Origin of the sequence: Actinomycetospora sp. CA-084318, assembly GCF_050955885.1 — a bacterium.
In the GTDB taxonomy this organism is placed as follows: domain Bacteria; phylum Actinomycetota; class Actinomycetes; order Mycobacteriales; family Pseudonocardiaceae; genus Actinomycetospora.
This window is the reverse complement of sequence record NZ_CP192098.1, coordinates 168875-395883: the sequence shown is the minus strand read 5'-3', so window position 1 is coordinate 395883 and position 227009 is coordinate 168875. Positions and strand designations below refer to the sequence as shown.

Genomic DNA, 227009 nt, shown 5'->3' with positions numbered 1-227009 from the left:
GGCCTGGTCGCCCGCGCCCGTGTTGAGCTGCGCGTCGATGCCCCAGTAGCCGGCGGAGACGAACGCCATGCGCTCGCGCTCCCGCTCGACGATCACGCGGGTGGCCACCGACTGCACCCGGCCCGCCGAGAGCTTCGGCATGACCTTCTTCCACAGCACGGGGCTGACCTCGTAGCCGTAGAGGCGGTCGAGGATGCGGCGGGTCTCCTGGGCGTCGACCAGGTCGTGGTCGAGCTCGCGCGGGTTCGCGGCGGCGGCCCGGATCGCCGACTCGGTGATCTCGTGGAAGACCATCCGGCGGACCGGGACCTTCGGCTTCAGGGTCTCGAGCAGGTGCCAGGCGATGGCCTCGCCCTCGCGGTCGCCGTCCGTCGCGAGGTAGAGCTCGTCGACCTCCTTGAGGGCGTCCTTGAGCTCGGTGACGGTCGACTTCTTGTCGGGCGTGACGATGTAGAGCGGCTCGAAGGAGTTGTCCACGTCGACGCCGAGCCGCGCCCAGCTCTCGCCCTTGTACTTGGCGGGCACGTCGGCCGCGCCGCGCGGCAGGTCGCGGATGTGGCCGCGGCTGGACTCGACGATGTAGCTCGAGCCGAGGTAGTCCGCGATCTTGCGGGCCTTGGCCGGCGACTCGACGATCACGAGCCGGCGGCTGCCGTCACCCGCGGGCGTCGCCGTGCCGGTGCCGTTCTTGCGCCCGCCGCCCTTGGCCGTGCTCCTGCGCGTGCTCGACGCGCGGGCGCGCTGGGTCGGAGCGGACGTCTCGTCGGCCGTCGCGGTTGCGCTCCGTGCCGACGTCGTGCCCGACTTCCCAGCCGCCGCCTCTCGCGCTGCCACCAGTCATGCCTCGTCTCGTCGCCTCGTGGCGGCCCGCTCTCGGGTCCCCCACTCGTCGCCAGTGTGCCTCACGGCGACCTCCGTGCCATCGAGAACGTCGTCCGCCGTGCGGTCGTTCCCGATCCACCCACCGATTCCCGCTGGTCACGAGCCCGAATCGGATCCGTCAGTCCGGCCACACCCCGTCGTGGAGGTGCCGCGGCCGGCCCCCGACCAGTTCGGCGAGCCGACGCTGCCGCGCCCGCCCGACGATCCGGACGACGGGGTCGTCGGAGTCCCCGGCGAGGGTGGCGCCGAGGCCCGCCCGCTGACACGCCGTAAGCAAGGGCTCGTGCGTCGTCGGTGCGAGCGGGTCGAGACCGAGAGTGTAGGCACGGCCCGCCCAGCGCCCGGCGGCCAGGACCCACAGCCGCAGCCGGGGGCCGTCCAGCCGGAGCGGATCCGGGGCGTGCTTCGGGTCGGTGTGCCAGTGCTCGGCGAGGGGCAGCAGGTCCGCGCGGAAGGCACTGCGCACCACCGGACGTCCGTCCGGCAGGCGGTCCACCTCGGCCGGCACCCCGCGGCCGCGGAAGGCGCAGCACAGGGCGTGCGCCCGCCATTCGGTCTCCGGGTCCTGCGCCCCCACCCCCGCGTGAGGGGACCCCTCGAGCGGTCGGAGAGGTTCGATCCTCCCCTCACGATGGGTCGGCGCGGGCTCCGGGTCGGGCGGCGGGCCGTCGTCGCGGACCGGGAGGTCGTCGTCGTAGATCTCGTCGACGCCCTCCTCCCAGGTGCGGGGCTCCGGGGTGGGGTCGGGCACCGACGGTGCCCGCACGACCGGCACCGGCACGTCGTCGGGAGCCGGTGCCTCGTCCTCGTCGGCGGGCTCCTCCTCGCTCTCGGGCGGCGGTGGCGGGCTCCCGAGGACGATCGTGAGCCGGGCGGCCGTGCCGCGGCCGAACAGGGACATGCCCCCGCCGGCGCAGAGCACGCCCTCCAGATCGGTGACCGCGCGCGGCAGGGCGTCCGCCGAGTAGAACGACATCTGCCCCACGCGCGCGCACTCTAGAACATGCGTTCGAACCGTGGTCGGTCACGCGCCGGGTGTCGTCGCCCCACCCTGTCCGCGAGCGTCACACCAGACAGGTTCGGCGGCGCCCGGGATGCCTCACGTCGCCCTCGGGAACGCCGAGCCCGGTGCTCCGCCCGCGAGAGTCACACCAGGCATGTCCGACGTCCCCCGGACATGCCTCACGTGGCCCTCGCGACCCGGGCCGTGCGCGTGTCGGCCGTGGTCCACCGCTGACGTCCGGGCCTCGGACAGCACGAAGGGCGCCGTCCGGTGTGGACGACGCCCTCCGCGGGTGGGACTAGACCGAGGCCGGCGAGGGCGCGTCGGTGTTCGAGTCCGCGATCGCCGTCGAACGGCGCTTCGAGATGTACACGGCGACGGCGATGCCGATGACCGCGACCACCGCGATGACGATCCGGACGACCGGGTTGGCGTCCGGCCCGACCGAGAGCACGACCACGGCCGGCGCGATGAGCACCGACACCAGGTTCATGACCTTGATCAGCGGGTTGATCGACGGGCCCGCGGTGTCCTTGAACGGGTCGCCGACGGTGTCACCGATGATCGTCGCCTCGTGGGCGTCCGACCCCTTGCCACCGTGGTTGCCGTCCTCCACGAGCTTCTTCGCGTTGTCCCAGGCGCCGCCCGAGTTCGCGAGGAAGACCGCCATGAGCGTGCCCGCCGCGATCGCGCCACCGAGGTACCCGGCGAGCGGACCGACGCCGAGGCCGAAGCCGACGGCGATCGGGGCGAGGATGGCCAGCAGACCCGGCGTCGCGAGCTCGCGCAGCGCGTCGCGGGTGCAGAGGTCGACCACGCGGCCGTACTCGGGCCGCTCGTCGAACGTCATGATCCCGGGCTTGGTGCGGAACTGGCGCCGCACCTCGTAGACCACCGCACCCGCGGCGCGGGACACGGCGTTCACGGCGAGACCGGAGAACATGAACACGACGGCCGCGCCGAGCACGACGCCGACGAGCAGGTTCGGGGCGGTGACGTTGTAGATGTCGGTCACCTGCTGGCCGACCTGCTCGTAGGCCTGCCGGATCGCGTCGTTGTACGAGCCGAACAGCGCCGTGGCGGCGAGGACGGCGGTCGCGATCGCGATGCCCTTGGTGATGGCCTTCGTCGTGTTCCCCACCGCGTCGAGCTCGGTGAGGATGTCGGCGCCGGCGCCCTCGACGTCGCCGGACATCTCCGCGATGCCCTGCGCGTTGTCCGAGACCGGGCCGAAGGTGTCCATCGCGACGATGACGCCGACCGTGGTCAGCAGGCCGGTGCCCGCGAGGGCCACGGCGAACAGGGCCACGATGACCGACCCGGAGAGCAGGAACGCCCCGTAGACGGCCGCACCGATGACGATCGCGGTGTAGACGGCCGACTCGAAGCCGACCGAGATGCCCGCGAGGATGACGGTGGCCGCGCCGGTGAGCGACGAGGTCCCGACGTCCTTGACGGGCTGGTCCTCGGTCCCGGTGTAGTAGCCGGTCAGCGCGAGGATGATGATCGCGAGCACGATGCCGATGGCGACGGCGATCGCGGCGATGAGCGCCGGGTTGCCGGCTGCGGCGAGGTCGCCCACCGAGACCTGGTTGACCCCGGGCAGCTGGTCGAAGCTCGAGGGCAGGTAGACGAACGCCGCGATCACCGTGAGCACCAGCGAGATGCCCGCGGAGATGTAGAAGCTGCGGTTGATCGCCTTGAGGGCGTTCTCGCCCTCGCGGGTCCGCGTGATGAACACGCCGACGATGGCCGTGAGGACACCGATCGCCGGGACGATCAGCGGGTAGGTCAGGCCGAGCGTGCCGAACGCGACCGAGCCGAGGATCAGCGCGGCGACCAGGGTCACCGCGTAGGACTCGAACAGGTCGGCCGCCATGCCGGCGCAGTCACCGACGTTGTCGCCCACGTTGTCGGCGATCGTCGCGGCGTTGCGGGGGTCGTCCTCGGGGATGCCCTGCTCCACCTTGCCGACCAGGTCGGCGCCGACGTCCGCGGCCTTGGTGAAGATGCCGCCGCCGACACGCATGAACATGGCGAGCAGGGCGGCACCGAGACCGAAGCCCTCGAGGATGCGCGGGGCCTCCTCGACGAAGATGAGCACGACGACCGCGGCGCCGAGCAGGCCGAGGCCCACCGTCGCCATGCCGACCACGCCACCGGTGCGGAAGGCGATGCGGGCGCCCTCGTCGCGGCCACCGGGCTTGGTGGACGCCGCCGCGACGCGGATGTTGGCCTTCGTCGCGAGGTTCATGCCCAGGCCACCGATGGCCATGGAGAACAGCGCACCGACCACGAAGGCGATCGAGCGCGCGATCCGCTCGACCCAGCCGGTGGCCGGGAGCGCGAGCAGCACCAGGAACACGATGACGATGAACGGCGCGAGGGTGCGGAACTGGCGCCGCAGGAACGCCTGCGCCCCCTCCTGCACGGCGCGACCGATGTCGCGCATGTTCTGCGTGCCCTCGTCGGCGGCGAGGACCTGCTTGCGCAGGACGAACCCGATGGCGAGAGCGATGAGGGCGATCACCCCCACCACGCTCACCACGGTGTATTCGCTCGAGGAGAACTCGACTCCCTGAGCGAGGTAGGACGCTTGCATCCAGCCTCCCGGTTGGAAAGGATCCGGCGACGGGAGGCCGGCTGGCGGCGTCCTCGGCGCTGAGTGATCGCCACCTCGAACCTGAGAACGACGTGGCAGGTGTCGCAGTGTAGGAGGGGTGTCCGACACTCGTCGGGCCCGGTTCCCGATCAAGCTGTGACATGGCTTTCTTTCCCGGCGCGCGGCGGTGTCCGACCCGTGTGCTTTTCTCGGGGTCGTGAGCAGCGTCGGGGCCCTGGAGCGGGCGGAGGGCGTTCCCGACGACGACGGGCGCGGCACCGCGCTGCTGCGTCGCGTCCTCGCGGGCACGCCGCAGGGCGAGGCCCCGCTGACCCACGCCGAGGTGGTGCCCGCGCGGGAGGGCCGGCGGGTGCCGTGGCCCGGGTGGGTTCCCGACGACCTCCGGGCCCGGCTCGTCGCGCGCGGCGTCCCCGGCCCGTGGGCGCACCAGGCGGAGGCGGCGGACCACGCGTGGGCGGGGCGGCACGTGGTGGTGTCCACCGGCACCGCGTCCGGGAAGTCGCTGGCCTACCAGCTGCCGGTCGTCGCGGGGCTCGCGGCCGACGCGCGGGCGACGGCGCTCTACCTCTCGCCCACCAAGGCGCTCGGCGCCGACCAGCTCCGGGCGGCCCGCGCGCTCGACCCGGGCGGGCCCGAGGGACTGCGGGCCTCCTCCTACGACGGCGACACCCCGTACGCCGAGCGCGACGCCATCCGCCGCACCGCCCGCTGGCTCTTCACCAACCCGGACATGCTGCACCGGGGCGTCCTGCCGCGGCACGGCCGCTGGACGACGTTCCTGCGGCGCCTGCGGTTCGTGGTGATCGACGAGGCGCACGCCTACCGCGGGGTGTTCGGGTCGCACGTCGCGCTGCTGCTGCGGCGGCTCCGGCGCGTGTGCGCCCGCTACGGCGCCCACCCGACGTTCGTGCTGGCCTCGGCCACGATGTCCGACCCGGCGGCCTCGGCCTCGGCGCTGACCGGGCTCGACGTCGTGGGGGTCACCGACGACGCGTCACCGCGCGGGGCCCGGGCGGTCGGGCTGTGGGAGCCGCCCCTGCTCGAGGAGATCACCGGGGAGAACGGCGCTCCGGTGCGGCGTTCGGCGGGGGCGGAGACCAGCCGCATCCTGGCCGACCTCGTCGTCGAGGGCGCCCGGTCGCTGGCCTTCGTGCGCTCCCGTCGCGGGGCGGAGCTCACCGCTCTCTCCGCCCGGCGGGTGCTCGCGGAGATCGACCCCGACCTCGCCGGACGGGTCGCCGCCTACCGGGCGGGCTTCCTGCCCGAGGAGCGGCGCGCGCTCGAGGAGTCCCTGCTCTCCGGGGAGCTGCGCGGCGTGGCGACGACCAACGCGCTGGAGCTGGGCATCGACATCGCCGGGCTCGACGCGGTGGTGGTGGCCGGGTTCCCGGGCACCCGGGCGTCCTTCTGGCAGCAGGCGGGCCGGGCGGGGCGTTCCGGCGACGACGCGCTCGTCCTGCTCGTGGCCCGCGACGACCCGCTGGACACCTTCCTCGTGCACCATCCCGCGGCGCTGCTGGGCGCCCCGCTCGAGCGGTGCGTGCTCGATCCCACCAACCCCTACGTGCTCGCCCCGCACCTGGCGTGCGCCGCCGCCGAGATGCCGCTGACCGCCGCCGACGTGGCCGAGGTGTTCCCGGGCAGCGAGCCGGTGCTCGCCGACCTCGTCGACGAGGGCCTGCTGCGCCACCGCCGCGGGGGCTGGTTCTGGGCGCTGCCCACCGAGACCCCGCACCACGGCGTCGACATCCGCGGCTCCGGCGGGGAGCAGGTCGTCATCGTGGAGACCGACACCGGCCGCATGCTCGGCACGGTCGACCCGGGCGCGGCGCACTCCACGGTGCACGAGGGCGCGGTGCACCTGCACCAGGGCGTGAGCTACGTGGTCGACGAGCTCGACCTCGAGGAGAACATCGCGCACGTCCACGCCGAGGAGCCGGAGTGGAGCACCCAGTCACGGTCGGTCACCGACATCGCCGTGGTGCACACCGAGCAGTGCGAGTCCTACGGGGCCGCGTGCGCGGACGGACCGGAGCTGCAGGTCTGTCTCGGCTCCGTGGAGGTGACCGAGCAGGTCGTGGGCTACCTGCGCCGGATGCCGTCCGGGCAGATCGTCGAGCAGGTGCCGCTCGACCTCCCGGAACGCACGCTCGCGACCCGGGCGGTCTGGTACACGCTCTCCGAGTCGCTCCTCGCCGCGATCGGGATCGACCCGGCGCGGGTGCCGGGGTCGCTGCACGCCGCCGAGCACGCGGCGATCGGGCTGATGCCGCTGGTCGCCACGTGCGACCGCTGGGACATCGGCGGCGTCTCGACCGCCCTGCACCCCGACACCGGGCGACCCACCGTGTTCGTCCACGACGGGCACCCGGGCGGGGCCGGGTTCGCCGACCGCGGGCACGAGGCGCTGCGGGTGTGGCTCTCGGCGACCCGGGACGCGATCGCCGACTGCGAGTGCCGCTCGGGCTGCCCGTCCTGCGTGCAGTCGCCGAAGTGCGGCAACGGGAACGACCCGCTGGACAAGGCCGGCGCGATCGCGGTGCTCACGGCGGTGCTGGCGCGGCTGGGCTGACGCGCTGCCGGCGCGCCCCTGGCCCCTTCTGAGCGAACGGCACTCTCGCGCGCATAGAGGCTGCGAACGGCACGTTCGCGCACATCGGGTGGAGGTGGGTTCCACCGCGGGCCGGGGTTCGGGGCTCCCGGCCCGCGGGGAGGTCTGCCACGCCGCAGGGCGGGGAGTCGACTCGACCCGCCCTGCGGCGCTGCCTCGGGCGGCGGTGGGCACCAGGGGCGCGCTCCACGCGACGGCACGTCTCCGGTGGCCGTCGGGCGGGCGCCGCACTGCCGGTGCCCACCGCCGCGGGTCTGCCGGACCGGGACGTCCCCCTCGCGGGCAGCAGCGGGGCAGGCGCGCTCCGCGGGACGTCGTCGGCGGTCCTGGCCGACCCGAGTCTTCAGTTGTGGTGGTTCGTGCCGGTCACTACGAACGGATGCCCGTGGCGACCGTCGCCAGGCGGTAGGTCGAGCTGCCGCCGAGCCCGCGGTGCGGGCGCTCGCGGACGGCCTCGGCCATCGCGTCCTGGACGCTGTAGGGGTCGGGCAGCCGCCAGCCGGACACCGCCGGGCGGACCCGCCAGTGGATCGACCCCTGGGGGAACGTCGAGGGCGGGGCGGCGAGGTAGCTGCCGCGGCCGTGCAGGGTCATACCCGGACGCCCCGCGAGGTCGGGCCGCAGCGGCTCGCCCGGCAGCACGGGGAACAGCCACTCACCGGTCGGCGTCGCCGCGATCGGCACCGGGGCCCCGACCGCGCGCAGCGCCGCCGCCGCACGCCGGCCGATGCTCGCCGGCACCTCGATGACGTCGAAGGTCAGGCCCGTCGGCAGCAGGATCGAGTACGGCAGGCCCGACCACCACTCGGCGATCTGCGCGCAGTCCGTGGTGGCCTTGGCGGCCCAGTCGTCGAGCACCGGCACCGGACCCGCCTGCGGCGCGTCCGTGCGACCCGTCCAGACCTCACCCTGCGGGAAGGTGCCCGGGACGACCGCCCAGCCGTGGTCGGCGAGCACCATGGCCTCGGCGCGGAGCTCGGTGCCGTAGACGGCGCGGTAGCTGTCCCACCACTGCATTGCGGGTCCTCCCGGTACTGGACCACCCCGTGCGGTGTTCCTGCTCCAGTAACGGCAGGTTCCGGCTCGATTTCCACCCGTCGTCGCCCATCGGGCCCGCGGGAACGCCGAGCGCCCTCCTCGGCGCCGTCGAGCGGGCGAACGCGCGTTCGGTGCACGGTCGCCGCACCACTCGTCCCGACTGCACCATCCGTGTCGCCGCTCGGCGGGGGCGCCGGGCCGCTCGTCCGCGGAGGACACGGTCCGGTGACGATCGGTGACCGAGCTTCCGGCGATTCACCGCATGACCTTCACCACAGGACCCGCCCGCGCGCGCACCGTGGTGGAGTCGGCCACGGGGAGACATCCGCAGGTCGCGGCCACCTCGACCTCCAGCTCCCAGCCCCGCCAGGTGCACGTGCGGAGATCACCACCGTTTCGGGCCGCGAGCTCCCGGGCGCGGTCGCAGCCCGCCTGCCGGCCCCGCACACCCTCCGCAGCCCCCGCGAGCGCGGCGAGGTCGGCGGCGACCGCCGCCCGGTGCCGCGTGGCCACCACGGCGCCGAGCACGAGCACCGTGGCGAGCAGGAGCGTCAGTGCGCCGACCATCGCGGCGGCCACCACGGTGGCGGCGCCGCGGTCGTCGGTCGGCGACGCAGCGGGAGCGGTCACGGCGGCAGCTCCTCGGCGACCGGCGGAGTCGGGGCCGGGGCCGGGGCCGGGGCCGCGTCCGGGTCCGGCGCCGCGTCACCCGGCGCTGCGTCACCCGGTGCACCGTCCGGTGCTCCGGTCGGGGCGGCGACGGCCGGCTCCCGGGCGGCGACCGCCTCCGCCGTGACGCGGAGACCGCGCAACGCGCCGCCCAGCGGCGGCATCGCGACCCGGACCAGCACCGTGTCCCCCTCGACCGAGACCGTCACCTCGGTGCCAGCCGGGAGACCGGCGGCGAGGCCGCGGGCGCCGGCGACGTCGTCGCGGGAGGCCCGCCGGGCGGCCTCCCCCGCAGCGTCCACGCAGCGGATGCGGGCCACGACGGCACCGAGGCCCGCGAGCACGACCGCGAACACCAGGACGAGGGCGCCGAGGGCGATCGCGGCCTCCACCGTGGCCAGGCCGCGGTCGTCGGCGATCAGCCGGCGCTGGGGGCCAGGGCCCGTTCGACGAGCCCGGTCAGGGCGTCCATGACGCCGCCGCCGTTGACGATCGCGATGAGCAGGCCGGCGAAGGCCGCCGCGGCGACCAGCCCGACCGCGTACTCGACCGTGGACATGCCGTCGTCCGACCGCAGCAGGGCCGTCAGCCGGGCCATCAGCAGCGCGACCACGGTCGTGGGGTTCTCCATCGTGTTCTCCTTCCGTCCCGGGCCCCGGGTGGGCACCGGTGTTCACGTCCGCTCCAGGAGCGGACTCGCCAGCCCGATGACGACCGGGGCGATCCCGAGCGCCAGGAAGGCCGGCAGGAAGCACAGGCCGAGCGGCCCGGCCACGAGCACGCCCGCGCGTTCCGCCCGGGCGGCGACCGCCTCGGCCGCCTCGGCGCGGACGTCGGCCGCGACCGCCGTCGCCACCTCGGCGACCGCCGCGCCGCTGCGCGCCGACCGGCGGGCCGCGCGGGCCAGCCGGGCGGTGGTGGGCTCGTCCAGCGCCGGGGCCCAGGCCGCGGCGGGATCGGCGCCCAGCGCGACGAGGTCGGCGACCCGCGTCAGCGCCGCGGCGGTCGCGGGCGGCGCGGACTCGGCCACGGCCCGCACCGCGCGATCGAGGGAGAGCCCGGCGCGCAGGCAGGCCGCGAGCTCGTCCCAGCCGCCCGCCTCCCGCCACGGATCGGGACGCTCCGGGCGGCTCCGCGTCCGGGAGGCGGCACCCGGTCGGTCCAGGGCGGCGAGCCGGCGCGCGGCGTCGACCGGGCCGGGTGCGAGGAGCAGGGCCGCGGCGAGCAGCAGCGTCCCGAGGACGAGGGCGCTCATCGGACGACCCGCGCGGTGAGGTGGGCGCTCCACTCCAGCCCCGCGGCCACGAGGACCGCCCCGACGACGAGCAGCCCCTGCCCGAGGACGGTCCCGGTCAGCACCGCCCACGGTCGGGCTCCCAACGCCTGGCCGAGCAGCAGGCCGACGAGCGGGAGCCCGGCGAGCACGGCCGTCGTCGTGCGGGGCCCGGCGAGCACGGCACCGAGCCGTCCCTCGAACCGGGTGCGGGCGCGCAGGTCCTCGGCGAGCGCCTCCGCCAGGGCGGCGAGGCCGATGCCGTACCGGTCGGCGAGCGACCAGGCGTCGGCCAGACGACGGACGTGGACGGCGACGAGCGGCTCCGTCCCGGCGATCTCGCGCAGGGCCGGCGGCACGTCGCCGCCGAGCCGGGCGGTCGCCTCGACGGCGGTCAGGACGCGCGAGCACGTGCCATGCGCGTCGCGGGCCGACGCCCCGGCCGCGGCGGCGGGCGGGTGACCCGCGCGCAGCTCCGCAGCGAAGGCCGCGAGCCCCTCGCCGAACCCGGCGACCGCCTCGCGACGGTCGGCGTCCCGACGGCGGCTGCGGCGGGCGCGCCACAGCACCCCGCCGACCACGACCGCCGCCACCGCCCCGCCCGGCCCCAGGACGAGGACCACCGGGGCGAGGCCGACCACCGCTACGACGACGAGCGGCGGGCGACGTCCGGCCGGCGTCGACGGCGGGCCGGCCACGAGGGCGCGGACCCGGTCCGGCGCGGGCGAGCCCGGCCAGATCAACAGCGCGACGGCCCCCAGCAGGAGCGCGACCGGCGCACTCACGCCGACACCGCCCGCAGGCTGGCGACCCCGTCGCGCAGCGGGTGGGCGGCTGCGGCGGGGCGCGACCCCGCCGTGCTCCACGGCGCGTCGACGCCCCGTTCGGCGAGCATCGCGGCCAGGTCCGCCCGGCCCACGGCCCACCCGTCGTCGCGGTCCCACGCGGGCACCACCGCCACGGCGTCGCCGTCGGTGCGCCGGAGCACCCCGACCGCCTCGAGGACCCGCCGCCCGTCGGGGACGCGACGCACGTGCAGTACCGCCTGGACGGCGGCCGCCATCTGGCTGCGCAGGGCCGCCGGGGCCAGACCGCCGAGCGCGGCGAGCGCCTCCAGACGCGCCGGGACCTCCCGCGGGGAGTTCGCGTGGACCGTGCCGGCCCCGCCGTCGTGGCCCGTGTTGAGGGCGGCCAGCAACTCGCACACCTCCGCCCCGCGAACCTCGCCCACCACGAGCCGGTCCGGGCGCATCCGCAGGGCCTGGCGCACGAGGTCGCGCAGCAGCACCGTCCCGGCGCCCTCGACGTTCGCCGGCCGCGAGACGAGCCGCACCACGTGCGGGTGCGCGGGCCGCAGCTCCTCGGCGTCCTCGACCACGACGATCCGCTCGTGGGCCGGGACCCGCGCGAGCAGCGCGCTGAGAACGGTCGTCTTCCCCGACCCGGTGCCGCCGACCACGAGGAACGCCAACCGCGCCGCCACCACGGCCTCCAGGAGCGCCCGGCCCGTCGCGTCGACCGTGCCGCCCGCCTGCAACGCGTCGAGGTCGTGCCGCGCCGGCCGCAGCACCCGCAGCGACACGCACGTGCCGTCCGCCGCCACCGGCGGCAGCACCGCGTGCAGCCGCACCCCACTGCCCGGCAGCCGGGCGTCGACGTACGGACTCGCGTCGTCCAACCGCCGCCCCGCGGCCGCCGCCAGCCGCTGCGCGAGCCGCCGCACGGCGTCCTCGTCGGCGAAGCCCACCGCCACCCGCTCCAACCCCGCACCCCGGTCGACCCATACCGCGTCCGGGGCGGTCACCAGCACGTCGGAGACCGCCGGATCCCGCAGCAACGGCTCCAGCGGCCCCGCCCCGACGAACTCCCGCTGCAGCGTGCGTACGGCGGCGAGGACGTCGGCGTCCCCGACCACCCCGCGCGCCTCGGCGCGCACCGCCGCCGCCAGCTCCGCCACCCCCGCCTCGCCGCCCGCCGCCGCGAGCCGCGTCCGGACCCGTTCCACCAGGTCCGGCACCCCGCCCTCCGACATCCCCCGCACCTCCTGCGCCGCCACAGCCGATCCCGCCGATCCCGCCGATCCCGTGATCGACACCGATGACGCTGCCCCGGCAGCACCCCGGACCGCGAACACCGACCACGCGCCTGGGGACAACCGGGGCCCGGAGTGCCGCTGGGGACGACCCACTGCTCCGAACGCCACCGACCCCGCGCACGACGACGACCCGACTCCCCCGAGGAGAGCCGGGTCGACGTGCCCCGCGATCACGCGGCCAGCGACGGACCTCCCACCCCGTCCAGGGCGTCGAGCACCGCGGTCGCCGCGTCGGCCAGCGGACCGCGCCGGACGCCCGGCACCGTCCCGTGGTCCATCGCGGCCGCCAGGCCCGGTTCCGCGTCCACCGACGCCAGGACCTCGAGCCCCAGCGCCGCGGCGACGTCGTCGCCCGCCAGCCCGCCCGGCGACGGCCCCCGCACCACCACGCACACGGCCGCGCCGTGCTCGGCGACGTCGCGCGCCACCCGCGACGCCGCCGCGGTGGCCCGGACCTCGGCCGGCACCACGAGCACCGTCAGGTCGGCCACGGCCAGCACCGCGGCGGCCGCGGCGGTGAGATGGCGCGGGAGATCGCACACGACGGTGTCGCCCGCCCGCCGTCCCGCCTCGACCACGGCCACCGCGGCGTCGGGCGCGGGACCGGGTCCGTGCCGGTCGCAGGACAGCACGGTCAACGGCCCGCCGGCGGTCGGCAGCGCCTCGTGCAGCGACGACGCCGCCACCCGCCCGGTCCCGAGCGCCAGCCCGGGCCAGCGCAGTCCGTCGACCTGCTCCGCCCCGACGACGAGGTCCAGCCCGCCGCCGAGCGGGTCGCAGTCGACCAGCAGCACCCGCGCCCCGCCGTCCCGCGCGCGCACCGCGATCGCCGCCGCCAGGACCGACGCGCCCGCCCCGCCGCGGCCGCCGATGACGCACACGACCCGGCCCGGGCCGCCGTCGGGAACGCCTCCCCCGGCGTCGGAGAGCGACGTGACCAGCCAGTCCTCCCCCTCGGGCAGCGAGACGACGTGCTCGGCGCCGACCGCCACCGCCCGCTCCCAGACCGTGCCCGGCGGTTCGCCCCGGCAGAGCACCACCACCCCGTCGCGCCGCCCCGGCCGGGCCGCGGAGGCGCCCATCGCGGCCGCGCCGCGCTCGTCCAGCAACACCATCGCAGCGCCCGTCCACCGTCGGCGCAGGGCCGTCGCGTCGGGCACCCGCTCCAGGTCGGCGCCCGCGGCCGCCGCGACGCGCACCGCGTCGTCGGCCAGGTCCTCGTCGTCGCACAGCAGGATCACTCGCTTGTCCACACCCCGCAGGGTGCGGTGATCGTCCCGACGACGGGTGTGCCTGCCCCGTGGGCTGGGGACAGGTCGTGTCCGCCGTGCCGGTGGGGACGGAGCGCAGGGCCGGACGGCCTACCCGGCGGCGTCGGCGATGCCCGTGGCCTCCTTGGCGCCGGTGCGCCAGGCGGTCACCTCGTGGGCGAACCAGCGGGCCAGGCCGTCGGCGGTGCCGGTCGCGAACGCCTCGGCCGCGGCCGTGTACTCGGCCTGCGCACGCAGATGGCCGACCTCGGGGATCACGAGGCCCTTGGGGTCGAGGCCGGTCGTGATCGCCGTCAGCCGGGCCGCGGCGCGGGCCACGATCCCGTTGCCGACGGTGAACGGCGCGAGCGCGAGGAGCTCGCCGTGGACGACACCGACGAGCACCGGTCCGGGCACGGAGGTCCCGCCGACGACGAGGCCCGCGAGCCCGTCGAGCCGCGCCCCCACCTCGGGCCCGACCCGGGGCCGGCCGAGCTCCGACTCCGGCACGCGGTCGGTCGCGGCCAGCACGTGCAGCTTCGCCAGGGCCTGCAGCGGGGCACGGCGCCAGGTGGGGAGCAGCCCGCCGAGGGCCTCGGCGACGCGCAGCGACCCGGCGAGGACCGGGTCGGTCACCGGACCGTCCTCGGGGAGGTCGGCCGACCCGCCGTCGAGCGCGGCGGAGGCGCGGGCGGCACGGACGCTGGCCTCGGCGGCGGTGGTCGGCCAGCCGCGGCGGTTGGTGCGGTGCCCGTGCACGCCCTCGACGTGCCGGCGGATCGACTCGGCGCCCTCGGCCACGCCGGGCAGGTCGAGCAGCGGCGCGAGGGGGTCGGTGGTCGGGGCGGTCATGGGCTCCATCGTCCCAGGCGGCCGCGCACCGACGATGTGGCGTTGCTGCCACTGGATGACAGCAACGACGCTTCGCTGCCACGAAGGGGGCCGAAAGGTGCTTAACGGCTCGACACACCGAGCACACTGGAGGCATGGACAGCACCGGCCTGCTGCCCGAGCGTGCCCTGACCTGGCGGTTCTCCCGGTCCTCGGGGCCCGGCGGGCAGGGCGTGAACACCACCGACTCCCGCGTGGAGCTCCTCGTCGACCTCACGGCGCTGCCCGACCACGACCGGCTCGTCGAACGCCTCGGTCCCGTGCTGCACGTCACGGCGTCCGAGCACCGCTCCCAGCTGCGCAACCGCGAGGCCGCCCTGGACCGGGCCGCGGAGCGGATCGCGCAGGCCCGCCGGCCCGACCCGCCGTCGCGCCAGGCGCGCCGTCCCAGCCGGGGCGCGAAGCTGCGCCGCCTGGAGGACAAGCGCCGCCGCAGCGACCGGAAGGCGATGCGGCGGACACCGTCCGAGTAACAGCAGGACTGGACGGCGCCATGATCGGGAAGACACGGGCCGTGCTGCCGTGTCACCGATCGCCTCCGGCGTGGTCGTGGCACGATGTGCCCCCGCTCGACCCGACCCGCCAGGAGGGCCCGTGACCTCGCCGTCGTCCCCCGGAGGCCCGCCCGTGGTGCCCTCCATCCCGCTCCACGCCGAACCGGCCCGCCAGAACGGCGACGCGTCGGTCGGAGCGCTGGTGAAGGAGGTGACCACGCACGTCTCCACCCTGGTGCGTGCGGAGGTCGAACTCGCCAAGCAGGAGATCACCGGCGAGGTGAAGAAGGGCGTGCAGGGCAGCATCTTCTTCGTGCTGGCCGGTGTCGTGGCCCTGTTCAGCCTGTGGTTCTTCTTCTTCGCCGCCGCCGAGGCCTTCAACCTCATCTGGCCGTCGCAGCGGTGGGCGGGCTTCGCGGTCGTGTTCGTGCTGATGCTCGTGATCGCGGGCATCGCCGGCCTGCTCGGCTACCTCAAGGTCCGCAAGATCAAGGCCCCGCAGCGCACCATCGAGACCGCCAAGGAGTCCGTCGAGGCGCTGCGCCGCGGCCGCTCGGACGCCTCGTCGTCGGCCGTCGCCGAGCGACGCTGAGCCACCACCGGCCCGAGGACCCGGCGGCGCTCGCCGGGCCGTGGCGGCACCGCAGCGTGTCCGCCAACGGCGTCCGGCTGCACGTCGCCGAGTGCGGCCCCACCACGGGCGAGCCGGTGCTGCTGCTGCACGGGTTCCCGGAGTTCTGGTGGTCCTGGCGCCACCAGCTGACCGCGCTCGGCGCGGCCGGGCACCGGGCGGTGGCGGTCGACCTCCGCGGCTACTGCGGCTCCGACCGCCCCCCGCGCGGCTACGACCTGTGGACCCTCGCGGGTGACGTGGCCGGCCTGGTCCCCGCGCTGGGGGCCCGCCGCGCGACGGTCGTCGGGGCCGGGTGGGGCGGCGCGGTGGCCTGGACCCTCGCCGCCCTGCACCCCCGCGTCGTCGGCCGCCTCGCCGTCGTCTCGACCCCCCACCCGCTCGCCCTGCGCCGCGCGGTCCGCCGCCGTCCGTGGAGCTGGACCCGCACGCTCCGCGACGTCGCCTTCTTCCAGCTCCCGCGCCTACCGGAACGCTCGCTGCGCCGCGACCGCGCGGCGGCGGCCGGGGCCTTCCTGACGGCGGGTGCGGGCGCGGCCTGGCCCGCGAGCCCCGAGTTCGCCGGGGTCGCCGCCCGGCACGCGGCGGCCCTGCTCACGCCGCGCACCTCGCACTGCTCGCTGGAGTACTTCCGCTGGGCGGTGCGCTCCCAGGCCCGCCCCGACGGGTCGCGGTTCGCCACCGCGATCGCCCGGCCCGTCGAGGTGCCGGTGCTGCACCTGCGCGGCGCGGACGACCCGTGGGTGCCGGCCGACGTCGTGCACGACTCGGCGCGCTGGGCGCCCGACCACGAGGTCGTCACGGTGCCCGGCGTCGGGCACTTCCCGCACCAGGAGGCCCCTCGGCACGTGTGCGAGGTGCTCCTGCGTCGCCTGTGAGTACTTGTGACGGTGATAGCCGTCAGAAGTACTCACAGGCGCGCAGCGCACCTACGAAGCGCAGCTACCCGTCGACACCCGCGCGGTCGAGGACTGCGCCGCGTTCAGCGCGGCCCGCACCTGGTCGGCGGTGAGCACGAAGCCGGTGTCGCCCTGGTCGACGGCCGCACCGAACACGACGCCGATCACCTCGCCCTGCGGGTTCACCAGCGGCCCGCCCGAGTTCCCGGACTTCACCGTGCCCCGGATCGTGTAGACGTCGCGGGTGACGGTCTGGGAGTCGTAGATGTCCGGACCGCGCAGCTGGATCCGCTGCCGGATCTTCGCGGGGCTCGACGAGAACGGCCCGTCGAGCGGGTAGCCGAGCGCCACCGCGTTGTCGCCGGTGTCGGCGCCCGCGTACTGGATCGGCAGCGACCGCGCCTCCAGCCCGGGCACGGCCAGGACGGCGACGTCGACCTCGGGGTCGTAGTAGACGACGCGCGCGGCCTCGGTGTCGGCGCCGCCGCCGGAGCGCGGCACCTCCACCGACACCTCGTTGGTGCCCGCGACGACGTGCGCGTTGGTCATCACGCGCTCCGGGCCGATGACGAAGCCGGTGCCCTCCAGGGCCCGCGAGCAGGACGGGGCCCGGCCCCGGATCTTCAGCACGCTCGCGCGGGCCCGCTGCACCACGGGGTCGCGCACCAGGCCCTCGTCGGGCGGGGCCACCTCGGCGACCCCGGGGGTCGGGGAGAACGGCGAGAGCACGTCGGGGAAGCCGGACGCGTCGAACATCGCGCGCAGCTCGTTCGGCAGCGCCCGCAGCGGCGTCGGCATCACCGAGTCGACGGTCGAGAGCACCGCGGAGTTCTTCAGCGCCGAGGACAGCGCCACGTTCGACGACGAGGCGAGCGGCAACGCGATCAGCCAGGCGACGACGAGGGCGGTCAGGGCCTGCAGCACGGCACCGAACGTCGAGTCGACCGTCCGCACCGCGCCCAGCCGCATCCGGTCGCGGACCGCGCGCCCGAGGTACACCCCGAGGGTCTCGCCGAGCGCCACGAGCGCGATGACGATGAGCACGCTGACCACGACGCGGCTGGTGTCGCCGTCGAACGTCCCGACGACGAGCGGCGCGAGCTTCAGCCCGAGCAGCGCACCGCCGATGACGCCGAGGAAGGACAGGGCGGCCACCGCGAGGCCGTGCCGCCAGCCGGAGATGGCCGCGGCGACGGCGAGCAGCACGACGACGATGTCGACCCAGCTCATCGGATCGCTTCCCCTTCGTGCCGACGGGCCCACGCCTCGCCGAGATCGCGTACGTCGCTGCGCTCCCACGGGATCGTCCACCCCGCGAGGTCGAGCACCCAGGAGAGCACGCCCGCCGTGAAGCCCCACACGAGCAGTCCCCGCACCGTGAAGGCCGGACCCTGGTATCCGCCCGGCGAGGTCACCGTGAAGCGCCGCGCCGGGTCGGTCAACTCCCGCAGCGGGACCCGCACCACGGCGGCCGTCTCGCCGGGGTCGACGACCCCGATCGGCATCGGCGTCGCCCAGTGCGCGAGCACCGGGGTCACCGCGAAGCCGGACACCGGGATCGTCAGCGGGGGCAGGGTGGTCAGCGGGACGATCCCGGCCGGGTCGGCGCCGATCTCCTCCTCGGTCTCGCGCAGGCCCGCCGTGACGAGCCCGTCGAGGCCGGTCCCGTCGGCGTCGTCGACCCCGCCGCCCGGGAAGGCGGCCTGGCCGGCGTGCGAGCGCAGGTCGGCGGCCCGCTCGGTGAGCACGATGTCCGGGTCCGGCCCGTCGTCGCCGAAGAGCAGCACCACGGCGGCCTCGCGCCCGTTCCCGCTCGGCCGCCGCCGGAACGGCACGTCGTCCGGCGACACCCGCCCGCAGGCGTCGACGAGGCCGCGCAGCCACTCCGGGGCGGCCTCGGGGCGCAGCAGCGCGCTCATGCGGCCGCCCTCGCGACGGCGGCCCGCACCTGCTCGGGCGTGGCGAAGACCTGCGGCGGCAACGGCACCACCGTGCCGTCGGCCCGGACGACGAGGCTCGCGGGCAGCACCGGCGCCGCCCCGAGCCGGCGTCCGACGACCTGGTCGGGGTCGGACACCGAGGGGTAGCGCGCGCCGAGGGCGGCGAGCAGGGCGAGCGCGTCGGTCGGGTCGTCGGCGACGTCGACACCGAGCACGGACGCGGCGCCGGGCTGGGCGGCGTACGCGGTCAGCGCGGGAATCTCCTCGCGGCAGGGCCCGCACCACGACGCCCACAGGTTGACCAGCGTGACCCGGCCCGGCAGCGCCGCGGCCAGGTCGACCGAGCCGGGCGCGCCGAGGCACCCGAGCGTCAGCCCCGCCAGCGGCGGACCGGCCGGGGTCGTCCCGGCGGCCGGTGCGGGGCACGCCGCGAGCCCCGCACGGGTCCGCGCGTCGGCCAGCGCCTGCGGGTCGGCCCCGGCCGAACTGCTCGCCGGCGCCGACCCGGCGTCGGGAACGGACGAGGAGTCCCGCGGCCACAGGGCGATGACGCCGAGGACGACGAGGACGAGCACCACCAGGGTCGATCCGACCTCCGTGCGCGTCACCGCTCGAGACCGACGAGGGCGAGGAGGTGGTCGGCCTCCGGGCCCTTGACCAGCTTCGCCGCCTTCACCGGATCGGTCTCGCCGATCCCGGCCGACGGGCAGTCCTTGGCGATCGAGCAGGCGCCGCAGGCGGGCTTCTTGGCGTGGCAGACGCGGCGGCCGTGGAAGATCACGCGGTGGGAGAGCATCGTCCAGTCCTTGCGCTCGATGAGCTCGCCCACCTCCTTCTCCACCTGCACCGGGTCCTCCGAGGCGGTCCACGCCCACCGCCGGGTCAGCCGGCCGAAGTGGGTGTCGACGGTGATGCCGGGGACGCCGAAGGCGTTGCCGAGCACCACGTTCGCCGTCTTGCGGCCGACCCCGGGCAGCGTCACGAGGTCCTCGAGCCGCCCCGGGACCTCCCCGCCGAAGTTCTCGACGAGCGCCTGCCCGAGCGAGATCACCGAGTTCGTCTTCGCCCGGTAGAAGCCGGTGGGACGGAGGATCTCCTCCATCTCGGTGCGGTCGGCGCCCGCGTAGGCCGGCGCGTCGGGGTAGCGGGCGAACAGGGCCGGCGTGACACGGTTGACGGTCACGTCGGTGGTCTGCGCGGAGAGCACCGTGGCCACGAGCAGTTCCAGCGGCGAGGTGAAGTCGAGCTCGCAGTGCGCGTCGACGTGGGCGGCCGTGAGCGCGCGGTGCATGCGACGGGCCCGCCGCACGAGGCCGAGGTGGGTCTCTCCCGGCTTGAGGGCGCCCGAGGTCATTCGACCAGGGTAGAGAAGACCCCCGACACCGTGGCGGCCCGGGAGCACCCGCGACACGCCGGAGCACCCCCGGTGCCGGTCCTCGCGCGCGGGTGCGGGACGATGCGTCGCACCATGACCGCCTGGATCGCGATCCTCATCCCCCTGCTCATCATGGTCTTCGCCCTGGGCATGGAGCGCCTGGAGACGAGACTGCGCTCGGGCACCGTCCGTGAGGACGAGGTCGAGGACTTCCTCGAGCGCGCCCGGCCCGACGAGGTGAAGGCCCTCTTCCGCCAGGGCATCGGTGGCGCGCTGACGTTGTTCCGGCTGCGCAACCTCGGCAAGCGCGGTGGACCCACCCGCCGCGGAGGCCGGTCGTCGGAGCCGTCCGGGCGGAGCACCACGAACGCCTGACGCTCACCCAGCGGCGTCACGATCGGCGAGTAGGGTCGTCCATTCGGGGGGTACTGCTCGCGGACGACGACGGAACAGGGCTAGATCCGGGGATCGTCGGCCGCGTGCTGCGTGATCATGACCATGCACGCGATTAGACTTGCGGCAGACGTGACTGGTGACACAGCGGAGTTCCGGGGGCAGGATGCCCGGGCCCGTGGGGGTCTCAAGAGTCGGCGAGGAGCGGACGACGGTGGACGAGGTACTGGCGCGGGCAGGGATCTTCCAGGGTGTGGATCCCGCCGCCATCGAGGTGTTGACGGAGTCGCTCGATCGCGTCGAGTTCCCGCGGGGCACCGTCATCTTCAACGAGGGCGAGCCCGGTGACCGCCTGTTCATCGTGCAGAGCGGCAAGGTCAAGATCGGCCGCCGCTCGCCGGACGGGCGCGAGAACCTGCTCTCGATCTTCGGTCCGTCCGACATGTTCGGCGAGCTGTCCATCTTCGACCCGGGCCCCCGGACGTCGACCGCCACGTGCGTCACCGACGTCCGCGCCTACTCGATGGACCGCACCGCGCTGAAGGAGTGGATCGCGCAGCGCCCGGAGATCGCCGAGCAGCTGCTGCGCGTGGTCGCCCGCCGCCTGCGCCGGACGAACAACCTCCTCGCGGACCTCATCTTCACCGACGTGCCCGGCCGGGTCGCGAAGGCGCTGCTGCAGCTCGCGCAGCGCTTCGGGTCCCAGGAGGCGGGCCTGCTCCGCGTGACGCACGACCTCACGCAGGAGGAGATCGCCCAGCTCGTCGGCGCCTCCCGTGAGACCGTGAACAAGGCGCTCGCCGACTTCGCCGCCCGCGGCTGGCTGCGTCTCGAGGGCAAGAGCGTCCTCATCCTCGAGCCGGACCGCCTGGCGCGCCGCGCCCGCTAGACCCTCGGCAGCCCCGAGCGAACGGCACTCTCGCAGCATCTATGTGCGCGAGAGTGCCGTTCGCTCGTTCCGGGGGCTACTCCGAGCGCAGGTACTCCAGCTGCGCCGCCACCGAGATGTCCGCGGCCGGCCACAGCGACTCGTCGACGTCCGCGTAGACGATCTCGACGACCTGCCGCGGCTCCGGGTCGGGCGGCAGCCGGCGCAGCGCCTCCCGGACCTGGTTCAGCCGCTGCACGCGGTGCGCGAGGTAGTCGCGCGCGATCGGCGGGGCGTCGGGCAGGTCGGGCCCGTGGCCGGGCAGCAGGGTGGTGCCCGCGGCCAGGCCGGCGAGCCGCTCCAGCGAGCGCAGGTAGTCGCCGAGCGCGCCGTGGTGGTCCCCGAGGACGGTCGTCCCGCGGCCGAGCACGGTGTCGCCCGTCAGCACCGACCCGTCGCCGTCGACGACGAAGCACAGCGAGTCGGCGGTGTGGCCCGGCGTCGCGAGCACCCGGATGTCCAGGCCCGCCGCGCCGACGGCCTCCCCGGCCCCGAGTCCCTCGGCGCCGAGACACAGCGTCGGGTCCAGGGCGCGGACCGGTGCGCCGGTCAGGTCGGCGAACGTGCGCGCCGCCGCGGAGTGGTCGAGGTGGTGATGGGTCAGCAGCACGAGCTCGACCGGGCCGTGCTCCCGGAGCCGCTCCAGGTGCGTGGCGTCGTCGGGACCCGGGTCGACGACGACGCAGCCCCGGTGGCCCGGCGCCCGCAGGACCCAGCTGTTCGTGCCGTCCAGCGTCATGCCGGAGGGGTTGTCGGCGAGGACCACCCCCGCCGCCTCGGTCACGGGACGCAGGACCTCGTACGCCGGGTGCGTGTCGGACACGTCGAGGACCCTAGAGGGCGCGACGCGTCCCGGCTCACGACGCCGGGTCGGGTCCCCCGGGCAGGCCGTGGCCGTTGGTCCGCCCCGGGTGCGGCCCCTGACCGTTGCGCCGCTCCGGCGGCGGGCCGGCCGGACGCGGGGGCTGCGGGGGCTGGGGCTGCGGGGGGCGGGGCGCCTGCGGCCGGCCCGCCGGGCCCGCGAACGGGTCGGTCCCCTCGGCGCGCTCCCGCTGGGCGAGCTCCTCGTGCAGGCGCGCCAGCAGTTCGCGTTCGCGGTCGGAGAGCTGGGCGACCGAGTCGTCAGTGTCCGGCGACCACGCGCCGGTCACCTCGGACTTTGCCGGAGCCGGCGGGGTCTCCGGCCCGGGCCGGTACGCGGGCGACGTCGGCGGCGGAGTCGGCGGCGGCGTCCAGGCGGCCTGCTCCTGCGGCCAGGCGGGGGCGTCGGCGGCCCAGGGCGGGGCGACATCCCCGCCCGCACGCGGCGCCGGGCCCTCCCGGCGGGTCGGCGTCACGTCGGTCGTCCGCCCGGCGGCCCAGGCGACGGGGCCGGTCGCGGGCTCGTCGGGGTCCGGCGGCGTCGCGGGCACCGCGTCGTGCCGGTGTCCGTTCGTCCCGAGCGTCACGGGCTCCTCGCCGATCTCCACCGGCGAGGTGAAGAGCCGCTCCGGGCCGGGGCGGTCCCCCGTGACGGGCGCGCCCGGCCAGGCGGGACCGGATCCGGCGCCGTAGCGCGCGTCGTGCCCGAACGGCGTGGGCGGGCCGCCGTCCTCGGGGCGGGCCCCGCGGTGCCGGGCGCGCGGGAGCCGGTCGGCGTCGTCGCCGGCGTCGTCGCCGGCGTCGTCCGGGCCCGCAGCGGCGACGGAGGCGACGGCGGTGCCCTCGGGCGGGGTCGGCTCGCCCGCCGCCTCTGCGGCGTCGGGCGTCGGGTGGTCGCCGAGGTGGTGCCCGTTCACGGGCGGGGCGGGACGCGGCGGCCGGGCGAGGAAGGCGTCGGTCCCGGGGTCGACCTCGGGGGTCCGGCCGTGCCGTCCCACCGGCTCGTCCACGACCGCCGCGGCGTCGGACCCGTCCGCCGGCTCCTCCGCCGGCACCGGCTCGTCGTCGTCGGGACGGGTCGGCTCGAGGCGCGTGGACTCGAGGGTCTCGGGCGGCAGCGGCGCCGAGAAGTCCTCGGGCACCGGGCGCGCCCAGAGGGCCGCGATCCGGCGGGCGGTCAGTGAGAGGTCGTCGTCGATGGACGTCTCCGGCACGGCCTCCGGCTCCTCGACGGGGACCTCCGGCTCCTCGACGGGGACCTCGGGCGCCGCGGCCGCCGCGGCCGCCGGGGGCTCGTCGGCGGCCGGCTCGGGCTCGGGCTCGACGACGGGGCTCTCGGGTCGCGAGGCCTCCACCGGCGGCGCGCTGATCCGGGAGGTGCCCGCGTCGGCCACCGTCCGCCAGGTCTCCCCGTCCTCCCGGACGACCTCCGGGGTGCGGGTGGGCAGGGGGTCGGCGGTGCCGAGCGGGCGTGCAGCCGCGAGCGCGTCGCGGTGGTAGGCGGGCAGCGTGATCTCGGAGGCGAACACCTCGACGGAGGTGCCGCCCAGCCCCCGCGCGGCGTGCGCGAGGTGGTGGACGACGTGGTCGCAGTCGTCGGGCTCGGCGGTCTCGACGAGGACCACGCGGTGCGGGACCGGGCCGGGCGCCGCACCGGCGGGGGTCACCCGCCAGCTCTCCCGCACCGACACCACGCCGGACAGCCGACGGGCGGCCCGGGCGAGCGGCGCGGCCGGGGCCGCACCCGCCGTCGTCGGGACGAAGCGGTGGCCGGAGCGCCGCAGCGCGTCCGGGTCGACCGGGAGGCCGGCGAGCAGGTCCGGGTCGACCCGCGCGGCGGCGAACCAGGGCGCGAGGACGCCGCGTTCGTCGGGGCTCAGCCCGACCTCGTCGGCGAGCAGGCAGCCGCCGAGCAGCTCCGCGGCCTCGGCGTCGTCCTCGGCCGCGACCATCTCGCGGACCGCGGTGAGGGCGTCGTCGTCGATCCGCCCGGCGAGCCCGAGCAGCACCTCGTGCAGTCGGCCCGGGGAGGGCGGCCCGTCGTCGGGACGGCGGTCGTCGCCCGACGGGGACGGCGGCGAGGTGCGGGTCGCCGGGGCCTCGCGGGGGGTGTCGGGCGTCGGGTCGCGCAGCACCGCGCCCTCGGCGGGCTCGGAGCGGGTCGGCTCGGGCACGTCCACGTGCGGCGCGGCCTCGACGTGCGGGGCCTCGTCGAGCGGCTCCTCCCCGCCCGCGGACCGGCGGCGCTGCTCGGCGACGCGCCGCCACGCGGCGAGGGCGACCGGGTCGCGGCCACCGCGGGGCCGTCCGGGCCGCTCGGGCACCTCCGGCCGCTCCGGGTGCGGCCCGTCGGGATGCGGGACTCCGGCCTCAGCCATGGCGCACCAGCTCCGGGGGTGACGTCGGGACGCCCGAGCGGGGATCCGGCAGTCGGGCGTGGTCGGACGCGTCGGGTGCCGCGGCCCCACCCGCCCGCCAGAGGACGTCCGACGCGGCGAGCGCCGCGCGGTGGTAGCCGGTGGTCGGCGTGCCCGCCCCGATCACCTCGACGCACGGGGCCGCGTCGCCGTGGGCGCGCAGGGCCCGCTGCACGATCCCGGTGAGGGCGGCGAGGTCGCCGGCGGCGCTCACGAGCACGACCCGCGCGCCGTCCGCCCGCCACGCGCGGCGGACCTCCCCCACGTCCCCGGCGGCCGGCACGACGGCGCGCAGCACCAGGTCGGCGGCGTCCCACGGCGCGGCGCCGGGCTCGGCGAAGACCGGCGCGGGCTCCGGTGCGACCTCGGCGTGCAGCACCGCGTCGACGAGCCGCGACGAGCCGCGCCAGGCCGAGACGGCGTCCCGGAGCAGCTCGCGCTCGACGTCGGTGACCCCGGCCCGGTGACGCAGCAGCGTGCGGGGCACGGCCGTGCGCAGCGCGGTGTCGGCCCCCGCGGCGAGCCAGTCCCGCAGGCGCCAGAGCGCGTGGTCGGGGACGCGGCCGGCGAGCGCGACCAGCAGGTCGTGGCACGCCCGGGCGCCGGGCCGACCGCGGTCGGCGGTGCCCGTGGTGTCCGCTGCGTCCGAGCCCGTGCTCGACACGTCCCTACCCCCTACCGCCGCGGCGGGTCCGCGGCACTCGTCACCAGCTCACGCGAGGTCGACGACGACCTCAACCTCGACGGGGGCACCCAGCGGCAGCGCCGCCACCCCGATCGCCGAGCGGGCGTGTTCGCCCGCCGGGCCGAACACCTGGCCCATCAGCTCGGAGGCGCCGTTCACCACCTGGGGCTGGCCGCCGAACCCGGGCGCGGACGCCACGAAGCCGACGATCTTGGCCACCGAGGCGACCGCGTCCAGCCCGACCAGCGCGTCGATGGCGGCCAGCGCGTTGAGCGCGGCGATCCGGGCGTAGGCGGCGGCGTCGTCCACCGACACGTCCGCGCCGACCAGCCCGGTCGCGGGGAGCTCGCCGCCGACCAGCGGGAGCTGCCCCGAGGTCCAGACCTGCGCGCCGACCCGCTTGGCGGGGACGTAGATCCCCTTCGGCGGGGCGACCGGCGGCAGCTCGACGCCGAGCTGCGCGAGCCGCGCGGTCGGGCTCGTCACGACAGCGGTCGCTTGAGGTAGGCCACGTGCTGCTCGCCGGTCGGGCCGGGGAGCACGGTGACGAGCTCCCACCCGTCGGAACCCCACTGGTCGAGGATCTGCTTGGTGGCGTGGGTGAGCAGGGGGACGGTCGCGTACTCCCACGTCTGGGCACTCATGGACGCGAGGGTAGATGTCGGGACGACCGGTGTGACCCAGCCCCTCCGGCCGGGGCCCGCGTCCCGGCGGGCACGGTCCTACGCTGGTCGCCGTGAGCACTCAGCGGCAGTCCGGAGGTGTCGGCCTCTTCGACGAGGCCGGCGTCGAGCGGTGGCCGGACGCCCTCGCCGGGGCTCGTCTGCACGTGGTGACCGGGAAGGGCGGCACGGGGAAGTCCACGCTCGCCGCCGCCCTCGCGTTGGCCCTGGCCGCCGGTGGCGGCCGCACCCTGCTCGTCGAGGTCGAGGGGCGGCAGGGCATCGCCCAGCTCTTCGACACCCCGCCGCTGCCCTACGCCGAGCAGCGCATCGCGGTGGCCCCGGACGGCGGTGAGGTCCGCGGCCTCGCGGTCGACGCCGAGGAGGCCCTGCTCGAGTACCTCGAGATGTTCTACAACCTCGGGCTCGCCGGCCGGACCCTGCGCCGCATGGGCGCGGTGGAGTTCGCGACGACGCTCGCGCCCGGTCTGCGCGACGTGCTGCTCACCGGCAAGGTCAAGGAGTGCGTCGGCCGCACGGTCGGCGAGGACCGCCGCGGGCGCGGGTCGCGCCAGCCGCTGTACGACGCCGTCGTCCTGGACGCGCCGCCCACCGGGCGGGTGGTGAAGTTCCTCGACGTCACGAAGGCGATGGGGACGCTCGCGCGCACCGGACCGATCCGGTCGCAGAGCGAGGGCGTCGTCGCGCTGCTGCACTCGCCGCAGACGGTGGTGCACGTCGTCTCCCAGCTCGAGGACCTGCCGGTGCAGGAGACCCTGGACACCGTCGCCGAGCTCGCCGAGGCCAACCTGCCGCCGGGCGCGGTGATGGTGAACCGGGTGCGGCCGGCCCGCCTGCCGGTGGCCGACCGGGTCGACGAGGGCGGGCTGCGCGCCGGCCTCGAGGCCGCCGGGCTGTTCCTCAAGGACGACGAGGTGGGCGGGCTGCTCACCGAGGTCTCCGAGCACACCGACCGGCTCGCGGTCGAGTCCGGCGTCCGGTCGCGGCTCGACGCCGCGGGCATGCCGCAGATCGAGCTGCCCGAGCTCGCCGACGGCGTCGACCTGGGCGGGCTCTACGAGCTCGCGGAGCTGCTGCGCGAGCAGGGGGTGCGCCATGACCGCTGAGACCGTCCCGGACGCCGGACGCGGCCGCCGCCCGGAGCACCTCGACCTCGACGCCCTGATCGACGACCGCTCGACCCGCGTGGTCGTCTGCTGCGGCTCCGGCGGCGTCGGCAAGACGACGACGGCGGCCGCCCTCGCGCTGCGGGCCGCCGGCCGCGGACGCCGCGTCGTCGTGCTCACGATCGACCCGGCGAAGCGCCTGGCCCAGTCGATGGGCCTCGAGGAGCTCGACAACGAGCCGCGGGTGGTGCCCGGCGCCGACTCGGCGGAGGGCGGCGAGCTGCAGGCGATGATGCTCGACATGCGCCGGACCTTCGACGAGATGGTCTCCGGCCACACCACGCCCGACCGGGCGCAGGCGATCTTCGACAACCCCTTCTACCAGACCATCTCCTCGTCCTTCTCCGGGACGCAGGAGTACATGGCCATGGAGAAGCTCGGACAGCTGGCCGCCACCGGCCGGTGGGACCTCATCGTCGTGGACACCCCGCCGTCGCGGTCGGCGCTGGACTTCCTGGACGCCCCGCAGCGGCTGTCGTCGTTCCTCGACGGCCGCATGATCCGGCTGCTCTCCGCGCCCGCCCGGGCCGGTGGCAGCGCCCTGCGCAAGCTCGTCGGCTCGACGTTCAACCTGTTCGCCAAGGCCGTCTCGACGATCCTCGGCGGCCAGATGCTCGCCGACGCCTCGGCCTTCGTGCAGGCGTTCGACACGCTGTTCGGCGGCTTCCAGGAGCGCGCGAACGCGACCTACCAGCTGCTCCGCGCCCCGGGCACCGCGTTCCTCGTGGTGGCCGCGCCGGAGCCGGACGCCCTGCGCGAGGCCTCCTACTTCGTCGAGCGGCTCGGCACCGAGCGGATGCCGCTCGCGGGCATGGTGCTGAACCGGACCCACCCGGTGCACGCGACGCTGTCGGGTGCCCGGGCCCGGGAGGGCGCCGAGGCGCTCGAGGCCGCGCGGGGCGACGCCACGACCGCGGCCGTGCTGCGCCTGCACGCCGACCGGGTGGAGACCGCCGAGCGTGAGCGCCGCGTGCTCGCCCGCTTCACCCGCGCGCACCCGGCCGTGCCGATCGTGGACGTGCCCGCGATGGCCACGGACGTGCACGACCTCGCCGGTCTGCGCGCCATCGGGGACCTGCTGAGTTCCTGACGACGCGTCGGGCGCTGCCGGGCCCGCGCGGCTCAGCCCACCTGGCGGCGGGCCGGACGTCCGGGTGCCGGCGCCGGCTGCTGCGGGCGCAGCGCCGCCCGGCGGGCCGCCTCGAGCAGCGCCGACCACGACACGACGTCGGGGCGGCGCTTGAGCAGCGCCCGGCGCTCCCGCTCGGTCATCCCGCCCCAGACGCCGAACTTGATCCGGTTGTCCAGGGCGTGCGCCAGGCACTCGGTGCGCACCGGGCACGCCCGGCACACCTCGCGCACGTCGCGCTGCTGTGCACCCTGCACGAACAGGGTGTCGGGGTCCTCGTGGCGGCACCGTGCCTCGTGCCGCCAGTTCGTCGTGCCCGCCTCGTCGTCCACGTCATCCCGCCCTCGTACGGCCCCACGGCTCCCGGCGGCCCCGACCACCGGTGCGCCCGGCCCCGCCGGCCGTGCGCGCGCCCCTCCATGGGCTCCGACGCACTCTAGGTTCGAACGGTTCCACCGACCAAGGCCGAAAACGGATCTGTTGTGCGAACACCGCGGGGAGCACGAAGCACACCTCGGGGCCAGTAACCTGGACACCGATGACTGGGGGAACGGGAACCGACCCGGACGACGGCGGCCGGCGCGGGCTCGCGGCGCGCCCACTGGCGCGGCTGCTGGGGCTCTGCCTGGTCGCCGGGCTGATCCTCGCGGGGATCACCTTCCCGCTGGTGGGCGGCGTGGGGCTGATCTCGAACGACGCGAGCGACACCGTCAGCGCCACCTCGTCCGACCTCGCCGCGGGCCAGCTCCCGCTCGTGACCACGGTGACCGACCGGCAGGGCGCCCCGATCGCCTACCTGTACGACCAGAACCGGCAGAACACGCCGCTGGAGCAGATCTCCGCGACGATGCGGGCCGCGATCGTCGCGATCGAGGACCGCCGGTTCTACGAGCACGACGGCGTGGACTGGACCGGCACGCTGCGCGCCCTGGTGACCAACCAGTCCGCGGGCTCCACCCAGCAGGGCGCCTCGACGCTCACGCAGCAGTACATCAAGAACTACCAGCTCTACGTCACCGCGCGGAGCGCGTCGGAGCGGCTGAAGGCCACCGAGGCCACCTACGCCCGCAAGCTGCGCGAGGTCCGGGTCGCGCTGCAGCTCGAGCGTCAGCTGGCCGAGGGCACCTCGAAGCGCGAGGCGAAGGACGAGATCCTCCAGCGCTACCTCAACATCGTGTTCCTCGGGAACAACTCCTACGGGGTGGGCGCCGCCGCGCGCACCTACTTCAACACCACGCCGGACCGCCTGACGATCCCGCAGGCCGCGATGCTCGCCGGGATGGTCCAGTCGACCGCCCAGTTCGACCCGGTCGCGCACCCGCAGGCCGCCACCGGCCGACGCAACGAGGTCATCAACCAGATGCGGCTGCAGGGGATGATCACCCCGCAGCAGGCGCAGGAGGCCACCGCCAGCCCGTTGGGCGTCAGCAGCGCCGCCCCGCCCGCCAACGGCTGCATCGGCGCGGGCGACGCCGCGTTCTTCTGCAAGTACGTCGTGGACTACCTCGGCCAGGCGGGTCTCTCGACCGAGCAGCTCAACCGCGGCGGCTACACGATCCGCACCACGCTCGACCGCACCGCCCTGACCGCGATGACCACGGCGCTGCGCGACGAGGTGCCGGCCCAGCAGCGCAACGTCGCCGACGTCATGGCCGCGGTCGCGCCGGGGCAGGACCGCCACGAGGTCACCGCCATGGGGTCGAACCGCGTGTTCGGCGTGGACGGGGCCGCGCTGGAGACCAGCTACGGCCTGCCGTGGGAGCCGGTCAACCTCGGCGCCGGGTCGGTCTACAAGGTCTTCACGGCGGCCACGGCGCTCGACAAGGGTCTCGGCATCGACTACCAGATGCAGATCCCGCCGGACGGCTACGCGTCCCCGATCTACCGCGACGGGCAGGGCAACCCGTTCCCGGTCCGCAACGCGGGGAGCTACGCGCCGGTGCTCTCGATGACCGACGCCCTCGCCCAGTCCCCGAACACCGGCTTCGTCAAGCTGATGGAGTACACCGGCGTCGCGCCGGTGGTCGACATGGCCGTGAAGCTGGGCATGCGCTCGCTCGCCGAGCCCCAGGGCAACGGCGGCAAGTCGATCGCCGAGATCGCCAAGGAGCAGAACCAGGGCTCGTTCACCCTCGGTGTCACGCCCACCAGCGTGCTCGAGCTCTCCAACGTCGGCGCCACCCTGGCCTCGCGCGGGAAGTGGTGTCCGCCGACGCCGATCGTCGGGATCACCGGCCCCGACGGCGCCGCGGTGCCGGTCTCGGAGCAGCCCTGCGAGCAGGTCGTCCCGCCGACCCTCGCGGACACCCTGATGAACGGCATGAGCAAGGACGACCAGCCCGGCGGGACCTCCGCGGCGGCCGCCGCCGAGAACGGCTGGACCCGGCCGATGTCGGGCAAGACCGGCACCACGCAGCAGAACAAGTCGGCGGCGTTCCTGGGCTTCACGCCCGGCATCGCCGGCGCGGTGATCACCTTCGACGACTCGTCGTCGCCGCGACCGCTGTGCGACGGCGGCGGCGACTCCCCGCCCTTCGCCTGCTCCAGCGGCAACATCTTCGGTGGCAAGACGCCGGCGCGGACCTGGTACAAGGCGATGAACCCGATCGTCGGCCCCACGCCGGTCCAGCCGCTCCCGCCGACGGACCCGCGCTACGTGCAGGGCGGCACGAACGAGCAGATCCCCGAGGTCACCGGGCAGCAGGTCGACGCGGCCGAGCAGACGCTGCGCGAGGCCGGGTTCACGGTCGTGCGCAGTTCGGTCGCGAACCGGGCGCCCGCCGGTACCGTGGTGGGGCAGTCCCCGCGCGGGTCGGCGCTGCCCGACCAGGCCATCACGCTGCAGGTCGCCAGCGGCACCGTGCCCGCGCCGCCCCCGCCACCGGGTGCCGTGGCGGCCCCGGCGCTCGGCCCGGCACCGGGGAACTGACGACACGGAGGATCGGGTGGCGGACCTCGCCGGGCTCGTCCGGACGACGGGGCGCCTCGCCCTGGGAGCGACCGCCGCCGGCGCCCTCGGGCTCGGCTACGCCACGGTGGTCGAGCGGCACTGGTTCGCGCTGCGGCGCGTGACGATGCCGGTGCTCGCGCCCGGAGCGAGCGCGCTGCGCGTGCTCCACGTCTCCGACCTGCACCTGCGCCCCGGGCAGCGGCTCGAGGAGCGGTTCGTCGCCGGCCTCGCCGACCTCGAGCCGGACCTCGTCGTGGACACCGGGGACAACCTCTCCCACCCGCGGGGCGTCCCCGTGGTCCTGCGGGCCCTCGGGCGGCTGCTCGACCGGCCCGGGGTCTTCGTGTTCGGCAGCAACGACTACCACGGTCCGCGCCCGAAGAACCCGGCGAACTACCTGTTCAAGCCCGAGCACCGTGTCCTCGGCCCGGAGCTGCCCTGGCGGGACCTGCGGGCGGCGTTCGTGGAGCGCGGCTGGCAGGACGCGACGCACACCCGCCTCGACCTCACGGTCGCCGGGCAGCGGATCGCGGTCGCCGGGGTGGACGACCCGCACATCGGCCGCGACGACCACGACCGCATCGCCGGGCCCGCCGACCCGTCCACCGCCTCCGGCGACGAGCCGCCGGTCCTGCGGCTGGGCCTCACCCACGCCCCCGAGCCCCGCGTGCTCGACGGGTTCGCCGCGGACGGCTACGACCTCGTGCTCGCCGGCCACACCCACGGCGGCCAGCTCTGCCTGCCCGGGTACGGCGCACTGGTCACGAACTGCGGGATCGACCGCAGCCGGGTCAAGGGACCGTCGCGCTGGGGAGCGCACACCCGCCTGCACGTCTCCGCCGGCCTGGGGACCTCCCCCTGGGCACCCGCACGCTTCTGCTGCCGGCCGGAGGCGACGCTGCTCGAGCTGGTCCCGGCCCGCGGCGGGACGCGGACGGCCACCGGGGCGACGGTGGGCGGGGACACCCGGCCCCCGTCCCGGCCCGTCGGACCCACCAGGTAGGCTCTGAACCAGAGCGACACGCTCGGGGTGTGGCGCAGCTTGGTAGCGCGCCTCGTTCGGGACGAGGAGGTCGTGGGTTCGAATCCCGCCACCCCGACACACACGGTCCGGCCCCGGTTCTCCCAGGAGAGCCGGGGCCGTTCTCGTTCCCGGACCCGGCGGCTATCTCCTCGATCACATGGTCCCGGGAACGAATTGGTCACCGGGAGGTAACGGTGCCATCCTCTCCCCCGATACCTCGTACGGGTGACGCCCGAAGGGGCGTCGATCACCGATCGGGGACGGCAGGGAACGAATCATGGCGAATCACCGCGCGACGGACGGACCAGCGCGCCGCTACACGGTGCTCGATTCCGCCGATCGGAGGCTTCCCGGCGCCCTCCCGTCACCCCGAGGGACGATCGCCGTGCCCGCCCCGCGCACCGTCGCCGCGCCACGGCCGGTGCCGACCTCGCGCCCCTGGCCGGCGGCCGACTCCGAGGCGGTCACCGTGCACACGCCGTCCGCCGCCGCGCCGGCCCGACGGAGCGCCCCGGAGGACATCCGCGGCGCGACGGCGCAGCGCAGCTCCGCCGACGACATCTCCGCGCGCGCCACCACGACGCTCATCCCGAACTCGCCCGGCGACCGGGCGAAGGCCGGCCCGATCTTCGTCGACGGCAGCGGCCGCCGCGCCCGCCGCTTCAAGGGCCTCGCCGTCGCCGCGGCCACGCTCGCCGCGGGCTACGTCGGCGTCGTCGTCACCGGGGCACTCGCCGGCGCGACCGGACCGGTCGGCGGCGGCCCCGCCCCCGTCGCGAACGGCGCCTCGCTCGCGCCCGCGGCCCCGGCGGTCCCGGCCCCCGTGCCGAGCCCGATCGTCGCGACCCCGGCCGACGACGTCACGACGACGACGAAGGCACCGGCGAAGAAGAGGACCACGACCCCGAAGAAGGTCGCGCCGCGCACCACCGCGCCGAAGAAGGTCGCGCCGGCCCCGGTCGTGCCCGCACCCGCCCCGGCCCCCGTCGTGCCGGCCCCGGTGGTGCCGAAGGACGAGGTCGAGACCCCGGTCGTGCCCGAGCAGCCCCAGCAGAAGCCCGCCACCGCCGGGAACCCCACGCTGCAGAACACGTGATCGTCGCCCTGCGCGCCGCGCTCGCCGGCGCGCTGCTGACCGTGCTGCTCGTGGTCCTCGCGGTGCTGCCCTCGCCGGTGCGCACCGCCCAGAGTTCCCCCGCGGCCGCTCCCGACGACACGGCGACCGCCGCGCCGACCCGGCCCGGGCCGCGGGCACCCGACGGCCCCCTGCCGACCACCCGGGTGGCGCCCTACGTCGACCTGACGACGCCGCCGCTGCCCGACCCCGGTGCCGTCGCAGACGCCTCCGGTCAGCGCGACGTGGTCCTCGCGTTCGTGCTCGCCGGCTCCGGGTGCACCCCCACCTGGGGCGGCACCACCCCGTTGACCGACCCGGCCGTCCAGGCCTCGATCGCCGGGCTGAAGAGCCGCGGCGGCACGGTCACGGTGTCCTCCGGCGGCGCGGTGGGCGACTACCTCGAGACCCGGTGCCCGGACGCGGAGTCGCTGGCGGGCGCCTACGGGCAGGCGCTCGACGTCGTCGGGACCGACCACCTCGACGTCGACATCGAGACCGACAAGGGCCGCGCCGTGTCGACGGCGCGCGTCGCGGACGCGCTGCGCCTCCTGCAGGAGCGGCGGGGCGCCCGGATCACGCTGACCGTGCAGGTCGAGGGCGCGGACTCCGGGATGACCGACGACGCCCGCGAGCTCGTCGAGACCGTCTCCGCGCGGGGCGTCGCCGCCCGGGTCAACCTCATGGTCATGAACTTCGAGCAGCGCGGCGGCTGGGCCGAGTCGATGCTCGACGCCGCCGACCTCTCGCTCGCCGCCCTGCAGCGGCTGTGGCCGGGAAGCGACCCCGCCGACGTCGCCCGGCGGATCGGGCTGACGCCGATGATCGGCCGCAACGACACCGACGCCACCACCACGGTCGCCGACGCGGCCGCCGTGGTCGACGGCGCCCGCGACCGCGGCTACGGCTACGTCGGGGCCTGGTCGCTGCTGCGGGACAACGGGGGCTGTCCCGGCACCGCGACCGAGGCCGACGACTGCAGCGGGATCGCGCAGGAGCCCTGGGCGTTCACCCGGGCCCTGCAGCGGTTCGCCTAGTTCCCGGTGGTCAGCACCATCCGGAACCGGGCGTCGTTCGCCATCATCTTCGCGTAGGCCTCGCCCGCCCGCTCCAACGGCATCGTCTCGATCATCGGGCGCACGCCCGTGATCCGGGAGAAGTTCAGCGTGTCCTCGGAGTCCTTGGACGTGCCGGAGGGGTGGCCCGCGACCTGGGCGGCGGGCCCGATCAGCGACATCGCCTCGATGGTCAGGGGCGTCTCCGCGGCGCCCACGACGATCAGCTGACCGCGCGGCGCGAGACCCGGGACGAGCGCGGAGATCGCCCCGCCGTCGGTGGCGGTCGCGACGACCACCGTCGCCCCGCCCATGGTCGCGAGCGCCTCGCCGGGGTCGGTGGCCTCGGAGTCGACGTGCTGGTGGGCCCCGAGCTGCTTCGCCAGGTCGGCCTTGGCCGTGCCACGCGAGATCGCGACGACCTCGCAGCCCATCCGGGCCGCGAACTGGATCGCCAGGTGCCCGAGCCCGCCGATGCCCTGCACGGCGACGCGGTCGCCGGGACGGACGACGCTGGAGCGCAGCGCGTGGTAGGTCGTCACGCCGGCGCACAGCAGCGGCGCGGCCTCCTCGGCGGACAGCTCCTCGGGCACGCGGGCCAGCGCGTCGGCCGGCACGACGACGGCGTCGGCGTACCCGCCGTCGAAGGTCACGCCGGGGATGCGGCCGTTGGCGCAGGTGATGAAGTCGCCGCGCCGGCAGGACTCGCAGTGGTAGCAGGCGCCGCCGAACCAGCCCACGCCGACGCGGTCCCCGGGCTTCCAGTCCCCGCGCACGTGCTCGCCGACGGCGTCGACCAGCCCGACGATCTCGTGGCCGGGGACGATCGGGAACGGCGTCGCGTCCCCCATCACGCCCTCCTTGGCGAACATGTCCGAGTGGCAGACCCCGCAGGCCTGCACCGTCACCCGCACCTCGCCCTCGCCGGGCTCGGGCAGATCGCGCTCCACCAGCTCGAAGTCGCCGCCCGCCTGGGGCACCTGCACTGCACGCACGTCGTCACTCCATCGTCGTGGGACCTCGTCGCTCCGATGCGTACCCCTGCATCCGTGGCGCGACGCGTGACGATCAGCCCGGGCCCGTCCGCCGGGTAGGGTGGTCCCACCCACGTCCCGCCGTCTCGAGGCCGTGTGGTCCGGCGCGGGAGGTGCACACCGTGGGAGCAGATCCGGTCTCCGCCGCCTACCCCGTTCCCGACGACCGCTCGGGGCCGGTGGGGAGCGTCGCGCCCCGCGGCCCGGGCGCCCTCCCCGACTCCGGGGACCGCCAGCTCGTCGTCCTCGTCGACGCGCCCAGCGTGCTCGAGCGCCGCCTCATCGACCGGTGGCTCACCGCGAACCAGCCTGCCAACGGACGGACGGTGGAGACGGTCCCGGCCGAGGGCGGCGAGCTCGCCGCCCGCCTCACGCGCGGCGACAACCCGCTGCTCGTCCCGGTGCGCCTGGTGTGGGAGCCGGCCGGCGACGCCGTGCCCGCCAAGCCGCTGCTGCGCGTCCTCGACGCCGTCACCCGCCGCTCCAAGCTCCGCGACCGCGCCCGTGCCGCCCGCGCGCAGCAGGAGCGCACCGACCGGCAGCGCCACCGCGTGGTGGTGGGCCGCCCCGCCACGGTGCGCGAGCTGCTCGTGCGCCACCGCCGCGAGCGGATGTCCACCGAGACCGCGGACTTCGTCCGGTTCGTCACCCAGCAGGCCGCGCTCGCCCTCGACCGGGCGGAGCGCAGCGTGCTCGGCAACCGCTCGAAGGTGCCGCGGGAGGTGGCCGACCAGATCGTCGGCGGGGCCTACTTCGCCCGCGAGGTCCGGCGCCTCGCGCAGGAGACCGGCGAGCCCGAGGACCGGATCGCGGCCGAGGCGGAGAAGCAGCTGCAGGGGCTCGTCGCCGCCATGGACCCGACCGCGGTCGACATGTTCTCCGGTGTGCTGCGCCCCATGCACGAGCGGGCCTGGGAGGTCCACGCCGACACCAGTGGGCTCGAACCGCTGCGGGCGCTGAACGCCCAGCACGCGCTCGTGTTCCTGCCCTCGCACCGCTCCTACACCGACCCGTTCGTGCTCGCCGAGGTGCTGCGGGAGAACGACTTCCCGCGCAACCACGTCCTCGGCGGCAACAACCTGCGGATCTGGGGCCTGGAGTCGCTGGCCCGGCGCAGCGGGATCATCTTCATCCGCCGCAGCTTCGGCAAGGACTCCGTCTACAAGGCGATGGTCCGCGAGTACTTCTCGTGGCTGGCGGCCAAGCGCTTCAACCTCGAGTGGTACATGGAGGGCGGCCGCACCCGCACGGGCAAGCTGCGACCCCCGAAGTACGGGCTTCTCTCCGACGTCGCGCACGCGGTGGAGACCCGCCGCACCTCCGACGTGTTCCTGGTGCCGGTGTCGATCACGCACGACCAGCTCCAGGAAGTGCACCAGATGGCCGTCGAGCAGACGGGCGGCACGAAGACCCCCGAGGGTCTGCGGTGGCTCGCCGGGTACGCGCGGGCCCAGCGCCGCCGGGTCGGGTCGCTGCACGTCGCCTTCGGGGAGCCGCTGTCGCTGCGGCAGGCGCTCTCGACGGCGGGCGACCCGGCGTTGGAGCGCGACCCCGACCTCATCGACGGCGACGCCACCGACTCCGCCGCCCGCCGGCTCGCCCTGCAGAAGACGGCGTTCGAGGTCTTCGTGCGGATCAACCGGGTCACGCCGGTGACGCCGATCGCGATGGCCGCGCTCGCGCTGCTCGGCGTCCGCGACCGGGCGCTGACGCTCTCCCAGGTCCGCCGCGTCGTCGAGCCGGTGCTCGACTACGTCGAGGCCCGCAAGCTCCCGCACACCGGGATCGGGTCGCTGCGCACCAACGGCGGGATCGCCGAGGCGCTCCTGGCGCTGCGGCAGGAGAAGGTGGTCACCGCCTACACCGAGGGCACCGAGCCGGTGTTCTCGATCGAGCCCGGCCACCACATCGTCGCCGCGTTCTACCGCAACTCCGCGATCCACCACTTCGTCAACCGCGCGATCGTCGAGCTGTCGGTGCTCGAGGTCGACGACGCCGACGACGGGCGGGGCGCGCTCGCGGCGGGCTTCACCCACGCCCTCGCACTGCGCGACCTGCTCAAGTACGAGTTCTTCTTCCCCGACAAGGAGACCTTCCGCTCCGAACTCGCCGACGAGCTGACGCTGATCGACCCGGACTGGACCGAGGTCGGACGGCCCGTCGCGCGTACGAAGGAGATCCTGCTCGCGAGCAAGTTCCTGTGCGCCCACCGCGTCCTGCGCTCCTTCGTCGACGCCCAGTGGCTGCTCGCGCAGCGCCTCGCCGCGTGGGACGTGGCGACGCCGGTCGTCGACGACGAGCTCTTCGACGACTGCCTCGCGGTCGGCCGCCAGCTGCTGCTGCAGGGGCGGTTGCACGGCCCGGAGGCGTTGTCCCGCGAGTTGTTCGCATCAGCACTGCGCCTGGCGGGGAACAGGGGGCTCGTGCAGCTGCCCGACGACGCGACGCCCGAGGCCCTGGTGGGCCTCGCGACCCGTCGTCGGGACTTCGCCGAGGAGATCCGCGCCGTGGTCGGCCGGGTCGTGCGCATCGACGAGACCGATGCCCGTAACCGACAGGAGAGCACCGGTGTCAGGCCCTGACGTGTCGAGACCCAGCCCCGAGTCCCTGCTCGCCGACGTCCGCGACGCCCCCGAGGGACCGTCGGTCGGGGCGTTCTTCGACTTCGACGGCACCGTGATCGCCGGGTACTCGGTGGTCTCGTTCATGCGCCACCACATCACCCACCTCGACATCGACGTGCCCACCACGGTCCGCACGCTCGCGGCGGCGGGCAGCCAGTCGCTGGAGACCGAGGAGGACTTCACCAAGTTCCTCGGCATCACCCTGCGCAGCTGGGCCGGGCGCACGCCCGAGGAGCTGGAGAAGCTCGGGCGACAGCTGTTCCGCGACGAGATCGGGCCGTCGGTGTACCCGGAGGCCTGGCGCCTGGTGCGCGCCCACCTCGAGCGCGGGCACACCGTGGTGCTCGCGTCGTCGGCCACGCGCTTCCAGGTCGGGCCGGCCGCCGAGGCCCTCGGCGTCGACCACACCATCTACACGGCGCTGGAGGTCGGCGAGGACGGCCGGATCACCGGGCGCCCCGACGGCCGCAGCCCCTACGGCGAGGGCAAGGCCGCGGCGGTCAAGGACTTCGCCGCCGCCCACCAGATCGACCTCGAGGCGAGCTTCGCCTACTCCAACGGCAACGAGGACGTGCCCTTCCTCGCGACCGTCGGCCGCCCGACCGCGGTCAACCCGTCGTCGGGCCTGCGCCGCGCCGCGGCCGAGCGCGGCTGGCCGACCATCGACTTCCCGGGCCGGCCGTGGACCGGGCCGGTCGAGGTCGCCCGGACCGTCGGCACCTACGCCGGGATGATGGGCGGGTTCGTGACGGGGCTCGGGCTGGGGCTGCTCGGCGGCTCCCGGCGCGCGGGGCTCAACCTGGGCATCGGCCTCGGCGGCGACCTGTCGCTGCTCGCGTCCGGGGTGACCCTCGACGTCGTCGGCGGGCACCACATCTGGGAGAACCAGCCCGCGGTCTTCCTGTTCAACCACCAGAGCCAGCTCGACGTGCTGGTGCTCGGCGGGCTGCTGCGCGGCAACTTCGCGCCGGTGGCGAAGATGGAACTGGCCAACAACCCGCTCTTCGGCCCGCTCATGCGGCTGCTGGAGACGGCCTTCATCGACCGCGCCGACAACGCGCAGGCCCGCAAGGCCCTCGAACCCGCCGTCGAGCGGCTGCGCTCGGGCGTCTCGGTGGTCATCGCCCCCGAGGGCACGCGGTCGGCGACCCCGAGCCCGGGCCGGTTCAAGAAGGGCGCGTTCCACCTCGCGATGCAGGCGGGCGTCCCCGTGGTGCCGCTGGTGTTCCGCAACACCGGCGCCCTGATGAGCCGCAACGCCATGGTCATCCACCCCGGCACCGTGCAGGTGGCGGTGCTGCCGCCGATCGACGTGTCGTCGTGGGACCCGGCGGACCTGGACGCGAACGTGGAGGGCGTGCGGCAGCAGTACCTGGACACGCTGGCGAACTGGCCCGGCGAGGACTGACCCGTCAGCCGGTCCGGGCCCGGCGCCGGGTCGCGACCACCGACAGCACGACCACGAGGGCGGCGATCACGGCCGTCATCGCGAGGTCGAACCGGGACCCCTCGCGGGTGGCCATGTAGATCAGGATGACCGGGATGACGACGACCACGGCCCACGTCAGGTACGGGTAGCCCCACATCCGCACCGGCATCGTGACCCCGTCGCGCTCCAGGGCGCGGCGCAGCCGCAGCTGCGACACCGCGATCACGAGGTAGACCAGCAGCGCCACCGCGCCCGACGTCGCGAGCAGCGTCGAGAACACCTCCTCGGGGAAGGCGTAGTTCGCGACGACGGTGAGGAACCCGATCGCGGTCGACGCGAGCACGGCGACCCGCGGGACGCCACGGGTCGTGGTGCGGCAGACGGCGCGCGGCGCCCGGCCCCGCCGGCCGAGCGAGTAGATCATCCGCGAGGCGGTGTAGAGCGCGGAGTTCAGGCAGCTCGCGACGGCCACCAGCACGACGACGTCGACGATCGCCTTCGCGCCCGGGACGCCGAGCACCTCGAGTGCGGCCTGGTACGAGCCGTTCTCCGGCAGCCGCGGGTCGGTCCAGGGCACGATCATCACGACGAGCAGGATCGAGGCCAGGTAGAACAGCGAGATCCGCCAGATGACCGAGCGGGTGGCGCGGCCGATCTGGCGGGACGGGTCGTCGGACTCCGCGGCGGCGATCGTCACGATCTCGGTGCCCATGAAGCTGAACATGGTCACGAGCACCGCGGCGACGACCGCGCCGAGGCCGTTCGGCAGGAACCCGCCCTGGTCGACGAGCCGCGACACCCCGCCCACGTCGCCCGCCGGCACCGGGAGGATCCCGCTCACCACGAGCACGCCGAACACGATGAACGCGACGATCGCGATCACCTTGAGCAGGGCGAACCAGAACTCGAACTCGCCGTAGTTGGAGACGTCGAACAGGTTGGTCACGGTGAGCAGGACCGTGACGAGCAACGCCCACGTCCACTGCGGCACGGACGTGACCCACGAGTTGAGGATGGTGGCGGCCGCCGTGGCCTCGACGGGGATGACGAGCACCCAGAACCACCAGTAGAGCCAGCCGACGGTGAAGCCCGCCCACGGGCCGATCGCGCGCTCGGCGTAGGTGGAGAACGACCCCGAGTCGGGCTGCGCGGCGGCCATCTCCCCGAGCATCCGCATCACGAGCACCACGAGGGCGCCCGCGAACAGGTAGGAGAGCAGCACCCCCGGCCCCGCGGTGGCGATCGCCGAGCCGGAGCCGACGAACAGCCCGGCGCCGATCACCCCGGCGATGCTGATCATCGTGACGTGCCGGTTGCGCAGGCCCGCCCGCAGATCGGTGTCGGGTCGCGTCTCCGTCGTGTCGGCCATGGGCCCGCCTCCGCCCGCCTCGTGAGGTGGGTGTGAGGTTACTTCCGGACGAAGCGCGGCGCTCGTCGCTCCTCACGGGCGCGACGGCCCTCGACGAGATCCGCGCTGGCCCAGCACGCGCTGAACCCGGCGGCGACGGCGTCGAGCGTGACGGAGTCGATCGGGTCCTCCAGCAGCCGGTTCACCGCGAGCTTGTTGTAGGCGAGCGTGAGCGGGGCGAGCTCGGCGACCTCGGCGGCCCAGCTCAGCGCGGCCGCGCCGGGGTCGTCGGCGAGGCGGTCGACGAGGCCCACGGCCGCGGTGACGTCGAGCCGCTCGCAGGTCAGCAGCATCCGGCGGGCCGGACCCCCGCCGGCCAGCAGGGCGAGCCGGCGCACGGTCCACGGGTCGACGGCGAGGCCCAACGCGGCCGTCGGCAGCCCGAACACCGCCCGGTCGGAACACACGCGTAGGTCGGCCGCGAGCGCCAGCTGCGTGCCGGCGCCGATGGCCGGACCCTGCACCGCGGCGATCACCGGCACCTCGACCTCGACCAGCCGCTGCAGCACCGCGTAGAGCGCGTCGAGGAACCCGGCGTCCCCCACGGTGTCCAGGTCGGCGCCGGAGCAGAAGGCCGTGCCCTCACCGGTGAGCACCACCGCCCGGGCGCCCCCGGCGACGGCGGTGTCCAGGGCGGCGTGCAGGTCGCGGCAGTGCTCGGTGTCCAGGGCGTTGCGCCGCTCCGGGCGGACGATCCGCAGCTCGGTCACCGCGTCGTGGGCGTGCGTCTCGATCACGGCCCCAGGATGTCAGCCCCTGACCCATGGCAGGGAAGCGTCGTTGCTGTCACCGGATGACAGCAACGACGCTTTCCTGCCACCTCCGGGGGACACCCGGCGTCAGGAATCCACGGCCGCCGCGTACGCCGCCGCCAGCTGCTCGGTCGCCGACGGACCGTCCGGGGCCGGCGCGCCGAGGTGCACCGCGCGCAGCTCGGCCATGAAGTCCGCCCACAGCGGCGGGCCGCCCTCCTCGAGCAGCTCGGCCCGCACCCGCAGCGGCGTGGAGGTCTCCCGGTGCCGCAGCCCCCACGAGCCGAGGGCGGCGTAGACGGGGACGAGCTGGATCGCCGCCTCGGTCAGGCTGTACGTCGCCCGGCGGCCGCGGCCCGGGTCGTCCCGCGTGAGCAGCCCGCTCTCGACCAGGCGCTTCAGCCGGTCGGCCAGGATGTTCGAGGCGATCCCCTCCTGCGAGCCGGCCAACAGCTCCCGGAAGTGCCGACGGCCGCCGAAGGTGATGTCGCGGAGCACGAGCAGGCTCCAGCGGTCGCCGAACGCCTCCACCGCCTGGTTGATCGGACAGCCGGACCGCGTCTCCATGGTGCTTGCACTTTACCACTGCTTGCCGCTAGAACTGGTTGCATGTTGCCACCAGTTGAGTCCCTCGGCCCCGACGACGGGTTCCCGGTCCTGCTGATCGGAGGCGCCACCTGGTCCCGCGACTGGTGGGACGAGATCGCGACCGCCCCGCTCGTGGAGCGCGGCCTCCGCGTGCTCCGCTACGACCACCGCGACACCGGCGAGGCCGAGCACTGGCCGCCGGGCGCGCCCGGCTACACCGGCGCCGACCTGACGGCGGACGCGCTCGCCGTGCTCGACGGTCTGGGCATCGGGGCGGCGCACGTGGTGGGGCTGTCGATGGGCGGCGGGATCGCGCAGGAACTGGCCCTGCGCCACCGCGAGCGGGTCGCCGGGCTGACCCTGGTCGCGACCACCGCCGTCGACCCCCGCGTCACCGGTCTCCCGGGACCCGATCCCTCGCTCGCGCCCGGCCCGGAGCTCGACGACCCGGTGGAGACGATCGTCGAGGGCGAGCGCCCGTGCGCCGGTCCCGGACGGTTCGAGGAGGACCGCGTCCGGGCGATCGCCCGGAACGTCGTGGCCCGCACGAAGGACCTGGCGTCCGCGCCCAACCACGTCCTCGTCGCCGGCGACCCGAACCCCGGGCCGGACGACCTCTCCGCCCTCGCCGGACTGCCCGTCACCGTGGTGCACGGCAGCGCCGACCCGGTCTTCCCGCTCGAGCACGGCCGGGCCCTCGCCGCCGCGATCCCCGGCGCGGAGCTCGTCGTCGTCGAGGGCATGGGCCACCAGCTCCCGCCGGAGCGGGACTGGCGCGGCGTCGTCGGGAAGGTCAGCCCAGGGCGGCGATGATCCGCGGGCGCAGCTCGCTCGCCGAGATCACGGCGTCCACCGATCCGACCTCGACGGCCCGGTGGATGCTGTGCACGCGGTCGAACTCGGCCGCGACCTCGCCGAGCTTCTCCGACCGCACCGCGGTGCGGACCTCCCGCAGGCGCGCGGCGATCGGCGCCCGGTCCACCTCGTCGGCCCCCCGCACCGCCTCGCTGAGCTCGGTGACGCGCGGATCGGCCTCGGTGCGCTTGTCGACCTCCGCGGCGAACACCACCGCGGCGGCGGGCGCCCCGCCGATCACCGAGGCGAACGAGCCCTCGACCGCCAGCACCGTCATCTGCGGGTTCAGGGCCTTCGAGAAGACCACGAACGCGCCCCCGTGGTACCGCGAGATCACGCAGAACACGATCGGGCCGTCGAAGTTGACCACCGCCCGGCCGATCTCGGCGCCGTACTCGAGCTGGATGTTGCGCATCGAGTCCGGGGAGCCGTCGAAGCCGGAGAGGTTCGCGAGCACGACGACGGGTCGGTTCCCGCTGGCCGCGTTGATCGCCCGCGCCGCCTTCTTCGACGACTTCGGGAACAGCGTGCCCGCGGTGTAGGTGTCCGGGCCGTCGGTCGGCGGGAAGCCGCGGCGCGGCACGGAGCGCGACTCGATGCCGAGCAGGCAGACCGGGTGGCCGCCGAGGTGGGCGTCGAACACCACCGCCGTGTCCGCGTCCGCCATGCCCGCCCAGCGCTCCAGCGTCGGGTGGTCGGCGTCGGCGAGCGCCCGCATCACGGTGCGGATGTCGAACGCCTTCTTGCGGTCCGGGTTCGTGGTCGAGGAGAAGATCTCGCCGATCGTGGTGAAGGTCGAGTCCGGTACGTCGTGCGGCGCCGTGGTGATGTCGCGGTCGACGGGGTCGGTGGTCGGCAGCCGGCGGGGCCCGGGCTCCCCGGGCACGACGTAGGTGTGCTCGTGGTGGGCGAGCACGATGTCGCGGGCGCTGCCGAGGTCCGGCGCCCAGTACTGGGCCTGACCGTTCGGGCCCATGACGCGGTCGTAGCCGCCGATGCCGAAGTTGTCCTCGGCGGAGACGCCGCCGGAGAAGTCCAGCGACTGCTTGCCGGTGAGCACCATCGCCGACTCCGGCGTCATCACCAGGATGCCCTTGGTGTGCATGAGCATCGTGGCCTCGGCGTTCCAGTACGGCTGGGCGCCGACGTTGATCCCCGCGACCACGATGTCGATCTCGCCGCCGGCCTGGGTGAACTCGATGATGCGCTTGAGGCCGCGCGCCACCCAGTCCATGTTCTCGGTGCCGGACTGCATGGCGATCCGCGCGCCGGCCGAGAGCGCGTACCACTCCACGGGGACCCGCATCGCCTCGGCGAGGTCGAGCGCGGCGATGATCCGCGAGCACTCCGGCTCGGAGACCGCGCCGAGCGCCTTCGTCGGGTCACCGGCGAGCACGACGCGGGTGACGCCCTCCGGGTAGGCCTCGGTGGGGGTGGTGACGACCGCGACGACGATGCCCGCGACGTTCCCGCCCGGCGCCCGGTCGACGGGGACCAGCCGGCCGTCGGACAGGTCGTGCTCGACGACCCGGCCCTGGTCGCCGGCCACGACGTTCAGCACCTCGTAGGGGTGCACCGTCCCGCGGCGGCGGGCGCGCATCACCTTCTGGCCGTAGTCGTCCATCGGCGCCAGCCGCTCGGTGGGGGGCGGGCCCACCGAGTACTGCACCCCGGCGCCGGGCTGGGAGTAGAACCGGCCGGTGATCGGGTAGACGCCCTCGGGCGTGGCGATCCGACCGGAGGCGAGGACCTCGTCGATCCCGGCGCCGGAGGTGATCGGCGCGATGCTGGCCCGGACCGCCGTGACCTGCTCCAGCTCCGCCTCGATCGGCGGCCAGATGTGGATCCAGACGTGGTTCATGTCCAGCGGCACCGCCCGCGACGAGCGCGCCGCCCGGGCCCGGCGGATGCCCTCCACGCAGTCCGCGATGGCCCGCTCGACCTGCGGCAGCGAGGCCACCTGCCCGTCCGCGTCACGCACCACGGCGAGCTCGCGGACCTGGGTGAGGGCGACGAGACGCTGGTCGGCGGGGTTGTCCTTCGCGACGGCGTGGTAGAGCAGCACGTCGTCGGGGGCGTCGACGCGGGTGATGTCGAAGTCCCGCAGCCGCCACAGGTCCAGGCGGCGCCCGACCATCGGGTGCACGCCGCGGACCAGGTCGTCCTCGACGAGCCCGCCGTCCTCGCCGGGCCGCATCGTGAAGTAGCCGACCGGACGGCCCGGGGTGCAGACCGCCACCGCGACGCGGCGCACGGCGTGTGCGAACGCGGTTGCGCCGAGCCGCTCGCGCAGCGCCGCGCAGCACGCCTCGGCGTCGTCCGGCGCGTCCGGCCAGGCGAGGTAGAGGTCGACCACCGCGGCCTGGCCCGGGGCGTGGGCGGCGACGCGTTCCCCCAGCGCCGTGACGAGCGCGCTGTCGGGCGTCAGCTCGTCGACCGTGCCGACGGTGGACACCAGCCGGGTCGGGCGCCCGTCCAGGACGTAGTCGGCCTCGATGCCCGGGCGGTCGGCCACGGTGGGCGTGTTCAGGTCGGCCAGCTCGTAGCCCCGGTAGTGCCGCCGGGTCAGGACGTCGAGCAGCGGCTCCCGGACCGGGACGCCGGCCAGCAGCCGGTCGGCGAGCAGGCCGACGACCCGCTCCGGGGTGGCGGCGAGCGCCTCGATCCGCTCGGCGCGGTCCGGGGCGTCGGGGTGGTCGTCGAGGTAGGCGAGCTCGGCGGCGACGCCCTCCAGCGCGACGGCCCGCTCGCTCGCGACCACGGGCTCGTCGAACCAGCGGTAGCGGACGCTGCGGGCGAGGTCGCCGACCGCCGGGAAGCGCCGCTGCATGGCGCGCACCAGCCGGTCCAGCAGCTCCCGGACCCCGACGGCGCGCTCGTCGTCGATGGCCGGCTCCACCAGCCAGCGCTGCAGGATCGCGGTGACGATCGCGAGGTCCGGCGCGGAGCGGCCCTGCGCGAGGAAGACCCGGAAGACCACCCGCTCCAGCTCGGGGGTGCGGGTGAGGTCGTCGATCCCGTAGTGCGCGAGGACGCTGCGCAGCTTGGTGGTGAACATGTCCGGCAGGCCGGCGCGCTCGACGTCGAGGCTCTGCAGGTAGGTGTGGAAGTACTCGCGGGGGCTGTGCACCCGCAGCTCGGCGCGGGCCTCCTCGTCGGCGGGCCGGTTGCGGGAGAGCTCGGCGAAGTCGGCGAACACCGCGAGCAGGTCGATCTCGGCGTCGTGGACGTCCTCGCCGGCCGCGGCGCGCGCGTCGCGGTCGGGCAGGTAGCGGGCGAGGGCCGCCTCGGTGCCCCAGCCGCCCCGGGCGTCGTCGGACCCCGGCCCGACGTCGTAGCCGAGCAGGACCGCGACGAGCTCGTCGAGCGCGCTGCCGGCGTCGTCGTCGGCCTCGGGCAGGTCCAGCTCGGCCGCGGCCGGGTCCTCCGGCGCGGCCGCCTCGTCGGGGTCCTCCAGCGGCTCCAGGCGGGCCAGCGGGGTGCCGGTCTCCACCTGGCTGCCGGTCGAGACGTGCAGCTCGCGCAGGACGCCCGCGAACGGCGCGTGGAGCTGGGTCTCCATCTTCATCGACTCGAGCACGAGCACCGGGGCCCCGGCCGCGACCTCGTCGCCCACCGCCACCGGGGCGGCCACGACCAGCGCCGGGGCGGGGGCGCGGACGACGCCGCCCTCGTCGCGGCTCACCCGGTGGGCGATGCCGTCGACCTCGACGAAGTGGACCGGACCGTGGGTCGCGGACAGCACGCGGTACCCGCGCCCACCGACCACCACGCGGCGGTGGTGGCTGTCGAGCGGGTGCACCGTCGCGTGCACGACGCGGTCCCCGTCGCCGTCGGCGCCCACGACGGTGACGCGGAAGCGCTGGGCCCCGATGCGCGAGACCTCGAGCCGGTGGCTGCGACCGCGCAGGGTGAGGTCGAAGGGCCGGGCGGAGCGGTGGCCGATCTGCGGGCGGCCGCCCCGGGCGGTCTCCAGCAGCCGCGCGACCTCGACGCGCTCCTCGCTCTCGTAGGCCTCGATGGCCGCGCTGACCAGCGCGATGCCGGAGTGCCGGTCCTCGACGAGGCCGCCCTCGGCCCGCACCCGGTCGATCCACCCGGTGTCGGCGGACCCGTCGATCACCTCGGGGCGGTCGAGCAGGGCCAGCACGAAGCTCTTGTTGGTCACCCCGCCCTCGACCACGACGGCGGTCTCGGCGACCGCGCGCCGCAGGCGGGCCAGCGCCTCGTCGCGGGTGCGCCCGGAGGCGATGATCTTGGCGATCATCGAGTCGAAGTCCGGCGGGATGACGTCGCCGCGGCTCACGCCGGTGTCGACCCGGATGCCCGGCCCGCTCGGCAGCTCCAGCAGCTCGATCCGCCCCGGCGAGGGCGTGAAGTCGCGGTCCGGGTCCTCGGCGTTGAGCCGCGCCTCGACCGCGTGCCCGACCTCGGGCGGCTTCGACCCGGTGAGCCGGCCGCCGGACGCGACGTGGATCTGCAGCCGGACGAGGTCGGTGCCGGTGGTGACCTCGGTGATCGGGTGCTCGACCTGCAGCCGGGTGTTCACCTCGAGGAAGGAGAACGTCTTGTCGCCCGGGTGGTAGAGGAACTCGACGGTCCCGGCGCCGCAGTAGCCCACGCGCTGCGCGAGCCGCTCCGCCGAGGCCTTCAGGTCGTCGGTCTGCTCGGCGGTGAGCAGCGGGGACGCCGACTCCTCGATGATCTTCTGATTGCGCCGCTGCACCGAGCAGTCGCGCACGCCCAGCGCCCAGGCCGTGCCGTGGGCGTCGGCGATGACCTGAACCTCGACGTGCCGCGCGCCGGTGACCAGACGCTCGAGGAAGACGACGTCGCTGCCGAACGCACGGCGCGCCTCGTCGCGGGTGTTCCGGAACGCCGCCCGCAGGTCGTCGGCGCCGCGGATCGTCCGGATGCCGCGTCCGCCGCCACCCGCCGCGGCCTTGAGCATGAGCGGGTAGCCGATCGTCTCCGCGGCCTCCAGCGCGGCGTCGAGCGAGTCGACCGCGCCGCCGCTCCACGGGGCGACGGGGACGCCCGACTCCTCGGCCAGCAGTTTCGCGCCGATCTTGTCGCCGAGGCGACGCATCGCCTCGGCGCTCGGCCCGATGAAGGTGATGCCCGCGTCCGCGCACCGCTGCGCGAAGCCCGGGTCCTCCGCGACGAAGCCCCAGCCCACCCACACCGCGTCGGCCCGGACGGCGCGCAGGGCGTCGAGGAGCCGGTCGTGGTCGAGGTAGGGACGGTCGGCGGCCGCCCCGAGCGGGTACACCTCGTCCGCCTCGCGCACGAACATGGCCGCCGGCTCCGCGTCGGTGGCCAGCGCGATCGTCCGGATCGGCTCGTCGTCCCCGCCGCGGCGCTCGGCGTTGATGTCGCGCACGGCGTGGATGAGCCGCACCGCGGACTCACCGCGGTTGACGATCGCGATGCGCCGCAGAGCGGAGGGCATGGGGCCTACGTCGGACGCCATGGCGTGAAACTTGCCGTTTCCGGCGCGTACTCGCCAGTCCGTCGCGGTGCGGAACTGCGCACACGGCCCCGGCGGTACGCGCTACCCGGGGTCCGGCCTCGACGGGTGGTCGCACGGCAGGGGCATGATCTCGGGGGTGGAGACCCGACGCGATCCCGCCGTGGACGTCCCCGAGGCCCTGTTCGCCGACGCGGAGGCCGAGGCCCGCTGGCGCGGCCGTTTCACCGCCGCCCGCATCTCGGTGCCGGACTGGGCCCGCGACGCCCCGGAGCGCAGCGTCTACTCCTCCAACGCGAGCGGGACCTGGGAGGTCTACGCCTGGGACCGCGGCACGGGCACCCACCGGCAGGTGACCGACCGCCCGAACGGGACCCGCGGCGCGACGGTCTCGACCGACGGCGACTGGATCTGGTGGTTCGACGACACCGACGGCGACGAGTTCGGCACCTGGGTGCGCGAGCCGTTCGCAGCCGGCGTCGGGACGGCCGAGCCCGCCGTGGCCGGGGCCGAGCGGGGCTACCCGGCGGGCCTCGACCTCGGGGCGACCACCACGGCGATCGGGTGGTCGACCGACGACGGGTCGACGCTCGCGGTGCAGGTGGGCGACGCCGCGCTGCGCACCGTCTACGCGCACACCGAGGACGCCGGGATCGGCGCGCTCTCCCGCGACGAGACGCTGCTCGCGATCTCGCACTCCGAGCACGGCGACTCACGGCACCCGGCGATCCGGGTGCTGCGCCTGCCCGGCGCGGAGGCGGTGGCGGACCTGTACGACGGCGAGGGCCGGGGCCTCGAGCCGGTCGAGTTCGCGCCCGTGGCGGGCGACCCCCGGCTGCTCGTGCAGCACGAGCGCCGGGGCCGCGACGAACTGCTGATCTGGAACCCGCTGACCGGGACCGAGACCGAGCTCGCGATCGACCTGCCGGGTGACCTGTCGGCGGGCTTCTACCCCGACGCGACGGCGCTGATCGTCGCGCACACCCGGGCGGGTCGGACGACCCTGCACCGCTACGACCTCGCCTCCGGCGCGCTCACCGACCTGCCCACGGCCCGCGGCTCGGTCGGCGGCGCCGACGTCCGCCCGGACGGGTCGGTGGAGTACGGCTGGTCGTCGGCGGAGCAGCCCTCCAGCGTGCGGGTGCTGCGCCCGGACGGCACGGACGAGGTGCTGCTGACCCCGCCGGGCGAGCGGCCGGCGCCGTCGGTGGTGCTGGAGGACGCGTGGGTGCCCGGCCCCGGCGGCGAGGTGCACGCGCTGTACTCCCGGCCGGCCGGGTCGAGCGGCCCCGTGCCGACGCTGTTCATGATCCACGGTGGGCCGCAGGCCGCCGACGAGGACCGCTACTCCGCGGTGCGCGCGGTGTGGCTGGACGCGGGCTTCGCCGTGGTGCACGTGAACTACCGCGGCTCCTCGGGCTACGGCTCGGCGTGGCGCGACGCCATCGAGGGGCGACCCGGCACCACGGAGCTGGAGGACGTCGCCGCCGTGCACTCCTGGGCCGTCGGGTCCGGCCTCGCCGACCCGGCCGCGTGCGTGCTCGAGGGCTGGTCCTGGGGCGGGTACCTGACGCTGCTCGGGCTCGGCGTCCAGCCGGAGCGGTGGGCCGTGGGCGCCGCCGGGGTGCCGGTGGCGGACTACGTCGCGGCCTACGAGGACGAGATGGAGCCGCTGCGGGCGTTCGACCGGTCGCTGTTCGGCGGGTCGCCCACGGACGTCCCGGACCGCTACCGCACCGCCTCGCCGCTGACCTACGTCGACGACGTCGTCGCCCCGGTGCTCGTGCTGGCCGGGGAGAACGACCCGCGCTGCCCGATCCGGCAGATCGACAACTACCTCGACGCGCTGGCGGAGCGCGGCAGGCCCTACGCGATGGTCCGCTACGACGCCGGGCACGGGTCGCTCGTGGTGTCCGAGACGCTGAACCACACGGCCGCCGAGATCGCCTTCGTGCGGCGGGCGCTCGGCATGTCGGTGCCGGTCGCAGGGTAGGAGAGCCTCCGTGCTTGCGGACCAGCTGCGCAGCGGCGCGCGGACGATCGGCTACTGGGTCCTGTCGGACAACCCGCAGGCGGTGGAGCGGATCGCGGGCGTCGGCTACGACTACGTCTGCTTCGACGCCCAGCACGGCCTGCTCGACTACCGCGCCCTGCTGAACGGCCTCACGGCGCTCGACGCGCGTGGCTGCCCGGGGCTCGTGCGGGTGCAGGACAACCAGCAGTTCTGGATCGGGCAGGCCCTCGACGCCGGCGCCGCGGGCGTGATCATCCCGATGGTGAACTCGGCCGACGACGCCCGCGCCGCGGTCGCCGCGTGCCGCTACCCGCCGACCGGACGCCGCTCGATGGGCCCGGTCCGCGCGGAGCTGCGCTTCCCGACGAGGCCCGCCGAGGCCGACGCCCGGGTGCTCTGCCTGCCCATGATCGAGACGGCGGAGGGGCTCGCGGCGGTCGAGGAGATCGCCGCGGTCCCGGGCGTCGACGGGCTCTACATCGGCCCCTCCGACCTGCGCCTGGGCCTCGGCGGCGCCGCGCCGGACGACCCGGCGTACGACGAGGTCTTCGACCGGGCCCTCGAACGGGTCCGGGCCGCGTGCGCCGCCGCGGGCATCGTCGCCGGCATCCACACCCCGAGCGGCGCCGTCGCGGCCCGGCGCTTCGCCGAGGGCTTCACCTGGTGCAGCGTCGCGAGCGACCTCACGCACCTCGAGGAGGCGGCTCGGGGCCACCTGGGCGAGGCGCGGGGCTGACTCAGGCCACCACGGCGCGGAGCACCTCGACGGCGGCGCGGAGGTGCCAGGGCAGGTCGTGCTCGTCGTCGAGCACCCACCGCGCGAAGGCGAGCCGGTAGGCCGCGACGCCGACGTCGGCGGCCAGCACCGCCTCGCCGTCGGGAACGCCGCGGCCCCGCAGCACCTCCGCCATCGCGGTTCCGGCCCGCGCGAGCTTGATCAGCTCCCGTTCCTGCAGCTCGGGGTGGGCGTCGATGACCTCCTGCCGGGCCCGGGAGTGCGGTCGACGCTCGTCGTCGAGCCAGCGTCCGGTGGCCTCCAGGCCGAGGACGACGGCGGGCAACGCGCCCAGCTCGGGCGGCGCGGCGTCGAGGGCCTCGAGGATCACCGCGTGGAAGTCGTCCTGGCCGGCGAAGAGCACCTCGCGCTTGTCGGCGAAGTGGCGGAAGAACGTGCGCTCGGTCAGGCCCGCCCGGTCCGCGATCTCCGCCACGGTCACCCGGTCGTAGCCGCGCTCGCCGAAGAGCTCCATCGCCGCGTGCTGCAGACGTCCCTGCGCCCCCGGCTGCCATCGACCCATGGCTCCGATCCTAGGGATGTCAGACTCTGACATGAGGGTGTAGCGTCGATGTCAGTCACTGACATCGAAGGAGTTCCCATGCGCGTGTTCGTCACCGGTGCGTCCGGCTGGATCGGCTCGGCCGTCGTCCCGGAACTGCTCGCCGCCGGTCACACCGTCTCCGGGCTCGCCCGCTCCGACGCCTCCGCGGCGGCCGTCCAGGCGGCCGGCGCCACGGCCGTGCGGGGCGACGTCACCGACCTCGACGTCCTGCGGTCGGCCGCGGCGGGCGCCGACGCCGTGGTGCACCTGGCCTTCCGCCACGACATCGCCTTCACGGGCGGCTTCGCCGACGCCGTCGGCTCGGACGTCGCCGCGATCACCGCGCTCGGCGAGGGTCTGCCCGACGGTGGGGCGCTCACCATCGCGAGCGGCATCCTCGGCCTCGCGTCGGGCGAGCCGGCGACCGAGCGGGACCTCCCGGACCCGGGCTCGATGGCCGCCGGCCGCCAGGCGTCGAGCGACGCCGTCCTCGCGCTGGCGCCGCGCCTGCGGACGTCCGTCGTGCGCCTGTCGCCCACCGTGCACGGCGAGGGCGACGCGGGCTTCGTGCCGCGGCTCGTCGACATCGCCGGCGAACGGGGTGCCTCGGGCTACCCCGGCGACGGCGCGGCCCGGTGGACCGCGGTGGCCCGGGAGGACGCGGCCCGCCTGTTCCGGCTGGCGATCGAGGTCGCGCCGGCCGGGTCGGTGCTGCACGCCGTGGCCGACGAGGGCATCCCGATCCGTGAGATCGCGGAGACGATCGGCCGCCACCTCGCGGTGCCGGTGGAGTCGGTCCCGGCCGACCGGCTCGGCGACCACTTCGGCTTCCTCGCCGGCTTCCTGGGCCTCGACAGCCCCGCGAGCAGTGCGGTCACCCGCGAGCTGACCGGCTGGACGCCCACCGGGCCCGGGCTGCTGGAGGACCTGGACAAGGGCCACTACTTCGACGCGGCCGCGCGGTCGAAGTACTGACCCCACCGGCCCCGCGTGAGGGGAACCCTCATGCTGCTGGAACGACAGAATCCTCCCCTCGCATCCGGGCGGTCATCGGTACCGCCGGACGCGAGGGGAGGATCCGACGCTCTTGTGGTGCGAGGGTTCCCCTCACGCGGAGGGGGTGGCGGACGTCAGGCGGCCTGCTTCGCCTGCCACATCCAGTGGGCCTCCTCGAGCTTCGCCGTCTGCCCGATCAGCAGGTCCTCGGTGACCGGGTCCGGCTCCGAGGTCGCGGCGATGCGGGCGCGGTGCCGCTCGATGACGACGGCGAGGATCTCCACGATCTTCGCGGTCACGTCCTCGACGGAGTGCCAGCCCTCGTCGAAGGTGGGCAGCCCGCTCGTCTTGCCGACCGTCTCCGCGCGCCCGTCGGGCGAGACGCCCAGGGCGGCGGCGCGCTCCGCGACCTCATCGGTCTGCGTGCGGGCCAGGTCGACGAGCTCGTCGAGGTGGAGATGGGCGTCGCGGAAGGTGCGGCCCAGGACGTTCCAGTGGGCCTGCTTGCCGATCAGCGAGAGGTCGGTGAGGTCGGCGACGGCCTCCTGCAGCACCCGGCCGACGACGTCCTGTGCCTCGGCGGGCAGCGGGCTCGTGATGGGCGCGGTGGTCATGTGTCTCTCTCCTCCCGCGGCCGGTGCTCTCCGGCCGCTCACGGTGTGTCCAACACGAGGATCGCCCGATTCCTGCCCGGCCATGCCGAGAGCCGCCCCACGATAGGTGAGGCGTCCCTTGCCCCCCGGGGGCCCACCGGCGGCTCCGGTTCGGTCCCGCGGGCCGGGGTATGCGGGTGCCGAACGTCCTCCAGCAAAGGGGCCCGCACGTGACCGACTACGCCGAGTACTCCGACGTCCTCGAAGGTGCGTGTCCCTTCGGGGGCAACCGCATCGCGGGGGCGGAGACCAGCCCGCCGACCCTGTCCGACTGGTATCCCGACCGGCTCCGCGTCGAGCAGCTGCACCGCAACGGGGCCGCGGCCAACCCGCTCTCCGACGACGACTACTCCGCGGCCTTCGCCTCGATCGACCTCGCCGAGCTCAAGGCCGACATCCGCCACTTCATGACGACGTCGGTCCCCTGGTGGCCGTCGGACTACGGCAACTACGCGCCGCAGATGATCCGGATGGCGTGGCACGCCGCCGGCACCTACCGCATCGCCGACGGGCGCGGCGGCGCCGGCCAGGCCATGCAGCGCTTCGCGCCGATCTCGAGCTGGTGGGACAACGGCAACACCGACAAGTCGCGCCGCCTGCTCTGGCCGATCAAGAAGAAGTACGGCTCGGCGCTCTCCTGGGCCGACCTGATGATCCTCACCGGGAACGTCGCCCTGGAGGTCATGGGCTTCCCGACGACGGGCTTCGGCGGCGGCCGCCGCGACGCGTGGGAGGCCGACGACGCCACCTACTGGGGCCCCGAGTACATCGACATGACCGACGTGACGTCCTACGACGACATGGTCATCCGCGGCGAGCGCTGGACCGGCCGTCCCGGCGACGCGGACTACGAGCTCGCGCAGCCGCTCGCGGCCTCGCACCAGTCCCTGATCTACGTCAACCCCGAGGGCCCGGAGGCGAACGGCGACCCGGCCGCCTCCGCGAAGGACATCCGCATCACCTTCGGCCGGATGGCCATGAACGACGTCGAGACGGTGGCCCTGATCGCGGGTGGCCACGCCTTCGGCAAGAGCCACGGCGCGGTCGCGGCCGACCGGATCGGCGCGCCGCCGGAGATCGCGCCGATCGAGGCGATGGGCCTGGGCTGGCACAACCCCGAGGGCAGCGGGAACGCCGAGCACACGATGACCAACGGCATCGAGGGCTCGTGGACCCAGAACCCCACGCAGTGGGACAACTCCTACCTCGAGAACCTGTTCGGCCTCGAGTGGGAGCAGACGCAGAGCCCGGCCGGCGCCTCGCAGTGGAAGCCGGTCGACGCGGACGCCCCGAAGACCCCGGACGCCCACCTCGACGGGGTCGAGCACCCGCTGATGATGATGACCAGCGACATCGCGCTCAAGGTCGACCCGGTCTACCGCGAGATCTGCCAGAGCTTCCTCGCCGACTTCGACTACTTCACCCAGGAGTTCTCGAAGGCCTGGTACAAGCTGACCCACCGCGACATGGGCCCGAAGTCGCGCTACCTCGGCCCCGAGGTCGCCGCGGAGGACTTCATCTGGCAGGACCCGCTGCCCGCCGCCGAGGGCGCCCCACTCTCCGACGCGGACGTCACGCGGCTCAGGCAGGCCGTGCTCGACGCCGGGCTGTCGGTCTCCGACCTCGCCTACACCGCCTTCTCGTCGGCGGTGACCTACCGCGACACCGACAAGCGCGGCGGCGCGAACGGCGCCCGGATCGCCCTCGCCCCGCAGAAGGACTGGGCGATCAACGCCCGCACCGTCCCCGTCGTCGCGAAGCTCCGCGAGGTGGCCGAGGCCGGCGGCGCGAGCCTCGCCGACGTGATCGTGCTGGGCGGCTGCGTCGCGGTCGAGCAGGCCGCGAAGGCCGCCGGGGTGGAGGTCTCGGTGCCGTTCACGCCGGGCCGGGTCGACGCGACCCAGGAGCAGACCGACGTCGCGCAGTTCGAGTGGCTGGCCCCGGTGGTCGACGGGTTCCGCAACTACCGGCTCGAGTCCTTCCCGCAGATCACCTCGATCGCCCCCGAGGAGATGTTTCTCGACAAGGCGGCGCAGCTGGGCCTGTCCGCCCCGGAGTGGGTGGTGCTCACCGGTGGCCTGCGGGCGCTGGGCTGCAACCACGACGGGTCGGGCGTCGGCGTGTTCACCCACCGCGTCGGGGTGCTCACCACCGACTTCTTCGACGCCGTCACGAGCATGGACTACGCGTGGACGAAGGCCGACGACGCCGGCACCGCGTTCACCCTGGACGACCGGGAGAGCGGCCGCCCGGTGTTCCAGGCGAGCCGCAACGACCTCGTCTTCGGGTCGAACTCGCAGCTCCGAGCCGTCGCCGAGGTCTATGCCGGCAGCGATGGCCGGCAGCGCTTCGTGCGGGACTTCGTCGCCGTGTGGGACAAGGTGATGATGGCCGACCGGTACGACGTCAAGGTCGGCTGATCGGGCTGATTCCCACCTGCCCGCCCTGAGCGAACGGCACTCTCGCGCACCCTATGTGCGCGAGAGTGCCGTTCGTTCGGATCAGGGGTCGGGGTCGCTCAGCTCTGCGCGAGCTGCTTCGTCTCCTGGCCGAGGAGCTCCCGGGTGGCCTGCTCGACGCGGTCGCCCATGCCCCGGTCGATCGAGCGCCAGTACTCGAACGCCCGCTCGAGGACGTCCTCGCCGACGCCGCCGGCGAGGTGACCGGAGACGTTCGTGACGAAGCGGTCGCGGGCGTCGTCGTCCCAGACCTCCATCATCAGGGTCCGGGCCTGGCCCTCGTCCGAGTCCTCCGGGTGCGCCACGTACGCGGCCCGCTGGATCTCGCCGTCGGCGTACCAGCTCGGCGGCTGCTCCACGTGGCCCTGCGGCACCTGCGGGCTGCCCTTCGAGTTGGGCACGTAGACCGGGTCCACGCTGTTCACCACGCGCATCGCGCCCGCGTGGGTCTGGGCGTTCGTCGGGTTCTTCGGCGCGTTGACCGGGATCTGCTTGTAGTTGACCCCGAGCCGGGCCCGGTGTGCGTCCGCGTAGGCGAACCCGCGGGCCAGCAGCATGCGGTCGGGCGACAGACCGAGCCCGGGCGGCTGGTTGTTCGGCTCGAACGCGACCTGCTCGATCTCGGTGTGGAAGTCGACCGGGTTGCGGTTCAGCGTGAGCCGCCCGACCTCCTGCAGCGGGTAGTCGCCGTGCGGCCAGACCTTGGTGAGGTCGAACGGGTTGAACCGGTAGGTGCGGGCGTCCTCGAAGGGCATGATCTGCACCTTCAACGTCCACGACGGGAACTCGCCGCGCTCGATGGCCTCGAACAGGTCGCGGCGGTGGTGGTCGTTGTCGATCCCGCACATCTCGTCGGCGCGGTCCTGGGTCATGCACTGCACGCCCTGGTCCGAGATGAAGTGGTACTTGACCCAGAACTCCTCGCCCGCGGCGTTGATCCACATGTAGGTGTGGCTGGAGTAGCCGTTCATGTGCCGCCAGGTCTCCGGGACCCCGCGGTCGCCCATCAGCCAGGTGACCTGGTGCTTCGACTCCGGCGAGAGGGTCCAGAAGTCCCACTGCATGTCGTGGTCGCGCAGCCCGTTGTCGGCGCGGCGCTTCTGGCTGCGGATGAAGTTCTGGAACTTCATCGGGTCGCGGACGAAGAAGACCGGCGTGTTGTTGCCGACCATGTCCCAGTTGCCCTCGCGGGTGTACAGCTTCAGCGACCACCCACGCGGGTCACGCCAGGTGTCGGGGCTGCCGCGCTCCCCGGCGACGGTGGAGAACCGGATGATCCCCTCGGTGACCTCGCCGGGCTGGAACACCGCGGCCTTCGTGAAGCGCGAGACGTCCTGGGTCACCTCGAAGGTGCCGAACGCCCCGGAGCCCTTCGCGTGCGGCTGGCGCTCCGGGATGCGCTCCCGGTTGAAGTTCGCCATCTGCTCGATCAGGTAGTGGTCCTGGAGCAGGATCGGGCCGCCGGGCCCGACCGTCATGGAGAACTCCTGGCTCTGCACCGGGATGCCGGCGTCGTCGGTGGCGACGCCCGCGGTGAGGTCGTTGCTGTTGCCGGATCCGTTCGCGCTCACGGTCACCTCGGGTCGATGGCAGTGGTGGGAAGAACCCGAGCTACCCACTGCCACCGACGGGTGACACCTCGCGGATCAGGAACGCACGAGTTCCTCGGCGATCTCGTAGGTGTTGAGCGCCGCGCCCTTGCGCAGGTTGTCCCCGCACACGAAGAAGTCGAGCGTGTTCGGGAAGTCGAGCGCCTGCCGGATGCGGCCCACGTAGGTGGGGTCCTCGCCGACGACGTCGGCCGGGGTCGGGAAGCGACCCTCCCGCGGCTCGTCGACCACGACGATCGAGGGCTGCGCCGCGAACACCTGGCGGGCGGTCTCGACCTCCACCGGCGAGGCGAACGTCGCGTGCACGGCCAGGGCGTGGGTGGTGACGACGGGGACACGCACGCAGGTGGCCGACACCTTGAGGTCGTCGATCCCGAGGATCTTGCGCGACTCGTTGCGCACCTTGAGCTCCTCGGAGCTCCACCCGCCGTCGCGCCAGGACCCCGCCCACGGGACGACGTTGAGCGCGAGCGGCGCGGGGAACGGCGACTCCGCGGGCAGCCCCGCGGCCGAGAGCGCCTCGCGCACGTCGCCCGCCCGGTGGCCGACGTCCTTGCCCGCCACGGCGGACACCTCGGCCTGCAGCCGGTCGATGCCCTCCTGGCCTGCGCCGGACGCGGCCTGGTAGCTCGCGACGACGAGCTCGGTGAGGGTGAAGGCGCGGTGCAGGGCCCCGATCGCCGCCATCATCGACAGCGTCGTGCAGTTCGGGTTCGAGACGATGCCCTTGGGGCGGGTGTGCGCGGCCTCGGCGTTGACCTCGGGGACGACCAGCGGGACGTCGGGATCCATGCGGAAGGCCCCGGAGTTGTCGACCGCGATCGCGCCGCGGGCGGCGGCCACGGGCGCCCAGGTGGCGCTGACCTCGTCGGGCACGTCGAACATCGCGATGTCGACGCCGTCGAAGGCCTCCTCGGACAGCGCGATCACCTCGATCTCCTGCCCGCGGACGGTGAGGCGCTTCCCGGCCGAGCGGGGCGAGGCGATGAGCCGGATCTCCGACCACGGCACGGTCTCGCGGGCGTCGATGATGTCGATCATGACGGAGCCGACCGCGCCGGTGGCGCCGACGATGGCGAGGGTGGTCATGCGGATCTCCTAGCGACCGGTACCGGCGTGGACGACGGCCTCCGTGTCGCCGCCGAGGTCGAAGGCCTCGTGCAGGGCGCGCACGGCGTCGTCGAGCTGGGTGTCGCGGATGAGCGCGGAGATGCGGATCTCCGAGGTGTTCATCATCTCGATGTTCACGCCGGCCTCGGCGAGCGACTCGCAGAAGGTGGCGGTGACGCCGGGGTGGCTGCGCATCCCCGCGCCGACGAGGGTCACCTTGCCGACGTGCTCGTCGTAGATGACCTCCTCGTGGCCGACCTCGGCCTGCACCGCGGAGAGCGCCTCGACCGCACGGGGGCCGTCCTTGACCGGCAGCGTGAACGTCACGTCGGTCTTGCCCGTCTTCAGGTGCGAGATGTTCTGCAGCACCATGTCGATGTTGATGTCGACGTCGGCGACGGCCCGGAAGATGCGGGCGGCGAAGCCGGGCTGGTCGGGCACGCCGACGACGGTCACCTTGGCCTCGGACCGGTCGTGCGCGACCCCGGTGAGGACGGCCTGTTCCACGCTGAGCTCCTCGATGGACCCGACGATCGTCGTGCCGGGTTGGTCGGTGTACGAGGACCGCACCCGCAGCGGGACGCCCTCGCGGCGCGCGTACTCCACCGCGCGCAGGTGCAGCACCTTGGCCCCGCAGGCGGCCATCTCGAGCATCTCCTCGTAGGTGATGGTCTCGAGCAGCTTCGCGTTCGGGACGATGCGCGGGTCGGCGGAGTAGACGCCGTCCACGTCGGTGTAGATCTCGCAGACGTCGGCCTGCATGGCCGCGGCCATGGCGACGGCGGTGGTGTCCGAGCCGCCCCGGCCGAGCGTGGTGATCTCCTTGGAGTCCGCGCTCACGCCCTGGAAGCCCGCGACCAGCGCGACGCCGTCCTCGGCCAGCGCGGAGAAGATGCGCCCCGGCGTCACCTCGACGATCCGGGCGTCGCCGTGCTTGCCGGTGGTGATCATCCCGGCCTGCGAGCCGGTGAAGCTCCGCGCGCGCCCGCCCAGGGCGTTGATCGCCATGGCGAGCAGCGCGTTGGAGATGCGCTCGCCGGACGTCAGGAGCATGTCCAGCTCGCGGGGCGGCGGGGCCGGGTGGACGGCGAGCGCCAGATCGGTCAGCTCGTCGGTGGTGTCGCCCATCGCGGAGGCGACCACCACGACGTCGTTGCCGTCCTTGCGGGTGCGCATGATCCGTTCCGCCACGCGCTTGATGCGCTCCGCGGACTGGACGGACGACCCGCCGTACTTCTGGACGACGAGCGCCACGGCGACCGACCTCCGGGTTCGTGGGGTGGACGAATGTCGCCGTCCACCCTATCCGAGGTCAGAGCGCCCGCAGCGGGCCTGTGATCAGGGCGCCAGCGCGTTGAGGATGCGCGCGACCACCGCTCCGATGACCAGCCAGACGACGGCGGCGAGGCCGTAGTTCAGGATCACCTTCAGCGACTCGCTCGCGGGCAGGAACAGGTCCCCGATGCCGAGGGTGAGGCTGTTCGCGGCGTCCGCGAAGAACGTCGTGATCCCGTTCTGCGGGTTCGCCGAGGCCACCGTCAGCACGATGTGGATGACGAGGATCGCGGCGAAGATCGTGCACAAGATCTTGATGACCGACGCGGCGAGGGTGAGCGACTTGCTCGCGAGCGCACGCAGGTCGGCCGAGGTGTTCGCCTTGCGCTGGGAGCCGGTGTCGGCGTCCTGGGTCATGGTGCAGATGATGGCACGCATCACTACCCGCTGGTAAGTCGAACCGGTACCGCGCATCCGGTTGTTCGCCGAGCGGTGGTTCGCGTCACGGGGTGCGCCCGCTTGCCCGCACCGGGGTGGTTGGGTCTACCGTGGCAGGCGATGTTCAGCGTGCTGCTCCTTCCCAGCCGCGGCGGGGTCTGACCGAGACCGGCCCCCTGCCGCGGGTGATGCGCGCTCGCCGGTCGGCCCGGAACCCACACCTCCGGGATTCCTGCACCGCCGCACGGAGACCCTGATGAGCATCACCCCTGACATGCCGGCCGCCGGCATCCGCGAGACCGTCGTCCACCCCGACGGCGACATCCCGGCCGACCAGCCGTTCTGGAACACCCAGCGGCCCAGTCACATGCCGGTCCACCGCTACAAGCCCTTCGCCGACCTGGTCGAGCGCGTGTCGCTGCCGGACCGCACCTGGCCGGACACGGTCATCACCAAGGCGCCGCTCTGGGGCGCGGTGGACCTGCGCGACGGCAACCAGGCCCTGATCGACCCGATGTCCCCGGCCCGCAAGCGCCGCATGTTCGACCTGCTCGTACGCATGGGCTACAAGGAGATCGAGGTCGGCTTCCCGGCCGCCTCGCAGACCGACTTCGACTTCGTCCGCGAGATCATCACCCAGGACGCGGTCCCCTCCGACGTCCGCATCCAGGTGCTGACGCAGGCCCGTCCGGAGCTGATCACGCGCACCTTCGAGTCGCTGGAGGGCGCGCACTCGGCGGTCGTGCACCTGTACAACTCGACGTCGATCCTGCAGCGCCGGGTCGTGTTCCGCTCCGACCGCGACGGCATCACGAAGATCGCCACCGACGGCGCGAAGCTGGTCCGCGCCGAGGCCGAGAAGCGCCCGGGCACCGACTGGCGCTTCCAGTACTCCCCCGAGTCCTACACCGGCACCGAGCTCTCCTACGCCAAGGAGATCGTCGACGCGGTCGGCGACGTCTGGGAGCCCACCCCCGAGCGGCCGATGATCGTCAACCTGCCGGCCACGGTGGAGATGGCGACTCCGAACGTCTACGCCGACTCGATCGAGTGGATGCACCGCAACCTCGCGCGCCGCGACTCGATCATCCTGTCGCTGCACCCGCACAACGACCGCGGCACCGGGGTCGCCGCCGCCGAGCTCGGCGTCCAGGCGGGCGCCGACCGCGTCGAGGGCTGCCTGTTCGGCAACGGCGAGCGCACCGGCAACGTCTGCCTGGTGACCCTCGGGATGAACCTGTTCAGCCAGGGCGTCGACCCGCAGATCGACTTCTCCGACATCGACGAGGTCCGCCGCACCGTCGAGTTCTGCAACCAGCTGCCCGTCGGCGAGCGCCACCCCTGGGGCGGCGACCTGGTGTTCACCGCCTTCTCCGGCTCGCACCAGGACGCCATCAACAAGGGCCTCGAGGCGATGCGGGTCGAGGCGACGGCGGCCGGGCACGACGTGGCCGACCACCCGTGGGAGGTCCCCTACCTGCCCATCGACCCGAAGGACGTCGGCCGCACCTACGAGGCCGTCATCCGGGTCAACTCGCAGTCGGGCAAGGGCGGCGTCGCCTACCTGATGAAGACCGAGCACCAGATGGAGCTGCCGCGGCGGCTGCAGATCGAGTTCTCGCGGCGCGTCCAGGAGGTCACCGACACCGAGGGCGGCGAGGTCTCGGCCAAGGAGATGTACGACATCTTCGCCGAGGAGTACCTGATGCGGCGCAGCCCGCTGGAGCTCGTCAGCTCCCGGGTCGCGACGCACGACGACGGCAAGGCCGAGCTGACCGCGACGCTCAAGGTCGAGGGCGAGGTGCACGAGGTCACCGGCGTCGGCAACGGCCCGATCGCCGCCTTCGTCGACGCGCTCGCCTCGGTCGGCTACGACGTGCGCGTCCTCGACTACGCCGAGCACGCCATGGCCGCCGGCGACGACGCGCGGGCCGCGGCCTACGTGGAGGCCGCGGTCGGCGACGGCGCCGGGGCCGACGTCGAGGTGTGGGGCATCGGCATCGACGGCTCGATCCTCACCGCGTCGCTCAAGGCCGTGGTGTCGGCGGTGAACCGGGCCCTGAGGTGAACACCCGTGAGTACTAATCCGTGCCAGAGCACGGATTAGTACTCACAGGGCCGTAGGCCTCCTGCCCGCGAGCGCCCGGCCCAGCGTCAGCTCGTCGGCGAACTCCAGGTCCCCACCCATCGGCAGGCCGCTGGCCAGCTTCGTCACCGTGAGGCCCGGGAAGTCGCGGAGCAGGCGGACGAGGTAGGTCGCGGTGGCCTCGCCCTCGGTGTTCGGGTCCATCGCGAGGATGACCTCGCTGATCTCCGGCTCCTGCTCGCCGCTGTCGGTGGGCTGGCCACCGATGCGTCGCAGCAGCTCGCGGACGCGGAGCTGGTCGGGCCCGATGCCGCCCATCGGGTCGAGCGCGCCGCCCAGCACGTGGTAGCGCCCGCGGAACTCGCGGGTGCGCTCCACGGCCATGACGTCCTTGGGCTCCTCGACGACGCACACCAGCGTCGCGTCCCGTCGGGCGTCCGCGCAGATGCGGCAGCGCTGCTTCTCGCTGACGTTGCCGCACACCTCGCAGAACACGACGCCGGCCTTGACCTTGCCCAGCGCGTCCTGCAGGCGCGTGATGTCGGCCTCCTCGGCACCGAGGAGGTGGAACGCCAGGCGCTGGGCGCTCTTCGGCCCGATCCCGGGGAGCCGGCCGAGCTCGTCGATCAGGTCCTGGACCGGGCCTTCGAACACGCTGCCTACATCCCCAACTGCGGGCCGCCGCCCATGTCCAGCCCACCCGCGAGCGGGCCCATCTTCTCGGCCTGCAGCTGCTGCGCCGCGTCGGCCGCGTCGGCGAGGGCGCCGAGCACGAGGTCCTGCAGGGTGTCGACGTCGGTGGGGTCGACGACCTTCGGGTCGATCGTGATCCCGCGGATCTCACCCGCGGCGGTCTGGGTGACCGTGACGAGACCGTTCCCGGCCTGGCCGGTCACCTCGGTCTCCGCCAGTTCGGCCTGGGCGTTCATCAGCTGCTCCTGCATGGCCTGGGCCTGCTGGAGGAGGGCACCCATGTCGGGCATGTCCGGCTGTCCTGGCTGCACACCCCCAGGGTAGGGGCTCCGCCGTTCCCGACGACGCCTGCGGGTCGCGGCTGGCAGGGTGGGCCCGTGAGCGACACCGCCGAACTCGTGACCCGCCTCCTGTCCGCCCGCACGTGGCGGGCCTTCGACGTGGCGGCCGACGGCCGGGTCCTCGCCGGGGACGACACCTCCGGCACCGTGCAGCTCGTCGAGCTCGACCCCGACGGCACCCGCCGGCCGCTCACGGCGCTGCCGGGAGCGTGCTCCGGGCGCTACCTCAAGGGGGTCGAGCCCCGGACGATCGTCGTCTCGCACGACACCGACGGCGACGAGCGCGCCCAGCTCTCCCTGCTGCGCCCCGCGGACGTCGACGCCCCGCTCGGGACCGACGACCTCGAGCCGCTCGTCCGCGACCCCGCGTTCATCCACTCGCTCGCCGAGGTCCTCGACGACGGCCGGGTCGTCTACGCGACGAACCGGCGCAACGGCGTCGACTTCGACCTCGTGCTGCGGCAGGTCGCCACCGGCGAGGAGACGGTGCTCTACGACGGCGGCGGCATGGTCGGCGGTGCCGCGGTCGCGCCGGACGGGTCGGCAGCGCTGATGACCCGGCCGGGCACACCCGCGCTGAGCTCACAGGTGCTGCTGCTCTCGGGCAGCGGGACCACCGAGGTCACCTCCGCCGACGAGCCGGCGATCTTCGGCGGGCTGCAGTGGCTGCCCGACTCCTCGGCCGCGCTCGTCACGACGAACACCGGACGGGACCGGACCGGCATCGCCCGCCTGGAGCCCTCGTCGGGAACGGTCTCCTACCTCGTCACCGACGACGCGCACGACGTCTCGGGGCGGCTCTCCCCCGACGGGCGACTGCTGCTGGTCGTCACCGACGACGACGGGTCCTCGCGGTTCGCGATCCACGACGCCGGGACCGGCGCCCACCTGCGCGACGTGGTGACGCCCGGCGTCGGGGTGGGGGACTTCCTCACGCTGCCGCGCTGGTCGGCCGACTCGCAGGGCCTCGCGCTGACGTGGACCTCGCCGACCGTGGCGGCGGACGTCGTGCTGGTGGACGCCGCGACCGGGCGGACGGGCACGGTCGCGTCGTGGTCCGAGGACCTCGACGGGCTCGACCTGGTCACCCCGACCAGCGTCGGCATCCCCACGCCCGACGGCGAGACCGTCCCCTGCTTCGTCTACTCCCCCGCGGCGCCGACCGGGTCGAGCGTGCTGATCATCCACGGCGGGCCCGAGGGGCAGTCGGTCCGCTCGTTCTCGCCGATCACGCAGGCGCTGGTCGCGCAGGGGCACACCGTGCTGGTGCCGAACGTGCGCGGATCGGTGGGCTACGGGAAGCGCTGGTACTCCCTCGACGACGTCGAGCGCCGCCTCGACTCGGTCGCCGACCTCGCCGCGATCCACGACTTCCTGCCGCAGCTCGACCTGGACCCCACGCGGTCGGCGCTCTGGGGCGGGTCGTACGGCGGCTACATGGTGCTCGCGGGCGTCGCGTTCCAGCCCGAGCGGTGGGCCGCGGGCGTGGACATCGTCGGCATCTCGTCGCTGGTGACGTTCCTGGAGAACACCTCGCCGTACCGCCGCGCGCACCGGGAGCGGGAGTACGGCTCGCTCGAGCGCGACCGGGAGTTCCTGGAGTCGGCGTCGCCGCTCAACCGGATCACCGACGTCCGCGCCCCGCTCTTCGTCATCCACGGCGCCAACGACCCGCGGGTGCCGCTGTCCGAGGCCGAGCAGGTCGCGGCCGCGGTGCGCGGCAACGGGGTCGAGGTGGAGCTGGTGGTCTACGACGACGAGGGCCACGGGCTGGCCAAGCGCGCCAACCGGTTGGACGCCTACCCGCGCGCGATCGACTTCCTGGGGCGCGTCCTCGGCTGAGGCGGACCCACACCCGCCGGCGCCCCCGCGAGGGTCACAGCAGGCAGGTTCGCGAGCCCTCCGTCCTGCCCTGTGTGCACCTCACGGCGGCGTCGGTCGACCGGGCCGCGCCGAGGGTCACAGCAGGCAGGACATCGAGCTCCGGAACCTGCCCCACGTACATCTCGGGAACGGCCCGGCTCAGCGGCCGTCGACGCGGCGGGCGCCGAGGTGCTGGGTGAGCAGTTCCATCGCCGCGTCGTCGGGGTTGCGCGCCGCGACCCGCTCGCCGCCACCGGGGTCGGCGTGCGCCTCGGCGTACATGTCCTCCTCGGTCACCTCGTCGTCCTCCGGCGGTTCCGGGGGCGGCGGGATGTCCGGCGGGGCGCTCGCCGGGCGCGGGCGCTCGGCGGCGGGCGCGGGCGCTCCACCCGCGGCGGCACGGGCGGCACTCGGACGCTGGAACTGCGGCCGGCCGCCCGCCGCGCCGTTCTCCGCCCGCTGCGGCTCGGGGCGGGACGGGCGCTGCTGCTCGGGCGCGGGCTCCGGCCGGGACGGGCGCTGCGGCGTCTGGGGGGCGGCCGCGCGCGCGGGCGCGCCCCCGCGACCGCCGTCCTGGGGCGGGGCGCCCGCCTGCTGGCCCGCCGCGTCGGTGGCCCGCACCGCCCACTCCCCGGAGAGCACCCGGGAGAGCGCCGCGGTGACGTGGCCGGCCCGGTTGGGCTGGGAGAGCTGGCGGGCGAGCGGCGCGGTCGGCATCGCGAGCACGACCGTGGTGCCCTCGACGGCGGCGACCGTGGCGTTCTGCAGCAGTGCGTGGGTGGGCTTGTTGCCCTCCCGCACGGCGGCCATGACCTCCGACCACACCCGCCGCAGGTCGGCCGCGGTCATCGCGCCGGGGGCGGCCGACGCGGTCTGCGCTGCCGGCGCGGCGGGCTCCGGCTCCGGACCCGACGGCTCCGGGCGGGCCGGGGCCTCGCGCGCCGGCTCCGGACGAGGAGCCTGCGCAGCCGGCTCGCGCGGGGGCGCGGGGGCCTCGGTCCGATCGGGACGGGGGGCCTCGGTCCGCTCGGGACGGGGGGCCTCGACCGTGGCCGTCGGTCGGCCGGTGGGCGGCGCGACGGTGGCGTCCTGTTCGTCCGCGCGAGGCGGCGACGTGGGTGCGGGGCCGGCCGGCGCGGTGGGCTCGGGGGGACGCTGCGAGGGGCGCTGGAAGCGGGGCTCGCCCGCCGGCTCCGGTCCGTCGTCGGGAACGACCAACGGACCACCCGCGCTCGCCGTCGCCCCGGCCTGCAGCCGTCGCTCGACGCCCTCGAGTCGCTGCACCAGCGCCGCGTCCGACGCCGACGCCGCGGGCAGCAGCATCCGCGCGCAGACGAGCTCGAGGAGCAGCCGCGGCGCCGTCGCCCCGCGCATCTCGGTGAGCGCCGTGTGCACCAGCTCCGCGTGCCGGGCGAGCGCGGCGGGCCCGAGGCGCTGCGCCTGGTCGACCATGCGGGCCATCTCGTCGGCCGGGACGTCGACCAGGCCCTTGTCCGCGGCGTCGGGCACCGCGTGGACGAGGATCAGGTCGCGCAGGCGCTGCAGCAGGTCGGCGGCGAACCGGCGGGGGTCGTGCCCCGCCTCGACGAGCCGGTCGACCGCGCCGAAGACCGCGGCGCCGTCCTGCGCGCCGAGGGCGTCGACGACGTCGTCGAGGATCGCGACGTCGGTGACCCCGAGCAGCCCGACCGCCCGCGCGTAGGTGACGCCCTGCTCGTCGGCACCGGCGAGCAGCTGGTCGAGCACCGAGAGCGAGTCACGGGCCGAGCCCCCGCCCGCGCGGATGACCAGCGGGTACACGGCCGGCTCGACCCGGACGCCCTCCTCGTCGCAGATGCGCTCGAGCAGGGCCCGCAGCGTGCTCGGCGGCAGGAGCCGGAAGGGGTAGTGGTGCGTCCGCGACCGGATCGTGGGCAGGACCTTGTCCGGCTCCGTCGTCGCGAACACGAAGATCAGGTGTTCCGGCGGCTCCTCGACCACCTTGAGCAGCGCGTTGAACGCCGCCGTGGTGACCATGTGCGCCTCGTCGATGATGAAGACGCGGTACCGCGAGTTCACCGGGGCGTACGCGGCCTTGTCCCGCAGGTCGCGCGCCTCGTCGACGGTGCCGTGGCTGGCCGCGTCCATCTCGGTGACGTCGAGCGAGCCGGGCCCGTTCGGCGCGAGCGCGACACAGGACTCGCAGACGCCGCACGGATCGGGCGTGGGGCCCTGCTCGCAGTTGAGCGAGCGGGCCATGATCCGCGCCGACGACGTCTTCCCGCAGCCGCGCGGACCCGAGAACAGATAGGCGTGGTTGATCCGGCCGGCGGTGAGCGCGGTGCGCAGCGGCTCGGTGACGTGCTCCTGCCCGACGACCTCGGCGAAGGTGCCGGGTCGGTATCTGCGGTAGAGCGCGAGTGCCACGATCGCGAGGCTACGCGGGGGGTCCGACACCCCGGCCCCGGGGAAAGAAGGGGACCCCGCGCACCCGCCAGAGCCCGCTTACCCTTGCTGCCTTCCGGCCCTGGGGGAGTTCACAGGATGGACGCCGCGCGGGGTCCGGGGACGACTGTACCGGTCCGCGGACCTGCGGCCGACGGGGTGGGGTCGGGCGCCCGCGGCTCCGAGGAGCCCCTGTACTCTCGTCGACGGAGGATTGGCCGAGCGGCCTAAGGCGCACGATTGGAAATCGTGTTGGGCTAACCCCCTCACGGGTTCGAATCCCGTATCCTCCGCCAGCTCCACGAGACGCCGGGTCCCGCCGCGGGACCCGGCGTTCGTCGTTCCCGGGCGGCCTCGTCGTCAGGAACGCAGCCCCCGCACGAGCAACGTGGCGAGCTGCTCGTAGGCCTCGGCGTCGTCGAGCCCGGTCGTCGCGGCGATCCGCCGCTGCTGGATGGCCTCCATGGTCGACGCGACGACCTCGGCGGCGAAGGCCACGTGCACGTCGCGGAAGGCACCGGACTCCACGCCCTCGGTGATGATCTCGCGGACGCGGCGCGCGGCGACCCGGGTGTTGCGCTGGTAGATGTCCGCGGCCGGCGCGAAGGACGCCACGTCCTCGAAGAACGCGGCCGAGGCCGGCGCGAGCTCGGCGGAGACGGCGCGGAGGTAGGCGGCGAGCCGGTCGGCGGGTTCGGAGCGGGTGGCGACCGCCGCCTCGACCCGCTCGGTGGCCGCCCGGAAGAACCGGACCACGGCCGCCGTCACCAGCTGCTCCTTCGACCCCGCGAGCCCGTAGAGCGTGCGCTTGGAGCACCGCAGCCGGGCGGCGACGTCGTCGAGGGTGAAGCCCGCGAACCCCTCGGCGAGGACCAGCTCGACGAGGGCGTCGGCGAGTTCGTCGCGCCGTGCCGCGCCGCGGCGCACCGGTGAGGCCATCTGGAAATCCTAGCGCGCCGGCGCTACTCTCATCGGTACTGACGTTCCGCTATCAGTACCGATAGGACGTGACATGGCTGTCGACCGTCTCCTGCCCACCGACGAGGCCCGGGCGCTGATCGAGCTCACCCGCGAGGTCGCCGACAAGGAGCTGGCGACCCGCGTGGACGACCACGAGCGCGGCGACGGGATGTATCCCGAGGGCCTGTTCCACACCCTCGGCGAGACCGGCCTGCTCGGACTGCCCTACCCGGAGGAGTACGGCGGCGGCGCGCAGCCCTACGAGGTCTACCTGCAGGTCCTCGAGGAGCTCGCCGCACGGTGGGCCACGGTCGCGGTGACGACGAGCGTGCACGGCCTCGCGTGCTTCCCGGTGGCGACCTTCGGCACGGAGTCCCAGAAGCAGGAGTGGCTCCCGCGGATGCTCGCCGGCGAGCTGGTCGGCGGGTACAGCCTCTCCGAGCCGCACGCGGGTTCGGACGCCGCCGCGCTGCGCTGCCGGGCCGAGCAGGGCGAGGACGGGAACTACCGGATCACCGGTGAGAAGGCCTGGATCACCCACGGCGGCAAGGCCGACTTCTACGCGCTGTTCGCCCGCACGGGCGAGGGCAGCCGCGGCGTCACCTGCTTCCTCGCCCCCGGGCAGACCGAGGGCCTCACCTTCGGCCGGCCCGAGGAGAAGATGGGCCTGCACGCGGTCCCGACGACGAGCGCCACGTGGGACGGCGGGGTGATCGAGGCCGACCGCCGGATCGGCGACGAGGGCCAGGGGCTGCAGATCGCGTTCGCCGCGCTCGACTCCGGGCGCCTCGGGATCGCCGCGTGCGCCGTGGGGCTCGCGCAGGCCGCGCTCGACGCCGCCGTCGAGTACGCGAACGAGCGGCAGGCGTTCGGCAAGCGCATCGTCGACCACCAGGGCCTCGGCTTCGTGCTCGCCGACATGGCCGCCGCGGTCGACTCGGCCCGCGCCACCTACCTGGACGCGGCCCGCCGCAAGGACGCGGGCGTCCCGTACTCGCGCCAGGCCTCCGTCGCGAAGCTCGTCGCGACCGACGCGGCGATGAAGGTGACCACGGACGCCGTGCAGGTGTTCGGCGGCGCCGGCTACACCCGCGACTTCCCGGTCGAGCGGTACATGCGCGAGGCCAAGATCATGCAGATCTTCGAGGGCACCAACCAGATCCAGCGCCTGGTGATCTCGAGGCACTTCGCGCACTGAATCGCCCGTGGCGGACACTGACGGGTGATGCGCGGATTCCTCATCACCCTGGCCGTGCTCGCCGCGCTGCTGGTGGGCGTCGACGTCGGAGCCCGGTTCGTGGCCCAGGACCGGGTGGCCTCGCAGCTGCAGACGCAGCTGCGGCTGGACGCCGAGCCGAGCGTCGACATCCACGGCTTCCCGTTCCTCACGCAGGCCGCGGCCGGGGAGTACCCGTCGGTCACGCTGACCGCCGAGCACATCCCGTACCGCCAGCTGCGCGACATCACGCTGGTCGCCGACCTCGGGGACGTCTCGCTGCCGCCGCAGTCGCTGATCGACGGCACCGTCCGCTCCATCCCCGCGCGGACGGTGACCGCCAGCGCGCAGGTCGACCCCGCCGACCTCGCGCGGATCCTCAAGGTCTCCGACGTGACGGTGCAGCCGGTCACCGAGCAGACCCTCGCGGCGCGCGGGTCGAAGGTCGCGAGCATCGACCCCTCGCAGGCGGTGGAGCTGACCTCGACGACGACCGTGCTCGGCCAGCAGGTCCGCGCCTCGGTCATCGCGACCTTCCGGCTCGCCGGCGGGCAGATCGTGCTCTCGGCCCGGGACATCGCGGTGGACTCCGGTGACGCCCCGTCGTCGGTGTCGAGCGCCGTGTCGAGCGCGCTGCGCTCCCGGCTCGGGAACTACTCCGCCCGCCTCGACCCCGGCCAGTTGCCGTTCTCGATCACGGCCACCGACCTGCGCGCCGAGAACGGCAAGCTCGTCGTCTCCGGCACCGCCGAGGACGTCGACCTCCTCGGTGGCTCGCTGTAGCGGACCTCGTGACAGGCTGACGCCCGTGCAGACCATCCGCTGGGGCATCGCCGGACCGGGCCGGATCGCGGGAGGAGTCGCCCGCGACCTCGTGACCGTCGAGGGCACCGAGCTGGCCGCCGTCGGCTCCCGGTCCGCCGAGCGCGCCGAGGCGTTCGCGGCCGAGCACGGCGCGGCGCGGGCGCACGGCTCCTACCGCGCGCTGGTCGACGACCCGGACGTCGACGCGATCTACATCGCCACCCCGCACCCCCAGCACGCCGACCTCGCCGTCGCCTGTCTCGAGGCGGGCAAGGCGGTGCTGGTGGAGAAGACGTTCACCGCGACCCTCGCCGGCGCCTGGCGCGTGGTCGACACGGCCCGGCGCCACGGGGTCTTCGCGATGGAGGCGATGTGGACGCGCTTCCAACCCGCCGTCGTGCGGGCCCGGGAGATCTACGAGGCCGGGGAGATCGGCGAGGTGCGGTCGGTGCAGGCCGACCTCGGCACCGTGCGCGACGTCGACCCCGCCGACCGGCTGTTCAACGCCGAGCTCGGCGGCGGCGCCCTGCTCGACCTCGCCGTCTACCCCGTCTCCTTCGCGCAGATGGTGCTCGGCGGCAACCCCGCGCAGGTGCACGCGGTGGGCCGGATGGAGACGACGGGGGTGGACGCGGAGAACGCGCTGCTCCTCGCCTGGGAGGACGGGCGGTTCGCCACGGCCCAGACGTCGTTCCACTCCCCGTCGCCCGGGCAGGCCCGCATCTTCGGCTCCACGGGCTGGATCGACGTCCTCCCCCGCTTCCACCACCCGACGACGATCGTCGTGCACCGGTCCCCCGACGACCCCGGCGAGCGCCTCGAGCTCCCCGCGACCGGGGCCGGCTACTCGCACGAGATCGTCGAGGTGAACGCCTGCCTGCGGGCCGGGCGGACCGAGTCGGCCGTGATGCCGCTCGACGACACCCTCGCCGTGCAGGCGGTGCTCGCGGAGGCCGCGGACCAGCTGGGGCTGACGTTCAGCGAGGTGGCCGTCGCCCTCTAGGCGGCAGCCACAGCCGACCCTCGCGACGCGACGGGGCATCGGTGCGGGCGGGCAGCGCCGCCAGCTCGGCCGCGTGGTCGGCCATACCGAGCGCGGCGAACGCGGCGTCGAAGGCGTCCTCGGTCTCCGTCGCGGCGGCACGCAGGCCGGCCGGGATGCGGGGATCGGCGTCGACGAGGGCGCGCCGCGCGGCCGGCGAGGACTTGACCACCGGCCCGGTCATCGCCCGCGGGTAGATCTCGACGACGAGCACGCCCCGCGGACCGGGTGCGGCGTCGAGCGGCCACACCCCGATCCCCGCCCGACGCCAGGCGCCCAGCAACGCCATGCCCCGCACGGAGCCGGTGCCGACCGCGCCCGCGCCGCCGATCTGGAACGTCGACAGCGGGTTGAGCCCGCGGTCCCGGGCCTCGCGCTCGGTGTCGCGGTAGAGCTCGACGTCTCCCGGCTTCCGCGTGCCCGCGCGGCCCCAGAACGGCGGCTCGCACGCGCGCAGCCACGCCTCCCCCTCGTCGCGCGCGACGTCCCACAGCTCCGGCAGGGTCGTCGCGTCGTGGGCCTCGGCGAACCACCCGGCCAGGCCGAAGGAGAAGTCCATCCCGACGACGACGGGCTCGTCCCGGTCACGCAGGTCCAGCAGCAGTTCGCCCACTCCGGCGCGATCCAGCCCGCCCCGGACGTCCAGGAGCCGGCCCGGCTCCGCCTCGGCGATCCGGATGCGCTTCGCCGCCGCCCGCAGATCCCCGGACCAGTCGACGGCGAGGATGCGCACGGGGCGCCATCCTGCCGGGCCGCCGCCGGGTCCGGTGCCGGTGGCAGCGATTCCGACGCCTCACCCGTTCGCCGCAGCAGAACGACCGCTTGACCCTTCTACCGGACCGCTCGACCTCGCGCTCGACGAGCCACACCATCCGGGTCGATGTCGGCGCACCAATGGCCCCACCTGTCACAGAGGCGCAGAGTCCCCACTCGACCGCTCGTCGCGGGGCAGCTGCGCCGAACGGTCGACCGGACTACTCCAGGACTCAGGAGGACCACTGTGGCCAAGCACCGTGCCCCGCGTCGGCCCAGCCGGCGGGCCGCCACTCCCATCGCCGCCCTCGCGCTGTCGGCAGCCGCCCTCACCGCGGTGGCCCCGATGGCGTCGGCCCACACCCGGACCGACGGGCGCGACGGCCCCTCGGGCAACGGCAACGTCGGCGTGCTCAACGACCTCACGCTGCTGCCGGTGAACGCCTGCGGGCTGCAGGTCCCGATCCTCGGGAGCATCCTGTCCGGCCCGCAGGCCGACTGCGCCCAGACCGACGACTGACCGGCGACGGGGCGTCCCCCGGTGAGCCCGTCGGGGGACGGGGGACGCCCTCAGCCGACCAGCCGACCGGCCGGCGCCTCGGCCCGCGTGGCCGGGACCCGGAGGCGCACGGAGGTGCCGCTGCCGGCCCGGCTGTCGACGTGCAGGTCGCAGCGGCCGCCGTACGCGGCGCGCAGCCGCCGGGACACCTCCGCGATGCCGCCGTGGCGGGCGTCGACCTGGGAGGCGGCACGGGACGCCTCCGGCCCCATGCCGGCGCCGTCGTCGGAGATCGTCACCACGCAGTCGGCGCCGGCGCCGGCCGCGGTGATCCGGACCGTGCCGCCGCCGAGCACCGGCTCGATGCCGTGGCGCACGGCGTTCTCCACCAGCGGCGCGACCACGAACGGCGGGAGCACGACGTTCTCCACCTCGGGGCCGACCGTGATCTCCACCCCGAGCCGGGCGCCGAAGCGGGCCTGCTCCAACGTGAGGTAGCGCTTGGCGTTGCGCAGTTCCTCGGCCACGGTGGTGGTCGTGTCGGCGGTGCGGAACGAGTAGCGCGTGAAGTCGGCGAACTCGGTGAGCAGTTCGCGGGCGCGCGTCGGATCGACCCGGACGAACGCCGCGATCGCGGTCAGCGCGTTGTGCACGAAGTGCGCCGAGTAGCGGGAGCGCAGCGCCGCCTCGACCTCGGCGTCCGGCACCACCACGTCGGCGGCCGCCGGGACCAGGACGCCGGGCGCCTCGGTCTCGGGCGGTACGACGGCGTCCACGGCGCGCCTGTTCCCGGGGCGCAGCGTGGTCGGTCGGTCGATCGTCTCGAGATCGTCGAGCGCGAGATCCGTCGCGACGACCGGTGCGGCCAGCACCGGGGCGTGCACCGTGGCCGGGTGGGTGCCCGCCCGCAGCCCCTGCCAGACCGGTCGGCCGAGCAGCCCGGTGGGCGTCCAGCGGCGGTGCTCCACCCGCCCCACCAGCCGCGGCGCCACCCACTGCGCCGCGCCCTCGACGTCGGTCGGGAGGTCGCCGTGGAACGGGCTGACGAGGCGGTCCAGCCCCGCGGACGCGTCCAGGATCTCGCGGCGGGCCGCGGCGGTGACCCCGGTGGACACGCGCCCCACGTAGCGCAGCACCCCGTCGGACGGCACGCCCAGCAGCAGCGACCCGACCCCGTCGCGACGGCCCCGCGGCGGGAGCCAGCCGCCCACCACGACGTCCTGCGAGCGCGTGATCTCCGCGGTGATCCAGCTCCGGGACCGCCGGCCGCTCTGGTAGGTGGACTCCAGACGCTTGGCGACGACGCCCTCGAGGCCGTACTGCCGGGCCGCGGCCACGATCTCGTCCGCCCCGACGCCGGTGAACGACGGCGGCACCACGAGGTGGCCGCCCGCGAGGTCGATCCCGCCGAGCAGTTCCCGGCGCTGCCGGTAGGGCAGCCGGGCGGTGGAGCGGCCCTCGACCTCCAGCACGTCGAAGACGTAGTACGAGACCGGCGTGCCGCTGACGAGGGCCCGGGAGGGCCGTGCGACGCGCCGGCGGCGGCGCAGCAGCGACATGCTCGGGCGCCCGACCGGGTCCTCCGCCACCACCACGCCGTCGAGCACCAGACCCTCCGCGGCGGGGAGGGCGAGCTCGGGGAAGCCGGACGTGACGTCGTGCCCGTCGGAGTCGATCAGACGCAGCTGCCCGTCGCGGGCGCAGGCGAAGCAGCGCAGACCCGACCAGACGAACTCGAACGCCCACCCGGCGCCGCGCGGCAGGTCGCCGTCGGACGCGAGCATCGGCCGGGTGGCGCCGCGCGGCCCCGGCACGCGCGGCAGGACGTCGGCGGGAGCAGCCGCACCAGACGCCATGCGCACGCCTCCCCGTCCTCCGTGCCGCGCCGGACCGCTCCGACGCCGGGCCCGGCCACGCGCCGTCGCGTGTCCCCGACCGCCGTCCACGGTAGCCAGACCCCCCGACAGTGACGCCGAGTCGCGCGGCGCGCCACGGCGGTGCTGCGGCCGGACAGCGACACGACGCGACGAACGGCGGACCGGGTCGCGGCACGGGGTCCGGCGGGAGGCGCACGGCGCGCGTCGTCCCGCCGGACGACGCGGCTCGTCCGTCCGGCCCGCGCCGGGGCGCGGCGTCAGATCAGCGGCCCGCTCGCCACCACCGACGACGGCCGGTCCGGGACCAGGCCCGCGGGCTCGGCCGACACCGCGTAGGCGCCCTGGGCGAGCCCGGTGGTCGGGCGCTGTCCGGTCGCGGTGAAGGTGCCCGCCGCGTCGAAGGTCCCGACCGCGGTGGCCTGGCCCCCGGCGACGCGCCAGAGCACGAAGTTCCGGTTCGCCCCGATCGCCGGGACGTCGACCGGGACGACCCGCGGCACGGTCCCGTCGTCCAGCACCACCGCCAGCACCGAGCCGCCGGGCTGCAGCAGGGCCGCGTGGCGGACGTCCGGGTTCCGGGCCTCCGCCGAGGTGATCACCTGGTCGGCGCGGGCGGCCGAGGCGACGCGCGCATCGGTCGCCGGGCCGGTCGCGAGACCCCGGGCGGACAGGACGACGATCCCGGCCACGACCGCGACGAGCGCGAGCACGGCGACGCCGCGCCGCCGGGGGGCCGGGGTGGCGGGCGCCGCGGGCGCGGGGGTCGGGCGTGGCGTCGGCGCCGTCGGGGGCCCGGCCTCCGCCACCGTGGGTACCGACGCCGCCGGGGTCGGTGCGGGGTCGACGGGCTCGGCGGCCGCCGCGGCGAGGATGCGGTCCCGCAACCCGGCCGGCGGGTCCACGTCGGCGACGGCGTGGGCCAGTGCGGCCATCGTCGCGTGGGTCTCGGAGAGCAGCGACCGGCACGGCGCGCAGGAGCGCAGGTGCTCGGTGACGCGGTCCTCCTCCTCCGGCTCGAGGGCGTGCAGCGCCCGGCCGACCACGGCGCCCGCGAGCTCGCCGTCGTGCGGGATCCCGGGGCCGCTCACCAGGTGTCCCCGAGCAGCTCGAGCCCGGACGTGCCGAGCACCGGGGCGAGCAGGACGCGCAGCTTCGCCACGCCGGTGAACATGCGGGACTTCACGGTGCCGATCGGCACGCCGGTGATCGAGGCGACCTCCCGCTGGGTGTAGCCGCCGTAGTAGGCGAGGCCGAGGGCCTGGCGCTGCTCGGAGGGCAGGTGGCGCAGGGCGGCCCGCACGTGCTCGGCGATGACGGAGCCGAGGGCGGCGCGGTCGGCCGACGGCACGGCGGACGTGTCGAGCCCGGCCTCGGGCTCGTCGGTGGGGACGTGGTGGCGACGACGGGTGGCCTCGCGGCGCACCGCGTCGACCGCCTTGTGGTGCACGAGCGTGAGGAGCCAGCTGATGACGGTGCCCCGCGTGCGGTCGAACCGCTCCGGGTCCCGCCAGAGCACGAGGAACACCTCCTGCACGACGTCCTCGGCGAGGCCCTCGTCGACGCAGATGCGCCGGGCGAGCGAGTAGGCCGCGCGCCCGTGCCGGGCGTACAGGAGGTCGAGGGCGCCCGTGTCGCGCTGCGCGAGGCGGGCGACGAGGTCGGCGTCGGTGACGTCCGCGTCGACCGGAGCAGGAGTGTCGGGCGCCGGACGTGGCCGCGGGGACGCGGTCACGTCGGGCCCGGCCGCGCGGGACGGTCTCATGACGGGTGGGGCTCCTTCGCCGGGTGCGCCCCGGCCGCGGAGGCCGGAGACGTCGGGGCTTTCGTGACGACGGCGCGGGTCGGTTCGGCCGGACGGCGCAGGGATCGGGGCGGGAGGGTCCGTCGTCGGGACGGAGCGGGAGCGCGACCTGCCCTGACGGACGGGATCGATGCCGTCCCGGCGTGCGGCGCGGGTATGAGCCGGGCCACCTACCCTCGGGGGACCAAGCGACTGCGGAAGGTGCTCATGGCTGGTCAGTGGTTCGAGTCGGTGGCGGAGGCGCAGCGCCGCGCGAAGAAGCGGCTGCCGAAGTCGGTGTACGGCGCGCTCGTGGCGGGCAGCGAGGCGGGCTACACGCTCGACGACAACACCGGTGCCTTCCGCGAGCTGCAGTTCGCCCCGCACGTGGCGGACCTGCCCTTCGAGAAGTCCCTCGGCACGACGATCATGGGCCAGGAGATCTCCATGCCCGTCATGATCTCGCCGACCGGGGTGCAGGCGGTGAACCCCGAGGGCGAGGTCGCCGTCGCGCGGGCCGCGGCGTCGCGGGGCACCGCGATGGGTCTCTCGTCGTTCGCGAGCCGGTCCATCGAGGACGTCATGGCCGTCAACGACAAGACGTTCTTCCAGATGTACTGGGTCGGCGACCGCGACACCCTCGCCGCCCGGGCCGAGCGGGCCAAGCGGGCCGGCGCCAAGGGCCTGATCGTCACCCTGGACTGGTCGTTCTCGCACGGCCGCGACTGGGGCAGCCCGTCCATCCCGGAGAAGATGGACCTCAAGACGATGATCAAGTACATCCCCGAGGGCATCACCCGCCCGCGCTGGGGGCTGGACTTCCTCAAGGCGCGGTTCATCCCCGACCTGACCGTGCCGAACATCCCGGTCGACGGCTCGGAGCCCCCGACGTTCTTCGGCGCCTACGGGCAGTGGATGTTCACCCCGCCGCCCACCTGGGCCGACGTGGCCTGGCTGCGCGAGCAGTGGGGCACCGACCTGCCGTTCTGCGTCAAGGGCATCACCCGGGTCGACGACGCCAAGCGGGCGGTCGACGCCGGCGCCACCGCGATCCAGGTGTCCAACCACGGCGGCAACAACCTCGACTCCACCCCGGCGCCGATCCGCGTGCTGCCCGGGATCGTCGAGGCCGTCGGGCGCGACGTCGAGGTCATCATGGACGGCGGCGTGCGCCGCGGCTCCGACGTCGTCAAGGCGCTGTGCCTGGGCGCGAAGGCGGTCGCGATCGGGCGCGCCTACCTGTGGGGCCTCGCCGCGGCCGGGGAGACCGGGGTCGGCAACGTCCTGGACATCCTGCAGAGCGGCATCGGGTCGGGCCTGATGGGTCTGGGCAAGTCCTCGGTGCACGAGCTGGCGCCGGAGGACCTCATCATCCCGCCGAACTTCACGCGGCAGGCCGGGGTCGCGTAGCCCCCCGGCCCTCCCGGTTCCCCCGGTTCCCCCGGTTCCGAGCGAACGGCACTCTCGCGCACCTAGATTGCGCGAGAGTGCCGTTCGTTCGTCGGGGGGGCGGGACACACGAACGCCGGGCGCTCCCTCGGGGGAGACCCGGCGTCGATGGCGGTAGCGGTGGGATTCGAACCCACGGTGGGCAGAACCCACACACGCTTTCGAGGCGTGCTCCTTTGGCCGCTCGGACACGCTACCGGCGAGAACTCTACCGGTCCGGCCCGCCCGGTCCGGCAGCCCCCCGGAACCAGTCGCGCAGCAGGTCGGAGCAGGCCTGTTCCCGCACCCCGCCGATCACCTCGGGACGATGGGTGAGCCGGCGGTCGCGCAGCACGTCCCACAGCGAACCGGCCGCGCCGGTCTTCGGCTCCCAGGCACCGAACACCACCCGGTCGACCCGCGCGAGCACCGCGGCGCCGGCGCACATCGTGCACGGCTCGAGCGTGACCGCGAGGGTGCAGCCCTCCAGCCGCCAGCCCCTATCGGCGTGCTCCCCTTGCTGGATGCCCGCCGCGGCCCGCAGCGCGAGCACCTCGGCGTGCGCCGTCGGGTCGCCCAGGGCCTCGCGCGCGTTCGTCGCGCAGGCGAGCTCCCGCCCGCTCGCGTCGACGACGACCGCGCCGACCGGGACGTCGGCGGGGTGCGCCGTGCGCGCGACCTCGAGGGCGCGGTCGATCAGCGACTCAGCTCGCAGGCGCGGTCTCCACGATCCGGGCCAGCTCGTCGGCGAACCCGCAGCGCCGCGCGATCGCGGTCAGCTGCTCGTCCGGGTAGAGGTCGATCTCGTCCACCAGGACGGCGAGCTCGTCGGCCGGGACCCCGAGGTCGGACAGCATGCCGAGGTCTCCCTCGGGCCACGGGTCGTCGTCGACCTCGTCCTCCTCGGGGACGTCGAGACGCAGCAGGTCGAGCACGTCCGCGGCCACGTCGTAGTCGAGCGCCGCGACGGCGTCGGAGAGCAGGAGCGACACTCCCCCGGGCACCGGGCGCACGAGGACGAAGAACTCGTCGTCGACATCGAGCAGTCCGATGACCGCTCCGGTCGAACGCAACGCCCGGAGTGCGGTGATGGCGGTGTCGAGGTCGGCGAGCGCGGTACGGTCCATCGGGACCGCACGCCACCGACCCTCCTCCCGGGTCACCGCGACGGCCCAGCCGTCCAGGGGTACGACGGTGCCCTGACCACCGCCACGGGGGGCGGCCTGTGCGCCCTGTCCTGCCATGGTCACCACGGTAGGACCGCGGACCCGGACCGTGAAGGGCGTGGCCACCACGCGCACCGAATCGACACCTTCCGCGCGCCGGACGGTCGCCCGGTGGAGGCCGGGGGTGCAGGATCGGGGGTGTGAGGACGTCCGGGGAGACCCAGCGGGAGGTCCGTCGACGCGCTGCCCACCGGGCGCCGGAACGGGATCTGCTCGCCGAGGCCCGGTCCCTGCAGCCCGACACGGTGGCGCTGCGCCGCACGCTGCACCGCCAGCCCGAGCTCGGCCTGGACCTGCCGCAGACGCAGGCCGCGGTGCTCGCCGTGCTCCGCGACCTGCCCGTGACGATCACGTGCGGGCGCTCCTCCACGTCCGTGGTCGCCACGCTCACCGGCACCCGGCCCGGCCCCGTCGTCCTGCTCCGCGCCGACATGGACGCGCTCCCGCTGCACGAGGACACCGGGCTGGACCACGCCTCGCGGGTCGACGGCGCGATGCACGCCTGCGGGCACGACCTACACACCGCGATGCTCGCGTCCGCGGCGCGGCTGCTCGCCGGACGACGGGACCGGCTGGCCGGCACGGTCGTGTTCATGTTCCAGCCCGGCGAGGAGGCCCGGCACGGGGCGCTGGCGATGCTCTCCGAGGGGGTGCTCGAGGCCGGGGGCGCGCTGCCCTCGTCGGCGCTGGCGCTGCACGTGACCTCGCGCCTGGCCTCCGGGACGCTGCAGACCCGAGCCGAGTCGATCATGGCCTCGTCGGACGACTTCAGCGTCACCGTGCACGGCGCCGGCGGGCACGCCTCCGCCCCGCACGACGCGCTCGACCCGGTGCCCGCGGCCGCCGCGATGGTCGGCGCGCTGCACACGATGGTAGGTCGGCGGGTCAGCGCGTTCGATCCCGCCGTGCTCACCGTCGCCCACCTCACCGCCGGCACCACCACCAACGTCATCCCGGAGACCGCGACGCTCGAGGGCACCGTGCGCACGCTCGCGGAGGAGACGCGCGAGCAGCTGCTGACCGAGCTGCGCCGGGTGTGCGCCGGCACCGCGGAGGCCTACGGGTGCACCGCCGACGTCGAGATCGACCGCGGCTACCCGGTGACCGTGAACGACGGCGAGGTGGCCGAGCGGGTCGCCGACGTCGGGCGGTCGGTGCTGGGCTCGCGGTTCGTCGAGCCGATGCCCGACCCGATCATGGGCTCGGAGGACTTCTCCTACGTGCTCGGGCGCGTGCCCGGGGCGCTGGCGTTCCTCGGGGCCTGCCCGCCCGACGTCGACCCCGCCGAGTCGCCGCCGAACCACTCGAACCGCGTCGTGTTCGACGAGGAGGCCATGGTGGCCGGGGTGGCCCTCTACGCCGGGTACGCCCTGGAGGTCCTGCGACCCTGAGATGTCGCTGGGGTGGGTGAACGGCGGTCACCTCCCGCCCCCGCCCTACGCTCGCGCCGTGGGGACAGTGGAACCGGACACGAGCGCGGTGCTCGCCGCCGCGTTGACCCGGCCCGTGTGCGTGCTCGGGCTCGGGCTGATCGGCGGGTCGCTCCTGCGCGCCGCCACCGACGCGGGCCGCGAGGCCTGGGGGGCGTCGGCGTCGGAGACGACGATCGAGAAGGCGCGCGCGGACGGCTACGACGTGAGCGACACCGTCGCCGCCGCCGTGCGCCGGGCCGCGGACAGCGACGCCCTGGTGGTCGTGGCCGTCCCGCTCACGTCGATGGACGACGTGCTCGCGGTCGTCGGCAAGGAGGCGCCGGACTGCCGGCTCACCGACGTCACGAGCGTCAAGGAGCCGGTGCGGGACGCGGTGGAGCGCTGGGCCCCGGCCTCGCGCTTCGTCGGCGGCCACCCGATGACCGGCACCGAGTTCTCCGGCTGGGATGCGGGCTCGCTGCAGCTGTTCCACGACAAGGTGTGGGTGGTGGCCACCGACGACGACACCGACCTCGCCGTCTGGACCGACGTCGTCGCGCTCGCCCTCGCCTGCGGCGCCACCGTGGTCCCGGCCGCCTCCGACGAGCACGACGTCGCCGTCGCCCGCATCTCGCACCTCCCGCACCTGCTCGCGGCGGTCCTCGCCGCCGTGGGCGCCGACGGCGGCGAGCTCGCCCTCGCTCTCGCCGCCGGCTCGTTCGCCGACGGCACCCGCGTCGCGGCCACCCGTCCCGAGCTGACCGCCGCCATGTGCGAGGGCAACCGCGCCTCGCTGCTGGCCGCCCTCGACGACGCCCTCGGCCGCCTCGGCGCCGCCCGCGGTTCGCTCGCGTCCACCGGGGGGCTGCTCGCGACCCTGACCGCGGGCCACGACGGCCGTGCCGCACTCGACGCCGCCCGCCTGGACCGCCGCGAGGTCCGCGTCGACCTCACCGGCACGCCCGCCGAGCACCTCGAGTCGATGCGCGAGCTGGGGCGGACCGGCGGTCGGATCATCGGCTGGACCGCCGAGGCCCTGGAGGCCGCGGCGCCGGCGGACGACTGAGCCGCTCCCCCGGGCGTCAGCGCCGGCACGTCGCTGACCTCCGCCGTCGGGACTGCGCCACTCGCACGTTCCCGACGACGGGTCGGGCCGGTCAGGCCCGCACCGTCGCGTCGAGCGAGACCCCGGTGACCCGCTCGACGGCCGTCCAGTAGCGGGCGGCGAGGTCGGCGTCGGCAGCGGCTCGCGGCGCCCGCACCTGCGCGGTGCGCCCCCGCATCTGCAGCAGTCCGGGGAGCCCCCACCCCGTCGGGCCCCAGTAGGTGCCGTTGCCGGCCGCCGGGTCGGTGGCCGCGACGAGCATCGGCTCGGCGCCGGTGTCCACCTCCTGCAGCGGGAGGAGCCGCTGCAGCCGGGGCATCTCGCGCGGCGCGCCCCCGCCCGGCACCGTGCTGTTGGCGAACAGCTCGGTGCGGGTGATCCCCGGGTGGGCGGCGAGGCTGCGCAGCGTCCAGCCCCGCGCGTCGGCGACCCGCGCGAGGTGGTTGGCCACCAGCAGGTCGGCGAGCTTCGTCGCGCCGTAGACGAGGGTCGGGGAGTAGCGCCGCGGTACCTCCGGCCGCTCCGGGTCGACGCGGCCCGTCCACGCGGCCGTGCTGCTCATCCAGACGACGCGGGCAGCCGGCGCGGCGAGCAGCTGCGGCAGCAGGCGCACGGTGAGCGCGACCGGGCCGAGGACGTTCGACGCCGTCTGCAGCTCGAACCCGTCGACGGTGAGGTGCTGCTCGGGCACCGCCATCACGCCCGCGTTGTTGAGCAGCAGGTCGACCGGGCCGTCGAGCCCCTCCGCGAACTCCCGCACCGAGGCCTGGTCGGCGAGGTCGAGCCGCCGGACCGCGACGTCCGCGCCCGGGGCACGGCGCAGGACGTCGGCCCGGGCGGCCTCCCCCTTGGCGGGCGTGCGGACGGCGAGCACGACCCGCGCCCCGGCCGCCGCCAGTCGCGCGGCCGCCTCCTTCCCGGTCCCGCTGTTGGCCCCGGTGACGACGGCGGTCCGTCCGGTCTGGTCGGGCACGGCGTACATGGCATCGCCCCTCGTCGAGAAGAGACCGGCGGTCTCTTGCTGCGACGAACGTATCGGACCGCCGGTCTGATAAGCAAGAGCCCGCCGGTCTGTAATATCCGGGGGTGACCTTCCGGCGGGCGCGCACCGACGACCAGCGCGACGAGCGACGCCGCGCCGTCCTGGGGGTGCTCGCCGAGATGCTCACCGAGATGCCGGTCGCGCAGGTCAGCCTGAACGAACTGGCCCGACGGGTGGGGCTCGCGAAGTCGAACGTGCTGCGCTACGTGGAGTCCCGCGAGGCGGCGCTGCTCGCACTGCTGGACGAGCGCCTCGTGGAGTGGGTGTCGGCCCTCGAGGACGCCCCGCCCGCCGCCGGGACCGCGCGCGACCGCGTCGACGCGCTCGCCGGGCTGCTCGCGACGACCCTCACCGACCGGCCCGTGCTCTGCGACCTCCTCGCCGCGCAGTCGGCCGTGCTCGAGCGGAACGTCTCGACCGAGGTCGCCCTGCGCTACAAGCAGGGCCTGCGCGAGGTCGGTCTCCGGCTCGCGGTCGTCGTGCGACGGTCCCTCGCCGAGCTCGACGACGACGACGCCTTCCGGCTCGGCGCCGGCACCCTGCTCTGCGCGGGAACGGTGTTCACGGCCTGCCGGCCGACCCCGGCGATGGCCGCCGTCTACGACCTCGACCCGACGCTGGCCGAGATGCGCGTCGCGTTGCCGGACACGCTGCGCGACCTGGTCGCGGTGTTCGCGAGCGGGCTCGTCGCCCGCGCCTGACGCGTCACCAGAGACCCGGCGGGTCCTCCTGCCCGCGGCTGTGCTGCCCGCGGCTGTGCCGCCCGCGGGCGACCGTGCCCGCGTCGGTGGGCGGCAGGGCGGACAGCGCCGGCCCGGCCGGGGGCTGCTCGGCGGTGGGGAGGTCGACGGCCGTGGCGGCCGTCGGCGCGGTGGGCGCCTCGGCGGGGGCGACGACGCGCAGCCAGTCGGCCGCGGCCTCCGCGTCGTAGGGCGTGTCGCGGCGCCGGGCCATCACGCCCGGCAGCCCCTGCTCGCGCACCCCGGCGAGCAGCGCGGGCCCGTCGTCGTACACCGGCGAGACCTGGATGCGCCCGACCTCGTCGAGGCTCAGCCGCCCGAGCGTGGCGCGGCGCTCGTCGAGCGGGCGCTCGGTCAGCGGGACGCCGTAGAGCCGCAGCACGTCGTAGACCATGAGGATCGCGGGGCGGGCGCGGGCGAGCGTGCGCGCCTTGCGCGGGTCGGCCCGGCGCAGCCGGTCGAACAGCGCGAGCGACGACGGCTGGCCCGCGTCGAGCAGCACCGCCTCGCCGTCGAACAGCCCGTCGGGCACCACGTCGGCCAGCGGCGCGAACTCGGGGAACCGCGCCGTGACGTCGTCCCCCTCGAGCGTGCGGAGGCTGAGCGTGCCGTCCTCGACGTCGGCGAGCAGCCGGATCCCGCTCCAGTCCACCTCGTAGGACCATTCCGGGCCCACGGGCAGCCGCCCCGGCACCGGCTGCATGGGCCGGATGCCGGCTCCGCGCACGCCGACGTCCTGCATGCCCCACATCGTGCCCCGAGGGTCCGACAACCTCGCCGCCGACACCCCGGACGGCGACACTGTCCGGGTGCGGGACGAGCGCGAGGTCGGGGGCCGATGGCGGCGGCACCAGCACCACGAGCACCTCGCCCCCGGCGCCGCGCTCGCACCGTGGGTCGATCACCTGTGGACGGTGACGTGGGACTACGCCGAGCCGTACGAGCAGAAGGTCCCGCCGTCGGCGTCGGTCCACCTCACCGCCCGCGACGGGGCCCCGCCCCGGTGGCACGGGGTCACCACCCGGCACGTCGCCCGGACCCTGTCGGGGCGGGGCCGGGTGGTCGGGGCGGCGCTGCGCCCCGGGATGGCCCGCGCGCTCGTCGGACCGGTGGCAGAGCTGACCGACGGCGAGCGGGCGACCGGCGGGCCCTCCGGCCTCGTCGACGCGCCGGCGCTCGCGCTCTGGTTGGAGGACCGCCTGCCGGCGACCCCGGACCCGGCCGCGCTCGAGGCGGCCGCCGCCGTCGCCCTCGTCCGCGACGATCCGGACCTGCGCCGGGTCGAGGACCTCGCCGCCCGGTGCGGCTGCCACCCGCGTCGCCTGCAGCGCCTCTTCGCCGAGCACGTGGGCGTCGGCCCGAAGTGGGTGATCCGGCGGCACCGACTCGGCGAGGTGACCGACCGCATGGCGGCCGGGGCACCGCTCGACTGGGCCGCGCTGGCGCACGACCTCGGCTACGCGGACCAGGCGCACCTCATCCGCGACGTCACCGACCTGCTCGGCGAGACCCCGACCGCGTACGCCGCGCGGTACCCGCCCGCGGAAATCCTGTGAGTCGCGACGCGTGTGGGGCATCCTGGACCCGGAGCACCGGTGACGCCCGGTGACGAGCGGAGGGAGCCGCGCGATGCGCGCGATCTGGAGCGGCGCGGTGTCGTTCGGGCTGGTCAACGTCCCGGTCCGGCTCTACGCCGCGACCTCGAACCACGACATCCGGTTCCACCAGGTGCACGAGATCGACGGCGGGCGCATCCGCCAGAAGCGCACGTGCTCGGTCTGCGGCGAGGAGGTGGCCTACTCCGAGATCGCGAAGGGTTACGAGACCGACGACGGGCAGCTGATCATGCTCGACGACGACGACCTCGCCACGCTGCCCACTGCCACCGGCCACGAGATCGACGTCGTGCAGTTCGTCCCCGCCGACCAGGTCGACCCGCTGCTGCTCGACAAGAGCTACTACCTCGAGCCCGAGAACAAGGCGCTCAAGCCGTACTCGCTGCTGCGCGAGGCGCTGCGGGAGACCGACCGGATGGCACTGGTGAAGGTCGCGCTGCGCCAGCGGGAGACCCTGGCGCTGCTGCGCGTGCGCGACAACGCGATCGTGCTCCAGACGATGCTCTGGCCCGACGAGGTGCGCGAGGCCGAGTTCCCGGTCCTCGACAACGACGTCGAGGTGCGTCCGCAGGAGATGGCGATGGCGTCGTCGCTCATCGACTCGCTCTCCGGCGACTTCGAGGTCGGTGAGTTCGAGGACGAGTACCGCAAGGCCGTCGGCGAGCTGATCGAGTACAAGCGCGAGCACGGCGGCGGCCGCCCGACGCCGGAGGAGGCGCCGGCCGAGGACGCCGACGACATGACCGACCTGCTCACCGCCCTGCGCCGCTCCGTGGAGGCCGCGGGCGGGAAGGCGGCGGACACGTCGTCGGGCTCGGCGTCGGGGAAGGGCGAGGACGAGGCCCCGGCCGAGGAGCCCGCGCCGAAGAAGACGACGACCCGCAAGCGGTCGTCGAGCGCGAAGTCAGACGACGACGCCGCAACCACGAAGAAGTCGACCACCACCCGCTCGCGTCGGAAGAAGTCCGACGACGAGGAGGAGAAGGCCAGCTAGGGGTCCTACGAGGCGCGGACGTAGGCGTCCCGGTTCGGGACGTCGTACCCCTGGTCCTCGATCGCCTCGACGACCGCGCCGAGCTGCAGCTCGTCGTCGTGCTCCACGCGGACCACGCGGTTCTCGAGGTCGACGTCGATGCCCTCCACGCCGTCGATCGGCGAGAGCGCACCCTCGATCGCGGCGCGGCAGTGGTCGCAGTGGATCTCGGGGACCGAGAGCGTCGTCGTGGCCATGGGAGTCCTTCCGAACGTCTGGGGTGGTCGTCCGCGACGGTGCCACGCCCGTAATCGTGGTGTCGCGCCCACCCCGGTCCGCGTTTCGCGGCAGGGGTGTCGGGGATCCCGGGCCTGTCCGTCGGCCGTCGCGCCGATCGTACCCCCCGAGGGTATCCCACCTGCTGTTTCGAGGAGTGTCACATCGCCATGGCCACATCGGACCGCCCGCTCGAGGGCCGCACCATCGGGTTCCTCGCCGCCAAGGAGGGCACCGAGCAGGTCGAGCTCACCGAGCCCTGGAAGGCCGTGCAGGAGGCGGGCGGCACCCCGGTCCTGATCTCCGAGACGCCCGGATCCATCCAGGCCTTCAACCACCTCGATCAGGGCGACCGCTTCGACGTCGACGCGGTGGTCAGCCAGGTCAAGACCGACAACTACGACGGGTTCGTGCTGCCCGGCGGGGTCGCCAACCCCGACCTGCTGCGCACCATCCCGAACTTCGTGCGCCTCGTCGGCGAGGCCTTCGCCGTCGGCCTGCCGGTCGCCGCGATCTGCCACGCGCCGTGGCTGCTCATCGAGGCCGACGTGGTCCGCGGTCGCCGGCTGACCTCCTTCCCGAGCCTCGCCACCGACCTGCGCAACGCGGGCGCCGAGTGGGTCGACGAGGAGGTCGTGGTCGACGGGAAGCTCATCACCAGCCGCAACCCCGACGACCTCCCGGCCTTCTGCGCCACGCTGGTCGAGGAGTTCGCCAAGGCCGAGAAGCAGGCCGAGATCCACGCCGCCGAGGTCCGCTAGACCCTCCTCGACGTGAAGGTCGCGGGAGCGGGTACAGAACGGACATGCCCCGAGGCCGAGCCAGAGCCCTGCTCCTCCCCGCCGTCGCCGCGAGCCTTGTGCTCGCGGCGTGCGGCACCCAGGCCCCACCGGCCCCCGCCCCGACCTCGTCGCCGAGCGTCGCCCCGACCACCGGCGTCCTGATCCCGGGGGTTCCCACCGAGGGGACCCGGCCCGACACGACGAACCTCTCGCTCGCCGCGGAGCCGGAGTCGGCGCCCGTGCCGACCACCCCGCCGCCCGGGCGCCAGGTCGAGGTCGGGTCGGCGCCCGAGGGTGTCGTGGTCGACCCGGTGACCCGCACGGTCGCCGTCGCGACCCGCAACCCGAACTCGCTGGTGCTGCTGGACGCCGACACCGGCGCGATCCGCACCCGCACCCCGCTGCCCGGCTTCGTCCGCCACCTGCAGCTCGCCGCGCCCGGCGGCCCGGTCCTGGTGCCGGTCGAGAGCGCGAACGCCCTGGTCCGGGTGAACCTGCCCGGCGGGCAGGCCGACCCGCCGCTGTTCGTCGGCACCGTGCCGCACGACGCCACCCAGGCCCCGAACGGCACGGTGATGACCGCCGACGAGCTCGGCGGCACCGTCTCCGCGGTGCGCGGCGACCGGGTGGTGAAGATGTTCACCGACGCCGTGCAGCCCGCCGGACTCGCGCCGGTCGGTGACCTCGTCGGCCTCATCGACGTCCGCAAGGACGACCTGACGATCTACGACGTGGCCACGCTGAGCATCGTCGGGAGCGCCCCCGCCGGGCAGGGCCCGACCCACCTCGTCGCCGACCGGCACGGCCGCATGATCGCCACCGACACGCGCGGCAACCAGGTCCTGGTGTTCCAGCCGAACCCGAGCGGCCCGCCCACCCAGGTCGGCGCCGTCCCGCAGCCCGGCGGCCCCTACGGCATCACCTACGACCCGGTGCGCGACCGCGTCTACGTCGCCTCCTCGGGCACGAACGAGGTGATCGGCTACGACATGACGAACCCGCAGCCCCGCGAGGTCGCCCGGGTCGCCACCGCGCAGGGCCCGTACACGCTCGGCGTCGACCCGACGACCGGGCGGCTCTACATCGCGAGCGTGAACACGGGGGTCGTCCAGATCGTGGACGCTCCCTAGCCGACCTTCCGGAACACCCCCAGCCCGGGCACCTTGTTCCAGGCGTTGACCGTCAGCTGGGGGCCCGCGAACACCAGCCCGGAGTTCCCGAAGGCGCTCTCGCCGCGCGGCGTGAACCAGAACGTGTCACCCGTGTAGTGCGCCAACGGGTACTGCTGGCGCTCCGGCCCGACGACCATCGACAGGGTGCCGTCGGGTGCCGTGCTGACCACGAGGTCGCCCCAGAAGTCGCTGCGGTAGGTCCCGACGTACGCGGTCGGGGCCTGCGGCGGCGTCACCTGCGGGGCCGGCTTCGTGTAGTCGGTCGGGTCGACCGGTTCGGACAGCTGGGCGAAGGCCTGCCGGTAGAGCGCCAGCCAGTCCCGGCTCTGCTTCCCGTTCTCCACCTGGTCGAAGAAGCGCTGGTTGATCGCCTCGGCGAGGCCGTCCGGGGTGCCGTTGGTCAGCGTGACGATGCCGAGGCCCTCGGTGGGGAGGAGCTTGACGTTGGTGCCCGACCCGGTCTGGAACGCCCCGGAGTGGTTCACCGAGAGCCGGTCGGACGAGTCCCGTTCCACGTTCCACCCCTCGCCGTAGAACTGGAACGGCCCGCCGACGTCCTCGACCGGGGCCCGCTGCACCTGCGGCCCCCACATCTGGTTGAGGTTCGCGGTGTCGATCACCGTGGTCGCGCCGTTCTTCCCCTCCGCCAGCAGCATCGTCATCCACTTGGTCATGTCGTTGACCGAGGTGCTGGCCCCGCCCGCCGGTGCCTGCGGATCGACGTCGAAGGTGAGCGACGGCGTCCACGAGCCGTTCGCCTCCCGCTTGTGCAGGGCCGCCCGGTCCGGCCGGTTCGCGACGTCGGCGTAGCGGTAGCTCGACGAGGCCATCCCGAGCGGCCCGAAGATCGTCTGCTGGGCGAGGTCGGCCCACGTGGTCCCGGCGGCCGCCGCGGCGGCCTCGCCGCCCGAGGTCAGGCCGTAGTTCGTGTAGCCCCACGTCTCCCGGAACGGCTCGAGGGGCAGCAGCCGCTGCCGGGCCAGGATGTCGGCCTGGGAGTAGCCGAGGTCCTCGAGGATGTCGGTGGAGAACTGGCTCTCGGGCAGCCCGCTGCGGTGGGCGAGCATGTCGGCGACGGTGACGTTCGCGCCGACGTAGGGGTCGGAGAGCGTGAAGCCGGGCAGCCGCGAGGCGATGGTGTCGGTCCAGGACGCCCGCTTCTGGGTCGCCGCGGCCCCGATCACGCTGCCCGCGATCGCCTTCGAGACCGACGCGACCTGGAAGACGGTGTCCGCGTCCACCGGCTCCGGGCGCCCGACCTGGCGCACCCCGAAGCCCTTCGCGTAGACCACCTGGCCGCGGTACACCACCGCGACCGCCGCCCCCGGGATGCCGGTGGCCTGCAGGTCGGCGGTGACGATGCCGTCGAGCGCCCCGACCGCGGCCGTCACGGCCTCGGGGGTGACCGCACCGCCCGCGGCGGGCGCGCTCGCCGGCGCGTCCGAGGAGGAACAGCCGGTCAGCAGGATCGCCACGGCGGCCGTGGCTGCTGCGAACGTCGTCACGCGCCGTGTCGTCACGGGAGAAAATCTATGGATCGGACGGACGACGTGAAATGGACTCCGATCGCCTGTCCGGACGGGACCTGGGTCCCGTCCGCCGCGCTCAGGACGCCGCGGTCAGGACGCCGCCGCGACCGCCGTCCGCTGTCCCGCCGACTCGAGCACGATCTCCGCGACGTCGCCCTCGGGGTCGGTCGGCCACGGCGAGAGCGGGGACGTCCGGCTGACCCCGTCGAGCACGTCCGCGAGGGCCTCCGGGGTGGTCGGCCACGGGGCCAGCCCGGCGTCCGCGAGCACGGTCGCGTTGGCCCGTCCGTGCCCGGGGATGGGGAGGTAGGTCACGGCGGGGAGGTTGGCGACGAGGGCCTCGGTCACCGAGAGCCCGCCGGCGTTGTGCAGCAGGACGTCGCAGGCCCCCATGAGCGCGGGCACGTCGTCACGCCAGCCCAGGGCGGTCACCCGGGGCATCGCGTCCAGCTCGGTGCGCAGCGCGGCGTTGCGCCCGCAGAGCACCACCACGTGGGCCGCCGGGTTGGTCAGGGCCGCCGACACCAGCGACGGCACGTCCCCGAGGCCCAGCGAGCCCGCGCTGATGAGCACCGCGGTCTCGTCGTCGCCCAGCCCGAGCGAGTGCCGGGTCTCGACGCGGTCGGCGTCGGTGTGCGCGCGGGAGAACGCGGGGCCGACGAGCGGGCCCGCGGGACGCACCTCGACGCCGTACATCGCGTCGGCGGCCGCCGCGCAGGCACTGGTGACCGAGAGGTGCGTGTCGACGCCCGGGTGCAGCCACATGCGGTGCGGGGCGGGATCGGTCAGGTAGCTGATCACCGGGACCCGGATGCGGCCCGCGGCGCGCATGCGGCCCAGCGTCTGGCAGGACAGCGGGAAGGTGGAGACCACCACGTCGGCGTCCCGCGTCCACCGGCGCACGGTGCGCTCGGAGAAGGTGAGGAAGGTCAGGATGATCCCGCGGACGTCCCAGCGGTGCTCGAGGGCGTAGAAGAGCCAGTCGAAGAACCGCGGCAGCCGGTTGACGGTGAAGCCATACCCGTCGCCGATGATGACCTGCCCGTAGCGCGGGAGCGCGTCCAGGTAGTCGTGCACGTCCACGACCGCGCCCCGGGCCCGCAGGCGCGCCGCGAGCTCGTACGCCGCGCGGTCGTGGCCCGCCCCGACCCGCGCGGTGAGCACGACGACGCGGGGAGACCGGTCGGGCCGGTCCCGGCGGGCGTCCTCGGGCGGACGGGTCCCCCGTCGCAGGAGCCGCAGATGCCGGGGACGCGGAGGGCGACGCCGGGTGCGGGTCGGCCTCGGGACGCCGAGTGCGGTCATCGGTCGGGGGGCTCCTCTCGGGCGTGACGACGGCCGACGGGTCGGTCGTTTCCGACCCTCCGACGATCGTCCGGGTGCCGTGACCCTCCCGTGAACCTACTGTGACCCACGGTGGACCTCGACGCGGACCTCATGATCGCGTGTCGTCCGGGACGGACGATGAGGCGCGGGTGAAGCGTCGCGGAAGGACGCGTGTGGGGTTGAACGGGAACCGCCTCTCGTGTGAACAGCACACCCGGACGGGTGCGCCACCCCGGCGGTCGGGAGACTGGACCGCGTGACGAGCCCGCCGACCGACCGCGCGACGCGGCTGCTGATCGTCTCCGGCGAGATCGGTCAGGGGCACGCGGCGGTGGCCCGCGCGGTGGCGACGATCGTCGCGCGGGACCGCCCGGACTGCGACATCCGGCTCGCCGAGGCGTTCGCGCGGATGGGCCACGGCTCCGGTCCGGTGTTCCGCTGGCTGTTCGAGTTCGCGGTGCAGTGGACGCCCGCGCTGCAGGAGGCCTGGTACGCCGCGGTGACGCACCTGCGGCCGGTGCGGTGGTTCTACCGCGAGGTGATGGGCGCCTGGGTCGCCCGCGCGCTCGCGGCGGACCTCGAGGGCCCGCACGCGCGGCTGGCCGCCGACGGCGCGCCCGACGTCGTCGTCTCCACCCACCAGCTCGCGACGGCGGGCCTGGCGTGGCTGCGCCGCCGCGGCCGGCTCGAGGCCCGCGTCGTCGCCGCCATCTGCGACTTCGCGCCGCACGCCTACTGGACCTATCCCGGCGTCGACGAGTACCTCGTCCTCGACGACCTCGCGGCCGCGCCGACGCGCGTGATGGACCCCGGGGCCGGGGTCACGGTGCGCTCGGCGCTGGTCGGCGCGCCCTTCGCCCCCGTGCCCGACGACGAGGCCCGCGCGGCCCGGGAGCGCCTCGGGCTCCCGGCGGACGCACTGGTCGTCGTCGTGACGGCGGGCTCGCTGGGGCTGGGCGGCATCGCCGGCGCGGTGCGGGCGGCGCTCGCGGCCGACCCGCGCTGCCACGTCGTCGCCCTGTGCGGGCGCGACGAGCGGGCGCGCCGCCGGCTCCGCGCCCTCGGCGACCGGGTGGGTTCGGAGCGCCTGCGGGTACCCGGCTGGGTGGACGACGTGCCGACCCTGCTCGCGGCCGCCGACGTCGTCGTCAACAACTCCGGGGGCGCGACCGCGCAGGAGGCCCTCGCCTGCGGCCGCACCCTCGTGCTCTACCAGCCGCTGCCGGGGCACGGGCAGGACTCCGCCCGGCTGCTCGGCCGCGCCGGACTGGCCCGCACCTGCCGTCGCCCGCGGGAACTGACGCGCCTGCTGCAGGGCTGGCTCGCCGACCCGGCCGCGTTGCGCGCGGCCCACGACCGGGCGGCCGCCTGGTCGCGCCGGCAGGCGGGGGTCGACCTCGCCGCCGTGCTCAAGCTGCCCACCGTGGAGAACCTGACGTGACCGCAGCGATCGCCCTGCTCGCCGCCCTGGTCGGCGCCGCAGGCATCTCCACCGGCACCGTGCTGCAGCAGCGCGCCGGGCAGGAGATCGACGAGCCGGGCTCGACCCGGGAGCTCCTGGCGCGGGTGCTGCGCCGCCGCCGCTGGTGGGCCGGCCAGGGCGTGATCGCCGTCGGGTTCGGCTCCTACGCGTACGCCCTGCACGTCGGCCCGGTGGCGCTGGTGCAGCCGGTGCTGGTGACGGGGCTCGTGTTCGGCACGATCGCCTCGGCCGCGCTCGCCGGGCGGCGCCTGGACCGCCGCCTGCTCCGCGCGTCGGTGGTCTGCGTGCTCGGCCTCGCGGCGTTCCTCGCGATCGCCCACCCGCAGGCACCCGCCGTCATGCCGGTCCCGGCCGTGGGCCCGCTCGTGGTGGTGGGGGTGGTCGCCGGGTTCGTCGGGGTCCTCGGGCTGCGCGGCGTCGGTTGGTCGGAGCCGGTGCGGGCGGCCCTGCTGGCCCTCGCGACCGGCGGTTTCTACGGGCTGACGGCCACGTTGTTCGCCACCGCCCTCGCCGCGTCGAACCTGGTGGCCGCGGTGCTCTCCTGGCCCTTCGCGGCCGCGCTCGTCACCTCGCTGTGCGGCTGGACGTTCTCCCAGCGGGCCCTGCACCTCGGGCGGCTCAACGCGCCGGTCAACGCCGTCATCGGGACGACCGACCCCGCCGTGGCGGTCACCCTCGGCGTGCTGGTGCTCGGCGAGTCGGTGCGGACCACCCCGCTCGCCCTGCTCGGGCAGGTCGTCGCGGCGGCGGTGGTCGTCGCGGGCACGGTGGTCATCACCCGGCAGAGCGCGGCCGTGCTGCGCACCGACCGCGCGGGCTCCGGCGAGCGCGCGCCGGCCTGGGGCTGACGATGTCCTGGGACACGGTCAACGCCGTCCTGCCGATCGCGCTCATCGTGCTGGGGTGCACGGTGCTCGCGGTGCTGTTCGCGCGGGACCGCTGACCCCTCTCCCGGTGGCAGCAAAGCGTCGTTGCTGTCATCCAGTGGCAGGAACGCCACATCGTCAGGGACCCGGCGTGACCAGGTCCCGCGGGATGTCGTCGCCGGTGCGCAAGGCGTCCCACAGCCGTTCCGCGTCGTCCTCCCGCCAGTCGACCGCGCCCGCGACCTTCCGCGACGGCACGATCGGGACCGTCGTCGTGACCCCGCCCGAGCCGACCGAGTGCATCGCCCAGCCGAGGCTCGCGAGGTGCCACACGTGGGTCGACTCGTCGACGGTCAACGTGCGCACGGCGGCCGTCGCGAAGGGGACCGACGCGAACGGGTTCGCGAGCGTCAGCGGGCTCGCGGCCTTGGACATCAGCGCGGACAGGAACGCCCGCTGGTTCTGCACGCGCTGCAGGTCGGCGTTCGGGAACGCCCGGGTGCGGACGTAGCCGAGCGCGTTCGGGCCGTCGAGCTCCTGGCAGCCGGCGGGCAGGTCGATCCCGGCCTTCGGGTCGTCGATCGCCTCGTCGAGACACATCTCGACCCCGCCGACCGCGTCCACCATCCCCGCGAACCCCTCGAAGCCGATCTCGGCGTAGTGGTCGATCCGCAGGCCCGTCGACTGCTCGACGGTGCGCGTCAGCAGCTGCGGCCCGCCCGACGAGTACGCCGAGTTCAGCCGCGCCGTGGTGCCGTCCACATCGACGAGGGAGTCCCGCGGGAGGCTCACGATCGAGGTCTGCCCGCCGAACGACCCGACGTGCACGATCATCATCGTGTCGGTGCGGTTGCCGTCCGCCTCACCGGTCGAGAGCTGCCGCTCCTGGGCGCTCGACAGGCCCGCGCGGCTGTCCGACCCGACGAGCAGCCAGTTCGTCCCGGACCCCGACGCCGGACGGCCCGCGTACGAGGACAGCGCCTCGGTCCGCGTCATCTGCGTGTCCAGGTAGATCCCGAACCCGACGAGGAGCAGCAGGAGCACGCCGAGCAGCGCCCCGATCCGTCGGCCCCACCGGCCCTTCCGGACGGCGGGTCGCGGGGGTCGCGGGGGCTTCCCGACGGCGGGTGGCGGGCCGACGCGGGTCGGCTGCGGCTGGGGCGCGCGCTGCGGGGGCATCGGCTGCGGGGGCAGCGGGCGTGGCGGCGGCGCCTGGGGCGGCGGTCCCTGGGGCGGCGGTCCCTGGGGCGGCGGACCCTGGGGCGGGCGGGCTCCGCGTGGCGGCGGAGCCTGTGGGGGCATCGCGAACCCGCCGGGGCGGGGCGGCTGCGGGCCGGGCGGACCCGGGGCTGGAGCCATCGCCGTCTCCCTCGCTGCTCGGCTCCCCCGCCTCCGGTCACCGGCGCAGGAGGGACGCCGGGAGCTAACCGGACGCCGCGTTGGTTTCCGGGACCATAGCCACCGTCGGGGTGACGGCTCCATCCGGGGAACGACGTCCGGGGGGCACCGCCCGTTGCCTCCGATCACCCGACCGGCGGAGCACCCGGGTCACCGGTCGAGGACGGCCGTGCCCAGTTCCGTCACCGTGTCCCCGAGCGCCAGGATCGCCACCGCCATCTCCGGCGCCGCGACGTCGGCCGACTCCACGGCCTCGAGGACCAGCTCGTTGATCCCCCCGACGAGGGCCTGGGCGACGCCCGCGGACAGCTCCCGCCCGCCCGCGGCGGCCAGCGCCACGAGCCCGTCGGCGAAGCGCCGCATCACCTCGCGGCGCACGGCGAGCCCGGCCGGCCCGGCCGAGCCGACCTCGGTGAGCATCGCGCGGGTGAGCAGCGGGTGCTCGGCCATGGCGGCGAGGTAGGCACCGGTGACCCCGGCGATCTCCTCCCGGACCGGCAGGCCGGTGCCGACCGTGGTGGCCGCCGCCTGCGCGATGCGGTGCAGCGGGGCCTCGGCGACCACGCGGTAGGTGGCGAGCAGGCACTCCTCGCGGTCGGCGAAGTGCTGGTAGAAGGTCCGCTTCGACACGCGGGCGCGCGCGACGACGTCGGTGACGGTCACGCTCGCGTAGCCCTGCTCGGCGAGGAGCTCGCCCATCGCGGCGATCAACCGGTCGCGGTGGTCCGGGCCCGGAGCGGTCCCGGTGCGGATCGCGACCACGACCGGGTGGTCGCCGGAATCCGTCGTGTGCGCGCTCACAGTCACTGGCCTATGGTACCAGCTCGTACCATCCTCCCTGTCAGGTTTGGTACGCAGATGTACCGCCGGGAGGGGACCGTGACCACCGAAGCCGCACCATCCGTCGTCGGGAACGGGTCCGACGTCCCGCACCTGTCCGTCGCCATCGTGGGCAACGGGTTCTCCGGGCTCGGCACCGCGATCCGGTTGCGCCAGGCCGGCGTCGAGGACTTCCTCGTGTTCGAGCGCCACGGCGGCACCGGTGGCACGTGGCGGGACAACTCCTACCCGGGCTGCGCGTGCGACGTCCCGAGCCACCTCTACTCGTTCTCGTTCGCGCCGAACCCGGACTGGAGCCACGCCTTCTCGCCGCAGCCGGAGATCCACGCCTACCTGGAGCGGATCAGCGCGGAGTACGGGATCGACCGGTTCACGCGCCACCACCACGAGGTGACCGAGGCCCGCTGGGACGACGGGACGCAACGCTGGACCGTCACCACGACGCAGGGCACCTGGACCGCGGACGCCCTCGTGCTCGGCAGCGGCGCCCTGTCCGACCCGTCGTTCCCCGACGTGCCGGGCCTCGATGACTTCGCCGGCGAGATGTTCCACTCCGCCACCTGGCGGCACGACCTGGACCTGCGCGGCCGTCGCGTCGCCGTGATCGGCACCGGCGCGTCGGCGATCCAGTTCGTCCCCGAGATCGCCCCGGTCGTCGGGCACCTGACCGTCTTCCAGCGCACGCCCCCGTGGATCATGCCGCGGCGCGACCGGCGCATCACGGGCGTCGAGAAGTGGGCGTTCCGCCGCTTCCCGGCGCTGCAGCGCCTGGCCCGCGAGGCGATCTACTGGGGCCGCGAGACGTTCGTGCTCGGGTTCAAGGACCCGCAGCGGATGGCGAGGGCGGCGAAGCTCGCCGAGCGGCACATGCGCACCCAGGTCACCGACCCGGAACTGCGCGAGAAGATCACGCCGAGCTATTCGATGGGCTGCAAGCGCATCCTGCTGTCGAACACCTACCTGCCGGCGCTGGACCGCGAGAACGTCGAGGTCGTCACCGAGAAGATCACCGGCGTGACGGCGAACGCGGTCGTCACCGCCGACGGCACCGAGCACGAGGTCGACACGATCATCGCCGGCACCGGCTTCGCGATCAGCGACCTGCCGATCAGCCACCGCGTGTTCGGCCGGGACGGGCGCAGCCTCGCCGAGCACTGGGGCGACACGATGTTCGCCCACAACGGCACGATGATCGCCGGGTTCCCGAACCTGTTCACGCTGCTCGGGCCGAACACCGGCCTGGGCCACAACTCGGTCGTCTTCATGATCGAGTCGCAGATCAACCTCGTGCTGGACGTGCTGCGGCGCCTGCGGACCCGGTCGGTCGGGGCCGTCGAGCCGCGGCAGGACGTCCAGGACCGCTTCGTCGCCGAGATGCAGCGGCTGACCGAGGGCACGGTGTGGACCGACGGCGGCTGCCGGTCGTGGTACCTCGACGGGCACGGCAACAACTCGGCCCTCTGGCCGACCTTCACGATGCCCTTCCACCAGCGCCTCAAGCGCATGAAGACCGACGAGTACGTGCTGACCCCCCGACGAGTCCTGGAGCGTCCGTGACCTACGACATCACCGGCAAGGTCCTGTTCATCACCGGTGCCGCCCGCGGCATCGGGGAGGCCGTGGCCCGCGCCGCGGCGGCCCGGGGCGCCCGCGTGGCGCTCGTCGGGCTCGAGTCCGACCGCCTGGAGCGGATCGCCGGCGAGCTCGGCCCGCAGCACACCTGGGCGCCCTGCGACGTCACCGACCAGGGCTCGCTCGACGCCGCGGTGAAGCACACCGTGGCCGAGCTCGGCGGGATCGACGTGGTGATCGCCAACGCCGGGATCGCCAACCACGGCACGGTGGCCGAGTCGCCCGCGGACGTGGTCGCGCGGGTCATGGAGGTCAACCTCATCGGCGTGTCGCGGACGGTGTCGGCGACGGTGGCCGAGGTCGAGAAGCGCCGCGGCTACTACCTGCTGGTCTCCTCGCTCGCCGCCTTCACCGCCCTGCCCGGGATGGCCGCGTACTGCGGGTCGAAGGCAGGGGTGGAGAACTACGGCAACGCGCTGCGCTTCGAGCTCGCCCACCGCGGCATCGGCGTCGGCACCGCCCACATGGGCTGGATCGACACCGACCTCGTCCGCGACGTGAAGGCCGACTCCTCGACCTTCGAGGACACGCTGCGCAAGCTCCCGCCGCCCCTGGGCAGCATCGCCTCGGTCGACGAGTGCGTCGCGGGCTTCCTCGAGGGCATCGCGAAGCGCAAGCGGCGGGTGTTCGTCCCGAAGTCGGTCGGCCTGCTCGCGGGGCTGCGCCCGATCACCTTCTCCTGGCTCGGCGACCTGCCGATCATGGCGCAGGCGAAGAAGATGGTCCCGCAGCTCGAGGCGCAGTTCCGGAAGACCGGGCGTGCGTTCGGACGTACGTCGGTCGGGATGGGTGAGCCGAAGGGCTGAACGCCCTCGTTTCATTGAACGAACCCTCACCGAAATCACGGTGAACGCACGCGGTGACGGGCACACTCGCGTCCGTGACCGACCTCGCCACCGGACCCGTCTTCACCGACGACTACTGGGCCGACCCCTACGGCACGCTCTCGCGCCTGCGCGAGATCGCGCCGGTCCGGGAGGTCGACCTCCCCGACGGCGGGTCCACGTGGCTCGTCACGCGCTACGCGGACGTGCGGGCGGCGTTCGTCGACCCCCGCCTGGCCAAGGACTTCCGCTCCACGATGCCGCCCGAGCAGCGGCCGGCGGAGCCGCTGATCCCCGGCCCGGCGGGGCACATGCTGCTGCTCAACGACCCGCCGGTGCACACCCGGCTGCGCAAGCTCGTCGTCTCGACCTTCACCGTGCGCCGGGTCGCGGCCCTGCGCCCGGCGATCGAGCAGATCGCCGCGTCGCTGCTCGACCGGGCCGGGCAGGTCGGCGAGATCGACCTGGTGGCCGACTTCGCCGTGCCGCTGCCGATGCAGGTGATCTGCGAGCTGCTCGGGGTCCCGCTCGACGACCGGGACGCGTTCGCGGCGTGGTCCCGCACGATGATCGACGACTCCCCGCAGCCGGAGAAGCACCAGGCCCAGTCGAGCCTGACCGCCTACCTCTCCGACCTCGTCACCGCCAAGCGCGACGCTCCCGACGAGGCCCTGCTCTCGGCGCTGATCCGGGCGTCCGAGGACGGCGACGCGCTCACCCACGACGAGATCGTGGCGATGGGCATGATCCTGCTGATCGCGGGCCACGAGACGACGTCGAACCTCATCACCAACAGCGTCCACGCGATCCTGCGCGACGACGTGCTGCGCGAGCGGGTGCTCGGGGCGGAGTCGCTCACCCCGATCGTCGAGGAGTTCCTGCGCTGGACCTCGCCGGTTGCCAACGCGCCGCTGCGCTTCGCCACCGAGGACCTCGAGCTGGGCGGGGCGACCATTCCGCGCGGGGCGCTCGTCACGCTGTCGGTCGCGGCGGCGAACCGGGACCCGGAGCGGTTCGACGCACCGGAGCTGCACGACCCGGACCGGGACCTCACCGGACACCTCGCCTTCGGCCACGGCATCCACTTCTGCCTGGGCGCGTCGCTGGCCCGGCTGGAGGCCGAGGTCGCGCTCGGGGCGCTGTTCGAGCGCTTCCCGCACCTCACGTCGGCGGTGCCGCTCGACGAGATCGTCTACCGCCACAGCATGCTGATCCACGCGCTGTCCGCGCTGCCGCTGCGGCTCGCTCCATGAGTCCTGACACACTGCGCCCATGGGCGAGGCGCGGTGGGTGCTGGCGGTGGACCACGGCACCTCGACGACGACGGGGGCGGTCGCCGACGTCGATCCCGACGACGGGTGGACGCGGGTCGCGACGGTCCCCGTCGACGGCGCCCCCGAGCTGCCCTCGGTGGTGCTGTCGCGCAGCGACGGCGTGGTCCTCGCCGGACGGCCCGCGCTCGAGGCGGCGCACGCCGACCCCCCGGCCGCCGTGCTCCGGGCCCGTGACTACCTCGGTGCGGCCACCGGCGGACGCGACGACGCCCTGCTCGCGACCTGGCCCCGCCCGACGACCGCGGTGAACGTGGCGACGGCGCTCGTCGCGCGGATCCTGCAGGCCGAGGCGGGCCGTCGGGGCAGTGCCCCGGCGCTGCTCGCGCTCGTGCACCCGCCGTCGTGGACCGACCCCGCCACCGGCCGCGCCGCGCTCACCGCGGCGGGCCGCTCGGCCCTGCGCGCGGTCGACGGCGCCGCCGACGCCGAGGTGGCGCTCGTGGCGGCGCCGGTCGCCGCGGCGGTCCGGCTGGGCGGGAGCGGGCCGGTCGTCGTGGTGGACCTGGGCGGGGGCGGCACCGAGGTCGCGGTGGTCGACCGGACCGAGGGCGAGCACGGGACCACGGCCGCGACGCTGCGCCCCGGCACGCGGACCGTCGAGGTGGGCGCGGAGTCGCTCGACGACGCCCTCACGCAGCTTGTGCTCGACCGGGCCCGACCCGCTCTCGCCGACCGGATCCGGTTCTCCGCCGACCCCGAGGCGCACCGCGCGTACTTCTGGCTGCGCCGCGGCGTCCACGACGCGAAGCGCCGGCTGGGCACCGACGGCTTCGTCGACATCGCCGTCCCCGTGCTGCCGCCGGATAACCCGGGTCCGGGCACCGTGCGGATCACCCACGACGACCTCGGCCCGCTGTTCGCGCCCGCCCTCGAGCAGGTCGGCGCGGCGACGGTCGACCTGCTCGACTCCTCGGGGGGCGAGCGGCCGCCCCTGCTCGTGCGCGGCGGCATCGCGGCGTTGCCCGGTGTGCGCGACTGGCTCGCGGCGCGCACCGGGTGCGGGCTCGCCGGGGTGGAGGACCCGGGCGCCGCGTCGTCGACCGGCCTGGTGTGCGGGGCCGCCGCCTGGGCGGCCGACCGGGCCGGTCTGGGCCGCTGACGCCCACCCCTCTTGCAAGCAAAGCGTCACTGCTTGCACCCAGTGACAGGAACGGCCACATCGTCGGGCGGCCGCCCCTGATGGCAGCGAAGCGTCGTTGCTGTCATCAGGTGACAGCAACGACGCTTTGCTGCCACCGGGGGTAGGGGTACACCCGAGCCCATGGAGGGCGACGCCGTGCACCGCGCGGCCGCACGACTGAGCACGCTCGCCGGCGCCACGGTGACCCGCGCCGAGTTCCGCAACCACCTCGCCGGCGCCGACCTGCGCGGCGCCACGCTCGACGCGACGAAGGCCCACGGCAAGCACCTGCTCACCCGCTTCACCGACGGCCGCACCCTGCACTCGCACCTGCGCATGGACGGCTCCTGGACGATCGTGCGCAAGCACCGCCCCGACGGCCGCCCCGCCCTCCCGCGCCACCTCCTGCCGAACCTCCGCGTCGCGATCACCCTCGACGACGGCCGCAGCCTGGTCGGGCTCGGCGTCCCGGTCACCGACCTGCTCGCCACCCGCGACGAGCACCGCGTCGTCGGCCACCTCGGCCCCGACGTGCTCGCCGGGCAGCCGACCGCGACCCAGGACGCCTTCGATCTCGACGAGGCCCTCGCCCGGCTGGGCAAGGACCCGGCGCGGCCCGTCGTCGAGACCCTCCTCGACCAGCGCGGCGTGGCCGGCTTCGGCAACCTCTGGGCCGTCGAGCTGTGCTTCCTGCGCGGCCTGCACCCCTGGCGTCCGGTCGGCGACGTCGAGCTCGAACCGCTCCTCGCGCTGGGCCGGAAGATGATCCGACACTCCCTCGAGCACAACACCGGGATGACCACGACCGGCGTGAAGCGCAAGGGACAGAACCACTGGGTGACCGGACGCTCGAACCGCCCCTGCTACCGCTGCGGCACGCTCGTCCGGTTCCGGCCCGCGACCGGCGCCCCCTACGCCCGCGAGGTGTGGTGGTGCCCGTCGTGCCAACCGGGCCAGGATGAGCGTCGTGGAGAACGCGCCCGAACCGCGCATCGGTGACCGTGAACGGCGCGAGGTCGACGAACGTCTCCGGCGCGCCCAGGACGACGGCATGATCAGCCTCGCCGAGTACGACGAGCGGGCGCAGGCCTGCTACGCCGCCCGCTTCCGCAGCGAGCTCGAACCCCTGACGGCGGATCTTCCCGACGAGGGCCCGGCGTCGGCCCCGAAGCCCGAGCCGGAGACCGCGGTCGTCGAGCCCGCCTGGCACGACGACCAGCGCGCGCCCGAGCGGCGCGCGCACGGCCGGGGGTTCCGGGGCCTGCTGATCGCCGCGGTCATCGGCGTGGCCGCGGTCGTCGCGCCGGGCGTGCTGTCGGCGAACCAGGGCGCGGCGGTGTTCGGCAGCAAGGTGGTGCAGGTGGCGCCCGGGCAGACCGACGTGCAGGTCGGGGTGCTGTTCGGGTCGACGAAGGTCGTGGTCCCCGACGGCACGCAGGCCGCCACCGCCGGCACGACGATCTTCGGCTCGACGAAATGCGACACCGCGTGCGCGCCCGAGCCCCCGGGTGCGCCGCAGGTGCAGGTCAGCGGCCGCGGCGCCTTCGGCAGCGTCGAGGTGCTCACCGCGACCGAGTACGCACAGGACCAGGACCGGCGCGACCGGGACGACTGAGGCCGGCTCCGAACGAGCGGCACTGTCGCAGCATCTACGTGCGCGAGAGTGCCGTTCGCTCGTCCGGGGTCCTAGGGCGGCGGGAACGCCGAGGGGTCGGCCACCGGCCCGATCACGACGACGGCGGGCGGACGCAGCCCGGCGTCCGCGATCGCCGACGGCAGCTTCGCGAGCGGCGCGCGCACCGTCGCCTCGCCCGGCAGCCCGCCCTCCTGGATCGCGACGGCCGGCGTCTCGGGATCCCGGCCGCCGTCGACGAGCGCCTCCGCGATCCGCGGCAGGTTCTCCACCGCCATGAGCAGCACGACCGTGCCGGTGAGCCGCCCGAGGGCCGCCCAGTCGACGAGGGACTGCTCGTGGCCGGGCGGCAGGTGCCCGGAGACGACGACGAACTCGTGGGTGATCCCGCGGTGCGTCACCGGGATGCCGGCGAAGGCGGGCACGGAGATCGCACTGGTCACGCCCGGCACGACGTCGACGGTGACGCCCGCCGCCGCGCACGCCTGGATCTCCTCGTAGCCGCGCCCGAAGACGAACGGGTCGCCGCCCTTGAGCCGCACCACCCGGTTCCCGGCGAGCGCCTCGTCGACCAGCACCGCGTTGATCGTGTCCTGGCTCATGTAGCGCCCGCGGGGGAGCTTCGAGGCGTCGATGACGGTGACGTCGGGCGGCAGTTCGTCGAGCAGCGCCTGCGGGGCCAGCCGGTCGGTCACCACCACGTCGGCCTGCGCCAGCGCCTGCCGCCCCTTCACCGTGATCAGCCCGGGGTCGCCCGGTCCGCCGCCGACGAGGGTGACGCCGGGGTGACGGTCGCCGCGGTGGCGACGGTCGGCGAGCGTGCCGCTGCGCAGGGCCTCGACGACGCCGTCGCGCACCCCGGCCGCCCGGCGGGGGTCACCGCCGCCGATGACGCCGACGGTGACGTCGTCGTACCGCCCGACGGCCGGGGTCACGGCGGTGCCCTCCTCGGCGTGGTCGGCGCGCACGCAGAACACGCGGTGGGCCTCCGCCTCGGCGGCGACGGCCGCGTTGACCTCGGCGGAGTCGGTGGCGGCGACGCAGTACCAGGCGTCGTCGAGATCGCCCGCGGCGTACCCGCGCTGCTCCCAGACGACCTCCCGGGACGCCGCGAGGGCCTCCAGGGCGGTGGTGACGGCGGGGCTCACGACGTGGACGTCCGCGCCCACCTCGAGCAGCCCCGCGACACGGCGCTGGGCCACCGAGCCGCCGCCCACGACGACGACGCGTCGACCGGCCAGGTCGAGCCCGACGGGATAGAGCGTGCTCACTGACTGATCTCCTCGGTCTTCTCGGCGACCCCGGCGCTGTCGAAGGTCGCGACCTCGGCGAGCGCCCGCGCGGCGGCGGCGACCAACGGCGCCGCCAGGAGAGCGCCGGTCCCTTCGCCGACCCGCATCCCGAGGTCGAGCACCGGCTCGAGTCCCAGGTGTGCCAGCGCCAGGGTATGGGCAGGCTCCACCGAGCGGTGCCCCGCGATCCACGCCTGTGACGCAGTCGGGGCGAGCGCCGCCGCGACCAGCGCCGCCGCCCCGGCCACGACGCCGTCCACGACGACGGGGGTGCGCAGCGCCGCCCCGCCCAGCAGCAGTCCGGCGATCCCCGCGATCTCCAGCCCGCCGACGGCCGCCAACGCGCCGAGCGGGTCGTCCGCGGCAGCCGTGCCGCCACCGTGAGGGGAGGATCCGCCCGCCCCACCCGCGTGAGGGGACCCCTCGTGTGGGTGGGAGGGGTCGAAATTCCCCTGACGCGCGGAGGGGGTGCCCGGCAACAGGCCGTGCCGGGACAACGCCGTCCGCACCACGGCGGCCTTGCGGGCCAGCATCGCGTCGTCGATCCCGGTGCCGCGGCCGGTGACGACCTCCGGCGACGCGCCCGTGAACGCCGACACCAGCGCGGCGGAGGCGGTCGTGTTCGCGATGCCCATGTCGCCGGTGACGAGCAGCCGGTTGCCCGCCGCCACGAGGTCGCGCGCCACCTCCACGCCCGCGACGACCGCCGCCCGGGCCTCCTCGCGGGTCATGGCCGGCCCCACCGTCATGTCGGCGGTCCCGGGGCGGACCTTGCGCGGCAGCAGCCCGGGGGCGTCGTCCAGCACGGCCGCCACGCCCACGTCCACCACCACGACCTCGGCCCCCACCTGGTGCGCGAACGCGTTCACCGCGGCCCCGCCGGCGAGGAAGTTCGCCACCATCTGGTGGGTCACCTCCTGCGGCCAGGGCGTCACGCCCTGGGCGTGCACCCCGTGGTCGCCCGCGAACACCGCGACGACGGCGGGCTCGGGCACGGGGGGCGGGCACGACCCGGCGAGCCCCGCGAGCCGCACCCCGAGCTCGGCGACCCGTCCCAGCGCCCCGGGCGGCACGGTCATCCGGGTCAGCCGCTCGCGGGCCGCGGCCTCGCCCTCGTCCACCGACAGCGTCGCGCACGCGGCGAGCGCGTCGTCCAGCGCGTCCCCGCCGGGGTGCGCGCCCCAGGCGCCCTCGTGCACGGCCCACTCCAGCGGTCGGCGCCGGGCCCACCCGGCGGTCTCCAGCTCCGGCCCGTCGGCGAACGCCGAGACGTGCCCGAGGCACAGGTACGCGACGATCTCCAGGTGCTGCGGGAGGCCGACCCGCTCGCCGAGCAGCGCCGCCATCTCCCGCTCGCGGAAGAACGACACCCACCCGGCGCCGAGCCCCTCGGCCCGCGCCGCCAGCCACAGGTTCTGCACCGCACCGGCCACCGAGTGCGCCGCCATCCGCGGCTGCGTGGCCCGGCCCAGGACGTGCCGGCCGCCGCGGGTCGGGTCGCAGGTCACGACGACGCCGAGGGGGGCCTCGCGGATCGCCTCCACCTTCAGCCCCGCGAACGCCCGTGCCCGGGCCGCCGGCAGCGACGCCGCGAACGCCGCCCGCTGCGCCGCGGCGAGGTCGGCGAGCTCGTCGCGCAGCGCCTCGTCGCGCAGCACGAGGAAGTCCCACGGCTGCGAGAAGCCGACGCTCGGGGCGGTGTGCGCGGCCGCGAGCACCCGCCGCAGGGCGTCGTCGTCGACCGGCTCGGAGGTGAACCCGGTGCGCACGTCCCGGCGCGCCGACAGCACGCGGTACAGCGCCTCGGCATCACCGGGCTCGAGCTTCACAGCACCTCCTGAAGCACCTCGACGAAGGCGTCCATGGTCGTCCGGTCGCGCACGGCCACGCGCAGGTGCTCCCCGTCCAGCCCCGGGAAGGTGTCGCCGCGCCGCACCGCCCAGCCCCGCTCCCGCAGCGCGGCCCGCACGTCGGTGCGCCCCGGCACGCGCAGCAGCAGGAAGCTCGACGCCGGGTCGGCGCCGCGCACCTGGACCCCCGGCAGCTCCCGCAGCGCGGCGAGCAGGTGCTCCCGGTCGGCCCGCAGCGCGACCGCCGCGCGGTCGGCCTCCGCCCGCGCCGCCGTCGTCGTGCAGGCCTGCATCGCGACGAGGGCGGGCGTCGACACCGACCAGGGCGGCGCGGCCGCGGCGAGGAGCCCGACCAGGTCGGGCGCCGCGAGCACGTAGCCCACGCGCAGCCCGGCCAGGCCCCAGGTCTTGGTGAGGCTGCGCAGCACGACGAGCCCGGGCAGGTCGGTGCGCGCCGCCAGCGACTCCGGCTCGCCCGGCACGGTGTCGGCGAAGGCCTCGTCGACGACGAGGACCCGGCCCGGACGGGCGAGCGCCGCGAGCGTCGCCGCGGGGTGCAGCACCGAGGTGGGGTTCGTCGGGTTCCCGACGACGACGAGGTCGGCCTCCTCGGGCACGTCGCCCGGGTCCAGCGTCAGGTCACCGTCGAGGACCACCCGCTCCACCGCGTGGCCCGCGGCCCGCAGTGCGGCCTCCGGCTCGGTGAACTGCGGGTGCACGACGACGGCCCGGCGCGGGCGCAGAGCGCGCGCGAGCAGTACGAACGCCTCCGCGACGCCTGCCACGGGCCACACCTCGGCCGGGTCACGCCCGTGCGCGGCGGCCACCGCCACCCGCGCCGGCCCGGCGTCGGGGTAGGCGGCGAGCTCGGCCAGCGACGCGGCGAGCCGCTCGGTCAGCCAGGCCGGCGGGGTGTCGGCGCGGACGTTGACGGCGAGGTCGACCAGGCCGGGCCCCACCTCGGCGTCGCCGTGGTGGGCGAGGTCGTGCTGGTCGGGGAGGAGCGACGTCACCGCATCTCGCCCTGGCGCGCGCCCGCGGCGGCCCGCAGCAACGCCGCCTCGGCGGCCGGCACCGACGCGGCGAGCACCGAGGTGACCGCCCGCGGCGCGGCGCCGGGGTCCCACCCCTCGTCGTCCATCCGCTCGAGCAGGTCCTCGGTCAGGGCGTCGATGCGGGCCGCGAGGTCGGCGCGGGAGCGGACCGGTCCCGCGCCCAGGAGGTCGAGCGGCACCGCCTTGTCGTCGAGGCAGGCCAGCGCGAGGGCGGCGCGGACGTCGTCGGCGGCGCGGGTCCGCCACGTCGTCGGTCGGGGACAGGCGGTGTGGCGGCGCAGGTAGTGCAGGGGGGCGTGCGACATCGCAGGCAGGCCTTCCTCGGGTTCCTCGCCCGATCGGCCGGCGGTCCGGGGGTGGAGCCGTCGGCGTGCTGGTGGCACCTCACGACGGCCGGAGTCTCCTGGCTCCCGGATCGACACTCGCCCCGGCCTTCCCGCCGGTTGCCCGACCGTGGCCATGCATGGGGTCCGCTCCCCGGTGACAGTGGCGGGACCGCGCCGGATTCACACCGGCTTCCTCCGCGTCCGTCGACCGCTGAGCCGACCACACCACGCGCCGGGGGTCAACGACGTGGGCGTCACGTGCCCGCGGTCAGTGCAGGATGCCCTGCCGGAAGCCCCGGGCGACGGCGTCCGCGCGGTCACCCGCGCCGAGCTTGCGGAAGAGGCGCCGCGCATGGGTCTTGACGGTGTCCTCCGCGAGCGTCAGCGACGCCGCGATCTCGGAGTTCGACAGCCCCTCGCACATCCCCAGCAGCACGTCCAGCTCGCGGCGCGACAGCTCGGTGGTGGCGGGACGCCGGCCGCGGGCGCTGAACGGGCGCGGCCCGGTCTCCTCGCCGGCGCGCAGGAAACCCTTCGCGCCCCGGTCCAGCGCCTGGCCCGCGACCCGGTGCTCGTCGGACGGACCGCCGACCACGAGCACGGCGACGTCGGGTGCCGTGGTGCGCACGGTGTCGAGCGTGGCGATCCAGGCGGGCATCCCGGAGCCGTCGTCGGCGGCGGCCACCAGGACGAGGTCGGGGCGCTCCCGCTCGAGCGCGATCACGAGGTCCTCGCCGGGCCCCACGCCGCGGACCAGGTCGAACCCGGCCTCCACCCCGCGGGCGACCCGCTCCCGGGCGGCCGCGTCGGGCGCGACGATCAGGCAGACGGCCACGGCGGCTCCTCGGACTCGGGTGCGAGGCGCCAGACTCCCACACGGAACCGACATCGTGACCCTCGGGCTACCGACACGTTTGAGGACATCACCCGTCCGTGGCGCGCGTCAGGTGTGCACGCAATGCGCCCACCTGCTCCCCCTTCCCGACGACCGGTGGTGCGGCCACCGCACGCAGGGCGTCCGGCGCCCCGAGGCCGACCGCCTCGAGGACCGCGAGCAGGACCGGCCCCAGCGCGCGGCCCGCGCCGTCGAGGACCTTCGCCGCGACCGCCGTGCCGTCGGGCAGCGCGGCGACGAGCACGCCCTCGGCGCCGGACTTCGCGACGCTGCCGGGGAGCTCGGTCATCAGCACGGTGTCGAGCCGGTCGGTGCCCGCCACGAGGTCCGGCCGGGCCCGCATCGCCGCGGCGACCCGGGCGACCGCGGGATCGGTCGGCCGGGCGAGGGCGTGCGCGAGGCGGGCGAGCCCCGCGAGCGGCGTGACGAACGCGGGAGCACCGCAGCCGTCGACGCTCGCGCCGAGGACCGGGCCGGCGAGCTCGTCGACCGCCGCCCGGCAGGCGACCTGCAGCGGGTGCGCCGGGTCGAGGTAGTCGGGGTCCCCGCCGGCGGCCACGAGCATCGCCGCGTGCTTGCCCGAGCAGTTCATGGCGAGCGGGGTCGGGCCGTGCCCCGCGGCCAGGTACGCCCGCATCGCCGCGGTGCCCAGCGGGAGGTCGGGGACGCAGCCCAGGGCGCCTTGGTCCAGGCCGTGGCGCGCGAGCAGCGCGGTGACGGCGGCGAGGTGCACGGGCTCCCCGCTGTGCGAGGCGCTCGCCACGGCGACCTCGTCGTCGGTGAGCCCGGCCCCGGACCGCAGCACCGCGACCGTCTGGGCGGGCTTGAGCGAGGAGCGCCCGTAGAACGGTCGGTCGGGGTCACCCGTCGTCAGGAACTCCGAGCCGTCGGGGCGCAGGACGACGAGAGCGACCTCGTGCACGGACTCGACGATCCCGCCACGGGTGCTGCGCACGTGAGCACTAAGTGGGGTCATAGGCCCACTGAGTGCTCACCTGCGCGGAGCGCACCTAGAACGCCGCCCGCTCCGCCAGCCGCCGCGCCTCGCCGGCGCGCTCCTCGGCGTCCTCGACGCGCGGGTCGGCCCACGCCTCGGGACCGTCGGCGATGTTGATCCCGACCAGCGCCGACGCCGACTCGGCGGCGGCCGACGCCAGCAGCGACGCCGTCACCGCGTCACCGGACAGGGCGTCCGGGCCGTGCTCGGCCAGGGCCGCCGCGATCTCGGTGACCCGGACGGCGACGGCGAGGACGTCGAGCGGGACCTGGACGATCGCCTCCGTCGCCCCCGCGTCGCCGCCCGGGGCCTTCCGGGCGGCGAGGAACCCGGCGAAGGCGGCCACGTCGTCGTCCGCCAGTCCCAGGGCGCGGGCGCGCAGCCCGTCGAGCTCGTGGGAGAGGTCCAGCGCAGCCGGGTCGGTCCGGGCCGCCGCCTTCGCGACCTTGCCCGCGAGCCCCGCCGCCAGCGCCGCCGTGACGGCGGCCGTCGACCCGGCCGCGGGCCCCGGTCCTCTCGCCGCGAGCGCCTCGCCGAGCGTCGCGACCGGCACCTCGCCCAGCGGCCGGGGTTGACCCGACGGAGCCACCTAGAACAGCCCCACGATCGTCCCGTCGGGCTGGACGTCGATCGAGTGCGCGGCGGGCGCCTTGCCCAGTCCGGGCATCGTCCGCATGTCGCCGCAGATGGGGTAGACGAACCCGGCGCCGACCGAGGCACGGACCTCGCGCACCGGCATCCGCCACCCGGTCGGGGCGCCGAGCAGCTTCGGGTCCGACGAGATCGACAGGTGGGTCTTCGCGATGCAGACCGGCAGCCCGCCGAAGCCGTTGCGCTCGTAGAGGTCGATCGAGGAGTTCGCGGCCGGGGCGTAGTCCACGCCGTCCGCGCCGTAGACCTTCGTCGCCACCGCCTCGATCTTCTCGCGCAGCGGGGCGTCGTCGGGGTAGAGCAACCGGAAGTCCGAGGGCTCCTCCGCGGCCTCGGCGACCGCCTCGGCGAGCTCGGCCGCACCGCGTCCACCGTCCGCGAAGTGCGTCGACACCGCCACGCGGGCGCCGAGCGACTCGGCGATCTCGCGGATCGCGGCGTGCTCGCTGGGGTGGTCGGTGGGGAACGCGTTGATGCAGACCACCGGGGAGACGCCGTGCAGGCGCATGTTCTCGATCTGCTTGCGCAGGTTCGCCCCGCCGGCGTGGACCTCGTCGGGGTTCTCGGCGAGCAGCGCCTCCGGGAGCTCCTTGCCCGCGACGATCCGGTGGTTCCCGCTGTGCGCCTTGAGCGCGCGGACGGTCGCGACGACGACGGCGGCGTCGGGCGTCATCCCCGAGGCGCGGCACTTGATGTTGAAGAAGCGCTCGGCGCCCATGTCCGCACCGAACCCGGCCTCGGTGACGAGGAAGTCACCGGCGTGGATGCCGATGCGGTCGGCGACGATCGAGGAGTTGCCGTGGGCGATGTTGCCGAACGGGCCGGCGTGCACCAGGACCGGCGTGTTCTCCAGCGTCTGCATGAGGTTCGGCTTGAGCGCGTCACGCATCAGGGCGGCCATGGAGCCCGCGCCGTGGATGTCCTCGGCGGTCACGGCGTCGCCGTCGGGGGTGTAGCCCACGACGATCCGGCCGAGCCGGGCGCGCATCTCCTCGAGCGAGTTCGACAGCGCGAGGATCGCCATGACCTCGGAGGCCGACGTGATGTCGAAGCCGGACTCGCGCGGCACGCCGTCCATCCGGCCGCCGAGCCCGGTGACGACGTTGCGCAGGGCGCGGTCGTTCACGTCGAGCACCCGCCGCCAGGTGACGCGGTACGGGTCCAGGCCCGCCGCGTTGCCCTGGTAGAGGTGGTTGTCGAGCACCGCGGAGAGCATGTTGTGGGCGCTGGTGACGGCGTGGAAGTCGCCGGTGAGGTGGAGGTTGAACTTCTCCATCGGCACGACCTGGGAGTAGCCACCACCCGCGGCGCCGCCCTTGATGCCGAACGTCGGGCCCATCGACGGCTGCCGGATCGCGATCACGCCGCGCCTGCCGACGTGGGAGAACGCCTGGCCCAGGCCGACGGTCGTCGTCGTCTTGCCCTCGCCCAGCGGGGTCGGCGTGATCGCCGTCACCACCACGTACTTGGCCCTCGGCCGGTCGGCCATCACGTCGATCGCGTCGAGCTCGATCTTGGCGACGTCGCGGCCGTGCATCTCCAGCAGGTGGGAGGGCAGGTCCATGGCCGCGGCGACGTCGTCCAGCGGCTTCAGCGTCGCCTTCTGGGCGATCTCGAGGTCGGACGGGATGCTCATGACGGATCACACAAGCAGAGACCGTCCCGGCCGTCGACGTGAAGTGACGTCGCGCCTACTGCGCGCACGCGCACCGGATCGTCGGCGAGAGTGGCGCCCCGTGGACCCGGGAACGCTGCTGACGCAGATCGCGCCGATCTTCGCCGTGATCGCGGTCGGGGCGGTGGCCGCCCGCTGGGAGCGGTTCTCCGAGTCGGCCGCCGCGACCCTCAACGACCTCGTCTACTACGTCGCACTGCCGGCCCTGATCTTCGACTCGGTGGCCGAGGCCGACCTGTCGACCGGCGTCTCCGGGTCCGCGATCGTCGTCGCGATCGGTCTGCTCGTGGCCGGCTACGCCCTCGGCGTCGGGCTGGCGCGACTCCTGCGCATGCCGCTGCGGGAGGCCAACGCCGTCGGCACGGTCGGCGCCTGGGGCAACGTCGGCTACCTCGGCATCCCGCTCTCGGTCGCCGTCCTCGGCCCGGCGGCGGGTCTCGCCGCGTCGCTGGTCTCGACGATCCACACCGCCCTGGCCATCACGGTGTTCGTCGTCGCCGCGACGCTGGTCGACCGGGACCGCGGGGCCCGGGGGCTGCTCGTGCGCACCGTGGCCCGCCGGGTCCTGGTCAACCCGATCGTCGTGGCGATCGTGCTCGGCCTGCTCGTCGCCGCGAGCGGCTGGCGCCTACCCCGCCCGGCCGCGACCACCGTCGAACTGGTCGCCGCCATGGCCGCCCCGGGCGGGCTGTTCGCGCTCGGCATCCTGCTCCGCGGGGCCGTGCCCGCGCTGCGCGGCGGGCGGATCGGCGGGATCGCCGTCGCCGTGGCGCTCAAGCTCGTCGTCCTGCCCGCCCTCGCGGTCGGGGCGGTGCACCTCTTCGGCATCCCCGCGCCGTGGGCGGCGGTGCTCGTGCTGATGTGCGCGCTCCCGGACGCGGCGACGGTGTTCGTCCTGATGGCGCAGTACCGGACCTGGTACCGCGAGAGCACCGCCGCCGTCGTCCTGACCACCGTCGGCTCGGTCGTGACGCTGCCGGTGGTGCTGACGCTCGCGGTCTAGGCGCTCATCCAGAGGGTGCGGCGCTCCTCGTGGGTGCGGGCGTGGGCGATGCGGTCCACCGCCGCGCGCTGCTCCTCGCTCGCGGTGCCGAGGGCGACCGCGCGTTCGGCCTCGGCCATCTCGCGATCGGCGCGCGCCTCCTCGGCGTCGGACGGCGTCGCCGCGATCGTGCCGCGGTGGGCGTCCTCGGGCTCGCCTGCGTACCTGCCGGCCATCGCTTCCACTCCCCGTGTCGCTCGGTGGGCCCTCTGCTCGAGCCCCGCCGGTGCGTGGGTAGACGCAATGTGCGCGCAACAATCAGGGCTGTGTCCGAGACGACTGCCGCCGCCGTGGTCCTCGCCGGGGGCCGGTCGACCCGCATGGGCCGCGACAAGGCGGCGCTGAGCTGGGGCGACGGCACCCTGCTCGACCACGTGGTCGCGGTCCTGCGGTCCGCGGTGAGCGGGCCGGTCGTGGTGGTCGGTGCGGCCGGGTTCCCCCGGTCGGTGGACGCCTCCGACGTCCTCTCGGTCACCGACGACGAGCCGGGTCGGGGCCCGCTGCAGGGCATCGCCACCGGGCTCACCGCGGCGGGTGCCGCGGGTCGCGAGACCGCGTTCCTGTGCTCGGTGGACCTGCCCGCCCTGCACCCCGCCTACGTGCACGCGGTCCTCGCCGCGCTGTCCGACGCCGAGGTCGCCCTCCCCGTCCTGCACGGGCACCGCCAGCCGCTCGCCGCCGCCTACCGCACCGCGCTCGGCCCGCGCGCCACCCGGCTCCTCGCGGCCGGGGCCCGCCGGCCGGCCGAGCTGTTCGCGGCGAGCGTGGTCCGCGAGCTCTCCGCCGCCGACCTGCTCGCCGACCCGGCGCTGGCCGCGGCCGACCCGGGGCTCGTCGCCGTCGCCGACGTGGACACCCCCGACGAGTACGCGCGCGCCGTCGCCCGATCCCGGGACGAACCGGACGACACCGCGACGTAGGTCGGTCGTGCGTGGGAGGTTGATCGTCATGACGACGGCCCCGCGCTGGCAGCGCTTCCTCGGCGAGTCGGTGGTCGGGATGGCGGTGGCCGCCGTGGTCGTCGGACTCGGGGCCGGACTGGGCGCGGTGGTGTTCCGCGAGCTGATCTTCCTCGTGACCCGGATCGTCACCGGCACCACCGACTACGCCGCCACGCCCGGCGCCCCGCTGCCGTGGTGGCCCGAGATCGGCCGGTGGTTCCTCGTGGCCGCGCCCGTGGTCGGCGGGCTGATCTACGGCCCGCTGGTCTACCGCTACGCCCGCGAGGCCCGCGGCCACGGTGTCCCCGAGGTGATGCTGGCGGTCGCGGAGAACGACGGCCGGATCCGGCCCCGCGTCGCCGTGGTCAAGTCCGTGGCCTCCGCGCTGACCATCGGCACCGGCGGATCGGTCGGCCGGGAGGGACCGATCGTCCAGATCGGGTCGGCGATCGGGTCGAGCCTCGGGCAGTGGATGCGGATGCCGACGTCCCGGCTGCGGCTGCTCGTCGCCTGCGGGGCGGGCGGCGGGATCTCGGCGACGTTCGACGCGCCGATCTCCGGCGTGTTCTTCGCCCTCGAGATCATCCTGCTCGACTTCACGATGCTCTCGTTCGTCGTCGTGGTCACCGCGTCGGCGGTCGCGAACCTCGTGGCCCGGGCGTTCGAGGGCTCGGGGACCTTCCTGAAGCTCCCGCCGTTCTCCGTCGACTCGTTCGCCCAGTTCGCGCTCTTCGCCGTGGTCGGGCTCGTCGGGGCCCTCGTCGGGGTGGCGTTCACCCGCACCCTCTACGGCCTCGAGGACCTGGCCGACTCCGTGTGGAAGGGCCCGGAGTGGTTGCGCCCGGCGGTGGGCGGCGTGCTCGTCGGTCTCCTGCTCGTCGCGCTCCCCGAGATGTACGGCGTCGGCTACCCCGTGCTGCAGGCCGGCGTGGCGGGCGAGTACGCGGTCGGGTTCCTGCTGGTCCTGCTCGTCGGCAAGCTGGTCGCCACCAGCCTCACGCTGGCCATCGGCGGCTCGGGCGGCATCTTCGCGCCGTCGCTGTTCCTCGGCGCCATGACCGGCACCGCGCTCGGCGTCGCCTTCGCCGCGATCGCACCGGGCGTGGCGGGCCCGGCGGGCGCCTACGGCCTCGTCGGGATGGCCGCCGTGCTCGCGGGCGCCACCCGCGCCCCGATCACCGCGGTGGTCATCGTCGCCGAGATCACCGCCGAGTGGTCGCTGGTCGTCCCGCTGATGATCGCCGTCGCCCTCGCGACCGCCCTGTCCCGCCTCGTCTCCCGCGAGACGATCTACACGATGAAGCTGTCCCGCCGCGGGATCCGTCTCACGCCGCCCGGCGCGCGCGAGTGGCGGCCGTTCGGCCCCGGCGAGGTGCTCGACCTGCCCGAGGAGCGCTGCCTGGTCCGCCTGCCCGTTCCCGACGAGGGCTGGAGCCCGCCGTCCGCGTTCGCGCGGCTCGACGGCGGGGCGCACGATGCGCGGGTGCTCCTCACCGGCCCGGCCGACGCCCTCGACGACCTCGCGGCCTCGCTGCGCCCGGAGGCCGACCGGTGAGGCGGTTCGTCGTGCTCGCCGCCGTGGCCCTGGGCCTGCTCGCGGGCTGCGGGAACTCCGGCAGCCCCGCGGACATCCCCGCCGGGCAGTCCTCCGCGGCGGCCGCCCCCGGCGTCGAGAACGGCACGCCCGACGCGGCGCAGAACAAGCTCCGCCTGGCGCTCGCCGACCCCTGCTACACCTCCGCCGACCCCCGCGCGGTGTGGCCGCGCTGCGGACGTTGGGTGGAGGAGACGGCCTCGACGGCGCGCACCGCCGCGAACGCGCTGCCCTCCGACCCGGCCGTGACCGCCGCCGCCACCGCGGTCGGCCAGGCGCGGGACGCCTACGTCGCCCGGGGCTGCCCCGCCACCGCGCCCGGCGGCACGATCGACGTCGGCGCCTGCGTGGGCGGGCTCGTCGCCGCGCGGACCGCCGTCAGCGGCCTGGCCCGGGCTCTGGGGTCGGCACCCTGAGCCCCGTCCCCGGTGATCACCAGTCCCTCAGCGGTCCGGCGGGCGCCCCTGGAGCCCGCTGAGGGACCGTTGATCACAGGCGGGCCCCGCACGAGGGCTCGCCCGGCCCGAACCACCGACCTCCGCTGATCATCAGTCCCTCAGCGGCCCGACGGGCACCCTCGGAACCCGCTGAGGGACCGTTGATCACCGCCGGGGCCGGCGCCGGCCCTTAGGGTCGGCCCATGAGCAGCCTGACCGACCCCGCCGTCCGCGAGTTCCTGAGCCACGGCACCCGCACGGGCAAGCTCGGCTGGACCGCCCGCGACGGCCGCCCGCTCGTCGCGCCGATCTGGTTCCTGCTCGAGGGCGACACCCTGGTGTTCAACACCGGCCGGGACACCGCGAAGGGCAAGGCCCTCGCCCGCGACCCGCGCGTGGTGCTCTGCGTGGACCTGGAGGAGCCGCCGTTCGCGTTCGTGCAGGTCCAGGGCACGGTGACGCTGTCCGAGGACCCCGACGAGCTGCTCCGCACGGCCACCGAGCTGGGCGGGCGCTACATGGGCGCCGACCGCGCGGAGGAGTTCGGGAAGCGCAACGCGGTGCCCGGGGAGCTCGTCGTCCGGATCACGCCGACGAAGGTCCTCGCGTCGCTCGACATGACCGCGTGAGGCCCGCGCTCGCCGAGGAGTTCGACCTCGAGCCCCACCCCGAGGGCGGCTGGTTCCGGCAGCTCTGGGCCGCGCCCGTCGTCGTGCAGCCCCCCGGGTACGACGGCGGGCGGCCCACCGCGACCGCCATCCACTACGTCCTGGCGCCGGGCGAGCGCTCGGGCTGGCACCGGGTGCGCTCGGACGAGCTGTGGCTCTGGCAGCGCGGCGGACCGATCACGGTGTGGGTCGCCGACGCCCCCGAGGGCGGCGTGGCACACCGGCTCGGCCCGGACGACGGTCTCTCCGTCCTCGTGCCGGGTGGTGCCTGGCAGCGCGCCGAGCCCGCCGACGCCGAGGTGCTCGTGACCTGCGTGGTGTCCCCGGGCTTCGACTACGCCGACTGGGAGCTGGCCGACGGCTGAGCCCGGGTCGCCGTCCAGAGCAGGTACTCCCACTCCATGACGCCGTCGGCCAGCGCGTCGTCGCCGAGGGCGGCGAGGTCGCGGTCGAGGGCGGCCGCACGGTCCGGGTCGTCGGCCAGCGAGGCGTAGACGCCGATCGTCGGCCCGTAGTGGGCGCGGAAGTAGTCGCGGAACGCGGCCCCGTCGGCGAAGCGCTCCACCCGGAGCGTCCGGCGCTGCGCCGCGACGTCGGTGACGCCCGTGCCCAGGATCTCGTCGAGGTGCTCCTCCGAGCCCCAGAGGACCGGCGGCTGCGCACCGGGCGGCGGGGCGGGCGCGTAGGGCCGCATCGTGGCGAACATCCGCCCGATGAACCCCTCCGGTGTCCAGGAGAGCAGGCCGATCCGCCCGCCGGGGCGGCAGGTCCGCAGGAGTTCGGCCGCGCAGCGGCGGTGGTCGGGCGCGAACATGACGCCGATGCACGACATCACGACGTCGAAGTCGGCGTCCTCGAACGGCAGCGCCGCGGCGTCGGCCTCCTCCCACTGCAGCGACAGCCCCTCCGCCTCCGCCTCCGCCCGGCCGGCGGCGAGCAGCTCGGGGACGAGGTCGGAGGCGACCACGGTGGCGCCCGTCCGCGCGGCCGGGCGGGCGGCGTTGCCGGCGCCCGCGGCGACGTCGAGGACGCCGTGGTGCGGTCCGATCCGGCAGGCCTCGACCAGGATCGGGCCGAGCGGGGCGACGACGTCACGGGCGATGCGGGGGTAGTCACCGGACGCCCACAGGGCGCGGTGACGGGCGGTGACGGCATGGGCGTCGATGGCGGTCACGGTGGGTGTCCTTCCGGTCGGAGTGGGCTCCGACGGTAGGAATGCGACGGGGTTCCGCCTAGTGCGAGATGTGTACCGATCACCGTGCGTCACAGCTACGCTTCTCAGGATGGACGGCGCGGACCCTCGGTGCTGCGGGGTGGCCCGGGCCGTGGAGCTGCTCGACGAGCGGTGGACGATGCTCGTCGTCCGTGAGCTGGTCGCCGGGCGGCGGCACTTCAACGAGCTCCGCCGGGGGCTTCCCGGCTGCTCCCCCTCGTTGCTGTCGAAGCGCCTGCACCACCTGCGCCGGGCAGGGGTGGTGGAGCGCCGCACCGAGGGGGCCGAGGTGCGCTACGAGCTGACGCCCGCGGGCGAGGACCTGCGGGCCGTGGTCGACGCCCTCGGGGTCTGGGGTGCCCGCTGGGCGCACGGCACGGACTGTGCCGAGCCGTGCGGAGCGGTCACCCGGACCGCCGGGGGTCAGCCGCCGTCGGCGGGCTGCTGAGCGGGCTGCTGGGCCTGCTCCTCGGGCTGTCCGGCCGCGGGAGCCTGGGGGGCCGCCCCGTCGGCGGGGGCGCCCGGCTCCGCGGGGCCGGGCTCCGGGCCGGGTCCCGCGCTCGGGGTCGGCGGGACCGAGCTCGTGGTCTCGGGCGCCTTCGTCGCGCTCGTCGGCGCCGCGGTGGTCGAGGACGCCTGCTGCCCCTCGCCGGTGGCGGTGGTGCCCGGGTCGGTGCCCGCGACCGGCACGAACTCGCCGAAGGTCTGCTTCGGCGTCCCCTGCACCGCGCCGTTCATGAAGGTCTGCCAGATGTCGCTGGGGATGCCGTGGCCGTAGACCGGGCGACCGTCCGGGTACTGGATCGGCGTGTTGTCGTCGGTCCCGACCCACACCGAGGCGACGACCGACGGCGTGTAGCCGACCATCCAGGCGTCGTTGTTCTGGTTGTCCAGGTGCGACTGCACGGTGCCGGTCTTGCCCGCCGAGAGCCGGCCGCCGGCGAGCGAGGCGCCGTCGTAGGTCGGGACGTCGCGCATGGCCTCGGTGACGTTGCGGGCGACCTTCGGGTCGATCCGCTGCTCGCCCTGGTCGGCCGCGCCGTCGTAGAGGACCTCGCCGCTCGCCGTCGTGACCTTCTGGACCAGGTGCGGCTTGTGGTAGACGCCGTCGTTGGCGAACGTCGCGTACGCCGCCGCCATCTCGACCGGGGTGACCTCGGCGTTGCCGAGCGCGAGCCCGGAGTTCGGGTTCGCCAGCGGGGCCGTGATCCCGGCCTGGTGGGCGGCGTCGGCCACCGCCTGCGGGCCGACCTCGTTGCCCAGCGCGGTGAACACGACGTTGTTCGACAGCGTCATAGCGCGCTTGAGCGTGCAGTTGCTGCAGTCCGCGCCCTCGACGTTGCGCACCGTCCGCCCGGGCACCGACTGGCCGTCGAACTGCGTGCTGATGCCGATCGGCGGATCGTGCTGGAGGGCGGCGAGCAGGACGAACGGCTTGAACGTCGACCCGGCCTGCTTCTCGACCTGCGCGTAGTCCAGGCCCGACCCGTTGTCGCCGCCGTAGTAGGCGACGATCGCGCCGGTGCGGGGGTCGATCGACACCGCGGCGGTGCGCAGGTTGGCCGGCTTGCCCCGCATCTCCTCGCGGACCGACTCGACCGCGTCGGCCTGCTTCTCCGGGTCGATCGTCGTCTGGATCTGCAGGCCCTCGGTGACCAGCGCGTCCTCGTCGATCCCGAGGCTCTTCAGCTCGTCCTTCACCGCGTTGTAGATGTGGCCGCGGTCGTCGTCCGGGACGCCGTTGCCGACCTTGCGCGGCGGGATCGTCATCGGGAAGGTCGCGATCGCGCGGTCGCCGGCGGAGAGCCAGCCCTGGGAGACCATGCCGTCGAGCACGTAGTTCCAGCGGCGCTGCGAGCCCTGCAGGTTCACCGCCGGGTCCCACTGCGACGGCGCCTGGATCAGGCCGGCGATCATCGCGCCCTCGGCGGGCGTGAGCTGGTCGACCGACTTGGCGAAGTACGCCTGCGACGCCGCCTGGATGCCGTAGGCGCCGCGGCCGAAGTAGATGCTGTTGAGGTAGTCCTCGAGCACCTGGTCCTTCGAGTACTCCTGGGTGATCTTCGCCGAGATGATCAGCTCTTTGAACTTGCGGAAGTACGAGTGCTCGGAGCCGACCATCGCGTTCTTGACGTACTGCTGCGTGATCGTCGACCCGCCGCCCTGGCCGCCGGTGACCTGCTTCCAGGCGGCCTTGGCGATCCCGGAGACGTCGAACCCGGAGTTCGTGTAGAAGGTGCGGTCCTCCGCGGAGAGCACCGCGTGCTGCACCGGCAGCGGGATCTGCGCGATCGACACCTTCTGCCGGTTGCCCTGCTCGCCGGGTGCGACGCGGGCGAGCACCGTGCCGTCGGAGAACGACACCGTGTTGAGCTGGCTCTCCACCGCCGAGTCCGCGTTCGGCACCGGGATCAGCAGCCAGCCCAGGGTCAGCGAGAGCGCCGGGACGCCGATCGCCGTCGCCAGCGCCGCGTAGCCCATCCGCCGACGTCGCCGCCACAGCCGCGCCGCCACCGGGAGCGACTCGGCGTCCTTGCCGTCGAGGTAGCGCTGCACGTGCCCGTCGACCCAGTGCCCGGCGCGGACGAGGCGCTCGCCGCCCGGCCAGTGCACGACCTTCGCCGCGACCGCCGCGAGCAGCACCGCGAACGCGGCTGCGATCCGTCCGCGCGGCGGCGCCGGGCGGTCGTCCCGCGACGGGGCGGCGGACGGGCTGATCCGGGTCCGTCCGGGCGTCGCGCGGGTGGTCCGGGTCGTCCGGGTGCTGCGGGTCGCGGCGCGCCCCCCGGCGGCCCGCGCCAGCCCGTCCTTGCCCGCCGCCCGGCGCTCCGCGCGGGTCTGCATCGACTGCGGGGTCGAGCCGGTGCGGCGGGTGGCGGTCGTGGTCGAGGTGGTCGAGGTGGTCGTTCCCGACGAGGCCCGGGTCGGCTCGGCCGTCCCGGTCTTCTCGGCCTTCTCGGTCTTCTCGCGCTGCTCCCGGCCGTCCTTCCCGACGGCGGGTGCGATGGCGGTGCCGTCGGCCGTCCGCTTCGGCGCGGGCTCGTCGTGATCACCGAGCACCGTCGGTGCCGGCGAGGCCCCGGGCGCCGCCGAGGGTGCTCGGTGGTCGTCGACGGGGCCGCCGGGCCGCGTGGCCGTGGTGGGACGGGACCCGGTCGTGGCGGCACCGGGACGTTGCGGCCCCGCCGGGCGGGCCGGGGCGGCCGTCGCGCCGGGACCCGCAGGCGCCTGCGGAGCGTCGGGGCGGACCGGGCCGGGCGGACGGGTCGGCGCGGGAGCCGCGGGGGCCGTGGCCGCGCGGCCGGCCGGCCGGGCCGGGGCGGCGCCCGGCTTCCCGGGGTGCGCCGACGTCCCGGGCTGCGCGGGGGCACCGGGCTGGGCGGGGGCACCGGGCTGCGCTGGGACACCGGGCTGGGCGGGCGCACCGGGACGGACCGGAGCCGCGCCCGTGACCGGCGGCGCGGCGGGCACGGGCCGGGCGGGTCCGACCGGCGAACCCGGGCGTCCGGTGCTCCCGGGGCGCGTCGACGGCGGCACGACCGGCCGGGGCTGGGGTCCGGAGTCGGTGCGGGCGCCGGGCACGGCGCGCGAGCCGGTGAGCGAGGTCGGCGCGGGCTCGGAGCCCGGGAACGAGGGGTGGCTCGCGGGGCGCCGCGCGGGGGCGGCGGGACCACGCCCGGTCGGGCCCTCGGGCAGCGGCGGGGCCGGGGGCGGCGGCACGGCGGGCGGCGGCTGGAGCGCCGTCGACCGCGATCCGCCGGGACGGGACCCGGTCAGCACGCCGCCGCGCGACGGGGCCGGGCCGCGACCGGCCGCTCCCGGGGCCGCGGCGGGTGCGGCGGCCGGGGCCGAGCGGAAGGACGACGACGACAGCGCGCTGGGGAACCCGACGGGCGGGGAGGGCGGGGCGGGGTCGTCGGCCGGGCGGGGCCGGAAGATCTCCCCGTAGTCGCGGTCGCGGTCCGCGTCGTCGGCGCCGGTCGCCGCGGGCGGCGGGACGACGAGGGGGTCCGGGCGCTCGTGACGCGAGGACCGGGAGTGCGCTCCCGCCACCGCTCCACCTCCCGCGTCCACCAGGGCGGGTCGATCCCCGCCGGTCTCGATTGGATCACGATCCGGTCACTGCCCGATCACGGTCCCTCGGGGTGGAGCCGTCTCTCGGAGGGCCGCCGGGCAGGCGATCCCGTCGGGGTCAACGGCAGCCCTGCGACGCGGATACAGGGGGAACGTGGCGTGCTCCGTGACCGGATGGAAACATGCGGCGAGCGGTGTCCGGTCGCGCTCGGATGGGCGACACTGTCCTCCGCTCGCGGGAGATCGGCCGGTCGCCGATCGACGTCCCGCATCCCGACCGGGACGACGACGAGAGGTGGCCCATGACCGACGAGCCGGACGATCCCCGCGGGGAGGCTTCGGGTGCGTCGGAGGGTGCGTCGGAGGGCGCCCCGGACCGCACGGGCGCCGACCGGCCGGGGCTGGTCGCGGGCGAGGCGGCCGCCATGGCCCGGTTCGGCGACGGTCCGGCGCTGTTCTCGGCCGACATCCCCGCTCCGCGGCACCCGCACGTCGGCCCGCTGCTGCCCCACCGACGGCTCGCCTTCCGCGCCGGGCTCGGCCGGGAGGACGCGGTCGCGCCCGAGTCCCACGGCGAGCGGTCGTCGGGAGAGCTGGTGCTCGCCCCGCGGCACCTGCCGGCGCGTCCGGTCGAGGACCTCGCGAGCCGGTGGCACCGGCTCGGGGTCGCCACCCGACGAGGCGTGGTCGTGGCGGTCGACTGGACCGCGCGCGGCGTGGTCGCCGCCGTCACCGCGCTCGGGGCCGCAGCCAACGCGGTCGTCGGCCTGATCTTCGGCCCCGAGCGGCCCGCCCTCCCGGAGGGCCGTCGCTAGAGCTGGACGCCCCGCGTCAACGCCCCGTCGACGACGAGGTTGGTGCCCGTGACGAAGGACGCGACCGGACTGGCGAGGAAGGTGACCGCCGCCGCGATCTCCTCCGGGCGGGCCATCCGGCCGGTCGGGTTGAGCGCGAGGGCCCGGTCGTAGAGCTCCGGGTCGCCGGACTCGATCGACTCCCACACCCCGCCGGCGAAGTAGGTGTTGCCCGGCGACACCGTGTTCGCCCGCACGCGTCCGGCGAGCTGGTGGGCGAGGCCCTGGGTGTAGTGCACGATCGCGCCCTTGAACGTCCCGTACGGGCCGGCGGCGAAGTCGATCTCGCGGCCGGAGACGCTCGAGATCGTGACGATCGACCCGGCGTCGGAGGCCTCCAGCGACGGCAGTGCCGCCTCCACGAGCCGCACCGTGCCGAGCATGTCGGTGCGGAAGGACGCCTCCCAGTTCTCCTCGGTGGGCGGGATGGCCAGGGCGGACACGTTGGCCACCACCACGTCGATGCCCCCGAGCTCGTCGGCGCACCCGGTCACCCACGCGCGCAGGGCGTCCCCGTCGGCCACGTCGACCGCCGCGCCGCGCACGTCGTGCCCGGCCGCGGTGAGCTCGGCGACCGTCGACTCGACGCCCTCGGCGCCGCGGGCGCAGAACGCGACCGTGGCGCCCTCACCCGCGAGGCTCTCGACGACGGCCCGCCCGATGCCCTTGCTGCCGCCGGTCACCAGGGCCCGTCGGCCCCGGAGCTGCAGATCCATCGATCTCCCTAGAGTTCGGCCGCGCGGACGCGCAGCGACGCGTGCAGCCCGTCGTAGGGCTCGACGCGGGGCAGGAACGCCTTGGACACCTTCGTCACGGCGCTGTAGTTGGTGTCGACCACGTTGGCCAGCGGGGCCAGCGAGATCTGGGTGAGCAGCTCGTAGGCGTCGAGCCGGTCGAGACCGTGCAGCGTGCCGAGCCAGGAGATCATCTCCTTCTGCCCGATCCGCCACGCGTCCTCGAGCGGGCGCGAGGAGCCGACCGTGATCAGCTCGTCGTCGCTCTCGATCCGCGGCCACAGCGGCGCGGGGGCCACGTCGGCCTTGACCAGCTCCACGATCAGGGTCACGTGCATCGCGCCCTCGACCGCGGTGCCGCACGACTCGCCCTCGCCCTGGCGGTAGTGCCCGTCGCCGACCGAGAAGTTGGCGCCGGGTTCGTTCACCGGCAGGTAGCAGGTGACGCCCGCGCGCATCTCGGGCGTGTCCATGTTGCCGCCGAACGCGTCCGGGGTCAGCGACGAGCGCACCTCGCGGGCGGCCGGCGCCACCCCGACGGTGCCGAGCATCGGCGCCACCGGCAGGTCGACCGAGAACTCGCTGCGCCGGGCGACGAAGGTGACGGTGCCGCGCGCCCTATCCAGCTCGTAGATCCAGGTCAGCTCGGGCAGCGGGTCGTCGAGCAGTGCGGTCCGGTCGGTCCCGGTGAGGCCGCCGAAGAACGGCACCAGCGTCGAGGCGCCCCAGTCCCGGGCCGGGGTGAGGTCGACCAGGTGCAGGACGAGCGTGTCCCCGGGCTCGGCGCCGCGGACGGCGAAGGGCCCGGTCTGCGGGTTGAGGAAGCGCGGGTCGAGGACCGCGCTCGGCAGGTCGGTGACCGACCGGATGCGGCCGCCGAAGGCGTCGTCGCACCAGAGCCGCAGCACCGTGCCCGGCTCGACCTCCCGGACCGGGGCGACCCCGCCGAAGGTCCACGCGTACTGGTCGGGGGTGGGGGTGAACTCGAGCTCGGTCACCGCGGCTGGATCTCGCCCATCGGACCGAACCCGTCGTGCGGGGTGTCGATGTAGAGGATCTGCGGCTGCGCGGAGACGAGGTCGGGCATCTTCTCGAAGAACTCCTTCACGTACGGCTGCGAGGTGTGCGTGGAGCCGGCGTCGGCGTCCCGGAAGCCCTCGATGCAGACGTACTCGTTCTCGTCGGTGAGGCTGCGACTGAATGTGAAGTACAGGCAGCCCTCCTCGGCGTTCACGTTGCGCGCGTAGGAGTCCGCGAGCGCCAGCCAGTCGTCCGTCCTCTCCGGCCGGATCTGCATGACGATGTTGATGACGATCACGACGGACTCCCTCGGCACGACGGCGGTGGCCGGCCCAGCCTGGTGGGTCGGGGCCCCGCGGTCCAGCGCTAGAAGTGGTCGGCGCCGGTCAGCTGTGCCTCGAGCCGGTCCGCGGTCTCGGTGACGAGTCGGAAGGGGCCCTCGAACTCGGCGAAGGTCAGGTCCTCGAGCGGGGCGGCGTGGCGGAACACGGCCGTCCCGCGCACGGCGACGGCGCCCCCGACGACGGCCTCCTCGGCGAGTTCGAGCAGGCGGCGCGCGTCGATGTCGTCCAGCCGGGCGATCGGGGACTCGATCTGGATCCAGTCGTGGCCGTCGACCTCGCCGCGGTGGTGGACGTACACGAGCTGGTCGCGGTCGTCGGTGGTCGGCAGGCGGAAGGTGAGGTTGTCGGCGTCCTGCGCCATCACCTCGTAGCGGACCCGGACCCACAGCACGAGGTCGTCCCAGCTGGCCACGGACACTCCCCTTCAGGCTCGACTGGCCGAACCGTAGCAGCGGGTCTCAGCGCGCCCCGACGAGCTTGTCCCAGGCGAAGCTGCCGACGGTGGCGGTGGCCCCGGAGCGGTCGAGCAGGCGCAGGAGCGCGGCCCCGTCGCGCGGGCGGTCCGCGGCGTCCTGGGCCGTGGCCCGGCGCAGGACCGGCACGAGGCGCGGCGAGAGCCGGCCGACGCCGGTGAAGGCGTCGGCGGGCGGCCCGTCGAGGATGCGCCGGGCGATGTCGACGATGTTCTCGCCGTCGAAGAGGTGGTCGCCGCGCGCGGCGAAGACCACGCAGCACGCCCAGGCCCACACGTCGGTGGCCGGGCCGGCGCCGTTGCCGGTGACCTGCTCGGGGGCCATGTAGCCGGGCGTGCCGACCATGTTCCCGGCCGGGGTGTGGTGGGTCTGTCCGACCACCCGGGCGATCCCGAAGTCGACGACCTTGGGCCCGGCGGAGGTCAGCAGGATGTTGCCGGGCTTCAGGTCGCGGTGGGTGATCCCGTCGTTGTGCAGGGCGGCGAGCGCACGGGCGAGGGCGATCGCCATCCGCGTCAGGGTCTCCGCGTCGCGCACGGCCCCGCTCTCGCACACGTAGGCGTGCAGCGAGGGTCCGTCGAGGCGCTCCATCACGATGTAGGGCATCGAGCCGTCGAAGCCGACCCCGAGGACGCGGGCGGTGTAGTCGCCGGTGACCTTCTGCAGGGTCTGGCCCTCGCGCAGGAAGCGGGTGCGGGCGTCGACGTCGTCGAGCAGGTGCGGGGCGAGCACCTTGATCGCCACCTGGCCGGCGGTCCCCGCGCGGTGGCCCAGGTAGACCGTGCCCATGCCGCCCGACCCGAGCCGGCCGGTGAGCTGGTACTCGCCCACGGTCCGCGGGTCGTGCGGGGTGAGCGGCTGCTCGGGCGGCGCCATGTCGATCAGGCGCGTCGCGGTCGTGGGCGGTCGCGGGGCGGCGGTGGAGCGCGGGACCGGGGGCGGCGTCCGCCCGGGGCCGGATCGGGGCCCGGCCGGGACGGCGGCGGGACGGGCCGCGGTCGGCGGACGGGCACCGGCCGCTCCCAGCGACGGCGCCGGTCCCCGTCGGGACCGGATGAGGCGCCGTTCCTTGGGGTCGGGGAGGCGCGCGGCGCGCAGGGCCTCGGGCAGCACGGGGGCCTCGGCACAGAGCTTCGGGCGCATCGCGCGCACGGTCATCTGGTGGCCGAGCAGGAACAGCCCGGCGGCCAGCGCGCCGTTCTCCAGGCCGATGAGCAGCAGCAGGCCGAAGACGACCGCGGCGAACAGCCACGTCGTCCGCCGCTTCGACAGCGGCCAGGGGCGGGTCACCGGCATGGCGCGGCGCCGCTCGACGTCGAGCGCGGCCACGTGCAGGGTGGCGACGGCGAGCGCGAGGACCACCGACACCACCGACGCGACCACGAGCACGGCCGAGCCCGAGCTCGGCGTCGGGAGCCCGGCGTCGTCGAGGGCCCCGACGAAGCGGTCGATGAGCACCCGCCGGTCGGCGTTGCCGCCGGCGGCGAGGCGGGCCGTGAGCACCGCACCCACCACCGTGACGGTCGTCGCCAGCGCGGCGAGGCCGAGGACGACGGGCACCGGGTCGCCGGCCTGACGGTGCAGGTGCCGGACCGCGCGTCGGCGCTCGGGCCCGGTCAGACGCGCCACCCGGCCGGTGACCACCCGGTCGACCAGGAGGGCCTGGCGGCGGCGCGCGACGAGGGCGCGGTAGAGCGGGGAGGCGCACAGTGCGAGGAGGAGACCGGCGGCCAGCGGGGCGAGGAGCCGGAGGCCGGCACCGGGGTCGAGCGTCACGGGTGTCCCTCCTCGCTGTGCGTCGGTGGCCCTGGGCCGGCTCCTGGGGTGCTCGACGTTACCTGGCGCCGCCGTCGGATCGGCGTGCGTCGGGCCGGGCGGGTCGGTGGGCGCGCGTCACGCGGCGGGCCACGGACCGCGGCGCCTCGGCCGGGAGTGCGCGCAGCCGCTCCCACCGCCCGCGCACCGGGTGGCGCAGCACGACGTCACCGAAGGAGTGCCGCCCCCGCACGCTCACGTGCAGGTCACCGCGGTCGCGGCGGTGCACCGTCTCGTCGCGGACGGCGCCCGCGGAGATCCGGAGATCGTCGACGTCGGCGGTCGCCCCCTCGGGCAGCACGATCGTCGGCGAGCACATCCCCGTGACCAGCTCCACGGCGACGACGGCGGTGGCGCACTCCGCCTCGGAGAAGTCCAGCAGCACGCGGCCGACCCAGCTGCGCACGCGGACCGTCGGCGGGGCCTTCCAGAGGCCGCGGCGGGTGATCGACCCGCCGAGGCCCGCCTCGAGCTCGAGGACGTCGCTGCCGTGCGAGGAGTGCAGCACGAAGCCGGGGAGGTCGGAGAGCAGGCCGTCCAGCTGGTCGCGGTAGCGCGCGGCCTGGGCGATCGCGACGCGGTCGGAGTACTCCACCGGCGTCAGCCGACCGGCGACCATGGCCCGCGCGAGCATCCCGGCGACGTCCTCGCGCTCGGCGTCGGAGGCACGCTCCCGCGGCGGTTCGACCGGTTCGGGTTCCTGCGCTGCGCGGCGCGCCATGCCCTGATCATAGGTCGGCGCGCGCGGGCGCGAGGATGGTCGCCGTGGCGGACGGGCCGGACGAGGGTCGGCGGACGCAGGCGCTCGGGGTCGTCCTCGCCCTGGCGGTGGCGGCCGTGCTCGGCGTCGTCGTGCTCGGCGGGCACGACCCGGCGGGCGCTCCGGTGGCGGGCACCCGCACCGCCCCGACCGCCGGCACCTCACCGCTGACCGGCACGGGCGACCCGGGGCGGGCCGTGCTCGCCGTCAAGATCGACAACGCGCCGGAGGGGCGGCCGTGGATCGGGGTCGGTGACGCCGACGTCGTCTACGTCGAACCGGTCGAGGCCGGACTGACGCGGCTGCTCGCCGTGTTCGCCTCGCGGCTGCCGCCGGCCGTCGGCGCCGTCCGCAGCCTGCGCGAGTCCGATCTCGACGTGCTCGCCGCGTACGGCCGCCCGGCGCTGGCGTACTCCGGCAACGCCCCCGAGCTCGACGCCGACGTCGCGCGCGCCGCCATCGACGGGGTGTCGGCCGAACGCGTGCCCGCGGCCTACCGGCGGGCGGCCGACCGCCCGGCACCGCACGACCTCGTCGGCGACCCCGCGGCCCTGCTGCGGGCCGCCCCGGACGCGGCCGCGCCCCGCGACGTCGGGTTCCGCTTCGGCCCACCGGCCGCGGGCGGCAGCCCGGCCCCCGACGTCGTCGAGCGCGTCGGGCGCACCGAGGTGCTCGCGCGCGCCGACGGTGGTCGGTGGGCCCTCACGGTCGGCGGGACCCCCACCGACGTGCGCCCCGCGACGATCGTGGTGCAGCGCGTCCCGGTGCGGACCTCCGCCATCCGCGACGTCGCCGGCTCCCCGTCCCCGACGGCGGTGACCGTGGGGTCGGGGCCGGTCGAGGTGCTCCGCGACGGGCGCCGTTATCCCGGGACCTGGTCCCGTGCCGCGCCCACCGACCCGACGACGTTCACCGGCGCCGACGGCGCCCCGCTGACCTTCGCGCCCGGACCGGTCTGGGTGCTGTTGGTGGCGGCCTGAGATCGGGTACCTCCGTCGCCATGGCTACCGGTGACAAGATCGACAACAAGACGGACGAGCTCAAGGGCAAGGCGAAGGAGGCCGTCGGCAAGGTCCAGGACGACAAGGACCTGCAGGCCGAGGGCAAGGCCGACCAGACCAAGGGCAGCATCAAGCAGGCCGGCGAGAAGGTGAAGGACGCCTTCCGCAAGTGACGCTCCCAGACGGCGGGTCCGCGCGGCGGGCCCGCCCTCGGGCGGTCGTCAGTACCCGCGGGAGAAGCGGTTGCCGGCGAAGCCGTAGACGGGCGTCCCGTCCGGGTCGCGACGGGCGAGCCGGTGCACCGCGAACACGTTCACGCCCGGGATGGTGCCGCCGTTGACGCCGTCGGTCGGCGTGCGCGGCCCCTTCTCCACGAGCACGAGGTACTCCTCGGGGGGCGGCGCGGTGTCGATGACGCGCACGTCGTGCTCCCCCGCGCAGGGTCCGTCCTGCAGTCGGATCCGCATGGCGCCCCTCCCTCCGGCACGAACATGGTCGCACGATCCGGTTACCGGCGAGTCGCATGGCCCACACCCGCGGGCTACGCCTTGACGCGCGGGTGCACGCAGAGGAGTCTCGGAAGCGTCGATCATGCCCCCCGTGATCGACGCGAGCCCGGTCGGTGTCCCCCCGCCGACCGGGCTTCTCCATGTTCGGACACGCTGCGTGCCGCACGCGCTCACCCGCCGGCGCCGGGGCGACCACGAACGGGCCAGTCCGACGATCCCGTCATCGCACGTCCACCGATCCGATACCCCCGGGACGTCCGGGCACGTGTGAAGTGCGCGCGTCAGGGCACTCTCCCTGGGCCGCACCGTGAACGGCGTGTCGAGGAGGCCCGGCCCGTGGACGACGACGAGCGCCGCCACCTGCGGGACCTCGTGCACCGTGCCCACGAGGCGTTGGGCGAGGTCACCGCCCGGCAGGCGCGGTGCCCGGCGGGCGTCGACCGCTTCGACTGGTCGGCGGACCTGCTCGACGAGCTGGCCCGCGTCGCGCTGCAGGTCGGCGACGCCGCCGCGGCCCTCTCCGGGGGCGAGGACGACGAGCTCGAGGCCCGCTCGCGAGACCTGGCCACGACCATCGTCCGGCGCCGGAACGACGCCCTGACCCCGCTGCGCCCGTCCCGGCGCCGACCGCGACGACCCGCGGTGCCCGCGCCCCTCGACGGGCGCGCGTTGTCGCGGCACGCCTGACTACCCTGCTCGGCGTGTCCCGCCCCGCCGACACCGTCGGCCGCCTGCTCGTCCGTTGTCCGGACCGCTTCGGGATCGTCGCCGCCGTCTCGTCGTTCCTCTCGGCCTCGGGCGCGAACATCCTGTCGCTCGACCAGCACACCACCGCGACCTACGACGGCACGTACTTCCAGCGCACCGAGTTCGCCCTGCCCTCGCGCGATCTCGACCGGCTGCGGGCCGCCTTCGACTCCGACGTCGCGCGCCACTTCGCGATGGACTTCACGGTCACCGACACCGCCGCCCCCAAGCGCATCGGCATCCTGGTCTCGAAGATCGACCACTGCCTGCTCGACCTGCTGTGGCGCACGCAGCGCGGTGACCTCGACGTGACCGTCGAGGTCGTCATCTCGAACCACCCGGACCTGGCGGCCGCGGTGGCGTCGTTCGGGGTGCCGTTCGTGCACGTGCCCGTGACCCCGGAGACGAAGACCGACGCGGAGGCCCGGCAGGCCGAGCTGCTGGCCGGGCTCGACCTGGTGGTGCTCGCCCGCTACATGCAGATCGTCTCGGCCGACCTGCTCGCGGCCGTCGGAGCACCGATGATCAACATCCACCACTCGTTCCTGCCCGCGTTCGTCGGGGCGGTGCCCTACCGGCAGGCCAAGGAGCGCGGCGTGAAGCTCGTCGGGGCGACCGCGCACTACGTCACCGAGGAGCTCGACCAGGGCCCGATCATCGAGCAGGACGTGGTGCGGGTGAACCACCGCCACACCGCGGCCGACCTCACCCGCCTCGGCGCGGACGTGGAGCGCTCGGTGCTCTCCCGCGCCGTGCGCTGGCACTGCGAGGACCGCGTGATGCGCGACGGGGCCACCACGGTCGTGTTCTAGGACCGGGTGGTCACGCGGTCCACGCGACGTACATCGCCAGCACGACCACCAGCAGCACGAGCAGCAGGGCGAGGGCGGGGATGCCGGTCGGCGTCCTCGGGGTGGGCACGGCCATGGTCGATCTCCTCACCGGGGCTGGGCGTGTGCCCACTCATCGCCGCCCGCACGCCCGGTGTGAGCCGATGTCACCCGATCGTGATCGGTGGTCAGAGCTGCAGATGGAGCCGGAGGGCGTCGTCGAGTTCGGTCAACGTCTCGGGGGAGAGACGGCCGACGACCCCACCCAGGCGCTCGACCGCGATCGCGCGCACCTGCTCGGCCTGCGCCTTCGAGTCGCTGCTACCGCGTTCCTACCGTGGTCGGGCCCGGCCGCGGGGCTCGGTGGCATCCTCGGCGGGTGAGCCGGATCCAGCGCCACGACGACGGGCTCGAGGTCGACGTCCATCCCGGCCGCGAGGAGTTCGCCGCACGCGTGGTCGCCGAGCGCGAGGGCCTCGTCGGGAAGGCCCTGCACCTGATGTCGCTCTATCTGAACCTCGACCGACGCGGCTTCCACCTCGACACCATCACCGTGCCCACGGCCGGCGAGGCCGAGCTCAGCTTCTCCTGGAGCTCGGCCGAGGAACCGGAGGCCGAGGGTTACACGCGGTTCGACGTGTCCTTCTCCGCCGACCTCCACCCCACGGGCTTCGCCGTCCGCTTCGTCTGACGGCCCACCCTCCCGTCGAAGGTGACACCAGGCAGTTCGGGCGCCCTCGGGACCTGCCTCACGTCACCCTCGCGGCAGGTGGGCGTCGGGTCAGTTCCGCCGACGACCCGCCCTCCCGCCGAGAGTGACACCAGGCAGTTCGGGCGCCCTCGGGACCTGCCTCACGTCACCCTCGCGGCAGGTGGGCGTCGGGTCAGTTCCCCAGCCAGCGCTGCGGCGCCACCGCCGTGACCGCGCTCGCCGCCGCCTTCGCCGCGGACGCCGTCGGAGCGGGCAGGGTCACGGCGGTCGGGGTCGGCTGCGGGGTCGGGTCGCACTGCGCGTCCGACCCGCCGCCGCCCGTGCGGGCGGGCAGGGTGCCGTCGCTCAGGTAGCGCGCCACGATCTGGTCCTCGCACGGGGCCTGGCCCTGCAACGTCCCGGCGTGGGTCGTGCCACCGACGCCCTCGACCAGCACCGACCTCGGGAACGACTGCCGGACGGCGAGCGCGCCGGCGTACGGCGTCGCCGCGTCCTTCGTCTCCGAGACCAGCAGGATCGGCGGCGCCGCGGCCCCGTTGACGGCCGTCGGCCGACCGGCCGGAGCCGGCCAGGAGGTGCACGGCGCGTTGAACCAGGCGTTGGCCCAGGTCTCGAACGGCGCCTTCGGGTAGAGCGCCGCGTTCTTCGCCCGGAACTGCGGGTAGCGCGACCACGGGGAGTCGGTGCACTGCACGCCGAGGTAGACCGCGTACCCGTTGTCGTCGGTCGGCGCCGGGTAGAGCGCGAGCAGCCCGGCGGGGTTCTGCTGGTTGACCCAGGCCGAGAACGCGGACGCGATGTCCTCCCAGCCGTACACGTAGTAACCGGCCTGCAGGAAGATGTCGTTCCACTCCGAGGAGCCGATCAGCTTCCCGGCCGGCTGGGTGCGCAGCTTCTGGTACTGCTCGTCGTAGCGCGCGCGCACCGCCTGCTGCGTGGTGCCCAGGTGGTAGACGGAGTCGTACTTCGCCACCCACGCGAAGAACACGCCGATCGAGGTCTCGAAGGCGACGTCCTGGTCGTAGTTGCCCTGCTCCCAGACCTTCGCGGGGTCGACCACGCCGTCGAGCACCATCCGCCGGGTCTGCTGCGGGTGCAGCGTCGCGTAGGTGGTCCCGAGGTAGGTGCCGTAGGAGAAGCCGTAGAAGTTGATCTGCTGCTCGCCGAGCGCCTTCCGGATGCTCTCCATGTCCTCGACGGTGTCCGTCGTGCGCAGGTGGCGCAGCAGCTCGCGGTTCGCGACGGCGCACGCGGCGGCGTAGCGGGTGGACTTCGTCAGCCACGCGGCCTCGGCGCGCGGGTCCTCGGTGGCCACGTAGTACGGGCGGTTGTAGCCGGCGTAGGTCGTGTCGCAGGACAGCGACGGCTCGCTCGCCCCGACACCGCGCGGGTCGAAGCCGATCCAGTCGTAGGCGTTCCCCGCGCCGTCCGGCACCCGCGACTGCAGCCGCGACAGCCCGAGCCCGGACCCACCGGGGCCGCCCGGGTTCACGAGCATGATCCCTTGCGACTGCGGGGTCTTGTGGGCGATCCGCGAGATCGCGATCCGGATCTTCTGCCCGCCCGGGTTCGCGTAGTCGAGCGGGACGGTGACGAACCCGCACTGCGCGCCCGCCGTGACCAGCGCCGGCGCGGTGCACGGCCCGAAGGCCACCGGCGGCGGTTGGTAGCCCGGCGCCGGGGCCGCCTGGGCCGGCACGGCGGTGAGCGCTCCGATCACGGCGAGGAGCAGGACGGCGGCGAGACTGACGACTCGAGTGCGCAGCGGTCTCTCCTCACACGGATCCGATCGACCCGGCGGACTCTAGACACCCACACGGGCTAATGCCGTGCTCCTGTCCGGTTTCTCCGGATCGTGCGCGACGGTTCCACCGGACGGAGCCCGTGATGTCACCATCGGTGGCGTGGAGTTCGTGGACTGGTCCGACGAGGGTCCGGCCGTGGTGCTGCTCGACCAGCGGGCGCTCCCGCACGAGACGGTGTGGCTGACGCTGCACACGGTCGACGAGGTGGTCGACGCCATCCGCACCCTCGCGGTCCGCGGTGCGCCGAGCCTCGGGATCGCCGGCGCGTACGGCGCCGCCCTCGCCTGTGCGCTCGGCACCCCGGAGGCGGCGCAGCGGATCGCGACCGCCCGCCCGACGGCGGTCCCGTTGAGCCTTGGCGTGCGTCGGGTGATGACGCGCGTCGACGACGGGCCGGAGGCCGTCCTCGCGGAGGCCCGCGCGGTGGCGACCGAGGCCGCCGTCGTGAACGCCCGGGCCACCGAGCGCGCCGCCGACCTCGTGCAGGAGCTCCGCCCCGGGCCCGTCCGCGCGCTGACCGTCTGCAACACCGGCGACCTCGCCTGCGGCCCCGGCGGCTCCGCGCTCGGCGCGATCCTGCGCCTGCACGACCGGGGGGCGCTCACCGAGGTGCTCGCCTGCGAGACCCGGCCGCTGCTGCAGGGCGCGCGCCTCACCGTGTGGGAACTCGCCCGGGCCGGCGCCCCGCACCGGCTGTGCGTGGACTCGGCCGGTCCGGCGGCGATCGCCTCCGGGCTGGTCGACGCCGTGCTCGTCGGCGCCGACCGGATCGCCGCGAACGGCGACACCGCGAACAAGATCGGCACCTACATGCTCGCGTGCGCCGCCGCCCGCTCCGGCGTGCCGTTCCTCGTCGTCGCGCCCGAGGAGACGATCGACCCGGACACCCCGACGGGCGCGGACATCGTCGTCGAGGAACGTGGCGCCGACGAGGTGCGGGGCACCACCACACTCGCCGGCACCCCGGTCTACAACCCGGCCTTCGACGTCACCCCGTTCGACCTGATCACCGCGGTCGTCACGGAGAAGCAGGCCTGGCGCTAGGCCACCAGGCGCTCCGAGACCTCCCACAGCCGCTCCGCGTTCGCCGGGTCGAGCGCGAACGGCGCGACCCCGTGCCGGCCGTCAGCCTGTGTCCGGTCGGTCAGCACCGTCGCCTCGTGGCAGTCCTCGAAGTACCGCCCGCCCACGCCCTCGAGCAGCGGGGACACCGCGCACAGCACGGAGGTCGACGCGCCCTGCTCGACGGTCTTCATCTGCTCGGACGCCCCCGCCGCACGACGGACCGCCAGCAGCGCCTCCATGTCCACGTGCCGCTGCAGCCCCGTGGCGATCCCGCCCGGCATCAGCGCGTTCACGGTGATCCCGTCGTCGGCCCAGCGCCGCGTCGCCTCGACGGCGAAGAGGACGTTGGCGGTTTTCGACTGCGCGTAGGAGATCCACGGGTCGTACTGGACGAACGAGAAGGTCAGATCGTCGAACAGCACCGGCAGGCGCAGGTGCGCCGAGGAGGACACGGCGACGACGCGCGCCCCGCCGGCCGCCGCGAGCGCCCGGTGCAGGCCCGTGGCCAGCGCGAAGTGCCCGAGGTGGTTCGTCGCGAACTGCGCCTCCTGCCCGTCGATCAACGTCCGCTCGGGCAGTGCCATCACACCGGCGTTGTTGACGAGCAGGTGCAGCGGGCCCTGCCAGGCCTCGACGAACGCGGCGATCGAGGCGCGGTCGCCGAGCTCGAGCGGCCGGACGTCGACCTTCCCGCCCTGGCCCCGGATCTCCGCGGCGACCCGCTCACCGGCCTCGACGTTCCGGACGGCGAGGGTGACCTCGGCGCCGTGGGTGGCGAGCGTGCGGGCGGTCTCGACGCCGATCCCGGACGACGCCCCGGTGACGACGGCCCGCGTCCCGGTCAGGTCGATCCCGGCGGCGACCTCGTCCGCGGTGGAGAACTCGCCGAAGGGGGTCTGGATGGTCATGGTCGCGCTCCCTGAAACGTAGGGTCCCTACGGATACAGCTCGACCGTACCACCGAAACGTAGGGCGCCTACGCTTGTCGGTGTGTCCCCCCGTGCCGACGCCCGCGCCAACCGCGACGCCCTCCTGCGCGGTGCGTCCGCCCTGTTCGCCTCCGAGGGCGCGGACGTCCCGCTGGACAAGGTCGCCCGCGCGGCGGGCGTGAGCATCGCGACGCTCTACCGGCACTTCCCGAACCGCGAGGCCCTGGTCGCGGCCGCCTACGCCCAGGAGATCGAGGCGTTGGGTGAGGTTCCCGACGACGGGTCGGGCTCGGTCGCGCTCGCCCGCTGGCTCCTGCGCTTCGTCGAGTTCGCCCGGACGAAGCGGGCGCTGGGCGACCTCCTGCACGCCCCGGGCGCCGATCACCCACCAGCGCGCGGCGTCATCACGGACGCGCTGGATCGCATCCTCGCCCGCGGCGTCGCCGACGGGACCCTGCGCGACGACCGCGACGCCGACGACGTGATCGCGCTGCTCGCCGGCCTGTGGACCCTGCCGGACGACGACTCGTGGCCGGAGCGGGCCGACCGGCTCGCGGGCTTCGTCCTGGACGGTCTGACCGTCCCGAGCCGGCCCGTCAGCTCCTGAAGGCGCGCGCCGCCGCGACGCCCGCGTCGAGGTCCCAGTCCGGGACGTCGGCGACCGCGCGCAGCTGCTCGCGCGTCAGGTCGGCGCCCGCCGCGATGAGCGCGTCGATCGCCGCTCGGTCCACCGGGTGCGGGGCCTCGTTCTCGACGAACTCCTCGATCATCCCCCGACACCGGTCGTCGTCGACGAAGATCGGGTACAGCGAGGTGAACCCGTCGGAGAGGTCGTAGGGCGCACGCCACCAGCGCTCGCCGTCCCAGCCGTAGACGAAGCCCACCCACTGCATGCGGGCCATCCCGTCCACGGCGGGGGCCTCCCACCAGTCCGGGGCGCCGGCGAGGAGGTCGGTCTCCTCCTCCTGGAAGTACGTCGCCGCCTCGCGGAAGTAGGTGTCGGAGTACTCGTGGTCGTTGCCGACGAGCACCGCGCGGCCGTCCCCGACGAGGTGCAGGTCGGCCCAGTTGCCGCCGCCGTCGTCGTAGTGCCAACGGCCAAGTTCGGCGAACGCGCCGCTCCCCCAGCCGCGCGCGCCGAGGATCGCGGCGAAGGCGGCCCAGCGGCCGCGCATGGTCGTCGGGGTGGGCAGGTCGACCGGGACGAGAGCCATGCGCGGCATCCTGTCGTCCCCCGATCCGGGCAGGGGCGGGGGGAACTACTCGGTTCGGCACAATGGCCCCATGTCGGTCCTGCGGGATCCCCTCACGGTCGCGGTGCCGTTCTTCATCGTCTTCGTCGTGCTCGAGGCCGTGTCGTTCGCGGTGTTCGCCGACGACGACCTGCGGGGCTACGAGCGGCGCGACACGATCACCAGCGTCGTCAGCGGCATGGTGGCGCTGCTGTTCAACACCGTCGCCCGCGGCGTGGCCCTGCTCGGCTACGCCGTGCTGTACGAGCTGACGCCGCTGCGGCTCGACCCGTCGAGCCCGTGGACCTGGGTCGGCGTGCTGCTCGGCGTCGACCTGCTCTGGTACGGCTACCACCGCACGGCGCACCGGGTCCGGCTCGTCTGGGCCGCCCACCAGGCGCACCACAACAGCGAGTACTTCAACTTCTCCACCGCGGCCCGCCAGAAGTGGAACCCGTGGTTCGAGATGCTGTTCTGGGTGCCGTTGCCGCTGCTCGGGGTGCCGCCGTGGATGATCTTCACGGCGTTCTCGATCACCCTCGTCTACCAGTTCTTCGTGCACACCGAGCGGATCGGGCGGCTGCCGGCGCCGATCGAGTTCGTGTTCAACACGCCCTCGCACCACCGCGTGCACCACGCGAGCGACCCGGAGTACCTCGACCGCAACTACGGCGGCGTGCTCATCGTCTGGGACCGCCTGTTCGGCACGTACGCCGAGGAGGTGCAGCGGCCGCGCTACGGGCTGACCACGCCGCCGCCCACCCGGAACGTCGTCGGGCTGCAGTACCACGAGTTCGCCGCGATCTGGCGCGACGTCCGCGCGGCGACGACCTGGCGCGAGCGCCTCGCGCACGTGTTCGCCCCGCCGCAGGGCCCCGCCGTCGAGACGGTCAGCGCACCGACCCCAGTGCCGCGTCGATGATCGACACGCCCCGGTCGATCTCCTCCTCGGTGGCGGTCAACGGCGGCGCGATCCGGAACGTCCCGCCCATCCCGGGCAGCTGCACGATGTTGACGTGCAGCCCGAGCTCGGCGCACCGCGTGGTCACCGCCGCGCCCAGCCGGTCGGCGTCCTCACGAAGCCTGCCCCCGTCGCTCCGCTCGCCCGGTTCCAGCTCCAGCCCCACCAGCAGGCCCCGGCCCCGCACGTCGGCGACCACGTCGTGCGGCAACGCCCGCAGACCGGACTGCAGGCGCTCACCCAGCTCGGACGCGCGCCGGTCGAGGCCGTCGCGCTGCAGGACGTCGAGCACCGTCAGGCCCACGGCGGCGGGCAGCGGGTCGTTCACGTGCGTGGTGAAGAACAGGAAGCCACGCTCGTGGGCGCGCTCCTCGATCTCCGCGCTGGTGAGCACGGCGGCCAGCGGCAGCCCGGCCCCCAGCGTCTTGGACAGCGTGAGGATGTCCGGCACCACCCCGTCGCGCTCGACGGCGTACCAGTCGCCGGTGCGGCAGAGCCCGGTCTGGGCCTCGTCGACGATGAGCAGCATCCCCCGTTCGCGGCACTTCTCCTGCAGCGCCGCGAGGTAGCCGGGCGGGAGGTCGACCACCCCGCCGGAGGACAGGATCGGCTCCACCAGGCACGCGGCGAGCGCGCCGACGGACTGCGCGTCGATGAGCTCGAAGCCCAGGTCCAGCTGCCGGCGCCAGTCGAGCTCGCCGTCGGGACCGACGATCGAGGGCCGGAACCGGTCGGGCACCGGCAGCGCGAAGTTGCCGGGCGCCGTCGGGCCGTAGCCCTTGCGCCCGGCGCTGTAGGTGGCGTTCGCGGCGGCCTGGGTCATGCCGTGCCAGGAGCGCGCGAAGGACACGATCTCGTGACCCCCGGTCACCAGCTTCGCCATCCGGACGGCGGCCTCGTTGGCCTCCGCACCCGTCGTCAGGAAGACGGCCTTTTCCAGCGGCGCGGGCAGCGTGGCGGTGAGCCGCTCCGCGAGGTCGAGGACCGGGCGGCTGAGCATGCCGGAGTGCAGGTGGTCGAGGCGCGCGACCTGCTCCTGCACGGTCGCGACGATCTCGGGGTGGGAGTGGCCGAGGATCGCGCTCATCTGCCCGGAGGTGAAGTCGAGCAGCTCCCGGCCGTCCTCGGTGAACACCGAGCTGCCCGCCGCGCGGGCGATGACGTCCGGGGCGAACGCGCCGCGCCCCGAGTAGCGGATGAGGTGCTTCTCGTCGGTCACACCTCGCGAGCCTTCCCGACGCCGGGTCGCTCGGCCAGGGTCTCGGGGTCCCAGCGCGCACGGAACCGGCGGACCATCCGGTTCATGACGTCGAGCTGGGCGGGGTTGTAGAGGTCCTCCATGGCCCGACGGACGGTCCGCAGGTACTGCGGGAGGCCACCGGGCGCGTCGAGCCCGAACGTGGTGATGCGCGGGTCGGCGGTGGCGCGGGCCAGGACCTCGTCGGCGAAGCGCTCCGCGAGCCGGTCGCGGGTGGCCTCGTCCGCGTCGACGTCGAGGGCCTCGAACGCCTCGGTGAGGGCGGGATCGGTGTCCTCACCGCGCACGAGGTCGGCGTACACCTGGCGCCCCTCGGCGCCGAGGGTGCGGCCCATGACGGTGACCAGGTTGCGGTCGTTCTCCGACAGCGTCCCGGTGGTCACGGCCGCCAGGTCGCTCGGCAGGTCGGTGGGCAGCTCGTGCTCGAGGATCTCGGCGAGCTCCGCCCGCAGCCCCTGCAGCCGCTCGACCTGCGCGGCGAGGTCCTCGTCGAGCGCGCGCAGGGCCTGCGCCGGGTGCTCGTCGCCGTCGCCGAGGTCGGCGATCTGCGGCAGCGAGAACCCGAGATCGGCCAGGCGCTTGATCCGCAACAGCCGGACGAGGTGGGCGACGCCGTACTGCTTGTAGCCGTTGCTGCGGCGTTCGGGCTCGGGCAGCAGCCCGACCTCGTGGTAGTGCCGCACCGACCGCAGGCTGGTGCCGGCGAGCTCGGCGAGTTCCCGGGTGCTCCAGCCCACGCCGTCCAGTCTGCCCTTGACCGTGCCGCGACGGCACGGTGTCAGCTGGTCGTATGACGCCGCTGATCCCCGTCGAGGACCTCGTCTCCGCCCCCGAGCGCACCCGCGCGACGCTCGCCCCCGCCGGTGAGCGGATCGCCTTCCTCGCACCGTGGAAGGACCGGCTCAACGTGTGGGTCGCGCCGGCCGACGACCTGGACGCCGCCCGCTGCGTCACCGCCGACGAGACGCGCAGCATCCTCCAGTACCGGTGGATCGACGACCGGTGGATCGTCTACGCCCAGGACTCCGGCGGCGACGAGCACTTCCACCTCTACCGCGTCGACCTCGCCGACCCCGAGGCGCCGGTCGTCGACCTGACCCCCTTCCCCGGGGCGCGGGTGTTCGGTCACGACGACGCCGTGGGTCGCCCGGGCCGCCTGGTGGTCGCGCTGAACCACCTGCGCCCGGACCGGGTCGACACGTGCGAGATCGACGTCGTGTCCGGGGCGCTGACGGTGATCGCGACCGGTGACGGCGAGGTCGGGGGCACGATGGTCGGCCCCGACGGCGACCTCTACGGGATCGGGCAGGACGACGAGGGCCACTGGACGGTGAACCACCGGAGCCCGGACGGTGCGGAGCGGGTCGTGTCCGCGTTCGACGGCGCCGACCACCCCACGGGCCCGTTCCCGGTGCAGCTCACCCCGGACGGCGCCGGGCTCTGGATCGGCCGGCACGGACACACCGACCGGCTGCGGCTCGTGCACCTCGACCTCGCGACCGGCGTGGAGACCGAGGTCGCGGGCCACGCCTCGTACGACCTCGACACGCGGGCCCAGGTCTTCCCGACGATCCCCTCGCCGCTGATCCGCGACCGCGCCGGTGCACTGCTGGCCGTGCGGTACTCCCGGGAGCGTCAGGAGATCGTCCCCGTGGATCCGGCCTTCGCGCCGGTGCTGGAGCGGCTCGAGGCGTTGTCCGACGGCGATCTCGGGGCCGTCTCCACCGACGCCGCGGGACGACGGTGGCTGGTGACGTTCACCCACGACCGCGCGTGGGGCGCCACGTGGCTCTACGACCACGCGACCGGCGACGCCCGGCTGCTCTTCCGCGTGCAGCCGCACCTCGACCCGGCGACGCTGGCCCCGACCACGCCGGTGACGATCCGCGCGCGCGACGGGCGCGACCTGCCGTCGTACCTGACGCTGCCCCTGGAGAAGGACGGACCGGGGCCGATGGTGCTCGTCCCGCACGGCGGGCCGTGGACCCGCGACAGCTGGGGGAACGACCCGATCGCCCAGCTCTTCGCCAACCGCGGCTACGCGGTGCTGCAGGTGAACTTCCGCGGTTCGACCGGGTTCGGCCGCGACCACATGCAGGCCGGGATCGGGGAGCTCGCCGGCGCCATGCAGGACGACCTGCTCGACGCCGTGGACTGGGCCGTCGCCCAGGGCCACGCCGACCCGGCGCGCGTGGGGATCTTCGGTGGCTCCTACGGCGGCTACGCGACGCTGACCGCGGTGACCCGCGACCCGTCGGTGTTCGCCGCCGCCGTGGACTACGTCGGCATCTCGAACCTCGCGACGTTCATGCAGGCCCTGCCCGAGGCGATCCGGCCCGGGCTGCGGAACAACTGGTACGCCTACGTCGGCGACCCCGACGACCCGGCCGCGTACGCGGACATGATCGAGCGCTCGCCGATCACCCACGCCGACCGGATCGTCACGCCGCTCATGGTCTTCCAGGGCGCCAACGACGTGCGGGTGCCGCAGGCGGAGTCGGACACCATCGTCGCGTCGCTGCGCTCGCGCGGGGTGGAGGTCGACTACCGCGTCTACGCCGACGAGGGACACATGTTCGCCCAGACCGAGAACCTGATCGACATGTTCCGGGCCACCGAGCGGTTCCTCGCCGAGCACCTCGGGGGCCGGTCGCTCACACGGTGACCGGGGCGGGCGTCCGCCCGGGCGCGAGGCGCCGCAGGAGGAAGCCCGCCGCGAGGGCGAGCGGGAACATGAGCACGCCGTAGACCGCGGCGGGGACGGCGAGGCGCTCGACGCCGAGGACGCCGACCGCCACGGCGATCGCGAGCGTGCTGTTGTGGATGCCGACCTCGAACGACGAGGCCACGGCCTGCGGATGGCCGACGCGCAGCAGCCGGGGCAGCAGGTAGCCGAGCGCGAGGCTGACGGCGCCGAGGAGCACGACTGCGGGCCCGACCTCGGCGACGACGCCGGGCAGGGCCTCGCGCTCGGAGAGCAGGGCACCGATGATCACGCCCGCGAGGACGAGTGCCGACAGGATGCGCACCGGCCGGTCCGCCCGGTCGGCGAAGCCCGGGGCGACGCGCCGGATCAGCATCCCCAGGACGACGGGCACCAGGACCACGGCGAACACCTGCAGTGCCTTCCCGCCCTGCAGCCCGACCGACCCGTCGAGCCCGAACCACCCGAGCGACAGGCCGAGGACGACCGGCAGCGTGACGACCGCGAGCACCGAGTTGACCGCGGTGAGCGTGATGTTGAGGGCCACGTCGCCGCGGAAGAGGTGGCTGAACAGGTTCGCGGTGGTGCCGCCCGGCGACGCGGCGAGCAGCATCATGCCCGCCGCGAGGACCGGGTCGAGCCCGAGCGCGAGCACCATCCCGAAGCAGAGTGCCGGCAGGACGACGAGCTGCGTGCCCAGGGCGGCCGCGACCGGCAGCGGGCGCTGCGCGACGCGCCGGAAGTCGGCCACGGTGAGCGACAGTCCGAGGCCGAGCATGACGACGGCGAGGGCGGCCGGGAGCCCGACGGCGACGAACACGGAATCCATGGGCTGCCCCCTCGACGTACGGGGACCCATGGTGGCGCGCGCGGGGAACCGGCCACAACGGTCATTCCGGACCGGACGTGGTCTGCGTCACGTGAAGCTTGAGTGTGCCGCAGCGGCACGGACTTCCCTCGAGGACATGAGCGAGCAGCAGACCGACACCCCGACGCGACCCGCCGCTCCCACCGTCCTCGAGCAGATGGGCGGGCCGGCGGGCTTCGTGTACTCGACGATCCCGGTGATCGTGTTCGTCACCGCGAACGCCTTCCTCTCCCTGCCGGTCACCCTCGCGGTGTCGCTGGCGGCCGGCCTCGGCCTGACGGTGTTCCGGCTCGTCCGCGGCGAGAAGGTCGCCTCGGCGATCGGGAGCCTGCTCGGGGTGGCGGTGGCGGCCGCCCTCGTCGCTGCGACCGGGTCGGCGAAGGACTTCTTCGTCATCGGCATCTGGGCGTCCCTCGCGGGCTTCGTCGTCACCGCCGCGTCCCTGCTGGCGCGGCGGCCGATCACCGGCGTCGTCTGGAACCTCGTGCACGGCGGCCGGCACCCCTGGCGGGCGCACCGCCCGGTGCTGCGGGCCCACGACGTCGCCACCCTCGCCGCCGCCGTCGTGTTCGGCGCCCGCTTCGTCATCCAGCAGTGGCTCTACCTCGCCGACGCGACCGGCGGGCTCGGCCTCGCGCGGGTCGTCATGGGGACGCCGCTGACGGTGCTCGCCGCGCTCGTCGTCGTGTGGGCCCTCCGGCGGAGCTCGAAGGCGCTGCTGCCCGCGTCGTAACGCGCCGGGCGGATCTCCCGACACCAGCCTCGACACACGGGAACGGTCGGGGGGACGACGGAAGTGCGCACGGCATACAAGGTCTGGTCGGGGATCGCGGCCGGGGTGTTCTGCCTCGTCGCGATCGGCGACCTGTCGAACGTATCGAGCACGACGACGACGGCTCCGGCTGCCGTCAGCGCCCCCGCGGCCCCCACGTACGTGGCGCCCGCCGCGGCCGCGCCGGTCGCGGCGCCCGAGCCGACCGGGGACACCGTGACGGTCACCGACGTCGTCGACGGCGAGACCGTCGTGGCGGGCGGGCAGCGCATCCGGATCCTCGGCATCGACGCCTGCGACCCGTCGACCTACGGCGGGCGGCAGGCGACGTCCACGGCCGAGACCTATCTCGAGGGGCAGCAGGTCACGCTCCGGACCGAGCCCGGCGTCGAGCAGGACCGCAACGGTCGGCTGCTGCGCTACGTCGAGACCGGCGCCGGCGACTACGGCACGCTCGCCGTCACCTACGACCACACCCGGGTCGACGACGCGAGCCGGGCCGACGCCTCCTACCTCGACGAGCTGCGCTCCGCCGACCCGAACGGCCGGACCTGCTCGGCGCCGGAGACCTCCTCGCCGTCCACCTCGGACGACGACGACCACGTCTCCGTCCCGCTGCCCCGCCGGGGCGATAACGGCCTGCCCGACGGTGCGCTCACCGGCGGCTACTGCGCGAAGAAGTGGTGGTGCTGACGATGACCTCGCGTCGCTCGAACTCCTCCGGCCTCGGCGCCGTCGTCGGGGTCGTCCTGCTGATCGGCCTGGCGATCCTCATCATCAAGTGGGCCCTGATCACCGCCGCGATCCTGGCCGTGCCGTTCGGCCTGTGGTGGGTGTACGACCAGGTCCGGCAGCGCACGGTCGTCAACCGGCGCGCCGAGGTCGAGGGCCGTGCGGTGGTCGACGCCGGCGGGGGCTGCGGGTGGTGCGGCTCGCGGATCGCGCACCGGGACCTGGACACCGGCGGCCTCGTCATGCCGGCCGACTTCCACCGGGACGAGATCGAGGCGACGCTCGCCGCCTGACACGACGAAGGGCCCGCCACCGGTCGGTGACGGGCCCTCGTGATGCGCGCCCGAAGGGATTCGAACCCCTAACCTTCTGATCCGTAGTCAGATGCTCTATCCGTTGAGCTACGGGCGCAGGTTCTTGAATTGTTCCACGGCAGACTGGTGCCCTGCCGCTGCGGAGGCTCCGGGATTTGAACCCGGGATGGGGGGTTACCCCAAACCGCATTAGCAGTGCGGCGCCATAGACCAGACTAGGCGAAGCCTCCCGGAGCCCTGGGGCCCACCGGGAGAAGACATTACACGTCGCCCGTCGGGCCCTTGACGGCCACCCCCACCCGCCCGGGGCGGCTCTCGGCGACGATGGCGACCTGCTCCCACCGGACGCGAGCACCCCGCCACCGACGGCGGCCTCGTCGTCGATGCTGTGAGACATCAGGCGCGCCGCATGCGTGGGAGGCGCACGAGGTAGTCCCGGGGCATGAAGGCGACGCTCATCTATGGCGCAGGCGACATCCGGGTCGAGGACGTCCCCGACCCGAAGCTGGAGAACCCGACCGACGCGATCGTGCGGATCACGCACTCCTGCATCTGCGGGTCCGACCTGTGGCCCTACAAGAGCCGCGAGGCGACCCAGGAGGGTGGCCGGATCGGCCACGAGTTCATCGGGGTCGTGGAGGAGGTCGGCTCGGACATCAGCCGGCTGAAGCAGGGCGACGTCGTCGTCGCCCCGTTCTTCTACGCCGACGGCACGTGCGAGTACTGCCGGGCCGGCCTGACGACCGCGTGCCCGAACGGCAGTGCCTGGGGTGCCGAGACCGACGGCGGTCAGGGCGAGGCGGCCCGCGTGCCGTTCGCCGACCACTCGCTGATGAAGCTCGACGTCCCGGTCGAGTCCGACCTCATGCCGAGCCTGCTGACGCTCTCCGACGTGTTCGGCACCGGCCACCACGCCGCCGTGTCGGCGCGGGTGGAGCCGGGCAAGGACGTCGTCGTCGTGGGCGACGGCGCCGTCGGCCTGCTGGCCGTGCTGGCCGCGAAGCGCCTCGGCGCCGAGCGGATCGTCCTCATGGGCCACCACCAGGACCGCACCGACCTCGGCCGTGAGTTCGGCGCCACCGACGTCGTCGCCGAGCGCGGCGAGGAGGGCGAGCAGAAGGTCCGGGACATCCTCGGGACCGACGGCGCGCACTCGACGGTCGAGGCCGTCGGCTACGACCAGTCGCTCTCGACCGCGATCAACGTGACGCGCCCGGGCGGCTTCGTCGGGATCGTGGGCGTGCCCCAGAGCGGCACGATCCCGAACGCGGCGCGCAAGTTCAGCGCCAACATCACCATCGCCGGCGGCATCGCGCCGACCCAGGCGAACATGCACGAGCTCCTGCCCGACGTGATGGACGGCAAGGTCGAGCCGGGCAAGGTGTTCAACAGGACGATCTCGCTCGACGAGACCCCGGAGGGCTACCGCGCGATGAACGACCGCGAGGCGCTGAAGGTGCTCGTTCGCCCGTAGAGGTGCCGAGGCTCGTGAGTACTCATCCGTGCCAGAACACGGATGAGTGCTCACAGGACGAAGTCACCTCCGCAGCACCCGCAGCAACGCGGGCGGCCTGCCGCCGTAACCCTCCGCCTCGAAGGCGGCCACGGCGATGCGCGGCAGGTCGCGCACCGCGTCGAACACGAGGAACCGCGGGACCCAGGTCGGGCCGAAGCGGGCGTTGAAGCGGTAGAGCGTCTCGATCTGCCACCAGCGCGAGGCGATCCGCAGCAGGCGCGCCCACAGCCGGGCCACCGGGCCCGCCCCGATCCGCTCCCCGCGTTCGAGGGCCGAGCGGAACACCGCGAAGTTCAACGAGACCCGGTCCACCCCGAGCCCCCGGCACGCCGCCAACAGGTCGGTGATCAGCAGCTCGTTGAGCCCGTTCTCGGTGACGGTGGGGTCGCGGATCATGAGGTCCAGCGAGAGCCCCTCGGTCCCCCAGGGCACGAACTGCAGCAGGCCCCGCGGCGCACCCTCGGCGGTCGCGACGACGACGACCGCCTCCGGGTCGGCCTCGGCGTCGCCCACCCGGGAGAGCGCCATCGAGAAGCCGCGCTCGTCCGGCCCTCCGCGCCAGCGCTCCACGCACGCGGCCAGCTCGCCGAGCTCCGCGGCCGACACGTCGTGCAGGCGCCGCACGGTGGTCTCGTACCCGGCGCGCTTGATCCGCGAGACGGCCTGCCGCACGGTGCGCATCGCGCGGCCCTGCAGGGAGAAGGTCGCGACGTCGACCACGGCCTCGTCGCCGAGCTCGAGCGCGTCGAGTCCGGCCTCGCGGGACCACACGCGGGCGCCGGTCTCGGAACAGCCGAGCACCGCGGGCACCCAGCCGTGCCGTCGGCACACGGCGACGAACTCCTCGATCGCCCCCGGCCACGCCTCGACGTCTCCCAGCGGGTCCCCGGAGGCCAGTGCGACCCCTGCGACCACGCGGTACGCCACCGCCGCCTTGCCGGTCTCGGAGAACACCACCGCCTTGTCCCGGCGCAGGGCGAAGTAACCGAGCGAGTCCGCCTTGCCGTGCTTGTCGAGCAGCCCGCGGATGCCGGCGACCTCGTCGGGCGTCAGCTCCGGACGCGGCTCGGAGGACCGCAGCAGGAAGTAGCCGCCGAGGACGAGGGCGCCCACGCCGAAGGTCAGGCCGACGGCGGAGGTCAGGTCGTCGTACCAGACGAAGCGGAAGGCGACCGGGCCCTCGACGCCGATCAGCGAGAGCAGCGCGTGCAGCAGCTTGTCGCCCACCGACGGACGACCCACCAGGAACGAGGGCCGCACGAACAGCAGCATCGCGCTGACGATGACGAAGCCCGCGACGAGGAGCTGCAGCACGACGCGGACGGCGACGAAGCGGCCGACCGGATCGGGCAGGGCGTCGAACTCGCGCCGGGTCCACAGCAGCCCGAGCAGCAGGATCACGGCCACGACCAGCGGCGGGATCGGGTGTCGTCCCAACGCGTGCGACGCGATGATCACCAGACACAGCACGACGGCGAGCTGCCAGGCGCGACGCTTGCGTCGCCGCAGCCCGGTGGCCAGCAGCATCAGGCCCACGCCCGCCGTCGCGAGGACGACGGTGCCCACGAGCGTGGCCTCGACGGGGAGCCCGAACCACGCGGCCGGCTCCAGGCGTCGTCGGGCCGCCGGGGCGAAGATCGAGATGATGGACAGGAGACCGACGATCCGGGCGGACCACACCACGACCCGGGCGATCCGGGCCCGGCGCCGCCGTTCCCGGCGGACCTCGTCGTCGGCACCCTCCTCGGTGTCCGCGACCCGAGTGCCTGTCACCTGTGACCTCCGGTCAAGTCAGCGCAGATGCGCGTCGAACCAGTTCAGCACGCGGTGCCGCGCCTCGCTCCGGGTCCCCTCCTCGCCCTCACCGGCCGCGAGGGCGTCCGGCACCACCGGGGAGTCAGCGTCGTCGAAGCGGTGCTCGGTGTCCGGGTACACGATCACGTCGACCACGGCGCCGGAGGTGTGCGCGGCCTCGCGCAGTCGGTCCACGTCCTCGGGGTCGACCGGGTCGCCGGTCTCGCCGTAGAGCCCCAGCCAGGGGCAGGTCAGCTCCCCGACGACGTCGAGGAGCGGGGGGAGGCCGTCGGCGAGGGGCCGCGCGACACCGGCGGCGGCGACGGTCACGGCCGCGCCGAGCGAGCGCTGCGAGGCGACGACGAGGGCCGCGGTGGCGCCGAGGTCGAAGCCCAGGACACCCATGCGGTCGGCGGAGACGCCGTGCTCGGCCAACCACCCGAACGAGGCGTCGGAGTCGGCGAGCACCGAGGCACCCGAGACCTCGTCGGCGGAGCCGGTGCGGTGGAACAGGTGCGGGGCGACGGTCAGCCAGCCCTCGTCCGCGAGCCCGGCGACGATGCGCTCGGTGCGCTCGGTGACACCCCGCGAGGAGTGCAGCACGACGATCCCGCCACGGATCGGGGTGCCGTCCGGCTCACCGACGGTCACCGCGAGCTCGGTGTCGTCGACGAGCGGGATCGTCTCGGTGCGGGTCGTCATGGGAGCAGCCTTCCATGAGCCGACCCCCGGGTGCCGCGTGGTCTGACCCGATGAGCGCAACCGGTTCCACCGGCGCGTCGCCGCACTACGGTGGCGGTGTGACACCGCTGCGCCCCGACCTCTCGTCGCTGCCCGCCTACGTCGCCGGCCGGACCGTGCCCGGCGCGGTCAAGCTGGCCAGCAACGAGATCGCGCTGCCCCCGCACCACCGCGTGCAGGAGGCCGTCGCGCAGGCGGTCGCCGCCGGGAACCGCTACCCGGACATCACCGTCACCACGCTGTCGCAGCGCCTGGCCGAGCACCTCGGCGTCGGCCCGGAGCGGATCGCGGTCGGCTGCGGGTCGGTCGCCCTGTGCGGGCAGCTGGTGGCGGCGATCTGCTCGCCCGGCGACGAGGTCGTCTTCCCGTGGCGCTCCTTCGAGGCCTATCCGATCGTCTCGGTGATCGGCCACGCGACGCCGGTGCCGGTCCCGAACACCGCGGGCCACGAGCACGACCTCGAGGCCATGCTCGCGGCGATCACCGACCGCACGCGCATCGTGTTCGTCTGCAACCCGAACAACCCGACGGGCACCGCGGTCCGTCGTCGGGACCTCACCGACTTCATGGCCCGGGTCCCGGAGCACGTGCTGGTGGTGCTCGACGAGGCCTACCGCGAGTTCGTCGCGGACGAGGACGTCCCCGACGGGCTGACGCTGCTCGACGCGCACCCGCACGTCGCGGTGCTGCGCACGTTCTCCAAGGCGCACCGCCTCGCCGGGCTGCGGGTGGGCTACGCGGTCGCGCCGCCCGACCTCGCGGCCGCGCTGAAGAGCGTGTCCGTGCCCTTCTCGGTGTCGGCGCCCGCGCAGGCGGCGGCGATCGCGGCGCTCGACGTCCTCGACGACCTGCTCGCCGACGCCCGCGCGGCCGCCGCCGAGGCCCGCCGGATGGCCGACGAGCTGCGCGGCGCGGGCTACGAGGTGCCCGAGACCCACGCCAACTTCTGCTGGCTGCCGCTCGGGGAGCGCACGCAGGCCTTCGCCGAGCACGCCCTCGACCACAAGGTCGTCGTGCGTGCCTTTCACCCCGACGGCGTGCGCGTCACCGCGGGGGCGCCCGAGGAGAACGAGCTGCTGCTCGACGCCGCGCGCTCCTTCGGCTGACGCCGGGTGGTGAGGGCCCGGAAGGCGGGGCGCTCCACGCAGCGCGTGAGCAGCCAGCCGAGCGTGAAGGCCAGGACCAGCACGCCGATCAGCCGGCCCCACCCGGTCACCCCCGCGTAGTCCTGCGCGAGCCAGGCGAAGAAGTAGCCGATCTGCTGGTTCATCAGGTAGACGCCGTAGGAGACGCCGGCCGCCCAGCCGATGACGCGCGGCAGCGGCCCGATCCGCAGGAAGTCCCAGTCCGGGCCGAGGGTCGCCGCCGCGATGAGCAGGCACGCCACGGCGAGGACGATCGCCGAGTCGGTGTCCGGCGTGATCACCGCCTCGGCGAGCACGCCGGCGGCGGTGAGGGCCGCGAGGTGGGTCAGCGAGATGCGCCGCGTGCTGGCCAGCCACATCGCGAGTCCGATGGCGAACAGCTGCCAGCGCCACATGACGAGGCCGTCGGAGAGGAACTTCAGCCAGCCGGTCGCGTAGGTGGCGAGCAGGACCGGGGCGACGACGCCGAACCATGCGAGCAGCGGCAGCACGCCCGGCCGGCGCCAGAGGTCCCGGCCGAGCAGCCCGACGGTGAGCGCCACCAGCGTGAACACCCCGAGCTGGAGCGGCAGCGTCCAGTAGGAGTGGTCCATGTACGTCACGGCCGGGTCGAAGCCCTGCACGAGCAGCAGGTTCCCGACGAGGTCGCGCACGCCGGGCCGCCAGTACCCGTAGTCGGCGGCGAGCAGCGTCGCGCCGTAGGTGACGAGCACGGCGACGAGGTAGGCGGGCAGCAGCCGGGCCAGCCGGTGGGTCCACCAGCGTCCGGGCCGGCGCTTCGCGATCGTGACGCAGATGAAGAACGCCGAGACGACCATCAGCGTGTTCGCCCCGGCCTCGACGCTCCAGGTGAACGGCGGCGGCGCGAGCCACGGCATCACGCCCTGCGCGGTGTAGGTGGCGTGCTGGACGACCACCGAGAGCACGGCGAGGACCCTGATCACGTCCCAGGACAGGCGGCGCTCGCCCGACGCGGCGGGCTGCAGCAGCCGGCCGGTGGGCTCGGCGCTGCGGACCCGGACGGGGCGTTCCTCGAGGAGCGTCATCGGCGCCGGAAGTTACGGACGGCTCCTGAGCGGTCGCTGAGAGACGCGTGTGTGCTCGCCGTCGGGCCGCCGAGCGGGCTGTGACGCTCGGCAACCGGGCCGGGCCGACCCGACGAGCGGGAAAACGGGTATGAGGAGCGCGATGCGGACGATGCGGCTGAGCCCGGTGTCCGATCCGGCGGCCGACCTCGCCGAGATCGCGGGCCTCGAACTCAACTACGACCCCTCGACGACGAGCGGGCGGGGCTGGCACCACGACCGGCTCCGGCACACGCTCGCGGTGGAGGACCCCGGCGACCCCGAGCCCGGCGGGCCGTGGGAGATCGCCTGCGCGCTCACCCACGACTACGAGTTCGCCGACCGGCACATCATGTCGGCGCTCTTCCACGCCGACGTCCCGCTGAAGGGACGCGACATGCTCCTCGAGGGGCGGTTCGTCGTGCTGCGCTTCCCGATGGGGGTGCGGGTGGACACCGTGGTCGACGAGACCCGGCGGCGGGCCGACGGCGCCGAGGAGCGGGTGTGGGGCTGGAGCTACCAGACCCTCGGGCGGCACCTGGAGCGCGGCCGGCTGGTCTACGAGGTCGTCAAGAACACGACGACGGGCCGGGTCGAGTTCGTGATCACGGGCGTCTCGTCGCGGGCGTCGATCCCGAACCCGGTCATCGCACTCGGCTTCCTCGTGTTCGGCCGCTTCACGCAGCGGCGCTTCTACCGGGCGGTCGCGGCGAAGCTCGAGGAGCGGGTGCGTCACGTGCTGGAGGGGCAGCCGCGGCCGACCCCGGCCCCCGTCGGGCCCGGCGACATCGTTCGGGCGCCGTCGGCTTGACGCGGATCTGACAATCGCGGGCGTGACGAGCCCGCGCACGGAATGGCGGCGGCCGATGGTCGCCCGGGACCCCCAGGAGTCGCACCGGGCGGCATCGCCCCTGGAACTGCTGTTCGACCTGGCGTTCGTCGTCGCGATCGCCCGTGCGGCCGCGGAACTGCACCACGCGATCGCCGAGAACCACGTCGGCGCAGGCCTGTCGAGCTACCTGCTCGTGTTCTTCGCGATCTGGTGGTCGTGGATCAACTTCACGTGGTTCGCCTCGGCCTACGACTGCGACGACGCGCCCTACCGCGCCCTGGCCCTGCTCAAGATGGCGGGCGTCCTGGTGCTCGCGGTCGGGGTCCCGGACGTGTTCCGCGGCGACCTCGGCACGGTCATCCTCGGCTACACGATCATGCGGGTGGCGATGGTGGCGCTCTGGCTGCGCGCCGCCGCCGGGGACCCGTCCCGACGACGGGTCTGCCGGACCTACGCGGTCGGGCTCGTCGTCCTGCAGGTGCTCTGGGTGCTGCTCCTGCTGGTCCCGGCGCCGTGGATCTACGTCGGCGCGGTGGTGCTGATCGTCGCCGAGGTGTCGCTGCCCCCGCTGGCCGAGTCGCGCGGGCCGGCCACGCCGTGGCATCCCGAGCACATCGCCGAGCGGTACGGCCTGCTGACGCTGATCGTGCTCGGCGAGGTGATCCTCGGGATCACCAACGCGTTCGCGGGCGCCCTGACCGAGGCCGGCTTCTCGATCGGCCTGCTGGTGCTCGGCCTGGGCGGCCTGTTCGTGGTCGTCGGGCTGTGGTGGATCTACTTCCTGGCCGGCGACGACGAGGGCCTCACGTCGCTGCGCGTCGCCCTCACCTGGGGCTATGGGCACTACCTGGTGTTCGGGGCGGTCGCCGCGGTCGGGGGCGGGATCGAGGCGGCCGTCGACGTGGAGGAGCACATCGCGCACGTCTCCCCCGTGACGGCGGCGTTCTCGGTGGCCGTGCCGATCGCGGTCGTGCTCGTGACGTTGACGCTGCTGCGGCGCCTCACCTGGGCGGCGGGCTCGCTCGTGCCGGGGCTGGCGGTGGGCGGGGCCGTCGGGGTGCTGGTGTGCGCTGCGCTCGCGGGCCTGGTCGGCGACGGCGTGTCGATCCTGCTCATGGGCGTGGTGCTGCTGGTGGTGCTCGTGGCGTTCCTGCTCACCGCGCGACGCCGGGCGCGGGTGCACGCCTGACGTCAGCACCGGCTCAGCGCTGACATCGGACGTCAGGACGGCGCCACTGGCACGTCCGGCATCGTCAGGAAGCCATCTGCTCGAACCAGCGGATCAGGCCGTACGGGGCGTCCGCGCCGTACATGAGTCGGTGCAGCTCCGCCCCGTCGGGCGTCGCGTTCCGGGCGAACATGGCCTGCTCGTGGGCGGTGAGGGCGGCCTCGACGTCGCCGGGGTGGGCGGCGATCGCCAGGGCGAGCTCGGCGCCGTCCTGCATGGCCAGGTTGGCGCCGTCGCCGTTCGGGAGCGCGAGGTGCGCAGCGTCCCCGACGAGGGTGACGCCGGGGACCCGCTCCCAGCGGTGGCCGACGGGCAGGGTGTGGAGGCGCCGGACGACCGGCGGCACGTCGCTCTCGGTGAGCAGGGCCGTGAGCTCCGGGGCCCAGCCCTCGAACTCGGCTGCCACCCGGTCGGTGATCGTGCCCGGCTCCAGGGCGTCGAACCAGGCGAGCGGGCGGTCGAGCGCCACGTAGGCGTGCAGGGTGCCGCCGCTCTCCCGGTGAGCCGAGATGCCCTGCCCGGGGGCCAGCGCCATCATCGCGCCCCCGCCGACCGTCGCGGCCGCCTCCGGGTGGCGGACGTCGCCGTCGTACAGCCAGGTCTCGACGTACGAGTGGCCGGCGTAGGTCGGCGTCGCCGAGGAGAGCAGCGGCCGGACCCTCGACCACGCGCCGTCCGCGCCGACCAGGAGCTCGGTGGTCACGCTCGTCCCGTCGGCGAAGGACAGCTCGTGGCGGCCGTCGCCGCGCGGCCGGACCGCGGTCACCTTGTGCCCCCACCGGACCGTGCCGTCCGGCAACGCGTCGAGCAGGAGCCGCCGCAGGTCGGCCCGCTGGACCTCGGGGCGCCCGCCCGAGCCGTCGTCGGGCTCGTCGACGAGCACCGTGCCGTGGGCGTCGAGGATGCGCGTCGCCTCGCGGCCCTCGAGGACCAGGGCGCGGAAGCCCTCGGTGAGCCCGGCGGCCGCGAGGGCGGGCTGTCCGTCCTCGGCGTGGATGTCGAGCATGCCGCCCTGCGCCCGGGCGTCGGCCGAGGCCTCCGCCTCGTAGACCACGGACGGGATGCCGTGCACGTGCAGGACCCGGGCGAGCACCAGACCGCCGAGCCCCGCACCGATGATCGTGACCATGTCGTCTCCTCTGGAACGTCGTTCCATCGCAGTTTGGAACGACGTTCCAGGCGTGTCAAGATGACCGGGTGCCCCGGCGTACCGAATCGCTCTCCCGCGACCAGATCGTGTCGACGGCCGTCGAGGTCCTCGACGCGGCCGGCGAGAGCGGGCTGACCTTCCGCGTGCTGGCCGAGCGCCTGGCCACCGGACCCGGGGCGATCTACTGGCACGTGGCGAACAAGGACGAGCTGCTGGTCGCGGCCGCCGACGCGGTCGTCGGGCGGGCCTTGGCGGAGGAACCCGCGTCCGGGTCGCCGGAGGACCGGCTCCGGGCCGTCGCGCTCGGGCTCTTCGACGCCGTCGACGAGCACCCGTGGGTGGCGGCACGGCTCTCGTCCGGCCTCGGGCAGGCGTCGAGCCCGCGCATCCTCGAGGCGGTCGGTCGTCAGGTCCGGGCCCTCGGCGTGCCGCGCGCCGACTGGTTCGTCACGACGACGGTGCTGGTGCAGTACATCCTGGGCGCCGCCGCGCAGAACGCGGCGAACGCGCAGGCCGCGCCGTCGGTCGGGAACCGCGAGGAGTTCCTCGACGCCGTGGCGACGGCGTGGGAGGAGCTGGATCCCGAGGAGTTCTCGTTCACCCGCGAGATCGGCGACCAGATGCGCCACCACGACGACCGCGAGCAGTTTCTCGCCGGGATCGACCTGGCACTGCGGGGGATCGCGGCGTCGTGAGGTCAGGTCCGGGTCGACGGACCGTAGACGCGTCGGGTGCGGTCGTCGAGCGCCGCGCGGACGTCGGCGGCGGCGTGCCGGGCCGGCTGCAGCATCGTGTTGCGGTGGGCCACGATCGCGTCGACCAGCTCCTGGGTCTCGCGGCCGACCGCCGGGCACACGTCGCCGGAGGCGTGGTCCACGGCGCGGCCGAGCAGAGCGGCGACGCGCGCCAGCTCGTCGAGCACGTCTGCGGTCCACCCGAAGCGGTCGCTGCCCGGCGGACGCAGGTGCGGGCCGTGCTGGTCGAGCGCCTCGAGTGCTTCCGCGGCCCGGCGAGCCAGAGCGACGCCCGTGTTCTCGATCGTCACGGCCGTTCAGCGTAGGAGAGTGCGGAAGCGGGGGGATTCGAACCCCCGGTCCATCGCTGGACGTCCGCTTTCAAGGCGGATGCAATCGGCCGCTCTGCCACGCTTCCGCGGGTCAGGGTAGGGGCCACCGGCGCGCGAGGCGCGGCAGGACGGGCGCCGAGGCGTCACCCATCGGTCCGCCGGCCCACCTGCGGGACGCATGGGTGACGTCTCGCCGCCCGATCCGGCCCGACCCGTCGTCGGGAAGAGGCTCCTACGGACGCAGCTTCGCGACGATGCGCTCCATCACGTCGCCCATGACGCGGCGCTCGTCCTCGTCGAGCAGGTCGACGAAGTGCTCCCGGACGCCACGGAGATGGTCCGGCGCCGCCTTCTCCAGGCGAGCGAACCCCTCGGGGGTGAGGACGGCGAAGACGCCGCGGCCGTCGGAGTCGCACACCTCGCGGCGGACCAGGCCCTGCCCCTCGAGCCGCGCGACCTGGTGCGACAGGCGCGATTTCGACGCGACGACCTCCTCGGCGAGCGAGGTCATCCGCTGGCGGTGGTCGGCCTTCTCGGAGAGCCGGACGAGGATCTCGTAGTCGGCGAACGCGAGATCGTGCTGGTCGGAGAGCTCACGACCCAGCCGGCCGAGCAGGAGCGCCTGCCCGGCGATGAAGTTCCGCCAGGCACGCCACTCCTCGGCGTCGAGCCAGCGCGGCTCCTCCGAGGTGGACATACCGCCATCCTAGACGCAGGTCGCGTCGAGGATCGTCCTTCTGCGTCGCCGCGCCCGGGCCACTAGCGTCCGCCGTCGTGTACGGCATCGCCATCCGTGAGCCCGGCGGACCCGAGGTCCTCGAGTGGACCGAGCAGCCCGACCCCGAACCCGGGACGGGCGAGGTGGTCCTCGACGTGGTCTCCGCGGGGATCAACCGCGCCGACGTCATGCAGCGGCAGGGCAACTACCCGCCGCCGCCCGGGGCGTCGCAGCTGCCCGGCCTGGAGTGCTCCGGCCGCGTGAGCGCGGTCGGGCCGGGCGTGAGCGGCTGGAACGTCGGCGACGAGGCGTGCGCCCTGCTCGCCGGCGGCGGCTACGCGCAGAAGGTCGCGGTGCCCACGGCGCAGCTGCTGCCGATTCCCGCCGGGGTCTCGCTCGAGGACGCGGGCGGGCTGCCCGAGGTGGCGTGCACGGTCTGGTCGAACCTGGTCCTGACGGCGGGTCTGCGCTCCGGCCAGACGCTGCTCGTCCACGGCGGGAGCGGCGGGATCGGCACGCACGCCATCCAGGTCGGGAAGGCCCTCGGCGCGACGGTCCTCGCGACGGCGGGGCACGACGACCGCCTGCAGCTCTGCCGCGACCTCGGCGCCGACGCGGCGCTGGACTACCACGGTGACCTGGTCGAGCTGGTCAAGGAGGCCACCGACGGACGCGGCGCCGACGTCGTCCTCGACCACATCGGCGCGCGGAACCTCGACGCCAACCTCGACGCGATGGCGCCCGGCGGCCGCATGGTGATCATCGGCCTCATGGGCGGCGCCAAGGGCGAGATCAACCTGGCCAAGATGCTGACCCGCCGGCTCTCGGTGGCCGCCACGTCGCTGCGCGGCCGGCCGGTGGACGGGCCCGACGGCAAGGGCGCCATCGTCGCGGCGGTGCGGACGGACCTGTGGCCGCTGGTGGAGTCGGGCCGGGTGCGCCCGATCGTGCACGAGCGCATCCCGGTCCAGGAGGCGGCCCGCGCCCATCAGCTCATGGACGACGGCGGCGTCGTCGGGAAGATCCTGCTCGAGGTGCCGCCGGCGTCGTGACGATGTGGCCCTCCTGCCACTGGACGACAGCAACGACGCTTTGCTGTCACGAGGGGGGAGGGCTCACATCCGCGACAACGCCTCCAGCAACGCGTTCACGTCCGCGCGCGAGGTGTAGTGCGCCAGGCCGATCTTGACGACGCCGCCGATCTCGGCGCCGCCGATGACCTCGAGCGCGCCCTGGTCGCCGGGGTCGATCAGGACGCAGACGCCCCGGTCGGCGACGCGCTCGGCGACCTCCTGCGCGGTGCGCCCGGCGACGACGAAGGCGACGGTGGGGATCCGCCGCGCCGGGTCGCCGATCACGGTGACGCCGGGCAGGTAGCGGAGTTCCTGGACGAGGTAGGTCGTCAGCTCGTCGTGGTGGGCCCGCAGCGACGACATCGAGGTGAGCACCCGGTCGCGCCGGGAGCCGCGGGCGCGGTCGTCGAGCTCGGCGAGGTGGTCGACCGACGCGGCGAGCCCGGCCAGCAGCGCGACCGGGGCGTCGCCCACCTCGAGCCGTTCGGGCCCGCGCGCGGCGGCGTCGAAGGACACGGCGGGCAGCCGGTCGAGCAGCTCGGGCTGCCGGAACACCAGGGCGCCGACCGACGGGCCGCCCCAGGCCGCCGCGGAGAGCACCATGACGTCGGCGCCCATCGTCTCCAGGTCCAGCGGCAGGTAGGGCGCGGCCGCCGAGGCGTCCACGACCATCAGCGGCTCGATGCCCGACGCGGGGGCCGGCAGGGCGTGCACCTTGCGCGCGATCGCGGCGATCTCGGTGCGGGTGCCGAGGTGGCCGCAGGCGGCGGTGACGGTGACGACGCGCGTGCGCTCGCCGAGCAGGTCGTCGTACTGCCAGCTCGGGAGCTCGCAGGTCTCGATGTCCACCTCGGCCCAGCGCACCGCCGTGCCGGCCCGCGAGCACGCCCGCGTCCAGGGCAGCACGTTCGCGCGGTCGTCGAGCCGGGAGACCACGACCTCGTCGCCCAGCGACCACTGCGAGGACAGGGTGTCGGCCAGCCGCTCGAGCAACGACGCCGCCGACGCGCCGAGCACGACGCCCTTGGGGTCGGCGCCGACGAGGTCGGCCACCGCGCGGCGGGCGGCGTCGACGATCGCGCCGCCGCGCTGCGAGGCCGGGAAGACCGAGCCCGGCGGGGAGACCGGCGCGCGCAGCGCCGAGGACACCGCGGTCGCCACCTGCTCGGGCACCTGCATCCCGGCCGGCGCGTCGAGGTGGACCCAGCCGTCACCGAGTGCGGGGACCTGGCCCCGGACCCGAGCGACGTCCACCGTCATGCTCCGGCACGGTACGGCGGCTCCGTCCGGTAGCCGAGCCCGGTCCGTCCGGCGCTCGACCGGCGGAGGGTCCTGGTCGGCAGGGGGCTCGACCGGTGCAATCCGGACCGTTCGCCTGACGGAGTGGCGTCACTGCCACTGGATGACGGCAACGACGCTTCGCTGCCACGACGGGGTCGCCGCGGATCCGCCAGGATGGCGGCCATGAGCGACCAGCCCAGCGACTCGTCCGGCGCCTCCGAGGGTGACCAGGTGATGATCGTCGGCGCCGACGGCCGGCCCGTCGGCACCGTGCGCATGCCCTCCGGCGAGCGCGGCGACGCCGTCGAGGAGAGCGACGGCGAGCGCGAGGACCTGTCGTCGGCGGTCGAGGAGCCGGCGAAGGTCATGCGGATCGGCACGATGATCAAGCAGCTCCTCGAGGAGGTGCGGGCCACCGAGCTCGACGACGCCAGCCGTCGTCGGCTGAAGGAGATCCACGCGTCGAGCCTCGCGGAGCTCGAGTCGGCCCTCTCGCCCGAGCTGCGCGAGGAGCTGGCCCGCATCATCGCCCCGTTCGAGGGGGACGACACCCCCACCGACGGTGAGCTCCGGATCGCGCAGGCTCAGCTGGTCGGCTGGCTCGAGGGACTCTTCCACGGCATCCAGACGGCCCTGGTCGCCCAGCAGATGGCGGCCCGCATGCAGCTCGAGCAGATGCGCCGCGGCCTGCCCGCGGGCGCCGGCGGGGCGGGCGGCACCGGGGGGACGACCGGCCAGTACCTCTGAGGGCTGCCATCCGGGGCCTCACGTGACGGTAGGTACGCTCACCGCCCGTGGCCGTCCCTGCACTCGCGCGTCCCGGCGCCGACGATCCGTCGGACGACGACGCCGCGGGGGCCGACCTCCACGGGGCGTCGCCCCGATCGTGGCGACGCGCCTTCGGCGACATCCGCCAGGCGATCGCGCAGCGTGAGCTGTGGGGGCACCTCGGCTGGCAGGACATCAAGCAGCGCTACCGGCGCTCCACGATCGGCCCGCTGTGGATCACCATCAGCATGGCCGTGACGGCCGCGGCGCTGGGCGGGCTCTACTCCCAGCTCTTCGGCCAGCCGATCGGCACGTTCATGCCGTACGTGACCGTCGGCTTCATGATCTGGTACTTCATCAGCGCCTGCGTGCTGGAGGGGACCGAGACCTTCATCGCCAACGAGGGCCTCATCCGGTTCCTGCCGGCCCCGCTGATGATCTACGTGTTCCGCACGGTGTGGCGCCAGGTGCTGTTCTTCGCGCACAACGTGGTCGTCTACCTCATCGTGCTGGCCATCTTCTTCGGCCAGCTCGACGAGCCGTACCGGATGATCAACAAGCTGAGCGACGGGACGCCGGGCATCCTGCACCCCGGCCTGTCCTGGACGGCGCTGCTCGCCATCCCGGCCTTCGTCGTCATCGTCGCGAACGGCCTCTGGGTGACGCTGCTCTTCGGCATCATCGCCACGCGGTTCCGCGACATCCCGCCGGTGGTCTCGAGCTTCATGCAGCTCTTCTTCACCATGACGCCGATCATCTGGACCCCGGACCTGCTCGCCGGCGGAGCCCCGGGGAGCACGAAGGCCCTGGTGGAACAGCTGGCGCGGCTCAACCCCTTCTACCACTTCATCGAGATCTTCCGGGCCCCGCTGGTCGGTCAGGTGCAGAGCTGGACGCACTGGGCGGTCGTCGGTGTGATCACCGTGGTCGGCTGGGCGCTGGCCCTGATCGCGCTCCGCAACTACCGCTCGCGCGTCGCGTACTGGGTGTGACACACATGGTCTCGATCGATGTCCAGGGCGCGAGCGTCGACTTCCCGATCTTCGACGCGAAGAACCGCAGCCTGAAGAAGTCCGTCCTCGGGCGCGCGGGCGGACGGATCACCGACGCGAAGGTGCCCGTGGTCGAGGCGCTGCGCGACATCGACCTGCACCTGCGCCAGGGCGACCGGGTCGGCCTCGTCGGGCACAACGGCGCCGGCAAGTCCACGCTGCTGCGCCTGCTCGCCGGCATCTACGAACCGACCCGGGGCCGCGCCCGGATCCGGGGCCGGGTCGCCCCGGTCTTCGACCTCGCCGTCGGGATGGACCCGGAGATCTCCGGCCTGGAGAACATCCTCATCCGCGGCCTCTTCCTCGGCATGACGCGCAAGGAGATGGAGCGCCGCGTCGACGAGATCGCCGAGTTCACCGAGCTCGGCGACTACCTGCGGATGCCGCTGCGCACCTACTCGACGGGCATGCGGGTGCGGCTCGCGCTCGGCGTCGTCACCTCCATCGACCCCGAGATCCTCATCCTCGACGAGGGCATCGGCGCGGTCGACGCCGCGTTCCTGGAGAAGGCCCGCGACCGTCTGCGCGACCTCGTCAGCCGCTCCGGGATGCTCGTCTTCGCCTCGCACTCCGACGAGTTCCTCGTCGAGCTCTGCGACACCGCGATCTGGATGGACACCGGGGAGATCAAGGAGCAGGGCTCCCTGCGCGAGGTGGTGAGCCACTACAAGGGCCGCGACCTCTTCGAGACCCTGAGCCCGGAGACCCTCAAGCGGATCGGGGCGGACGCGACCGGCGAGGTCCGCCCGTGACCGGCAGCGTGCACGCGGTCGTCGTCACCCGCCACCGCCCGGAGCTGCTCGCGGACGGCCTCGCCGTCATCGCCGCCCAGACCCGCCGTCCGGACCACCTCGTCGTCGTGGACAACGGGCCGGACGAGAAGACCCGCGAGGTCGTCGAGTCCTGCGGGCTGCCGGTGACCTACCTGCCCTCGCACCACAACCTCGGCGGCGCCGGCGGCTACGCGCTCGGCATGCTGACCGCCCTCGCCGCCGGCGCGGACTGGCTCTGGATGGCCGACGACGACGGCCGCCCGGCCGACGAGCACGTCCTCGCGACGCTGCTCGAGGTGGCGGAGCGGCGCGGGCTCGCCGAGGTCTCCCCGGTGATCGCCGACGCCGCCGACCCGCAGCGGCTGGCCTTCCCGCTGCGCCGCGGCCTGACCTGGGTGCGTCGCCGCAGCGACCTCGACGGGTTCGGCGACGGCGAGCTGATGCCCGGGATCGCCCACCTGTTCAACGGCGCGCTCTTCCGCGCCGAGACACTCGATGTGGTGGGCGTGCCCGATCTTCGCCTGTTCGTGCGGGGCGACGAGGTCGAACTGCACCGCCGCCTCATGCGCTCCGGGCTTCCCTACGGCACGTGCCTGACGACGGCCTACGTCCACCCCGACGGGTCCGACGAGTTCAAACCGATGCTCGGCGGTCGGCTGCACGCCCAGGACCCGGGCGACGCCACCAAGCGCTACTACACCTACCGCAACCGCGGCTACCTGCTCGCGCAGCCCGGGCTGCGCAAGCTGGGCGCCATCGAGCACCTGCGGTTCGGCTGGTACTTCCTCGTCGAACGACGCGACCCGACGGCGCTGCGCGAGTGGCTGCGCCTGGTCCGGCTCGGTCGTCGCGAGAAGTTCCGCCGGGCATGAGCTCCGCTCCGCTCCCCCTGGAGGTTCCCCCCACCATGTCAGGACGCACCCCGTGCTGACCTCGGACTCGGTCCCGCCGACCACCCGCAGCACGAGCAACGGCACCCGCCCCGACCCGGCGTCGGGACGGGACGACGAGCGCGTGCTGCGCCGGTGGCGCTGGATCGCGATCCTGCTCGGCGGGCTCGGCTCGGTGCTGGCGCTCGTCTACCCGTTCCTGCCGGTGGTGCAGGACACGGCGACGATCCAGTGGCCCAGCGCGACCACCGGCACCCGCTCGGTCGACGCGCCGCTCGTGGCGTTCCGCCCGGAGTCGATGACCGCCACGATCCCGTGCGCGGCCATCCGCAGCCTCGACGCCCGCGCCACCCAGCGCGCGACCGTGCTCTCCACGACGCCACCGCTCTCGCCGCAGGGCAACCAGGTGGGGATGCAGCTGTTCGTCGACGACGGGCAGCTCACCGTCGCCGACCGCGGCCAGCAGGCCGCGCAGGAGCCGATCCCCGGCGGCCCCTGCAACGTCACGATCACCTCGGACTTCTCCGAGACCGTGATCAACCTCGGCGCGGGCGCCGACACGGTGCTCGGCGGCGACTTCCGCCCGCAGGTCGTCGGCATCTACTCCGACCTCGACCAGAACCGCGACCCGGTCGCCGGCACCAGCGTCTCGATCACCCCGGACACCCGCTTCCAGACGACCGCGACGGAGCTCAAGACCGCCGCGGGCATCCTCGCGATCCTGTGCTTCCTCGGCGCGGTGTGGGCGCTGCACGTGCTCGACACCCGCGCCGGCCGCCGGGCCCCGCGGCTGGCCCCGCGGCGCTGGTGGATCCCGACCTGGCGGGACGGCGTGGTGGTCGCCGGGCTCGCGGTCTGGGCGGTCATCGGCTCCCAGACCTCCGACGACGGGTACATCCTCGGGATCGCCCGGGCCCGCGAGAGCGCCGGCTACATCGGCAACTACTACCGCTGGTTCAACGTCCCCGAGGCGCCGTTCGGCTGGTTCTACGAGCTGTACGCGGTCTGGGTGCAGGTCAGCGACACCGTGCTGTGGATGCGCCTGCCCTCGGTGTTCATGGGCATCGTCTCCTGGCTGCTGATCAGCCGCGAGATGCTGCCACGCCTCGGCCAGCAGGTCCGGCGCTCCAAGGCCGCCGGCTGGGCCGCCGCGATGGTCTTCCTGATGTTCTGGCTGCCGTTCAACAACGGCCTGCGCCCCGAGCCCGTCGCCGTCATCTCCGCGCTGCTGGCGTTCTGCTCGGTGGAGCGGGCGGTGGCCACCCGCCGGCTCGCGCCGGTCGCCCTCGGCCTCGTCGCCGCCGCGTTCGCCCTCGCCGCGACCCCGACCGGCCTCATGGCGGTCGCCCCGTTCCTCGCCGCCGCCCGGCCGCTGTTCCGGCTCGTGCAGGAGCGGGTCCGTCGCCTCGGCTGGCTGCCGGTGCTGCTGCCGATCCTGTCCTCGGGGCTGATCGTGCTGGTGGCGGTGTTCGCCGACCAGACCTACGCCGCGGTGATGGAGGCCAACCGGGTCCGCTTCCTGCTGGGGCCGAACTACACCTGGTACCAGGAGGTGGTCCGCTACGAGTCGCTGTTCTCGGTCTCCGCGGACGGCTCGCTGGAACGCCGGGCCCCGGTGCTGCTGCTGATCCTCGGGCTCGTCGTGTGCCTCGTCGTGCTGCTGCGCCGCAACCGCATCAAGGGCGCGGCGCTCGGCCCCTCGCAGCGACTCATCGGCACCACCCTGCTCGGCTTCCTCGTCCTCGCGCTGACCCCGACGAAGTGGACCCACCACTTCGGCGCGTTCGCCGCGCTCGGCTCGGGGATGGCGGCGCTGACCGCGCTGGCGACCTCGTCGGACGTGCTGCGCTCCCGCCGTAACCGCTCGCTGTTCCTCGCCGCGGTCTTCGCGACCCTCGCGCTGGCCTTCACCGGCCCGAACACGTGGTGGTACACGAACAACTGGGGCGTCCCCTGGAACGACAAGCCGCCCTCCTACGACGGCCACCAGGCCTCCACGCTGCTCCTCGGGGTCGCGGCGGTCTTCCTCGTCGTCGCGGCCATCGAGCACCTCCGGGGGGTCCCGGAGGAACGGCGCGACCCGTCGTCGGGAAAGAGCTCCCTCCTGACGACGGCCTCGGCGCCACTGCGCGATCGCGTGCGCAGGCTGCGGGGATCGCGGTCCGCGAGTGCGGTGGAGCGACGCGCCCGGGCGCTGCGGCTCGGGTCGGCGCCGATCGCGGTGATCTGCGGGGCGCTCGTGCTGTTCCAGATGGCGTCGATGGGCAAGGCGATCGACAAGCAGTGGGACAGCTTCTCGCTCGGCGGTGACGTGCTGCGCAACGCCTTCTCGTCGTCGTGCGGGCTGGCCGACCACGTCCGTGTCGAGGGCAGCCCGGCCTCGGGGATCCTGCCGGTCGCGCCGCCGTTCACCGGGGTCGTGCCCTCGGCGCGCGGGGTGCTGCCGATCGTGGCGCCGCAGGTGCCGCTGGCGCCCGGCCAGCAGCCCGCGCCGCTGCCGCCGGACACGGTGCCGGCGTCGAGCCCGCTCGCGCAGCTGGTCGACCCGAACCCGGTCAACGAGGGCTTCCACGCCGAGGACGCCGTGCCGCCCACCGGCGGCGGGACCGGCGTGTCGGGCTACGAGTACACGCTGCGCAACGACCTGTCCTCGCAGGTCCTGGGCACGTTCGACCCCGAGGGGCGGGCGACCGGGACGCTGCGCACGCCGTGGCAGTCGGTGGACGAGTCGCTGCGCAACGGGACCACACCGCTGGTGATCTCGGTGGCCGGACGCCTGGACGGCGGGAACTCGCTGTTCCTGCAGTACGCGAAGCGCTTCCCCGACGGCCGCATCCAGATCCTGGGCTCCGACCAGCTCGGCGGCGGCAGCGGCAACGAGCCGCCGTGGCGGGAGATCAAGGTCAACCTGTCGACGACGAAGGGCGCGACCGCCGACGAGGTCCGCCTCGTCGCCCAGGACCGCTCCCTCGGCCCCGACGGCTGGATCGCGGTCGCCCCGATGCGCGGGCCGAAGCTGGTGCCGTTCACGCAGGCGGTCGGGACGCAGCCGGGCTACCTCGAGTGGCCGGTGCAGTTCGCGTCGCCGTGTCTGCGGCCCTTCGACGTGGCCGACGGCATCGCCGAGGTGCCCACCTACCGGCTCATCGCCGACGCCTCGCAGTTCCGGATCGGCGGCGAGACCTGGTCCCAGCCGTCGGCCGGCGGGCCCATGGGCTGGATCGAGGTGCTGGAGCGCCAGCAGGACGTCCCGGCCTACCTCGAGGGTGAGGCGTCCCTGGACTGGGGCCGCATCGAGGCCCTGGAGCCGTACGCGCCGGGCACCGTGGCGCCGCAGGTCGTGCACGGTGAGAAGACCGTGTGGGGCAACCACAGCGAGGGCGAGATCGGCGATCCGCCGCCGGGGATCCCGTCGCCGGAGAGGTGACTTCGTCCCGTGAGTACTAATCCGTGTTCTGGCACGGATTAGTACTCACAGGCATCGCACCTGGAACCGATCGCCGCTCGCGGGACTCCAAGCCCGTGTGAGGGCGGAACTGCTGGAGATCGCGGCCGGTCAGGACAACCTGCTCACCCGTGCGCAGATGCTCGGCCACGGCATGACCGACGAGATGATCGAGGCCAACGTGGCCGCCCGGCGATGGGTGCCGGTGCTCCACGGCGTGTACGCCCTGTTCAGCGGCGAGCTGTCCCCGCACGCGCGTCGTCGGGCCGCGCTGCTGTTCATCCGCGGCCCGGCCGCCCTCAGCCACGTCTCGGCCGGAGCACTGTGGGGCTTCCCGGGCTGTCCCGACGACGGCCCGGTGCACGTGACGGTGCCCTACACGTCCTCGGCTCGTGGCTGCGCCGGCGTGATCGTGCACCGGAGCCGCGCCTACCGCTACGTCGTGGCGGACGCCGACCCGCCGGTGACGACGAAGACCCGGACCCTCGTCGACCTCGCCGTCGACGCGCCGAGTGCCCGAGAGGCGATGCGGGTCCTCACGGCGGGCGCTGCCGCGCGGCGAGTGGACGGGTCGAAGCTCCTCGAGGAGCTGACGGAGCGACCACCGCGTCGCTACGGCAAGGCCCTGCTGGCAGCGGCGAAGCTGCTGGTGGAGGGAGTGGAGTCGACGCTCGAGGCGGACTTCTCGAACGACGTCCTCACCGCCCACGGTCTCCCCCACGGTGTCCGGCAGGTGCCCCGGATCGTGGAGGGCAGGCGGCGCATCGAGGACCACGAGTGGGAGCTGCCGCTCGGCACCCTCACGGCGCGCCTCGACGGCTGGCGGTTCCACGCGAATCGCCGCACCGCCCACGCCGACCGTCAACGGGACAACGCCGCCGAGCTCGAGGGGCGTGCCCGACTCACCTTCGGCACCGAGGAGGTCGGTGACGCCTGCCGGACCGCCGCTCTCCTCGCCCGCCGGATGACGCAGCTGGGCTGGAGAGGGGAGCTCCGGAGGTGCCCTGCCTGTGGGTACTGATCCGTGTTCCGGCACGGATGAGTACTCACATGCGTCAGCTCCTGAAGAGCACCCACTTCATGACGACGAAGTTGATCGTCGTCGCGCAGGCCTGGGCGATCACCCACGCCAGGAACGACGACAGGAGCGGCGGGTTCACCGTCGGCGCGTCGAGCAGGTGCAGGACGAGGGAGTTCACCGCGACGTTGGCGGCGAACGTCGAGCCGTACAGCGCCACGAAGCCCAGGAACTTCGCCCCGCCGCCGGAGGACGCGGCGAACGTGAAGCGGCGGTTCAGCAGGTAGGCGGTCGTCGTGCCGAGGATGAACGACACACCCTTGGCCAGGGGCGCCCACACCCCGAGGGCCAGGAGCAGCTGGTAGACGCCGAGGTCCACGCACGCCGCGAACCCGCCGATCAGCACGAAGCGCACGAGCTGCGCCTTCAGGCCCAGCGCGGCCGGCGCGACCGCCGCCTCCGCGGGACCGACGTTCTCCTCGACGCTCACGCCTGTCGATGGTAGGGACCCTCCCCCACCGATCCGTCACCGCACCGTCGATACCGTTCGTGCTCATGGCCGTCGTCGAGGACACCCCCGTGCGCGTCACGGAGGACGATCCCCGCCAGCCCCCCTCACGGCGGACGATCCGTTCCGGTTGGTTCCTCGCGGCGCTCGCGGCGGTGACCGTGCTGCTGGGCGTCGCGATCCCGTTCGCGCCGGTCTCCGCGGACGACCCGGTGGTCAGCTGGCCGAAGGCCGGGCAGCCGGCCACATCCACGAGCGTGCCGCTGGTCCCCTACCGCCCGCTCGCGATGACGGCCGAGGTCCCGTGCCAGGCCCTGCGCGGCGGCGGCGACGCGCTGCGCACGCAGCCCGCGAGCGCCGGTACCCCGGGCCGCGGCCTCACCGTCTCGAACTCGGGCGGCCGGGTCACGGTCACGAGCGACGGCGCCACCCTGGTCGACGAGGTCCTCCCCCTCACGCCGTGCGTCTACCGCTACGTCAACGACGGCACGACGACGACGCTGACCCGTGACGGCCAGCAGCTCTACGCCGCGCCCGGCCAGGCCCCGCAGGTCGCCGAGCTCGCCACCGACGCCCCCGGCACGCCCGGGCTGGCCGCGACGATCCATCCCGACGACCGCTACTCGAGCGTTCCGTCCGGGCTCAAGCTGACGCTGCTGATCCTGCACGTCCTGGCGCTCGCCGCGACGATCGTGCTCGCCGCGCGGCGCTGGTGGGGCCGGAACGACCGCGGGTTCGTGCGGCCCCGGTTCCACGGCGCGGACGTCGCGGTCGGGGTGGTCAGCGCGGCCTGGGTGGTGCTCAGCCCGCTGCAGAACGACGACTCCTGGTACCTGCTCATGGCCCGCAACGCCGGGGCGACGGGGTACGTCGGCAACCAGATCTACATGTTCGACGCGACGGAGAACCCGTTCGTCGGCAGCCAGTACCTGATGTCGATGTGGGGGTCGGTCGGGAACTGGCTCGGCATGCCCGGCTGGGGCCTGCTGTGGATGCGGGTCCTGCCCCTGCTGCTCGGCCTGCTGACCTGGTTCCTGCTGCGCGGGGTGCTCGCCACGGCGCTCGGGCGCATCGAACGTCGCCGCTGGGTGCCCTGGACGCTGCTCGCCGCGCACCTCGCCTGGTTCCTGCCCTACGGCATGGCGCTGCGGCCCGAGGTGTTCATCGTCCCGGTGTTCGCCGGCGTGCTCCTGCTCGCCGAGATCGCGCGGAAGCGGGACGCCGTCGGACCGCTGATCCCGGCGACGGCGCTCGCGGCGCTGTCGGTGACCATCTCGCCGTCGGGCCTGGTGTCGGCCGCACCCGTCGTCGTGACCCTCCCCTGGCTCTTCCGGTGGCTGCGGACGACGAGCTGGCGGACGCGGCTCGGCGTCGTCGGCGCGGTGATCGCGGCGGGGACGATCGCGATCCCCGTGGGATTCGGCGACGCGACCCTGGGCGACGTCATCGAGGCCACGGGCGTGCACTCCTGGTACTACGTGACCTTCCCCTGGTACGAGGAGTGGGCGCACTACCGGACGCTCATCGAGACCGGGACCTGGGGCCGTCGGCTCCCGGTGCTGCTCACCGTGGTCCTGCTCGTGATCGTGTCGATCGGCTCCGGGCGCCGGGGCCGCAGCGACGGACCGCTGCACGCCTACACGCTCTCCACCGCGGTGACGACGGCGGTCGCGCTGTTCCTGCTCGCGCTCGGCCCGACGAAGTGGGTCAACCACTTCGGCGCGATCGCCGCGCCGGGGACGCTGCTGCTGACGCTCGCGATGCTCCAGACGCCGCTGCCGCGGCGGCCGGGCGCGCTGGTCACCGGGGCCGGGGTCGCGCTGCTCACCGGGGCGACGGTGCTCGGGTTCGCCGGGCCGAACGTCTGGAAGCCCTACTCCGACCGCGGCCAGCCGTTCGGCAAGCACCTCGACCCCGACCTGTCGATGCTCGACATGGAGCAGCTCGCGCCGCACATCGGGCCGCTCTACCTGCGGCAGTTCTGGTGGTGGGTGGGGCTCGCCCTCGCGGCCGCGCTGTTCGTGGCGTGGCGCCGACGGAACCGCAGGCCCACGTTCGGCATCACGCCCGACCGGGCGGTGCTCGTGCCGTCGGTCGTGATGACCGCGCTGCTGATGGTCGCGGTGATGGTCTACGCGCCGGTGATCCAGGCGCCGGGCTGGTCGGTGGCGGGCGCGCAGCTGCAGGCCCTCGCGGGGCGGCCGTGCCAGCTGTCGAACTCCGTCGAGGTGATGCAGCGGACCCCCGCCGACCTCGGCGCGCCGCTCACACCCGCCGTCGGGACCGGGGACTTCGCCCTGACCGAGCCCGGCAACGGCGGTCCCGACGAGGCCCCGGTGCCGCCGCCCGGGCCCGCGCCCGGCGGGACGGGACCGGCGATGTGGCACGACGCGGTGACCAGCGACCCGAACCTCCCGCAGCAGGGCACGGGCCTCGGCACGCTGACGACGGGCTGGTACCCGGTGCCCGCCGAGTCCACCGCGACGCACGTCGTGGTGCCGGTGGCGGGCAACGACCCCGACCAGCAGCGGATCGTCCTCGAGTTCGGCTACGGCCCGGCCGCGGCACCAACCCGCACCACCGCGGTGACCGTCAACCCGGCGAACGGGCTGACCGCGCGGCAGTGGCAGGAGGTCCCCGTCCTGCTCCCCGGCGAGCGGCCGACCGCGGTGCGTCTGGTCGCCGAGGACCGCGTCGCCGGCCCGGACACCGCCCTCGCCGTCGCGCCGCCGCACCTCGCGGCGATGCAGCCGGTGCAGTCGCTGACCGGCCCGGACACCTACGGCAACGGACCGGGCACCGGCCCGCCGGTCTTCGCCGACCAGCTCTCCGCGGTGCTGTGGCCGTGCGTGAACCAGGTGGCAGTCCAGCACGGCATCGCCCCGACCCCGGTCGTGCGCCTGCAGGCCGCGGAGAACACGCCGGACTTCATCCTCACGAACCCGACCTACGAGTCGTGGGGCGGCACGATGGTGCAGTCCGAGCGGACCTGGGCGACGGTGCGGATCTACTCCACCGTGACGCCGGGCGGCCCGCCCACGCTGCAGTGGGGCAACGTCGACCGGATCGTCTATGACCATCCGACCGACGATTACGACCTGACCGTCGGCTCGGTGTCCCGCAGCGGCCTGACCCGGTTCCCGACCCTCGCCACGGAGGCGTACTCCGGGCGTGAGTACCTCGGCTAGGTGGATCGCCCTCGTCGCGGGCATCGTCTCGGTGCTCGCGGCGGTGGCGTTCCCGTTCGCGCCGGTAAGCCAGCCGGTGGTCACGTACGCGTGGCCGACGTCGACCACACCCACCGGCGCGGCGATCCCGATGCTGCCCTACCAGCCGCAGTCGCTCGTCGTCTCCGTGTCGGCCGACGCGATCCGGGCGGCCGCCCCGGGCACGGTGCTGTTCAGCACCGCCCCGCCGGTGACCGACCCGCTCGCCGAGCCCATCCAGGGGCTGACGGTGCGGACGGACGCCGACGGGGCCGAGGTGACCTCGGGCGGACGGACGTTCGCGCCGGTGCCGGCCGGGACACTCCGGATCGACTCGTCGATCGCGGCCACCACGCTCACCGTCGACGGTCGCGAGGTGGCCCGGGCGGACGGGGACGTGCGCCCCGCCGTGGCCGGGGCGTTCACGGGTGCGACGACCTCGGCGGGGCTGAGCTTCTCGGCGGTCGGCGACACCCGGTTCCAGACGACCGCGAGCGGGTGGAAGGTCGCGCTCGGGGTCGTGGCGGTGCTCGCGTTCCTGGTGGCACTGGGCGCGCTGTGGCGGCTCCGTCCCCGTGGCACCTCCGGTGCCAGCAATGCGTCACTGCGTGCACCCAGTGACAGGAAACCCACATCGTCGGGAGGCCCGCGCGCCCGCATCGCCGACCTCGGCGTCGTCGGGGGCCTCCTGCTGTGGCAGGTGATCGGGCCGTTGACGGTCGACGACGGCTACATCGCCGGGATCGTGCGCTCGCTCGGGCAGAACGGGCAGGTCGGCACCGTCTTCCGCTGGCTGAACTCCCCGGAGACCCCGTTCGGCTGGTTCTACGAGGTCCTGGCGGTGATCGCCGGCGTCGACCCGGCGCCGTTCTGGCTGCGCCTGCCCGCGACGGTGCTCGGGATCGTCGGCTGGTTCCTGCTGACCCGCTCGGTGCTGCCGCGGCTCACGGCCCCGTCGATGCCGCTGCTGGCCGGGGTCGTCTACCTCGCCTGGTGGCTGCCCTACGACCTCGGCGTCCGGCCCGAGCCGTGGGTGCTCGTCGGGTCGGCGCTCGTGTTCGTGCTGGTGGAGCGGGCGATCGAGCGGTCGAGCGCCGTCGCCCTGGTCGGCGCGCTGGCGATCGCCGGAGTCACGCTCGCGGTCACCCCGACCGGCCTCATGGCCTTCGTGCCGCTGCTCGTCGGGCTGGCAGCGCTCCGTCCCCTGCTGAAGCCGGCCACGCTGGTCGTCGGGATCGCCGCCCTCGGCCTCACCCTCGTCGTGGTCTACGCCGATCAGACCTGGGCCTCCGTGCTCGACTCCGTCGGCGTCCGCACGCTGATCGGCGGCGACCGGCCCTGGACCGACGAGTACGTCCGCTACGCCTCGCTGCTCACCGTCGGCGACGCGGAGGGCAATCTCGGGCGCCGGGCCCCGGTCCTGCTGCTCGTCCTGGCGTTCGCCGCACTGGCGTTCGGCGCCCGGGACCGGCTGACCGGCACGAGCCGCCGGGTCGTCGTGGTCACGCTGCTCTCGCTGGTCTCGCTCGCCTTCACCCCGACGAAGTGGACCCACCACTTCGGCGCGTTCGCCGTCCTCGGCACGGCCACCACGCTGCTCGCCCTGGACGCCTGGCGGCGCTCTCTTCCCGACGACGAGGAGCGTCGGCTCCGGCGTGCGTCCGTCGGGGTCGCGGTGGCCGCGGGCGTCTCGGGGCTGACGCTCGCGGGCTACAACCAGTGGCACTGGATCTCGAGCTACGCGATCACCTGGTCGACACTGTCGCCGCAGCTCGGCGGCGTGCGCTTCGCCGACGCGGTCCTGGTGGTCGGTGCGGTCGTGGCGGTCGTCCTGGCGGTCCTGGCGCTGCGAGAACGTGGCGAACCTGTCACTGGACGACAGCAACGACGCTTTCCTGCCACGGAGTGGGCGCCCGGACTCGCGATCGGCGTCGTCGTCCTGGTGGTCGCGATCGAGGTGCTCTCATTCGCGCGGACCGCGTACCAGCGACGGGACTCGTACACCCTGGCCTCGGACTCGATCGCGTCGTTGACGGGCCGCTCGTGCGGCATCGCCGACCGGCTCCGCGTCGAGCGCGACCCACTCGCCGGGCTGCTCCCGGCCGACGGTCCCGGCGCCCTCCCGACGACGGGTCCCGACGGCCCGAGCATGGCCGGCGCCGACCTCCCCGGCTGGCGTGGGCCCGACGTGACGACGGGCTGGTACCGCCTCCCCGGCCGCGACACCGCGACGTACCCGCCGGGCGAGGAGCCGGGCCCGCCCGGGCCCGTCGTCGTGACCCTGACCGGTCCGGTCGCGGCCGGCGACGTCGTCGCAGAACTCCGGGACACCGCCGGCGCGATCACCCGGGTCCCGCTCGACGAGGGCGCGACGCAGTACGCGGAGTCGGCGAGCGTCAACGCCCCGCGCTCGCGCGACCTGCGCCTCGACCCGGCGCTCTCGGCCGACCACACCGCGATCCGGCTGGTCAGCCGGCGTGACACCCCGCTCGACCAGGGCTTCTCGGTGCCGCGGATCGCCCGCCTCGTGCCGTGGAACGACGTCCTGCTCCCCGGCACGCCCGCCGCCGTCGACTGGCCCGGCGCGTTCCTCTTCCCGTGCACCCCGTTCCCGACGCTGCGCGACGGCGTCGCCGAGCTCCCCGGCTGGCGGGTCTCCACCGACGCACGCAGCGAGGCGGAGTCCGGCTACATCAGCTACACCGCCTCGCAGGGCGGCCCGTGGCTGACCGCGCGGGCGCTGGTCCGGCAGGTCCGCTACGCGGTCTACCTGCCGGGCCTGCCGCTGACCGACATCGCGAGCCTCGAGCGCTGGGTCCCGACGACGCCGCTGGTCGCGCCGCAGGTGACCTCGCGCGAGGTCTCCCACAGCGGGTTCGCTACGCCCGGTCCGCTCTCGATCGGGGAGAGCTGACCACCCGGGCGGTGTGCCGCTTCAGGATCTCCGTGGTCGCGCCCAGGTAGCGGCCGATTGACGCGAGCTCGTCGGCGGTGAACCGGGTCGCGAGCTCGGCCATGTCCTGTCCGAGTGGGCCGAAGACCGTCGGCAGCACCTCGTCGCGAGGGGTGTCCGGGCGCAGCACGACGAGAACGCTGCGTCGGTCGTCGGGGTTCGGCCGCCGCTCGACGTACCCGGCCCGCTCGAGCCGGTCGATCATGCCCGTGATCGCGCCCGTCGTCAGGCCGGTCTCCTGCGCGATGCGTCCGGCGCTCACCGCGCCCAGGCGGTCGAGGACGTCCAGGCACTTCCGGTCGGCCGCCGAGAGCCCGAGGGCCTGCCCGACGGCCTCGTGGAACAGCACCACGGCCGCCGTGAATTCGCGACCCAGCAGGGTCGGGTCTTCGTTCGCCACGGAGTTGACTGTAACTCACCGGCTCATTAGCTTAACGGCTAAGATTCTTACGGACTGGAGCTGTGCATGAACCCCGTGAAGGTGCGGATCGTCGGGCTCGCGCTCGTCGACCTGGCGACCGATGTCGTCGTGCCCCTTGTGGTCACCCTGGCCCTGACCGCCGTGGGGGTCTCGAGTTTCCTCGCCCTGAGCGCGGCGGGGGTGCTGGTCGGCGGGAAGGTCGCGCTCGGGCGTCTCGAGGCGTGGCGGGCCGATCGCCGGGCGGCGGCCGTACTTGGCGCGGTGGTGCTCGCCCTGGCGCTGCTGGCCGGGCTGGCGGCAGCCGGTGTTCCCGACGTGGTGGCCGCCGCGGCGGCCGGCGTCGTCGTCGTGGTCCCCGTGGTGCACTCGCTGCTCTCCGACGGTCGACGCCTGGACGGGGCCGCGCTGCTGGTCCTGGCCGAGATCGTGGCCTCGGTCGTGGTCACACTCGTCAGCGACGATCCCCGCTTCCTCCTGGCCCGGCCCGCCGTCTACACCGCGGTCGCCGGGGTGGCCGCGCTCGTCACCTGCGTCCGGGGGCGCCCGCTCATGCTGGACGCGACGAAGCCGATGGCGGCCGGCGGCGACCCCGTCCGGGCGGCGGCCTTCGAGGCGGCCTGGGAGCACGACGCTGCGTTCCGACGGGTCGAGCGGTGGATGACGGCGTCGTTGGGGGTGGTCCTGCTCCTCGAGGCCGTCCTGCGGGTCGTCGTCGTGTACGGCTCGTCGACCCCGGAGGTCGCGATGACGGGGCTGTTCGCGCAGGTCCCCGGGATCGTGCCGGTGCTCGCCTGGTTCGTCGGCGTCCGTGTCCTGGCCGTGCCTCGCGCGAGCCGCGCGGTCGACCGGTTCATGCCGGCGCCGGTCCCTGCCTGCCCGCGCTGACGTACCTCCGGACGGGGCGCGCGAGCCCGCGCGCTAGCCTCGACGTCGATGGCTCGCACCGTGAAGACCCTGGTCGGATGGGCCCGCACCGCCCCGAGCCGGGCGACCGTGCTCTCCGGCGACGAGGTCACCTCCGACGTCCAGCTCGCCGAGGCGGTCACGACGGCGGGTCCGCGCGGTGTCATCCCGCGGGGCCTCGGCCGCTCGTACGGCGACCCCGCGGTCAACGCCGGCGGGCTCGTCGTCGACATGACGTCCCGGAACCGGGTGCACGCGATCGACGCGGAGAGCGGGCTGGTCGACGTCGACGCCGGCGTCTCGCTGGACACGCTGATGAAGGTCGCGCTGCCCTTCGGCCTGTGGGTCCCGGTGCTGCCCGGCACCCGCCAGGTGACCATCGGCGGGGCGATCGCCAGCGACATCCACGGCAAGAACCACCACTCGCACGGCAGCTTCGGCAACCACGTCGTCGCGATGGACCTGCTCACCGGCACCGGCGAGATCCGGCGACTGGAGCCCGAGGGCCCCGAGTCGGAGCTGTTCTGGGCGACCGTCGGCGGGATCGGCCTGACCGGGATCATCCTGCGCGCGACGGTGCGCATGACGAAGACCGAGACCGCCTACTTCGTCGCCGACACCGAGCGCACCGCGAACCTCGACGAGACGATCGAGCGGTTCTCCGACGGGTCCGACGAGGCCTACGACTACTCCTCGGCCTGGTTCGACTCCATCTCCACCGGGCCTTCGCTCGGTCGGGCCGCGCTCGGTCGGGGGTCGCTCGCGACGCTCGACGAGCTGCCGGAGAAGCTGCGGCGCGACCCGCTGAAGTTCGACGCCCCGCAGCTGGCGACGCTGCCCGACGTCTTCCCGAACGGCCTGGCCAACAAGGCGACGTTCTCGCTGATCGGCGAGCTGTACTACCGGAAGACGAAGAACAAGCGCGGCCAGATCCAGAACCTGACGGCCTTCTACCACCCGCTGGACCTCTTCGGGGACTGGAACCGGGCTTACGGCTCGAAGGGCTTCCTGCAGTACCAGTTCATCGTCCCGCTGGCCGCGGAGGCGGAGTTCCGCTCGATCATCGCCGACATCGCGGCGTCCGGGCACGTCTCCTTCCTCAACGTGTTCAAGAAGTTCGGCGAGGGGAACCGGGCGCCCCTGTCGTTCCCCATGCCCGGCTGGAACATCTGCGTCGACTTCCCGATCGTCGACGGCCTCGGGCGCTTCTGCCGCGACCTGGACCGCCGCGTCCTCGCGATGGGCGGCCGGCTCTACACCGCCAAGGACTCCCGCACCGACGCCGCCACGTTCGCCGCGATGTACCCGCGGCTCGACGAGTGGCGCAAGGTGCGCGACGCCGCCGACCCGGAGGGCGTGTTCGCCTCGGACATGTCGCGCCGGCTCGCCCTGACCAGCTAGGAGCATCATGATCGACGCCGTCGGACACCCGTCCTCCCTGCTCCTGCTCGGGGGCACCTCCGAGATCGGGCTCGCGATCGCCGAGCGCTACCTCGCCGACGGGCCGGTGCGGGTCGTCCTGGCCGGGCGCCAGTCGCCGCGCCTGGCCGACGCCGCCGCCCGCCTCGAGCGCGCCGGCGGCCACGTGGAGACCGTCGAGTTCGACGCCAAGGACGCCGCGGTGCACACCGAGGCCGTGCGCAAGGCGTTCGCCGGCGGCGACATCGACATCGCCGTCGTGGCGTTCGGGCTCCTGGGCGACCAGGAGAAGGCGTGGCAGGACATCGACGTGGCCGTCGAGCTCGCCGAGGTGAACTACGTGGCCACCGTGTCGGTCGGCGTCGCCCTCGCCGCCGAGTTCCGGCGGCAGGGACACGGCCGCATCGTCGCGCTGTCGTCGGTGGCCGGCGAGCGCGCCCGCCGCTCCAACTTCGTCTACGGCTCCACCAAGGCCGGCATGGACGCCTTCTACACCGGCCTCACCGAGGCGCTGCGCGGCGACGGGATCGGCGTGACGATCGTCCGCCCCGGCTTCGTGAAGACGAAGATGACGGCGGGCATGGACTCGGCGCCGCTCGCGACGACGCCGGAGCAGGTCGCCGAGATCACGGTCGGCGCGGTGACGAAGGGCCGCGAGCTGGTCTGGGCGCCGCCGCAGTTCCGGTACGTGATGAGCGTGCTCCGCCACATCCCGCGGCCGATCTTCCGGCGCCTGCCCGTGTGAGCTCCGCTCATGTGAGCAGAAAGTGGGCCTATAGCCCCACTTTCTGCTCACCTGCGCGGCAGCGCACACTGCGGGCATGGTCGACGCCCGTGCCATGAACCGTCAGATGGTCGAGCGGCTGCTCGCCGCCCCCGCCGAGGAGCCCGCCGAGGACGCGTACGCGCTGCGCGTCGTCGAGACGCGCGGCCGGACCAGCGGGGAGCCCCGCCGCACCCCGCTCGCCGTCGTGCGCCACGGCGGCCGCGACCACCTCGTCACGCCGGACCCGTCCCGCGACTGGGCGCAGAACCTCCTCGCCCACCCCGAGGCGACGCTGCGCTCCGCGGACGGCGACGTGCCGGTGCGCGCGGAGCGGATCGGCGCCGACGAGGGTGCGCCGGTGGTGCAGGCCTACCTCGCGGCGATGACCGTGCCGTGGGCGCTTAAGGCGTTCCCGGTGAGCCCGGACGACCCGCTCGACACCGTCCGCGCACACATGGACGGGATCGCGGTGTGGTGGCTCCGCCCTGTGAGTACTAATCCGTGCCAGGACGCGGACTAGTACTCACGAGGCGAAGCCTCATCGGCTCCTCGATCCACCGGTACGCCAGGTGGGCCAGGAGCACCGACCCGACGAGGACGTGCGGGATCGCCAGGGCCGCGAGCGAGGAGTTCGGGGCCAGCGCCGGGAACCGCGTCATCGCCACGACCGTGATCTCGATCAGCGGGAAGTGCACCAGGTAGATCGCGTAGGAGATCCGGCCGCCGTGCTGCAGGCGCGGCGAGGACAGCCAGTCCACGATCCGGCCCCGGGCTACGCACAGCGCGCCGAGCAGCACCGGGAACATCGGGACGGCGAGCCACAGCCGGTCGGCCGCGGGGATCGCCGCGGACGCCGGTGCCGAGGCCGCCCAGTACGCCACCAGCACCGTCTCGGCGAGCACGGCCAGCACCACGCGACCGGCCCAGAGCTCGACGACGGGCGTCCGCGGCAGCCGGTCCACCACGAGCCACGTCAGCATCCCGGCGGTGAACCCGCCCCCGATGCGCAGCAGCCAGACCCACGCGCCCGACTCCCCGGCACCCGCCGTCACCAACGGGACCACCGCGACCGGCGAGGCGGCGAGCACCGCGAGCACCGCCAGCACCGGCAACGGCCACGAGCGGACCCGCCACGCCGCGAGGACCAGCAGCGGGAAGCACAGGTAGGCGAGCCACTCGGCGCTCACCGACCACGCCGGCAGCACGAACGAGACGCCCTCGATGCCCGACGAGGTCCACATCTGGGTCATCGTCAGCTGCCGGATCCAGCCGAGCGGGCCGAGCGAGGGCTGCGGGTTCTGCCAGGCCACGATCCCGTCGCTGCCGAACACCAGGCGCGCCGAGCACCAGAGCCCGAACGCCACCGTGACCACCGCGTACAGCGGCCACACCCGGGCGATCCGCGCGCGCAGGAACCGGGCCGTCCCACCGACCGACGGCCGGGCCCCCATCCGCGCGAGGTACGAGCGGGTCAGCACCAGCCCGGAGAGCACGAAGAACAGATCCACCCCGAGCGGCCCGGCCGCGACGATCGGCGCGATCGGGGCGGTCCAGCGCGCGAACACGTCGCCGGGGATGTACGAGGCGTGCAGCAGCAGCACCCACACGGCCGCGACGAAGCGCAGCCCGGTCAGCTGGGCGATGTCCTGCGGCTTGCTGGCCGACGACGGCTCGGTGCCGGTCGGGCGGCCGGCCGTCGGCTCGACGGCGGGCAGGGCGGGCACCGGCGCGGTTCCCCGGGTCCGAGGGAGCGGGAGGACGGTCCCGCTCCCCGCACCGGGCGTCCGGAAGCCGACCGGCGACGCCGCGAGGGCACCGTCGGCCGCGAGCGGCACCGCCACCAGCGGCGTCGTGCGGAGCGAGGAGACCCGGGTCGGCTCCGCCGCCGCTCCGTGCGCACTGGACACCCGCGACGTGAGTGACGTCAGCGTTCCCATCGTGCTGCCTCCTGAGACCCCGTGCTCCCCGACCGAGCGCCCCGATCGGGTCGACCGCTGCGCTCGACCTGTGGAACGGCACGGCTCGTCCGAATCCTGATAGGCCATTCAGTGGATCGAGCGACCGCCGTCCGGTCGCTGTCCGCGAGCCGGGTGACGTCGGCACGGACCGTGACGACTCCGGCTCGCGCCGCGCCCCGATCCGACCCGTCCGAGCGGTGCGCGACCCTCCCCGGTGGAGTGGGCCGTGCGCCGGTCGCGGAGCGATCTCCCCTGGTCACGCACCGTGCGCGCCGCGCCCCGCCCGCCGTGGGTTCCGACGGGCCGCCTACCGTGGCGGGGTCGCCGCGCAGGAGGCGTGTGACGAGGAGGAACAGCTGTCGTGACCAGGGGCCCGACGATCTCCGATCCCGCCCTCGGACCGGACCCGACGCGCCCGGCCGACCCCGCGGATCACCCACACGGGGACCGGGTTCAGCCCCACTGGAGGCGCCTCGCCGGTGACCGCGCGCTGCTCGGGGTCGGCGCACTCGCCCTCCTGGCGTCCCTCGCGGTCGTCGTCGTGAACCTCGCGCACAACCAGGGGCGGTTTGTCCCGCCGCTCGACGACGTCTACATCCACCTGCAGTACGCCCGTCAGATCGGCCTCGGCGAGTTCCTCCGCTACCAGGCGGGCGCGCCCCGCACGACGGGCGCGAGCAGCCTGCTCTACGTCCTGCTGCTCGGTGCGGCCTCGGTGGTCCTGCCGTCCGGGCTGCTGCTCTACGCGGCGGTCGCGTTCGGGATCGCCTGCTTCGTCGGGACGGTGGTCCTCGTCGCGCTGCTGGGCCGGGAGCTCGGCTCGCGGCACGTGGGCACCGTCGCGGGCGTCCTGACCGCCCTCTGCGGTCCGCTGCTCTGGGGCGTCACGAGCGGGATGGAGGTCGCGCTCGTCGCGGTGCTCGTGGCGGCGGTGCTGCTGGCCTTCGTGCGCGAGCAGCCGTTGGGCCACTTCGTCGCGACACCGCTCCTCGGCATCCCCCTCGTGATCACCCGGCCGGAGGGCCTCGTCCTCGTCGTCGCCGTGCTCGTCGGCGCGGTGGTGACGCTCGTCCGCCGTCGGCGCCGACCGGCCGTCGGGAACGCCCTGCTGCTCGTGCTGCCGCTGCTGGCGGCGCTGGCGCAGTTCGGGCTCTACCGGCTGCTGACCGGATCGGCGGAGAACTCCGGCGTCGTCGCGAAGTCGTGGTTCAGCCGGCCGCTGGGGTCGCCCCTGGAGGTCGTCGACCGCGTGGTCACCACGGCACGGACCGCGCTGGAGCTCGTCGGCGGGCTCACGACGACGACGGTGGCCGGGCCGGGCGTCGCGATCCTCGCGGCGATCGGGCTCGCGGCGGTCGGCTCCCGACGGCGGGTCGTGGCCGGGTCGCTCGCCCTCGGGCTCGCCGGGGTGCTGCTGGCCGTCGCGACGCTGCAGACCGCGCTGTGGCACGACGGCCGCTACCTGCAGCCCTTCCTGCCGCTCGTCGTCCTGCTCGCGGTGCTCGGCGTCCGCGCGATCGGCCGGGCGGCCGGCGACGCGCGCAGCGGGCGGGTCCTGACGACGGGTCTGGTCGCGGTGCTCGGCGCGTTCGCCCTGGTCGCGGCGCCGACGTGGGCGCTGCGGCAGGGCGAGCAGGCCGCCGGGATCCGCGAGTCGGCCGTCTCGGTGGCGCAGTGGCTGAAGGGCAACACGCCTCCGGACGCGGTGGTGGCCGTGAACGACGTGGGCGCCGTGGCGTGGTTCTCCGACCGCCGCGTGGTCGACCTCGTCGGGCTGACCACCCCCGGCTTCGCGCGCCCCGCCCTCGAGGGGTCCGGTGCGATGTACGAGCAGCTGGCGCACCTGCCGCCGGACCGGCGTCCGTCGTACTTCTCGATCTTCGACGACAACGGGCTCCTGCCGGTCGGCGACCTGCCGAAGGCGCGCCTCCTCGGTGACGAGCCGCTGACGTCGTTCGACCTCAAGAGCCCGGAGCGCGACGGCGGACCGTTCGGCGGCATCTGCCAGACCCTCGGCGGATGTCCGGTGATCAGCGTGTGGCGGGCCGACTGGTCGCACGTCGGCAGCGGCGACCTGCCCGACGACCCGGTGCCGGGGCGGATCGTCGACCGGGTCAACGTCGGCGACCTCGCCGACGAGGCCGCGCACGGCTACGGCGTCGACCGGGCCCTCGTCGGGGTGGCCGACCAGACCGAGGTGCGCAACCAGGACGCGGCGGGCCGCGTGGTCGTCGACAGCGGCCGGCACGTGGTGGGCGGCGAGCACTTCACGCTGCGCGGGCTCACGCCCGGGCGCCCCGTGACCCTCACGGGTCGGGTCGACGCCCGGGAGCCGGTGGCGGACCGCAACACGGGGGCGGGCGTCGTCGCGGTCGGCGTGGACGGGCGCGGCGTGGGGACGTGGGAGTTCGGCACGACGGTGCCGGGGCTCGCGCCGGACGCCGAGCACTCGTGGGCGCAGTCATCGTTCACGATCCCGGCGGAGGCGGTGACCTCCCCGGACCTCACGGTCACCCTCGGCCCGCGGCAGCCGTTCCTCGCGCCCTACCCCGACTACCGGGCCTTCTCGTACTGGGCGGTGCAGTAGCTTCCGCTCACCTGTCCTGGTGCGGGATCCGCCCCGCCGTGCCGCCGTCGTCGCGTCGGGGGCCGCGGGCCTGCTCGCGCAGCAGGTCCCGGATCTCGGCGAGGAGCTCGACGTCGGTCGGCTCGGCCGGACCGGCCTCCTCGCCCCGCTTGCGCCGCTCCTGGATGATCTTCAGCGGCAGGACGACGAGGAAGTAGATGACGGCCGCGGTGATCACGAAGGTGATCACGCTGTTGATGAACGACGCGTAGTCGAACACGACGCCGTTGACCGTGAACGTCCCCGCCAGCTCCCCGCCGCCGGTCGCGAGCTGGATGAGCGGCTTGAGGAAGGCGGTGGTGAACGCGGTGACCACGGCCGTGAACGCCGCGCCGATCACCACGGCCACCGCGAGGTCGACCACGTTGCCGCGGAGCAGGAAGTCCTTGAACCCCTTCAGCACCGGGGGCCCTCCGTCTCGCTCGTTCGCCACATCTGCGCACCGAGCGTAACCGGACCTCACACACGGACGCGCCCGCCACGCCGGTGGGGGGAGCCGGCGGGGCGGGCGCGTCGGTCGTCGGCGCGCCGGAACGGCGCAGCCGAGGCCTGCTAGTTGACGGCGTCGATCGGGTTCGAGCAGGACTTCGCGATGCCCGCCGAGTTGCCCTTCTTCGCGTCCGAGAGGATCGGGATCGAGCCGGCGTTGTCCTGCACCGGCACCTGGACACCCAGGACGTTCACCGGCACGTCGTTGTTGCAGACGTTGATCGGGGTGTTCGGCGCGAAGTCGCTGGAGTTGATCAGGCCCTTCTGCACGGTGGCCCCGTCCCAGTCGCTCTCGTGCGCGAAGGCGGCACCCGTCGTGCTCGCGAGGCCGGCGCCGATCAGCGACGTCGCCAGCACGGCCTTGCGGATCATTCCCACGGTCATGTCCTCTCGGTCTTCCTGTCGGCGACCAGGTCGATCGCGTGACCGAACGTCATCACACGTGTGCGAAACGTGTCGGAATCGGGTCGGGTAGCCGCGGGCACCCGTCCGTGCACGGATCGATGTCCCCGTTCCCGGTGACGCCGGGAGCGCTCCGTGGTCCGTCCGGGCATCTTTTCCGACACGTCACTCCGACAGTGCTCACGTCCTCGTCACGGGACGCACAGGGCGTCGGCGCGACCAGTGCGCTCGGCTGCGCCGAACGGCTGACATGTGGCGCCGGACGGCGGGACGCGTGTCACGCGTCGTCGGGAAGGCCGATTCGTTCCGGTCGTGGGCTAGCGTCCGTGCCGTGTCCACCGGGTCGGCCGCGTCGCTCTCCCCCCTGCCCACCCCGAGCACCACCGGGGCCCTCGTCCGCTGGGCGGCGTGGGACTGGGGCTCGGCCGCGTTCAACGCGGTCATCACGACCTTCGTCTTCACCGTCTACCTCACCAGCGGCGTGGCCGCCGACGAGGCCAGCGGGTCCGCGGCCCTGGCGAACACGATCGCGATCGCCGGCGTCCTCGTCGCCGTGACCGCCCCCGTCTACGGACAGCGCAGTGACGCGGCCGGGGCCGAGCAGGGGCGGCAGCGGCGGCTCGGGGTGCTGACCGCGGTGATCGTCGTGGCCAGCGCGCTGATGTTCCTGGTCCAGGGCGCGCCCGACTACCTGCTGCTCGGACTGATCCTGCTGGGCATCGGGACGTTCGCCTACGAGCTCGCGCAGGTCGAGTACAACGCGATGATCTACCGCCTCGCGCCGCCCGGCCGGACCGGCTGGGTCTCGGGCGTCGGCTGGTCGGCGGGTTACCTCGGCGGGATCGTCCTGCTCGCCCTCTGCCTGTTCCTGTTCATCCCGCCGATCGGGGCGATCACGTTCGGGAGCGCGGACCTCGCGCCCCGGGTCGTCGCCCTGCTCGCCGCCGTGTGGTTCGCGGTCTTCGCGATCCCGGTGCTGTTCATGCGCTTCCCGTACCCGCCCCCGCCGGGGGACGCCGAGGCGGCGACGGTCAGCTGGCTCGGCTCGTACCGGCTGCTCGTGCAGCGGCTGGTCCGGCTCTACCGCACCGATCCGCACCTGCTCGGCTTCCTGGTCGCGAGTGCCATCTACCGCGACGGCCTGACCGCGGTGTTCACCTTCGGCGGCGTGCTCGCGGCCGGGACGTTCGGCCTCGACTCGTCCGAGGTGATCATCTTCGCGATCGTCGCCAACGTCGTCTCGGCGGTCGGCGCCGTCGTCGGGGGCCGGCTCGACGACCGCATCGGACCCAAGCCGGTGATCCTCGTGTCGCTCGGGGCGCTCGTCGTGGTCGCCGGGGCGCTGCTGCCGGCGTCGGGCAAGACGGCGTTCTGGATCGGCGGGCTCTTCCTCTGCCTGTTCGTCGGCCCGGCCCAGGCCTGCTCGCGCAGCTACCTCGCCCGCCTCGTCCCGCCCGGGCGCGAGGGCGAGATCTTCGGCCTGTACGCGACGACCGGACGGGCCGTCAGCTTCCTCGCCCCGTTCCTGTTCGGCCTGTTCATCACGCTGTTCGGCGAGCAGCGGTGGGGCATCCTCGGCATCGGGATCGTGCTGCTGCTGGGCCTGGTCGCCCTCGTCCCCGTGCGGGGTGTCGCCGGTTCCTCGGGTGCCGGGAGCGCGGCCGTCGGGAGCTGAGGCTTCCCGACGACGTCCGGGGCGAGTCCGCCCTCGCCCGTCCGGCGAGGTGCACACCACGCAGGCCGGGCGCGCCCGGAACCTGCCCTCCGTACACCTCGCGACGCGGACTAGCGCACCCGCGCCGCGACGAAGCGGATCAGCCGGGACACCAGCTCGCCGACGAACACCCAGAACACCGCCGCGACGAGCGAGTTCACGATGAGCGCGATCGTCGGGTCGGCCGGCACGAAGAGGTCGCGGAACCCGAGGATCACCAGGTTCGCGAGGCCGCCGATGAACTGCGCGACCCCGTTCGCCGGGTTCACCCCGACCAGCACGAGCACGAGGTTCACGATCAGTACCAGCGCGAACAGCAGCGCGAGGGTGCGCAGGACGGTCGCGATCACGTTGCCCGCGCGCCAGGCAATCTCGCCGACGTCGACGTGGCGGCGCTGCTGGGCCTCCGGCTCGGCCCACGAGGTGTCGGCCGCGCCGCGCTCGTGCTTCTCCGTCTTCGCCTCGGCGGGGGCCGACTGCTCCGTCTTCGCCTCGGCCGGGGCCTGCTGCTCCGTCTTCGCGTCAGCAGGAGCCGACTGCTGCTTCTCGGTCGGGGCCTCGGCCGGGGCCGACTGCTCTGTCTTCGCCTCGGCAGGCGCTGAGTCCGAATCCGACGAGCCCGACTCCTCCGCCGTCGCCTCGTCGGGCGCCCGGTGCCGACCGGCCTCCTCCGCCTCCGCCGACTGCTGGTCGGACGTCGTCTGCTCCCCGGTCCCCTGCTGCGCCATCCGCCAATCTTGACACCGTCCGCCGTCCGGCCACGCACGGTCGGGGCGGCGACGCTCCGGGCGAAATCGGTTGAGCCGGGACCACCTCCTCGGCGACGGTGAGGTCACCGCCGAGCGCACCGAGGAGGGACGCCATGACCGGCACCACGACCGTCCCGCCGGTGCGGGTCGTCGGCCCGGCGCTGCGCCGTGCCCCGTTCGCCGGCGAGCTCGTCGACTGGCTCGGCGAGGGCATCGCCGCCCGTGGGAGGCGCACGGACGCGCCCGACCCCGCCCGACCCGCCGTCGTGATCGTCCCGGAGTACCTGCGCGCGGCGCCGCAGACTCTCCTCGCCGACCTCCGGGCCGGCGGCTGGGCGGGCCGCGCCGTCGGGCTCGTCGGCTACGCCGGGCGCACCCGGGCCCGGTACGCGCTCGACGACGCCCGCGAGGCCCTGCAGGACGCGGGCGCGCGGGTGGTCGGCCCGTCGCTCGGCCTCGACGTCGCCCGGTGGCGCACCACGGGCTTCGACGAGGCCGACGTCCTGCTGCGCGACCTGGTGCTCGACGAGCTGGCGACCGTCTAGCGGAACCGGGAGAAGACCTGGGCCTCCCACGCCTCCCGGCTGACGAGCTCGCCCATGTCGTCGCGGTAGCGGCGGCGCAGCGAGGTCCACGATCGCTGGACCTCGCGGTGCAGCGCGAGCGAGGTCCGCAGCAACCGGAGGAACTCCGCGCGGTCCCGGTGCCGGAAGGTGACGCCGGTGCCGTCGGAGGTGGACACCGTGACCCCGTCGAGCCGGGACAGCAGGAACCACGTCCCGTGCTCGGCGGGCACGTTGCGCTGCGGACGCTGCGCGGCGTCGGCGTTGGTGGGCCGCAGCTGGTGGCGCAGCGCGCCGAGCAGCGTGCGCACCTGCGCGACCTTCCCCTGCGGCGGCTCCGGCCACAGCTGCGCCGCGAGCGCACCGATCGGCGGCTCGGGCAGCTCGCGGGCGCTCGCGACGACCTTCCCGTCGGGATAGCGCGCCCGCAGCGCCCGGACCTCGCCCAGCGCCGTGGGCAGCGAGCCGAACAGCGCCTTCGGCCCGGACAGGAAGTCGCGCATCGCCATCTGGTGCAGCGCGATCGCCGAGTACTCGAGCAGGAACAGGTGCCGCAGCGTGCGCTTGAGCGAGTCGAGCAGCATCGCCTTCGGGTCGTCCGGCCCGTGCAGGGCGGCGACGACGAGGCGGTTGCGGGCGTGGAAGTAGGCCTGCCAGTCGGAGCTGTCGTCCTTCTCGACGAAGCTCATGTGCCAGATCGCGACGCCGGGCACGGTCGCCGTCGGGAAGCCGTGGGCGCCCGCGCGCAGGCCGTACTCGCAGTCGTCCCACTTGATGAACAGCGGCAGCGGCTGGCCGACCCGCTCGGCGACGACCCGCGGGATGAGGCACATCCACCAGGCGTTGTAGTCGACGTCGGTGCGCCGGTGCATCCACAGCGTCTCGCGCAGCGAGTCGACCGCGAAGTCGTGGTCGTCCTCGGTGTTCGGCGCGAGCTGCCAGAAGAACGTGTGCCGGTCGACCACCTCGCCCATGACGTGCAGGTGCGACCGCGCCTGCAGCGAGAGCATCTGCCCGCCCACGAGCATCGGCGTCCGGGCGTAGCGGGCGAAGGCGAGGGCCCGCAGCACCGAGTCGGGCTCGAGGACGACGTCGTCGTCCATGAACAGGATGAACTCGGCGTCGGTGTGCTCGAGCGCCTCGTACATGATCCGGCTGTAGCCGCCGGAGCCGCCGAGGTTCGGCTGGTCGATGACCCGGAGCCGGTCTCCGAGCAGCGCTGCGGCCTCGTCGAACCCGTCCTGCTCGCGCACCTTGGACGTGCCCTGGTCGGGGATGACGACGGCGGTGAGCACGCCGCGGACCAGCGGGTCCTCCCCGAGGGCGCGCAGGGTGTTGACGCAGTCCGAGGGCCGGTTGAACGTCGGCATCCCGACCGTCACGGCCGCGCGCCCCGGCGCCAGCCGGTCACCGAACCAGCCGCCCTCCAGCAGCTCCAGGGGCTCGTTCCCGCTGGACAGGTCGAACCAGACCCACCCGCCGTCCTCGAACGGGCGCAGCGGGACCGGCACGTCGACCGTGCCCTCCCCGGTGACCGCCTCGCCGTGGACGTGCACCGGCACGCCGCGCGCGGTGGAGCGGTAGACGTCCACCCGGCCGGCACCGCGCAGCCGGAGCCGCAGGTGCACGGCGTCGAGCACCGACCAGCGCCGCCAGTACGACGCGGGGAACGCGTTGAAGTACGCGGCGAACGACGTCTCGGTGTGCTCGGGCACCCGCACCGAGGTCCGGGAGAGCACCTCCGCGCGGCGACCGCCGGCGGTGGTGAGGTGCAGGACGAACTCGTCCTGTTCCTCGTTGACGGTGCCGGGCCGCTCGGCGGTGGGCGCCGCGGACCGCAGCGACGTCGCGGTGCCCTCGTCGAGGTAGAGCGCGCGCACGGTGGTGGGGTCGGCCGGGCGCGGCAGGATGATCCGCTGGAGCAGCGCGGACTCCAGGTCGCGGGCGCTGGGCTCCACCGGGGCCTCCTGCGTGCTCGTCATGCGCCCGACGGTAGCGCCCACCCGCGAGCGCACCCGTCCGCCCCCGCGGCGTGCCGCCGGACGGCGCAACCCGTCGTTCTGCTGGAGATTGTCCGTTTCCTCCGTTCCCGACGACGGGAAGCTCGCGCCATGCCGTCGTCCGCGCCTGTCGCCACCACCGCGTCCCGCCCCGCCGGCTCGTCGGCCGGCCTCCTCGGGGATCTCGTCGGGCCCGTCGTCCGGGCCCTGGGCCTCGCCCCGTCCCGCCGCAGCAGCGGCCGCCCCGGTCGCACGCACGTGGAGGTGCGCGGGGTGGCCACGCCCGGGCAGGCGTCGGCCCGCAAGGACCTCGTCGAGGAGCTGCTCGCCGTGCCCGGGGTCGAGGGCGCGGTGGTCAACGCGGTGGTCGGGCGGGTCGTGGTCGACCACGCCCCGGACGTCGCGCTCGCGCGGCTGGTCGCGGTGGTGGAGGAGGTCGAGCGCCGGCACGGACTCGACCGTGCGCCCGCCGACACCTCCGGCAAGCACCCCGCCGACGTCACCCCGTGGGCCCGGCAGGTCCTCGCGCTCGGGGTCGACCTCGCCGGGCTCGGGCTGGCCGGGGTGGAGCGCGTCCTCGGTCTGGTGCCGCTCACCCGGTCCATCCCGCCGGTGCTCACGGCGACGCTCTCGCTCGTCGACGCGGTGCCGTCGACCCGCACGGCGGCCGAGCGGACCGCGGGGGGCGCCACCACCGAGTCGTGGTTCTCGCTCGGCAGCTCCAGCCTGCAGGCCCTCGGCCGCGGCCCGATCGGGCTCGTCGTCGACGCCTGCTACCGCGCGGTCCGCGCCGACGAGGCCGCCGCCCGGACCGCGGCGTGGCGGGCCTGGGACTCCCGGACCCCGCTGCGCACGCACACCGCGGAGCCGCTCGACGCGGCGTCGCGGCCCGGCACGCTGCCCCGCGGGCCGGTCGACGTCGTCGGCGACCTCTCCGGCGCCACCGCCATCGCCGCCTTCGGCACGGTCGCGGCGCTGGTGCCGGAGCGGGCCGCCGCGGTGCTGCTCGCCGGCGTCCCGAAGGCCGCCCGCTGGGGCCGGGAGGCCTACGCCGCGGCCGCGCACCGCGCCGTGTCCGACCTCGGCGTGGTCAGCATGGACCCGGACGCGCTGCGCCGCGCCGACCGGGTCGACATGGTCGTGGTCGGCGAGGGCCTCGCGGACCGGCTCGGCGACGCGGCCGCCGCCGTGGGCCGGCTCGTCGTGGTCGACGAGGAGGTGACGACGATCGCGGTGGCGCGGCTGCAGGCCGCCGGCCACGGCGTCGTCCTGGTCAGCGCGGACGACGTCGAGGGCCTGGCGCAGGCCGACGTCGGGATCGGTCTCGGCGCCGACGTGCCGTGGAGCGCCGACCTGCGCTGCGGCGACGTCGACCAGGCCCGGGCCGTGCTGCTCGCCGTCGCCGGGGCGCGGGCGGCCTCGTGGCGCGCGGCCGTGCTCGCGCTCACCGGGTCCCTCGTCGGCGCGCCGATCGCCCTCACCTCGTCGCTGGTGGGGCTGACCGGGCGCACGAACGCCCCCGTCACGCTCGCGGCCCTCGCCGCGCTCGGGGTGAACACGTGGGCGGGGCGCCGGTCGGCGCGGTGAGGGGAGGATCCGGGCGCCCTAGCGTCGTGAGGGTTCCCCTCGCGCCGGAAGGGGGGACGTGAGCCGCCACGCCACCGGCTCCCGGTGCAGGGCGAAGGTGGCCGCCCGACTCGCCTCGAACTCCTCGGGCAGGGCGTGCACCCCGCCGTCGCGTCCGATGTTGTCGCTGCGGCTCGCGAGCGGCCCGACGAAGCGCAGCCCGCGGGCGGCGGCGATGCGCTCGACCCCGAAGTCCCACCCCGCGCCCGCGCCGTCCCAGGGGGCCCGGGCCGCCTCGAACCAGTCGTCGCGCAGGCAGGTCTCCCACCGGTCCGCCCACGTGCCCCACACCCAGGCGCAGAAGCCGGTGTCGGCGAGGACGTCCGTCGGCTGCGGCGCGGGGCGGTCGGAGAAGGTGCAGGCGGCGAGCACGTCGGGCTCGTCGGGAACGGCGGTGAGGCACTCGAGGACGTCGTCGGCCACGACGATGTCCTCCTCGCACAGCACCACGAAGTCCGCGCCCGACCCGAAGGCGGCGCCGAGTGCGTGGTGCGGGTTGGCCCGCACGCCGCGCTGCTCGGCGTTGACCTCGACCTCGACCGAGCGCGCGACCCGTCGTCGGGAGAACTCCTCGAGCACCGCCCGGCAGCGCGCGAGCCCGGTGCCTGGCTCGACGACGAACCGGACGTCCCACGCGGAGAGGCCGCGCACGGCCGACCAGGAGTCGAGCGTCTCGGCGAGGTAGCCCGGACGATTGCCGGACACGGTCATGGTGATCACGCGCGCTGGTACCCACTCACGGCTGCGGGCAGCTCACCTCCGGCGAGGGGATGCCGACGCGTGCGGCGATCCACGGCAGGGAGTCGGCGAACGCCTGCGAGAACACGTCGAAGGTGTGCGCGCCGCCCGGCACCACCACGGAGCAGACGGTGATCCCGGCCCGGCGCGCGAGCGGCACGAGTGTCTGCTGGGCGGCGTAGGGCTCACCGTCACCGTCGCCGACCTCGAACCACCCGCCGAGCCGGGGGTAGCGCCGCGCGGCCAGCAGCGACGCGGGCTCGTGGGCCCGGAACGCCTGCTCCGAGCCGCCGAACAGGCCGGTCACGGTCGACGCGGTGTCGGCGTTGGTGTCGCCGACCCGTGGGCCGGCGAGCCCGGCGTAGTCGCCGAAGGTCCCGAACGTCGCGGGGTGTCGCAGCGCCAGCATCGTGGCGCAGGAGCCGCCCTCGGACAGGCCCGCGACCGCCCACGCCCGCCCGGTCGGCTGCGTGCGGAAGGTCGACGTGACGAACGCCGGCAGGTCCTCGGTCAGCGCCGTCTCGACCCGCCCGAGCGGGGAGTCGACGCACTCGGTGTCGGCGTCCTCGGTGCCGTTGATGTCGGGCGCCACGAGGATCGGGGCCGTCCCGCCGTGCGCGGCGGCGAAGGCGTCGGCGGTCGCCGCGGCCAGTCCCGGCCCGAACCAGTCGGACGGCGTCCCCGGTGTGCCGTGCAGCAGGACGATCACCGGCAGCTTCGGGCGCGGCCGGTGGAACCAGGCGGGCGGGACGTAGACCAGGGCGGGTCGCGCGGTGAATCCCGAGCGCCGCGGCGGGATGGTCACCGGGGTGATCTCGCCGCTCCCGGGCACGGTGGTCTGGCGCAGCAGGCGCGCGAGGGGTGCCTCGTCCGCGGGCTCGACGCCGAGCACGGAGCCGAGCGTGCGGTCGTAGTCGACGTAGGTGTTCACCCCGGCGGCCACGTTGAGCAGCAGGAGCAGCACCGCCGCGAGCCCGCCGAACACCCGGCGCGCACGCCGGCGGGAGCCGACGGCTCCGACGATGGCGAGCACCAGCAGCACGCCGAGCAGGGCGTGGAACGCCCAGCCGGTCACCTCGACGTCGCGCGGGTCGCCGTCCGCCGCGACGAGCAGCACCACCACCAGCAGCGCTACCGCGGTGGCGAGCGCCGCGATCACCCGTGCCGTCCCGACGACGGGGCGGGTCCGGCTGGTCACACCGGCGCCGACTCGGGCGCGGCGGCGGCGCTCGACCGGGCGAGCACGGTCGTCGCCACCACCGTGACCACCACGAGCGCGCCGATGAGGACCCACTCGGCGCCGTCGGCCTGCACCTGCTCGCCGAGGACGGTCAGGCCGAGCAGGGCGGCGACGAGGGGTTCCGCGACGGTGATGGCGGGCAGCGTCGTCGCGAGGTCGCCCGCCTGGAACGCCGCCTGCTGCAGGTAGGTCCCGCCGATCGCGGCGGCCACCAGCACCCAGGTCTCCCAGCCCAGCAGCAGCGGCACGATCCCGTCGGTCAGCAGGTCGACCACCGACTTGGTCAGGGCGGCGAGCACGCCGTAGGCGATCCCCGTCGCCACGGCGAGCGCCGCCGCGCGGACCCGGCCGTGGCGGCGGGCGGCGAGGAGCAGGCAGGCCAGCAGGACGGCCACGAGCACCGAGCCCGTCGGCACCCACGCGGCGAACGGCGCCCGGTCCTGCCCCGCGGTCGGCTCGCCGATCACGAGGAACAGCGCCAGCGCCGCCGCGAGCACGAGCGCCCAGACCGCGTCGCGGGCCGTAATGCGCCGTCCGCCGGTCCACGCCTCGAGCGGCAGCGCGAACAGCAGCGTGGTCACCAGCAGCGGCTGCACCAGCAGCAGTGAGCCGACGCCGAGCGCGGCGGCCTGCACGACGAATCCGCCGGCGTCCCCGACGCTGCCCGCCCACCACACGGGCGAGCGCACGAGGCGACGCAGCAGCCCGAGCCCGGAGGCCTCGTCGTCGGGAACCCGTCCCGCCGCGCGTCGCTGGGCGACCGACCCGACCGCGAGCAGCAGCGCCGCGAGCAGCGCGAGCGCGATGGCCAGGCCGGTCACGGGGTCAGCCCTCGAGCGGGTCGGCGCCCTCGAAGTCGGTCCCCTCGGTGAACCACGGGGCGATCCGGTTGTCGAACATCGTCAGCGCCGACCCGATCGCCATGTGCATGTCGAGGTACTTGTAGGTGCCGAGACGCCCACCGAAGAGGACCTTCCGGTTGGTCGCCTCCTTGCGCGCGAGCTCGCGGTAGCGCTCGAGCTTGGCGCGGTCCTCCGGGGTGTTGATCGGGTAGTACGGCTCGTCGCCGGACTCGGCGAAGCGCGAGTACTCCCGGACGATCACCGTGCGGTCCGTCGGGTACGTCTTCCGTTCCGGGTGGAAGTGCCGGAACTCGTGGATGCGCGTGAACGGCACGTCGCGGTCGGCGTAGTTCATCACCGGGGTGCCCTGGAAGTCACCCGTCGTCGTGACGACCTCGGGCTCGAAGTCGAGCGTGCGCCAGCCGAGCTCGCCCTCGCAGAAGTCGAAGTACCGGTCGAGCGGGCCCGTGTAGACCGTCGGCACGTCCTCGGGCAGGTCGTCGCGCAGGTCGAACCAGTCGGTGTCGAGGCGGACCTCGATGTTCGGGTGGTCGGCCATCCGCTCGAGCCAGGCCGTGTAGCCGTCGACCGGGAGACCCTCGTGGGTGTCGTTGAAGTACCGGTTGTCGAACGTGTAGCGGACCGGCAGCCGGCTCACGATCGAGGCGGGCAGGTTCTTCGGGTCGGTCTGCCACTGCTTGGCGGTGTAGCCCTCGAAGAACGCCTCGTAGAGCGGGCGGCCGACGAGCGCGACGCCCTTCTCCTCGAAGTTCTGCGCGTCGTCGACGTCGATCTCGGCGGCGTGCTCGGCGACCCAGGCGCGGGCCTCGTCCGGCGTCATCGCCTTCCCGGCGAACTCGCAGATCGTCGCGAGGTTCACCGGCAGCGGGTAGACGCGGCCACGGAAGATCGTGAAGACGCGGTGCTGGTAGCCGGTGAACTCGGTGAACCGGTTGACGTACTCCCACACCCGCTCGTTCGAGGTGTGGAACAGGTGCGCGCCGTAGCGGTGCACCTCGATCCCCGTCTCGGGGTCGGGCTCGGAGTACGCGTTGCCGCCGAGGTGTGCGCGGCGCTCGACGACGAGCACACGCTTGTCGAGTTCGGTGGCGGCACGCTCGGCGATCGTCAGGCCGAAGAAACCGGATCCGACGACCACCAGGTCAGGCTGGGCCATGCACGTCACGGTAGCCGTGCTGGTGGCCGGGTATGCCGGGGGCATGCCGACCGTGACGCGGACCGTGAGCACGCCCGCCCCGCTGGAGACCGTCCGGGACTACCTGCGCGACTTCGCGAACGCCCCGGAGTGGGACGCGGGCACGATCACCTGCGAGCCGGTCGACCCGTCGACGCCCGTCGGCGTGGGCAAGCAGTGGACCAACGTCTCGGAGTTCCGCGGCAAGCGGACGACGCTGACCTACACCCTCGAGGCCGACGAGCCGGAGCGCATCCGCATCGTCGGACGGAACAAGACCGTGACCAGCGAGGACGAGATCGACCTCTCCTTCCTCGGCAACGTCACCACCGTCCGGTACACCGCGACCTTCACCTTCCACGGTGCCGCCAAGCTCGTCACGCCGCTGCTGATCCCGGCCCTGCAGAAGCTCGGTGACGACGCCGAGCGCTCGCTGCACGACGCGCTGGTGAAGCTGCCGACGTCCTGATGTCGCGCGGGCCCGTCCCGCTCCGGAATGAGCGAACGGCACTCTCGCGCACATAGATGCTGCGAGAGTGCCGCTCGTTCAGGACCGGGTCAGCCGCCCACCTGCGCCCGGGTGTTGCCGATCCGCGCGCTCTCGATCGTGTACTGCGCCGGCAGCGTGATCGCCGAGTCGCGGTAGAGGCCCATCTTCCAGTACGAGGCGACGGTGGCCGTCGACTTCTTGTCCGTCGGGTAGAGCGTCCCGCCCGCCGGCTTGTAGCCGGACAGCACCTGGGCGCCGTCCCGCCAGATGTCGACGGTGCCCTTGGCCGGGTCCCGCGAGAAGAAGATGTGCACGATCAGGTCGGTCTTCTGACCCGTGGTGGCCGGGCCGAGGACCTGGCCGAAGAGCCGGGAGCCGCCCGGGTAGCCGTAGCCGCCGGAGAGGTTGAGGTTGCCGTCCCGCACGGTGATCTCCAGCGGCGGCGACCCGGTCCCGTCGTTCTTCCACTGCGTGATCAGCTGCCAGGTGTTCACCTGCGTCGGGAAGTTTGTCGGCAGGTAGAAGGAGAACCGGAACCAGCGGTCCTGGCCCTCGGTGAAGGTCGCGGTCGTCGGGACGATCTCGGTGCGGGTGCCGCCGCCGGGCATCGTGAACTGCGCGGCCTTGGCGCCGGAGGTCACCGGGGAGTCGACGATGACCGGGGCGCTCGCGCCCACGTTGTTCCACGGGGTGTCGTCGAACTTCCCGAAGCCCGACGAGGTGAAGCTCGAGTCCCAGGTCTGCGTGGTCTGCGGCGGGAGGCTCGTCGACGTCGTCGTGGTGGTGGTCGGCGGGGCCGTCGTCGTGGTCGTCACGGGCGGGGCCGTCGTCGTGGTGGTCGTGACCGGCGGCGCGGTCGTGATCGTCGTCGTGACCGGCGGCGCGGTCGTGGTCGTCGTGACCGGCGGGGCCGTCGTCGTCGTCACCGGCGGGGCCGTCGTCGTCACCGGCGGGGCCGTGGTCGTCGTGGTCGGCGGCGGGGTGGTGGTCGTGTCCGGCGTCGAGAGCGCGGGCACGGTCCACTTCTGCGCGTTCGTGTTCACGCAGGTGGCGATGGTGACGACGACCTTCGCCGCGATCCGGTTGCCCTGCGGCGCGAGGCACAGCTTCGACTTCTGGTTCTGGATGAAGCCGGTGCTGTAGAGCGCCCACTTCTGCGAGGTCGACGTCGTCGAGCACACGACGAGCACGACGCGGGTCCCGTTCGCGGTGCCGCCGCCGAGGGTGTCGATGCAGCGCCCCTGCACACGCAGGGTGCCGTCGCTCCAGCGCGACCACTGCTGCCCGACGTTGGTGCCGCAGTAGTTCAGCCACTGGGCGTTGTTGGTCGCCGTCGAGTTGTTGGAGTTCTCCAGACACCCTCCGCCGAGGTTGGTGATCTGCCCCGTGACGGTCGCGGCGGACGCCGCGCCCGCTCCCAGACCCACCAGCAGCCCGACCAGGAGCGCCAACGCCCCGATCCCCGCACACACCCGTCGACCCACGTCGCCCCCCAGAATCACGTTCGGAGGTCACGTCGCGTGGATCTCGAGGATCATTACCGACTCCTCGTCACCCGGATGGTCGCAATCGGATAACGCACCGTCTCGCACTGTCGAGGATGAGGACGCGGGATCGACGACGGGGCGGACACCGAGGAGAGGGCGGACGATGGACGCAGCGCAGGAGTACCGTGACATCGCGGCACGGTTCACCGAGCTCGTGGAGGGCGTGCCGGACGACGCCACGTGGGAGCGCCGGTCGCCGGTGCCGGAGTGGACGGCCCGCGACGTCGTCGCCCACCTCGTGGGGTGGTTCCCGCCGTTCCTCGCCGGGGGCGCCGGCGTGCACCTGCCGGCGGGACCCGACGTCGGGACGGACCCCGCCGGAGCGTGGCGGACGATGAGCGACGGCGTGCAGGCCCTGCTCGACGACCCCGCGACGGCGCAGCGGCAGCTGGTGAACCCGCACATCGGGACGGTGCCGCTGCCGGAGGCGGTGGCGCGGTTCTTCACCACCGACGTCCTCATGCACAGCTGGGACCTGGCGCGCGCCACCGGCCAGGACCACGGGCTCGATCCCGACCGGTGCGCTGCGATCCTCGAGGGCATGCGCCCGCTGGACGAGATGCTGCGGGCGTCCGGCCAGTTCGGGGCGGAGGTCGAGGTCGGACCGGACGCCGACCCGGTGTCCCGGCTGATGGCCTTCGTCGGCCGGGACCCGCGGGACGCCTAGCTCGCCACCTGCGCGTAGGTGTTGCCGACCTTCGCGCTCTCGATCGTGTACCGGGCGGTCTGGGTGATCGCCGAGTCGCGGTAGAGGCCCATCTTCCAGTAGGAGCTCAGGGACGCCGTGGCGGCGGTGTTCGTCGGGTACAGCGTGCCGCCCGGCGGCTTCAGGCCCGTGACCACCTGGGTGCCGTTGCGCCAGACGTCGACGACGCCCTTGCCCGGGTCACGCGAGAAGAAGACGTGGACGACGAGGTCGATCCGCTGTCCCGTCGTCGCCGGCGCGATGACCTTGGAGAACGTGCGCGGGCCGGCGGGGTGGCCGTAACCCCCGGAGAGGTTCAGGTTGCCGTTGCCGACCGTCAGCTCCAGCGGGGGCGAGCCGGTCCCGTCGTTCTTCCACTGCGTGAGCAGCTGCCAGGAGGTGACCTGGGTCGGGAACCCGGCGGGCAGGTAGAAGGAGAACCGGAAGTAGCGGTCCTGGCCCTCGGTGAACGACGCGGTCGTCGGGACGATCTCCGACCGGGTCCCGCCGCCGGGCATCGTGAACTGCGCGGCCTTGGCGCCGGACGTGACCGGCGAGGTGACGAGCACCGGGGCGCTCGCGCCGACGTTGTTCCACGGGGTGTCGTCGAAGTTGCCGAACCCGGCGCCGGTGAAGTTCGAGTCCCACACCTGGCGAGTCTGACCCGGCAGCGAGGTCGTCGTCGTGGTGGTCGGCGGCGGCGTCGTGGTGGTGGTCCTCGGCGGGGTCGTCGTCGTGGGCGGCGGTGTGGTGGTCGTGGTCCGCGGGGGCGTCGTCGTCGTGGTCGGCGGGGGCGCCGTGGTGGTGGTCGTCGGGGTGGAGAGCGCCGGGACCGTCCACTTGTGGGCGGCCACGTTGGCGCACGCGACGATCGTCATGACGACCTTCGCGGCGATCCGGTTGGCCAGCGGCGCGAGGCACAGGCTCGACTTCTGGTTCTGCACGTAGCCCGCGACGTAGAAGTTCCAGCGCTGCGAGGTGGACGCGGCGTTGCAGGTCGCCAGCACCACGCGGGTGCCGGACGCGGTCGCCCCGCCGGCGGTGTCGGCGCACAGGTTCTGCACGCGCAGGCTGCCGTCGCTCCAGCGCGACCACTGCTGGCCGGCGTTGGTGCCGCAGTTGTTGAGCCACAGCGGGTTGTTCACCGCGGCGACGTTGTTCGCGTTCTCCAGGCAGCCGCCCGCCTGGTTCGCCACCCGTCCGGTGACCACGGCGGCCTCGGCCTGCCCCGGCGCCACCCCGACGGCGAGCACGCCGACGAGCAGGGCCAGGGCGCCCAACACGGACACGAGGGCCGTTGTGCGACGGTGTGGCGCCCGCTCCCGCCCGATCTCACTGTCCGTCATCCCGCTCCTCCGTTGCGTGACCGTTCGCTCCGGAGTTCGCTCGGCGCCCGCCGTTCATTAGTCCGAACGGACTACACGACCGGGTGATCACGGGCTGGTCACGGCAGAGGAAGGTTCACGACGATGCCTCGCCCGGCCGCCCTGGCCGCCGCCGCACTGCCTCCGTTGCTGCTCGCGGCGGTCGGACTGACCCATCCGCTGGTGCTCACGCCGGAGTCGGCGCCCTGGTGGCGTGACCTGCACGTGATCGGCCTGGTGGCCTTCCCGCTGCTCGCGCTGGGCCCGTGGGTGATCGTGCGGGGACGCGGCCTGCTGCTCGAGGGCGTCGTGATCGTGCTCGGCCTGGTCTACGCGTGCTTCTACACGGCGCTCGACGTGCTCGCCGGGATCGGCGGCGGCCACCAGACGATGGTGCTCGGGCCGGGCCCCTGGGTCGCCTCCCTGTTCGGGATCGCCGACGAGCTCGTCGTCCCCGGCGTGTACGCCTACCTGGCCACCGCGGTCATCGGCGGCGTCACGGCGATCCTGGTGACGCCGGGCATCGGTCGGGTCGTCGCGGTCGTCGGGACCGTCCTGGTCGTCGGCGGCGCGTACTCGTTCCTGACGAGCCACATCTACTACCCCGTCGGGGTCCTGACGATGGTGGTGCTCGCGGTGGGCTGGACCGCGATGGCGGCCGTGGTGCCGCGCCCGGTCAGGTCGTCGCCGCGGCAGCGGCAGCCTGTTCCCACATGAGCAGCACGACGGCGAGGGTGAAGACGGCGAGCGGGGTCGGCATGCCCGGGAGGTCGGCCTCGGCGTCGCCCCGCCAGGTGCCGGTCCGGCGGATGCGGCCCTTCGGCTCCTCCGACTCGGGGTCGGCCACCCACTCCTGGTCGGCCTTCCAGATCGACCGCCGCCGGAAGTGGAACGTGTCCTCCGGCGTCACGATCGTCCAGCGCTTGCGCCCGATCCGCTCGGCCCGCGCGAGCTCGTCGCAGTCGCGGGTCAGCGTGTACTGGGTGCCGGTCCAGGTGGACTGGACCTCGTACCCGGTCCCGTCGAGGGTGTAGCGGACCGCCGAGCGCCAGCCCTTCGCCTCCAGGACGAGCAGGGGCGCGTCGTCCTCGCGGACCTCCCAACGGGACCGCAGCGACGACACCCGGTGGGCCTCCAACATGGGCGGAATCAGACCAGTCGATGGTGTCCGCTTCAAGCCGACGGTCGGGGACGCCGTCGGCGGGCGGTCGAGGAAACCGTCCGGACCCGGCGCGGCTGCTGACTCGGCGCAGCCGACGGGCCGGTCGACGTGCGCGGCCTCGACGGAGGACCGTCGTCACGTTTCCATGAATGCGTGGCCCCTCTGCACCGACGCCTCCGTCACGCCGTCCGGGTTCGCCTGATCGAGGCCGTGGCCGAAGCCGTCGCCCTCGAGGTCTCGGAGGTCCGCCGGGAGCAGAACCGGCGGTTCGAGGAGCTGTCCGCCCAGATCCAGGACCTTCGGGAGGCGCTGCACGCCCGGGAGGTCCGGGACCGCCGCGACATGCTGGCCGCCGGCGAGCGCGAGGCCGTCGAGTCGAGCGCGCGGTTCGTCCGCGACACCATGACCGGGGCCCGCACCTTCCCCACGCCGAAGGACACGCTCGCGCACGCGCTCTCCCTCGCCCCGAGCGGCGGGATGGCGCTCGAGTTCGGCGTCTACAGCGGGACGACGTTGCGTCAGATCGTCGCCGCCCGCGACGACGACGAGGTCTACGGCTTCGACTCCTTCGAGGGCCTGCCCGAGGACTGGCGCGCGGGGTTCCGCGCCGGCACGTTCGCGGTCGACGCAATCCCCGAGGTCGAGGGCGCCGAGCTCGTCGTCGGGTGGTTCTCCGACACGCTGCCGGGCTTCCTCGACGCCCACCCCGGGCCGGTCGACCTGCTGCACCTCGACGCCGATCTCTACTCCTCGACGGCGACCGTCCTCGACCTGGTGGGCCCCCGCCTGCACCCCGGATCGGTCGTCGTGTTCGACGAGTACCTCAACCACCCGGGCTGGCAGGACGGCGAGCACCGCGCGTGGCGCGAGTTCGTCGCCGCCCACGACGTCGAGTTCGTCTACGAGGCGTTCACCCACGACAACGAGCAGGTCGTCGTCGTGATCACCGGGATCCGGAGCAACGTGGACACCCCCTCCGCACGTCAGGCGTCCGGCTCGAACTGAGGCACCGGACGGCACCGGGCAAGTCACGACACGCCGAGCCCGAGAATCGCCAATTTGTCACTGTTGGTGCACTCTTCGCTACCACGCGTAGCCGATCGAGCACGGAGCATCGGTGCGCCGCCGGGGCGCGAGGGGGCTACGGGGCATGCCGGTGCGCGAACAGTCCGTCGTCGTGGCCCGGCCGAGCCGGAGTCCGGACCAGCGTCGAGCGAGCTCGGGCCGTGACCACGGACGTCGGCCCCCGACCGGCCGACCGACGTCCCACCCGACCGGCAAGCACCCGGCGCAACCCGCTCGCGGGCCAGCCCGGGCGCACCGCGCCGCGTACGTCAGCCACCGGGATCCGTCCCGCTTCCGGCCCGAGCTCCAGGGTCTCCGGGGTGTCGCCTGCGGACTGGTGCTCGTCTACCACCTCTGGTCGGACCGGGTCTCCGGCGGTGTCGACGCCTTCTTCGTCATCACCGGGTTCCTGCTCGTGGCGCAGTTCGTGCGCGCCGCGGAGCGTGGTCCGCTCGACGTCGTGACGTCCTGGCGGCGCAGCCTGCGCCGGCTGGTACCGCCCACCGCCGTCGTCCTGCTCGCCAGCGTCGTCGCCGGCACGGTCCTGCTGCCCGAGAGCAGGTGGGCGCAGACCGCCCGCGAGGTCGGCGCGTCGGCGCTCCTGCTCCAGAACTGGCGCCTGGCCGCCGATGCCGCGGACTACTACGCCGCACGGAACGCCGCGAGCGTGGTCCAGCACCTGTGGTCCCTGTCCATCCAGGCGCAGGTGGCACTCGTCCTCCCCGCGCTCATCGCCGGCCTCGCGATCGCGGCCCGCGGCCTGCGGGTGGACGTGCGCAGCACGGCAATCGTGAGCCTGTCCCTGATCGCCCTGCTCTCCTTCGTCTACTCGGTCCGACTCACTGCGGAGGATCAACGTCTCGCGTACTTCCACACCGCGACCCGGCTGTGGGAGTTCGCGGCCGGTGGTCTGCTCGGCCTGCTCATCGTGCGGATCCGGCTGCCCGAGCGAACGCGGCTGATCATGGGGTGGACCGGACTCGTCGCGCTGCTGAGCTGTGGGCTGCTGCTGGACGTCTCGGGCGGCTTCCCGGGATGGCTGGCCCTCTGGCCGGTCCTCGCCGTCTGTCTGGTCCTCGCCGCGGAGCGGACCGGGCACCGTCGGGGCGTCGACCGATGGTTGGTCTGCCCTGCGCTGCAGCACCTCGGACAGATCAGCTTCCCGCTCTACCTCTGGCACTGGCCGGTCCTGTTGTTCGTCCTCCTCGCGACCGGGCGAGAGCAGGCGGGCCTCCTCGGCGGTCTGTTCGTCATCGCCGTCTCGGGGGTCCTCGCGGTCCTCACGGACCTGGTGCTCGACCGCAGGCTCGCGGCGGTCAGGGCCGGACCGTGGGCCGGGAGCCGTCCCGTGATGGTCGCCGTGGCGACGGTGCTGGCGCTGTCCGTGAGCTGGCTGGGCGTGGCCTGGCTGAAGGCCGCTCCGGCCGGCGACATCGGGGGAGCGGACCGGCCGGGCGCACTGGCGCTGAGCTCCGGGTACGTCGACCGCAGTGACCCCGGCACGGCAGCCGTCCCGGCCGCCGCCTCGTCCTATGACGACTGGGTGGACTACGACGACCAGTGCCACCGGCCGCGGCCGGACTCCGAGCTGACACGCTGCCGCTGGATCGCGCCGGACGATGCGGGCGCACCCGTCGTCGTCGTCATCGGCGACTCCCACATGCAGCAGTTCCTCCCGACGCTGGAGCCGGTCGCCCGGGCGCACGGGTGGGCGGTCGACACCCTGATCCGGGGAGCGTGTCCTTTCTCCACCGGGTCGGAGGTCATCCCGGGCTCGCCGGGCTGCACCGACTGGAACCGGGCGGCGATCGAGGAGGTCGCGGCGTCGCGTCCCGCCGCGGTGGTCGCCGGGGCGAGTCGCGACGTCCGGGCGGGACTCATGGAGCAGACTCCCCCGGGTTTCGTGGAGGCCTGGCGGGCTCTCGACGCCGTCGGCGTGCCCGTCCTCGCCGTGCGCGACAACCCGAGGTTCGACCACTCGCCGTCGGCCTGCGTGGAGGCCCGCGGGCGACACACGACCTTCTGCGAGACGAACCGGGCGACCTTCTACGCCGCGGACCCGCCGATCACTCACGCGGCCCTGCCGGACAACGTGCGCTACCTCGACACCGCCGACCTGATCTGCGGCGCCCGGTCCTGCTCACCCGAGGTCGGCAACGTGACCGTGTACCTCGACGACAACCATCTGACGGCGTCCTATGCGGCTTCCATGGCGCCGATGGTCGGACCGCATCTCGAAGCGCTCGTCGCACGCTGATGCGGTCGACGCGGCAATGCGCCCCGGGACGGGGAACGGCGGTCTCCTACCCTGGCGGGGTCGCACTGTCGGCGAGAGAGGTGGGCTTGTGACGGACCTGCGGACCGAGACGACGCAGACCGCGCGCGCGGCCGCTCCGGCCGACCGGATGGTCGTGCAGCGGGGCCTGTTCAGCGGACCCAGTGCGGACGTCCCGGACGAGATGTACGTCGAGGTGCTCGCCGGGCACGCGGAGCGCCACCGCCGGAGCGTCCGGGTCGGGGCGTACGGCCGGGTGTCGACCAACACCTACTTCGGGCGCTTCCCCGCCGCCTACTGGCAGCGCTGGACCACGGCGACGACGGTCCGGTTCGACGGCCGCGTCCGGGGGGCCGGCCGCGTGATGCTGCGGGCCTCCGACACCAACGGCGTGCCCCGCACGATCGCGGTGCACGACGCCCGGACCGAGGACGTCCGGCTCGAGGCCCGGCTCGACCGGTTCCTCGACGGAGGCGGACTCTGGGTCGAGATCGTCACCGACGACGCCGACCTCGTGCTCGACGACGTCCGGTGGACCGTCGCGAGCCCGGCCGTCCGTCGACACACCAGCATCGTGATCTGCACCCACAACCGGGCGGACGACTGCGCGGCCACGCTCACGGCCCTCGCCGACGACCCCGAGGCGAGCGGGCTCGTCGACGAGATCATCGTCGTCGACCAGGGCACCGACTCGGTCGAGTCCCGCCCGGCCTTCACCGAGGTCCGTGAGGTCCTCGGCGACCAGCTCCGGTACATCAGGCAGCCGAACCTCGGCGGGTCGGGCGGGTTCACCCGCGGCCTGCACGAGGTCGTCACCGCGGCGGGCGACGTGCCCACCGACGCCCTCTTCATGGACGACGACGTCCGGTGCGAGCCCGAGGTCGTCGTCCGGATGTCGACCTTCGCGCAGTACACGAGCCACCCCACGATCGTGGGCGCGCAGATGCTCAACCTGCTCCACCCGACGCAGGTGCTCGCCGGCGCCGAGTACGCGGTGCTCGAGGACCTGACCAACGGCCACGTCGCCGACGGCGCCGTCGGCGAGTCGGACGTGACCGCGTACTTCCCCGACGGCACCAAGAACGTGCAGGACCGGCGGGTCGACGCGGGATACACCGGCTGGTGGTCGTGCCTGATCCCGGTCGAGGTCACGCGCGCCATGGGCTATCCCCTGCCGCTGTTCTTCCAGTGGGACGACGTCGAGTACAGCTACCGCGGACGCGCCTTCGGCTTCCCGACGGTGACCCTGCCCGGCGCGGGCCTGTGGCACGCCGACTTCCCGTGGAAGGACTGGGACGACTGGCACCGGTACTTCAACCTGCGCAACGCCATGATCACCTCGGCGCTGCACAGCGGCTTCCCGGTCCGGCACGTGGCCGCCACCCTCGGCGAGCTGCTGGGGCGGTACCTGCTATCGATGAACTACGGGCTCGCCGCGACCCTCATCCGGGCCGTCGAGGACTTCCTCGCCGGCCCCGGCGTCCTGGAGGACGGCGGGGTCAGCGCGACCGCGCGCATCCGGGCCGAGCGGTCGGCCTACCCCGAGACCGTCATGCACCCGGTATCCGCCGCACCCGAGTTCGGGGCCGCCCAGATGCCGGTGGTCCGCGCGGGCGGGAAGCCGACCCGGATCAAGGCGGTGTGGGCGAAGCGCATCGTGCAGCAGGTGACCGGCCGGGTCCCGTTCCACGAGGGCCTCGTGGGTGCCGGTGAGGCGCACTGGTGGCACGTCGCCCTCTTCGACCGGGTCGCCGTCACCGACGCCGGCCAGGCCGGCGTCCGCGTGCGGCAGCGCGACCCGGAGCACCTCAGGCGCCTCGGACGCGAGGGCGCGAAGGTGCTCTGGCGCCTGGTCCGCGAGGGCGACGAGGTGGCGGCACGGTGGCGTGCGGCGACGCCGCGCCTGACCGGCGCCGACAACTGGCGTCGCCTCTTCGGCACCGACTAGCTCCGCCGATCGGGGCCATGGAGCCCCATCTCGGCCGGTCCCCGGCGCGTCGCCGTCCCGTTCGGTGCGGACGGGGCCAGTGTGACTCGTGTGACGAGTGTGACTCCGCGGCCGGCCGGGACGCTGGTCGTTCCCGCCCCACGTCGGGCATCGGACCTCGAGCAGGTCCCCGGTCCGCCGCGCCGGTCGTCCTGGTGGGCGTCGCCGGGTGGGTCCGCGGTCCTCGGCCTCCTGGCCGCCACCGCTCTCACCGCGGTGGCTGTGCGGGGCCTCGGTGACGACTCCTACATCTCGCTCGACTACGCCCGGACCCTCGTGGAGCACCGGCAGTGGGGCCTCGTCCCCGGTCGGGGCGCGAACACGGCGACGAGTCCGCTCAACGTGTGGCTGCTCGCCCTGGGTCTCGGGGTCACCGGCACGGTGACCGGCGCGGTGTGGGGCGTCCTCGCCGCGGCCTTCGCGGTCGTCGGCGCCGGGATGAGCCGGATCGGGCGGGCGATCGGGGCCTCGCCGCTGCTGCCGGCCGTCAGCCTCGCCCTGCTGGCCACATCACCGCTGCTGGCCTCCGCCGTGGGCCTGGAGACCTACCTGGGCGTCGCGGTGGTCGTGGCCGTCGCCGTGGCCGCCCTCGAGGACCGTCCCGTGCTCGTCGGGGTCGGGTGCGGGCTCGCGGTCCTGGTCCGACCCGACTACGTCGTGCCGGTGGCGGTCGTCGTCCTGCTGCTCCTGCGGGCGCGGAGTCCGCTCGCCTGGCTGCGTCGGACCGCGACCGTCGCGATCGTCGCCGGGACCGTGGCCCTGCCGTGGCACCTGTGGGCGTGGTTCGAGCTCGGCGGCTTCGTCCCCGACACGTTCTCCTTCAAGACGAACCCGGCGGCCGGCCACGTGCCGTCGCTCATCGCGATGTTCGACAGCCTGTACTGGTCGCGCACCCCGGTAGCCGTCGTGGTGGTCGGCGTGCTGGTGCTCGCCGGGTGGACGGTGGCCCTCGGGGCGGTCGCGATCGGCCTCCGGCGTGCACCCCGCGCCGCGCTCGGTGCACCCTCGTCCCCCGCCGCGGTGATCGTGGCGTTCGCGGCGTCGGGCACCGCACACATCGTCGCCCTCATGGTGATCAACGCCTATCCGCAGGCCTGGTACTACGGCCCCCTGGTCGCGGGCTGCACGCTCGCGACGGCGGTCGTGCTGGAGATGCGCAGCCATCGGGCCGTGCTCACGGGGGTCGCCGTCTACTGCGTCATCGCCGGACTCGTCGCGGGGCAGGGCGGGGTGCCATGGCGGGCGGCCGACATGAACTCGAACTTCACCGACGCCGCCACCTACCTCGCGATCGGCCGCGACGTCTCCGCCGTCGTGGGGTCCGCCCCGGTGGCCTCGCCCGGCGAGATCGGTGCGTTGGCCTGGGGTTGCCGCTGCGACATCGTCGACCAGTTCTCCGCCCGGGGGAACGCCCGGCCGCTGCTCGACCACCGCTACGACCTCGGCGGGCCCCTGAGCCGCGCGGTCCTGCGCCTCAACGCCCGGCACCGGCCCGACGTCCCCGCACCCGTGCCCGCCTACAAGCTGCGCTACGTACGCGGTGACGATCCCATGCCCTCCGAGGTGGTGCGGACCTGGTGGGCGATCAGCCCGCAGACCGGGCTGCCGTTCCGCATCGTGCTCGTCGCGGCGAGCTGACCGGCGGCAGACGCTCCAGCCTGGCTCAGGCCTTCGCCCGCCCGGCGCCGGCACTCACCGGCGGACGGCCACGAGGTACGGCCCGACCTCGCGGACCACGAAGGCCGGCGAGGCGAAGAGGCGCGGCGGGAAGGTGACCGACTCGAAGACGACGTTCGGCGTCGCCGGGAACGCGTCCTCCACGAGCCTCGTCGTGCCCGACCCGTCGGGCTGGCGGAGCAGGACGAACACCCGCGGCGCCGGCCAGGGCGAGGCATCGAGCCGCCGGACGAGGTCGGCGGCATCGGACGAGGCGGCCCAGGAACGGACGGCGTCGTTGCGCGCCTCGTACTGGGCGAGCGGGTTCGCGTAGTGCGGCGTCGACTGCTGGAAGCCATGGAAGGGCTCGGCGACGTAGAACTGTGTCGGGCCGCCGAGCGTCACCAGGTCCGCCGGGGCCGTCGGTGTGGCGTCGCGGACGGCCGCCAGGAGTTGCGGGGTCCAGGCGTCGATCCGGTCCGGACGGAACCCACCGGTCGGGGTGGTCCCGGTCGGGTACGGGTCGGCGTAGGCCTCCGTGACCACCTGCTGGTCGGGCGAGATCGCGCCCTGCGCACACGCGGCGAGGACGACGGCCCCCAGCACCGCGGCCAGCACGCGGACCCCTGGGACGCGCACGCGCAGCAGACGCACGGCCTCCACGGCCGTCAACACCCCGGCGCAGACCAGGACGAGCTCGATCACCGGCTCGAGCCGGAAGGCCAGACTCGACTGTCCGAGGAGCAGCAGCGGAACCGTGAGCGCGTACCACCCGAGGACGAGCAGGCCGAGCACCCCGAGCGGACGGGCGAGCCGGGCCGAGGAGGTCCACCCGAGAACGATGCCGATCACCCCGACCAGGCACATCGCTCCCACCGAGGACGGCTGGAGCATCGGGAAGGACCAGAACGCACCGTTCGACGGCAGGTAGCGCTGGGCATAACTGCGTGTCGGATCCCCGCCCAGCACCGCGAGCACGTACGGGGTCCAGACGACGAGCGCGAGAACGAGACCGAGGCCGATCACGAGCCCCGCACGGGCCAGCCGGGGAGCCAGGTCGCCGAGACGTCGACCGCGGGTGGGGACGAGCGCGGTGAGCACCACGAACGCTCCGAAGAACCCGGCGTGGAGCGAGTACGTCATGGCCGCGACGCCGAGGTAGAGCCCGACCGCCACGAGGGTCGGGGCGCGACGCCGCACGTCGTCGTCACGGACGGCCCGCCAGAGCAGGATCGCGACGGCCGGCATGGCCGCCACGAGGATCCACGCGTACGGCTCGGTGGACGAGACCCCGAGCCCGATGACGGTGGTCGCGGTGGCGACGAGGACCGCCCGCGCCGGGGTGACGACGAATCGCCACGCCACGAAGGCCGTCCAGGAGGCGACCGCGAGGGTGAGGATCGCCCACGGCTTGTAGAACGCCCAGGCCGCGACCCCGGCGAGGTCGGCGAGTCGTCCGCCCAGCCAGAACCAGGCGGCCGGGTAGTACGAGGGCAGGTCGAGGTAGTTCATGTCGACCAGCGCGGGTGTGGCCGCGAAGCGCGCGAGGATCTGGGTGCGGAAGCTCTGGTCGATCGAGATGCCACCGAGGAACCACCGGGTGCCCTGCAGCAGCAGGCCGAGCCAGAGGGTCGGCAGCGCGGCGAGGAGGCCCGGCACGACGAGCGCGGCCCACGTACTGCCTGCCCGTCGCTCCGAGGCCGCGATCCAGACCAGGGCCGCGACGACGAGCGCCCCGACCGTCGCGGCGATCGCCGACGCGGCATAGGTGGGGAACGGGAGCCGGAGCCTGCTGAGGACGACGAGCAGCACGAGACACGTCGCGCCCGAGACGACGAGCCCTCCGAGGAGCAGGACGGGACGCCCGAGTCGCGAGCTGATCAGTGGCTCCCCTCGTCGCGTGCGGCCCCCGGGATGAGGACTCTAGGCACCGCCGGGTGACGATCTCGCACACGGTCGGGTGACGACGGCGAGTCGCGCGGACCTCCTCCGGGAGCGGTCCGGTCGCGCTCTACGATCGCGGAACGAGGCCCTCGTGGACGAGGGCAGTCGCGACATGTGGCCAGCCCTCATATCGGCACGATCCGGTCACTGGGACGGAGGCCGGGCATGGGTGGAATAGCGACGTCCCCGGTCCCCGTCGCCCAGTCCGCCGTCGCCGCTCTGTTGTTCCTGATCCTGCTGTTCGTCCCAGGGCTCGCTGTCTCCGCCTCCGTCGGACTCCGCGGATGGGCCCGCTGGGGAGCGGCGCCGGCCGTCTCCTTCGGCCTCATCGGCGCTGTCAGTCCCTATCTCGACGGCGGCTGGCTGGCGTGGAACATCGGCACGCTGGCGCTGTCGACCGTCCTCCTGTGCGCCATCGTGCTCGCCCTCCGAATCTTCGTCGTCGGTTCGCGACCGGCCTGGAAGCCGACGAGACCGCAGATCACCTCGAGCGGAGCGCTCGTCGCCCTCGCAGTGGCGGTGTCCGCAGGGGTGGGCGCCTACGTCGTCTGGCGGGCCAGCCAACGCTTCCAGGCGTTCCCGCAGTGGTGGGACACCACGTTCCACGCCAACGCGATCAGGTTCATCGCGGACTCCGGCAACGCCGACCCGTCAGCCCTGAGGATCATCAACTTCCCGTCGCTGGAGAGCTTCTACTACCCGTCCGCCGACCACGCGCTGTCGGCGCTGGTGGTCCGGGCGACCGGGATCCCGATCGAGGCAGTCCTCAACGTCGGGGACGCCGTTTCGACCGGCGTGTTCGCGCTCGGGCTCGCCGCGCTGGTCGTCGTACTGGGTGGGGAGAAGCTGACCGCAGCCGCGGTGGCTCTGATCGCGTGCGTCCCGGCGAGCGCTCTCTACGACATCATGGTCTGGGGGCCGCTGTTCCCCTACGTCCTCGGAACCGCGGTCATCCCGAGCTTCCTGGTCGCACTCGCCAGTTGCCTCAGGACCGACGGGAGCGCCTCGCTCCGCTCGATCACGGTGGCACTCTCAGGCCTCGGACTCGTCGCACTCCATCCGGGTGCCGCCTTTGCGGCCGCCGTCCTCGGTGTCCTGCTCGTGGCGCAGCTCGTCGTGTCGAGGGAGCTTCAGGCCCGGTCGTGGGGAGCGCTCGCCGTCGCTGTCGTGGTGCTGCTCGTCGTGGGCTTCCCGCAGCTACGAGGCTTCCTGGCGGGCGCGGGGGGCGCCTCGGTCGACTGGCCCGGGACGACGCCCCCGGCAGAAGCCGTCGGCCACCTCCTGCTCCAGGACCACGTCCGCGATCATCCGCAGTGGTGGCTCCTGATCCTCGTCCTGCTCGGGCTGTGGAGCGTCCGGCGCCAGCGCGTCCTGACCTTCTACCTCGTGGGCGCCGTCGTCTTCGCGGGTCTCTACGTCGCGGCGGCCTCGTACGAAGGGCCACTCGTCGCCGAAGTGACGCGACCGTGGTGGAACGATCAGTACCGTCTGCTGGCCCTCGCCACGCACGGCCTCGTCCTCGTGGCCGGCTTCGGACTCGCGAACATCGCACGTACTGTGACGGCCGGTCTCGGCGCAGTGTTGAACTTCTTCCGGGCCGCAGCCGATGATCGGACCGGCCGACTGGTTCGCGGCCTCGGCGTCGTGGTGGCCTTCCTCGTGATGAGCGTGGCGACGCACCTGTTCTACGTCTCGGCGAACGTGGACAGGGTCCGACAGTTGTACGGGTCCGGCCCGACAGTGACCGCCGACAAGTTGGCCGCCTATCGCGAACTCGCCCGTCTCACCCCGCCCGGCAGCGTGACGATGAACGACCCCGCGGACGGTTCGCCGTGGATGTGGGCCTATGCCGGTGTGCGTCCGGTGTTCGGACACGCTCTCATGATCCCCACCGAGACCCCGTCCCTGAACGACGACCAGCGGGCTCTGCTCTACGGGTTCAACCAGATGGAGACGAACCCGGTCGTGCGCAGCGCCATCGCGCGGATGGACGTTCGTTACGTCATCGTCGCCAACGGCTTCATCTCCGACGGGCTGGAGCGGGCGCCCGGCCTCCAGGATCTCCAGGCGGTTCCCGCGCTGACCAAGGTCTTCGAGAACCGCGACGCCGTCATCTACCGAGTGCCGCAGGTGTCTCCGTGACGACCCGGAGCGTCCGAGCGCGGAGCCTCGGTGCCCAGGCGAGCGTCCCCATGGCCCTGGTCCTCGTCGCCGGCACGGGCTACCTCCTGCTCATGGCCTCCGGGCGGACGCTCGGACCGATCGACTTCGCCGCGCTGACGTCTTTTTACCTTCTGTCGAACACCGTCGGTCGCGGGACTTTCGCCGTCCTCGAGCTGGAGCTCACCCGGGCCGTTCCGCGGGCGCACTCGCGAGGTGAGAGCGCCGGGGGCGCGGTGGCGGCCGTCGCGCGTGGCGGGCTCCTCCTCGCCGTCGCCGTCGGGGTGCTCGTCCTGCTCCTCGGCGGCCTGCTCGCCCGGGTGCTCGGCGGGTGGTCCGCGGTGCTCCTGCTCCTGCTCACGGCGCTCACCCTCGCCCTGTCCTCGTTCGTCCGCGGACCACTGGCCGGCACCGGACGGTACGGCGCCTTCGCCGCCACACTCGCGGTCGAGGCGGCGTGCTACCTCCTCGGTGCGGTGATCCTGCTCGTCCTCGGGGCCACGTCCGTCCTCCTCTGGATGGGCCTGCTCGCGATCGGTCCGCTCGTCGGAGCGCTCGTCGTCGTGCCCGGTCGCCTTCGTCGGCCGACCGGATGGTCATGTCGAGCGGGGAACGGTCCGCGGGTCGGACTCACCTCCCTGCTCGTCGGTTCCTCGCTCTACCTGTTCTCGCAGGCCGTCTGGAACCTGGGCCCGGTGATCGCGAACGGCCGCACGGCGGACGCCGCTCTCGCCGCAGCATTCGCCGCGTCCGCGGTCCTCCTGCGCGCTCCCGTCATGGCTTTCCCGGCCGTCCAGGCTCTGCTCCTCCCGCGGCTCACGGCGCAGGCCGAGGTGGGCGGCACGGTCGGACGTTCCGGACGTCTGCGGCCGGGGATCGTCGGGTTGGGGCTCGCCGCCCTCGTGGTCTGGATCTTCGTGAGCATCGTCGTCGTGCCGCCGGTGGTGCGCTTGTTCTTCGCGCTCTCCGAATCGGTGAGCTGGACGGTCCTCGTGATGCTCGCGGCGTCGGTCGCGGTCGGGGTGGTCGTGCAGGGCACGCAGACCCGCCTGCTCGCCCGCGACCGCACAGCCGTCGTCGCCGTTGGTTGGGCACTCGGCACGGTGGTGCTGGTCGTGGCGGCCCTGACGGCCGGGAACGGGATCGTGGGCGCCGCCGGCGGGCAACTCGCCGCGTCGATGGTGGTGCTCACGGTGCAGACGGTCGGACTCGGACGGACGGGAGCGACGTCGTGACGATCGACGTGGGCGTGGTCGTGCTCGCCTACGGCGACGAGCCGTGGCTGACGGAGTGCGTGGAGGCCGTTCTCGACTCGAAGGACGTCGAGGTCGACCTCGTGGTCGTGGACAACGGCTGCACTCCGGAGCACCTGGCGCCCCTGCTCGGGCGCGACGACCTCAGGGTGCTGGCCCCGGGCCGGAACACCGGCTTCGCCGGCGGCTGCAACCTGGGGGTCGGTCGGACGAGCGGCGACGTCGTCGTGCTCGTCAACTCCGACTGCCTGGTCGCCCCGGACACGTTGTCCCGGATCGCCGACGAGGGGGCCCGCCCGGACGTCGGTCCGGTGATGGCGAGTGTGCGGTTCGCCGACCGTCCGGACGTCCTGAACAGCGCGGGCAATCCGGTCCACGTCCTGGGCACCTGCTGGGCCGGGGACATCGAGGAGCGCGAGTACCGGACCGAGCCGTTCGACGTGCCGAGCGCGAGCGGCGCCTGCCTCGCGATCCGGCGGTCGCTCTGGGACCGGCTCGGCGGCTTCGACGACTCGTACTTCGCCTATCTGGAGGACACCGAGCTGAGTCTGCGCTGCTGGCGGCTCGGGCTGTCCGCCCGGTGCGTGCCGACCGCCCTGGCGCTGCACCACTACGAGTTCTCGCGGAACCCGACGAAGATGTACCTGCTCGAACGGAACCGCCTGCTGCTGGTGGCGACGCTCTGGAGCGGCCGCATGCTCGCCCTGCTCGCTCCCTTCCTGCTCGGCCTGGAGGTCGCCCTCCTCCTGCTCGCGAGTGCCCAGGGTTGGGGCCGGGAGAAGGTCGCCGGTTGGCGCTGGATGGCGACCCACCTGCGGCACGTCCGTCGTCGGCGGCGTCTGCTCCAGGCCGAGCGCCGCGTCGACGACCGCACCTGGACGGCGGTTCTCACGCCCGCGCTGGCGCCGCACGTCGTCGGGTCAACGGCGGCTGCGCGCCCGGTCAACCTCGTCGTGGGCCTCTACTGGCGTCAGGTCCGACGCTTCCTCTGACAGAGGCACGGCCGCCTCCTGCCGACCACGCTGCTCGACGTCCTCCATCCGGAGCCGCAGCGCGCCGATCTCCTCGGCGAGCCGTCGCGTCTGCTCCTCCAGCACCCCCACCTCGATCGAGAGCTGGAGCGAGACGCCGAAGAGGATCAACAGCGAGACGAGGAAGAGCAGGTTGCTCGGCACGGCGATGCCGAGGAGGCCCGATGCCTGCTGGAGCACCGTCGGGAACACCGACAGCACCACCGTCAGGCCCGCGACGAGCACCCACAGGAAGGCGTACTTCTGGCGCAGGCGGCGACGCCGCAGCAGCTCGAACACCAGCACGAACGCCAGGACCGCGACGACGATCGTGACGATCGTGAGGCGTGCCATGTCAGGCTGCCGACGCCTCGGCGGTCGATCCCGGCCGCACGATCGGCGCGCGTCGCGCGACCGCGAGGACGATGGCGGTCACCACGCGGGCCAGGTAGGCCGAGGAGCGGAAGGCGTTCTGGCTCGGCGTCCCCGCCGTCCGCTCGCGCATCGCGACCGGGACCTGGGCGATCCGCAGGTGCGCCCGACTCGCCAGCACCAGCGCCTCGACCGTGTCCCCGAGGTACTCCTCCGGGAAGTCGAACGCGAACAGGGCGAGCGCGTTCGCGTTCACCATGCGGAAGCCCGAGGTGGGATCGGTGATGGGGGTGCCGACCAGTCTCGACAACGTCGACGCGAGGAGCCGCATCGCCCAGCGACGCGGACCGCGGACCGCGTAGTCGCCGACCCCTGCGAACCGCGCGCCGATCACCACGTCCGCGCCGACCAGCGCCTCCCGGAGCCGACCGATGTCCGAGGGATCGTGCTGGCCGTCCGCGTCGACCTGGACGACGCAGTCGTAGCCCTCCTCGTAGGCGAACCGGTAGGCCGCGCGCATAGCGCCGCCGACCCCCAGGTTGAACGGCAGGGACATCACACGCGCACCCGCGGCCCGCGCCACGTCGGCCGTCCGGTCGGTGGAACCGTCGTCGACCACGAGCACGTCCGCGGCCGGCTGGTGCGAGCGCACCTCCGCGATGACCGGAGCGATCGACTCCGCCTCGTTCAGCGCGGGCAGGACGACCAGGACCGGGGCCAGCCTCGGTCGCTCGGCCGTGATCGCGGGGGTGGCGACGGTCACGCGCCCTCCCAGCGGCCCACGGTGACGAACTCGTTGTAGGTGAACGCCCGACCGGCCCACCTCGGGAACGGGAACGACCGCTGTGCCTCCACCTGGGCTCCGACGGCCCGGAGGGTGGCCGCGAGGCGGGCGTCGTCGAAGAACACCGTGTGCGTCGCGTCGGACCGGAAACCTCGCTGCTGCGGGCAGATCAGCACGATGCGCGCACCGGGCTCGAGGAAGCGCGTGTAGGGCCGGAGCACCTCGGCCTCCGTCCCGGGCTCGAGGTGCTCGAGCAGGTGGGCCGCGAGCATGCCGTCGAAGGTGCCGACCGAGTCGTCGAGCTCGTCGACGGTGACCGCGCGGAGCCCGCGGCGCCGGCAGGCCTCCACCGACGTCGCGTTGTGGTCGACGCCCACACTCTCCGCCGAGAGCGAGACGAGGTTGCGCCCGATCCCGCAGCCCACGTCGAGGACCCGTCGGCCGCCGAGCAGCCCACGGAGGTTGCGCCGGTAGGGCGCCTGCACGTCGAGAACGCGCTTCCAGCGCGCTCCCTCGAGCCGCACCAGACGATCCGTGTAGGTGCGACCCTCGGTTCCCCCGGTGTCCAAGGCCACGTCGCGAGGGTAGTGACGTCGTTCCCGCCGACGAATCCGGCACCCCGGACAGGTCACCCGAAGGGCGTAGGCGCAGGTCAGGCGTTCGTCGTGACGTAGAGCCGCGAGTCCCAGCGCGGACCGGCACTGGTGTCCGGATCGGCGGCGACCACGCGGGCCCCGAGCGACTCCACCAGGCGCCGCACCTCGGGCTCCGGGGTGCCGTGCATCTCCATCCCGCGCCGGAGCCGGCGGGCGACGCCGACCGGGAGGGCGGAGAGCACCCGGCCGGCGAGCGAGGACGACGGCTGCGTCGGCATCTGGAACACGACCACCGCGCCGGGACGCGCGACCCGCCAGAACTCCCGGACGTAGCCGTGCGCGAGGGCGGGCGGCATGTGCTGGAGCACGCGGCAGGAGTAGACGAGGTCGACCGAGTCGGTCTCCACCGCCGCCAGGTCGGTGCCCGTCACCTGCACGAACCGGCACGCCTCGTCGGGCACGATCTCGCGGGCCTTCGCGAGCATCGTCCGCGAGATGTCGCAGCCGAGGACCTCACCGAAGCCGGCCTGCGCGAGACCGTGCGAGAGCCGTCCCGCACCGCAGCCGAAGTCGAGGGCGCGGGTCCGGCCCGGCTGCAGCCCGAGCGCGCCCACGCGCCCGAGCACCGTGTCGATCTCGGCGACACCGGTGGCGAGGAACTCCTCCGGGCTCCACCGGTTGCCCGACTTGCCCCGGTCGGTGAGCACCGCCCACATCGGGTCCTCGTCGCCCAACTTCGTCCAGGTGCGCGAGACGTCGTCGATGTCGCGGTCGGCGGTCACAGCAGGGTTCTCCAGGGGGTCGGTGGTCAGCCGGCGGCCTTGGTGAAGACCGCCTCGTAGGCGTCGAGCACGGACTCGACGCTGAAGGCGTCGGCGGCGGCGGCCCGGCCGTGCGCGGCGTCCGGCGGGTCGTCCCGCAGCTCCGCCAGCGCGACGGTCAGCCCCGCGGCGTCGCCCGGGGCCACGATCCTGCCGAACCCGGTGCGCTCCACCGGCAGCCGCACCCCGGGCAGGTCGCTCGCGAGGGCGGGGACCCCGGCGAGCATCCCGACGACCTGGACGATGCCGAAGGCCTCGAAGGCGTTCACCGACGGCAGCGCGAACACGTCGATCGAGGCGTAGAACTCGCCCAGGCGTTCGTCCGGGATGAACCCGAGCAGCTCCACCCGCGGGTCGTCGCCGGCGTGCGCACGGACGCGGTCGACGACGCTGCCGCCGGCGACGCGGCTGTGGTCACCGCCGATCAGCAGCCGGGCGTCCGGGTCGTCGAGGGCCAGGAACGCGTCGACGAGGTGCTCGACGCCCTTCTCCTCCACGAGCCGCCCCAGGAACCCGACGTGGAACCCGTCGCCTCGGCGGTAGGTCGGCGCGGCGGGCTCCACCGGCGCGCAGGGCGGTGGGATGGCCACCATGTGCGGGGCGATCTCGGGCCAGAGCCTGCTCTGCCGGGCGTAGTCCTCGCTGGTCACCACGGTGGCGACCGACCGCTTCAGGCCGCCGCGGCTGGACCGGTCGACGGCCTCGCGCTGCGCCACGTTGACCATGCCCGGCGGCAGGCTGACGTCGCAGTGGTAGGTGGAGACGACGGGGATCGGCGCCAGGCGGGTGAGCAGGCTCGCCTCGATCAGGGGCAGGTGCAGGTTCGCCACCCGCGAGCGCCGCATCTCGCGCAGGGCGAGCCGCGTCAGGTTGACCCCGACGGTCCCTTTGCCGACCTTGGCGAGGACGGGGGCGCGCACGACGCGGACCCCGTTGACGTACTCGTGGGTCGGGAGCGACGGCTCGTGCTTGCTCGCCACCACGCAGACCCGCCAGCCGCGCGCGGCCAGGCCCTCCGCGACGTCCCGGGCGACGTTGGTCAGCCCCGAGACGTAGGGCGAGTAGTAGGTCAGCACGATGACGACGTCGTTCACGACGGGTGTCCCGGTGCGGGCGATGACCGCGCCTCCCTGCCTCCACTCGCGGGCGACCGCCGTGGTCGGCCGATGTCATCCGTGCAGAAACCACGGTATCGGTCGAGAGAGATCGTCGGTGTCACGCCCCGCAGCGATCCGCCGGACAGACGAGCACGATCCGGACGCCGGACGGACACCGATGGCGATCTCGGGGTGCACACCGTGAACCCCGCGTGAACTGCGCACTCACCGCATCGGGACGACCCAGGCGCCCTCCACCAGCCGGCCAGGGTCCCCGGCCACGGCCCGGGCCCACGCCAGCGCGCGGTCCGGGTCGCGCACCTGGTCGGGCACCACGACGATCGCGCTCACCTGCTTGGCCGCCAGGTCCGCCCGGGCCGCGGTGACGTCCCCGCGCCCACCGTCGAGGACCCCCTGCTGGAACGGGCCGATCTCGCCGTCGTGGAGCACCGGGACCCGGTCGCTGCCGCCGATGAAGTAGCCCCCGGTCTGGCGGTAGGAGAAGCCGGCCACGGCCTGCCAGCGCACCGGGACCCCGCCGTCGCGCACCCAGTCCTGCGACGGTCGCGGCACCAGCTCGACGATCGCCCCGGGCGCGATGCCCGGCGTGCCCGCGCGGAAGAACGCCGGGACGGACGCGTCGGTCGTCCATTGGTGGTCGTCACCGGGCACCCACGTCACGGCCGCCGCGAGCACCGCGACCACCGCGACCCCGCGCCCCACCCGGCGCCACCCGCCGTCGGGGACGGGTCGGGTGAGGTGCGCCAGGGCGAGCGCCCAGATCGTCACGACGCCGAGCGCCACGAACGGCGCGAGCCGCCCCGCCTCGGCCTGGCCGACGAGCGGCACGTCGACGAGGAGCTGCCAGGGCAGCCAGACCCCGGTGTCCTGGTCGAGCACCGCGAGCGTGGTGCCGAGCGACAGCACGGCGAGCACCATGGTCACGACACAGGTCACCAGCACCGCCCGCGAGCGCACGAGCACGACGGCCGCGAGCAGGACGAGCACCATCGCCGCGCCGAGGTAGGAGCCCTGCTCCCCGGGATAGACGCGCAACTGCTCGGCGAGGGCGTCGGTGCCGGGTCGGATCGCGGTGAGCGGCGACGGGATCAGCAGGTTCGCGGCGTCCGCCCCGGTCTCGGTCGCCTCGCGGATCGACGCCCGCGGCCGCGACGGCCCCGCGAGGAGCACCCACACCGGATAGGCGCACAGCACGCCGACGACGCCGACCATCGCGGTCAGCGACCGGGCCACCGACGGTAGGCGACGCCACGCCGTCCGCGGCGCGGACACCGCGAGCACGACCGCGACCACCACCAGCGCGAGGGCGCCCAGCGCCACGGTCTGCGTGTAGAGGCCCATCTGCACCGTGAACGCGAGACCGAGCAGCGCCCCCGCGAGCCACGGCCGGCGCGGGGCGGCGAGCACCCGCACCGCGGCCCACAGCACGACCGGCGGGAACACCGACCACACCAGGTTCACGTGCCCCACCCACGCGTGGGCGATCACGAACGGCGAGAAGCCGTACACCAGCCCGGCGAGCGCCCGGATCCAGCGCGGCCCGACGAGGACGGCGAGGCAGCGGTGCGCGAGGTAGGCCGACGCGACCGGCCCCAGGATCATCGCGACGTTGTCGGCCACGACCGGTCCGGCGGTCGCGGTCACCGGCGCCAGGAGCACCCCGAGCACCGGCACGCCGGTGTTCCACATGCCGTTGACGCCCGCCGGTGCGTTCTGCCACGTCGACACCAACGGGTCGAGCCCGTGCCTGAGCGCGTACCAGGTCCAGCCCAGCCACCAGGTGAACAACGACGAGTCGGAGGCCACCACCCCGGTCGCACGGCCGGCGAGGTCGCCGAGCACGCGGTGGAACAGCAGCCCGGAGGCGGCGAGGTAGCCGAGGAGGACGCCGAGCTCGGCCGGCACCGCCCGGAGAGAGCGCCGCGCCGCCGGCGGATCGGTGACGACGGGCGGCGCGGATGCGGTCCTCGTGGTGGTCAGCCGACCCTCCTCCGGGTGACACGGTCGGCCGCGAGCGTAGTCAGGATCGGCTCCCGCGTGGCTTCACGACGAGCCCGACGCGCTGGTTGTTAGCGTCTCGGTGACCGGGCGGCGGCGGGACGGAGCAGCAGTGGGCGAGGACACCGATCGGGGTGTCGAGGAGCCGCGGTCGGGGAGCACGACGACGACCCCGCTGCGCCTGCTGCGACGCACGCTCGCGACGGTGCGACTCGTCCCCCGCGGCGATCGGGCGGCGCTCGACGCCGAGACCGAGCGCCTGCCCCCGGAGAGCCGAACGTCGGCGACGGAGACGCCCGAGACCTCCGAGGGCTCCGGCACCTCCGCGCGGGACGCCTTCACCCCCGACGACGACCGCCCGGACCGCTGGGGCCCGGCGGACTGGGGCCTCGACGGGCTGCTGGTGGCGCGCGTGGTCGCCGTCGTGTCGGCCCTGGTCGCCGTCGTGTGCGGGCTGCTGCTGCCGTTCGCACCCGTCGTCCAGAACGCCCCGGAGATCCGGTGGCCGCTGGACGTGAACCGGCCCGAGTCGACGATGCTGATGCTCACGGCCTACCAGCCGGAGTCGTTCTCGGTGCGCTTCAGCTGCCGGACCGCCCGGGAGGCCGGGGCCACGCCCGACGGCTACGTGCTCACCACGATGGCGCCGACGGCGGGTGGGTTCGACGACACGGCGCTCGCGATCCGGGTCCGGGCCGACACGCTCACCGTGCGCAGCGCGGGCCAGGACATCGTGGCCGAGCCGCTGCCCGCCGGGGACTGCTCCTACCAGGTGCGGGGCGACGCGGCGGCCGTCCAGGTCGACCGCGACGGGCGGGACCTCGGGCGGCTCGTTCCCCGGTTCGGCGAGGCCGACCCCGACGAGACCAAGAACGTCCCGCCCAACTCGTTGCCCGACCCGAAGCCGATCAGCGCGCTGCCCGACGTCGACGCGCTGTCGACCTCGCTCACCACGCTGCCGGGGGCCCGGCCCGACGACCTCGCGGTCAGCATCAGCGCCGACGACCGCTACGCGAGCACCCCGACCCCGTTCAAGCACGCCCTCATCACCGCGGCGATCGTCGCGGTGGTCCTCGGCGGGCTCGCGACGACCGCCTCGATCCTGCTCGCCCGCCGCAAGCGCCGGGACCGGGCCCCGGACGGGCTGCGCCCGACCCCCTGGTGGGCGCGGATCGACCGCGTCCTGCTCGCCCGGCTCTCGACCTGGCGGCCCCGGCTCGTGGACGCCGTCGTCGTGGTCGTCCTCTGGTCCTGGCTCTACCTGGCGCCGCTGACCGACGACGACGGGTACTACTCGGCGATGGCGGCCAACGTGCCGCACGCCGGCTACGTCGCGAACTACTACCAGCTCTACAACCAGGGGTTCACGCCGTTCTCCTGGCCGTACTACCTCCTCTCCTGGTGGCAGCAGCAGGCCGGCTTCTCCCCGGTGGCGCTGCGCGTGCCGTCGGTGGTGGCCGGCCTGCTGACCTGGATCGCGATCCGCGCCTTCGTCGCCCGCTGCCCCGGGCTGACGCACCCGTGGAAGGAGCACCGCTGGCTCGCCCTCGCCTCGCGGGTGACCCTGTGCGTGGCCTTCCTGACGTGGTGGCTCGCCTACGACGTCGGCACCCGGCCGGAGCCCTACACCGCGGTCTTCGCCGCCGGAGCGCTCGCCCTGGTGGCCGAGGGCGTCGAGCGGCGCCGCCTGGACCTGCTGGCGGTCGCGGTCGGCGTGGGGTCGATCGGGCTGATGACGGCGCCGACCGGGTTCATCTGCCTCGCCCCGCTACTCGCGGCGGCGCCCACCGCGTGGCGCCTGATCCGGGAGCGCTCCGCGCACTGGTGGGAGATCCCCCCGCGGTTCCTGGTGGTCATCGCGCCCGGGGCGATCGGAGCCGTGTTCGGCTTCGCGGACGGGACGTTCGGCGACTTCGCCCGCTCGCAGGCGATCTTCGCGCCGATCCAGCGGGCGCAGACCTGGTACCTCGAGTTCCAGCGCTACGCCCTGCTGCTCGACGAGACGTCCCGCTTCGGGACCTACACCAAGCGCATCACCGTGCTGCTGTGCCTGCTCGCGATCGTCTGGTTCCTCGTGACGGCGGTCGTCGCGCGGGTGCGGGACCTCCCCGTGCCGTCCCGGCTCATGCTCGTGGGCTGGTCGACGATCCTCGCCTTCGTCCTGCTCCTGCCGACCCCGTCCAAGCCGTCGCACCACTTCGGCGCGATCGTCGGGGTGGGCGCCCCGTTCCTCGCCCTCCTGCTGGTCGCGGCGCCCGGCCTGGTGCGCGACTCGGTGCGCGCCGGGAAGGGCCGCGTCCCCGTGCCGGCGATCCTCGCGGCCGCGGCGGCCGCCATCGCGGTGATCGCGCTGTCCGGTCACGGCCGCAACCGCTGGGCCTTCATGTGGGGGCTCGGCCAGCCCTCGTGGCTGGACTACCCCTCGGTGAAGGGCTTCTACTTCGACCAGCCGCAGTACTGGGCGGTGCTGCTCGTCGTCCTGACGCTCCTCGTCGCGCTCGTCACGACGTTCCGGGGCAGGGGCTGGCGACCGTGGTCGCTGCTCGTCGCGATCCCCCTGCTCTGCGTCCTGGCCATGGCGGCCACGACGACGCGCACGATCGCCGACTTCGCCCTCGCCGTGGACCGGACGGCCACGACCTACTCCCCCGCCGGCGACGCGTGGCGCGACCCCGCGGCCACCCGCTGCGGGGCCGAGCAGGCGATCGACGTGCTCACCCCGGAGCGGTTCCCGCTCGCGCCGCTCGTCCCCGTGCCCCCGGCGGACGAGGACCCGGCCACCTCGGCCTTCCCCCGCGACGCCTACCTGACGAGCAGCCCGCCGCCGGCCGACCTCGCGCCCGACCTGACCGTGTGGGGCAGCTTCCAGGCGCCCTCGCCCGGACGATCGCCCGACGCCCGGACCGGGTCGTTCACCACCGGCTGGTACCGGCTCCCGCCCGGCAACACCGACGACGTCGCCATCACCACCGAGATCTCCGGTCGCATCGGCGAGGGGAACACGCTCGCCGCCGAGTTCGGCCGGCCCGGTCCGGGCGGGGTGCAGTCGCTGGGCGTCCGGCCGGTGAAGGAGACCAGCGACGGCACGGACTGGCGCGCGCTCGACGTGACGAAGGCGCAGACGGCGCCCGCGGACGCGACCCTCGTGCGCCTCACCGCGACCGACGGGGCGACCGACGTCGGCGGCTGGCTCGCCTTCTCGGCGCCGCTGTTCCAGCGGTGGGCGCCGATGGCGTCGGCCCTGCCCCGCGCCGGGGTCTACACCGTGGCCTGGGAGAACGCCTTCCTGTTCCCCTGCATCACCCAACCGATCCAGCAGGACGGCATCACGCAGACGATGGACGGCTTCCTCGGGTACGGCGAGACCCGGGGCTCCGCCCTCGCCGACTTCGTCGCGAAGCCGGCCAACGGCGGCATCGTCGGGAACGCCTACCGCGAGGCCGACGTCACCGAGCTCCGCACGCGGTTTCACGACTTCCCCGACGTCGACGACGACGTGCTGCTCATGCTGTTCGAGCAGCCGTACCCAAGCGACCGCTACACGGTCGAGCCGGGCTCGCGGGTGGTCTCGGGCCTCACGCAGTAGCCGCTCAGGGCGCGCGCAGGACGAACATCGACGACTCGCCCGCGCCCGGCCGCAGCACCATCCGGCCGGAGAGGAACTGCGCGAACGCCGGCACGGCGTACCGGGCCGCGTCGACGAGCTTCGGCAGGCGCGAGTAGGGGACGTTCCACAGCCCGTCGGTGCCCTCGCGCTCCACGGTGAAGCCGTGGTCGACGAGCACCGAGCGCCACTCGGCGTGCGGCTTGAGGTTGATGTGCGTCGGGTCGGCGTAGCCCATCCAGTCCGGGCCCGCGAGCGCGCGGCCGCGCCCCGCCGGGTCCGGCATGACGACGAGGGCCTGGCCGCCCGGGCGCAGGATGCGCCGCCAGGTCGCGAGGACGTCCTCGACGACGTCGTCGGTGAGGTGCTCGAGGACGTGGATCGCGGTCAGCGCGCCGAAGCCGTCGTCGGGAAGGTCCTCGACCGCGGTGGTGACGGTGCAGCCGGGGGCGTTGCGGCGGGCCGCGGCGGCCGACCAGTCGGAGAGCTCGAAGCCCGCGGCCTCGCCGAGGGCGGAGAGCCGGCGTACGAGGTGGCCGGTGCCGCAGCCGAAGTCGAGGTAGGGCCCGCCGTCGCAGTAGCGACCGACGAGGCGGGTGTAGTAGCCGAGCGCGGGCCGGTCGCCGGCCTGCCCGTTGGCGTCGTAGTAGGCCGCGTCGTAGTGCTCGGCCTCGCCCTGGTGGGGCTCGAAGGTCATCGCCGTCTCCCGGTTCCGCGTGCGAGGAGGAGGGTGCTCACCAGGGCGCCGACCAGGGATCCCACGCCGAAGGCCACCTCGCCGGCCACGACGACGCCCGGAGCGAACCAGAACGTCGCGCCCGCAACGACGAGGCCCGCGAGCCAGCTCAGGGCCACGTCCACGTGGCGCGCCCGGGCGACGTGCACCTGGGTGACGACCACCAGCCCGACGTGGGCGAGCACGCCGGCGACGATGATCGCCAGCTCGACGCCGTCGATGCGGTAGGCCGAGCCGAAGATGAGACGGACCAGGGGCGGCCCGATCCACCAGGCCAGCGGCACCCCGACAACCGCGAGCGCGACCAGCCCGGCCGCGCCGCGGCTCAGCAACCGGACCACCTCGCGGCGGCGCCCCGCGGCGAGGAGCCGGGTCAGCGTCGGCACCACCGCCGACTGCAGCGGCACGACCATCGAGAGGGGGGCCTTCGCGATCGTGAAGGCGGCCACGAACACGCCGGCCGCGGCCTGGGCGGGGCCCTCGGCGAGCGCGACGACCACCACCGGCAGGCCGTTGAGCAGCAGCTGGGCGCAGACCGAGCCCACGAGCAGCGGCAGCGCGGCGGTCGCCAGCGTCCGGGTGGAGTGGTCGGTCGATCCCGGCTCGGGGTACTGGCGCTCGGCCCGCCGCCACGCCGCCGGGATCAGCGGCAGGTGCGCGAGCGCGATGGCGGCGACGAGGGCCCAGCAGTACAGCGCGGCGCGATCGGTCCCGAGGACCACCAGCACCACGGCGAACCCCAGTCGCAGGAGCGCGTCGAGGACCATCACCGCGCCGTGGCGCACCAGGCGGTCGGTGCCGATGAGCACGCCGCGCAGGAGGAACTGGCCGCCGGAGACGACGCAGAGCGCGACGAGCGCCGCGAAGGCGTTGGCGTGCGCGTCGAGCGAGGTCCAGACCAGCGGCGAGGCCGCCGCGAGCACGGCGAGCGCCAGTCCGCCGAGGATCGCGGCGGTGCCCGCCCCCGCGACCAGGACCCGTCGTCGGGACTCCCGCATCGCGAGGCGGCGGGCGAGCTCCTGCTCGAGGGGCAGGAACGGGCCGAAGCCCAGCACGAGGGCCAGCGCCCAGAAGGCCCCGAAGGTGGCGTACTCGGCGGGGGTCAGCCCGCGCGCGACGACCGCGAGGTAGACGTTGACGAGGAGCCCGGAGACGACCACGCCGAGCCCGGCCGACCCGACGAGACGCCGCGCGCCCGGGCCCTCGCGCGGCTGGGAACGGGGCGGATCGGTCGTGGTGCTGATGACAGGACGATACTGGTGCTCCACGTGCCCCCCGGGCCTCGCCCTGGTTGCCGAGGGCTCTCGACCATCCGCGTGACCCGGGGTCGGGACCCCTGTGTCCTCCACCCTCTGTATGGGTACGGTAACGCTGTGAACGTTCAGAAGGTCGTGGGCATCCTCGTCGCGATCCTCGTCGTCTTCTGGATCATCAGCTCACCGGGAACGGCTGCCGGGACGGTGAACGGCATCCTCGACAGCCTCGCGTCGGCGGGGAACTCACTGATCCAGTTCCTCCGCGGCGTCGCTCCCGGCTGATCAGACCGTCGCGGCGGGCGGCGCCGCCGGGTCCTCCACGTCGGCGCCCGGCAGGACGACGTCGGTGACGACGATGTTGAGCTCGGTCACCCGGACGCCCGCGATCTGGTCGACCGCCTCGGGCACGTGACGACGCAGCGCCCGGGTCAGCTCGCGGGCCCCGGCGCCGTACTCGATCGCGACGTCGAGCCCGACGACGGCGGTGTCGCCGTCCATCTCGACCCGCACGCCGGCCACGTTCTCGGTGGAACCGGTCAGGGTCTGGCGCACGGCGCCGACCGCCCGCGCCGTGGTGCCGCCGAGCCCGGCGATGCCGGGGATCTCGCGGGTCGCGTAGGCGACCACCTTCTGGACGACGGCGGGCAGGACCTCGGTGGTCCCGGTGACGGCGGTCGGGTCGAGGGGGTTCACGGGCGGGGGCGTCGCTGCGGTCATGCGCCCGGTGTACCCGTTCGCGTGCACGCTCGTGCGGCGCCGCGGAGCACGATCGTGGGTGCTCAGGACCGCCGGCGGAGGACGGCGCGCGCCGCGAGCAGCGCGAGGACGACGTAGGCCAGGACGAGCAGGAGTCCGGGGAGGTCGGTCACGTCCCCGACGATGGCGCCTCCCGGCACTACCCGACACCGTGTTGACGGCTCGTTGACGTCGGTCAGCCCGACGTCGACGCGGCGTCTCCGTCGATGGCGTCCCGCCGCCGCGCGCTCAGCCGGAGCACGAGCGTGGCCAGCAGCGCGGCGAGCAGCGAGGCGACCACGATGCCGACCTTGACGTGGTCGTCGGCCGCGGTCCCGCCCCCGAACGCGAGCTCACCGATGAGCAGCGACACCGTGAAGCCGATCCCGGCGAGCAGTGCCAGCCCGAACACGTCGACCCACCGCAGCGACTCGTCGAGCTGGGCCCGGGTGAACCGCTGGACCAGCCACGCCGCCCCGGTCACCCCGATCGCCTTGCCCGCGACGAGGCCCGCGACCACGCCGAGCGTGATCGGGTTGACGAAGGTGGCCGCCAGGTCGGACTGCCCGACGACGGTGACCCCGGCGGCGAAGAAGGCGAACACCGGCACGGCGACGCCGGCCGAGATCGGGCGCCACCGGTGCTCGAAGTGCTCCGACAGGCCGGGGCCGTCCCCCGGGGCCCGGCGCACCACCGGGACCGCGAAGCCGAGCAGGACACCGGCCACCGTGGCGTGCACCCCGGACTCGTGCACCAGGATCCAGGTGATGGCCGCGAGCGGCAGCAGCAGCCACCAGGACCGCACCCGCCGTTGCACCAGGATCGTGAAGATCGCGAGCGGGACCAGCGCCAGCAGCAGCGGGCCGACCGCGAGGTCGGCGGTGTAGAAGATCGCGATGATCGTGATCGCGAGCAGGTCGTCCACCACGGCGAGCGTCAGCAGGAACGTGCGCAAGGCCGTCGGCAGGCCGCGGCCGATCACGGCGAGGATCGCGAGCGCGAAGGCGATGTCGGTGGCGGTCGGGACGGCCCACCCGACGAGGCCGTCGGGGTTGCCCAGGTTGATCACCGTGTAGATGACGGCCGGGACCGCCATGCCCCCGACCGCCGCCGCCACCGGCAGCACCGCGCGCGCCGGCTCCCGCAGGTCGCCCGCGACGAACTCCCGCTTGAGCTCCAGGCCCGCGACGAAGAAGAAGATCGCGAGCAGGCCGTCGGCCGCCCACGTCGCGAGGGAGAGGTCCAGGTGCAGGGCGGACGGCCCGACGGTGAGGTCCGCGAGACCGGTGTAGGCGTCCCGCCAGGGGGTGTTCGCCCAGATCAGCGCCAGGGCGGCGGCGCCGATGAGCAGGGCGCCACCGACGGTCTCCTTGCGGAGGATCTCGCCCATCCGCGAGGACTCGCCGGGCGAGGGCGGGACGAACAGGCGGCCGGTGCGGGTGCGCCGGATCAGGTCACGGCGCCGGGTGGCGGCGGGTTCGGTCACGAGGCTTCTCCCGGGCAGGCGTTGACGACCGCCGACCAGACTTCCCGGCACACCGTTGCCGACCCTACCGGCCTCGTCGGGTCTCGTCGGCGATGTGCGAGTGGCGCCACCCCGACGTCAGGTGCCGGCGCTGTGCCATCGCTGCCGACGGGGCCGGTCAGCAGATCGCGTTCGGCGCCGGGAGCGCGAGCGTCGTCAGGTAGCGGTTGACCTGGTCGTCGACGCACGTCACGCCCTGGCCGTACACGGTGTGCCCGTCGCCGCGGTAGGTCAGCAGCGCGGAGCCGGGCAGGCGCCGGGCGAGGTTCTGGCTGTTGGCGTACGGCGTCGCCGGGTCGTTGGTGGTGCCGAGGATGAGCACCGGGGGCAGGCCGGCGCCGGTCGGCGGGGTCAGCGGATCCTGCGGCACCGGCCAGTCCGCGCAAGTGAGACCGGAGACGAGCACGTTGCCGCTGAAGTGCGGCGCCCGGAGCTCGGCGGCGCGGGCCTGGGCGAACACGTCCTCGCGGTTGCGGGGCCACGAATTGTCCAGGCAGGTCACGGCGTTGTACGTGTCGGAGTTCGACCCCTCGAAGTACCGCGCGGCGAGCCGCCGGAAGGGGGCACCGTCGCCGGAGTCGGCGGCCTTGAGCGCCTTCGCCAGCGTCGGCCAGTTCTGCTTCGAGTACAGCGGCAGCACGACGCCGAGCTCGAGCAGCCCCGGCGACAGCGGCGACATCCCGGCGACCGGCAGGGGCGAGGCCTCCACCCGCGCCCGCACCCGGTCGAGCATGCCGATCGCGTCCGGCCCGGCCTCGCAGTCCGGCCGGGAGGCGCAGTCGGCGGCGAACTGGCGCAGCGAGTTCTCGAAGCTCTCGGCCTGGCTCGGGTCCAGGCCCGGCAGGGTCACGTCGACGACGCCGTCGAGCACCATCGCGCGGACGCGCTGCGGGAACTGCTCGCCGTAGACCTGGCCGATCGACGTGCCGTACGAGTAGCCGAGGTAGGAGATCTGCTGCTCGCCGAGGGCGGTGCGGATCGAGTCCATGTCGCGGGCCACGTCACGGGTCCCGAGGTGGGGCAGCAGCTGGCGGTACGCGTCGCCGCACGCCTGGTCGTAGCGCTCGACCGCCTGGGCCGTCGACGCCTCGCCCGCCGGGTCGCCCGGGTCCGGGTCGCCGTAGTACGGGGTGTCCGGCCCGACCGGGCACGCGAGGTTCACGCTGCGCCCGACCCCGCGCGGGTCGAAGCCGATGACGTCGAACCGGGACGCCACGGCGGCCGGGACCTGGCCGCTCTCCACCGTCTCGATGCCCGACCCACCGGGCCCGCCCGGGTTCACGAGCAGCACGCCGAGCTTCGTCGCCTGGTCGGCCGCGCGCTGGCGGACGATGCCGATCGTGATCGTCGGGCCGGTGGGGGTCAGGTAGTCGACCGGCACGGTGATCTGCGCGCACTCGAACGTCCCGTCGCACGGCACGAACTGCGCGGGCGCGCCGAGCGGGGTGGCGGGTGCGGCCGGGGCGGCGGAGGACGTCGGCGCGGCCGGACCCGTGGAGGACTGCAGCGGCGGGGCGCTCGGGCTCCCACCCGTGCAGCCCGCGAGGGCCAGCCCCCCGGCGAGCAGCGCGCCCAGCAGTCTGACCCGTCCGGTCCTGCGTCCTGGTGCCACCGCGCCACTCCTCATACCCCGACCAGACGACCCCCGCCAGGGCCGACCCTGCCCGGCATCCAACCGCACGCCCGGTTGACGGGCCGCGCGACCCGTGGTCGGGAAGGGGCCCCGCCGTGGCAGCGAAGCGTCGTCGCTGTCACTGGCCGACAGCGACGACGCTTCGCTGCCACTCGGGGAGGCGCTACGGTCGGCCCATGGGCGAACCCGATCTCGTGCTGGTCCCGGCCCTGGTCGGACTGCCCGCCGCCGACGCGCACGAGCTCGCGATCGCCTCGCGGGTGGTCGCGGTCGACCCCGACCCCGACACGCCGCCGACGGTCTCGGGGACCGTCACCGACCAGGACCCGAAGGCGGGCTTCCAGGTCCCGGCGGGTGCGCCGGTGACGATCTGGGTCGAGCCCGACGACGACGGGGGCGGGAACATGCCGCGGATCGAGCCCGACAAGCCGCTCGACGGAGCCGGGGCGAACGCCTGATTTTCGGGCACCCCGACCCGTGAGGATCGGATACAAGCTCATCGCCGAGGGCTACGGGCCCACCGAGATGGTCCGCCAGTGCGTGCTGGCCGAGCAGGCGGGATTCGACTTCGTCGAGATCTCCGACCACTTCCACCCCTGGGTCTCCGAGCAGCAGCACTCGGGGTTCGCGTGGTCGATGCTCGCCGCCATGGCCGCGAAGACCGAGCGGATCGAGCTCGCGACCGGCGTGACCTGCCCCTTCATCCGCTACCACCCGGCCGTGATCGCCCAGGCCGCCGCCACCACGCAGATCCTCGCCGAGGGACGCTTCACCCTCGGCGTCGGCGCGGGGGAGCGGCTCAACGAGCACGTCGTCGGGCAGGGCTGGCCCGCGGTGCACGTGCGCCACCGCATGTTCCGGGAGTCGCTGGACATCATCCGGCTGCTCTGGCAGGGCGGCTACCAGAGCTACGAGGGCCGGCACCTGACCCTCGAGGACGCGCGGGTCTTCGACCTGCCCGAGACGCTGCCGAAGATCGTCGTCGCCGCCGGCGGTCGACGCGCGGCGGCGCTGGCGGCCGAGCTCGGCGACGGCCTGTTCGTCACGGAGCCCCGCGGCGACCTGGTGGAGACCTACCGCGGCCAGGGCGGCGACGGCCCGACCTACGCCGAGGTGCCGCTGTCCTACGCGAGCACGGTCGAGGAGGCCGCCGAGTCGGCCCGGAAGCTCTTCCGCTTCGGGATCACCGGCTGGAAGGTGCAGGCCGAGCTGCCCAACCCGGTGAACTTCGACGCGGCCACCGCCCTGGTCACCGCGGACGTGATGGCGGAGAACTTCGGCTGCGGGCCGGACATGGACCACCACGTGGAGACCGCGCGCCCGTTCGCCGAGGCGGGCTACGACCACCTGGCGCTGATCAACGCGGGCCCGGACGTGGACGGCTTCTTCGAGCACGCCGCGAACGGGCTGATCGAGAAGGTGCGGGCCCTGGGCGCGTGACGGCGACGACCGGCCCTCTCCCCCCGGGAGGGCCGGCCGCCGCGGGACGGCGCACAAACCGGGCGGTCCGTCCGTGGAGCAGTGTGCCCTGTGTGCGGGCACGGTTGAAGTCGACGCGGGTGTGATCCGCCCGGCGGCCCGTCCGGGGCGCCGAGTGAACCAGTGGTCCGTCGAGTCCCCCGAACGACGGCCACACGGCTCCTCCCCGTAATCTGATCGACGATGGGTACGGGCGTCGGGGGACGAGGACCAGGGGTCGGACGATGACCGTCACGTCCCCGCAGGCGGGACCGGACGGGGCACCGGCCGTGGAGGCCCGCCGTCGGCGCACCTTCGCGGTCATCTCCCACCCGGACGCCGGCAAGTCGACGCTCACCGAGGCGCTCGCGCTGCACGCCGAGGTCATCTCGGCCGCCGGCGCGGTGCACGGCAAGGGCGGCCGCAAGGGCGTGACGTCCGACTGGATGGACATGGAGCGCGAGCGCGGGATCTCCGTGACCAGCGCCGTCCTGCAGTTCGCCTACCGCGACCACGTGATCAACCTGCTCGACACCCCGGGCCACG

205 protein-coding genes, 6 tRNA genes, 1 other RNA gene, 1 pseudogene and 1 riboswitch (2 of these 214 running past the window's edge) are annotated in these 227009 nt (G+C 74.2%); of the genes and pseudogenes, 100 read left to right on the top strand and 113 right to left on the bottom strand.

Annotated elements, in window-relative coordinates; genetic code table 11:
• The 3 genes from topA to ACQPYX_RS01900 all read right to left on the bottom strand — a co-directional run.
• Positions 1-834 carry the 5' end (the start) of a type I DNA topoisomerase gene (topA, locus tag ACQPYX_RS01910; RefSeq protein ID WP_433801217.1) on the bottom strand. Its footprint begins 2112 nt before the window's first position, so 834 of the gene's 2946 nt are visible here — the first part of the coding sequence; the start codon lies at positions 832-834; the stop codon falls past the left edge of the window.
• Between the two features lie 166 nt (positions 835-1000).
• A complete protein-coding gene (locus tag ACQPYX_RS01905; RefSeq protein ID WP_433801216.1) occupies positions 1001-1867 on the bottom strand; it encodes a hypothetical protein in 867 nt (288 codons plus the stop codon).
• A gap of 316 nt (positions 1868-2183) precedes the next feature.
• Complete coding sequence (locus ACQPYX_RS01900; RefSeq protein ID WP_433801215.1) at positions 2184-4487, bottom strand: sodium-translocating pyrophosphatase; 2304 nt, start codon at positions 4485-4487, stop codon at positions 2184-2186.
• 217 nt (positions 4488-4704) lie between these two features.
• On the opposite strand from ACQPYX_RS01900, the gene ACQPYX_RS01895 reads away from it, so the two are divergent.
• Positions 4705-7080 carry a DEAD/DEAH box helicase gene (locus ACQPYX_RS01895; RefSeq protein WP_433801214.1) on the top strand — a complete coding sequence of 792 codons (2376 nt, stop codon included), beginning with the start codon at positions 4705-4707 and terminating at the stop codon, positions 7078-7080.
• 408 nt (positions 7081-7488) lie between these two features.
• Here the strand turns inward: ACQPYX_RS01895 and ACQPYX_RS01890 are convergent, their stop codons facing one another.
• From ACQPYX_RS01890 to ACQPYX_RS01850, 9 genes are all read right to left on the bottom strand, one after another.
• Positions 7489-8136, bottom strand: coding sequence for a bifunctional DNA primase/polymerase (locus ACQPYX_RS01890; protein WP_433801213.1), 648 nt, complete (start codon positions 8134-8136; stop codon positions 7489-7491).
• Positions 8137-8412: 276 nt separating this feature from the next.
• The gene (locus ACQPYX_RS01885; protein ID WP_433801212.1) at positions 8413-8787 is read right to left on the bottom strand and encodes an Rv3654c family TadE-like protein; all 375 of its coding nucleotides are present in this window, start codon (positions 8785-8787) and stop codon (positions 8413-8415) included.
• Complete coding sequence (locus tag ACQPYX_RS01880) at positions 8784-9218, bottom strand: TadE family type IV pilus minor pilin (RefSeq protein ID WP_433801211.1); 435 nt, start codon at positions 9216-9218, stop codon at positions 8784-8786. The genes ACQPYX_RS01885 and ACQPYX_RS01880 overlap by 4 nt, the downstream gene beginning before the upstream one ends.
• Positions 9219-9244: 26 nt before the next feature.
• Positions 9245-9457, bottom strand: coding sequence for a DUF4244 domain-containing protein (locus tag ACQPYX_RS01875; RefSeq protein ID WP_433801210.1), 213 nt, complete (start codon positions 9455-9457; stop codon positions 9245-9247).
• A 42-nt stretch (positions 9458-9499) separates the two neighbouring features.
• Complete coding sequence (locus ACQPYX_RS01870) at positions 9500-10081, bottom strand: type II secretion system F family protein (RefSeq protein WP_433801209.1); 582 nt, start codon at positions 10079-10081, stop codon at positions 9500-9502.
• The gene (locus ACQPYX_RS01865; RefSeq protein WP_433801208.1) at positions 10078-10884 is read right to left on the bottom strand and encodes a type II secretion system F family protein; all 807 of its coding nucleotides are present in this window, start codon (positions 10882-10884) and stop codon (positions 10078-10080) included. Before ACQPYX_RS01865 ends, ACQPYX_RS01870 begins: the two co-directional genes overlap by 4 nt.
• Positions 10881-12131 carry a TadA family conjugal transfer-associated ATPase gene (locus ACQPYX_RS01860; RefSeq protein ID WP_433801207.1) on the bottom strand — a complete coding sequence of 417 codons (1251 nt, stop codon included), beginning with the start codon at positions 12129-12131 and terminating at the stop codon, positions 10881-10883. Before ACQPYX_RS01860 ends, ACQPYX_RS01865 begins: the two co-directional genes overlap by 4 nt.
• A gap of 233 nt (positions 12132-12364) precedes the next feature.
• Positions 12365-13447 (bottom strand): septum site-determining protein Ssd, encoded by a 1083-nt coding sequence (ssd, locus tag ACQPYX_RS01855; RefSeq protein WP_433801206.1) that lies wholly within the window; start codon positions 13445-13447, stop codon positions 12365-12367.
• Positions 13448-13555: 108 nt separating this feature from the next.
• The gene (locus ACQPYX_RS01850; protein WP_433801205.1) at positions 13556-14296 is read right to left on the bottom strand and encodes an oxidoreductase; all 741 of its coding nucleotides are present in this window, start codon (positions 14294-14296) and stop codon (positions 13556-13558) included.
• 134 nt (positions 14297-14430) lie between these two features.
• Between ACQPYX_RS01850 and ACQPYX_RS01845 the strand changes: the two genes are divergently transcribed.
• From ACQPYX_RS01845 to ACQPYX_RS01835, 3 genes are all read left to right on the top strand, one after another.
• The gene (locus ACQPYX_RS01845) at positions 14431-14808 is read left to right on the top strand and encodes an aminoacyl-tRNA hydrolase (protein WP_433801204.1); all 378 of its coding nucleotides are present in this window, start codon (positions 14431-14433) and stop codon (positions 14806-14808) included.
• 121 nt (positions 14809-14929) lie between these two features.
• Entirely contained in the window at positions 14930-15421 is a 492-nt protein-coding gene (locus tag ACQPYX_RS01840; RefSeq protein ID WP_433801203.1) for a phage holin family protein, read from the top strand.
• A 56-nt stretch (positions 15422-15477) separates the two neighbouring features.
• Entirely contained in the window at positions 15478-16338 is an 861-nt protein-coding gene (locus ACQPYX_RS01835; RefSeq protein WP_433801202.1) for an alpha/beta fold hydrolase, read from the top strand.
• A gap of 51 nt (positions 16339-16389) precedes the next feature.
• On the opposite strand, the gene ACQPYX_RS01830 is transcribed toward ACQPYX_RS01835, so the two are convergent.
• From ACQPYX_RS01830 to nth, 4 genes are read right to left on the bottom strand one after another with little or no spacing between them, the layout of a single operon-like run.
• Complete coding sequence (locus ACQPYX_RS01830) at positions 16390-17589, bottom strand: MarP family serine protease (RefSeq protein ID WP_433801201.1); 1200 nt, start codon at positions 17587-17589, stop codon at positions 16390-16392.
• Positions 17586-18278 (bottom strand): NUDIX hydrolase, encoded by a 693-nt coding sequence (locus tag ACQPYX_RS01825; protein WP_433801200.1) that lies wholly within the window; start codon positions 18276-18278, stop codon positions 17586-17588. The genes ACQPYX_RS01830 and ACQPYX_RS01825 overlap by 4 nt, the downstream gene beginning before the upstream one ends.
• On the bottom strand, positions 18275-18907 hold the full coding sequence (locus tag ACQPYX_RS01820; RefSeq protein WP_433801199.1) for a TlpA family protein disulfide reductase: 633 nt from the start codon (positions 18905-18907) through the stop codon (positions 18275-18277). Before ACQPYX_RS01820 ends, ACQPYX_RS01825 begins: the two co-directional genes overlap by 4 nt.
• Positions 18904-19653, bottom strand: a complete 750-nt coding sequence (nth, locus tag ACQPYX_RS01815; protein ID WP_433801198.1) for an endonuclease III — start codon at positions 19651-19653, stop codon at positions 18904-18906. Before nth ends, ACQPYX_RS01820 begins: the two co-directional genes overlap by 4 nt.
• 114 nt (positions 19654-19767) lie before the next feature.
• Between nth and ACQPYX_RS01810 the strand changes: the two genes are divergently transcribed.
• Both ACQPYX_RS01810 and ACQPYX_RS01805 read left to right on the top strand, forming a co-directional pair.
• On the top strand, positions 19768-20049 hold the full coding sequence (locus ACQPYX_RS01810; RefSeq protein WP_433801197.1) for a hypothetical protein: 282 nt from the start codon (positions 19768-19770) through the stop codon (positions 20047-20049).
• Positions 20050-20281: 232 nt separating this feature from the next.
• Positions 20282-20956 carry a Crp/Fnr family transcriptional regulator gene (locus ACQPYX_RS01805; protein WP_026204588.1) on the top strand — a complete coding sequence of 225 codons (675 nt, stop codon included), beginning with the start codon at positions 20282-20284 and terminating at the stop codon, positions 20954-20956.
• 76 nt (positions 20957-21032) lie between these two features.
• Here the strand turns inward: ACQPYX_RS01805 and ACQPYX_RS01800 are convergent, their stop codons facing one another.
• Genes ACQPYX_RS01800 through ACQPYX_RS01780 form a run of 5 tightly spaced genes read right to left on the bottom strand, consistent with a single transcriptional unit; the run spans position 21033 to position 25602 of the window.
• On the bottom strand, positions 21033-21818 hold the full coding sequence (locus tag ACQPYX_RS01800; RefSeq protein ID WP_433801196.1) for an MBL fold metallo-hydrolase: 786 nt from the start codon (positions 21816-21818) through the stop codon (positions 21033-21035).
• 34 nt (positions 21819-21852) lie between these two features.
• Positions 21853-24234, bottom strand: coding sequence for a hypothetical protein (locus ACQPYX_RS01795; RefSeq protein WP_433801195.1), 2382 nt, complete (start codon positions 24232-24234; stop codon positions 21853-21855).
• Positions 24227-24937 carry a hypothetical protein gene (locus tag ACQPYX_RS01790; protein WP_433801194.1) on the bottom strand — a complete coding sequence of 237 codons (711 nt, stop codon included), beginning with the start codon at positions 24935-24937 and terminating at the stop codon, positions 24227-24229. The genes ACQPYX_RS01795 and ACQPYX_RS01790 overlap by 8 nt, the downstream gene beginning before the upstream one ends.
• 48 nt (positions 24938-24985) lie before the next feature.
• Complete coding sequence (locus tag ACQPYX_RS01785) at positions 24986-25444, bottom strand: RidA family protein (protein WP_230757119.1); 459 nt, start codon at positions 25442-25444, stop codon at positions 24986-24988.
• Positions 25441-25602 carry a DUF4177 domain-containing protein gene (locus ACQPYX_RS01780; RefSeq protein ID WP_179796080.1) on the bottom strand — a complete coding sequence of 54 codons (162 nt, stop codon included), beginning with the start codon at positions 25600-25602 and terminating at the stop codon, positions 25441-25443. The genes ACQPYX_RS01785 and ACQPYX_RS01780 overlap by 4 nt, the downstream gene beginning before the upstream one ends.
• Before the next feature lie 92 nt (positions 25603-25694).
• On the opposite strand from ACQPYX_RS01780, the gene ACQPYX_RS01775 reads away from it, so the two are divergent.
• Both ACQPYX_RS01775 and ACQPYX_RS01770 read left to right on the top strand, forming a co-directional pair.
• On the top strand, positions 25695-26747 hold the full coding sequence (locus ACQPYX_RS01775; protein WP_433801193.1) for an ArsA-related P-loop ATPase: 1053 nt from the start codon (positions 25695-25697) through the stop codon (positions 26745-26747).
• Entirely contained in the window at positions 26737-27897 is a 1161-nt protein-coding gene (locus ACQPYX_RS01770; RefSeq protein WP_433801192.1) for an ArsA family ATPase, read from the top strand. The genes ACQPYX_RS01775 and ACQPYX_RS01770 overlap by 11 nt, the downstream gene beginning before the upstream one ends.
• Positions 27898-27929: 32 nt before the next feature.
• Here ACQPYX_RS01770 and ACQPYX_RS01765 read toward each other — a convergent pair whose 3' ends face one another.
• Positions 27930-28268, bottom strand: coding sequence for a WhiB family transcriptional regulator (locus ACQPYX_RS01765; RefSeq protein WP_433801191.1), 339 nt, complete (start codon positions 28266-28268; stop codon positions 27930-27932).
• Positions 28269-28474: 206 nt separating this feature from the next.
• Between ACQPYX_RS01765 and ACQPYX_RS01760 the strand changes: the two genes are divergently transcribed.
• The 5 genes from ACQPYX_RS01760 to ACQPYX_RS01740 all read left to right on the top strand — a co-directional run bounded on the left by ACQPYX_RS01760 (position 28475) and on the right by ACQPYX_RS01740 (position 34061).
• Positions 28475-30865, top strand: a complete 2391-nt coding sequence (locus tag ACQPYX_RS01760) for a penicillin-binding protein (protein WP_433801190.1) — start codon at positions 28475-28477, stop codon at positions 30863-30865.
• A gap of 16 nt (positions 30866-30881) precedes the next feature.
• Positions 30882-31889, top strand: a complete 1008-nt coding sequence (locus tag ACQPYX_RS01755) for a metallophosphoesterase (RefSeq protein ID WP_433801189.1) — start codon at positions 30882-30884, stop codon at positions 31887-31889.
• A 23-nt stretch (positions 31890-31912) separates the two neighbouring features.
• Positions 31913-31986 (top strand) — tRNA-Pro (locus ACQPYX_RS01750).
• Between the two features lie 309 nt (positions 31987-32295).
• On the top strand, positions 32296-33006 hold the full coding sequence (locus ACQPYX_RS01745) for a hypothetical protein (RefSeq protein WP_433801188.1): 711 nt from the start codon (positions 32296-32298) through the stop codon (positions 33004-33006).
• Complete coding sequence (locus ACQPYX_RS01740; protein WP_433801187.1) at positions 33003-34061, top strand: carbohydrate-binding protein CenC; 1059 nt, start codon at positions 33003-33005, stop codon at positions 34059-34061. The genes ACQPYX_RS01745 and ACQPYX_RS01740 overlap by 4 nt, the downstream gene beginning before the upstream one ends.
• Here ACQPYX_RS01740 and ACQPYX_RS01735 read toward each other — a convergent pair.
• Complete coding sequence (locus ACQPYX_RS01735) at positions 34058-35074, bottom strand: alcohol dehydrogenase (RefSeq protein WP_433801186.1); 1017 nt, start codon at positions 35072-35074, stop codon at positions 34058-34060. The genes ACQPYX_RS01740 and ACQPYX_RS01735 overlap by 4 nt on opposite strands.
• A gap of 161 nt (positions 35075-35235) precedes the next feature.
• Between ACQPYX_RS01735 and ACQPYX_RS01730 the strand changes: the two genes are divergently transcribed.
• Both ACQPYX_RS01730 and ACQPYX_RS01725 read left to right on the top strand, forming a co-directional pair.
• Positions 35236-37695: a glycerol-3-phosphate 1-O-acyltransferase gene (locus tag ACQPYX_RS01730; protein WP_433801185.1), complete on the top strand. Its 2460-nt coding sequence runs from the start codon at positions 35236-35238 to the stop codon at positions 37693-37695.
• Complete coding sequence (locus tag ACQPYX_RS01725) at positions 37682-39145, top strand: HAD-IB family hydrolase (RefSeq protein ID WP_433801184.1); 1464 nt, start codon at positions 37682-37684, stop codon at positions 39143-39145. The genes ACQPYX_RS01730 and ACQPYX_RS01725 overlap by 14 nt, the downstream gene beginning before the upstream one ends.
• Before the next feature lie 4 nt (positions 39146-39149).
• Here the strand turns inward: ACQPYX_RS01725 and ACQPYX_RS01720 are convergent, their stop codons facing one another.
• The 3 genes from ACQPYX_RS01720 to ACQPYX_RS01710 form a co-directional block, all read right to left on the bottom strand.
• The gene (locus tag ACQPYX_RS01720) at positions 39150-40535 is read right to left on the bottom strand and encodes an amino acid permease (protein ID WP_433801183.1); all 1386 of its coding nucleotides are present in this window, start codon (positions 40533-40535) and stop codon (positions 39150-39152) included.
• A gap of 38 nt (positions 40536-40573) precedes the next feature.
• The gene (locus tag ACQPYX_RS01715) at positions 40574-41311 is read right to left on the bottom strand and encodes an enoyl-CoA hydratase (RefSeq protein ID WP_433801182.1); all 738 of its coding nucleotides are present in this window, start codon (positions 41309-41311) and stop codon (positions 40574-40576) included.
• A gap of 102 nt (positions 41312-41413) precedes the next feature.
• The gene (locus ACQPYX_RS01710) at positions 41414-41893 is read right to left on the bottom strand and encodes a winged helix-turn-helix transcriptional regulator (RefSeq protein ID WP_433801181.1); all 480 of its coding nucleotides are present in this window, start codon (positions 41891-41893) and stop codon (positions 41414-41416) included.
• Positions 41894-41935: 42 nt separating this feature from the next.
• On the opposite strand from ACQPYX_RS01710, the gene ACQPYX_RS01705 reads away from it, so the two are divergent.
• Complete coding sequence (locus ACQPYX_RS01705; protein ID WP_433801180.1) at positions 41936-42727, top strand: alpha/beta hydrolase; 792 nt, start codon at positions 41936-41938, stop codon at positions 42725-42727.
• Here ACQPYX_RS01705 and ACQPYX_RS01700 read toward each other — a convergent pair.
• Entirely contained in the window at positions 42708-48221 is a 5514-nt protein-coding gene (locus ACQPYX_RS01700) for a carboxyl transferase domain-containing protein (RefSeq protein ID WP_433801179.1), read from the bottom strand. The two genes, ACQPYX_RS01705 and ACQPYX_RS01700, sit on opposite strands and share 20 nt — an antisense overlap.
• Positions 48222-48378: 157 nt before the next feature.
• Between ACQPYX_RS01700 and ACQPYX_RS01695 the strand changes: the two genes are divergently transcribed.
• A complete protein-coding gene (locus ACQPYX_RS01695) occupies positions 48379-50232 on the top strand; it encodes a prolyl oligopeptidase family serine peptidase (RefSeq protein WP_433801178.1) in 1854 nt (617 codons plus the stop codon).
• A 10-nt stretch (positions 50233-50242) separates the two neighbouring features.
• On the top strand, positions 50243-50989 hold the full coding sequence (locus ACQPYX_RS01690) for an HpcH/HpaI aldolase family protein (protein WP_433801177.1): 747 nt from the start codon (positions 50243-50245) through the stop codon (positions 50987-50989).
• Position 50990: 1 nt separating this feature from the next.
• On the opposite strand, the gene ACQPYX_RS01685 is transcribed toward ACQPYX_RS01690, so the two are convergent.
• The gene (locus tag ACQPYX_RS01685) at positions 50991-51551 is read right to left on the bottom strand and encodes a TetR/AcrR family transcriptional regulator (RefSeq protein WP_433801176.1); all 561 of its coding nucleotides are present in this window, start codon (positions 51549-51551) and stop codon (positions 50991-50993) included.
• Between the two features lie 78 nt (positions 51552-51629).
• On the opposite strand from ACQPYX_RS01685, the gene ACQPYX_RS01680 reads away from it, so the two are divergent.
• A complete protein-coding gene (locus ACQPYX_RS01680; RefSeq protein WP_433801175.1) occupies positions 51630-52547 on the top strand; it encodes an SDR family oxidoreductase in 918 nt (305 codons plus the stop codon).
• 155 nt (positions 52548-52702) lie between these two features.
• Here ACQPYX_RS01680 and ACQPYX_RS01675 read toward each other — a convergent pair whose 3' ends face one another.
• On the bottom strand, positions 52703-53182 hold the full coding sequence (locus ACQPYX_RS01675; protein WP_433801174.1) for a Dps family protein: 480 nt from the start codon (positions 53180-53182) through the stop codon (positions 52703-52705).
• A 209-nt stretch (positions 53183-53391) separates the two neighbouring features.
• On the opposite strand from ACQPYX_RS01675, the gene katG reads away from it, so the two are divergent.
• Complete coding sequence (gene katG / locus ACQPYX_RS01670; RefSeq protein ID WP_433801173.1) at positions 53392-55641, top strand: catalase/peroxidase HPI; 2250 nt, start codon at positions 53392-53394, stop codon at positions 55639-55641.
• A gap of 98 nt (positions 55642-55739) precedes the next feature.
• On the opposite strand, the gene ACQPYX_RS01665 is transcribed toward katG, so the two are convergent.
• From ACQPYX_RS01665 to ACQPYX_RS01650, 4 genes are all read right to left on the bottom strand, one after another.
• Positions 55740-57251, bottom strand: coding sequence for a catalase (locus tag ACQPYX_RS01665; RefSeq protein WP_433801172.1), 1512 nt, complete (start codon positions 57249-57251; stop codon positions 55740-55742).
• Positions 57252-57326: 75 nt separating this feature from the next.
• Positions 57327-58379 carry an aspartate-semialdehyde dehydrogenase gene (locus tag ACQPYX_RS01660; protein WP_433801171.1) on the bottom strand — a complete coding sequence of 351 codons (1053 nt, stop codon included), beginning with the start codon at positions 58377-58379 and terminating at the stop codon, positions 57327-57329.
• Between the two features lie 9 nt (positions 58380-58388).
• Positions 58389-59654 (bottom strand): aspartate kinase, encoded by a 1266-nt coding sequence (locus ACQPYX_RS01655; RefSeq protein WP_285591016.1) that lies wholly within the window; start codon positions 59652-59654, stop codon positions 58389-58391.
• Between the two features lie 84 nt (positions 59655-59738).
• Entirely contained in the window at positions 59739-60092 is a 354-nt protein-coding gene (locus ACQPYX_RS01650) for a hypothetical protein (RefSeq protein ID WP_230757054.1), read from the bottom strand.
• A gap of 295 nt (positions 60093-60387) precedes the next feature.
• On the opposite strand from ACQPYX_RS01650, the gene leuA reads away from it, so the two are divergent.
• Positions 60388-62181, top strand: coding sequence for a 2-isopropylmalate synthase (gene leuA, locus ACQPYX_RS01645; protein WP_433803652.1), 1794 nt, complete (start codon positions 60388-60390; stop codon positions 62179-62181).
• A 42-nt stretch (positions 62182-62223) separates the two neighbouring features.
• Here leuA and recR read toward each other — a convergent pair whose 3' ends face one another.
• Together recR and ACQPYX_RS01635 are read right to left on the bottom strand one after the other, a co-directional pair.
• Positions 62224-62853 (bottom strand): recombination mediator RecR, encoded by a 630-nt coding sequence (gene recR, locus ACQPYX_RS01640; RefSeq protein ID WP_433801170.1) that lies wholly within the window; start codon positions 62851-62853, stop codon positions 62224-62226.
• A 5-nt stretch (positions 62854-62858) separates the two neighbouring features.
• A complete protein-coding gene (locus tag ACQPYX_RS01635) occupies positions 62859-63182 on the bottom strand; it encodes a YbaB/EbfC family nucleoid-associated protein (protein ID WP_218891505.1) in 324 nt (107 codons plus the stop codon).
• An 87-nt stretch (positions 63183-63269) separates the two neighbouring features.
• On the opposite strand from ACQPYX_RS01635, the gene ACQPYX_RS01630 reads away from it, so the two are divergent.
• Positions 63270-65075, top strand: a complete 1806-nt coding sequence (locus ACQPYX_RS01630; protein WP_433801169.1) for a S9 family peptidase — start codon at positions 63270-63272, stop codon at positions 65073-65075.
• Between the two features lie 180 nt (positions 65076-65255).
• Here the strand turns inward: ACQPYX_RS01630 and ACQPYX_RS01625 are convergent, their stop codons facing one another.
• Positions 65256-67502, bottom strand: a complete 2247-nt coding sequence (locus ACQPYX_RS01625; RefSeq protein ID WP_433801168.1) for a DNA polymerase III subunit gamma and tau — start codon at positions 67500-67502, stop codon at positions 65256-65258.
• 45 nt (positions 67503-67547) lie between these two features.
• An RNA gene (gene ffs, locus ACQPYX_RS01620) (signal recognition particle sRNA small type) lies at positions 67548-67642 on the bottom strand.
• Positions 67643-67728: 86 nt separating this feature from the next.
• Between ffs and ACQPYX_RS01615 the strand changes: the two genes are divergently transcribed.
• Positions 67729-67816, top strand: a tRNA-Ser gene (locus ACQPYX_RS01615).
• A gap of 64 nt (positions 67817-67880) precedes the next feature.
• Here the strand turns inward: ACQPYX_RS01615 and ACQPYX_RS01610 are convergent.
• Complete coding sequence (locus tag ACQPYX_RS01610) at positions 67881-68459, bottom strand: TetR/AcrR family transcriptional regulator (RefSeq protein ID WP_433801167.1); 579 nt, start codon at positions 68457-68459, stop codon at positions 67881-67883.
• A gap of 73 nt (positions 68460-68532) precedes the next feature.
• Here ACQPYX_RS01610 and ACQPYX_RS01605 point away from each other — a divergent pair, with 73 nt between their 5' ends.
• Genes ACQPYX_RS01605 through ACQPYX_RS01595 form a run of 3 tightly spaced genes read left to right on the top strand, consistent with a single transcriptional unit; the run spans position 68533 to position 71503 of the window.
• A complete protein-coding gene (locus ACQPYX_RS01605; RefSeq protein ID WP_433801166.1) occupies positions 68533-69678 on the top strand; it encodes an acyl-CoA dehydrogenase family protein in 1146 nt (381 codons plus the stop codon).
• Between the two features lie 27 nt (positions 69679-69705).
• A complete protein-coding gene (locus ACQPYX_RS01600) occupies positions 69706-70479 on the top strand; it encodes an LmeA family phospholipid-binding protein (RefSeq protein ID WP_433801165.1) in 774 nt (257 codons plus the stop codon).
• Positions 70480-70504: 25 nt separating this feature from the next.
• On the top strand, positions 70505-71503 hold the full coding sequence (locus ACQPYX_RS01595; RefSeq protein WP_433801164.1) for a Gfo/Idh/MocA family protein: 999 nt from the start codon (positions 70505-70507) through the stop codon (positions 71501-71503).
• On the opposite strand, the gene ACQPYX_RS01590 is transcribed toward ACQPYX_RS01595, so the two are convergent.
• Positions 71478-72275, bottom strand: coding sequence for a hypothetical protein (locus ACQPYX_RS01590; protein ID WP_433801163.1), 798 nt, complete (start codon positions 72273-72275; stop codon positions 71478-71480). The genes ACQPYX_RS01595 and ACQPYX_RS01590 overlap by 26 nt on opposite strands.
• A 267-nt stretch (positions 72276-72542) precedes the next feature.
• Between ACQPYX_RS01590 and ACQPYX_RS01585 the strand changes: the two genes are divergently transcribed.
• Positions 72543-72815, top strand: a complete 273-nt coding sequence (locus tag ACQPYX_RS01585; protein WP_433801162.1) for a hypothetical protein — start codon at positions 72543-72545, stop codon at positions 72813-72815.
• 50 nt (positions 72816-72865) lie between these two features.
• On the opposite strand, the gene ACQPYX_RS01580 is transcribed toward ACQPYX_RS01585, so the two are convergent.
• The 3 genes from ACQPYX_RS01580 to ACQPYX_RS01570 all read right to left on the bottom strand — a co-directional run bounded on the left by ACQPYX_RS01580 (position 72866) and on the right by ACQPYX_RS01570 (position 76433).
• A complete protein-coding gene (locus tag ACQPYX_RS01580; RefSeq protein WP_433801161.1) occupies positions 72866-74650 on the bottom strand; it encodes a histidine kinase in 1785 nt (594 codons plus the stop codon).
• 278 nt (positions 74651-74928) lie between these two features.
• Entirely contained in the window at positions 74929-75759 is an 831-nt protein-coding gene (locus tag ACQPYX_RS01575; protein ID WP_433801160.1) for an anti-sigma factor domain-containing protein, read from the bottom strand.
• Positions 75756-76433 carry an RNA polymerase sigma factor gene (locus ACQPYX_RS01570; protein ID WP_433801159.1) on the bottom strand — a complete coding sequence of 226 codons (678 nt, stop codon included), beginning with the start codon at positions 76431-76433 and terminating at the stop codon, positions 75756-75758. The genes ACQPYX_RS01575 and ACQPYX_RS01570 overlap by 4 nt, the downstream gene beginning before the upstream one ends.
• Positions 76434-76679: 246 nt before the next feature.
• Between ACQPYX_RS01570 and mftD the strand changes: the two genes are divergently transcribed.
• Positions 76680-77861, top strand: a complete 1182-nt coding sequence (gene mftD / locus ACQPYX_RS01565; protein WP_433801158.1) for a pre-mycofactocin synthase MftD — start codon at positions 76680-76682, stop codon at positions 77859-77861.
• Between the two features lie 148 nt (positions 77862-78009).
• Here mftD and ACQPYX_RS01560 read toward each other — a convergent pair.
• The 3 genes from ACQPYX_RS01560 to ACQPYX_RS01550 all read right to left on the bottom strand — a co-directional run bounded on the left by ACQPYX_RS01560 (position 78010) and on the right by ACQPYX_RS01550 (position 79123).
• Positions 78010-78098, bottom strand: a tRNA-Ser gene (locus ACQPYX_RS01560).
• A 10-nt stretch (positions 78099-78108) separates the two neighbouring features.
• Positions 78109-78594 (bottom strand): nucleoside deaminase, encoded by a 486-nt coding sequence (locus tag ACQPYX_RS01555; RefSeq protein WP_433803651.1) that lies wholly within the window; start codon positions 78592-78594, stop codon positions 78109-78111.
• Positions 78584-79123: a tRNA adenosine deaminase-associated protein gene (locus ACQPYX_RS01550; protein ID WP_433801157.1), complete on the bottom strand. Its 540-nt coding sequence runs from the start codon at positions 79121-79123 to the stop codon at positions 78584-78586. Before ACQPYX_RS01550 ends, ACQPYX_RS01555 begins: the two co-directional genes overlap by 11 nt.
• Before the next feature lie 122 nt (positions 79124-79245).
• Between ACQPYX_RS01550 and ACQPYX_RS01545 the strand changes: the two genes are divergently transcribed.
• Complete coding sequence (locus ACQPYX_RS01545) at positions 79246-80496, top strand: M20 metallopeptidase family protein (RefSeq protein WP_433801156.1); 1251 nt, start codon at positions 79246-79248, stop codon at positions 80494-80496.
• A gap of 67 nt (positions 80497-80563) precedes the next feature.
• A complete protein-coding gene (locus ACQPYX_RS01540; RefSeq protein WP_433803650.1) occupies positions 80564-81583 on the top strand; it encodes a prephenate dehydrogenase in 1020 nt (339 codons plus the stop codon).
• A 91-nt stretch (positions 81584-81674) separates the two neighbouring features.
• Here the strand turns inward: ACQPYX_RS01540 and ACQPYX_RS01535 are convergent, their stop codons facing one another.
• The gene (locus ACQPYX_RS01535) at positions 81675-82604 is read right to left on the bottom strand and encodes an SDR family NAD(P)-dependent oxidoreductase (protein ID WP_433801155.1); all 930 of its coding nucleotides are present in this window, start codon (positions 82602-82604) and stop codon (positions 81675-81677) included.
• A gap of 104 nt (positions 82605-82708) precedes the next feature.
• On the opposite strand from ACQPYX_RS01535, the gene ACQPYX_RS01530 reads away from it, so the two are divergent.
• The gene (locus ACQPYX_RS01530; RefSeq protein WP_433801154.1) at positions 82709-83365 is read left to right on the top strand and encodes a TetR/AcrR family transcriptional regulator; all 657 of its coding nucleotides are present in this window, start codon (positions 82709-82711) and stop codon (positions 83363-83365) included.
• A gap of 4 nt (positions 83366-83369) precedes the next feature.
• Here ACQPYX_RS01530 and ACQPYX_RS01525 read toward each other — a convergent pair whose 3' ends face one another.
• Positions 83370-84146, bottom strand: a complete 777-nt coding sequence (locus ACQPYX_RS01525) for a hypothetical protein (protein WP_433801153.1) — start codon at positions 84144-84146, stop codon at positions 83370-83372.
• A 10-nt stretch (positions 84147-84156) separates the two neighbouring features.
• On the opposite strand from ACQPYX_RS01525, the gene ACQPYX_RS01520 reads away from it, so the two are divergent.
• On the top strand, positions 84157-84960 hold the full coding sequence (locus ACQPYX_RS01520; protein WP_433801152.1) for an AraC family transcriptional regulator: 804 nt from the start codon (positions 84157-84159) through the stop codon (positions 84958-84960).
• Between the two features lie 73 nt (positions 84961-85033).
• Positions 85034-86014: a Ku protein gene (locus ACQPYX_RS01515; protein WP_433801151.1), complete on the top strand. Its 981-nt coding sequence runs from the start codon at positions 85034-85036 to the stop codon at positions 86012-86014.
• 5 nt (positions 86015-86019) lie between these two features.
• Here ACQPYX_RS01515 and ACQPYX_RS01510 read toward each other — a convergent pair whose 3' ends face one another.
• The gene (locus tag ACQPYX_RS01510) at positions 86020-86250 is read right to left on the bottom strand and encodes a heavy-metal-associated domain-containing protein (protein ID WP_285590973.1); all 231 of its coding nucleotides are present in this window, start codon (positions 86248-86250) and stop codon (positions 86020-86022) included.
• A 189-nt stretch (positions 86251-86439) separates the two neighbouring features.
• Here ACQPYX_RS01510 and ACQPYX_RS01505 point away from each other — a divergent pair, with 189 nt between their 5' ends.
• Together ACQPYX_RS01505 and ACQPYX_RS01500 are read left to right on the top strand one after the other, a co-directional pair.
• A complete protein-coding gene (locus tag ACQPYX_RS01505) occupies positions 86440-87030 on the top strand; it encodes a type 1 glutamine amidotransferase domain-containing protein (RefSeq protein ID WP_433801150.1) in 591 nt (196 codons plus the stop codon).
• Positions 87031-87074: 44 nt separating this feature from the next.
• Entirely contained in the window at positions 87075-88181 is a 1107-nt protein-coding gene (locus ACQPYX_RS01500; RefSeq protein WP_433801149.1) for a YncE family protein, read from the top strand.
• On the opposite strand, the gene ACQPYX_RS01495 is transcribed toward ACQPYX_RS01500, so the two are convergent.
• Together ACQPYX_RS01495 and ACQPYX_RS01490 are read right to left on the bottom strand one after the other, a co-directional pair.
• Positions 88178-89743, bottom strand: a complete 1566-nt coding sequence (locus ACQPYX_RS01495) for a serine hydrolase (RefSeq protein ID WP_433801148.1) — start codon at positions 89741-89743, stop codon at positions 88178-88180. The two genes, ACQPYX_RS01500 and ACQPYX_RS01495, sit on opposite strands and share 4 nt — an antisense overlap.
• Before the next feature lie 99 nt (positions 89744-89842).
• On the bottom strand, positions 89843-91057 hold the full coding sequence (locus tag ACQPYX_RS01490; protein ID WP_433801147.1) for an MGDG synthase family glycosyltransferase: 1215 nt from the start codon (positions 91055-91057) through the stop codon (positions 89843-89845).
• A 277-nt stretch (positions 91058-91334) separates the two neighbouring features.
• Between ACQPYX_RS01490 and ACQPYX_RS01485 the strand changes: the two genes are divergently transcribed.
• Positions 91335-92519 carry an MGDG synthase family glycosyltransferase gene (locus tag ACQPYX_RS01485; RefSeq protein WP_433801146.1) on the top strand — a complete coding sequence of 395 codons (1185 nt, stop codon included), beginning with the start codon at positions 91335-91337 and terminating at the stop codon, positions 92517-92519.
• The gene (locus ACQPYX_RS01480; RefSeq protein ID WP_433801145.1) at positions 92516-93409 is read left to right on the top strand and encodes a DMT family transporter; all 894 of its coding nucleotides are present in this window, start codon (positions 92516-92518) and stop codon (positions 93407-93409) included. Before ACQPYX_RS01485 ends, ACQPYX_RS01480 begins: the two co-directional genes overlap by 4 nt.
• Before the next feature lie 156 nt (positions 93410-93565).
• Here the strand turns inward: ACQPYX_RS01480 and ACQPYX_RS01475 are convergent, their stop codons facing one another.
• Together ACQPYX_RS01475 and ACQPYX_RS01470 are read right to left on the bottom strand one after the other, a co-directional pair.
• A complete protein-coding gene (locus tag ACQPYX_RS01475) occupies positions 93566-94606 on the bottom strand; it encodes an LCP family protein (protein ID WP_433801144.1) in 1041 nt (346 codons plus the stop codon).
• Between the two features lie 369 nt (positions 94607-94975).
• Entirely contained in the window at positions 94976-95632 is a 657-nt protein-coding gene (locus ACQPYX_RS01470) for a TetR/AcrR family transcriptional regulator (protein WP_433801143.1), read from the bottom strand.
• 72 nt (positions 95633-95704) lie between these two features.
• Between ACQPYX_RS01470 and ACQPYX_RS01465 the strand changes: the two genes are divergently transcribed.
• The 6 genes from ACQPYX_RS01465 (at position 95705) to ACQPYX_RS01440 (ending at position 102190) form a co-directional block, all read left to right on the top strand.
• Positions 95705-97222: a flavin-containing monooxygenase gene (locus ACQPYX_RS01465; RefSeq protein WP_433801142.1), complete on the top strand. Its 1518-nt coding sequence runs from the start codon at positions 95705-95707 to the stop codon at positions 97220-97222.
• Positions 97219-98103 carry an SDR family oxidoreductase gene (locus tag ACQPYX_RS01460; protein WP_433801141.1) on the top strand — a complete coding sequence of 295 codons (885 nt, stop codon included), beginning with the start codon at positions 97219-97221 and terminating at the stop codon, positions 98101-98103. Before ACQPYX_RS01465 ends, ACQPYX_RS01460 begins: the two co-directional genes overlap by 4 nt.
• A gap of 74 nt (positions 98104-98177) precedes the next feature.
• A complete protein-coding gene (locus ACQPYX_RS01455) occupies positions 98178-99374 on the top strand; it encodes a cytochrome P450 family protein (protein ID WP_433801140.1) in 1197 nt (398 codons plus the stop codon).
• Between the two features lie 19 nt (positions 99375-99393).
• The gene (locus ACQPYX_RS01450) at positions 99394-100554 is read left to right on the top strand and encodes a hypothetical protein (RefSeq protein ID WP_433801139.1); all 1161 of its coding nucleotides are present in this window, start codon (positions 99394-99396) and stop codon (positions 100552-100554) included.
• A 162-nt stretch (positions 100555-100716) separates the two neighbouring features.
• On the top strand, positions 100717-101574 hold the full coding sequence (locus ACQPYX_RS01445) for a DNA-formamidopyrimidine glycosylase family protein (RefSeq protein ID WP_433801138.1): 858 nt from the start codon (positions 100717-100719) through the stop codon (positions 101572-101574).
• On the top strand, positions 101543-102190 hold the full coding sequence (locus ACQPYX_RS01440; protein ID WP_433801137.1) for a DUF1707 SHOCT-like domain-containing protein: 648 nt from the start codon (positions 101543-101545) through the stop codon (positions 102188-102190). The genes ACQPYX_RS01445 and ACQPYX_RS01440 overlap by 32 nt, the downstream gene beginning before the upstream one ends.
• A gap of 71 nt (positions 102191-102261) precedes the next feature.
• On the opposite strand, the gene cobA is transcribed toward ACQPYX_RS01440, so the two are convergent.
• From cobA to ACQPYX_RS01400, 8 genes are all read right to left on the bottom strand, one after another.
• A complete protein-coding gene (gene cobA, locus ACQPYX_RS01435) occupies positions 102262-103479 on the bottom strand; it encodes a uroporphyrinogen-III C-methyltransferase (protein ID WP_433801136.1) in 1218 nt (405 codons plus the stop codon).
• Positions 103476-105329, bottom strand: a complete 1854-nt coding sequence (gene bluB, locus ACQPYX_RS01430) for a 5,6-dimethylbenzimidazole synthase (RefSeq protein ID WP_433801135.1) — start codon at positions 105327-105329, stop codon at positions 103476-103478. The genes cobA and bluB overlap by 4 nt, the downstream gene beginning before the upstream one ends.
• Entirely contained in the window at positions 105326-106363 is a 1038-nt protein-coding gene (cobC, locus tag ACQPYX_RS01425) for an Rv2231c family pyridoxal phosphate-dependent protein CobC (protein ID WP_433801134.1), read from the bottom strand. Before cobC ends, bluB begins: the two co-directional genes overlap by 4 nt.
• Complete coding sequence (locus ACQPYX_RS01420) at positions 106360-106710, bottom strand: hypothetical protein (RefSeq protein ID WP_230753791.1); 351 nt, start codon at positions 106708-106710, stop codon at positions 106360-106362. The genes cobC and ACQPYX_RS01420 overlap by 4 nt, the downstream gene beginning before the upstream one ends.
• 91 nt (positions 106711-106801) lie before the next feature.
• Positions 106802-106927, bottom strand: a riboswitch (cobalamin riboswitch).
• Between the two features lie 72 nt (positions 106928-106999).
• Entirely contained in the window at positions 107000-107566 is a 567-nt protein-coding gene (locus tag ACQPYX_RS01415; protein ID WP_433801133.1) for a response regulator transcription factor, read from the bottom strand.
• An 88-nt stretch (positions 107567-107654) separates the two neighbouring features.
• Positions 107655-108581, bottom strand: a complete 927-nt coding sequence (locus ACQPYX_RS01410) for an asparaginase (RefSeq protein ID WP_433801132.1) — start codon at positions 108579-108581, stop codon at positions 107655-107657.
• A gap of 55 nt (positions 108582-108636) precedes the next feature.
• A complete protein-coding gene (locus ACQPYX_RS01405; protein ID WP_433801131.1) occupies positions 108637-109212 on the bottom strand; it encodes a cyclodeaminase/cyclohydrolase family protein in 576 nt (191 codons plus the stop codon).
• Positions 109213-110910 carry a formate--tetrahydrofolate ligase gene (locus tag ACQPYX_RS01400; RefSeq protein WP_433801130.1) on the bottom strand — a complete coding sequence of 566 codons (1698 nt, stop codon included), beginning with the start codon at positions 110908-110910 and terminating at the stop codon, positions 109213-109215. It lies immediately after the preceding gene.
• A gap of 100 nt (positions 110911-111010) precedes the next feature.
• Here ACQPYX_RS01400 and ACQPYX_RS01395 point away from each other — a divergent pair, with 100 nt between their 5' ends.
• Positions 111011-111952: an AEC family transporter gene (locus ACQPYX_RS01395; RefSeq protein WP_433801129.1), complete on the top strand. Its 942-nt coding sequence runs from the start codon at positions 111011-111013 to the stop codon at positions 111950-111952.
• Here the strand turns inward: ACQPYX_RS01395 and ACQPYX_RS01390 are convergent.
• A complete protein-coding gene (locus tag ACQPYX_RS01390) occupies positions 111949-112167 on the bottom strand; it encodes a hypothetical protein (RefSeq protein WP_433801128.1) in 219 nt (72 codons plus the stop codon). The genes ACQPYX_RS01395 and ACQPYX_RS01390 overlap by 4 nt on opposite strands.
• A gap of 90 nt (positions 112168-112257) precedes the next feature.
• Between ACQPYX_RS01390 and mobA the strand changes: the two genes are divergently transcribed.
• The 5 genes from mobA to ACQPYX_RS01365 all read left to right on the top strand — a co-directional run bounded on the left by mobA (position 112258) and on the right by ACQPYX_RS01365 (position 115996).
• A complete protein-coding gene (mobA, locus tag ACQPYX_RS01385) occupies positions 112258-112911 on the top strand; it encodes a molybdenum cofactor guanylyltransferase (protein WP_433801127.1) in 654 nt (217 codons plus the stop codon).
• A 28-nt stretch (positions 112912-112939) separates the two neighbouring features.
• Complete coding sequence (locus ACQPYX_RS01380; protein WP_433801126.1) at positions 112940-114487, top strand: chloride channel protein; 1548 nt, start codon at positions 112940-112942, stop codon at positions 114485-114487.
• Positions 114484-114942: a hypothetical protein gene (locus tag ACQPYX_RS01375; protein WP_433801125.1), complete on the top strand. Its 459-nt coding sequence runs from the start codon at positions 114484-114486 to the stop codon at positions 114940-114942. Before ACQPYX_RS01380 ends, ACQPYX_RS01375 begins: the two co-directional genes overlap by 4 nt.
• Positions 114943-115166: 224 nt before the next feature.
• The gene (locus tag ACQPYX_RS01370; RefSeq protein WP_433801124.1) at positions 115167-115592 is read left to right on the top strand and encodes a PPOX class F420-dependent oxidoreductase; all 426 of its coding nucleotides are present in this window, start codon (positions 115167-115169) and stop codon (positions 115590-115592) included.
• The gene (locus ACQPYX_RS01365) at positions 115589-115996 is read left to right on the top strand and encodes a cupin domain-containing protein (protein ID WP_433801123.1); all 408 of its coding nucleotides are present in this window, start codon (positions 115589-115591) and stop codon (positions 115994-115996) included. Before ACQPYX_RS01370 ends, ACQPYX_RS01365 begins: the two co-directional genes overlap by 4 nt.
• Here ACQPYX_RS01365 and ACQPYX_RS01360 read toward each other — a convergent pair.
• Positions 115966-116805, bottom strand: a complete 840-nt coding sequence (locus ACQPYX_RS01360; protein WP_433801122.1) for a class I SAM-dependent methyltransferase — start codon at positions 116803-116805, stop codon at positions 115966-115968. The genes ACQPYX_RS01365 and ACQPYX_RS01360 overlap by 31 nt on opposite strands.
• 109 nt (positions 116806-116914) lie before the next feature.
• Between ACQPYX_RS01360 and ACQPYX_RS01355 the strand changes: the two genes are divergently transcribed.
• Complete coding sequence (locus tag ACQPYX_RS01355) at positions 116915-117292, top strand: winged helix-turn-helix transcriptional regulator (RefSeq protein ID WP_433801121.1); 378 nt, start codon at positions 116915-116917, stop codon at positions 117290-117292.
• On the opposite strand, the gene ACQPYX_RS01350 is transcribed toward ACQPYX_RS01355, so the two are convergent.
• A complete protein-coding gene (locus ACQPYX_RS01350; protein WP_433801120.1) occupies positions 117268-120897 on the bottom strand; it encodes a transglycosylase domain-containing protein in 3630 nt (1209 codons plus the stop codon). The genes ACQPYX_RS01355 and ACQPYX_RS01350 overlap by 25 nt on opposite strands.
• A gap of 323 nt (positions 120898-121220) precedes the next feature.
• Between ACQPYX_RS01350 and ACQPYX_RS01345 the strand changes: the two genes are divergently transcribed.
• A complete protein-coding gene (locus ACQPYX_RS01345) occupies positions 121221-121733 on the top strand; it encodes a hypothetical protein (RefSeq protein WP_433801119.1) in 513 nt (170 codons plus the stop codon).
• Here the strand turns inward: ACQPYX_RS01345 and ACQPYX_RS01340 are convergent.
• The 6 genes from ACQPYX_RS01340 to ACQPYX_RS01315 form a co-directional block, all read right to left on the bottom strand.
• Entirely contained in the window at positions 121730-122488 is a 759-nt protein-coding gene (locus tag ACQPYX_RS01340) for an SDR family NAD(P)-dependent oxidoreductase (RefSeq protein ID WP_433801118.1), read from the bottom strand. The genes ACQPYX_RS01345 and ACQPYX_RS01340 overlap by 4 nt on opposite strands.
• Positions 122489-122496: 8 nt before the next feature.
• Positions 122497-123504: an acetamidase/formamidase family protein gene (locus tag ACQPYX_RS01335; RefSeq protein WP_433801117.1), complete on the bottom strand. Its 1008-nt coding sequence runs from the start codon at positions 123502-123504 to the stop codon at positions 122497-122499.
• On the bottom strand, positions 123501-123824 hold the full coding sequence (locus ACQPYX_RS01330; protein ID WP_433801116.1) for a putative quinol monooxygenase: 324 nt from the start codon (positions 123822-123824) through the stop codon (positions 123501-123503). The genes ACQPYX_RS01335 and ACQPYX_RS01330 overlap by 4 nt, the downstream gene beginning before the upstream one ends.
• A 68-nt stretch (positions 123825-123892) precedes the next feature.
• Positions 123893-124282, bottom strand: coding sequence for a hypothetical protein (locus ACQPYX_RS01325; RefSeq protein WP_433801115.1), 390 nt, complete (start codon positions 124280-124282; stop codon positions 123893-123895).
• A 46-nt stretch (positions 124283-124328) separates the two neighbouring features.
• The gene (locus tag ACQPYX_RS01320; protein ID WP_433801114.1) at positions 124329-126119 is read right to left on the bottom strand and encodes a protein kinase domain-containing protein; all 1791 of its coding nucleotides are present in this window, start codon (positions 126117-126119) and stop codon (positions 124329-124331) included.
• Between the two features lie 58 nt (positions 126120-126177).
• The gene (locus ACQPYX_RS01315) at positions 126178-126879 is read right to left on the bottom strand and encodes a DUF1707 SHOCT-like domain-containing protein (protein ID WP_433801113.1); all 702 of its coding nucleotides are present in this window, start codon (positions 126877-126879) and stop codon (positions 126178-126180) included.
• A 44-nt stretch (positions 126880-126923) separates the two neighbouring features.
• Here ACQPYX_RS01315 and ACQPYX_RS01310 point away from each other — a divergent pair, with 44 nt between their 5' ends.
• Positions 126924-127898 (top strand): DUF3048 domain-containing protein, encoded by a 975-nt coding sequence (locus ACQPYX_RS01310; RefSeq protein WP_433801112.1) that lies wholly within the window; start codon positions 126924-126926, stop codon positions 127896-127898.
• Between the two features lie 20 nt (positions 127899-127918).
• Complete coding sequence (locus ACQPYX_RS01305; RefSeq protein ID WP_433801111.1) at positions 127919-128092, top strand: CsbD family protein; 174 nt, start codon at positions 127919-127921, stop codon at positions 128090-128092.
• 48 nt (positions 128093-128140) lie between these two features.
• Here the strand turns inward: ACQPYX_RS01305 and ACQPYX_RS01300 are convergent, their stop codons facing one another.
• A complete protein-coding gene (locus tag ACQPYX_RS01300) occupies positions 128141-128386 on the bottom strand; it encodes a hypothetical protein (protein ID WP_433801110.1) in 246 nt (81 codons plus the stop codon).
• A 378-nt stretch (positions 128387-128764) separates the two neighbouring features.
• Between ACQPYX_RS01300 and ACQPYX_RS01295 the strand changes: the two genes are divergently transcribed.
• The gene (locus ACQPYX_RS01295; RefSeq protein ID WP_433801109.1) at positions 128765-129115 is read left to right on the top strand and encodes a hypothetical protein; all 351 of its coding nucleotides are present in this window, start codon (positions 128765-128767) and stop codon (positions 129113-129115) included.
• A gap of 14 nt (positions 129116-129129) precedes the next feature.
• Positions 129130-129987 carry a formyltetrahydrofolate deformylase gene (gene purU / locus ACQPYX_RS01290; protein ID WP_433801108.1) on the top strand — a complete coding sequence of 286 codons (858 nt, stop codon included), beginning with the start codon at positions 129130-129132 and terminating at the stop codon, positions 129985-129987.
• 206 nt (positions 129988-130193) lie between these two features.
• Here purU and ACQPYX_RS01285 read toward each other — a convergent pair.
• Positions 130194-130316, bottom strand: a pseudogene (locus tag ACQPYX_RS01285) (type II toxin-antitoxin system PemK/MazF family toxin); the annotation flags it as partial.
• 68 nt (positions 130317-130384) lie between these two features.
• Between ACQPYX_RS01285 and ACQPYX_RS01280 the strand changes: the two are divergent.
• On the top strand, positions 130385-130696 hold the full coding sequence (locus ACQPYX_RS01280; protein ID WP_433801107.1) for a hypothetical protein: 312 nt from the start codon (positions 130385-130387) through the stop codon (positions 130694-130696).
• 193 nt (positions 130697-130889) lie between these two features.
• On the opposite strand, the gene ACQPYX_RS01275 is transcribed toward ACQPYX_RS01280, so the two are convergent.
• A complete protein-coding gene (locus ACQPYX_RS01275; protein WP_433801106.1) occupies positions 130890-132437 on the bottom strand; it encodes an alpha/beta hydrolase in 1548 nt (515 codons plus the stop codon).
• A gap of 184 nt (positions 132438-132621) precedes the next feature.
• On the opposite strand from ACQPYX_RS01275, the gene mtnA reads away from it, so the two are divergent.
• Positions 132622-133566: an S-methyl-5-thioribose-1-phosphate isomerase gene (mtnA, locus tag ACQPYX_RS01270; RefSeq protein ID WP_433801105.1), complete on the top strand. Its 945-nt coding sequence runs from the start codon at positions 132622-132624 to the stop codon at positions 133564-133566.
• On the opposite strand, the gene ACQPYX_RS01265 is transcribed toward mtnA, so the two are convergent.
• Positions 133563-134495 carry an SDR family NAD(P)-dependent oxidoreductase gene (locus tag ACQPYX_RS01265; protein WP_433801104.1) on the bottom strand — a complete coding sequence of 311 codons (933 nt, stop codon included), beginning with the start codon at positions 134493-134495 and terminating at the stop codon, positions 133563-133565. The genes mtnA and ACQPYX_RS01265 overlap by 4 nt on opposite strands.
• A gap of 82 nt (positions 134496-134577) precedes the next feature.
• On the opposite strand from ACQPYX_RS01265, the gene ACQPYX_RS01260 reads away from it, so the two are divergent.
• Positions 134578-135123, top strand: a complete 546-nt coding sequence (locus tag ACQPYX_RS01260) for a TetR/AcrR family transcriptional regulator (protein WP_433801103.1) — start codon at positions 134578-134580, stop codon at positions 135121-135123.
• On the opposite strand, the gene ACQPYX_RS01255 is transcribed toward ACQPYX_RS01260, so the two are convergent.
• On the bottom strand, positions 135113-135730 hold the full coding sequence (locus ACQPYX_RS01255) for a proteophosphoglycan 5 (protein WP_433801102.1): 618 nt from the start codon (positions 135728-135730) through the stop codon (positions 135113-135115). The two genes, ACQPYX_RS01260 and ACQPYX_RS01255, sit on opposite strands and share 11 nt — an antisense overlap.
• Positions 135731-135800: 70 nt before the next feature.
• On the opposite strand from ACQPYX_RS01255, the gene ACQPYX_RS01250 reads away from it, so the two are divergent.
• Positions 135801-136670 carry a sterol desaturase family protein gene (locus tag ACQPYX_RS01250; protein WP_433801101.1) on the top strand — a complete coding sequence of 290 codons (870 nt, stop codon included), beginning with the start codon at positions 135801-135803 and terminating at the stop codon, positions 136668-136670.
• Here the strand turns inward: ACQPYX_RS01250 and ACQPYX_RS01245 are convergent.
• Both ACQPYX_RS01245 and ACQPYX_RS01240 read right to left on the bottom strand, forming a co-directional pair.
• Positions 136639-137928, bottom strand: coding sequence for an aspartate aminotransferase family protein (locus ACQPYX_RS01245; RefSeq protein ID WP_433801100.1), 1290 nt, complete (start codon positions 137926-137928; stop codon positions 136639-136641). The two genes, ACQPYX_RS01250 and ACQPYX_RS01245, sit on opposite strands and share 32 nt — an antisense overlap.
• Positions 137925-138704, bottom strand: a complete 780-nt coding sequence (locus ACQPYX_RS01240) for a MerR family transcriptional regulator (RefSeq protein WP_433801099.1) — start codon at positions 138702-138704, stop codon at positions 137925-137927. The genes ACQPYX_RS01245 and ACQPYX_RS01240 overlap by 4 nt, the downstream gene beginning before the upstream one ends.
• Before the next feature lie 53 nt (positions 138705-138757).
• Between ACQPYX_RS01240 and ACQPYX_RS01235 the strand changes: the two genes are divergently transcribed.
• The gene (locus tag ACQPYX_RS01235; RefSeq protein ID WP_433801098.1) at positions 138758-140632 is read left to right on the top strand and encodes a prolyl oligopeptidase family serine peptidase; all 1875 of its coding nucleotides are present in this window, start codon (positions 138758-138760) and stop codon (positions 140630-140632) included.
• Here the strand turns inward: ACQPYX_RS01235 and ACQPYX_RS01230 are convergent.
• Positions 140622-141500 carry a bile acid:sodium symporter family protein gene (locus tag ACQPYX_RS01230; RefSeq protein WP_433801097.1) on the bottom strand — a complete coding sequence of 293 codons (879 nt, stop codon included), beginning with the start codon at positions 141498-141500 and terminating at the stop codon, positions 140622-140624. The two genes, ACQPYX_RS01235 and ACQPYX_RS01230, sit on opposite strands and share 11 nt — an antisense overlap.
• A 136-nt stretch (positions 141501-141636) precedes the next feature.
• Between ACQPYX_RS01230 and ACQPYX_RS01225 the strand changes: the two genes are divergently transcribed.
• The 3 genes from ACQPYX_RS01225 to ACQPYX_RS01215 all read left to right on the top strand — a co-directional run bounded on the left by ACQPYX_RS01225 (position 141637) and on the right by ACQPYX_RS01215 (position 143336).
• Positions 141637-142272 carry a DUF3159 domain-containing protein gene (locus ACQPYX_RS01225; protein ID WP_433801096.1) on the top strand — a complete coding sequence of 212 codons (636 nt, stop codon included), beginning with the start codon at positions 141637-141639 and terminating at the stop codon, positions 142270-142272.
• Between the two features lie 63 nt (positions 142273-142335).
• Complete coding sequence (locus ACQPYX_RS01220) at positions 142336-143004, top strand: thermonuclease family protein (protein ID WP_433801095.1); 669 nt, start codon at positions 142336-142338, stop codon at positions 143002-143004.
• 2 nt (positions 143005-143006) lie between these two features.
• Positions 143007-143336: a hypothetical protein gene (locus tag ACQPYX_RS01215; RefSeq protein WP_433801094.1), complete on the top strand. Its 330-nt coding sequence runs from the start codon at positions 143007-143009 to the stop codon at positions 143334-143336.
• Positions 143337-143381: 45 nt separating this feature from the next.
• Here the strand turns inward: ACQPYX_RS01215 and ACQPYX_RS01210 are convergent.
• Together ACQPYX_RS01210 and ACQPYX_RS01205 are read right to left on the bottom strand one after the other, a co-directional pair.
• Positions 143382-143454 (bottom strand) — tRNA-Arg (locus ACQPYX_RS01210).
• Between the two features lie 43 nt (positions 143455-143497).
• Positions 143498-143587: transfer RNA gene (locus ACQPYX_RS01205), tRNA-Ser, on the bottom strand.
• Positions 143588-143799: 212 nt separating this feature from the next.
• Between ACQPYX_RS01205 and ACQPYX_RS01200 the strand changes: the two genes are divergently transcribed.
• Positions 143800-144831, top strand: coding sequence for a zinc-binding dehydrogenase (locus tag ACQPYX_RS01200; RefSeq protein ID WP_433801093.1), 1032 nt, complete (start codon positions 143800-143802; stop codon positions 144829-144831).
• Positions 144832-144894: 63 nt separating this feature from the next.
• On the opposite strand, the gene ACQPYX_RS01195 is transcribed toward ACQPYX_RS01200, so the two are convergent.
• Together ACQPYX_RS01195 and ACQPYX_RS01190 are read right to left on the bottom strand one after the other, a co-directional pair.
• A complete protein-coding gene (locus ACQPYX_RS01195; protein ID WP_433801092.1) occupies positions 144895-146646 on the bottom strand; it encodes a phosphatidylglycerol lysyltransferase domain-containing protein in 1752 nt (583 codons plus the stop codon).
• 18 nt (positions 146647-146664) lie between these two features.
• Positions 146665-147369 carry a dienelactone hydrolase family protein gene (locus ACQPYX_RS01190; protein WP_433801091.1) on the bottom strand — a complete coding sequence of 235 codons (705 nt, stop codon included), beginning with the start codon at positions 147367-147369 and terminating at the stop codon, positions 146665-146667.
• Between the two features lie 98 nt (positions 147370-147467).
• On the opposite strand from ACQPYX_RS01190, the gene hisC reads away from it, so the two are divergent.
• The gene (gene hisC, locus ACQPYX_RS01185; RefSeq protein WP_433801090.1) at positions 147468-148514 is read left to right on the top strand and encodes a histidinol-phosphate transaminase; all 1047 of its coding nucleotides are present in this window, start codon (positions 147468-147470) and stop codon (positions 148512-148514) included.
• Here the strand turns inward: hisC and ACQPYX_RS01180 are convergent.
• Positions 148433-149599 carry an acyltransferase family protein gene (locus ACQPYX_RS01180; protein ID WP_433801089.1) on the bottom strand — a complete coding sequence of 389 codons (1167 nt, stop codon included), beginning with the start codon at positions 149597-149599 and terminating at the stop codon, positions 148433-148435. The genes hisC and ACQPYX_RS01180 overlap by 82 nt on opposite strands.
• A 142-nt stretch (positions 149600-149741) precedes the next feature.
• On the opposite strand from ACQPYX_RS01180, the gene ACQPYX_RS01175 reads away from it, so the two are divergent.
• Positions 149742-150428: a DUF1990 family protein gene (locus tag ACQPYX_RS01175; protein ID WP_433801088.1), complete on the top strand. Its 687-nt coding sequence runs from the start codon at positions 149742-149744 to the stop codon at positions 150426-150428.
• 22 nt (positions 150429-150450) lie between these two features.
• Positions 150451-151638 (top strand): low temperature requirement protein A, encoded by a 1188-nt coding sequence (locus tag ACQPYX_RS01170; RefSeq protein WP_433801087.1) that lies wholly within the window; start codon positions 150451-150453, stop codon positions 151636-151638.
• A 64-nt stretch (positions 151639-151702) separates the two neighbouring features.
• Here ACQPYX_RS01170 and ACQPYX_RS01165 read toward each other — a convergent pair whose 3' ends face one another.
• Positions 151703-152806: an FAD-dependent oxidoreductase gene (locus ACQPYX_RS01165; RefSeq protein ID WP_433801086.1), complete on the bottom strand. Its 1104-nt coding sequence runs from the start codon at positions 152804-152806 to the stop codon at positions 151703-151705.
• A gap of 68 nt (positions 152807-152874) precedes the next feature.
• Here ACQPYX_RS01165 and ACQPYX_RS01160 point away from each other — a divergent pair, with 68 nt between their 5' ends.
• Complete coding sequence (locus tag ACQPYX_RS01160; RefSeq protein WP_433801085.1) at positions 152875-153522, top strand: TetR/AcrR family transcriptional regulator; 648 nt, start codon at positions 152875-152877, stop codon at positions 153520-153522.
• 2 nt (positions 153523-153524) lie between these two features.
• On the opposite strand, the gene ACQPYX_RS01155 is transcribed toward ACQPYX_RS01160, so the two are convergent.
• The 3 genes from ACQPYX_RS01155 to ACQPYX_RS01145 form a co-directional block, all read right to left on the bottom strand.
• Positions 153525-153872, bottom strand: a complete 348-nt coding sequence (locus tag ACQPYX_RS01155) for a hypothetical protein (protein WP_433801084.1) — start codon at positions 153870-153872, stop codon at positions 153525-153527.
• A 22-nt stretch (positions 153873-153894) separates the two neighbouring features.
• Positions 153895-153979: transfer RNA gene (locus ACQPYX_RS01150), tRNA-Ser, on the bottom strand.
• Positions 153980-154125: 146 nt separating this feature from the next.
• Positions 154126-154590 (bottom strand): MarR family winged helix-turn-helix transcriptional regulator, encoded by a 465-nt coding sequence (locus tag ACQPYX_RS01145; RefSeq protein ID WP_433801083.1) that lies wholly within the window; start codon positions 154588-154590, stop codon positions 154126-154128.
• A gap of 77 nt (positions 154591-154667) precedes the next feature.
• On the opposite strand from ACQPYX_RS01145, the gene ACQPYX_RS01140 reads away from it, so the two are divergent.
• Entirely contained in the window at positions 154668-155663 is a 996-nt protein-coding gene (locus ACQPYX_RS01140; RefSeq protein ID WP_433801082.1) for an NAD(P)H-quinone oxidoreductase, read from the top strand.
• Between the two features lie 63 nt (positions 155664-155726).
• On the opposite strand, the gene ACQPYX_RS01135 is transcribed toward ACQPYX_RS01140, so the two are convergent.
• Positions 155727-156944 carry a cysteine desulfurase-like protein gene (locus ACQPYX_RS01135; protein WP_433801081.1) on the bottom strand — a complete coding sequence of 406 codons (1218 nt, stop codon included), beginning with the start codon at positions 156942-156944 and terminating at the stop codon, positions 155727-155729.
• Between the two features lie 204 nt (positions 156945-157148).
• Between ACQPYX_RS01135 and ACQPYX_RS01130 the strand changes: the two genes are divergently transcribed.
• The 6 genes from ACQPYX_RS01130 to ACQPYX_RS01105 all read left to right on the top strand — a co-directional run bounded on the left by ACQPYX_RS01130 (position 157149) and on the right by ACQPYX_RS01105 (position 164914).
• Positions 157149-157712, top strand: coding sequence for a bacterial proteasome activator family protein (locus tag ACQPYX_RS01130; protein ID WP_433801080.1), 564 nt, complete (start codon positions 157149-157151; stop codon positions 157710-157712).
• A 47-nt stretch (positions 157713-157759) separates the two neighbouring features.
• The gene (gene wzm / locus ACQPYX_RS01125) at positions 157760-158725 is read left to right on the top strand and encodes a galactan export ABC transporter permease subunit Wzm/RfbD (RefSeq protein WP_433801079.1); all 966 of its coding nucleotides are present in this window, start codon (positions 157760-157762) and stop codon (positions 158723-158725) included.
• 5 nt (positions 158726-158730) lie between these two features.
• Complete coding sequence (gene wzt, locus ACQPYX_RS01120) at positions 158731-159537, top strand: galactan export ABC transporter ATP-binding subunit Wzt/RfbE (protein ID WP_433801078.1); 807 nt, start codon at positions 158731-158733, stop codon at positions 159535-159537.
• Positions 159534-160430, top strand: a complete 897-nt coding sequence (gene glfT1, locus ACQPYX_RS01115; RefSeq protein ID WP_433801077.1) for a galactofuranosyltransferase GlfT1 — start codon at positions 159534-159536, stop codon at positions 160428-160430. Before wzt ends, glfT1 begins: the two co-directional genes overlap by 4 nt.
• A 52-nt stretch (positions 160431-160482) precedes the next feature.
• Complete coding sequence (locus tag ACQPYX_RS01110) at positions 160483-163875, top strand: arabinosyltransferase domain-containing protein (protein ID WP_433801076.1); 3393 nt, start codon at positions 160483-160485, stop codon at positions 163873-163875.
• A gap of 97 nt (positions 163876-163972) precedes the next feature.
• Positions 163973-164914 carry a hypothetical protein gene (locus ACQPYX_RS01105; protein ID WP_433801075.1) on the top strand — a complete coding sequence of 314 codons (942 nt, stop codon included), beginning with the start codon at positions 163973-163975 and terminating at the stop codon, positions 164912-164914.
• A gap of 34 nt (positions 164915-164948) precedes the next feature.
• On the opposite strand, the gene ACQPYX_RS01100 is transcribed toward ACQPYX_RS01105, so the two are convergent.
• Entirely contained in the window at positions 164949-165401 is a 453-nt protein-coding gene (locus ACQPYX_RS01100) for a GtrA family protein (protein WP_433801074.1), read from the bottom strand.
• A gap of 65 nt (positions 165402-165466) precedes the next feature.
• Between ACQPYX_RS01100 and ACQPYX_RS01095 the strand changes: the two genes are divergently transcribed.
• Complete coding sequence (locus tag ACQPYX_RS01095; RefSeq protein ID WP_433801073.1) at positions 165467-168607, top strand: arabinosyltransferase domain-containing protein; 3141 nt, start codon at positions 165467-165469, stop codon at positions 168605-168607.
• Positions 168591-171539: an arabinosyltransferase domain-containing protein gene (locus ACQPYX_RS01090; protein WP_433801072.1), complete on the top strand. Its 2949-nt coding sequence runs from the start codon at positions 168591-168593 to the stop codon at positions 171537-171539. The genes ACQPYX_RS01095 and ACQPYX_RS01090 overlap by 17 nt, the downstream gene beginning before the upstream one ends.
• Here the strand turns inward: ACQPYX_RS01090 and ACQPYX_RS01085 are convergent.
• Positions 171505-171978 (bottom strand): MarR family winged helix-turn-helix transcriptional regulator, encoded by a 474-nt coding sequence (locus ACQPYX_RS01085; protein ID WP_433801071.1) that lies wholly within the window; start codon positions 171976-171978, stop codon positions 171505-171507. The two genes, ACQPYX_RS01090 and ACQPYX_RS01085, sit on opposite strands and share 35 nt — an antisense overlap.
• Before the next feature lie 66 nt (positions 171979-172044).
• Between ACQPYX_RS01085 and ACQPYX_RS01080 the strand changes: the two genes are divergently transcribed.
• From ACQPYX_RS01080 to ACQPYX_RS01065, 4 genes are all read left to right on the top strand, one after another.
• Positions 172045-172884: a VC0807 family protein gene (locus tag ACQPYX_RS01080; protein WP_433801070.1), complete on the top strand. Its 840-nt coding sequence runs from the start codon at positions 172045-172047 to the stop codon at positions 172882-172884.
• 48 nt (positions 172885-172932) lie between these two features.
• Complete coding sequence (locus tag ACQPYX_RS01075) at positions 172933-174303, top strand: FAD-binding protein (protein WP_433801069.1); 1371 nt, start codon at positions 172933-172935, stop codon at positions 174301-174303.
• Positions 174304-174310: 7 nt separating this feature from the next.
• A complete protein-coding gene (locus tag ACQPYX_RS01070) occupies positions 174311-175066 on the top strand; it encodes a decaprenylphospho-beta-D-erythro-pentofuranosid-2-ulose 2-reductase (protein WP_433801068.1) in 756 nt (251 codons plus the stop codon).
• 76 nt (positions 175067-175142) lie between these two features.
• Positions 175143-175607: a nitroreductase family deazaflavin-dependent oxidoreductase gene (locus tag ACQPYX_RS01065; RefSeq protein WP_433801067.1), complete on the top strand. Its 465-nt coding sequence runs from the start codon at positions 175143-175145 to the stop codon at positions 175605-175607.
• Here ACQPYX_RS01065 and ACQPYX_RS01060 read toward each other — a convergent pair.
• A complete protein-coding gene (locus ACQPYX_RS01060; protein ID WP_433801066.1) occupies positions 175582-177024 on the bottom strand; it encodes an acyltransferase family protein in 1443 nt (480 codons plus the stop codon). The two genes, ACQPYX_RS01065 and ACQPYX_RS01060, sit on opposite strands and share 26 nt — an antisense overlap.
• A gap of 382 nt (positions 177025-177406) precedes the next feature.
• Here ACQPYX_RS01060 and ACQPYX_RS01055 point away from each other — a divergent pair, with 382 nt between their 5' ends.
• Positions 177407-179632, top strand: a complete 2226-nt coding sequence (locus ACQPYX_RS01055) for a hypothetical protein (protein ID WP_433801065.1) — start codon at positions 177407-177409, stop codon at positions 179630-179632.
• Between the two features lie 7 nt (positions 179633-179639).
• Here the strand turns inward: ACQPYX_RS01055 and mscL are convergent, their stop codons facing one another.
• Entirely contained in the window at positions 179640-180074 is a 435-nt protein-coding gene (gene mscL / locus ACQPYX_RS01050) for a large conductance mechanosensitive channel protein MscL (RefSeq protein ID WP_433801064.1), read from the bottom strand.
• Between the two features lie 149 nt (positions 180075-180223).
• Positions 180224-180544: a hypothetical protein gene (locus tag ACQPYX_RS01045; RefSeq protein ID WP_433801063.1), complete on the bottom strand. Its 321-nt coding sequence runs from the start codon at positions 180542-180544 to the stop codon at positions 180224-180226.
• Positions 180545-180893: 349 nt separating this feature from the next.
• On the opposite strand from ACQPYX_RS01045, the gene ACQPYX_RS01040 reads away from it, so the two are divergent.
• Positions 180894-182237, top strand: coding sequence for an MFS transporter (locus tag ACQPYX_RS01040; RefSeq protein ID WP_433801062.1), 1344 nt, complete (start codon positions 180894-180896; stop codon positions 182235-182237).
• Positions 182238-182347: 110 nt separating this feature from the next.
• On the opposite strand, the gene ACQPYX_RS01035 is transcribed toward ACQPYX_RS01040, so the two are convergent.
• Positions 182348-183004: a hypothetical protein gene (locus tag ACQPYX_RS01035; protein ID WP_433801061.1), complete on the bottom strand. Its 657-nt coding sequence runs from the start codon at positions 183002-183004 to the stop codon at positions 182348-182350.
• Between the two features lie 134 nt (positions 183005-183138).
• Here ACQPYX_RS01035 and ACQPYX_RS01030 point away from each other — a divergent pair, with 134 nt between their 5' ends.
• Positions 183139-183570, top strand: coding sequence for a hypothetical protein (locus tag ACQPYX_RS01030; RefSeq protein ID WP_433801060.1), 432 nt, complete (start codon positions 183139-183141; stop codon positions 183568-183570).
• Here ACQPYX_RS01030 and ACQPYX_RS01025 read toward each other — a convergent pair.
• Positions 183567-185570, bottom strand: coding sequence for a glycosyltransferase (locus ACQPYX_RS01025; RefSeq protein WP_433801059.1), 2004 nt, complete (start codon positions 185568-185570; stop codon positions 183567-183569). The genes ACQPYX_RS01030 and ACQPYX_RS01025 overlap by 4 nt on opposite strands.
• A 129-nt stretch (positions 185571-185699) precedes the next feature.
• On the opposite strand from ACQPYX_RS01025, the gene ACQPYX_RS01020 reads away from it, so the two are divergent.
• Positions 185700-187175, top strand: coding sequence for a hypothetical protein (locus ACQPYX_RS01020; RefSeq protein WP_433801058.1), 1476 nt, complete (start codon positions 185700-185702; stop codon positions 187173-187175).
• Between the two features lie 18 nt (positions 187176-187193).
• Here the strand turns inward: ACQPYX_RS01020 and ACQPYX_RS01015 are convergent, their stop codons facing one another.
• The 4 genes from ACQPYX_RS01015 to glf are packed head-to-tail and all read right to left on the bottom strand — an operon-like array spanning position 187194 to position 191211.
• Entirely contained in the window at positions 187194-187934 is a 741-nt protein-coding gene (locus tag ACQPYX_RS01015; RefSeq protein ID WP_433801057.1) for a hypothetical protein, read from the bottom strand.
• Between the two features lie 16 nt (positions 187935-187950).
• Entirely contained in the window at positions 187951-189150 is a 1200-nt protein-coding gene (locus ACQPYX_RS01010) for an alpha/beta hydrolase (RefSeq protein WP_433801056.1), read from the bottom strand.
• The gene (locus ACQPYX_RS01005; protein ID WP_433801055.1) at positions 189147-190013 is read right to left on the bottom strand and encodes a DMT family transporter; all 867 of its coding nucleotides are present in this window, start codon (positions 190011-190013) and stop codon (positions 189147-189149) included. The genes ACQPYX_RS01010 and ACQPYX_RS01005 overlap by 4 nt, the downstream gene beginning before the upstream one ends.
• Before the next feature lie 4 nt (positions 190014-190017).
• On the bottom strand, positions 190018-191211 hold the full coding sequence (glf, locus tag ACQPYX_RS01000) for a UDP-galactopyranose mutase (protein ID WP_433801054.1): 1194 nt from the start codon (positions 191209-191211) through the stop codon (positions 190018-190020).
• Here glf and ACQPYX_RS00995 point away from each other — a divergent pair.
• Complete coding sequence (locus ACQPYX_RS00995) at positions 191210-191698, top strand: SRPBCC family protein (protein ID WP_433801053.1); 489 nt, start codon at positions 191210-191212, stop codon at positions 191696-191698. The two genes, glf and ACQPYX_RS00995, sit on opposite strands and share 2 nt — an antisense overlap.
• Before the next feature lie 89 nt (positions 191699-191787).
• Here ACQPYX_RS00995 and ACQPYX_RS00990 read toward each other — a convergent pair whose 3' ends face one another.
• Positions 191788-193170, bottom strand: coding sequence for a heparin lyase I family protein (locus ACQPYX_RS00990; protein WP_433801052.1), 1383 nt, complete (start codon positions 193168-193170; stop codon positions 191788-191790).
• A gap of 199 nt (positions 193171-193369) precedes the next feature.
• Here ACQPYX_RS00990 and ACQPYX_RS00985 point away from each other — a divergent pair, with 199 nt between their 5' ends.
• Positions 193370-193933, top strand: a complete 564-nt coding sequence (locus ACQPYX_RS00985) for a TIGR03086 family metal-binding protein (RefSeq protein WP_433801051.1) — start codon at positions 193370-193372, stop codon at positions 193931-193933.
• Here ACQPYX_RS00985 and ACQPYX_RS00980 read toward each other — a convergent pair.
• Positions 193930-195240, bottom strand: coding sequence for a heparin lyase I family protein (locus ACQPYX_RS00980; protein ID WP_433801050.1), 1311 nt, complete (start codon positions 195238-195240; stop codon positions 193930-193932). The genes ACQPYX_RS00985 and ACQPYX_RS00980 overlap by 4 nt on opposite strands.
• Positions 195241-195420: 180 nt before the next feature.
• Here ACQPYX_RS00980 and ACQPYX_RS00975 point away from each other — a divergent pair, with 180 nt between their 5' ends.
• Complete coding sequence (locus ACQPYX_RS00975) at positions 195421-196032, top strand: hypothetical protein (protein ID WP_433801049.1); 612 nt, start codon at positions 195421-195423, stop codon at positions 196030-196032.
• On the opposite strand, the gene ACQPYX_RS00970 is transcribed toward ACQPYX_RS00975, so the two are convergent.
• Positions 195992-196456 (bottom strand): hypothetical protein, encoded by a 465-nt coding sequence (locus ACQPYX_RS00970; protein WP_433801048.1) that lies wholly within the window; start codon positions 196454-196456, stop codon positions 195992-195994. The genes ACQPYX_RS00975 and ACQPYX_RS00970 overlap by 41 nt on opposite strands.
• Positions 196457-196687: 231 nt before the next feature.
• Here ACQPYX_RS00970 and ACQPYX_RS00965 point away from each other — a divergent pair, with 231 nt between their 5' ends.
• The 4 genes from ACQPYX_RS00965 to ACQPYX_RS00950 all read left to right on the top strand — a co-directional run bounded on the left by ACQPYX_RS00965 (position 196688) and on the right by ACQPYX_RS00950 (position 203442).
• Positions 196688-197482 (top strand): class I SAM-dependent methyltransferase, encoded by a 795-nt coding sequence (locus ACQPYX_RS00965; protein WP_433801047.1) that lies wholly within the window; start codon positions 196688-196690, stop codon positions 197480-197482.
• 145 nt (positions 197483-197627) lie between these two features.
• Positions 197628-199799, top strand: a complete 2172-nt coding sequence (locus tag ACQPYX_RS00960) for an acyltransferase family protein (protein WP_433801046.1) — start codon at positions 197628-197630, stop codon at positions 199797-199799.
• An 88-nt stretch (positions 199800-199887) separates the two neighbouring features.
• Positions 199888-201765 carry a glycosyltransferase gene (locus ACQPYX_RS00955; RefSeq protein ID WP_433801045.1) on the top strand — a complete coding sequence of 626 codons (1878 nt, stop codon included), beginning with the start codon at positions 199888-199890 and terminating at the stop codon, positions 201763-201765.
• A gap of 90 nt (positions 201766-201855) precedes the next feature.
• Positions 201856-203442 (top strand): hypothetical protein, encoded by a 1587-nt coding sequence (locus ACQPYX_RS00950; RefSeq protein ID WP_433801044.1) that lies wholly within the window; start codon positions 201856-201858, stop codon positions 203440-203442.
• 54 nt (positions 203443-203496) lie between these two features.
• Here ACQPYX_RS00950 and ACQPYX_RS00945 read toward each other — a convergent pair whose 3' ends face one another.
• Positions 203497-205314 (bottom strand): arabinofuranosyltransferase, encoded by a 1818-nt coding sequence (locus ACQPYX_RS00945; RefSeq protein WP_433803649.1) that lies wholly within the window; start codon positions 205312-205314, stop codon positions 203497-203499.
• Positions 205315-205626: 312 nt separating this feature from the next.
• On the opposite strand from ACQPYX_RS00945, the gene ACQPYX_RS00940 reads away from it, so the two are divergent.
• From ACQPYX_RS00940 to ACQPYX_RS00930, 3 genes are read left to right on the top strand one after another with little or no spacing between them, the layout of a single operon-like run.
• Positions 205627-207546, top strand: a complete 1920-nt coding sequence (locus ACQPYX_RS00940) for a DUF6541 family protein (RefSeq protein WP_433801043.1) — start codon at positions 205627-205629, stop codon at positions 207544-207546.
• A complete protein-coding gene (locus ACQPYX_RS00935; RefSeq protein ID WP_230753982.1) occupies positions 207543-208799 on the top strand; it encodes a hypothetical protein in 1257 nt (418 codons plus the stop codon). The genes ACQPYX_RS00940 and ACQPYX_RS00935 overlap by 4 nt, the downstream gene beginning before the upstream one ends.
• Positions 208796-209809, top strand: a complete 1014-nt coding sequence (locus ACQPYX_RS00930; RefSeq protein ID WP_433801042.1) for a glycosyltransferase family 2 protein — start codon at positions 208796-208798, stop codon at positions 209807-209809. Before ACQPYX_RS00935 ends, ACQPYX_RS00930 begins: the two co-directional genes overlap by 4 nt.
• Here ACQPYX_RS00930 and ACQPYX_RS00925 read toward each other — a convergent pair.
• From ACQPYX_RS00925 to ACQPYX_RS00900, 6 genes are all read right to left on the bottom strand, one after another.
• On the bottom strand, positions 209738-210181 hold the full coding sequence (locus ACQPYX_RS00925; protein ID WP_433801041.1) for a DUF2304 domain-containing protein: 444 nt from the start codon (positions 210179-210181) through the stop codon (positions 209738-209740). The two genes, ACQPYX_RS00930 and ACQPYX_RS00925, sit on opposite strands and share 72 nt — an antisense overlap.
• Position 210182: 1 nt before the next feature.
• Positions 210183-210962, bottom strand: a complete 780-nt coding sequence (locus ACQPYX_RS00920) for a glycosyltransferase family 2 protein (RefSeq protein WP_433801040.1) — start codon at positions 210960-210962, stop codon at positions 210183-210185.
• Entirely contained in the window at positions 210959-211558 is a 600-nt protein-coding gene (locus ACQPYX_RS00915) for a class I SAM-dependent methyltransferase (protein ID WP_433801039.1), read from the bottom strand. The genes ACQPYX_RS00920 and ACQPYX_RS00915 overlap by 4 nt, the downstream gene beginning before the upstream one ends.
• Positions 211559-211635: 77 nt before the next feature.
• Positions 211636-212361 carry a class I SAM-dependent methyltransferase gene (locus ACQPYX_RS00910; RefSeq protein ID WP_433801038.1) on the bottom strand — a complete coding sequence of 242 codons (726 nt, stop codon included), beginning with the start codon at positions 212359-212361 and terminating at the stop codon, positions 211636-211638.
• A gap of 26 nt (positions 212362-212387) precedes the next feature.
• Complete coding sequence (locus ACQPYX_RS00905) at positions 212388-213494, bottom strand: glycosyltransferase family 4 protein (RefSeq protein WP_433801037.1); 1107 nt, start codon at positions 213492-213494, stop codon at positions 212388-212390.
• 228 nt (positions 213495-213722) lie between these two features.
• Positions 213723-215423: a hypothetical protein gene (locus ACQPYX_RS00900; protein ID WP_433801036.1), complete on the bottom strand. Its 1701-nt coding sequence runs from the start codon at positions 215421-215423 to the stop codon at positions 213723-213725.
• A gap of 205 nt (positions 215424-215628) precedes the next feature.
• Here ACQPYX_RS00900 and ACQPYX_RS00895 point away from each other — a divergent pair, with 205 nt between their 5' ends.
• Positions 215629-219102 (top strand): arabinosyltransferase domain-containing protein, encoded by a 3474-nt coding sequence (locus tag ACQPYX_RS00895; RefSeq protein WP_433801035.1) that lies wholly within the window; start codon positions 215629-215631, stop codon positions 219100-219102.
• Between the two features lie 4 nt (positions 219103-219106).
• Here the strand turns inward: ACQPYX_RS00895 and ACQPYX_RS00890 are convergent, their stop codons facing one another.
• Complete coding sequence (locus tag ACQPYX_RS00890) at positions 219107-219817, bottom strand: class I SAM-dependent methyltransferase (protein WP_433801034.1); 711 nt, start codon at positions 219815-219817, stop codon at positions 219107-219109.
• Positions 219814-221124 carry a lipopolysaccharide biosynthesis protein gene (locus tag ACQPYX_RS00885; RefSeq protein WP_433801033.1) on the bottom strand — a complete coding sequence of 437 codons (1311 nt, stop codon included), beginning with the start codon at positions 221122-221124 and terminating at the stop codon, positions 219814-219816. Before ACQPYX_RS00885 ends, ACQPYX_RS00890 begins: the two co-directional genes overlap by 4 nt.
• A 105-nt stretch (positions 221125-221229) precedes the next feature.
• Between ACQPYX_RS00885 and ACQPYX_RS00880 the strand changes: the two genes are divergently transcribed.
• The gene (locus ACQPYX_RS00880) at positions 221230-221394 is read left to right on the top strand and encodes a hypothetical protein (RefSeq protein ID WP_433801032.1); all 165 of its coding nucleotides are present in this window, start codon (positions 221230-221232) and stop codon (positions 221392-221394) included.
• Here ACQPYX_RS00880 and ACQPYX_RS00875 read toward each other — a convergent pair whose 3' ends face one another.
• The 3 genes from ACQPYX_RS00875 to ACQPYX_RS00865 form a co-directional block, all read right to left on the bottom strand.
• The gene (locus ACQPYX_RS00875; RefSeq protein WP_433801031.1) at positions 221395-221829 is read right to left on the bottom strand and encodes an Asp23/Gls24 family envelope stress response protein; all 435 of its coding nucleotides are present in this window, start codon (positions 221827-221829) and stop codon (positions 221395-221397) included.
• A 214-nt stretch (positions 221830-222043) separates the two neighbouring features.
• Positions 222044-223237, bottom strand: a complete 1194-nt coding sequence (gene nhaA / locus ACQPYX_RS00870; RefSeq protein ID WP_433803648.1) for a Na+/H+ antiporter NhaA — start codon at positions 223235-223237, stop codon at positions 222044-222046.
• Positions 223238-223490: 253 nt separating this feature from the next.
• The gene (locus ACQPYX_RS00865; protein WP_433801030.1) at positions 223491-224984 is read right to left on the bottom strand and encodes an alpha/beta hydrolase; all 1494 of its coding nucleotides are present in this window, start codon (positions 224982-224984) and stop codon (positions 223491-223493) included.
• A gap of 197 nt (positions 224985-225181) precedes the next feature.
• On the opposite strand from ACQPYX_RS00865, the gene ACQPYX_RS00860 reads away from it, so the two are divergent.
• The 3 genes from ACQPYX_RS00860 to ACQPYX_RS00850 form a co-directional block, all read left to right on the top strand.
• On the top strand, positions 225182-225463 hold the full coding sequence (locus ACQPYX_RS00860; RefSeq protein WP_433801029.1) for a PASTA domain-containing protein: 282 nt from the start codon (positions 225182-225184) through the stop codon (positions 225461-225463).
• 19 nt (positions 225464-225482) lie between these two features.
• On the top strand, positions 225483-226445 hold the full coding sequence (locus ACQPYX_RS00855) for a TIGR03557 family F420-dependent LLM class oxidoreductase (RefSeq protein WP_433801028.1): 963 nt from the start codon (positions 225483-225485) through the stop codon (positions 226443-226445).
• Between the two features lie 263 nt (positions 226446-226708).
• Positions 226709-227009, top strand: the 5' portion of a protein-coding gene (locus ACQPYX_RS00850) for a peptide chain release factor 3 (RefSeq protein WP_433801027.1). The gene runs 1316 nt beyond the window's last position; the window shows 301 of its 1617 coding nt (coding positions 1-301); it begins with the start codon at positions 226709-226711; its stop codon lies beyond the right edge, outside the window.

What these genes read in the sequence shown, in the direction of transcription:
- ACQPYX_RS01900 (WP_433801215.1), bottom strand. Translation starts at nt 4,487, where the DNA reads ATGCAAGCGTCCTACCTCGCTCAGGGAGTCGAGTTCTCCTCGAGCGAA.
- ACQPYX_RS01890 (WP_433801213.1), bottom strand. Translation starts at nt 8,136, where the DNA reads ATGCAGTGGTGGGACAGCTACCGCGCCGTCTACGGCACCGAGCTCCGC.
- ACQPYX_RS01875 (WP_433801210.1), bottom strand. Translation starts at nt 9,457, where the DNA reads ATGGAGAACCCCACGACCGTGGTCGCGCTGCTGATGGCCCGGCTGACG.
- ACQPYX_RS01870 (WP_433801209.1), bottom strand. Translation starts at nt 10,081, where the DNA reads ATGAGCGCCCTCGTCCTCGGGACGCTGCTGCTCGCCGCGGCCCTGCTC.
- ACQPYX_RS01860 (WP_433801207.1), bottom strand. Translation starts at nt 12,131, where the DNA reads ATGTCGGAGGGCGGGGTGCCGGACCTGGTGGAACGGGTCCGGACGCGG.
- ACQPYX_RS01850 (WP_433801205.1), bottom strand. Translation starts at nt 14,296, where the DNA reads ATGACCGCCCCGACCACCGACCCCCTCGCGCCGCTGCTCGACCTGCCC.
- ACQPYX_RS01845 (WP_433801204.1), top strand. Translation starts at nt 14,431, where the DNA reads ATGGACAGCACCGGCCTGCTGCCCGAGCGTGCCCTGACCTGGCGGTTC.
- ACQPYX_RS01830 (WP_433801201.1), bottom strand. Translation starts at nt 17,589, where the DNA reads ATGAGCTGGGTCGACATCGTCGTCGTGCTGCTCGCCGTCGCCGCGGCC.
- ACQPYX_RS01825 (WP_433801200.1), bottom strand. Translation starts at nt 18,278, where the DNA reads ATGAGCGCGCTGCTGCGCCCCGAGGCCGCCCCGGAGTGGCTGCGCGGC.
- nth (WP_433801198.1), bottom strand. Translation starts at nt 19,653, where the DNA reads ATGACCTCGGGCGCCCTCAAGCCGGGAGAGACCCACCTCGGCCTCGTG.
- ACQPYX_RS01810 (WP_433801197.1), top strand. Translation starts at nt 19,768, where the DNA reads ATGACCGCCTGGATCGCGATCCTCATCCCCCTGCTCATCATGGTCTTC.
- ACQPYX_RS01795 (WP_433801195.1), bottom strand. Translation starts at nt 24,234, where the DNA reads ATGGCTGAGGCCGGAGTCCCGCATCCCGACGGGCCGCACCCGGAGCGG.
- ACQPYX_RS01780 (WP_179796080.1), bottom strand. Translation starts at nt 25,602, where the DNA reads ATGAGTGCCCAGACGTGGGAGTACGCGACCGTCCCCCTGCTCACCCAC.
- ACQPYX_RS01770 (WP_433801192.1), top strand. Translation starts at nt 26,737, where the DNA reads ATGACCGCTGAGACCGTCCCGGACGCCGGACGCGGCCGCCGCCCGGAG.
- ACQPYX_RS01760 (WP_433801190.1), top strand. Translation starts at nt 28,475, where the DNA reads ATGACTGGGGGAACGGGAACCGACCCGGACGACGGCGGCCGGCGCGGG.
- ACQPYX_RS01720 (WP_433801183.1), bottom strand. Translation starts at nt 40,535, where the DNA reads ATGGCCGACACGACGGAGACGCGACCCGACACCGATCTGCGGGCGGGC.
- ACQPYX_RS01710 (WP_433801181.1), bottom strand. Translation starts at nt 41,893, where the DNA reads ATGGAGACGCGGTCCGGCTGTCCGATCAACCAGGCGGTGGAGGCGTTC.
- ACQPYX_RS01705 (WP_433801180.1), top strand. Translation starts at nt 41,936, where the DNA reads ATGTTGCCACCAGTTGAGTCCCTCGGCCCCGACGACGGGTTCCCGGTC.
- ACQPYX_RS01700 (WP_433801179.1), bottom strand. Translation starts at nt 48,221, where the DNA reads ATGCCCTCCGCTCTGCGGCGCATCGCGATCGTCAACCGCGGTGAGTCC.
- ACQPYX_RS01685 (WP_433801176.1), bottom strand. Translation starts at nt 51,551, where the DNA reads ATGGGTCGATGGCAGCCGGGGGCGCAGGGACGTCTGCAGCACGCGGCG.
- ACQPYX_RS01680 (WP_433801175.1), top strand. Translation starts at nt 51,630, where the DNA reads ATGCGCGTGTTCGTCACCGGTGCGTCCGGCTGGATCGGCTCGGCCGTC.
- ACQPYX_RS01675 (WP_433801174.1), bottom strand. Translation starts at nt 53,182, where the DNA reads ATGACCACCGCGCCCATCACGAGCCCGCTGCCCGCCGAGGCACAGGAC.
- ACQPYX_RS01660 (WP_433801171.1), bottom strand. Translation starts at nt 58,379, where the DNA reads ATGACCACCCTCGCCATCGTCGGCGCCACCGGCGCGGTCGGCTCCGTC.
- ACQPYX_RS01650 (WP_230757054.1), bottom strand. Translation starts at nt 60,092, where the DNA reads ATGACCCAGGACGCCGACACCGGCTCCCAGCGCAAGGCGAACACCTCG.
- leuA (WP_433803652.1), top strand. Translation starts at nt 60,388, where the DNA reads ATGCCGGCCGCCGGCATCCGCGAGACCGTCGTCCACCCCGACGGCGAC.
- ACQPYX_RS01635 (WP_218891505.1), bottom strand. Translation starts at nt 63,182, where the DNA reads ATGCCCGACATGGGTGCCCTCCTCCAGCAGGCCCAGGCCATGCAGGAG.
- ACQPYX_RS01610 (WP_433801167.1), bottom strand. Translation starts at nt 68,459, where the DNA reads ATGGCCTCACCGGTGCGCCGCGGCGCGGCACGGCGCGACGAACTCGCC.
- ACQPYX_RS01605 (WP_433801166.1), top strand. Translation starts at nt 68,533, where the DNA reads ATGGCTGTCGACCGTCTCCTGCCCACCGACGAGGCCCGGGCGCTGATC.
- ACQPYX_RS01600 (WP_433801165.1), top strand. Translation starts at nt 69,706, where the DNA reads ATGCGCGGATTCCTCATCACCCTGGCCGTGCTCGCCGCGCTGCTGGTG.
- ACQPYX_RS01580 (WP_433801161.1), bottom strand. Translation starts at nt 74,650, where the DNA reads ATGGCGTCTGGTGCGGCTGCTCCCGCCGACGTCCTGCCGCGCGTGCCG.
- ACQPYX_RS01570 (WP_433801159.1), bottom strand. Translation starts at nt 76,433, where the DNA reads ATGAGACCGTCCCGCGCGGCCGGGCCCGACGTGACCGCGTCCCCGCGG.
- mftD (WP_433801158.1), top strand. Translation starts at nt 76,680, where the DNA reads ATGGCTGGTCAGTGGTTCGAGTCGGTGGCGGAGGCGCAGCGCCGCGCG.
- ACQPYX_RS01550 (WP_433801157.1), bottom strand. Translation starts at nt 79,123, where the DNA reads ATGGCAGGACAGGGCGCACAGGCCGCCCCCCGTGGCGGTGGTCAGGGC.
- ACQPYX_RS01535 (WP_433801155.1), bottom strand. Translation starts at nt 82,604, where the DNA reads ATGTACGCCGTGCCCGACCAGACCGGACGGACCGCCGTCGTCACCGGG.
- ACQPYX_RS01525 (WP_433801153.1), bottom strand. Translation starts at nt 84,146, where the DNA reads ATGCAGGACGTCGGCGTGCGCGGAGCCGGCATCCGGCCCATGCAGCCG.
- ACQPYX_RS01515 (WP_433801151.1), top strand. Translation starts at nt 85,034, where the DNA reads ATGCGCGCGATCTGGAGCGGCGCGGTGTCGTTCGGGCTGGTCAACGTC.
- ACQPYX_RS01510 (WP_285590973.1), bottom strand. Translation starts at nt 86,250, where the DNA reads ATGGCCACGACGACGCTCTCGGTCCCCGAGATCCACTGCGACCACTGC.
- ACQPYX_RS01505 (WP_433801150.1), top strand. Translation starts at nt 86,440, where the DNA reads ATGGCCACATCGGACCGCCCGCTCGAGGGCCGCACCATCGGGTTCCTC.
- ACQPYX_RS01500 (WP_433801149.1), top strand. Translation starts at nt 87,075, where the DNA reads ATGCCCCGAGGCCGAGCCAGAGCCCTGCTCCTCCCCGCCGTCGCCGCG.
- ACQPYX_RS01490 (WP_433801147.1), bottom strand. Translation starts at nt 91,057, where the DNA reads ATGACCGCACTCGGCGTCCCGAGGCCGACCCGCACCCGGCGTCGCCCT.
- ACQPYX_RS01475 (WP_433801144.1), bottom strand. Translation starts at nt 94,606, where the DNA reads ATGCCCCCGCAGCGCGCGCCCCAGCCGCAGCCGACCCGCGTCGGCCCG.
- ACQPYX_RS01450 (WP_433801139.1), top strand. Translation starts at nt 99,394, where the DNA reads ATGGGCGAGGCGCGGTGGGTGCTGGCGGTGGACCACGGCACCTCGACG.
- ACQPYX_RS01445 (WP_433801138.1), top strand. Translation starts at nt 100,717, where the DNA reads ATGGAGGGCGACGCCGTGCACCGCGCGGCCGCACGACTGAGCACGCTC.
- ACQPYX_RS01420 (WP_230753791.1), bottom strand. Translation starts at nt 106,710, where the DNA reads ATGTCGCACGCCCCCCTGCACTACCTGCGCCGCCACACCGCCTGTCCC.
- ACQPYX_RS01400 (WP_433801130.1), bottom strand. Translation starts at nt 110,910, where the DNA reads ATGAGCATCCCGTCCGACCTCGAGATCGCCCAGAAGGCGACGCTGAAG.
- ACQPYX_RS01390 (WP_433801128.1), bottom strand. Translation starts at nt 112,167, where the DNA reads ATGGCCGGCAGGTACGCAGGCGAGCCCGAGGACGCCCACCGCGGCACG.
- ACQPYX_RS01380 (WP_433801126.1), top strand. Translation starts at nt 112,940, where the DNA reads ATGACGACGGCCCCGCGCTGGCAGCGCTTCCTCGGCGAGTCGGTGGTC.
- ACQPYX_RS01370 (WP_433801124.1), top strand. Translation starts at nt 115,167, where the DNA reads ATGAGCAGCCTGACCGACCCCGCCGTCCGCGAGTTCCTGAGCCACGGC.
- ACQPYX_RS01355 (WP_433801121.1), top strand. Translation starts at nt 116,915, where the DNA reads ATGGACGGCGCGGACCCTCGGTGCTGCGGGGTGGCCCGGGCCGTGGAG.
- ACQPYX_RS01345 (WP_433801119.1), top strand. Translation starts at nt 121,221, where the DNA reads ATGACCGACGAGCCGGACGATCCCCGCGGGGAGGCTTCGGGTGCGTCG.
- ACQPYX_RS01340 (WP_433801118.1), bottom strand. Translation starts at nt 122,488, where the DNA reads ATGGATCTGCAGCTCCGGGGCCGACGGGCCCTGGTGACCGGCGGCAGC.
- ACQPYX_RS01315 (WP_433801113.1), bottom strand. Translation starts at nt 126,879, where the DNA reads ATGGCGCGCCGCGCAGCGCAGGAACCCGAACCGGTCGAACCGCCGCGG.
- ACQPYX_RS01305 (WP_433801111.1), top strand. Translation starts at nt 127,919, where the DNA reads ATGGCTACCGGTGACAAGATCGACAACAAGACGGACGAGCTCAAGGGC.
- ACQPYX_RS01300 (WP_433801110.1), bottom strand. Translation starts at nt 128,386, where the DNA reads ATGCGGATCCGACTGCAGGACGGACCCTGCGCGGGGGAGCACGACGTG.
- ACQPYX_RS01265 (WP_433801104.1), bottom strand. Translation starts at nt 134,495, where the DNA reads ATGACCATCCAGACCCCCTTCGGCGAGTTCTCCACCGCGGACGAGGTC.
- ACQPYX_RS01255 (WP_433801102.1), bottom strand. Translation starts at nt 135,730, where the DNA reads ATGGCTCTCGTCCCGGTCGACCTGCCCACCCCGACGACCATGCGCGGC.
- ACQPYX_RS01250 (WP_433801101.1), top strand. Translation starts at nt 135,801, where the DNA reads ATGTCGGTCCTGCGGGATCCCCTCACGGTCGCGGTGCCGTTCTTCATC.
- ACQPYX_RS01235 (WP_433801098.1), top strand. Translation starts at nt 138,758, where the DNA reads ATGACGCCGCTGATCCCCGTCGAGGACCTCGTCTCCGCCCCCGAGCGC.
- ACQPYX_RS01230 (WP_433801097.1), bottom strand. Translation starts at nt 141,500, where the DNA reads ATGGATTCCGTGTTCGTCGCCGTCGGGCTCCCGGCCGCCCTCGCCGTC.
- ACQPYX_RS01225 (WP_433801096.1), top strand. Translation starts at nt 141,637, where the DNA reads ATGAGCGAGCAGCAGACCGACACCCCGACGCGACCCGCCGCTCCCACC.
- ACQPYX_RS01215 (WP_433801094.1), top strand. Translation starts at nt 143,007, where the DNA reads ATGACCTCGCGTCGCTCGAACTCCTCCGGCCTCGGCGCCGTCGTCGGG.
- ACQPYX_RS01200 (WP_433801093.1), top strand. Translation starts at nt 143,800, where the DNA reads ATGAAGGCGACGCTCATCTATGGCGCAGGCGACATCCGGGTCGAGGAC.
- ACQPYX_RS01190 (WP_433801091.1), bottom strand. Translation starts at nt 147,369, where the DNA reads ATGACGACCCGCACCGAGACGATCCCGCTCGTCGACGACACCGAGCTC.
- ACQPYX_RS01180 (WP_433801089.1), bottom strand. Translation starts at nt 149,599, where the DNA reads ATGACGCTCCTCGAGGAACGCCCCGTCCGGGTCCGCAGCGCCGAGCCC.
- ACQPYX_RS01175 (WP_433801088.1), top strand. Translation starts at nt 149,742, where the DNA reads ATGCGGACGATGCGGCTGAGCCCGGTGTCCGATCCGGCGGCCGACCTC.
- ACQPYX_RS01165 (WP_433801086.1), bottom strand. Translation starts at nt 152,806, where the DNA reads ATGGTCACGATCATCGGTGCGGGGCTCGGCGGTCTGGTGCTCGCCCGG.
- ACQPYX_RS01145 (WP_433801083.1), bottom strand. Translation starts at nt 154,590, where the DNA reads ATGTCCACCTCGGAGGAGCCGCGCTGGCTCGACGCCGAGGAGTGGCGT.
- ACQPYX_RS01135 (WP_433801081.1), bottom strand. Translation starts at nt 156,944, where the DNA reads ATGACGGTGGACGTCGCTCGGGTCCGGGGCCAGGTCCCCGCACTCGGT.
- ACQPYX_RS01130 (WP_433801080.1), top strand. Translation starts at nt 157,149, where the DNA reads ATGAGCGACCAGCCCAGCGACTCGTCCGGCGCCTCCGAGGGTGACCAG.
- wzt (WP_433801078.1), top strand. Translation starts at nt 158,731, where the DNA reads ATGGTCTCGATCGATGTCCAGGGCGCGAGCGTCGACTTCCCGATCTTC.
- ACQPYX_RS01095 (WP_433801073.1), top strand. Translation starts at nt 165,467, where the DNA reads ATGGCCGTCGTCGAGGACACCCCCGTGCGCGTCACGGAGGACGATCCC.
- ACQPYX_RS01080 (WP_433801070.1), top strand. Translation starts at nt 172,045, where the DNA reads ATGAACCCCGTGAAGGTGCGGATCGTCGGGCTCGCGCTCGTCGACCTG.
- ACQPYX_RS01075 (WP_433801069.1), top strand. Translation starts at nt 172,933, where the DNA reads ATGGCTCGCACCGTGAAGACCCTGGTCGGATGGGCCCGCACCGCCCCG.
- ACQPYX_RS01070 (WP_433801068.1), top strand. Translation starts at nt 174,311, where the DNA reads ATGATCGACGCCGTCGGACACCCGTCCTCCCTGCTCCTGCTCGGGGGC.
- ACQPYX_RS01065 (WP_433801067.1), top strand. Translation starts at nt 175,143, where the DNA reads ATGGTCGACGCCCGTGCCATGAACCGTCAGATGGTCGAGCGGCTGCTC.
- ACQPYX_RS01060 (WP_433801066.1), bottom strand. Translation starts at nt 177,024, where the DNA reads ATGGGAACGCTGACGTCACTCACGTCGCGGGTGTCCAGTGCGCACGGA.
- ACQPYX_RS01045 (WP_433801063.1), bottom strand. Translation starts at nt 180,544, where the DNA reads ATGACCGTGGGAATGATCCGCAAGGCCGTGCTGGCGACGTCGCTGATC.
- ACQPYX_RS01035 (WP_433801061.1), bottom strand. Translation starts at nt 183,004, where the DNA reads ATGGCGCAGCAGGGGACCGGGGAGCAGACGACGTCCGACCAGCAGTCG.
- ACQPYX_RS01030 (WP_433801060.1), top strand. Translation starts at nt 183,139, where the DNA reads ATGACCGGCACCACGACCGTCCCGCCGGTGCGGGTCGTCGGCCCGGCG.
- ACQPYX_RS01025 (WP_433801059.1), bottom strand. Translation starts at nt 185,570, where the DNA reads ATGACGAGCACGCAGGAGGCCCCGGTGGAGCCCAGCGCCCGCGACCTG.
- ACQPYX_RS01020 (WP_433801058.1), top strand. Translation starts at nt 185,700, where the DNA reads ATGCCGTCGTCCGCGCCTGTCGCCACCACCGCGTCCCGCCCCGCCGGC.
- ACQPYX_RS00995 (WP_433801053.1), top strand. Translation starts at nt 191,210, where the DNA reads ATGCACGTCACGGTAGCCGTGCTGGTGGCCGGGTATGCCGGGGGCATG.
- glf (WP_433801054.1), bottom strand. Translation starts at nt 191,211, where the DNA reads ATGGCCCAGCCTGACCTGGTGGTCGTCGGATCCGGTTTCTTCGGCCTG.
- ACQPYX_RS00985 (WP_433801051.1), top strand. Translation starts at nt 193,370, where the DNA reads ATGGACGCAGCGCAGGAGTACCGTGACATCGCGGCACGGTTCACCGAG.
- ACQPYX_RS00975 (WP_433801049.1), top strand. Translation starts at nt 195,421, where the DNA reads ATGCCTCGCCCGGCCGCCCTGGCCGCCGCCGCACTGCCTCCGTTGCTG.
- ACQPYX_RS00970 (WP_433801048.1), bottom strand. Translation starts at nt 196,456, where the DNA reads ATGTTGGAGGCCCACCGGGTGTCGTCGCTGCGGTCCCGTTGGGAGGTC.
- ACQPYX_RS00960 (WP_433801046.1), top strand. Translation starts at nt 197,628, where the DNA reads ATGCCGGTGCGCGAACAGTCCGTCGTCGTGGCCCGGCCGAGCCGGAGT.
- ACQPYX_RS00925 (WP_433801041.1), bottom strand. Translation starts at nt 210,181, where the DNA reads ATGGCACGCCTCACGATCGTCACGATCGTCGTCGCGGTCCTGGCGTTC.
- ACQPYX_RS00890 (WP_433801034.1), bottom strand. Translation starts at nt 219,817, where the DNA reads ATGACCTTCGAGCCCCACCAGGGCGAGGCCGAGCACTACGACGCGGCC.
- ACQPYX_RS00875 (WP_433801031.1), bottom strand. Translation starts at nt 221,829, where the DNA reads ATGACCGCAGCGACGCCCCCGCCCGTGAACCCCCTCGACCCGACCGCC.
- nhaA (WP_433803648.1), bottom strand. Translation starts at nt 223,237, where the DNA reads ATGGGCGAGATCCTCCGCAAGGAGACCGTCGGTGGCGCCCTGCTCATC.
- ACQPYX_RS00860 (WP_433801029.1), top strand. Translation starts at nt 225,182, where the DNA reads ATGGGCGAACCCGATCTCGTGCTGGTCCCGGCCCTGGTCGGACTGCCC.